A 230686-nucleotide genomic window follows, 5' to 3' on the forward strand; every position below is an offset into this window, starting at 1 on the left:
GTGTTTATGTTTTTTGCTCTCGTTTTATTGATGGTCTTCAACAAAAGACGAACGTTATGGCTAAAACGAAATAAAACCTTAGTGAAGGAATTACCGGATTTTTGCGACCTTATTTCTATGATGATGGCATCTGGAGTTCCGTTAATTCTTGCGTTGGAAAAAGTTGCAGACTCATGCAATGAAAGACTTTTAGCCTCTGAAATAAATGCTGTTGTACAGAGGTTACGTCGCGGTAATGGGTTTGATGCCTCAATGAGAGCTTTATCGGATGGCTGTGATGCTAAACCCATTAAAGAATGGGTAACAATGCTGGTTAAAGGGCACCAGCAGGGAGCCAGCCTTACTAAACCCTTGAGGTTTTTTGCGCACCAGCTACGTCAGGAGCTGCTTAATAGCGCTGAAAAGAGAGCGCAGGAAGCACCTGTAAAGCTCTTGTTTCCATTAGTGACCTGCTTCTTTCCGGTTAACTTTTTGGTCATCTTAGGGCCTATTATTTTACAAATGAGCCAGGGAGGGTTCACATGACGAAAGAGCAACCAGTCATTTTATGGACTGATGTCCGAAAAATGTCGAAATTTCACCAGAGATTAATTGGGATGCTAGGAGAGGACCAGCCAACGTCGGATATGGCTTACTGGTTCCCTTATTGCAAATCGATTCATACCTGGGGGATGAAAGAGCCTATAGACGTTATCGCGTTAGATAAACAGCAATGCATAATGGAAGTAAGACGCTTCATCTGTCCCAACGAAGTTCATTGGTTTAAAGGAGCACACAGTCTAATAGAAACGGTGGCCAGTAGTTACTGGCCGTTAGAGTCCTGGCTAGGAAAGCCTGTCATATTCAATAAAAAGCAAGGAGCGCCTCGTGAAAATTATCACTTCGATTGCAGTATTAACCTTACTTGTTAGCCTCAGTGGTTGCAGCGCAACTGTTGCAGAGCAAAAGCAAAGCTTAAAAAGCTTTGAGAACGCTAAAAACTGGTATTTATCTGGTGATCTCGATTCGGCTGAGCATCATTTACAGTGGCTTCATAGTAAAGGGCTGGCTAGTTCCCAGAGTTGGGCTTTACTAGGAAATATCTACTTTAGGCAATACCGATTTGAAGCCAGCGAGCAGGCTTATTTGCGATCGCTTAAGTTCGATTCATCAAATAATGATATCTGGTTTAACCTTGCTCTAAACCAGCTTAGGCAAACAACCAACACGTTAATGGATGCCCGGGTTCAGCTTAAAGAAACTGATGACCAATTAGATGGACTTCTGAAAGATCTTTTAGCTCTACAAAAACTGTCTATTGAGGAGGTAGGAGATCAATAGCTATAAATATATAAGTTGTATTTTATTGATCTAACAATTAATAAGTTGTACCTTTGGTTAATAAGTACGCTAAAGGTACAACTCAATGAAAACGTTAAAGGCCATTTCAGAAAAACTCATTGAAGAGCGAAAAAGACGAAACTTGTCTCAAAAGGACATGCGCCTGCTTATTGGTATGTCCCAGCAGCAGTATCAACGGGTGGAGGCAGGGCAGGATGTTCGACTGTCGACCCTGTTGCGCATATTGGCCGGGTTAGAGTTAGAGCTCGAATTTAAAGACGCTAATTTAGTAGAAGTTAAAGAGCCTGAAGCTGTTTATAACGAGTATGACTCTTGGGACAAATATCAAAATCACTTAGAGGACTAGTCGCCAATGGCGAGCATGAGAGTAGAAAAAGTCGAAGGGCTTCAAGTAACACTGAATGAGCAAAAAGTCGGTGTGTTGACGCATTACACAGGAGGGAAAAACATTCTTAGTTTTTCTCCTGACTTTGCCATGCTCGATAAACGTGACCGTCCAATAGTTAGTTTCACTCAACTAATACGAGAGGACTATTTTGAGCTCCCACAGGTGAGCACTCAACGCTTATCACCAGTACTGTCAAACTTGCTACCCGAAGGCGCTTTACGAGAATTTATTAGCCGAGAACTGAAAGTCCACTCGGAAAATGAGTTTCCGCTTATGGTCCATTTAGGTGCGAATCTTCCGGGCGCACTTAAAGCGACTCCCATCGCTGCTGGAGAGTTACCGTCTTGGGCACTTGCTCATAGAGAGCGGGTAGAAGCTGTACAGATTAATATCGACAAAGCCGTAAGCAAGCAGTCGCTTGCAGGCATTCAAATGAAGTTTTCGTCGGTAAGAGCGCTTGACAAGCGTTTTAATATCAATGAAGAAGATAATGCCGATAGCTGGATTATCAAAGTACCGTCTAATGTTTACAAACAGGTTCCGGCAAACGAATACACAGCTATGCGCTTAGCAGAGTCAGTGGGTATCGACATACCGGAAATACAGTTAGTGAAGCTGACTCAGTTGCACAACCTGCCCGACATTCGGCTGCCCGATGAAGAGTATGCTTACGCGATACGACGGTTCGACCGCAGTAAAGGCAAACGAATACATACTGAGGACTTTGCCCAGGTATTTGAGCTGTATTCTCATGAGAAATATGAGAAGAAAAACTACGAGCAAATAGTTAATGCTATCTATTTACACAGCCCACAAGGCTTAAAGAATGCTAAGAAAATGGCGAAACGGTTGTTGGTGAACGTTTTACTCGCAAATGGTGATGCGCATCTTAAAAACTGGTCGTTGATATACTCAGACGGAATAACGCCTCAGCTATCGCCAGCGTACGATATTGTGTCCACCCTGCCTTATGTGAAAGGTGAAAATGGCGCAGCGCTCAATATGGCGAAAGTTAAAAATTGGTATGAAACCAATATGGAAACCTTTAAAAAGTGGGCGGAGCGTGCAGATGTGCCTTGGCAACCTATAGCGGTTCACTTAAATGAAACTATGGAGCAAGCAAGAGAGTTGTGGCCAACAATGCTCAATGAGTTACCTATGCTGGAGTCCAGTAAACAGGTGCTCAAAGAGCATTGGCGTAAGTTGCATTCAGACTTTCGAGTTGGCTGATGCCTTAGCTAACAGCTTAACTAAAGTATTAGCGCACCGAATGCTTCAGTATGCGTGACTTCTGGCGTTGCCAGTCACGCTCTTTCACTGTGTCGCGTTTGTCGTGCGACTTTTTACCTTTGGCCAGGTGTATTTCCAGCTTGGCCCAAGGACCTTTCCAATACATGGCGGTTGCCACAATGGAGTAGCCTTCGCGCTCGGCGGCACCTATAAGTTTGTCGAGCTCTCGACGTTTTAGCAGCAATTTACGGCTACGGTCGAGCTCGCAGTATACGTGCGAAGACGCCTGGTTCAGCGGTTGTATTTCCGCACCCAGTAAATAGGCTTCGCCGTCTTTAATAATGACGTAGCTGTCGCTTATGTTCGCTTTACCGGCGCGTATACTTTTAATTTCCCAGCCTTGCAGACTAATGCCTGCCTCGAACTTGTCTTCGAGGAAATATTCATGGCGGGCTTTTTTGTTCAGCGCAATGGTATTAGACGATTGTTTTAGTTTCTTTTTACTCATAAGCGCTATTATACCTATGCACACTGAAAAGAAAATTGCTTTAAGGGCTTCAAAGCATATCTGGTTGCGTTATTATTGCGCAGTCAAATTTTAGCGGTAGAGAAAAACATGCCCAGTATCGAAAAAAGTGCTTTAGTTTCATACAGTGCAGAGCAAATGTTCAACTTGGTCAACGACATTGATTCGTACCCGGAGTTTGTTCCCGGGTGCGCCGACTCGCGTGTGGTTGAGCAAAATGGCGACTATAAAGTAGCGTCGCTGCAAATAAGCAAAGCAGGCATTCAAAAAACCTTCACCACGCGTAATCGGTTAGTAAAGCCAGAGCGCATCGACATGGAGCTTGTTGACGGTCCTTTTAAAAAGCTGACCGGCGGTTGGGTGTTTAAACCATTGTCAGACGACGCATGTAAGGTAGAGCTCAAGTTGGACTTTGAGTTCTCCAGTCGGTTGTTAGGCATGGCCTTTGGCAAAATCTTTAGTGAAGTTACGTCGAAAATGGTCGATGCCTTTGTAAAACGTGCCGAACAGGTATACGGAAGCTAACATGGCGAACACTCTGACGATAGAAGTGGCCTACGCCACACCCGAAAAGCAGCTTATTCTGACAGTGCACCCGCAAGAGGGCGCAACGGTAGAAGAGTGTATTTTACAGTCGGGTATTAAAGAGCACTTTCCGGAGATTGATCTTAGCACTCAGAAAGTGGGTATCTGGAATAAAGCGTCAAAGTTAGATGCCACGCCGCGAGACGGCGACCGCATTGAAATTTATCGCCCACTTATTGCTGACCCGAAAGCGGTACGTAAACGCCGCGCGGAAGAAGCAAAACAGTCTGGACGAGCTGACAAAGTAACCGGTGGCAGACCGGATGCTAAGCGCAAAGCGCAGGAGTCGAAACCCGAATGAAGCTGTACATAATGCGTCATGGAGAGGCTCACTACCCGAAAGGAAGCTACTCAGACAGAGAGCGTCGCCTGACCCCGGAAGGCGAGCGTGAGGTACTCACTACAACGCGATGGCTGGTTGAGCGTCACCGCGAGGTAGACTGTGTGTTTGTGAGCCCGTATTTAAGAGCGCAACAAACAGCAACGGTTTTGTTTTCAGAGCTGAAAACTAAACACCGAGAAAATTGTGACGCAATTACGCCTGACGGTCACGCGGCGGCTGTAGTTAGCTGGTTAGCGGCGGAAATAGAAACCCACGGCTATGAAACTGTAGTGTTGGTGTCTCACATGCCACTGGTTAGCTACCTGGTGCATGAGCTTGATGCCAGTGTACAACCACCTATTTTTCCAACGGCAGGTATTGCGGTTATTGAATTTTCGCCAGAAACCTTAACGGGTAAATTTCAGCAGTTAATGATTGCTGAAAAATGTGCGGGTTAATTGTCATTAACGCGAAGTAACACCAGTAACGACGCGTCGCCGCCCCATTCGCGAGGAGCCTGATGAAAGGCTCTGACTAACGGGTGTTGCACTAACCAGTGTGGCACCTGTTGTTTTAATTTGCCGCTGCCGTGTCCATGCATAATGCAGCAACAGTCAATACGTTCTTTTTCACAGGCAATAAGCAAAGCGGCGAGCTCCTGGCGGGCGGTTGCTAAGGTCATTCCGTGTAAGTCGAGCAGCAATTCTGGTGTATAGTCGCCACGCCTTAGCTGCTTGGTTAAGTACGTTGACTCACCTTCGGCAGTAAATTGCATAGCGCCTTCGCTAAAATGTGCTTCAAAACCGTCTGAAAAATACTGGCTGGCTTCGCGGCTGGCGGCAGCTATGTCCTTAGGGCTGTTACCTTGCCTTTGTGTATTCCGCCGTTTTAATTCGGAAACTTTGGGTGGCTCTGGTGGTCGCTTGTCTTGTTCAATAGGAGCTGCACCCTGAGCTGCCTCGCGAAAAAGCGCGATGTCGTCTTCTGACAGTGAGGATGAAGAGCTTTTCTTTGCGACCATGACTAATGAAAACCGAGTGAAATTAAGGTATCTTTAACACCAATAAAGATCATCAGTATAAAACATTCGTTGTTCAGGAGACAGCCCTTGCACGTTCGAAATCGGGAACAAGCCATTGAAGAGCTTCATAGTATCGATGATTTGATACGCTGGAGTGTCAGCCAACTTAACCAGTCTGACGTGTATTACGGGCATGGCACGGACAATCCTATTGATGAGACTCGCGCGCTTTTAAGCTATGCCTTGCAACTGACTACTGAACAGTTGGCCGCTATGGGGCACTGTCGTGTGCTGACGAGCGAAAAGCATGAATTCATTGAGCTGTTAAACCAGCGCATTGAGCACAAAATGCCAGCCGCTTATTTAACCCATCAAGCGTATTTTGCGGGGTTGCCGTTTTACGTGGACGAGCGTGTTCTGGTGCCACGCTCACCCATAGCCGAACTTATTGAGAACGGCTTCCAGCCTTGGTTAACCGAGCAACCTAAGCGTGTATTGGACTTGTGTACGGGCGGTGGTTGTATTGCTATTGCGTGCGCTTATGCATTCCCGGACGCAGAAGTAGACGCGCTCGACGTGTCGACAGAAGCGCTGGAAGTGGCTGAATTCAACATTGAACAGCATGGTTTGTTGCATCAGGTAACGCCTATTCAGTCAGACTTATTTGAGGCTGTACAAAATGAAAAGTATGACCTCATTGTGACGAACCCGCCATACGTCGATGCAGAAGACATGGCCGACTTGCCGGATGAATATCATCACGAGCCTGAGTTAGGTCTGGCAGCAGGCGAGGACGGTCTCATTTTGGTCGATAAAATGCTTATGGAAGCGGCGGACAAACTGAACGATAACGGACTCTTTGTTTGCGAAGTGGGAAATTCAATGCCAGCGCTGGCGCAAAAATATCCGCGTACGCCATTCACCTGGATAGAGTTTCAACATGGCGGCGATGGCGTATTTTTGCTGACCAAAGAGCAGCTTGAAGAACATAAGCAGCGTCAACTAAATAACTCAAAGTAGGGCTAGCGCATGCCGGGAAACTCGTTTGGACAACTGTTTAAAGTTACAACCTTTGGTGAAAGCCATGGCCCGTCATTAGGTGCGGTTGTTGATGGCTGCCCACCGGGTCTTGAGCTGTCTGAAGCGGACTTACAAGAGGCGTTGGACAGGCGCCGCCCGGGGCAAAGTCGTTACACAACAGCGCGTCGCGAAGCCGATGAAGTACGTATTCTTTCCGGTGTGTTTGAAGGCAAAACCACAGGTACGCCTATTGGCTTGCTTATTGAAAATACGGATCAACGTAGTCAGGACTACTCCAAAATCAAAGATACCTTCCGTCCCGGCCACGCAGATTATACCTATGAGCATAAATATGGCATTCGGGACTACCGTGGTGGTGGGCGTTCGTCAGCGCGTGAAACAGCAATGCGTGTGGCGGCCGGTGCTATTGCAGAAAAACTTTTAGCGCAGCAGGGCATTAAGATTCAGGCCGCGTTGACGCAAATGGGCGATATTAAAGCGAAAGACACAGACTGGCAGGAAGTGAGAAATAACGAGCTGTTTTGTGGTGACGTTAATGCCATCGAGCCTATGCAAGCGCTTATTAAACAGCTATTAAAAGAAGGTGACTCCGTGGGGGCTCGCATTCGAGTGCAGGCAACTGGGGTGCCACCGGGCTGGGGAGAACCAGTGTTTGATCGTCTGGATGCCGACTTAGCTAAGGCGCTTATGAGCATTAATGCCGTAAAAGCGGTAAGTGTCGGTGACGGCTTTGATGTGGTGACCCAAAAAGGCTCTGAGCACAGAGATGAAATGACCAAGAAGGGCTTTTTGTCGAACCATAGTGGCGGTGTTCTGGGTGGCATTTCAAGCGGTCAGCCCGTTATTGCGGACATTGCGTTGAAGCCAACGTCAAGTATTTCCATCAGTGGGCAAACCATAGACAAATGGGGCAATGATCAACCCGTTGTCACAAAAGGGCGTCATGACCCTTGTGTGGGGATTCGGGCGGTACCCATTGTTGAGGCGATGACATCACTGGTATTGGTTGACCATTGGTTGCGGCAGCGGGCTCAGAACGCGCAGGTAAAAACAGAAACGCCCGATATCAGTCGTTAACCAGTAGCATTTAAGACGTATGCCAAACGAATTGACACATCATTACTCCCGTTTAATTGAGATATTTAACGATTGCTTTCGTACCCGTTATAACACAGTGTTGGTGGCGGGTGATGACGAGCCGTATTACGAACCGGGGGAGGGCGGCGAGCCTAATAAGGTTGTATTTGCTCATGGCTTTTTTGCGTCAGCGTTGCATGAGACTGCGCACTGGTGCATTGCCGGTGAAAAGCGCCGGCAACAGTTCGATTACGGCTACTGGTACGAACCCGATGGCCGCAATGAACAGCAACAGCGCGAATTTGAACAGGTTGAACGAAAGCCACAAGCGCTGGAATGGCTGTTTTCATTATGTGCAGGTTTTAAGTTTGACGTAAGCGTCGACAATTTAAGTGGTGTTGAGGTCGATAGGCATGCGTTTCGTAAGGCTGTCGCCAAACAGTTAGAGAGCTATCTGGCAACCGACACCTTGCCTCCCAGAGCAAAGATATTTGCAAAAGCGCTGTGTAAGGCGTTTAATTGTGAGTGGCCAAGTTGCCAAATGATTCAGGATTAACAAGGAGTTACTTATGTTTTTAAGAGCGTTGTTGTTGGTTGTTGCTGTTTTGGGACTGACTGCTTGTGAGACTATTGAAGGTGCAGGTCGTGACTTAGAGAAAGCCGGTGAAGCCATTCAGGACGAAGCAAACGAAGAGTAACAATGACAGTAGTAAACCGTTTAGCGGTTGGCCTGGTGGTTAATCCGTACGCAGGTATTGGCGGCCCCATTGCTTTAAAGGGAAGTGATGGCGCCGATATTCGTGAAAAGGCATTAAAAGCCGGTGCAGAGCGCAAAGCAATGCAGCGTGCAGAAACCGCGTTAAAAATCCTCCAGAATTATCAAAAACAACTCGGCTTTGTCACTTGTGGTGGCGAAATGGGCGAAAATGTATTGAAGTCTCTAGGGTTTTCTTACCAAACCGTATTTAACCCAAATGCTCAGGAAACGTCATCGGAGGACACCAAACAAGCCGTAAAAGCGATTATTGATAAAAACGTCGATATTCTGCTGTTTGCCGGTGGTGATGGCACCGCTCGTGATGTTTACTCTGTGGTTCCTGATAACCAATTGGTATTAGGTATTCCGGCCGGAGTGAAAATTCACTCGGGTGTTTACGCTATTAGCCCAACGGCAGCGGGGCGTGTTATTGAGAAAATTCTCAAAGGTGAGCTTTCGAGTATTCACGAGTCTGATGTGATGGACATTGATGAAAGCGCCTTTAGAGAAGGCATCGTCAAAGCGCGACGCTATGGTGAAATGTCGGTACCTGCCGAGCTTGAATATGTTCAGGCGGTAAAAATGGGCGGTAAAGAGAGCGATGAGTTGGTGCTTGATGACATAGCGGCAGAAGTTATTGAGCGAGTGGACGACGAACTGTTAGTGATGGGGTCGGGTTCGACCGTTGCTGCCATAATGGACGATATGGGTATTGAAAATACGTTATTAGGTGTCGATCTCGTTCAAAATGAAACCCTGGTTAAAAGTGACGTTACTGAGAAAGAGTTGTTTGAAGCCGTCTCTAATTCTGTAGGCTCAGTCAAACTGATTATTACGCTTATTGGCGGACAGGGACATTTGTTTGGCCGTGGTAATCAACAACTGAGTCCGCGAGTAATTCGGGCAATTGGTAAAGACAACATTTGGGTTGTCGCGACTAAGACAAAGCTGAAGTCATTAAATAATCAACCGCTTCGAGTCGACACTGGAGACAGTGAACTCGACAACGAATTGTCTGGAACAATTCGGGTCATTACCGGCTACCACGACGAAGTACTCATGCCCGTGGCAGCCGTCAGTTAATTTAAAACTGTGACTTAGGTAAATGAACGACTAAGCCGTCTAGCTCGTCAGTGACTTCAATTTGGCAGCTCAGACGGCTGTTATCCTGAGGCTCCATGACCATATCTATCATGTCTTCTTCCTGCTCAGATGGCTCAGGAATTTTATCCTGCCACTCTTTTGGAATGTAGCAGTGGCAAGTGGCGCATGACATAACCCCACCACACTCACCAACAATACCATCGATAAAATTATCGACAGCGGCTTCCATGACGTTGGTTCCGGCTTCGACATCGGCTTCAAATTGGTTTCCGTCGGCATCAACAAAATAAACTGTAGGCATGGTTAATTGGGTTTCCTGTAAATTATTTAAAAAGTGAACAACAAATTTTGTGCCAATTAGGATAAAATACCTGCCTTTTAACCACAACGCCAAACTTCAAGGTTTCTCATGTTGGAAAAACTGTTTTCGATAAAAGCCAATGGCAGCTCCATAAAGTCGGAAGTCATTGGTGGCTTCACGACCTTCCTGACCATGGCTTATATTATTTTTGTGAACCCCTCCATTTTAAGTGAAACCGGAATGGATTACGGTGCGGTCTTCGTGGCGACTTGTTTAGCCGCGGCTATTGGCTGTCTAATAATGGGCTTCTGGGCAAACTATCCCGTCGCACTAGCACCAGGTATGGGTCTGAATGCGTTTTTCACCTATACCGTTGTTTTCAGCATGGGGTATACCTGGCAAACGGCGTTAGGGGCAGTGTTCTTCTCAGGCTGTATTTTCTTTTTATTGTCGGCGTTTCGCGTTAGAGAGTGGATTATTAAGTCCATTCCACCAACGCTTCGCTTAGCGATAGCGGCTGGTATTGGTGCATTTTTGGCATTAATTGGTTTGCAAAACGCCAATATCATTGTCGCTAATGATGCGACTATGGTGGCCTTAGGTGAATTAGGTGAACCGTCAGTATTACTTGCTGCGGCGGGTTTCTTCTTAATTATTGGTTTAGTTGCACGCGGAGTTCAGGGTGCTGCTCTGATTAGTATTTTAGCGGTCACTTTTATTGCCTGGTTGACTGGGTTAGTCGACTACAATGGTATTGTTTCTGCACCACCGAGCTTAGCACCAACGTTCCTGCAAATGGACTTAGCTGCCGCTTTTGACTTAGGGATGTTGTCGGTTATTTTTGCCTTCTTGTTTGTTGATTTATTCGATACATCTGGCACGTTGTTGGCTGTTGCACAGAAGGCCGGTCTGGCGAAAGCCGACGGTCATATGCCGCGCCTGAACAAAGCGCTTATGGCAGACAGTACAGCGACAGTAGCTGGTTCAATGTTGGGTACTTCGACAACCACTAGCTACATTGAATCTGCGGCTGGGGTGGCCTCTGGTGGTAAGACGGGCTTAGCGGCTGTTGTGGTTGGTGTCTTGTTCTTATTGGCGATGTTCTTTGCGCCACTGGCTGGAATGATTCCAGCCTACGCAACAGCGGGCGCTATTATTTATGTCGCCGTACTGATGCTTTTCACGCTGAAAGACGTGAAGTGGGACGACATTACTGAAGCAGCACCAGTAGCTGTGGTTTTATTAATGACGCCATTGACGTTTTCAATAGCGGACGGTATTGCTTTAGGCTTCATCAGTTATGTGGTCGTGAAGCTTTTAGGTGGCAAATACAGTGACTTAACGCCAAGTGTGGTGCTGTTAGGTGCTTTATTTATCGCAAAATTCATTTGGTTAGGGTAGTAACATTATGGGATGGCATTCAAATCGCGAATTTTTCGTTTCTTGGGAAGAATTACATCGAGCAACACGTGAGTTGGCGCGTCGGCAATTACCAGCTGAACAGTATAAAGGCATTATCGCGGTAAGCCGTGGCGGTTTGGTTCCGGCCGCTATTGTGGCTCGTGAATTGAATATTCGTGTGGTTGACTGTGTCGCTGTTAGCTCGTACGACCATGACGAACAACGTGATGACTTGCAGCTGTTGAAAGACGTTACGGCAACTGGAGATGGTGAGGGTTTCTTAGTCGTCGATGATTTGGTTGATACGGGCAACACATTGAAGTTCCTGCGTGATCGATTGCCAAAAGCCAAGTTCGTTACCGTTTATGCAAAACCAGCAGGTATGGACTTAGTCGATGACTTCGTTGCGGACTTAGAGCAAGATACCTGGATTCACTTCCCGTGGGATATGCACCTGCACTATGTTGAGCCATTGGCAGGGCAAGAACCTTAATTAGCGTTTATAAATCGTTAAGAAACAAAAAGGCCTGATTGAATCAGGCCTTTTTGTTATCAGGGGCTTGTTGTCGAAATTAAGCGAATTGCTCAAGAACGAAATCAACGCACTGATCGAGATCGATTTTTTGCTTCTCGCCACCGGCTCGTGACTGGTATTCAACCTGGTTTTCATCAAGGTTACGCTCACCAACAACGACTTGATGGGGTACGCCAATAAGCTCCATGTCGGTAAACATGACCCCAGGGCGCTCTTTACGGTCATCAAATAATACATCAATGCCTTTAGACTTTAATTCTTCGTAAAGCTTTTCAGCGGCCGCCTGAACGCGTGCAGATTTGTGCATGTTCATTGGCACAATAGCAACCTGGAAAGGCGCTAATGCGTCTGGCCAGCGAATGCCTCGGTCATCGTTATGTTGCTCAATAGCCGCAGCAACAATTCGCGAAACACCAATACCGTAACAGCCCATGGTCAGAGTTTCGTGCTTGCCTGTTTCAGATAACACACCGACTTTCATTGCATCGCTGTATTTTTTGCCTAACTGGAAAATATGGCCAACCTCTATACCGCGCGCAATTTTTAACGTGCCTTTGCCACATGGGCTTGGGTCACCCTCAACAACATTGCGGATATCAACAACATCAAAATTATTGACGTCGCGTTCCCAGTTAACGCCGGTTAACCAGTGGCCATTTTCGTTGGCACCGCAGGCAAAGTCCGCAAGATGTGCCGCACTTCTGTCAACCAACAGCGGCAGCTTGCTGGCTACGACCCCAACATAAGCGGCATCAACACCCGTTGCTTTTTCTGTTTGAGTTAACACTTCAATGGGGGCTGCTACCTGAGGTAGTTTTTCAGCTTTTACACTGTTGAATTCATGGTCTGCGCGCAGCACTAATTGAACGTACTCGGCGTCAATTTCGTCAGACGCTTTAACAATAACTGATTTAACGGCTTGCTGGTTCTCAACTGACAAAGGTTGTAATACGGCTGCTAATTCATCACCATGCACTTCGTGTTTAGCCATGTCTTGAGTTGCCGCAGGGCGTTCGCCTGTTGGCGCCAGAGCTTCTGCCATTTCCACGTTTGCAGCGTAATCTGAACCATCAGAGAAGGCGATAGCGTCTTCGCCAGAGCTTGCTAGTACATGGAATTCATGAGAGCTATTACCACCAATAGAGCCTGTATCGGCAATAACTGGCCGGAAATCTAAACCTAAGCGCTCGAATATACGGCTATACGCTTGGTACATAGCATCATAAGTTGCCTGCAGCGATTCCTGACTTAAGTGGAACGAATAAGCATCTTTCATGATGAACTCACGCGCACGCATTACTCCAAAGCGAGGGCGAATTTCGTCACGGAACTTTGTCTGTATTTGGAATAGGGTCAACGGCAGTTGTTTGTAACTGCTGACTTCTTTACGCACTAGCTCACTGATAATTTCTTCATGAGTTGGGCCCAGTAAAAAGTCACGTTGGTTACGATCTTTAAGGCGCAGTAGCTCAGGGCCGTAGTCATCCCAACGACCAGACTCTTGCCAGAGATCAGCAGGCTGAACCATTGGCATTAGTATTTCTAACGCATTAATGGCTTCCATTTCTTCGCGAACAACCGCTTCAACTTTACGTAAAACGCGCAAGCCTGTTGGTGTCCAGTTATAAAGCCCGGCAGCGACTTTTCGTATCATACCGGCTCTAAGCATCAACTTGTGGCTCACAATTTCAGCGTCAGACGGAGTTTCTTTTAGCGTTGATAATAAATATTGGCTACTGCGCATAGTCTGGCAATTCTCTGCAAGTTGTAGTGGTCAAAAATTAGGGCGAAGTTTAGCAGTGTCTGTTGAAGGTCAAAAGTCTTTTACAGAGTATTTTGTGCAATTTCTTCCACAAAAACCGTATTTTCTTCAACGTACCAGCGAATATTATAGTCAAAAAGCGCAGTTCCGTAGATTCTCCTGGCAGCTTTCGCCTTATGGTAGGCAGGGCGGGGGTCTTGCTGCAGTACGTCAATAATGGCTTCGCGTAGTTCTTTATTCCGGCCGGACAGTTGCTCTAATTGCCGCGCAGCTTCTTGTGAAAACTCAACGCTAAGTTGCTCTGGCTGATTGTCGGCAAAACCTCCTTTAGCATCCTCTATGGCGTCGACATAAGGTATGTAAGGTTTAATGTCGACTATGGGTGTGCCGTCGACAATATCGGCACCACGCACTTTTAAGCACACGCAGGGCGTTGTTTCAACGCCAACAAGCTCGACGACAGACAGACCCAACTGGTTGGGGCGAAAAGGGGATCGTGATGCGAAAACACCGACAGATTCATTGCCTCCCAGTCTCGGTGGACGCACTTTTTCCTGCCAGTCTGAATGTTGGTGAAACTCAAAAACAAGCCACAGGTGTGAGAATTGCTCAATGCCTTTTATTGCCTGGGCATGATCATAATCGCCAGCTAACTCAACTGTCGCATAAACGTTAGGCGTAAGCCGGCTTTGTCTGGGCACGCTGAATTTCTCAGGGTAGGGCGTTTTGATATATGCGATAGGTGTCAGTTTTTGTTGGCTTTTCATGGTTCACACTTTTACCTGGCGATAATAGCCAATTTGACCACATTATTGCGATTTTGCCTAACCTGAGATTTGTTAGTTTTTTAACTATTTGAAATTTAAAGAGTAATTATTTTGGCACGCCGATTGCTGTCTAACCGTAACCATTTGAGGTTATTACTGACTAATCATGAACTGGTGCTATCAAAAAAGGAAAAGCAAAATGATGAAGCATAAAATTTGGCCTTTAACACTGGCCTTTATTGGTTTGGTGACCCTAAGTACAGCGGCTTTTGCAAAAGAAAAGGAATTAACCGAGAGTTATATTGTTGACTTAGAAACAGAGATTCATTTGGAAGCAACGGTTGGGACAGTTGAACTAATGCCGTCAGACAATGACGCAGTAGAAATAGAGTTGCGAGTTGAATCAGACGGAGACAGTTGGTTTACCAGTGGCGGCGATATTGATGCCGTTTTAATAAAAGGCGAAAGAAAAGGAAATAAACTCGTAGTATCGGCAACACCGGCGGACGATATGGTTCAGCATTGGGTCATTAGAGTTCCAAAGATTAACCATCTGGACTTAGAGTTAGGCGTTGGTGAAATCAGCGGAGTATTGCCTTTTATTAACAGCGATATTGAGCTGGGCGTTGGGGATATAGACTTAGACTTGAGGGCTGGAGACTACGAAGAGGTAACGGCGTCAGTTGGTGTCGGAGATACTCGTTTGGATAATTTTGATAACAGCAATAACGAGCGCATGATGGTGACTTCAGAGTCTACTTATGAAGGCACAGGGTCAGTTCGTGTTGATGTAGAAGTAGGCGTGGGTGACGTGCGCTTGAGTAAATTGAGTAACTAAGCGCTTAGTCGACCCACTGAATGGCTCGCCCGACGCAACTGACTTCGCTATAGCAAATGGAGTCTGCGTCGGGTTTTAAATTAAAGCATTGAGTTTCAATAACAGCATCGGCTTCAAAGCGAGCCGCATCTGCTCTTAAGGCCTTTAAAGCGTCTGATTCTGACGCAGGGGCCGCTTTATATTCTCGCTGGCAGCTTTCACCATTAACAACACTGATAACCTCATAGTTAGAGCTTGGTAAGTTGCCTTGACGGTAAATGTCAGCAGAGTGTGATGACCAATTCATAGGCGAACTTGAGCCGCCCGGAAGTATCGAGCAGCCCGTCAGTGTTAGTAATGGTAAAGCTATAAATAATGGAAAGCGCAATTTGAGTCCTTGCGTTTTTGTTTTTTTATAGCCTAATCAAGCTTTAGAGTTTGTTCAACAAAAAGCGCTACTTAATTAGGAAAGACTCTAACGGCTTACCGTTATCTAAAGCTGTTTTCATTGGCTTTGGCATTCTGCCTTGGCCAGTCCAGGTTTGACGATTGCCCTCGTCGTCGGTGTATTCATATTTAGGAGGTTTGGGCGCACGTTTCTTTGTGGTTTTGACGATAGGCTCGCCACCGAGTTCTTGTTCGAGAATATCCGATAGTTCAATGCCAGCATCGGCCATCGCTGCTTTGAACTCTTTTATTTTTTTTGCTTTCTCTTGTTGTTCACGAAGCTTTTCGGCTTCTTCTTCTCTGCGTTTTGCGACAACCGAATCGAACTTTTCTTTTATTGATTCTAACTCTTCAATTGAAAGAGACTTTAATGCCGACTTTAAACGTCTTTCGTGACGAATAATATTTAAAAACTCACTCATATTAATTTCCCTAATTCCTATATTTAATTGCTGGGAATAATAACGCTTGATTAAAATAACAGCAATAAAATACGGCTAAAAACAGAAAAAGAGCGATAGTCGCTCTTTTTCTCTATTTAATATCTGTATTGCTTAAGAGATATTATTGCCGTCGTTGTTGTCATCGTCATCAGAGTCATCGTCAGAGTCGTCTTTTTTATCTTTCAGAGACTGACGCTTCTCTTTCATTTCGGCTTTGCGCTTTTCTTTTTCAGCTTTCCACTTTTCTTTTCTGTCTTTTTTATCGTGCTTTCTTTTTTCCTTTTCTAATTTATGTTCTTCTTTCTCATATTTCCGTTCTTCCTTGCGTTCTTGCATTTCGGCTTTATGCTCTTCCTTACGCTGCATCATCTCAGCCTTGTGCTCTTCGCGCATAGCTTCCATCTCGGCTTTGCGCTCTTCCTTCATTGCTTCCATGTCAGCTTTCATCTCTTTCTTGTCCTGCTTCATTTCTTTTGCTTCTTCAGACTTTTGCTGAGCAAAAGCAGTTCCGTTGAAGATTAATAAAGCAGCCACCAGTGATGTTATTCCTAAATTGATGTGTTTCATAAAAGTCACCTCATTGCATTTCTTTGTATTAGGTTTAGTTCAGAAAATTTGTTTCTACAAGCCATAAAAAATAAAACACCCAGACATATAGCATGCCTGGGTGTTTCTATCTGGTGTCTTTACAAAACAATTACATATTAGGGTAAGTTGGGCCGCCGCCACCTTCTGGAACCACCCAGGTAATATTTTGACTGGGGTCTTTAATGTCACAGGTTTTACAATGTATGCAGTTTTGAGCATTTATTTGGAAAACTTGTTTTCCGTCTTCCTCAACAACTTCATAAACTCCGGCCGGGCAATAACGTTGCGCTGGCTCAGCGAACTCCGGTAAATTAACCTTAAGCGGAATATCGTCATCTTTGAGTTTTAGATGACATGGCTGATCTTCCGCATGATTCGTATTAGATAAAAATACTGAAGACAGACGATCAAAGGTGAGTTTATTGTCAGCTTTAGGATACTCAATAGGCTTAAAGTTATCGGCTTTACCTGTTGCTTTATAGTCTGGTGTCCACTCTTTAAATTTAAACGGTAGTTTTCCGCCAAACCAATTCTGGTCAACCATATTATAGGCGCCACCAAGCATTGTACCGAGCTTATGAACTGCACCACCGAAGTTGCGTGAACGATAAAGCTCGTCGTACACCCACGACGATTCAAAGTGTTCAGTGTATTGCTTCGCCTCAGTGTTTGCGTTACCGGCTTTTAGTTCGTCAAAAAGCGTTTCAGCGGCAATCATGCCAGACTTCATTGCCGTATGGTTGCCCTTAATTTTAGAGAAGTTCAATGTGCCCGCATTACAGCCAACGATTAATCCGCCAGGGAAGGTCATTTTCGGTAATGAGTAATAACCGCCTTTAGCAATAGCCCGAGCGCCATAAGAAACACGTTTGCCATTTTCAATAATTTGTTTAATGGCAGGGTGGGTTTTGAAACGCTGAAACTCCTGGAAAGGGTTCATGTATGGATTTTCATAGTTCAGGTCGACAATAAGCCCCAGGTACACCTGACCGTCTTCTGCGTGATAAAGGTAACCACCACCGTTGGCATTGCCTTCTAAAGGCCAGCCCGCGGTATGAACCACTTTACCCGGCTCATGTAACTCTTCGGGAATATCCCATATTTCTTTAAAGCCAAGGCCGTAGTGTTGTGGTGTGGCGTCTTTGTCCAGTTCGAATTGGCTAATCAGTTGCTTGCCCAAGTGTCCGCGGCAACCTTCAGCAAATACGGTATATTTTGCTCGCAGCTCCATGCCGGGCATATAACCGTCTTTTTCACTACCGTCTTTGGCAACACCCATATCACCGGTTTGTACGCCTGCTACTGAACCGTCTTCGTTGTATAGTAGCTCGGCCGCTGAGAAGCCCGGGAAAATTTCAATGCCTAGCTGTTCTGCTTGCTCAGCCATCCAGCGACACAGGTTGCCCATGCTGGCAATATAGTTACCTTTATTGTGAAAGGTTTTAGGAACCGAAAAGTTGGGTAAGCGACTGAAGTTTTCTTCGTCTTTTAGTAACAGAATATCGTCACCGGTAACCTCTGTGTTAAGTGGGGCTCCGCGATCTTTCCAGTCTGGGAATAATTCATTTAATGCACGAGGCTCAAATACTGCACCCGATAAGATATGGGCACCAATATCAGCACCTTTTTCAACGACACAAATCATCAGCTCTTGCTCGTTCTCTTGAGCCAGCTGACCGAGTCGACACGCAGTTGCTAAGCCCGCAGGACCTGCACCAACAATGACGACATCAAATTCCATGCTTTCGCGTTCCACGTGAACCTCCACTTTATTCAGGCTATTTGTATTGGTATTAGCCCGTTGTACTGCTGTAATAATTGAGTGACTTGTTGCGCTGGAACCGGCTTACTGAATAAGAAACCTTGCCCGGTTGCACACTCTCTATGCAGCAGAAATTCAACTTGCTCTTCTGTTTCAATACCTTCAGCAACCAACTGGATATTTAGGTTGCGCGCTAAACTTATAATTGTTTGAGTAATTGTCGCATCATCTTCATTATCTGGTAAGTCTTTCACGAATGAACGATCAATTTTCAGCGACGTTACCGGAAAATTCTTCAGATAAGAAAGTGACGAGTAACCTACACCAAAGTCATCAATGGCTAAAGACATACCGTACTCGCGCACGGAATGCATGAATCTTGTGTGCGATTGTATGTTGTCTATAAAGACTTGCTCGGTAAGCTCCAGTTCGACTTTACTCGGTGGTACTTTGGCTTCGTTAACTTTTTCAATGACATCGTCGGCAAAGTCCGGCAAATGCAATTGCTTACCCGAAATGTTGATAGCAATGCTTAACTCCGTAAAGCCTAGCTCATGCCATTGCTTTAACTGTAAAAAGGATTCGCGCATAACGTATTCCGAAATAGGAATAATTAAGCCGGTATCTTCAGCCAGTGGAATGAATTGGTCCGGCGGAATAATAGAACCATCTTCGTCGACCCAGCGAACCAAGGCTTCAAAGCCTGTGATACGGCGGCTACTTAACTCAACTTTCGGCTGATAGTAAACGGTGAGCTGCTGCTTATTAACGGCATGTCGCAGGCGTTTAACCAGTTCTAGTTTTTTGGTTAAGTCTTTGTGTATGGCTTTGTCGTATATTTTATAGGTGTTACGACCTTGCTCTTTTGCCTGATAAAGCGCGGTATCAGCGTTACGAATAAAGTATTCAGCGTTGAAATCGGCGTCTTCCGCAAAGGTGATGCCAATCGAAGCGCTTATGAAGAGCTCATAAACATCGACAAAGAAGTGCGCATCTAAAGCCTGCAATAATCGTTCTGCCAGAGTAACGACTTGTTGTCGACTTTCCGTGCACTCAATTGCGAGCAAGAATTCATCACCGCCAACACGAGCGAGCTGACTACTGTTAGGCGCCAGTTTATTAATACGGCGAGCAACACGCCGGAGCAATTCATCGCCTACGGTGTGCCCCAGAGCATCGTTCACTTCTTTAAAGCGGTCGAGGTCGATAAACAGCAGGGCAGAGTTGTTTTTAGCATCACCTTTCTCAAGCCATTCACCCAAAATACGTTTTAACGCATTGCGATTAATAAGGCCGGTGAGTGCATCGTGCTCAGCCAAATAAGCCATTTGTTTTTCAACGCGTTCGCGTTCGTCTATTTCGCTGTAAAGCTCGATGTTAGCGTCAGCGAGTTGCTGCGCTTTGAAGCGACTTTGGCCGAGAATATAAAGTACAAATGTAAGAGCCGCAGTAATGAATAGCCCGGCCAGTAAAACCGCAGTAGAAACTGAGCCTCTAAGATCACTCATGTGTTCAGCGGTTGGCCAAACAGCCAACTCCCAGCTATTCCCGACAAGCTGTAAGCGGCGGTTGTGCGTCCAGCCCGCTTTTAGAGATGGGTCTCCGGCAAATTCATAAAGTATGCCAGTGCCATTACTAATGCTAACCTGAAAACCTTCGCTGATATTGGTTCGAATGACATTGTTGAACATACTTTGAAGACTAATAACAAAGCCGATAAAGCCCGGAGTATCAGAACGCTGAACGCGAACAAAAATGGCAATGTCGCTACTGAGGCGACCAAGGTTTCCAGCGGGTCCCATCATCGCATGACGGTTGTTTTGAGACTGACTTAGTTGCGCGCGCAACGGACTGTCAGAAAACGGTGTTCCTATGAGTTCATTTTTCTGATTTTTAGGATACAAAAACTGTATTTTTTGGTCGGCATTCAGCCAAACCACGTTTTGCACGTTGGGGTAATAAAGCGTGACAATGTCGGCGTCTGAGTCGCGGCGAGAGTTTAAGCTTATTTCGCTGCGCTCCCACTCCCGCGCAAGTAACTCTGCAACGAATAGGTGTGACACAAGACTTTGGCGGATATCGCGCTGCAGGCTATAAGCCTCAGCTTCCAAAGCCTCATGTGCTTTTTCGTTTTCAGTGTATCGCAGATAGAAAAAGGCTGTGAGAGTGACTGCCACCCCCACAACTGCCGCGATAACGGCTTGCCGCGACCCCTGAATAAACATCATTGCTTAGAGTAACTCCTCTCTGTCCCTGAAATAGTCGAGTGCTTCAGGGTTCGCTAATGCGTCTGTATTTTTAACGGGCTCACCATGAACCACGTTACGCACAGCCAATTCGACAATTTTACCACTTATAGTACGGGGTATATCGTCAACCTGCAAAATAACGGCTGGCACATGCCGCGGCGTTGCATTTGCACGAATGGTTTTGGCAATAGTTTGCTTGAGCTCGTCGGTAAGCTCAATACCTTCGCGTAATTTAACAAAAAGAACGACGCGCTCGTCACCATCGTATTGTTGGCCAATAGCGATACTTTCAAGGACTTGGTCTACTTTTTCCACTTGGCGATAAATTTCAGCAGTGCCGATACGAACACCGCCAGGATTAAGCACAGCGTCAGAACGGCCGTGGATTATAACGCCATTGTGTTCGGTTAACTCAGCGAAGTCACCATGCGCCCATGTGTTGTCAAAACGAGCAAAGTAAGCGTTAAAGTAGCGTTCGCCATTGTCATCCCCCCAGAAGCCGACAGGCATGCAAGGGAATGATTTCTCGCAAACTAACTCGCCTTTTTCGCCGCGTATCGGCTTGCCATTGTCGTCATAGATATTGACCGCCAGACCGAGACCCCGGCACTGAAGCTCACCGCGATAAACCGGCAGAATAGGGCAACCTAACGCAAAACATGAAATGATGTCGGTACCACCTGAGATAGAAGACAAGCAAAGATCTTTTTTGATGTCCCGATAAACGTAGTCAAAGCTTTCCGGGGGCAAAACTGACCCTGTTGTCAGTATGCTTCTTAGTTTTTCCAGTTGGTGGCTTTCTCTGGGTTTCACACCGGCTTTTTCAAGTGCCGCAAGGTATTTAGCACTGGTTCCAAAAACAGTAATGTCTTCTTCGTCGGCTACATCCCATAGGAACTCCGGCTCTGGTGCGAACGGCGAACCGTCAAATAAGGTTAAGGTTGCACCAACGGCTAAACCACTGACCAACCAGTTCCACATCATCCAGCCGCAGGTGGTGAAATAGAAAAGGTTGTCTTCGGTATCGAGATCAGTGTGTAAACCGTGTTCTTTAAGGTGTTGTAGTAATGTTCCTCCCGTGCCGTGGACGATGCATTTGGGAACTCCGGTTGTGCCGGATGAGAACATAATATAAAGCGGGTCGTTAAAGTTGCGCTCAACAAACTCAACTTGAGTAGCGCTACTGTCGGAAAAATCATCCCATGAAACAACGTTATCGCCGGTGAACGTTTCTTGTTGGTCACTGAAGTTAACAATGACAGTTCTTTCAATACTAGGGATTTTTTCAACGATATCGGCGGTTTTGTCTTTAATATTGAGGTTTTTACCGTTGTAGAAATAGCCGTCGACGGTAATTAAGACTTTCGGCTCTATTTGACCAAAGCGATCCAGCACGCCTTGCACACCAAAGTCGGGAGAGCACGACGACCAAATAGCTCCTATGCTGGTGGTTGCCAACATGCCAATAATGGTTTCTATGCAGTTTGGCATCATAGCCGCAACGCGGTCGCCAGCTGTTACGCCTTGCTTACGAAGCCCCGCAGCAAGGCCTGCAACTCTTTTATACAGCTCGGCATACGTAAGTTGCTGTCGGGCACCGTTCTCACCGCGGAAAATTAACGCAATTTTATTATCTTTATGCCGCAGCAAGTTTTCTGCAAAATTAAGCTTTGCTTCGGGAAACCATTTGGCGCCAGGCATTTTTTCTTTATCGGCTACAACGGTAGAGCCTTTTTTGCCAATAACATCAAAATAGTCCCAAATCATTGACCAGAAGCTTTCATCATTATCAACAGACCACTGATAAAGGTCGTGATAATTCGCCAACGCTAAACCTTTTTCCGTGTTTACCTGTTGCAGGAAGTCGGTCATGCGGGCGTTGGCAATAGTGTCCGCTGACGGTTGCCACAATGCTTCTGAAGTCATTTTATTCCCCTCGTTTTGCTAATTCTGCAATGGCTACCTGTGAGCGAGGCCCGTGACTTAGGTGTTCACAAATACCTGCGCCCGCAGCGATTAGCTTATTCAAATCAATGCCTGTTTCTACACCCATACCGTTCAGCATGTAGACCACATCTTCGGTGGCAACATTTCCACTAGCGCCTTTAGCATAAGGGCAGCCACCAAGGCCGGCAACGGCAGAATCAATAGTCGCAACACCTAATGGCAAGCAGGCCATGATATTGGCTAATGCTTGTCCGTAAGTATTATGGAAATGCAGGGCAAGTTTTTCCATGGGTACTTGTTCAGCTACCGCTGCCAACATTTTCTGAGCTTTAAGCGGGGTGCCTACGCCTATGGTGTCACCCAGAGACACCTCGTAACATCCCATGTCATACAGAGCTTTTGCGACTTTAACCACATTATCGATTGGCACTTCACCTTGGTATGGGCAGCCCAGCACGCAAGAAACGTAACCACGAACAGGAATGCCTTTATCTTTTGCCGCTGCAATGACAGGCTTGAACCGCTCCAGCGACTCATCAATGCTGCAGTTAATATTCTTTTGTGTAAAGGCTTCAGAAGCCGCTCCGAATACCGCCACCTCATCCATATTAGCTGCCACTGCTGCCTCGAAGCCTTTTAGATTAGGTGTAAGGCCTGCGTAGGTAACTCCGGAGCGGCGGTTTACTTTTTCCATAACCGCTGTGCTGTCAGCCATTTGTGGCACCCATTTTGGACTGACGAAACTCGCACTCTCAATATACGATAGACCCGCATCCGCCAGAGCTTCGATAAGAGTGACTTTAGCGTCTACAGAAACAGCGGATTCATTCTGTAAGCCGTCTCGAGGACCCACCTCAACAATTTTAATCTGCTCTGCAATAGCCATAACTACTCCGCTTCGCTAACTGCGATGAGTTCATCACCGTCGCTGACAAGGTCACCTGCGGCAAAGAATATATCTGTGACTTCGCCATCATGACCTGCGCGTATGGTGTACTCCATTTTCATGGCTTCCATAATGACAAGCGCTTGATCTTTTTCGACGGTATCGCCTTTAGTCACCAGGACTTCCATAATAGTGCCGTTCATCGGCGCAACGTGTCCGCCATGCGCTGTATCATCAGAAAGGGTATCAGCGACACGGTGACGATGGAAAGTGACAGGGCCATTGTCGGTAAAGACAGTAATTTGTTGGTCGTCCGCACTGACGTAGCGTGAATAACGCATGTCACCCGCTGTTAAGGTCAGCTTGTCATCGGTCAGAGATACTTGCCAATGAATACTCTCTTCATCGATGTGTTGAGTAAACTCACCCTTTCCAGTCTCAACCAGCGCAATGGTGTAATGGTCATCATTGAATTGCAACGGGATGCTGTGCGTAGCTGCTGAATTCACTCTAAATGCGTTACCACTTTGCCACGGAGAGCTGCCACGTTGCTGCTGGCGTTGAACAATATCGAACAGCGCAGCTTCCGTCGCAATTTGCTGATGATTCACTGAGCTGTCAGGTGCCAGGGCGTCCTGGTGCTGCTGAATAAACTCAGTGGTCAAATTCGTATTCACAAACTCCGGGTGCGATGCTAAACGGTGCAAGAAATCGACATTGGTTGTCAGCCCTGTTAACCGGTATTCGCGCAATGCTTTTTGCAGACGAAGTAGAGCGCGGCTTCTGTCGGTATCCCAGACAATTAGCTTGGCAATCATGGGATCGTAGAAAGCTGAAATTTCATCGCCTTCTTCAATGCCGGTATCGATACGTACACCGTTTATTTCAGCTGGTGTGCGCAAATGGTTGATGGTGCCGGTGCACGGTAAGAAGTCGTTGTCTGGATCTTCCGCGTAAATACGTGCTTCGAACGCATGTCCGTTAACCTGAATATCGTTTTGAGCAAGCGGTAACGGTTGGCCTGAAGCGACCAATAACTGCCATTCTACTAAGTCCTGCCCGGTGATCATTTCCGTAACAGGGTGCTCGACCTGAAGCCGGGTATTCATTTCCATAAAGTAGAATTCGCCGCTTTGATCGAACAAGAACTCCACGGTGCCGGCGCCAACATAATCAATCGCCTGAGCTGCACGAATGGCAGCTTCACCCATGTCCTTACGAGTCTTTTCAGTCAGCGCAGGTGCCGGAGCCTCTTCAAGTACCTTTTGGTGACGGCGTTGGACTGAACAGTCACGCTCGGCCAAATAAACAGCATTGCCATGTTCGTCGGTAAACACCTGAATTTCCACGTGGCGTGGATTCCGAATAAAGCGCTCCAACAGCACTTTGTCGTTACCGAAAGAGGACTTGGCTTCGCGCTTGGCTGAACTTAAGGCTTCGTCAAACTCACCCATGTTTTCGACGACGCGCATGCCTTTACCGCCACCACCGTATGCGGCTTTCAAAAGCAGTGGGAAGCCTACTTTTTCGGCTTCAGCCTTGAGTGTATCGGTGTCCTGCTCGCTACCATGATACCCAGGAACTAAGGGCACTCCGGCGTCTTGCATTATGGCTTTGGCGGCACTTTTCGAGCCCATTGCGGCGATAGAAGCAACCGGAGGCCCAACAAAGATGATGTCATTTGCCTGGCATGCGTCAGCAAAGTCTTCGTTTTCTGATAAAAAACCATAGCCGGGGTGTATAGCCTCGGCACCGGTTTGTTTAGCTGCGGCAATAATTTTGTCGCTGCGCAGGTAACTTTCTGTGCTAGCGGCAGGACCAATGTGAACGGCATTGTCAGCTAACTTAACGTGGCGGGCGTTTCGGTCGGCATCGGAATAAACGGCGACTGTTCGAATGCCCATTTTCTTTGCCGTTGAAATAATACGGCAAGCGATTTCGCCACGGTTCGCAATCAGTAATGTGTTGATCATAATGGGACCTGTGTTTAATTCTTATTGAGCCAGGCAGCAGGGCGTTTTTCTAAAAACGCACTTAAGCCTTCCTGACCTTCATCCGATACGCGAATTTCCGCAATGGCTTTAATAGTATGTTCGCGTAAGTCTTTATTAATAGGACGCGAACCAACGTTGCGAATAAGTTCCTTACAGGCCGTTACGGCTTGAGGACTGTTAGCTAACAGCGCATCGAGTAAATTATTTAGTGGTTCTTCAAAGTCGTCGACAACGTCATTCACTAAGCCCAGTTTCTGTGCTTCGTCAGCGAAAAAACGCTCTGCTGTGAGCATGTAACGACGAGACTGTCTTTCACCAATAGTGCGGACAACATAAGGGCTAATAACCGCTGGTATGAGTCCAATTTTTACTTCACTTAAGCAAAAGCTGCTGCGAGGTTGCGCCAGTACAATGTCACAACAAGCGGCTAAACCGACGGCACCGCCGAAAGCGGCACCCTGTACTAACGCAATACTTGGCTTGCTGAGCAAATCTAAACGCTCCATTAACAGCCCAAGCTCTCCGGCGTCTTCAACGTTTTGCTGATAGTTTTTATCCGCCATAGAGCGCATCCAGTTCAGGTCCGCGCCGGCAGAAAAGTTTTTGCCCTCAGAGCGTAATACCAGAACGCGAGCTTGCTCACTATCTTCGACGTCTTTTAACGCCTGAAGTAACTCTGAAATCATCACATCGTCAAATGCATTGTGAATCTCAGGACGGTTCAACGTCAGGGTTGCAATGCCTTTGTCGTCAATGTTGAGGCTGGTGTATTTTGCCATGGTTCATAACCTCCGATTACATGCGGAAGACGCCGAAACGGCTGTCTTCAATCGGTGCATTTAATGAAGCGGCAAGGCTTAGTGCCAGAACTTCGCGCGTTTGTGCCGGGTCGATAATACCGTCGTCCCATAATCGAGCAGACGCATAATACGGATGACCTTGTTTTTCGTACTGCTCAACAATCGGCTTTTTCAGCGCTTGTTCTTTTTCGTCGCTTAAGCTTTCGCCTTTACGCGCTAAATTGTCTTTGGTGACCTGCGCCATAACCCCGGCGGCTTGCTCGCCACCCATAACTGAGATACGGGCATTTGGCCACATGAACATCATGGTTGGATCATAAGCGCGACCACACATGCCGTAGTTACCGGCGCCATAGCTACCACCAATTAAGACGGTAAACTTAGGAACTTTCGCACAGGAAACGGCCATAACCATTTTCGCGCCGTGTTTGGAAATGCCTTCGGCTTCGTACTTTTTACCGACCATAAAGCCGGTAATGTTTTGTAAGAACACCAGTGGAATTTTACGCTGTGCACAAAGCTCAATGAAGTGGGCACCTTTTTGCGCCGACTCGGAGAACAAAATACCGTTATTCGCGACAATACCAACGGGGTAGCCGTCAATGCGGGCAAAACCTGTCACCAGCGTATTACCGTAGTTGGCTTTAAATTCATCAAAGTCAGAATCATCAACAATGCGCGCAATGACTTCGTGAACGTCATAAGGCTTACGCAAATCGGTACCAACAATGCCGTACAGCTCTTTGGCGTCGTAACGCGGTGGCTTTGATGGTTGGCGGTCCAGCTGAGTTGGCTCACTACGGTTAAGGCGTGCTACCGAGCGGCGTGCTAAAGCTAAAGCATGCTCATCGTTGTGAGCAAAATGGTCGGCAACACCGGAAATGCGAGTGTGCACGTCGGCGCCGCCAAGCTCTTCGGCTGAAACTTCTTCACCCGTTGCCGCTTTAACTAGCGGGGGACCGGCTAAGAAAATGGTACCTTGTTCTTTAACAATAACGCTTTCATCGGCCATTGCGGGTACGTACGCACCGCCGGCGGTACACAGGCCCATAACCACTGCAATTTGCGGAATGCCTTTGGCTGACATGTTGGCCTGATTAAAGAAAATACGCCCAAAATGTTCTTTGTCAGGGAATACTTCATCCTGGCGGGGCAGGTTAGCGCCGCCAGAGTCTACCAAGTAAATGCAAGGTAGGTGACAGCGCTCGGCAATTTCCTGAGCACGCAAATGTTTTTTAACGGTCAGGGGGTAGTAGGTGCCGCCTTTCACGGTGGCATCGTTGGCGATGATCATGCACTCGGTGCCTTCGACCTGACCAATACCAGCAACAACGCCGGCAGAAGGTACATAGTCCTCGTAGCAGTCCCATGCCGCAAACTGACCCACTTCTAAAAATGGCGAGCCAGCGTCCAATAATTTATTAATACGGTCACGAGGCAGTAATTTACCGCGAGATAAGTGGCGCTCTTGATACTTAGGGCCACCGCCTTGGTGTATTTGTGCTGCTTTTTCGTGCAAGTCGTCAACCACAACCTGCATCGACTCGTAATTTGCAGTGTACTGCTCATCACGAGTGTTTACTTTACTCGATAAAATTGCCACAGCGCAGCCTCCCGTTATTTGGATTCGCTGAAGATTTCACGACCTATCAGCATGCGGCGAATTTCTGATGTGCCCGCGCCTATTTCGTACAGTTTTGCGTCACGTAACAAACGACCTGTTGGGTACTCATTAATGTAACCGTTACCGCCTAGTAATTGAATGGCGTCTAAGGCTAATTGAGTGGCTAACTCAGCGGCGTATAAAATTGCGCCGGCTGCGTCTTTACGAGTGGTTTCACCACGATCGCAAGACTGGGCTACTGCGTAAACGTAAGCGCGAGCTGCATTAGTACGAGTGTACATATCAGCAACTTTACCCTGGACTAATTGGAACTCGCCAATTTCTTTGCCGAACTGCTTACGGTCGTGAATATAAGGGACGCAAGCGTCTAAGCATGCTTGCATAATGCCTAATGGCCCTGCTGCAAGAACTGCGCGCTCGTAGTCCAGACCGCTCATTAGTACAGCGACACCTTCGTTAAGCTCACCCAAAATGTTCTCTTCAGGAACTTCAGCGTTTTCGAATACCAGCTCACAGGTGTTTGAACCGCGCATACCAAGTTTGTCGAGCTTTTGCGCCTGGCTGAATCCAGGGGTGTCTTTTTCAACGATAAACGCAGTAATACCCCGAGAGTTTTTCTCAGGTTTCGTTTTTGCGTAAATGACGAAAACATCGGCATCCGGACCGTTAGTGATCCACATTTTGTTGCCATTAAGAACGTATTTGTCACCTTTTTTCTCAGCACGCAGCTTCATGCTGACAACATCCGAGCCGGCGTTAGGTTCGCTCATAGCAAGAGCACCAACATGTTCACCGGTACACAGCTTTGGTAAGTATTTTTTCTTCTGCTCTTCGTTACCATTACGGTGAATTTGGTTCACACAAAGGTTTGAATGTGCACCGTAACTCAGACCTACTGACGCTGAAGCACGGCTAATTTCTTCCATAGCGATAACGTGCTCAAGATAGCCCATACCCGAACCACCGTACTCTTCAGCAACGGTTAAGCCAAGTAGACCCATGTCGCCAAGCTTACGCCATAAATCGCTTGGAAATTCATTTTTCTCGTCAATGTCTGCAGCGCGTGGTGCAATTTCATCACGAGCGAAAGCATTAACTTGCTCACGGATCATGTCGGCCGTTTCGCCGAGGCCAAAATTAAAAGTGGTGTATTGACTAATCATAACGACTCCTGAGAGTGAACTTTGGATGTTGACTGCTGAATGGCTTCAAGTTCGTCCTGGCAACGTTGTTCCAGACCACTGAGTTCCGTCAGCAATACATTAATATCTTCCATTTGTTGTTTGAGTGAGACTTTCTTCTCACTGATAAGCTCAAGTACCTTTTGTAACTGTGCAGCGCTGCTGTTGTCTGCGTCATAAAGCTCAAATAAGCGACGCGTTTCAGCCAAAGAAAAGCCTAAACGTTTGCCCCGTAAAATGAGTTTTAAACGGACTCTGTCTTTATTGGTATAGATGCGCTGCTGGCCCTGTCGCTTTGGTGAAAGCAGGCCTTCGTCCTCGTAAAAGCGGATGCTACGAGTGGTAATGTCAAATTGCTTTGCCAGTTCACCAATACTGTAGGTAATTTTATTGTTCATCGGTACTTGCTTTTTGGTTGCTCTGGGATCTAAGCTTAGAGGAAGTTTACGTTAACGTAAAGTGCATTTGGAGGAAAGATGTCAAGCGATTCCATCGTTATTGTGGCGGCCAACCGCACGCCAATGGGCGGTTTTCAGGGCAGTTTGAGTGATGTGTCAGCACCCAACTTGGGCGCGACAGCGATAAAAGCAGCTCTTAGTAACAGCGGTTTAACTGCCGATGATATTTCAGAAGTTATCATGGGTAATGTATTACCCGCTGGCTTAGGTCAGGCTCCGGCTCGCCAGGCGATGCTATACGCAGATTTACCTCGCTCTACAGGCGCGACTACCATTAACAAGGTGTGTGGCTCGGGCTTGAAAGCGGCAATGATGGCGCACGACTTAATTAAGGCTGGTTCGGCCGATGTCGTTGTTGCAGGTGGCATGGAAAGTATGTCAAACGCACCTTATATGCTACCAAAAGGTCGTAGCGGTTATCGTATGGGGCATGGACAGGTACTTGATCATATGATGCTTGATGGGCTGGAAGACGCTTATGAGCATAAGGCAATGGGCGTTTATGCTCAGGGTACTGCTGACGAATATGGCCTTGACCGTGAAGCAATGGATGAATTTGCCATTAATTCATTAACCAAGGCACAAGCTGCTATTAAAGATGGCCTATTTGACGGTGAAATTACGCCGGTGACTTATTCGACTCGCAAAGGCGACGTCACGGTAGACATTGATGAACAACCCGGTAAAGCGCGCCTGGATAAAATTTCCCAGCTTCGCGCAGCTTTCAAAAAAGACGGCACTATCACTGCGGCTAACTCCAGTTCTATTTCCGATGGTGCGGCTGCACTTATTTTAATGCGTGAAAGTGAAGCTAAAGCCAAAGGCCTGCAGCCGCTGGCGCGAGTTATGGGCCACACAACGCACTCGCAAGCTCCGTCTGAGTTTACTGTTGCTCCTATTGGCGCGATGAACGCGTTGCTTGGCAAGTTAGACTGGACAAAAGACGATGTCGACTTATGGGAAATTAACGAAGCCTTTGCCATGGTCACTATGTTGGCTATTCAGGAAATGAAATTAGACCCGGCTAAAGTGAACGTGCATGGCGGCGCTTGTGCTTTAGGGCACCCAATTGGTGCAAGTGGTGCACGCTTATTAGTAACGCTGCTACATGCACTGAAACAAAAAGGCCAGAAGCGCGGTGTTACCTCGCTGTGTATTGGTGGTGGCGAAGCCGTCGCTCTGGCAGTGGAAATGATGTAACTGGCGTACGCCTTTATGAGTTAGCCGGCGGGCTTCAATTTGTGAGCGCGCCCGGCTAACCAAACAGCAAGTACGATAATTAAAGCGCCACTAATAAGTCGGGTATAGTCGAAAGACTGTTCCCAAAATAAGACATTAACTAGAATTCCGGCAGGAATGAGCGCATTGTTCATGGTGGCAAGTTGCCCGGTGTTAACCCACTTGCTGGCGAGGTTCCAGCCAAGGTAGCCGAGGCCGGAGGCAACAATGCCCAACCAGAGCAAAATACCCCACTGAAGCTGAGTGGTTGGCAATAGGTTTAAGTCGGCGAACAGTAATACGCCAAGTCCGGCAATGATACTGGCGCCAAAGAAAAAAGCGGCAAACTGCTGACTTTGGGCGAGGGTTTTACCTGTGGGTAGACGTTTGTAAGCAACTTGACCTAAGGCAAAGCACGCGTTGGCTGCTTGAATTAAAAAGAAGCCAGTGATGAAGTCATCGGACAATGGTTGATAGCGAATAATGGCAGCGCCACCGACAGAGACCGCTGCTGCTATCCACCATAGTAGGGGTAAGTGCTTGCGGTTGAGTATAAGTTCATCAATAAGAGTAATGTAGAGCGGCGTAAAAATAGTGAACAAAAGCACTTCAGCGACGCTCAAATACAAAAATGCGTGATACAAAAATAAATACATGGCGCCAATTTGCACGGCGCCAATAATGGCCAGCTTAGTCAGTTGAGGTAGCTGCCCACTTTTGGGCGATAAATGCCGCCAACGGAACAAGGGTAGAACGGTTAACAGTGCTAAAATCATGCGCACAAAAACAACAATATAACCGTCAACTTGTCCGGCAAGGTAAACGCCAATGAGAGAAAAACTGGCGGCCCAAAGCAAAGTAATCAGAATTAAGAGGGTCACGTTAAAGGCTCACTTAACTAAATTCGTTCATTATGATGTGAACAAAATAACACAACAAGAAGGTGAATTATGTCTAAGAAAGTGCCTCTGTACATAGATGGCGAATTTGTCGCCTCGAAGTCGGAACAGTGGATTCCTGTCACCAATCCAGCGACACAGGAAGTTATCGCCGAAGCGCCCGTTGCCACTCAAAGTGAAATGGAAGCAGCGGTTGAGAGCGCGCGCGAAGCGTTTAAAACCTGGAAAGAAGTACCTGTATCAGAGCGTGCTCGCGTAATGATGCGTTATCAGGCACTGCTTAAAGAGCATCAGGAAGAAATTGCTGAAATCCTGGCTCAGGAAACCGGCAAGACATTTGAAGACGCAAAAGGCGATGTCTGGCGCGGTATTGAAGTGGTTGAACACGCAGCTAATATCCCTTCGTTATTAATGGGCGAAACGGTTGAGAACGTTGCTCGCAAAATTGATTCATACAGCTATACGCAGCCGCTAGGCGTCTGCGCTGGTATTACACCGTTTAACTTCCCGGCAATGATTCCGCTTTGGATGTTCCCGTTGGCAATTGCCTGTGGCAATACCTTTATTCTTAAGCCGTCTGAGCAAGATCCTTTAACACCAACGTGTTTGGTAGAGCTGTTTGAAGAAGCGGGTGCTCCAAAGGGCGTTCTGCAGGTCTTACATGGTAATAAAGAGCAAGTCGACTTCTTGCTTGATCACCCCGATGTCCGTGCATTGTCATTTGTTGGTTCGGTACCTGTTGCTGAATACATCTACCGTCGTGGTACAGAAAATGGTAAGCGCGTACAAGCCTTTGCCGGTGCGAAAAACCACTGCGTTATTATGCCGGATGCAAACAAACAGCAAGTTATCAATAACTTGGTTGGTTCGTCGGTTGGCGCCGCCGGTCAGCGTTGTATGGCAATTTCTGTCGCCGTGTTTGTTGGCGCTGCGAAAGAGTGGATTCCAGAAGTGGCTGAAGCTATCGCAAAAGTTCGCCCGGGTGCCTGGAATGACGAGAATGCAGCCTATGGTCCGGTTATTAGCCCACAGGCGAAAGAGCGTGTTGAAGCCTTAATTACTCAAGGTGAAAAAGAAGGCGCGAAGCTTTTAGTCGACGGACGCAACTGTGAAGTTGACGGCTTACCAAAGGGTAACTGGGTAGGGCCGACTGTGTTTTCTAGTGTCACACCGGATATGGAAGTGTATAAAACTGAGATTTTTGGTCCGGTTTTATGTACGACAGAAGTCGATAGCCTGGATGACGCGTTAGAGCTGGTTAATAACAACCCATACGGTAACGGTACGTCTATCTTTACTGCCAGCGGTGCGGCTGCTCGTAAATATCAACACGAAGTTGAAGTCGGTCAGGTGGGTATTAACATTCCAATTCCGGTACCTCTGCCATTCTTCTCGTTTACTGGTTGGAAGCGTTCATTCTTCGGTGATCTCCACGCTTATGGTAAGCAAGCGGTGCGTTTTTATAGCGAAACGAAAACTGTGACGGCGCGCTGGTTCGAGAGCGACATTGATGAAGTCGCCGGTCCAAATATGTCGATTAACCTTAGGTAGTAGGGGACAACGATGAACTTTGAACTGACAGAAGATCAACAAGCCTTTGTCGATACGGCAAAGGCGTTTGCTGAAAAAGAGCTGGCGCCGAATGCGGCAAAATGGGATGAAGAGCATCATTTCCCAATAGAAGTGTTCCGTAAAGCCGGTGAAATGGGCTTTATGGGCATGTACACGCCGGAAGAAGCTGGCGGCTTCGGTATGAGCCGTTTAGATTCAGCATTAATTTTTGAACAACTGGCTGGCGGTTGTACCGCAACAACTGCAATGATGACCATTCACAACATGGTCACCTGGATGATTGGCTCGTTCGGCCAACAGTCTGTAATTGACCAGTGGGTACCAGAGTTGGTTACCGGTGAGAAGTTGGGCTCTTACTGCCTGACAGAACCTGGTTCAGGTTCAGATGCGGCCAGCTTACGCACCAGCGCGAAAAAAGATGGCGACGAGTACGTTCTGAACGGCTCTAAAATGTTCATTTCGGGTGCCGGTGAAACCGACGTGTTGGTCGTTATGGCACGCACTGGCGAAGATGGTCCTAAAGGCATTTCTGCCTTTGCAGTGCCGGCCGACGCAGAAGGTATTGTCTATGGTAAAGCTGAAGACAAAATGGGCTGGAATGCCCAGCCGACTCGCTTAGTGACCTTTGAAGACGTTCGCATTCCGGCAGAGAATTTGCTGGGTAAAGAAGGCGAAGGCTTTAAGTTTGCCATGATGGGCTTAGACGGTGGACGTATTAACATTGCAGTTTGCTCTGTCGGTACCGCACAAGCGGCGCTGAATACGGCTAAAGCTTATATGCAGGAACGTACGCAGTTTGGTAAGCCTCTGGCAGCCTTTCAGGCGCTACAGTTTAAGTTAGCTGATATGGCCACTGAGCTGGTAGCAGCACGTCAAATGGTGCGTTTGGCAGCCAGTAAAGTTGATAACAACGACGCTGACAAAACCACCTATTGCGCTATGGCGAAGCAGTTTGCGACAGACGTTGGCTTTAAAGTATGTAACGATGCGCTACAACTGCATGGTGGCTATGGTTACATTAAAGAGTATCCGTTAGAGCGCCATGTGCGTGACGTTCGTGTACACCAAATTTTAGAAGGCACGAATGAAGTCATGCGTATGATTATCGGCCGCCGTATGCTGGCGGATAACGATCGCGAAATCTTGTAAGGAGATTCCATGCAAGACGTTGTACTTTTTGAAGAACTTAGCGCCGGTGACAAAGTCATCGGCGTTGCTACATTAAATTCCGAGAAATCGTTGAATGCCTTAAGTTTGGCAATGGCTGAAAAGCTGCTGCCACAGCTCAAGAAATGGGCAGATGACGACAAAGTGGCTTGTGTCTGGTTGCAGGGCTCTGGTGAAAAAGCCTTCTGTGCCGGTGGTGACATTGTCGCTATGTACAAAGCTATGCAGGCCGAGCCAGGCAAGTTAGTGGAAGAGGTTGAAAACTTCTTTACTCAGGAATACAAGCTGGACTATCTCATTCAGACCTACCCGAAGCCTTTCATTTGCTGGGGTGACGGCATAGTGATGGGCGGCGGTATGGGTTTAATGAATGGAGCCAGCCACCGTATTGTGACCGAGCGATCTTTACTGGCCATGCCGGAAGTTACTATAGGTTTGTACCCAGACGTTGGCGCGACTTACTTCCTGAACCGTATGCCGGAAGGTTGTGGGTTATTCCTCGGAATTACCGGCGCAACCATCAATGCCAATGATGCGCTTTATTTGAACTTGGCCGATCACTTCGTTGGTCATGAGAGTAAAGACGTTATACTGACTAGTCTCAAAGAGACTGAGTGGGGCAATACAGCCGCGCTTAATAAACAAAAAGTGACTGACTTACTGAGCGCAGTAGCGAGTGACGACACAACGGCACTGCCAGCGCCTCAGGTAGAACCGCATCAGTCTCTTATTTCTGAGCTCACAGCAGGTAATGACATTGGTGACATTGCTGAGCGCATTGTTAACGATGAAACTGATGACAAATGGTTAAGCCGGGCACGGAAAAACCTGGCGAACGGTTGCCCGTTCACCTCTCATTTGGTTTGGAACCAGTTACAGCAAGGCTCTGACCTGTCGTTAGCTGATTGCTTCCGGTTAGAGTTGACGCTGTCGTGTAACTGCGCGGTTCGCGGTGACTTTGCTGAAGGCATTCGAGCTTTGCTGATTGATAAAGATAAAAATCCACAATGGCAGCACAGTTCAGTGGCGGACGTACCCGCAGAAGAGGTTGATGCATTCTTTTTACCTCCGTGGGGTGACAGAACGCATCCGCTGGCCGATCTCGATAAATAAAACGAATGAACAAGAAGGAGTGCCGACATGGCAACCGTAGGATTTATTGGACTGGGTAACATGGGTGGCCCAATGGCCAGCAACCTGGCTAAAGCAGGGCACAAAGTTAAAGTGTTCGACTTGTCAGAAGAGGCGCTAAAAGCCGTTGTCGCAGATGGTGCACAAGCCGCGAAAACCGCCGAAGAAGCTATTGATGGCGCTGAGTTTGTGGTTTCAATGTTACCGGCAGACCGCCACGTTAAAGGTGTTTATTTAGGTGACAACGGACTTATTAACAAACTGTCTAAAGACCAATTAGTTATCGATTGCAGCACAATTTCTTCAGATACAGCGATGTTTGTGGGTGAAGAACTTGAGAAAGCGGGTATCGCTTTCATTGATGCACCTGTGTCTGGTGGCGTGGGTGGTGCGAAAGCCGGTACATTAACCTTTATTTGCGGTGGTACTGAAAGCAATGTAGACCGTGCACGCACTGTATTGAACGACATGGGCAAAAATGTGTTCCGTGCAGGCGATGTCGGAGCCGGGCAAATTGCTAAAATTTGTAACAACATGCTGCTTTCTGTATTGATGGTTGGCACGTCAGAAGCTCTGCAATTGGGCAAGGCAAATGGTCTTGACCCGAAAATTTTATCCGAAATAATGCTGGCAAGTTCAGGTCGTAACTGGACGCTGGAAGTGTATAACCCATGCCCGGGGGTTATGGAAAACGTACCTTCCAGTAACGATTATCAAGGTGGCTTTTTGGTTGACCTAATGGCGAAGGATTTAGGCTTAGCCCAGCAAACGGCCCTGGAAAGTGGTGCCGCGACGCCAATGGGCTCGCTGACGCGTAATCTATACCACAGTTGGTCTGAACAAGGCCATGGTCGTCAGGACTTTTCCAGTATCTTTAACTATGTGGCGCCTAAGTCACAGAAGTAACTTAAGAATTGAGGAAACACATGCAAATTAAAGACAGTGTGATTGTAATTACCGGTGGCGCTCAGGGACTGGGTCTTGCAATGGCTGAAGACTTTGCCAAGCAGGGCGCTCAGTTAGCGCTTATCGACATTAACGGTGACGTATTAGGTGACGCTCAAGAACAGTGCGAAAAATTAGGCGCAGCCAAGGTTATTGGCTATGAAGTCGACATTACTGACGAAGAGTCAGTAGAAACCGTGTTTGAGCAAATTCAGCAAGAGTTTAACGGCATTGATGTATTAGTGAATAATGCCGGCTTACTGCGCGACGGTCTACTGATTAAGTACAAAGACGGAGAACTGAAGCAGAAAATGCCTCTGCAACAGTTTCAGTCAGTGCTGGATGTGAATCTGACCGGAACCTTCTTGTGCGGTCGTGAGGCGGCAGCACAAATGGTGAAAGCCGGTAAAAAGGGCGTCATTATTAATATTTCTAGTGTAGCTCGAGCTGGCAACATGGGTCAGACTAACTATTCCGCAACGAAAGCCGGTGTAGTTGCAATGACAGTAACCTGGGCGCGGGAGCTTGGTCGTTATGGCATTCGCTGTGGCGCTATTGCCCCTGGCTTTATTGAAACGCCAATGACAGCTCAAATGAAACCCGAAGCGGTCGAGCGTGCGTTGTCTATGGTGCCGTTGAAGCGCTGGGGACAGCCCAATGAAATTGCCCACAGCGCACGTTACATTATTGAAAATGACTTTTTCAGCGGTCGAGTCGTCGAAATTGACGGTGGCGTACGACTGTAAATCGCATTAGATAAAGTAATGTAAATAGCCGAATGAAGGGCGTCTCTGTTATAGTAGTGAGTAACTAAAAAACAGAGACGCTTTTTTGTATCGGCATGCGCAAATTACCTCCCTTAAATGCACTAAAATCTTTTGAAGTGGCCGCACGCCACCTTAGCTTTACTAAAGCAGCCGAAGAGCTGTTTGTTACCCAAGCGGCAGTTAGTCATCAGGTTAAAGCGTTAGAAGACTTCCTCGAACTTAAGCTGTTTATTCGTCGAAACCGTTCGTTATTATTGACTGAAGAAGGTCAGGAGTACTATTTAGAGCTTCGGGACATTTTTGAACAGTTGGCGCAAGCGACCGACAAATTGCGATTGGTATCAGAGCGCGGAGCTCTTACTGTATCGGTGCCTCCCAGTTTCGCAATTTTATGGTTTGTGCCGCGGCTAAGCAGCTTTCGCGAAGCACACCCAGACATGGATATTCGTATAAAAGCAGTTGATGAAATTAGCGGTTCACTGACTGATGATGTCGACGTAGCCATTTATTACGGTGACGGTCGCTGGCCCGGAGTCAAATCCTATCAGCTTCATGAAGAATACTTATGGCCAGTGTGTTCGCCTTTATTGTTGAATAAAGCCGACATAACGGAGCCGGCAGATTTATTTAAACAAACACTGTTACATGATGAAACGCGTAATGCCTGGAAAGACTGGTTTCAGTTAGTTGGTTTGCCACAATATAAAGGCGATAACGGCCCGGTGTTCAGTCACTCGAGCCTGGCGCTGCAAGCAGCGGTACATGGGCAAGGGGTGGCCTTAGCCAATAACGTGTTAGTAAAGCCTGAAATTGACAGTGGTCATTTGGTGAGAATATTTCCCCAAGCGTTGCAGCGGAATAAAGCCTTTTATTTGGTTTGTCGTGACAACCAGGCCGAAATCGGTAAAATCGCGACCTTTCGGCAATGGCTGCTGGACATAGTGCAGCAGGAAGAAAGGGAATTTAAGGAATGATGCGTTATCAGCGGCAAAATCCAGAAGGTGCTATGAGGATTATCTTTCTGCATGGCTCTGGCGGAGGTCCCGATACTGGGTTTATGAATTATTTCGCTGAGCAATGTGTGGCTTTTGGCGCTGAAGTGGTTCGCCCGGACTTTCCGTACTGGGAAAAAGTAAGAGAAACCGGTAAGCCCAGGCCACCTAACAGAATGCCAACCCTTGTTGAGGCAGTCGAGTCTCTACTGCAAGACCTGCAGCAGGACAACAAACCGTTAGTTTTAATGGGGAAGTCGCTGGGCAGCCGGGTGATGTTGCGCGTGGCTGACAAGTTCAATGCTCAAGCGTCTATTGCATTAGGTTTTCCGTTCCACCCCCCGCAAAAACCAGAAAATTCACGGTTGGATGAGTTAACACTGAGCCAAGCTCCGGGGCTTATTTTACAGGGAACTCGAGACCCCTTTAGTAAACCGTTAATGAAGAAGAAAGAGCAGGGTGAATGTGTAATTTTACCTGACAACTGGTCATTGCGTTGGCTGGAAGGGGCTGATCACGGCTTTGAAGCAACTAAAGCAAAATCGGCAGACACGCCCGTTATTTGGCAGCAAGCGGCTACGGCAATTAAGGAGTTTATTCAGTGATTCAGTTATTTTTAATCGTTGCGGCATTTTTAGGTGCAACGGGTGTTATGTTAGGCGCCTTTGCTGCGCATGGTCTTAAGTCGAAATTAGGTGAGAGTTTGCTGAGTGCTTTTGAGACCGGTGTAACCTATCAGTTTTACCATACACTAGCGCTACTAGCGTTAGCCTTATGGCTTAAACAGACAACGTCTGGATGGTTTGTGGCAAGCGGTTATTTATGGATAGCCGGCGTTATTTTGTTTTCTGGTAGTCTATACGCATTAGCGCTTACCGGTATTAAGTGGTTCGGGCCTATAACACCCTTAGGTGGTTTGCTATTTATTGCAGGCTGGATAAGCTTGTTTATTGGCGCAATAAAGTTAGGAGCAGTAAGTTAATGAGCGGAATTATTTTATTGTGTCGCGCTGGTTTTGAAGGCGACTGCGCCGCTGAAATTCAGGATAAAGCGACTGATCTTGGTATTTACGGATACTGCCAGACACAGCCGAACCAGGCTTATGTTACTTATAATTGTCAGGCTGAAGAAGCGGAGCATATTGCCAGAAAGCTTCCGTTGAAAGACTTGGTGTTCGCACGCGAAATGTTCGCTTTGCTTAGCCCAATTAAACTGGCTGGCGTTGAAGACCGAGCCAGTGAGGTGATAAAAGCGTTAAAGCCGCATCAGGAAACCTTCGGCTTGGCTGGCGAGCTCCGGGTGGAAACACCTGATACAAACGAAGCTAATCAGTTATCAAAGTTTTGTCGGAAGTTCAGTGTTCCGCTTCGTCAGGCTTTGCGAAAAGAAGAACTGTTAAGTAATAAACCGTTGGCAAAGCGTCCTTTACTGCATGTACTCTTTGTTAATTCAGCACATGCTCTGACCGGGTATTCATACAGTTATAACCAGACACCTTATGACGGCGGTATTTTACGTCTAAGAATGCCAAAAGACGGGCCTAGCCGTTCGACGTTGAAGCTCGATGAGGCTTTTCAAGTGTTTGTTCCTGAAAGTGAGCAGGAAAAACGCATACATCCCGGTATGAAGGCCGTCGACTTAGGTGCTGCGCCAGGTGGCTGGACGTATCAGTTAGTGCGTCGGGGTATGATGGTACAGGCTGTTGATAACGGCCCTATGGCTGAGGCGTTAATGGAAACCGGGCAGGTTCAGCATGTAAAAGAAGATGGCTTTAAGTTTCGCCCAAAACGCAAAAACATTCACTGGTTAGTTTGTGACATGGTTGAAAAGCCAGCCCGAGTCGGTGAGTTAATGACAAGCTGGTTGCTTGAAGGCGACTGTCAGGAAGCTATTTTTAACCTGAAGTTACCCATGCGTCAGCGCTATGCTGCGGTGAAAGAGTATCTGGAGCAAATAAAAGACCAGCTACAGACACAGGGCACGAAGCCATTCGAAATTCAGGCCAAGCACCTGTATCACGATCGTGAAGAAATAACAGTTCACTTGCGCTGGCTACCGAAGCAGTAAAGGGACGAGCAGGCTTTCACCGGGAAAGCCTGCTGTAAACTGATTACAGGCGGTCGATAACCGCTTGAGTAAAGTCTGTTGTGCCGTGCGAACCACCGAGATCGCGGGTGGTGCGATCGCCGGACTCAATAACGTCCGCCAGAGCTTTGGTGATCTTTTCCGCTTTGTCGGCCATGCCTAAGTATTCCAGCATTTGAATAGAAGCCAGAATAACAGAGCTTGGATTGGCCAGGTTTTTACCCGCAATGTCTGGTGCAGAGCCGTGAACCGCTTCAAAAATGGCGCAGTCTTTACCAATGTTAGCGCCTGGCGCCATGCCCAAACCACCGACGAGGCCGGCACATAAGTCTGACAAAATATCACCAAAGAGGTTGGTGGTGACAATAACGTCGAACTCTTCCGGGTTCATAACTAAGCGCATACACGCCGCATCGACAATCATCTCAGCAGATTCGATATCTGGGTATTCTTCGGCAATTTCGCGAGCTACTTTCAGGAATAAACCAGAAGTGGATTTCAAAATATTGGCTTTATGTACTGCCGTTACTTTTTTACGGCCTTCGCGACGGGCTGTTTCGTAAGCAAAACGCACGATACGCTCAGCACCTTCACGCGTGATTTTGCTCATAGCCTCGGCTTCGTTACCGTCTTCTGAGACTTTTTGACCAAGGCCTGAGTACATGCCTTCGGTGTTCTCGCGGATAGTAATGATATCAATATTTTCGTAGCGTGCCTGAGTACCTTTGAACGACAATACGGGACGCATATTTGCGTACAGCCCGAAGTGCTTGCGAAGACTGACATTAATCGAGGTAAAACCTTCGCCAACGGGGGTCGTTAATGGACCTTTTAAAGTAACACCGTTACGAGCGATAGCATCAAGTGTATTCTGTGGCAGAAGCTCGCCAGTTTTTTCTAAAGCGGTTAAACCGGCTTCTACATATTCGTATTCAAAATCGCAACCTGCTTTGTCGAGAATGGCTGTTGCCGACTTAACAATATCGGGACCAATACCGTCGCCTGGAATAACTGTGATTGTCTTGCTCATTTAAAGAGTTCCTTCAAACCGTGTTACAACTAAATACAGGCAGTAATTCTACCACCCCTACAGTTTATGTGACTAGAAAAGCATTATTCACCAAGTGAATAGGTGCTATAAGGGAGAGTGACAATGACTCTCAAACGCTGCTATCTGCTTCACTTTTTGAGCACTCGTTGGTGTTGCTCCTAATGCTTCATAGCAAGAGTCTAGCAGCTTCTGAGCCGAGTCGCTTAATTCTGCTTGTGGGTGATACACCTTAACCGCCAGAAAATGGGCAACGTAGAATAGGGCGGTTAACTTTTTGTCAGTTGTTTGTTCTGGATCAAGCAGTAAGTGTGTCTTCTCGGGCAGTTGCCAGCGAGCAACCAGTTGACGACTGCGTCTAAAGTCAGCCGGATCTAACGCTGAGCCGACCCAGCTACTGCAATAAAAGTGCTCGATAACCGATACTTTTGGCCATTTAGATGATTTTAATAACTCAGGATGGCGGAACAGGTTGGCACCTGACAGCAATGCTAACAGCGGAGCCGGGGTTGGGAGCCTAATACCGCTACTTTCGCTGAGCTTTTCCAGTAGTCTACACAGTAAATTGATACGCTGCGTAAGTGCCTTATGCAGCGGTATACTATTTAGCGAAAACTGGTGCTGCAAAAAAGCCGTCGCAAGAATAATGGAAGCGCGTTTGGCGCCCAACCATAGATACGCCTGCTTAATATCCATTTTAGCGGCTTCATCATTATTGATGCGTTCATTCTCTATGACGGACTGATGCATCGACTCGCTTAAATAGGGCACTTTTCTAATTTGCTGTATCACCGCATTGAGTGAACCGGACGCGTTCGCGTATCGATTAATGGCTGTAAGCAATGCTTTCGGTGTTTGCAAAGTAGAGGGTCTGGCCTCAAGTAAAAAGTCCCGGTGTTTCACCAGTGACTCGAGAATGTCTGAGTCTGTTGGTTCGTTAGTCGGCTGCCACTGCTTTAGCTGCTCCGCACTCACATAAAATGGCGTATGCAGCTTATGAGGAAATGCCAATAAAAACTGACCTTTTTGATAATCCATCAGTAGTGCGGAACGCGACTTTTTAGTGTGCTTAAAGCGTTGGCCTGTAAAATAACGACAAAAGCCGGCGCTTTGCTTCATTAATGGCCAGAACTTGTATCGGAAAATACTGTTTAGTTGAGGTGCGAACTCAACTTCCGGAGCCACACGCTGTTGCTGAACCCGCGATATGAGCGCCACCCAATGCCGATAAAACGCAATATCATGTGAGTCGAAACGCAAGGGTTTCAATGCTTCTAACCAAAGCGCCTGGCGCAGTTGCTTAGAGCGCCAGTAATCCACACTGTCATTAATACAGGCACTCAGACAAGCGGCTGCTAATACTCGCCGGTAATGGGTGTGCAAAGCCAGAGCTTTTCCTAACTTTAATGCGTTAACAGCCTGAGCCAGGAACTCAACGAGCTTATCGTTATTTTCGAAACGGGCCTGAGCGTAGCAGGGAAGTAATTCAGGCCAGCGATACTCTTGAAACTCTTCATCAAGCGACTTTACAAATTGATACAGCTGGCGAATGTCATGCTTGTCCATTAGCCCGTAAGCTTTAGCACAACAATTAGCGAGCTTGTTCATTGTCGCCTCTGAGCGTTCTGGTAGTCTTGGTAAGAGTCATTACCCCAGGCAATAAGTTCATTATTTTTGAACACCAAAGGGGTGCATTCGTCTTTGGTCGTAATACCGTCAGAGGTAACATGATGAGTACGGTAAAACAGAACTTGCATGTCACCTTGTTCAGACGATTTAGCTTCATTGATGTCGGGAGAGCCTAATATCCGAATAACACTGTCTTTCGACATGCCTAAGTCGAGTTGACCAATTTGACGTGCATTATAGGTTTCACGCTCCTGCCATTTAAGATCGGCCGGATCAGCCTGATACAACATCAGGACTAATCCGACAATTGCCAGATAGCTAACAGCGCCTATGGCTAAAATGACAAAAACTTTGTTTTTCATAACCCGCTTAATCAGTAACGACTTTATAGCAAGGATAGTACACCGAACCCGGTAACTTCATACGACCTTGTTCGACGAACGCTTGCAATAATACGTCCAGTCGCTTCATTAACTGGGTTTCACCATGAATGGTGAATACACCTTTTTCGCGAATGCGGCGAATACCGTCGTCTTTCACATTACCGGCAACAATAGCTGAGAAGGCGCGACGCAAGTCAGCGGCTAACTCTTCTTTTGGTTGGTCAGGGTGCAAGTTCAACGCGGCCACATTGTCGTGTGTTGGCACAAATGGGCGCTGGAAATTGTCGTCGATAAACAATGTCCAGTTGAAGTAATAGGCATCGCCCGAGTCGCGGCGATACTGCTTCACCGAAGCCATACCGGCACTCATATGCTGAGCGACACTGGCAGGGTCAGCAATAATAATACGGTACAGTTGACGAGCTTCTTCACCCAATGTCTCGATAATGAATTCATCTAAGGCTTCGAAATAGTCACGTGAACTTTCAGGCCCGGTTAAAATGACCGGTAAGCTTTGCTGCTGATTTTTCGGATGCATTAAAATGCCCAGTAAATAAAGCAGTTCTTCGGCAGTGCCTGCGCCACCGGGGAATATAACAATGCCGTGTGCGCAACGAATAAAGGCTTCCAGACGCTTTTCAATGTCCGGTAAAATGACCAGTTCGTTGACAATAGGGTTAGGTGGCTCAGCGGCAATGATGCCTGGCTCTGTTAATCCCAAATACCGGCCGCCGCTGATGCGCTGCTTAGCGTGACCAATAGTCGCGCCTTTCATAGGGCCTTTCATAGCGCCGGGACCGCAACCTGTACAGATATTCAAACCACGAAGGCCCAGCTGGTAACCTACTTCCTTGGTATACTTGTACTCTTCTTCACTAATTGAGTGACCACCCCAGCATACCACCATGTCAGGCTCTTGCATGGCCTGAACGGTACGAGCGTTGCGCAGAATATCGAAAACAACATGGGTTAGGGTGGCGCTATCTGCGTCTTTAAGCTCCTCTTCTGAATAACGCTCGCCGGTAAATAGAATGTCTCGAAGTACTGATTCCAGTAGCTCACGAATACCCACAATAAGTTCACCGTCAACAAACGCTTCTTCTGGCGGCTCAATGAGTTCGATTTTTATGCCGCGCTCTTTGCGTATGATATTAACGGAGAAGTCTTGGTACTTGTCGTAAATCTCTGCGCTGCTGTCGGTGTTACTACCGGCATTCAATACGGCAAGGCAGCAGTTTCTGAAAAGCTTATAGAGTTGGCTGTTTGAAGATTTTTTTAGTCGTTCTATTTCTAGTTGTGACAACAGAGACATCGTGCCTCTGGGAGAAATACTTGCTCTCATTATTATTTAATACTCCTTTACAAAGGGTGACCCTTGTCACCTTATATGGCACCTCATCATTAGTATCCGTCCGGTGCCAGAATAACGTTGTTTCGTCCGTTTTCTTTCGCTTGATACAGTGCTTTGTCAGCACGCTCAAAAACAGACACTGTGGTGTCGTTGTTATTTTTAAAAGACGCCACGCCTGCCGATACAGTAATGCGAATATCGTCAGTTTTAAACTTAAATGGGATATTAGCGACTTTTTCTCGGGCTAATTCCATCTTTTCTTTTACTTGATTCTCATCAAGACAAAAGATAATAGCAAATTCTTCACCACCATAGCGACAAACAAAACCATCATTTTTTAGCGCTTTGTTCAAGGTGCCAGCGATGACCTGCAGGGTTTTATCGCCCGCAATATGTCCGAAGTTGTCATTTACGTCTTTAAAAAAGTCAACATCGGCAATGGCGATGGTGAGAGCGGTTTGCCCTTTTTGCCAACGTGCAAACTCCATATTCAATCGTTCTTCAAACGCAGAGCGGTTAGGCAATTTTGTTAACGCGTCCTGTAAACTGCGGAATTTTTGTTGTGCCAGCTCTCGCTTGTAACGCTCAACTTCCGCTTCTGTCTGGCGTAATTTGTCTTCAAGTTCGCTAGTATTTTTGGTGAAGTTTTCGCGCTCTTGGTTTTGTAGCAAGATATGCTGCTCCAACGTAACCCCCAGTTGCTCTAACTTGCTGCCTACCGTTTCCTTCAGTTCGAAAAGCTCTGAAGCACCATGAACACAGTCAGAAATATCAGATACGCCCAACTTTAGCTTTTCATTGAGCTCGCTGCGCTGCTCGTCAAAGTAAACGGAGGTACTAACCGTCGTACCCAGAATACTATTAACAGACTCTAATGAAGCGTTGAGTTGCTGTAAAAAGCTCTGAGCCGACTTACGTTCTTCATTCACGCTGTTGAAAATAAGCCGCATAACTTTAAGGCTGATGGTCATCAGGGTGTCGAGGCTTTGAGGTTTTTGCAGCGCTGTTTTAACTTGTTGTAATGCTTCTGCGGAGTTACCGCTAAATTCAACTTCGCTTAACAAATCAAATAATTGAGCTTGATAGGTCTCAGTAGCAACGGCATCTGCTTTGGGTTCGTTTTTAGTGACAGCGCATTGGTGTGATAAATTCAGTAAGCGATTAACCAGCGGCAAATAGTGGGTAAGCGCCATGGTCGGCTTTTCAAACGCTTTCTCAATACTGGCCAATTCTTTTTCAGCTTGCCTTGTTGAGGGTTCGAGTTTCGCCAAAGCGTTTGAGATAGTGTCAGTGGTTTGCTTAGTTTGCTGCTGAAATTTAATGGTGTAATCAGCAATAGCACCGCTGAGCTTTTCAATCAGCGGGTCAAGTACAGCAGCCGATGCATTTTGCTGAATTTGGCTACGAAGTTGGTGAATAATGGAGTCTAAATCGTTGTCAACACCATTGAGCGCCAGGCACAACTGATTAACAAACTCAGAGTAGCGCTCTGAGTCACGGCGATAATCGTCCTCGAGTTGTTTTCTCGACTGAATGCTTTGTTTTAATTTCTTGCTTAGGTGTTGCACCTGCTCTTGCGGTGTTTCAGGTATTGACACTACTCACCTTCTTACTTTACTGACAACTTAGGTTAATACGAACCTTTAGGTGACAAAGTTTATCGGTTTCTTCATTAAATACTACTCCCAGATTGTGGTAGTCTTATCATTTATTTCCTAACAAAAAAGTCGAAAATAGCGGGGACGTACTGTGCGTATAAGCGTATTAGCATTATCGGTTCTATTAACATCTTCTGCGGCTTGGGCAGATACTGACTATAAAATTGATCTGACTCAACCAGAACACCAGCGAGGGAACGTTAGCATTACGTTCCCTGAAACGAACGAGCAGTTTCTGGACATTAAAATGCCGGCCTGGCGCACAGGGTATTATCGTATTTTAAATTTGGCCAATGGAGTTAGGGACTTTACCGCGAAAACGAACGGACAGAACCTGCGCTGGGAAAAAGTGGATAAAAGTACCTGGCGTATCCACTTACCGAAAAACGCGGGTGAAGTGACGGTTAATTATGAAATCTATGCTGATCAGCTGGGCCGCAGAAGTCGTCATATTGACGACAGCCACGCCTACTTAGATGCATCCGCGGTTTTTATGTACGCTGATAAATGGCGTAACGACCCGGTCAAAGTTTCCTTAGACGTACCTTCTGAGTGGCGCAGCTATTCCGGTATGGAGCGCGAGGGTGATCATAGCTTTGTCGCCGATAACTGGGATGTATTGGTCGACTCGCCAATAGAAACAGGTATTAATAAGCACTTTGCCTTTGAACAGGGCGGACGCGACTATGAAGTGGTGTTCTGGGGCGAAGGCAACTACGGCGCTGAACAGACAGTTGCAGACCTGGAAAAATTAGTAGCTACCGGTGACTCTATTTGGAGCAGTTACCCTTATGAGCGCTACGTTTTTATGATTCATGCAACTTCCGGGGCTGGTGGGGCAACCGAGCATAAAAATTCAACGGTTATTCAACGCCCACGTTATAGCTTTGCCAGTCGGGATGATTATTTGTCGTTTATGTCGACGGCATCTCACGAATTCGTACATACCTGGAACGTGAAGGCTTATCGGCCAGACGGTCTGGTGCCTTACGACTACCAAAAAGAGAACTATACAGACTTATTCTGGATAGCCGAAGGCTCAACCAGTTACTTCCAAAATCATTTGCTGCTGCAGGCAGGCATTATGGAACCGGAAGAGTACTTTGAGCGGCTAGCGAGCGGTATCGATCGCTATAATGCGAAGCCTGGCCGCGAGGTTATGTCAGTGGCAGAGGCTTCTTTTGAAGCTTGGATTGATCAGTATGGAGATCGTGCTCACAACGACTCCGTAAGTATTTATTCGGAAGGTGCGTTAGTCTCCTGGATGCTCGATAATGCGTTACTTGAGGCAACGGACGGTGAGGTTAGCTATCGCGATGTACACAACGAACTTTACAAGCGCTTTGATGCCGACGAACAGGGCTTTAAGGCCAGCGATGTGCTGGCAATTCTTAATGACTTAACTGGTGACTCGTGGCAGCAATGGTGGCAGAACAATGTCGAAACACCAGCAGCCGATATTCCATTTGAGAAAATGCTGAACGATGCGGGCTTAAAGCTGGTCTACGAAGAAAATGATGAGCCAGAAAACTGGACAGGTTGGCGTGCATCAAAAGTAGACGGTGGTATGGAGTTGACTCAAGTCAGCCGTGGTAGCCCGGCATGGGAAGCTGGCTTTAGGCCGGATGATGTCATTGTTGCGTACGACGGCCATACGGTTATGCAGGGGCGTTTTGAGGAAGCGCTTCAAGAGTATGAAGCGGGTGACGAAGTTAAGGTCACTTTCTTCCGTCGTAATCAATTGCATGAAAAAACGCTGAAGCTCGAGCAGACACCGGCAACCGATGCTTCGATTAAGCCAGTAGACGCGCCTACTGCTGAACAGAAAGCGCGCTTCTTACAGTGGTTGCAAATTCCGCACCCAAACGCGTAACTTCCTGAACCTTTACTGACGGGCCATGCGCTGCATTTGCGGCGCTGGCTCGAAATTGGAGCGAAACGGGTTTATATCCAGCCCACCTCGTCGTGTGTAGCGTGCGTAAACACTCAGCTTCTTAACACCAAGAGCGAGTATGTCCTGAAAAATTCGCTCGACACATTGCTCATGAAACTCATTGTGACCCCGAAAAGACACCAAATAAGCTAATAAAGCCGCTCTGTCTATTTTAGGCCCCTGATAATGAATGGAGACTGACCCCCAGTCGGGCTGGTTGGTGATTAAGCAGTTTGATTTTAGCAAGTGGCTGTGCAGCTTTTCTTCTACTTCTTCAGCATTGTCTTCAAGCTTCAACAGCTCCGGGCGGTAATCATAATGCTCAATATCGATATCCTGCGTGTCTATGCATTCGCCCTGAAAGTCAGCAATAGCTTCATGAGCCACACGACTTAATGGGGTCAGTTGGACAGACACTGAGTCGCCTGCACAGGCTGACAAATCTTTTTTCATAATGTTTTGAACGTCGCTCCAAGTGTCGAAACGGCTGTCATTAAAGCTGTTAAGGTATAACTTGAAAGACTTTGACTCGATCAGGTTAGGGCTGGCAGCAGGCACTTCAAAATAACCGATAGCTACTTGCGGTAAGCCTTTGGTATTCAACCATGAGAGTTCATAACCGGTCCATTGATCAACACCGCTAAAGGGAAGTTCGCCTGAAATGCCAATAGGCTCCCGGTTTAATGAGCGTGGAACAGCCTGTAACTGAGTGGAATCGTATTGGCTTGGGTATTCGGTTTGCTGGCCAAGGCTTAAATGGCCGAGTGCATCCTTTTTTGGCATTTGTGTCACTCCGTACGTACAATGACGCCATTGTAAAATGTCTGAGTGAGCAGTACCAGATGCAGAATTTAGAAAGTGTGTTAGATAACCTCATTGAAAGCTACGTTGAGAAATTGCCGGTTCGTTATACCGAGTATGTTTCGGAATGGGGTAGTCCCATTTATGGCACTGTAATAGATGATGATACGGTAGAGTGGAGCCCCGTTAAGCAGGCGTCGCCGTTGTCTTTTGAAGACCTGGAAAAGGCCCTTGAAACAACTTTCCATGACAGTATAAAAACGGTCTTTGGGCGCTGGTTTGCCGGTGATTTATCGCTGGAATACGACGGGCATCCGGTGACTTTATTACAAGTGCAAAGCCCTGAGGACGGTGAGCGATTATTGGCAAATCTGACCGGTCATATCCTTATGAAGCGTCGTTTAAAACAACCCGAAACGGTGTTTATTGGTTTAGGTGTTGAGAATGATGACTTGTTGGTGTCTATCGATAATTCGACCGGGCAAGTCGGTTTAGAGTGGGTTGGCAAAGAGCAGCATGAGTACCTTGCTGACTCTCTGGAAGACTGGCTGATAAAGTGCCAACCAAAGGACCCTTCTTCTGCAATTGAGTGACTCGACAGTCTGTTAAAAAAAGGTTAGCTTGATGTTTATCAAGAATAACAAAGAGGTTGTCCGGGATGCAGGGGCTAACAGAGGCTACAGAGCAGGAAATACAACACGCCAGTGAACAAAGCAGTGGCGAGGTGCAGGGGGAGTTGACCTACCTGGTTGCTGAAGACCTGAAGGTTGCAGCCTCGTTACTTTTTCAGACTTACTATGACGACGAGCTGTTGCAAAAGATTTTTCGCGCCGACAAAGCGGACTATGATAAACGGTTAAGAGCCGCTATTCGGGAAGATCTCACCTCATTTTGGGAAAGCGGGCAGCCAATTATTGGCATTAGAGATGGTGGTACCTTACTGGGCGTAGCCTGCCTGACCCGACCGGGAAAAAGCTTTGGCCCCGGGCGCTTTTGGCATTGGCGCATTAGTATGTTGTTGACAGCGGGCTTCTTAAGTACCAAACAAGTCATGGAAAAAGAGCGCCGTATTCAGGAAGCGATGCCAAATGTTCCTTACCATATGCTGGCGTTTATTGCGGTAGCGCCACAGTACCAACAGCAGGGCATTGGTCATTTATTGGTGGAGGCTGCGAAGTCAGCGTTTCAGGAAGACCCCGAGTCTCAGGGAATTGCAGTCTTTGTAACTCGTGCAGACTATCAGGCCTTTTTCAAAAAGCGTGGGTATCGTCTGCAAGCGCAAATCGAATTTGAAACACTGCCCGGTGAGTTGTTGTTTTACCCAAAGGAGGAGGCTGAATAATGAGCTACTCCAGCTTTAAAGAGTTTTACCCTTACTACTTACAGGAGCATTCCGACACGCGTTGCCGAGCCTTACATTATATTGGCAGCACTCTGGTACTCATTGTACTTGCCTATGCGCTGTTTACTCAAAGCTACTGGTGGTTGTTGGCTGTGCCGGTTATTGGTTATGGCTTTGCATGGCTAGGTCACTTTATTTTCGAGAAAAACAAACCGGCGACCTTCAAATACCCACTGTACAGCCTGATGGGCGACTGGGTTATGTACAAAGACGCTTGGGTTAACTTACTGACCGGGCACTCTAAAGGGCGGTAACTCGACACCAATTAACCGCTGATTGTGTAGTGTTAAATCCCCCTCGTAGCGGGTTTCACCGTCACTGGAAAAGCCCAGTTTAAAGGTACTGCGCCAACCTGGTTGACTGCCTTTAAACGACCAGTGCGTTTTATCTCGCCGAATGTCTAAGAACTGCAAACCTTGTTGCTTACAGTAATAAATGGCGTGTTTTTGAGCGCTTTCCGATTGCTGTCGGTGTTGCCAAAACACCCAAACCGCAAGCAGTAAAACCAGAAAGACAATGACATCGAGTAAATTCATACGGTTATTGCACCTGCGACTTCAAGCGGTTCAGCGCCTGTTGTACCGGCTCTGAAAGTTGCTGTTGCGCAATGACAGACAGTAACTGTGGACGCACCGTTGGCAGTGCGATGATGTCTTGGAAAAGCGCGTCAAATAAGGTCACATCCAGTTTAGCAATAGCGTTGAGGTAACTATTTAAGGTTGTCGGATTTGCCAAAACACGCCATAAACGAGCCGCAATAACGACCAATTGGTCCGCATTAGCGGTCTTAATCAGTGACGCAATTTGTTTTTGCACTCTTGGCTCATCTGACGCGCTTGCTAATGCTCTCAACGCGTCTGTTATGAGCTCTGAATTTTCTGTGTTTATCAGCTCCAGTAACGCGTTGCGTAAGTGCGCTGGTATAGACTGATGCTCGAGTGCCGCGGCCAGAGGCGAACGTACACCGTCGGGGTAGCTCGCAAAGTGTTCAGCAATGGCCGCACTGATATCGTTACGCTGCATTAAACGTGCAGCAACATCATGAAGCCCTTGTAAGCCGATATTTTGCCAATTCTGACTGCCGTTTGGTTTTAGCAAATAAGCCTCAGCCGCCTCAAAATGAATAGACGGTGATAAGTTATGTTGGCATTGAACATGAGCGTGCAAGGCTGCTCGCTGTGTTTCTGACGGTGTGAGCAAATAGGGGTTCTGCTGCAACTGCTCTTGTTGTTCCTCAGTGAGCTCGCCGGTAATTTCGTGCCCCAGCGCGTTAATCACATACTCGAGATATTGATTTCGCGCTGCCAGGTTAAGCAGGCCACGCTCGTCTAATGGAAACTGCAGAAACCATAAATAGGGTGGTTGTTCAGCGCTTTTGTGTTGGAACAGAACGGCAATTTGAGCCTGACGGGCAATTGGATAAGGGTATGGCTGTTGCTGATGCTCAATCGCGTCGAACTGCTCCTGAGAGAGCTCAGTTAAGCAACGACCAATGTCAAAAACTTGGTACTCGGTTTGGCCTGCTTTTAGAAAATCACCCAGGGTTGTAATGCTCTGCTCTGACACAAAAACTCCATTTCACTTGAATTTTGGAACGTATTAAACCACTATTGCGCCATTATAACGATTAATAACCTCATGTGGTAACGGAGTCTGATATGGAGCAGTATCAGAAAGCGGCTCGATTATTAGATAGGATTGAACGCGAGCTCAATAGTTTAGGTCTTTGGCAGTCTCACCAACCGCCAGTTCAGGCACTCGAAAGTCAGCAACCTTTTGCGGTTGATACCCTGGAATTTCATCAGTGGCTGCAATTTATCATGATACCGAAAATGTGGTCACTCATTGACGGGCAGCGGCCGCTCCCGGAAGGCACTTCTATAAGCCCAATGGCGGCTCACACCTACCGTAATGAACTCGAACAATATGAGCAACTTATTAGTCTTATCCGTGAGTTCGACGTTCTGCTAAGTGGCACTGACCCTTTGCAGGATGATCTTTAATGCGACCACCTCTGGATATTGTTTATCAGGACGATGATTTAGCCGTTATTAACAAGCCCAGTGGCTTATTGGTTCACCGCAGTCGCATTGCTAGTGAGGCCCGGGAATTTGCCATGCAAATGCTGCGCGACCAAATTGGCCAGCATGTTTACCCTGTACACCGCCTCGACAGGCCTACCTCCGGACTTTTAATCTTTGCGCTAAGTAGTGAAATAGCGACCAAAATGTCGGAAAGCTTTGCCACTAGCCAGGTAAAAAAACAATATCATGCGGTAGTCCGTGGCTATTTACCTGAGGAAGGAACTGTCGATTATCCGCTAAAAGAAGAGCTTGATAAAATTGCTGACGCACAGGCGGATAAAGACAAAGAGGCACAGGAGGCTGTGACGCATTTTCGCTGCCTGGAAAAAGTGGAATTACCCTTTAAAGTCAGCAAAAAGCACGACACGACGCGTTATTCGTTAGTCGAGTTAACCCCTGAAACAGGACGCAAGCACCAGCTACGTAGACACATGGCACACCTTCGTCATCCTATTATTGGTGACACGAACCATGGTGACGGTCGCCATAACCGGTTCTTTCGGGAACATTTTGACAGCCATAGATTGCTATTAGCGTCAACGGGAGTGGAATTTAAACACCCGGTAAGTGGCGAAACCATTTCATTAACAGTGCCACTTCCGGGTGAGTTTCTTAAGGCCTTTCAGTCAGATTAAGCCTATTGTTGTTTATTCAGCGCCTCGAAGTAGGGCGTTTATACCCACTTTGGCGCGCGTTTTCGCATCAACACGCTTAACGATAATAGCGGCATAAAGACTATGAGTACCATCTGCTGCAGGCAGTGAGCCCGGTACAACAACAGCTCCGGCTGGTACACGACCATATAGAATGCGGTCATTTTCCCGGTCATAAATGCGGGTGCTTTGGCCAATGTAAACGCCCATAGAGATAACGGCACCTTCTTCCACGATAACGCCTTCAACGATCTCAGAGCGCGCACCAATAAAGCAATTGTCTTCAATAATGGTTGGGTTTGCCTGTAATGGCTCGAGTACGCCACCAATGCCGACGCCACCCGACAAGTGCACGTTTTTACCGATTTGTGCGCAAGAGCCGACGGTAGCCCAGGTATCAACCATGCTGCCTTCACCAACGTAGGCACCGATGTTGACATAAGATGGCATGACAACAACGTTACGACCGATATAAGCGCCTTTGCGCACCATAGCCGGCGGCACGACACGCATGCCTTCGGCACGGAAGCGGGCACTGTCGTAGTCAGCGAACTTTGCCGGCACCTTGTCCCAGAAGCGAGTTTCTCCGCCTTCAATTAAGTCATTGTCGTTCAATCGAAAAGACAACAGAACCGCCTTTTTAAGCCATTGGTGTACGACCCATTCGCCTGACACTTTTTCGGCAACGCGCAGTTCACCGCGATCGATTTCGTCAATGACGTAGCGTACCGCTTCTCGTAGCTCATCGTTATCGGTGTTGGCGTTTATTTGGTCGCGATTGTCGAAAGCATCAGTAATTAATTGTTTAATGTGTTCCATGGCTCTAATTTAAAACTCCAAGTCTTTGATAATCTGTTGTTTAAGCGCTTGTTTTTGTTGCTCATCCAGCGACGTGTTGTCTTCCGAGGTTACAATGAACAAATCTTCTGCCTGCTCACCAATGGTGGTGATTTTGGCCGCCAATAAGGTGACGTTTTGCTGTTGTAAAATAGCCGCCAGTTTAGCAATAAGTCCCGGTCTGTCTAGTGTTATCAACTCAAAAGTTGTGCGCCCCTGATGCTTACTCGGAATAAAAGTCACTTCTGTTTTCACTGAGAAGTTCTTCATTCGTCGCGAAAGCGGACGGTTGGTTTTAGGAACAGGAACGCGTTTATGCAGGACATCCAGCAGCTGTTGCTTTACTTCTTCAATGCGTTGCGGCTCTGTTAACGGTTTGCCGTCGCGCTGCAGAACAATGAAGGTATCCATAACAAAGCCATCACGTGTTGCCAGTATTTGTGCGTCTAAAATACTGAGTTGCTGACTGTCCAGAACGCCGGCAACAGACGCAAATAAATGACTTTCCTCATGGTGATAGATAAACAGTTCGGTAGTGCCATAGTTGTTTTCATCGCCAATCAAAATAAGCGGCAGCTGATCGGTCGGCAAATTCAGAATGTGCTGCGAATGCCAACTAATTTGCTCTGCGGTGTGACGAAAAAAGTAGTCTGCCGTAAAGCGTCCCCAAAGGGCGTTAATGTCACTTTTATCAAAACCGGCACTGAGCAATAGTGCCATTGCGCTGGCTTTGTTTTCTTTTATTTTTTCACGGACATCCAGTGTGGGTTGGCTGCTGTCTTGTTGCAGTAAATACGCAGTTGCGTTGTAGAGCTCCTCTAAAAGAGTCGCTTTCCAGTTATTCCACAATGACTGGTTGGTAGCTCGAATGTCAGCAACCGTCAGGCAATAGAGAAAGTCCAAGCGTTCAACGGTTTGTACTTGGTTAGCGAACTCCTGAATCACTTCCGGGTCGTGAATATCACGCTTTTGGGCGGTAACAGACATGGTTAAGTGGTGACGCACTAACCAGGCAACCAGCTCTGCATCGTCTTCGGAATATCCGTGCTGATGACAGAAGTTGCGAGCATCCATTTCACCCAGCTCTGAGTGGTCTCCGCCGCGGCCTTTGGCAATATCGTGAAAGATACCGGCTAAATATAAGCAGTACTTACGTTCCATTTGCTGCACAATTTTTTCGCACAGCGGAAATTGTTCGGCGTATTTCTCGTCGCTATACCGATACAAGTTCCTGACTAAGCGGAAGGTGTGCTCGTCTACCGTGTAAGCATGGAAAAGATCAAACTGCATTTGCCCGACAATTTGCTGCCACTGTGGCAAGTAGCTGGCCAGTACACTGTGATGGTGCATTAACGAAAATGCCAAACCGCATCCACGCTCATGCTGAATAAGCTGATTAAATTTATTTCGACAGTCTGGGTTGTGGCTAAGCGGCTCAGTCAACTGCGCACGGGCGTTACGAATTAGCCTGATAGTGTTCGAATGAATGCCGGTTATCTGTGGGTACTCGGCAATACAAACAAAGGCTCGAATTAAGTTAACCGGGTTGTCAAAAACTTCGTCATGACGTGCGGTTAGTAGTGTATTCGAGATAGCAAAGTCACGGTCAATGAGCTCAGCGTCCTGAAGGTCTTGCGTGCCTAAAATAGCCTGATGAAAGAACTGCAATAACATTTGGTTGAGCTCACTGACTCGAAGAACCACCTTGAAGTAGTCCTTCATCATTGTTTCGACGGACGACTTCCCTTCGTTTCCGTACCCTAACCGTACCGCTACACCGGGCTGGAAGTCGAAAAGTAGTCTATCTTCACGTTTTCCGGCTTCTATATGCAGTGCAAAGCGTATCCGCCAAAGCCAGTTCATACAGTCCCTTAACTCAACGAATTCATCGGCGGTCATATAGCCATACTCAACCAAGTTTTCATCTGAATGAGTCTGAAAATGACGCTTAGCAATCCAGCCTATGGTCTGAATATCACGCAGTCCGCCCGGGCTAGACTTAATATTGGGTTCGAGGTTATAGGATGTACTGTGGTATTGCTGATGCCGCTGTCGCTGCTCATCCAACTTTGCCTGATAAAAATCACGGCTGCTCCAGGGGAAATCATTTATTAAGTGCTGCTGAAATTCATTGAATAGATCCTCTGAGCCAGTGAGGAAACGGCTTTCAATGAGATTGGTTGCAACGGTAATATCGTCAGCGGCTTGTTGAAAGCATTCATCTATGGAGCGAACAGAATGGCCGATATCCAGGTGCAAATCCCATAGAAAAGTAATGAGCCGGCTGAGTTTGTCTTCAACCATGCGAAGGCTATCGCTTTTTGGGTCAACCAGTATCAGTAGGTCAATATCAGAGCCGGGATGCAGAGTTTCGCGACCGTAGCCTCCTGCCGCAATTAAAGTAGCGGGCTCTTCATTAAGTTCAAATTGTGACCACAATTGTTCGAGTAATTGATCAAAAAAAGTGGCTCGGTGATGAACCAGTTCGTCAATGTCAGCGGTAACAAAACGAGTGGCTGACCAGTTTTGGTAACTGGTCAGTAACTCTTTATAGTCTTTTGTTTGCGGAGGGCTGTTACGGCTGGGCCAATGGCCGTGAAAGTCTTTATCATTGTCAGCATTGGCCATAAGCGTATACCTTTAGTCGTTGTGTTCAATGACGCGTTGTAAATCAGTCTCGTCGTTACGCAAAGTAAGCACTTCAACGCCGTTGTCAGTTACTAGTAATGTATGTTCCCACTGCGCGCTTAAACTGCGATCTTTCGTTAATACTGTCCAACCATCTTTCATAAGCTTTGTTTGGCGTTTTCCGGCGTTGACCATAGGCTCAATAGTAAAGCACATGCCGGGTTTTAACTCCTCACCAGTACCTGCTTTGCCGTAATGCAGAACTTGAGGATCTTCGTGGAAAACCGCACCAATGCCGTGTCCGCAATATTCGCGAACGATTGAATAGCCGTGGCCTTCAGCGTGCTTCTGAATGACTTTTGCAAAGTCACCAAGACGAATACCCGGTTTAACCATTTCAATGGCTTTATAAAGAGACTCCTGGGTTACTCGAATCAGACGTTCAGCTAAAATAGAAGGCTTACCAACGACGAACATTTTGGAAGTATCGCCGTGATAGCCATCGAGCTTCACTGTGACATCGATATTCATGATATCACCATCTTTGAGTTTCTTTGGTCCGGGGATACCATGGCAAACGCAATGGTTAACCGAAGTGCAAATGGATTTAGGGAAACCGTGGTAATTTAACGGAGCAGGATAGGCACCGTGATCGGTTATGTATTTGTGGCAAATGTCATCTAGCTCTTCAGTGGTCACACCGGGTTTTACGTATTCCCCTATCATTTCCAAAACACTGGCGGCGAGCTTGCCCGCTGCGCGCATCTTTTCAATTTCTTCCGGAGTCTTAATAGAGATGCTCATTTTGTTATTCGTCCATACCGCTCATAAAAAACGACAGTTTAACAGCCGCAGTAAAACTTCGCTATGTTCACTCACTAAGGGATTCTAAAAACACGATTTAAGTGGTTTTTAGTTGTTGTTGCAGCGGCTTTATGGTATAAAACGCACGCTTTTTCGGTTGGTCGGATATTCTCTTAATAAATGGTCACCGCAAATAGCAACTTAATAAACAATTGTATAATCCACACATACACCGGCACATAAGGCGGGGTGCTTAGCTAGACTAAGTCGGCTTATGGGGTGTATGGAGGCTTAACCCCTTACAAAAGGAAAATATTATGGCTAACGTGTCAATGCGTGACATGCTGAAAGCAGGTGTCCACTTCGGTCACCAAACTCGTTTCTGGAACCCGAAAATGAAACCTTACATTTTCGGCGCTCGTAACAAGATTCATATCATTAACCTCGAAAAGACTGTGCCAATGTTCAACGATGCGTTGAGCTACATGCAGCACGTTGCTTCAAACAAAGGTAAAATCCTGTTTGTTGGTACTAAGCGCGCAGCGTCTGAAGCGGTTAAAGAAGCAGCTAATAACTGTGGTCAGTACTACGTTAACCACCGTTGGTTAGGCGGTATGCTGACTAACTGGAAAACAGTTCGTCAGTCTATCAAGCGTTTGAAAGACCTTGAAACAATGAGCCAAGACGGCACTTTCGACAAGCTGACTAAGAAAGAAGCGTTGGTTAACACCCGCGAAATGGAAAAGCTTGAGAAAGGTTTAGGCGGTATCAAGAACATGGGCGGTTTGCCTGACGTTCTTTTCGTTATCGATGCTGACCACGAGCACATTGCAATTAAAGAAGCGAACAACCTGGGTATTCCTGTTGTTTCTGTTGTTGACACCAACTCAGATCCAGACGGCGTTGACTACATTGTTCCAGGTAACGATGACGCAATCCGTGCGGTACAGTTATACCTGAACTCAGCTGCTGATGCGATTAAAGAAGCGCGCGTAGCACAGGTTGAAGCGAAAGACTCTGACGACTTCGTCGAAGCAAGTGAATAATCGAGGATAGAGATCATGGCAATTACAGCAGCTCAAGTTAAAGAACTGCGCGAGCGCACAGGCGCTGGCATGATGGACTGCAAAAAAGCATTGCAGGAAGTCGACGGCGATATGGAAGCCGCAATTGAACTGATGCGTAAAAGTGGTCAGGCAAAAGCCGCTAAGAAAGCGGGCCGTGTTGCCGCTGAAGGTGTTATTTTAGTTAAGTCTGAAGGCAGCCAGGCGACATTAGTTGAACTGAACTGTGAAACTGACTTCGTTGCTCGTGACGAAAACTTCTTAGGCTTCGGTGAGAAAGTTATCAACGCTGCGTTTGCAAACAAAGAAAACGACGTTGAAAAACTGAAAGCAACCGACATCGGTGGTGAAACCGTTGAGAAAACTCGCGAAAACTTAGTCGCTAAAATCGGCGAGAACATGAATGTTCGTCGCGTTCAAACGATTGAAGCTGGCGACGTTGTTGCAACTTATACGCACGGTGCTCGCATCGGTGTTGCTGTTGCATTAAACGGTGGTGATGAAGACTTAGCTCGTGACCTGTGTATGCACGTTGCAGCAAGCAGCCCTCAGTTTGTTAAACCTGAAGACGTGGACGCAGAAGTTGTTGAAAAAGAGCGTGCTATTCAGGTTGATATCGCTATGCAAAGCGGTAAGCCTAAAGAAATCGCTGAGAAAATGGTTGAAGGCCGTATGCGTAAGTTTACCGGCGAAATCAGCCTGACTGGTCAGCCTTTCGTTAAAGATCCATCAATGACTGTTGGTGAATTATTGAAGAAAGCTGGCGCTGACGTTGTTACTTTCGTGCGCTTTGAAGTGGGCGAAGGCATTGAGCGTAAAGAAGAAGACTTTGCTTCTGAAGTTCAGGCTCAAGTGGCAGCAGCGAACAAAGGTTAATCTGGTGGTTTCGACCAACTTGATAACATAAAATACAACCGCGTCTTGAGCGTTCAGGACGCGGTTTTTTTTAACCTAAAAAAGAGTAGAGGCAATAATGACTACCCATCCTAAACCCAGTTATCGACGCATATTGTTAAAGCTCAGTGGTGAAGCGCTTATGGGCGATGAGCCATTTGGTATCGACGCCAAGGTCTTAGACCGTATGGCGCAAGAAATTAAAGAACTGGTTGAACTTGGGGTTCAGGTCGGCTTGGTCATTGGTGGCGGTAACTTGTTCCGCGGAGAAGGCCTTGCTAAAGCCGGTATGAATCGGGTTGTGGGCGACCACATGGGTATGTTGGCAACGGTCATGAACGGTCTTGCTATGCGTGATGCATTGCACCGGGCTTTCGTTAACGCTCGCCTTATGTCAGCAATTGAATTGACCGGCGTGTGCGATAGCTACAACTGGGCCGAAGCCATTAGTTTGCTTAAATCAGGCCGCGTTGTTATTTTCTCTGCGGGTACGGGAAATCCGTTTTTCACCACAGATTCCGCAGCATGTTTACGCGGTATCGAAATAGAAGCTGAAATGGTTCTTAAGGGAACCAAAGTTGATGGTGTCTATTCAGATGATCCGGTGAGTAACCCGGATGCCACACTATATAAGCACATAAGCTACAATGATGTGCTGGAGAAACAACTGAAAGTCATGGATTTAGCGGCATTTACGCTAGCCCGGGACCACGGCTTGCCAATTCGGGTATTCAACATGAATAAGCCTGGCTCTCTACGATCAGTGATTCTTGGTGAAGAAGAAGGTACACTGATCAGTCACGAAGCAGAATAAGACAGATTCTAAGATTAAAGGGTACAAACAGTGATAAAAGAAATTATTGAAGATGCAAAGTCGCGCATGGAAAAGAGTGTAGAATCACTGCGCAGTCAAATGTCAAAAGTACGTACGGGTCGTGCTCACCCAAGCATTCTTGATGGTGTCATGGTTAATTACTACGGTACAGATACGCCGCTTAAACAGTTGGCTAATATCACGACTGAAGACTCTAGGACTCTGGCTCTGACTGTATTTGATAAATCATCATCGCAAGCCGTCGAAAAAGCAATTATGGATTCCGACTTAGGTTTGAATCCAGCGTCTGCAGGTGCTGTTATTCGTATTCCGTTACCACCGCTAACGGAAGAGCGTCGTAAGGACTTAGTGAAGATTGTTCGTGCGGAAGCTGAACAAGGCCGTGTCGCCGTACGTAACATTCGTCGCGATGCAAACGGTGACATTAAAGAGTTGTTGAAAGAAAAAGAAATCACTGAAGATGAAGAACGCCAAGCGGAAGATGAAGTTCAAAAACTGACCGATAAATACGTGAAGCAAATTGACGAAGCGCTAAAAGCGAAAGAAGAAGACTTGATGGAAATATAATCATCAGGTGATGACTTCATTGGTGTATGACGCCGTGTCAGGTATACTCGCACGGCGTTTTTTAATGTTCATGGCTGATACATGAAAGAGCTACCGTCAATAAAACAATTAGTTCCCAAACACGTCGCTATTATAATGGATGGTAATGGGCGTTGGGCGAAACAGCGTGGCAAAGCACGGACATCGGGTCACAAGGCCGGAGCCGAAGCGGTGCGTCGTGCGGTTGCCTTTGCAAGACGTAACGGCATAGAGTCGTTGACGCTTTTTGCATTCAGTAGTGAGAACTGGAACAGACCCGCGACAGAAGTTTCTCTGTTAATGGAGCTGTTTATGTCGGTTCTTAAAAAAGAAGTGGTGAAGCTGGACGGGAATAATATTCAGCTACGCATTATTGGCGATAAAAGCCGCTTCTCGAAAAGGTTGCAAAAGCAAATTGCTCAAGCAGAAGAAAAAACAGCAGGCAATGACCAATTAATTCTGAACATTGCTGCCAACTACGGCGGGCAATGGGATATTACTCAAGCCTGCAGGGCGTTGGCCAAAAAAGTTGAAGGTGGCGACTTAACCGCAGAAGAAATAACAGAAGAGGCGCTGGCAGATAATTTAATGCTGTCTGACCAAGCCACACCTGACTTATTGATTCGCACAGGTGGCGAGCACCGCATCAGCAATTTTCTGTTATGGCAACTGGCGTATGCAGAGCTGTTCTTTACGCCGGTATTATGGCCAGACTTTGACGATACAACCTTTGCAGCGGCCATTAACGATTTTGCACAGCGTGAACGTCGGTTTGGGCTGACAAGTGAACAGCTAACTATGTTAATGCAAGACATAGACACTCGAACAGAGGAATAACACTTGCTAAAACAACGAATTATAACGGCATTATTACTCATTCCAATTGCGCTTTATTGCGTCTTTTTGCTCCCACTTTGGGGCTTTTCATTGTTTATTCAGGCCGTCATTATGATGGGCGCCTGGGAATGGTCTCCGCTAATGGGGGTACGTCGTAAATCAGCAAGAATTGCATATGTTGCCTTTATAGGAGCCATAATTGGTGTGTTGTCGTGGCTGGTTCCCTTGGGCGATTTATGGGGAAATGACGGCGCATTAAACAGCGTGACTTATTACACGATAGTATTTGGCGGTGTTTGGTGGGTGATAGCACTGGCTTTAATTGTCAATTATCCATCGAGTCGACGTGTTTGGTCTCGGACACGGGCAATTGTTGGCGTGTTTGGAATGCTTATTTTCATTCCGACCTGGGCGGCCTTAATGACTGTTCGCTCAATTAATTTTGAAGACAATCCCTATTTTGGTGGTTGGGTCGTTCTGTTTATTCTCTTGCTGGTGTGGGCAGCTGACGTAGGCGCTTATTTTGCCGGTGTGCGTTATGGTCGTAATAAAATGATGCCCGCAGTCAGCCCAGGCAAGACAATGGAAGGCCTTTGCGGTGGCGTGACTTTAGCTTTTGTTGTCATGATGGTTGTTGCGCATTGGACAAAAGTGCCGGCTGATCAGTTTACGGGCTATTACCTCACGGGACTCTTTACTGTGGTTGCCTCAGTGTTTGGTGACTTAAATGAAAGTATGTTCAAACGTAGTGCCGGTGTGAAAGATAGTGGCTCAATTTTACCCGGACACGGTGGAATTTTAGACCGAATAGACAGTCTTACAGCTGCGGTTCCTGTATTTACTTTAGCTTACCTGGAGTTTTTGCATTAATTCTATGCGCACAATAACCATACTTGGAGCAACCGGCTCTATCGGTCAGAACACGCTGGACGTTTTGTCGCGGCATCCGGGAGACTTTTCGGTATACGCACTGACGGCGCACAGTCAGGTTTCTGCTATGGCTGAATTGTGCCTTACTCACCAACCCAAGTACGCTGTAATGGGGGCCAGTCAGGCTGCTAATGACTTGAAAGCACAACTTAGCGGCAAAGTTTCAACCGTTGTTTTACATGGACTAGAAGCTCTAATTGAAGTCAGTCAAAGCAGCGATGTCGACACGGTAATGGCTGCTATTGTCGGTGCTGCTGGCTTGAAACCAACCTTAGCAGCCATAGATGCAGGTAAAACCGTTCTCTTAGCCAACAAAGAAGCCTTAGTTATGAGCGGGCAGCTGTTTATTGACCACGCGCAGCGTTCTGGCGCAAAAATACTGCCCGTCGATAGCGAACATAACGCTATTTTCCAGTGTTTGCCCGAAGCCGCCCAGGAGCAAGTTGGCGCAATGAGCCTTAACGAGCATGGCGTTGACTACTTATTATTGACCGGCTCGGGAGGGCCTTTTCGTGATTTACCCGTCGATAAGTTGGAACAGCAGACACCAAAAGCGGCGTGTAACCATCCAAACTGGTCAATGGGACAGAAAATATCTGTGGATTCGGCAACCATGCTGAACAAAGGGCTTGAATATATTGAAGCACGCTGGCTATTCAATTGTACAGAGCCAGAGTTAAAGGTGGTTATTCATCCGCAAAGCGTGATTCACTCAATGGTTCAGTTCACCGACGGTTCGGTTTTAGCACAAATGGGACAACCGGATATGCGTACACCCATTGCGCACACTCTCGGGTACCCAGATCGCTTAAAAAGCGGCGTCGGCGGCTTAGATTTTACGACGCTTAATGAGCTGACCTTCAGGCAGCCAGACTATGCTCGTTATCCGTGCTTGAAGTTGGCTATTCAGGCGTGTTGGGACGGCCAGTGGGCGACCACAACGTTAAATGCAGCTAATGAAATTGCTGTACAGGCGTTTTTAGATGGACATATTCGATTTACGGATATCGCCAACGTGTGTGACTCGGTATTGCAAAACAGCACTCCAGTTGCTGCTGAAAGCCTTGAAGTGCTTTTCAATTTAGATACCCAGTCGCGTGAGAAAGCGTCACAGTGGGTGAAGGAGTACGGTTCATGTTAGATATTTTGTGGTATGCCTTATCCTTCGTTGTCACGCTTGGAATTCTTGTTGCTTTTCATGAGTTTGGACACTTTTGGGTCGCTCGGCGTTGTGGTGTGAAGGTCCTTACATTCTCTATCGGTTTCGGACGTTCTATTTGGCAGAGACAAGCGAAAGATGGCACCGTTTATCAGGTAAGTGTCATACCTCTAGGGGGGTATGTTCGTATGCTTGATGAGCGTGTCGATGAGGTCCCGGACGCTTTAAAAGGTGTGAGCTTTAATGCTCAGTCAGTTTATAAACGCTTTGCTATAGTCGCAGCCGGTCCCATTGCAAATTTTGTATTAGCTGTGGCGGTGTTATGGCTCATGTTCGGTGTGGGAGTGCCAACTGTAAAACCGGTTGTGGGAGATGTTGAGCCGAACTCTATTGCAGCACAAGCCGGTATTCAAAAAGGCAGTGAGATACTCTATGTCGATGACGTTGAAGCTTATGACTGGCAGCAGGTTCAGTTAGGCCTGATGTCGGCGATAGGTAATGAGAAGGCAACCATAAAGTTGCGCACGAGTGATCAGAAGGAAGTCAGCCGAACCTTAAATATTGAAAACTGGACATTCGATCCCGAAACTGAGTCAACCTTTGGAAGCTTAGGTATTTCGGTCTATCAACCAGAAGTGTATACCGCTTTAGCTCGGGTCGAAGCGGATTCTCCAGCGTCTCGAGCAGGGTTGCAGGAAGGTGATGAGATTCTTGAAATTGATGGCCGAACGCTTGATAACTGGCGGTCGTTGCAGCAGAAAATTGCCGAGTCTCCGGGTACATCATTGGATATGTTGATTCTACGAAACGGGGAAAAAACAACCATTCCCGTCAAAATTGGGGAACGCGATACTGAAAATGGTGTCATAGGCTATCTTGGCGTTGCTCCAAAAACGGATGCGTTGCCGGAGGGGTATATATACAACCACCAGTACGGCTTGTTTAGCGGACTCTCGAAGGGTATTGAAAAAACTTGGGAGTTAATGGTTGTTAGCGTCAAAATGATAGGTAAACTGCTGACCGGTGATGTGTCAGTTAAAAACTTAGCAGGGCCATTGAGTATTGCAGAAGGGGCTGGCGTTAGTGCGAGCAACGGGTTTGTTTACTTTTTGAGTTTTTTAGCTCTGCTCAGTGTCAATTTGGGGATTATAAATTTATTACCGTTGCCGGTTCTCGATGGTGGTCATTTGATGTTTTATTGCATTGAATGGTTGAAAGGGAAGCCGGTATCCGAAAGAGTGCAAGATATTTGCTATAGGATAGGCGGGGTGTTGGTATTCGCGCTAATGGCGCTGGCAATATCAAATGATATCATCCGTTTTGCATTCTAAATCACGAATTAAACAATAAGTAGCTAGTGATAATGACGTTTAAAAAGCTGTTAGTAAGTGCAATGATAGCGAGTGCTGTTGCTCCGGCTTATGCACAAGATGAATTTGTTGTAGAAGATATTGAAGTTAAAGGGTTGCAACGTGTTGCTTTAGGAGCCGCGTTAACCTACATTCCGGTTCGAGTCGGTGACGAGGTCAGTGAGTTGCAAATTCGCAGCGCAATTCGTTCACTGTATTCCTCTACGCACTTCGATTATATTGATGCTCGACGTGATGATAATACGCTTATTTTCTCAGTCAGTGAGCGACCCACTATTGCAGATATTACCTTTGATGGTAACAGCGATATAAAAGACGAACAGCTACAAGAAAGCTTAACTGACAACAATATTGTTGTTGGTGAACCGCTCGACAGAACCACCATTGCAGGTATTGAAAAAGGTCTTGAAGACTTTTACCACAGCGTCGGTAAATACAATGCCTCGGTTGAGGTTCAGGTGGTTGACTTACCGCGTAACCGAGTTGAGCTGCGTATGACTTTTGAAGAAGGTGATGCAGCGGAAATTGCTCAAATTAATATCGTCGGTAATAAGGCGTTCTCTGACGCTCAGCTACTGGATACGTTCGAGTTGCGTGATGACTTACCCTGGTGGAACGTTATTGGTGAAAAACGTTACCAGAAGCAACAACTCAGCGGCGACCTTGAAACCCTGGAGTCATTTTACCGTGACCGCGGTTACCTGCGATTTCAGGTCGAGTCTGTACAAGTGTCAATGACGCCAGATCGTGAAGGTGTATACATAACTCTTAACGTCAATGAAGGCGACAAATACAATGTCAGCGAAACGGATGTTATTGGTGACTTAAAGGGTCACGAAGAGATGATTACACGTATCGCTCAAATTGAAGAGGGAACGCTTTATAACGCCGCACAAGTGACTTACATTGAAGACATGATAAGCCGTTTTTACGGTCGCTACGGTTATGCTTACCCTGAAGTACGTGCTATTCCCGAACATAACGAAGACGATAAAACGGTAAAAATCACGTTTTCTGTGAACCCGGGCAAGCGCGTTTATGTACGACGTATTAAGTTTGAAGGCAATAGCGCAACCCAAGACCGCGTACTGCGTCGTGAAATGCGTCAATTAGAAGGCGCCTGGCTGTCAGACAGTAACGTAGAGCAGGGTAAAGTGCGCCTTGAGCGCTTAGGTTTCTTTGAAACTGTCGAGACCTCTACCGAACGTGTTGAAGGCAGCGATGACGAAGTAGATATTACTTATAAAGTCAAAGAGCAGCCTTCAGGTTCATTTAATGCGGGTATTGGTTACGGAGACTACTCGGGGCTTCAATTAAACGCAGGTGTTCAACAGAATAACTTCTTGGGAACTGGTAACCGGGTTGGTTTTAATATCAGTACCAGCCGTTTTAATAAAAATGCCAACGTTTCATATACTGACCCGTACTTTACAATTAACGGCGTTAGCTTGTCGGGTCAGGTTTATATGAGTGAGTTTGATGCAGGCCGTGCGGAAAACTTGGTTCAGTACAACCAAAAAACCTACGGTGTATCGACAGGGGTGAGCTTCCCTATAGACGAAATTAATCGTCTAAACTTTGGTGTTGGTTATAAGAACCAAGAAGTGGCGGCAGCGAATACCGACTCTTACGAACAAATTAGTAACTTTTTCCAACCGTTTTTAGACCCAACAGCGCCGGACGAAGCCGTTGGTTTTGATATTTATGAAGTGAACGCCGGTTGGTCACGAGTGACCCTGAACCGAGGCACTTTCCCAACGAGCGGTTCATCACAACGCTTAGGTGTTGAAGTTGCAACGCCATTGAGTGACGTGCAGTACTTCCGCTTTAATTACGATTATAAGCATTACTTTCCAATTACCCGCGACCAGCAATGGACATTCCTAACACGCCTGAATTTAGGCTACGGTAATGGTTATGGTGAAAGTGATGACGGCAACGAATTTTTACTGCCTTTCTGGGAAAATTTCCGTGTAGCAGGTCAAGGCGACTTACGAGGCTTTGAAGCTAACACCGTAGGCCCTCGAGCTGTTCAGCTTGGTGGCGGCATGACGACGCCTCCGGGTGTCGATGGTAGCCCAGGTGGTATTCCATCAACGAATGAGAGTGTTTTTGTCAGTCAATATGCAGTGGGCGGTAACGCAAAAGTTGTTGGTGGTCTTGAGCTGATTGTACCGACACCATTTATTGATGAAGGCATGCGTAATAGCGTAAGAACCAGTGTCTTTGTTGACTTTGGTATGGTTTGGGATACAGAATTCAATTACGATACTTATAAAGATCTACCGATGAGCCCAAACAGTCGCTACGAATTAAGTGATTACAGCTCACCGGGAGACTTCAGAGCTTCTGCTGGTGTTTCAGTACAGTGGATTTCGCCGATGGGACCTTTAACGTTCTCGTTAGGTCGAGCGCTTAAAGAAGTGGAAGGCGATGAAACTCAGGTGTTCTCGTTTAACATTGGTACGACATTCTAATAATAAAGCTAAAATAGCAATTTGAAGGAGTAATATTTTGAAAAAGTTAATGAAATCAACAGCAGCAGCTGTCGCTATTTCAACCGCACTGTTTGCTGGTGCCGCTCAAGCGCAGCAGAAAATTGGTGTTGTTGACATGATGAACGTGTTTCAGCAATTGCCACAGCGTGAGCAAATTTCTGAAAAACTGCAAAATGAGTTTCAGGATCGCTTTGAAGAAATGCGTCAGCTAGAGCAAAAAGTTCAGGAGCTTCGTCAGAAACAAGAGCGTGATGCTTCAATTATGTCAGAAGCTGAAAAAACTCAGCTGGCTCGTGAACTCGAGCAAACAATTTCTCAAGCACAGCTTAAGAGCAAAGCACTGCAGGAAGATACGCGCGCTCGTCAAAACGAAGAGCGTAACAAGTTGCTAGCCAAAGTTCAGGGCGTTATTACTGACGTTGCAGAAGAAGAAGGCTATGACATGGTCTTAGAAAGCAACGCTGTTGCATACATGAAAGCTGATAACGACTTGTCAGACGAAGTTGTCGAGAAAATGTCTTCAGGAAATTAATATGTCCGAATACACATTGCAGCAGTTGGCTGACCATGTGGGTGGGGAGGTGCGAGGAAACTCGCAGCTCCCCATTTTGCGCGTGGCAACCTTGCAATCTGCAAGCGCCGATGCCATAGCTTTTTTGGCAAACAGTCGTTATAAAAAGCAGTTAGAAAGCACTCAAGCCGGAGCGGTTTTAGTCAGTCCCAAAGATGACAGCGACGTGGTGGATAATGCCATTATCGTTAATAATCCGTACGCGGCATTTGCTCACATAGCTCAATTACTCGATACCACACCACAACCGGCAGAAGGTATTGCGAAAACCGCCGTCATCGCTGACTCAGCTCACATTGGCAAAAACGTCAGTATTGGTGAGTATGCAGTAATTGAAGAAGGGGTTCATATTGGTGATAACACCAGTATTGGTCCACACTGTTATGTCGGGCGCGAGACCACTATTGGCTCGGACTGTACTTTGTGGTCCGGAGTTAAGGTTTACCACCAGTGTGTCATTGGTAACAACTGCTTATTCCATTCTGGGGCCGTTATTGGCGCCGATGGTTTTGGTTGGGCGCCAGAGGGCGGGAAATGGGTTAAAATACCTCAGTTGGGCCGTGTGGTCATTAAAGACAACGTCGATATTGGTGCCAGCACGACTATCGATAGAGGCGCGTTAGATGACACCATCATAAGCTCTGGCTGTATTATCGATAACCAGTGTCAAATTGCTCATAATGTCTTTATTGATGAAGACACCGCTATTGCAGGTTGTACTGTATTAGCAGGAAGCTGCCATATCGGTAAACGCTGCATGATAGGCGGCGCCTCGGCTATTAACGGACACATCAGTATTTGTGATGATGTACAGATAATGGGCTTTGCCATGGTGATAAAAGAGATCACTGAGCCGGGCGTTTATGCGTCAGGCATACCGGCAGCCAGCCACCGTGAGTGGCGCCGCAACGGTGCTCGCTTTAGACAGCTTGATGACTTATTCAAGCGTGTAAAAGAGCTCGAGAAAAAAGCAGATTAACTTTCAAGGTGAATGATTTGAAAATAAAGGACTCAGGATTTGATATTCAGGGCGTACTTGAGTTACTCCCGCATCGCTATCCATTTTTGCTCATTGACAGAGTTATTGAAACAAACTCAAAAGACTCGTTACATGCCATAAAAAATGTCAGTTTTAACGAGCCAATGTTTAATGGACACTTCCCGGAAAAGCCTATTTTCCCGGGCGTTTTGCTGTTAGAAGCAATAGCGCAAGCCTGTGGTCTACTGGGGTTCAAAATTACCGAAAGTAAGAAAAACGCCAACGATTTATACCTTTTTGCTGGTATTGATAACGCGCGGTTTAAACGCCAGGTCGTGCCCGGTGATACAATCGATTTTTACGTTACTTTTGAAAAAGAGCGTCGCGGTATTTGGAAATTTAGTGGTCGTGCAGAAGTAGATGGTGAAGTTGCGTGTACGGCTGAGATTATCTGCGCAAGAAGAGAAGTGTAGTGATTCACGAAACAGCAATTATCGATCCGAAAGCACGTATTGGCGAGAACGTCAGTGTTGGTCCGTGGACGGTTATTGGTCCTGATGTTGTTATTGAAGACAACTGCGATATTCGCTCGCATGTTGTCGTTAAAGGCCCGACGACGATAGGGAAAGGCAATACTATCTATCAGTTTGCGTCCGTTGGAGAGGATTGCCAGGATAAAAAGTACGCAGGTGAGCCGACTGAATTAATCATTGGTGATAACAATGTTATTCGTGAATCGGTCACTATTCACAGAGGTACCGTTCAGGATAACTCTCTGACTAAAATTGGCGACAATAACTTGTTCATGGCCTATGTGCATGTGGCGCACGACTGCATGATTGGCGACAACAATATTTTTGCTAACCAGGTGAGTTTAGCGGGGCATGTGCATATTGGTGACTGGGTTATCCTTGGCGGTATGACAGGCGTACATCAGTTCTGCCATATTGGTTCTCATGCTTTTGCGGCGGTAAACTCCATCGTTGTTCAAGATATTCCTCCTTTTGTTATGGCGCAGGGGCATAATGCCCGTCCCCGCACTATCAATGCAGAAGGTCTAAAGCGCCGCGGCTTTACCCCGGAACAAATTCAAAATATCCGCCGGGCTTATAAGTTGCTGTACCGTGCCGGACACACAACTGAAGAAGCGTTAGAGCATATTGAAGCGCTGAGCGAACCGGCGTTGGATGGCTTTACTGACTTTGTTCGCCAGAGCAGCCGTGGAATTATTCGCGGCTAAATAGTCCTTAGTTAGCGAGCCCGTAATGACAAAAAGCATAAAAGTTGCCTTGGTTGCCGGCGAGCATTCCGGTGACCTACTGGGGGCCGGCCTTATTAAAGCGCTAAAACAGCGCCACACCAACATCGAGTTCATTGGTGTTGGTGGGCCGCTCATGCAAGAGCAGGGGCTCAAGTCATTTTTCCCAATGGATGACCTTGCCGTTATGGGCATAGCAGAAGTGCTTAAGCAGCTTCCTAAACTGCTTAAGCACCGAAAGCAGTTGGTTCAGTATCTTATTGATGAACAGCCCGATGTCATGGTGGGAATAGACGCACCAGACTTTAACCTTACGGTCGAGAAGCGCTTAAAGAAAGCTGGTATTCCTACCATACATTACGTTAGTCCGTCGGTTTGGGCCTGGCGTGAAAACCGTATAAAAGGCATTAAGCAGTCCGTTAATCATGTATTGTGTTTACTACCGTTCGAAAAAGAGTTTTACGATAAGCATCAATTACCGGCCACCTTTGTTGGTCACCCCCTGGCTGATGATATCCCTCTTGAATGGAGCAAAAACGACGCAAGAAATGAGCTGGACATAGAGCCACACGGAAAGTACTTAGCTATTTTACCGGGTAGCCGTTCTGGCGAAATTGAGCGCATGGCTCCGCTATTTCTAAATGTGGCTAAGCGTCTCTTTGCAAAGTTCCCAGAGCTTAAGTTCGTCGCCCCGATGATAAGTGAACAAAGAGCAGAGCAGTTTAATAACTTGGTAAGGCAGCATGCGCCGGAGCTGACAATTAATACACCTATTGGTAACAGCCGTTTGACTATGGCAGCATCCGACTACTTGCTGTTAACCTCCGGCACTGTTGCATTAGAAGCGTTATTAATAAAAAGACCTATGGTCGTTGCTTACCGTTTTCATTGGTTGAGCTACCGAATTATTAAACGTCTTTTTCACGCACCATTTTTCTCTCTACCTAACTTATTGGCAGGGCGCAAAATTGTCCCGGAGCTGGCTCAGACCGAAGCGTCTGAGAATAACATTGAGCAAGAGTTATCATCGCTTATCGAATCGGACAATCATGCACTTTTAGAGCAGTTCACTCAAATACATCAACAGCTAAAAGTCACCGCGAGCGAAAAAGCGGCGGACGTCGTTGACTCCTTTCTATAATTTAGAATCTTAGCGTCGATAATCTAAACTCTTCTTTTGCCGTAATAACTTCTATTATTAGCGTATCCCTTTTTAAAGGAGTTTATTATGGGTTTATTAGTCGATGGTCAGTGGCACGATAAGTGGTACGACACCAAAAAGCATGGTGGTCGTTTTGTTCGTAGTGAGTCACAGTTTCGCTCGACCATAGAGACGGGCGGTGAGTTTGAGCCTGAATCAGGGCGTTATCACCTTTATGTATCTTATGCATGCCCGTGGGCGCATCGAGCGCTCATTTTCCGTAAATTAAAAGGCTTAGAGCCTCATATTGACGTATCGGTCGTTAAGCCACTGATGGTGGAAAATGGCTGGGAGTTTGGCGAGGCACCACTGAATGAGCCTTTGTATGGACTCGACTTTATGTATGAGCTGTATTTGAAAGCGGACAGCAACTACAGCGGCCGTGTCACAGTGCCTGTGTTGTGGGACAAAAAGACGCAAACCATTGTAAATAACGAGTCTGCGGAAATTATCCGCATCTTCAATTCAAGTTTTAATGAGTTGACTGGTAATACAGAGGATTTTTACCCACAAAACTTACGTAGCGAAATCGACGGTGTTAACGAATGGGTGTATAACAGCATTAATAATGGTGTATATAAGAGCGGTTTCGCTACGACTCAGGAAGCTTATGAAGAAGCTTTTGACGAGCTTTTCACCGCACTTGACCGTGTTGAGGGCATTTTATCTAAACAACGCTACCTGGCAGGAAACCAACTCACAGAAGCCGATTGGCGATTATTTACCACATTAGTGCGTTTTGATGCGGTCTATTTCGGGCACTTTAAAACCAATAAAAAGCGCATTGTTGATTATCCTGCTATGTGGAATTACCTGCTGGGGTTGTATCAGTATCCGGGCGTTAAAGAGACGGTCGTCATGGACCATATTAAAACGCATTACTATGCCAGCCATAAAACCATTAACCCAACACAGGTTGTGCCCAAGGGACCGGATATCGACTTTGAACAGTCACATGACCGGGAGGCTTTAAAATGAGTGTTATTAAGAGCAGACATCGCGGCATGCCGGCTCAGGATGGCGCCGGCGTTAAGCTGACTCGGGTCATTAACCAGCCCGGCTTGCGGCATCAGGACCCATTCCTGATGCTGGATGAATTTCGCTCAGACAACCCGGATGATTACATTGCCGGCTTTCCTCCGCATCCGCATCGTGGTTTTTGCACGCTGACATACATGCTGGCGGGCACTATGGAGCATAAAGACTCAGTCGGCAATACGGGGGAAGTGGAAGCCGGTGGCGTACAATGGATGAAGGCGGCAAAAGGTATTATTCACGCCGAAATGCCCAAACAGGTAGAAGGCCTTATGTGGGGCTTTCAGCTGTGGGTTAATCTACCTGCCTCGGAGAAAATGAGCGACCCCGAGTGGTTTGACTTTCCTTCAGCAAAAATACCCGAAGTGCAAGTTGGTAACACAACACTGCGCTTAATCGCAGGCAATTACGGTAACGAGAAAGGACCGGTATCCTTGTCGGGTCGCGACTTTTTCATGGCGGACGTGAAGCTGAGTGGCGAGTTTGAGTTAAAGTCACAGCAACAGGAAAAGCGTTTAGCCTATGTCTACGATGGAGAGCTGGAATTAAACGGTGAAGCAGTGTCTCGTGGTGAGTTGCTGCAACTCGACAGTAGCACAGATTTAGCGCTTAAAAGCGATGCAGGTGCAGGGGTTATTGTGTTGGCCGCAAAACCCATTAACGAGCCTATCGCACAGTATGGCCCATTCGTGATGAACACATCTGAGGAACTGGATGTGGCAATAAAAGACTATCAAAGCGGAACGCTGGCAGCGAATCAGAAGCTTTAGCGCAGACCCAGCTCTTCGGTTTCCTCTAACAACTGCTCGTAGCGTTGTGTGTGGCTATCGGAGAGCTGCAACCCCTCAAGCACCTTAAAACAGTTCTCACACTCTTTTTTCAGAGTAGCCTTATTCGCACTCGGGTTTTCTTCCGTATAACGAACGGCAGCCTGAATGAAGTTCAAGGCCGCACCGCTGTTTAGCGGTGCTAGCTCCATCGACTGACGAAAGTCATTTAATGCCTGTTGGTAAATGCCCGCTTGATAGGCTTCAGCACCTTGTCGATGAATTTTAAAGAATTCGTCCTGCTGTTTTTGAGCAGCCGCCATGCGGGATTTGAGGATTTTCAGCGTGTAACTGTCAAGTTTCACTTTTTCTGCTTGTTGGCCGGCAAGCATATTCGCTTTTTCGTATTCACCAACATCCAGTAAAACGGCAATAACGTCCGGTAAAAGGTTCCGATCGATTTCACGGTTGTTGGCCAGGTCATCGCCGACGACTTCATTCAAACGATGCTGAGCCTCTCGTAAGCGCCCGTTGAATGAGTCAATGCGAGACAGAAGAATAGACTCGAGATCTTCAAAAGAAATGTCGGCGTGCAGCAAGTGCTCGTCGTAGCGCGCGCGCTGAAGCTCCATGGTGGCTTCAGTCTGATACTTACTGATTTGTTGCGGGGTATCGCTGTTTTCAGCGGCATCGAGAATACTGCGCAGGTAGTTACACAGGTGCTCTGCATTACGAAATACTGACTTACGTGCTATTTGTAACACGTTATTCATGGCTTGCTTTGCTAAGTCAAAGTCGCCGTTGTCGCGAGCAATGTGAGCCAGTCGAGTTTGTCTGTCGATTGAAAATGGCGCCATAGTAATGGCGTCGCGAGCGCTGTCTAACGCTTCTTCAAGCTGCTGCTGTTGTAGATAGCACTCGGTTTTTAAATCCTGAGCCTCTATCGCATGGGGCATGCGTTTGAGAATATGATTAATAATGTTCAGTGCTTCTTCCGGCGAGTTTTGCAACAGTCGGGTTTCGGCTAGCTTCAAAAATACCCAGCTGTGTGAGTTATCTTCCAACAGTTCCTTTATCGCCTTTTCTGCTTCGTGCAGCTGACCAGTCTTATTGTAGAGCTCTATTTGTAGCTTACGGCAGTAGTTACTGTAGCGGCTGTTCGTCGCAATGTGCTTTTCGCAAGCCTTAATGCAGTCGTCGTAATTATGAGAGGTGAGTGCCTGAAACACATCTTTTAGCCACATACGACGCTTGTAGGCGCGAGTAAGGCGCGAGCGGAGTACCCGATGCGAGAATGGCTTCATTAAATAGTCATCGGGCTGAAGCTCAAGAGCACTCAGCACCATTGGGCGAGAGTTGTCACCGGTAATAATAAAAAACAAAGTATGTGGCTTCATCAGCCCACGCACTTGCAACTCTTCTAATACCTGACGGCCGTTTTTACCGGAGCCGAGATTATAGTCAACCAACAGAATATCGTGAGGGTTCTTCACGTAGGCGGCAATACCCGCTTCACCAGTGCTTTTTACCTGAACCTCTTTTGCGCCCAAATTGAGCAGTGAGCCCTTAAGCATGACTTGAAAGGGCTTCTGATCATCAATCAGTAGCACACGCTTATTATTGAGCTCCAGAGTTTTATCCATTCTTGCGGTCAAACACCCTTTAATTAACGACTTAGCAACAGCATACTGTCTAAATTCAATAATGTTAAGCAGCAACAGGGTGATATATGCAAGCTTTAAAACTGTCTGAAGGAAAAGTGCACTGGTCTGAAATCAACTCATTGCCAAATCCCTCTGCCAATGAGATTACCGTAAAAGTGTCGGCGGCCGGTGTGAACCGGGCAGACTTAATGCAAATAGCTGGCAAGTATCCTCCGCCACCGGGGGCATCAGACATACCTGGTTTAGAAGTAGCAGGCATTGTCGCAGAGGTTGGTAGCCGTGTTAGTGGTCTGCAGAAAGGGCAACGGGTTGCTGCCTTGTTGGCGGGCGGAGGCTTTGCCGAATACGTAAATGTGCCGGCTGAACAAGTCCTCCCTGTACCTGATAAGTGGACTGATGAAATGGCTGCCGGTTGGTTGGAAACCTTCGCTACGGCTTATTTAAATGTCTTTATGCTAGCAAACCTGCAACCGCAAGAGTCCGTTCTTACACATGCTGGTGCCAGCGGGGTAGGTTCTTCGCTTATTCAGCTATGCCGGGAAAGCGGCAATCCAATAACGGCTGTTGTCGGTAGCTCAGACAAAGAGAGCTTTTGTAAAGAGCTTGGCGCCACAGAAACTATTAATCGTTATCAGCAGGACATTGTTGAAACGATGAAAGGTATTGGCGGTGTTGATGTGGTGCTTAATCCGGTAGCAGGTGATTCCATAGGAAAGGATCAACACTACTTAAACCAAGACGGCCGTATTATTCTTATCGGCCTAATGGGTGGCCGTGTGGGCATGGTCGACTTTGGACGCATGCTTATGAAACGCCAACGCATTATTGGCTCTACGCTACGTTCGTTAGTGCCGGAGCGTAAAGGCGAAATACTCACACAAATGTGACAACAGTTTGGCTCTCAGTTTACGAGTGGCGTAATACAACCCATTATTGATAAAACGTTTGAACAGAGAGATGTTCAGCAGGCATTTGATTATGTTGCTGCTAATAAAACGCAAGGGAAAATCGTCGTTAAAATTGGCGAGTAACCTTAAGAAAAATGGTGGAGGGGGCAGGATTCGAACCTGCGAAGGCTGAGCCGTCAGATTTACAGTCTGATCCCTTTGGCCACTCGGGAACCCCTCCACTCAAGAGGCGCGTATAATAACAGCCAGAACTGAGCTGTAAAGAGAAAACTTAAACTTTCCTGACTTTGGACGATAACAAAAGTATCTAAGGTTATTTTCCAGGGTCGGTATGAGCCAAGTTCAGTCGGTTCAGCAAAGAGCATCGGACATTTTTGAGCAGCACGCGAGTGAAGCCGTTAATCATGGCTTCGCGGGTGAGTTTGCTTATTGGGTGTCGGCATTGGGCACCGACCCGGTCATTGATGATAACCAATATGACCAAACTAATTGGCAAAGAGCTATAGGTGCTGCAAGAGCTCGACCGTTAGAACCGGCAGGAAATGTTGTTTTAGCGAGCGGTGTTTATAAGTCAGTCAGCCAACTGTCTGACTTTAAGCTGCAAGATGCTACACACCCTCAACCGCTCGTACCTGATGCAAGCCCTGACCGCTTGCCTATTGAGTTGCTTCATAATTTAGACTGGCGTGTACGCCAACGTGTTGAAAAGAAAAAGTCGAAGCAAGAAGAGCCAGAGCTTAATGATTATCGTAAACGAGGTCCGGCGGGGCTTTACGATGTGCTACAAAAATTAGGTATTACGCACTAAGCATTTCATCGTTTCTCTGCTTCGGGCATAATGGCTTTGATGTTTCGAAACCAATAGTCTTGCAGCCACATGAAGCAATTACCTCCAGAAGATGAAGAGCGTATCGATGCGTTTACTGAGCATTTATGGCTGCATCATGGCTCCAGTGAAAATACGCAGGCGGCGTACCGTAGTGACCTACGTCGATTCTGTGAGTACCTGCTTCCCCAAAAAACTCCGCTACTTGAGGTTGATGAGTTAATCCTTCAAGACTACTTGCTGTGGCGCCGGACTCAGGGCTTGTCTCCTCGAAGTACCTCTCGCTTTTTAAGTTCTGCGAAAAAGTTTTTCCAGTTTGCGGTGAAGCAGAAGTGGCTTGCTCATGACCCGACCGCCAAGCTGAAGCGTCCGAAGCTACCGCAAAGCATTCCGCACTCATTAAGCGAAGCTGATGTTGAAAACCTACTGCAAGCTCCGGAAACTGATACTCCAATTGGTCTGCGTGATCGCACCATGCTGGAGGTGCTATACGCAACTGGTCTGCGCGTCACGGAGCTGGTTCGTTTGCAATATGACCAAGTCAGCCGGCAACAGGGCCTGGTGCGAGTGGTTGGTAAAGGTGATAAAGAGCGACTGGTTCCGTTAGGTGAGGAAGCCCTGGAATGGCTGGAGCGTTACTTAAAGCATGGACGCCCTATATTGACTGACAAACAAAGCCCCTGGGTGTTTGTGACTACGCGAGGCTCATTACTGACCCGTCAGGCGTTTTGGTATCGGTTACGACATTACGCAGAAACCGCAGGTATATACGCTCATTTATCGCCACATACGTTACGACATGCGTTTGCCACTCACTTACTGAACCATGGCGCAGATTTAAGAGTCTTACAGTTACTTTTAGGTCACAGTGACTTATCGACTACGCAAATTTATACGCAGGTCGCAAGAGAGCGTTTACAAGCCTTACACGCCCAGCACCACCCTCGCGGATAATTGCATTTTAAGCGGTAACAGGGTAGGGTTCGCTCATCAATAATAAGAGGTATTTATGCAGTATTTGACGACGTTATTGGCTGTATCGGCTATAGGTTTTTCGCTATTTTCAGCGCCCATTTCCGCTGACGAATTAAATACCAAGCATTTGAACAGAATAGGTATTGAGGTTATTTCAACCGAGCCGGGCGAAATTGACGGCTATGTTCGTGTGGTCACTAATCAGGGTATGTTTTATGTGTCAGAGGACGGCAAAAAGCTGATTAGCGGTAATGTCTTTGATATTACAAATTCAGCGCCTGAGAACCTGACGGAAAAGGGCAATGGAGCGGTTCGCAAAGAAATGCTAACCGACTTTGTAGACGATATGATCGTTTACAAAGCCGATGACGAGAAATACAAAGTCACTGTGTTCACGGACACGACTTGTGGTTACTGCCAACGTCTGCATGAAAACCTCGACAGCTACTTAAGTGCCGGTATTACTATTCAGTACTTGGCATTCCCGCGTGGCGGTCTGGATAGTAAAGGAGGACAGGAGCTGCAAGCAGTTTGGTGTGCAGACGACAAAAAAGCTGCGATAAGTGCTTTTAAAGACGAAGAAAGCTATCGTGGCAACAGTTCGTGCAGCAACCCCGTCGAGCAACATTACTCGCTGGGTAAGTCGTTCGGTGTTACCGGAACGCCCGCAATTATTTTGCCCGATGGCCGTTTAATTCCGGGGGCGGTGCCGGCACGTCGCCTGTTGTCTGAATTAAGAAAGTAGTTCAGCAGCTGCAATGACAGATTACACAATACGCCGTTACCCTAAGGTTAGTGACGAGTTTCTGCCGCAAAATGTTCCGCCATTGTTGCGGCAAATTTATGCGCGCCGTGGTGTTAGTGATGAACGAGAGTTGTCTTTAAAAGCGGCCGGTCTGACACACTTTTCAAGTTTAAAAGATATTGACGCTGCGGTCGAAATACTGGCGGATGCGCTGGATAAGCAGTGGTCTGTGTGTATTTGCGGCGACTTCGACGCTGACGGTGCGACTAGCTCCGCGCTTATGGTGTCGGCCTTAACTGCTTTCGGTTTCGCGAATGTCGGGTATCGTGTTCCCAATAGAATGACTGACGGCTATGGGTTGTCGGTATCTATGGTAGAAGAGCTCGCCGCTAAAGACATTAAAGTGATTGTCACTGTTGATAATGGCATAGCGGCTCACGAGGCCATTGAACGAGCCAATGAACTGAATATCAAAGTGATTGTTACCGATCACCATTTACCTGCGCAGACTCTGCCTAATGCAGACGCTATTGTTAATCCAAACCAGCCCGACTGCTCATTTCCCAGCAAAAACTTAGCCGGCGTTGGCGTTGCCTTTTACGTACTGCTGGCTTTGCGCGCCCATTTAAGAGAAAAGCAACCCACACCGAATTTAGCCGACTGGCTTGATTTAGTTGCGCTCGGCACCGTGGCAGATGTTGTGCCACTGGACTACAACAACCGAATTTTGGTCCATCAGGGGCTTGCACGAATAAAGCAGGGCCTTTGCCGTCCGGGCATTCAGGCACTACTGGACGTGTCTAACCGCAATGCCGCACAGCTTAATGCCAGTGATTTGGGGTTTGCCCTGGCTCCCCGAATTAATGCAGCTGGGCGACTGGATGACATAAGTCTCGGTATTGAGTGTCTGCTTGCTGAAAAAGAGCATGCGCAGCGGTTGGCGCAGCAATTGAACGAACTGAACCTGCAACGTAGAAATATCGAGTCTGATATGCGTGAACACGCTGAGACTGCCGTTGCGAAACTGCAGTTCGATACGGGGAAGATTCCTGACTTAGTGACCTTGTATCAATCCGATTGGCATGCAGGCGTTATCGGTATTGTTGCCGGCCGAGTGAAAGAACAGGTAAACCGTCCGGTTATTGCGCTGGCGCATGAAGATGATGAGGTATTGAAAGGTTCTGCACGCTCTGTCAGTGGTTTACACATGCGAGATTTGCTTGAGCGTGTACATACTCTCGAGCCTAATATTATGGAACGTTTTGGCGGCCACGCGATGGCAGCAGGTTTAACCCTAAAGAAAAGCAATTTAGAACGGTTTTCAGAACTGGCTCAACAAGTTGCCGGGGAGTGGCTGACGGAAGAGCAAAAGCAACGTGTCTATTGGTCTGATGGTGAACTGACCTTACCGGAGCTATCGATAAGTCAGGTTGAAATGCTGCAAAACGCAGGCCCCTGGGGACAGCACTTTCCGGAGCCTATGTTTGACGGTGAGTTTGACATTGTCGACCAGCGTATTGTTGGCGAGAAGCACTTAAAATGTGTGCTTAGGCATCCACAAGGCGATGTGTTAGATGCTATTGCATTCAATGTCGATACCAACGAATGGCCAAATAATAGCGCTCAGCGGGTTGAGCTGTTATACAAGCCACAATTAAATCATTTCCGCGGTAAAACTTCTGTGCAGTTGCTGGTGGAGCAAATTCGCGCAATACGTTAAACTACGCCCCTTTCAAAATTCAAAGAATTAGGTAGTCGAATGTTTGAGACCAACGCAACCTACAACAACATAAAAGAAATGCGTGAGCGCAGTGATGCGCTTAGGGGGTATCTTTGACTATGATGCTAAAGTAGAGCGTCTGGAAGAAGTTACCCGTGAAATGGAGCAGCCCGATGTCTGGGATGATCCGCAAAAAGCGCAAGCTCTGGGAAAAGAGCGAGCCAGTCTTGAACAAGTGGTCGAAACCTTAGACAAGTTACAGCAAGGCCTGGATGATGTAGAAGGCTTAGTTGATTTAGCGGTGGAAGACGAAGATACCTTCAACGAAGCTCAGGATGAATTGTCTGGCCTGTTAAAGCAGTTGGAAACCTTAGAATTCCGCCGGATGTTCTCGAAAGATAATGACAGTGCTGACTGCTACCTGGATATACAGTCGGGTTCTGGTGGCACTGAGGCTCAGGATTGGGCCAATATGTTATTGCGAATGTATCTGCGCTGGGCAGAAGCTCATGACTTTAAAGCAGAAATTACCGAGCTGTCAGAAGGTGATGTTGCCGGAATAAAATCAGCGACGGTGCGCGTGGCAGGTGAGTATGCTTACGGCTGGTTACGTACCGAAACCGGCGTACACCGTCTGGTTCGTAAATCTCCGTTTGACTCGGGAAACCGTCGTCATACATCGTTCGCTTCTGTGTTTGTTTATCCGGAAGTAGATGACGACATCGATATTGAAATCGATCCGTCAGATTTACGCGTTGATACCTATCGGGCTTCAGGCGCGGGTGGTCAGCACGTAAACCGGACAGACTCGGCGGTTCGTATTACTCACGAGCCCACGGGCATTGTGGTGCAATGTCAAAGTGACCGTTCGCAGCATAAGAACCGTGACTCGGCAATGAAGCAGTTAAAAGCGAAGTTGTATGAGTTCGAGTTACAGAAACAAAACGAAGAGAAACAAGCGCTGGAAGACTCGAAAGCGGACATTGGCTGGGGCAGCCAAATTCGCTCGTATGTATTAGACGACGCACGTATTAAAGACTTACGCACCGGCGTTGAAAATCGTAATACACAAGCCGTGTTAGACGGCGCTTTAGACCCATTTATTGAAGCCAGCTTAAAAAGCGGGCTATAAGTTTAATTTAAGTATCCCGACAGAGGAAAATCGATAATGACTGATAAATCGCAAGCACCCGAAGTAGATGTAAACGAACAGATCGCGCAACGAAAGGCGAAACTGTCGGCGCTTCGCGATAAGGGCATCGCATTCCCGAACGATTTTCGTCGGGACTCGCTGGCAGCAGATCTGCACGCAGATTACGACAGTGTTAGCAAAGAAGAGCTGGCAGAGAAAGGTATTCGCGTAAAAGTTGCCGGACGTATGATGACCCGACGTATTATGGGTAAAGCGAGCTTTGCCACCATTCAGGATATGAGTGGTAAAATTCAGTTGTACGTTGCTAGGGACAATTTGCCTGAAGGCTTTTATAACAGCGAATTTAAAAAATGGGACTTAGGCGACATTATTGGTGCGTCGGGAACTCTGTTCATTACAGGTACCGGTGAGCTGAGTGTGCAGGTTGACGACATTCGCCTGTTAACCAAAGCTTTGCGTCCATTGCCTGACAAATTCCACGGCTTGGCAGATCAGGAAACGCGTTATCGCCAGCGCTACTTAGACCTGATTACAAACGATGAGTCGCGTAATACTTTTGTCGTTCGTTCTAAAGTTATCGATTACATCCGCCGCTTCTTAAGCGAGCGTCAGTTCCTGGAAGTTGAAACGCCAATGATGCAGGCAATTCCGGGCGGAGCTTCGGCGCGTCCATTCAGTACGCATCATAATGCGTTAGACATGGAGCTGTTCCTGCGTATCGCGCCAGAACTTTACTTAAAGCGTTTGGTTGTGGGTGGCTTCGAAAAAGTTTTCGAAATTAACCGTAACTTCCGTAATGAAGGTTTGTCGACTCGCCATAACCCAGAGTTCACTATGCTGGAGTTTTATTGGGGCTATGCGGACTATCACGACCTTATGGATTTAACCGAGCAAATGCTGCGTGGTGCAGCTGAAGCTGTTCTTGGATCGGCTCAGTTTACCAGTCAAGGCGTTGATTATGACTTTGGTAAGCCGTTTGAACGCATGACCGTGCTGGAAGCTATTTTGAAGTATATGCCGGAAGTGAAGGAAGAGCAGCTGAAGCACATGGATAGTGCGGTGGAAATTGCTGAGCAGGTTGGTGTAAATGTGCAGTCTTCATGGGGCTTAGGTAAGGTTCAAATCGAAATTTTTGAAACCGTTGCTGAACATCGCTTAATTCAGCCTACTTTTATTACTGCATATCCGGCGGAAGTATCGCCACTGGCACGTCGTAACGATGATGACCCGTTTGTGACTGATCGCTTCGAGTTCTTTGCCGGCGGTCGTGAGCTGGCGAATGGATTCTCCGAGCTTAACGATGCAGAAGATCAGGCTCAGCGTTTTCGTGAGCAGGTCGAGCAGAAGGAAGCAGGCGACGACGAAGCCATGTTCTATGACGAAGACTATGTTACTGCACTAGAGCACGGCATGCCGCCAACGGCGGGCGAGGGTATCGGTATTGACCGCTTAGTTATGTTGTTAACCGATTCTGCATCGATTCGTGACGTCTTACTGTTCCCGCATATGCGTCCAAAAGCAGATTAAGCAATAGCTTAAAAATTGCTCGAAAAGCGCATTGGCTGCTATAGTCATTTTCTATAGTCAGTTAATGCGTTTTTTTATGGGCGGCTTTTATGTACTACTCTGAGTTTTCAACCCCGTTGGGCACTATGTACGCAGTGGCCGATAGCCAGCATATTCTTGGTCTTTACTATCAAGGGCAAAAACACTGCCCAGACATGCAACAGTACCAGTATGCGCCAGAACAATGGTTATTAGAAGCTGCGACGCGGCAAATTCATCATTACTTTTCACAGCCGGATTATGAGTTTGATCTTCCGCTTAACCCCAAAGTCACGCCGTTTCAAAAGAGCGTCCTCGATATACTTCAACAAATTCCTTCAGGGAAGACGCTGAGCTACCAGCAAGTGGCTTCGAAGCTTGGCAAACCAACCGCAACCAGAGCGGTAGCCAGCGCTATTGCAAAGAACCCGGTTATTATCGCCATTCCTTGTCATCGCGTTATTGGGCAGGATGGTTCATTAAGAGGCTTTGCAGCAGGATTAGATCGTAAACAGCAGTTACTGGATAGAGAAAAGGCAAGTCGGAAAACGGCAGCCTGAAACGAAGAAACCCGGCAAAAGCCGGGTTTCTTACAATGCTGTCAACGACTTAGTGGTCTTCGCCGTCAGCGTGCACGTGACCGTGCTCAAGCTCTTGCTCTGTTGCGTCACGAACTTCAACAACTTCTACGTCAAAGTTAAGGTTAACGCCCGCTAATGGGTGGTTACCGTCTACAGTGACTTCGTCGTCTTTAACGTCAACGATAACAACAGACTGCTCGCCTTGGTCAGTGCTTGCGCGGAACTGCATACCAGGCTGTACTTCGTTGTCGCCGAATAAGTTACGTGGAACGGTCTGGATCAAACCGTCGTGACGTTCGCCGTACGCTTCTTCTGGCTTAACTTCAGCAGTGAAGCTATCGCCAGTTGCTTTGCTTTCCAGTGCATTTTCAAGACCAGGAATTAGCATTCCGCGGCCGTGAATAAAGCTAAGCGGATTGCCTTCTTTAGACTGGTCCAGGGTCTGGCCATCTTCTGTTTTCACAGTGTAATGGATAGCCACGACTTTGTTCTGTGCAATGGTTTCGCTCATAAAATTTAACCTAATTGATAAGGCAGTGAGTGTATTTCCAGTAGACTTGCGTCGTCACCCTGAACTCGAATAGTGGTGTCAGCGTCAATGTCGCTGGGTAAAACCGCTAATAAGTCCGTTTGTGTGTCGGTGCGGTTCACTGCCATAATGACCGTACCTACACGACGCCAGTTTTCACCAATGGCTTTCTCTAGTTGTTGCCCCGGTTTCACAGCTCGCGCTACGTTGCCTGACAATCGAAAGAGTGCCCGTTTCTGTTTGCCCAAATATTTCATTCGGGCAATAGTCTCCTGGCCGATATAACATCCTTTGTCGAAACTGACTCCGTCCCACGCTTGTATATTCAGCATTTGCGGTACAAACGCCTGACTGTTTTCTGCCGTCAATTGTGGACGAACTCGTTCAATTTCCAGCGCATCCCAAAAGGGCTGCGGATAGTCCGTAGAAACTGCTTGCCGACTTAACACAATAAATTGATCAGGTTGTTGACCAACGTGCAATGTCAGACTGTCAGTAGGCAATGCCTGTTTTGCTTTGTTGCCAATAAAACCAGCGATATGCCAGTCTTCGCTAACATCCTGAATGTCGACTTTACTAAAAACACCGTACTTTTTCAGTTGTGTTAAAGAGCCTTTAAGGGCACTTTTATGCATAACAAATAATGCTGCATTGTCATGACGAAACAACCAAAAATTACTAAATGCCTTCCCCGTAGGGTCACAATGTGCGCCATATAACCAATCTTCTTGGTCGAGTTTGCGCACATCGCATGTCAGCTGTCCTTGTAAAAAGCTGTCAGTGTCCTCGCCAGAAACCGACAGGATACCATAGTCCGTTAGTTGAACGGAAAGGCAATCCTCATTCGAATCCATTAAAGCTTGTTTTAACTCGACCACAATGACTCCTTATTGGATAGCTTACATGCTAATATTAGGGCACTGATTGAAATTACAAGGGCAATTGCTGCGGAGATCTTATGTTCCCGAAACAGTCTGAAGAAGTTTTAAAGGACAAACGTCGTTTAATATGGGCCTGCCGCCGGGGCATGCTGGAGCTTGACGTACTTTTTGAACCTTTTGTGAAAGAGGCTTACGACGAGCTTAGCGACGAACAAAAAGCGGTGTTTCGTCGCTTGGTGACTTGTGATGACCCGGATCTATTTGCTTGGTTTATGGGGCATAAAAAGTGTCCGGACGAAGAGCTTCAGGGCATGGTTGACTTTATGCTGTCACGCGTAAAGGTATAAACGCTGGAGTTCTATTTACTCAAGCGACCCCAACAGCCATTGTCCGGGTCGCCTTGCGGATATAACTGGTGGTGGCAGGAGGCAGCATGCAAACTGTTCAGTAAACCATTGGTTATTGGCAACATACTAACGTTATTACCGTTGGAGTCATTACCTGACTCCGACGTCCAAATGAAGACCTGGGTTTGGGTTTGGTGGTTTCGGCTGCCACCTGAGCAGCAAGCACAGCTCAGGCGGCAACTTTCGCAAGTCAGTTAGCAACCTTTAATGAGAAGGCGTCAACACGGTTGGTTCGGCTTTTTCCATGGTATTCGGATAATCCAGAATATAATGAAGCCCACGACTTTCCTTGCGCTCTAGAGCGCTTCTGACAATGAGCTCGGCCACCTGAACTAAGTTCCGCAATTCCAGCAGATTATTACTGACCCGGAAGTTTGCATAATAGTCGTGGATTTCCCGTTGTAGTAGTTCAATTCGATGCAGGGCACGCTCTAAGCGCTTTGTGGTGCGCACGATGCCAACATAGTCCCACATAAACAAACGCAGTTCGTGCCAATTATGCTGAATGACGACTTCTTCGTCTGAGTTACTCACCTGGCTTTCATCCCAGCTTGGTAAGTGTGTTTGTGGTGCTCTTGAAGACTGCTTAGCTAAAATATCCTTTGCCGCCGCTCGGGCAAATACCAAGCATTCTAACAGTGAGTTACTAGCCATTCGATTAGCGCCGTGCAAGCCAGTACAAGCGACTTCACCAACCGCGTATAAATGTGGCACATCGGTTCTGGCATGTAAGTCAGTGCGCACGCCACCACAAGTATAGTGCGCAGCCGGTACGACCGGAATAGGTTCGCTACTCATATCGATACCGAGCGATAAACACTTATCCATAATGGTAGGGAAGTGCTGCTCGATAAATTCTTTTGGCTTGTGAGAAATGTCCAGGAACATGCAATCGGCGCCCAGGCGCTTCATTTCATAGTCAATGGCGCGGGCAACAACGTCACGGGGCGCCAATTCTGCTAGCTTATGAAAGTCTGGCATAAAACGGGAGCCGTCCGGACGTTTTAGAACAGCCCCCTCACCACGCAACGCTTCTGTCAGCAAAAAGCTTTGCGCATTTGGGTGAAATAAACACGTTGGGTGGAACTGATTAAACTCCATATTGGCAACACTACAACCGGCGCGCCATGCCATGGCAATGCCATCACCACTAGCGATATCCGGGTTACTGGTGTATTGATACACTTTACTGGCGCCACCGGTTGCCAAAACCACGAAGTTTGCTGCAATGGTCTCTACCTGTTCTTCCATGCGGTTCCATATATAGGCGCCGTAACAGCCAGGATCTGCGCCAATACGTTGTCCGGTAATTAAGTCGACGGCGTTGTAGCGTTCTAATACGGTAATATTAGAATGCTTCAGAACTTGCTCTTGTAACGTGGTCTGTACCGCACGGCCTGTCGCATCGGCGGCATGCAGAATACGCCGGTGGCTGTGCCCACCTTCACGATTTAAGTGATACGTAGGGGACTGGCCGTCGCTCTCAACTTTATCGAAGCCGACTCCTGCGTCAATCAGCCATTGTAAGCTGTCGCGCGCATTTTCTGTGGTAAACTTAACGGCTTCGGGGTCACAAAGGCCTGCACCAGCGACTAGGGTGTCCTCAATATGGCTTTCAATGCTGTCGTTTTTATCAAACACAGCGGCAATGCCACCTTGAGCATAAAATGTAGAGCCTTCGGTTAAGGCGCTTTTACTTAATACCGTGACTTTTAATGTGTCGGCAAGTTGCAGGGCAGTGGTTAAGCCAGCAGCTCCTGAGCCAACAACCAGCACATCGCATTGATAATTTGCTGCAGGTTCCATAAAGTACTCATTAAGAATTTTGGATGATTTTACGCATTTGCTGAAATATTTGCGAACTTTTTACAAGCGGTCTGGTCACAGTCTGTACAAACAGGACGGGCCGCCAGTTCCAGCAGTTCCTGGGTAAAGGGAGAACAGGCTCGGATGAGCGAACAGGTGAACGACCAACAACTGGTCAAAAAAGTACAACAAGGTGACAACCGGGCTTTTGATTTGCTGGTAAAGAAGTATCAGCACAAAGTCATGAGTTTGATATCCAGGTATGTAAAGCAACCCGGAGACGTTGCAGATGTTGCACAGGAAGCGTTTATTAAAGCGTATCGTGCGTTGCCTAACTTCCGCGGAGATAGCGCTTTTTATACTTGGTTGTACCGAATAGCGGTTAATACGGCGAAAAACCATTTAGTTTCTCAGGGCAGAAAACCACCCGCGTCAGATATCGACGCCGAAGAAGCTGAATATTACGAAGGCGCCGCCGCTTTAAAAGATGGTGCATCACCGGAAAGCCATATGCTGACGGACGAAATCAGAAATGTGGTGATAAAAACAATTGAGGGGCTGCCGGATGACTTAAGGCAGGCTATCACGTTAAGAGAAATTGAGGGGCTTGGCTACGAGGAAATAGCGCTCGAAATGGACTGTCCAATAGGAACTGTTCGTTCACGTATTTTTCGCGCCCGAGAAGCCATAGATAACCAACTGAGACCGTTGCTGGAACGGTAAATTGAAGAGGGGCTTATGTCTCGAAAATTATCAGAAGTTACGTCAGCTTTGTTTGACAGTCAGGACGTCGACGCAAAAGAGCTTGATGATGTATTAAATGATGAGCAGTCAGTTCAAATCTGGCATCGCTACAGTGTTGCGCGGGCTGCTTTGAAAAATGAACTAGGCGCAAGCATCGATCTGGATATTAGCCAGCGCGTTAGTGCTGCTATTGAAAGTGAAGGCTCTAATGTTATTAAACCTGGGTTCGGACAGTCGAAAAGTCAGAATAAAGCAGCGTCGAAATGGTTCCAGCCTTTAGCGAAGGTAGCGGTAGCAGCGAGTGTCGCTGTAGTGGCTGTTATGACGGTTCAGGTTTACCAACAGCCAGCCGGAGCGGACGGAGCCAGTGCCGAGCCCGCATTATTAACGAATCCAATTGGTGGGCGTGAGCCAGTAAGCCTGAATCATGTCGAGCCAATGTCTCAAGTGAGCGACCAGCAGCGTCGTCGCCAGGTGCAGTCGTATTTAATCGACCATCAGCAGCAGTTAATGCTGCAGCAAAAAGAAAGCGATGATAAAGAAGAGCAGGAGCTCAACAAAGGTAATTAATTCGATGATAACTCGGTTGTACCAGTCACTGATAGCCGCTGTCGCTGTGTTATTTATGTCGGCAGCAAGTGCTCAGGAAACGCAAAAGGAAATTGACGGTGAGGGCTGGTTTGACCGTATGTCAAAGGCGCTGACATCCCTCAATTTTGAAGCCTCTCTAGTTCATGTTCACGGTGACCAAATAGAGCCCTATCAGTGGTTCCAGGCTGCCGGTGAGCCACAAAGTCAAGAACTGCTCATTCGCATGAACGGGCCTGACTTCCGTATTTTAAGAATGGGCAACCGAGTTGCCCATTTCCACACTTCAGCCAGTAATTACTCGTTAAGGGCTGACTCTGTTTCAGCAATATTGCCCGAAGCGTTCACCAAGCCTTTCGCAAATTTAAAAGATACGTATCAAGTTACAATTGGTGGCGGGGCGAGAGTGTTGGGTCGTAATGCTCAACACCTGCGAGTTATTAGTCGCGATAATCAGCGCTACAGCTATTCACTTTGGGTCGACAGATCGTCCGGCATGTTGCTCAAAATGATGATGCATGATCAACGCGGTGACATTGTTGAACAAATGCAGTTGACCAGTCTCTCTATTCGTGAGGACTCTCCCGGCGTTTTAAAAGAAGTGTCAGATTTGGAAATGCCACCATTACTAAGTGACCTTCGCATATTGAACAAACCGGGGTTTCCCGTAAAACCCGGCTGGCAGCCTCAGGGCTTTGAACTTATTACCAAACAAAGCCATAACCTGGTTGCTGAATCGACACTGGTTGACCATTATTTATTTTCAGATGGTTTGACGGAGTATTCGGTTTACATTGCAAGGCTTACCGATGATATGGAAACCGATGTGGCGCTGTCTTCCTCACAAACCTTATTCACAATGCGTTATAATGACTACTTAATTACTGTTGTCGGGCAGGTGCCACTCAGCATCGCCCAGCGAATAGCGCAAGAAGTGAGATAATGAAAGAATTGGCAGAAGTGGTTGCCGTGGACGGTAAACGAGTCACAGTAACCACGCAACTAAAAACCGCTTGCTCAGGCTGTGCCCAGGTTTCTACCTGCGGTGCGGGTATTCTTAGTAAAGTGTTTGCTGACAGAAACGCCCAGTTTCATGTGGTGACAGACGAGCCTGTTACCGTTGGTGATCGAGTAGAACTCGATGTGCCAGAGCAAGCCGTTACTCAATTCGCTCTCATGCTTTATGGTTTGCCAATTTTAGCCTTGTTGATTATTGCTATTGCGCTACAAAGTTCCGAGGCTGTTCATGAAGGTATTACCATTTTATTGTCTTTTGCAGGCTTTGCGCTGACGTTTTTAGGCTTGCGGGCGTGGTTTAGGCGCCGAGACATTAAAATAAACCAATTGGTACGAATAAAAACCGTATAACGTGGCTTTTTCAATTCTCACCAAATAAACCATAAAAACCTTTGTTCTTGCGCCTAACATGAGTATGATCGGGGCTAATTTTTGAAAGTCAGAATTTAAGTTTTACAGAGGTATCATCAATGCCGGATAAGGCGTTCAAGCAAAGTAATATTCGCAACTTTTCTATTATCGCTCATATCGACCACGGGAAGTCCACGCTGTCTGACCGGCTCATACAGCATTGCGGGGGGTTAACCGACCGCGAGATGGCCGAGCAAGTCCTTGATTCGATGGATCTTGAGCGCGAGCGCGGTATTACCATTAAGGCGCAAAGCGTCACGCTTTATTATACGGCACAGGACGGTGAGACCTATCAGCTTAACTTCATCGATACCCCGGGACACGTCGACTTCTCATACGAAGTATCGCGCTCTCTGGCAGGTTGTGAAGGTGCTTTGCTGGTTGTCGACGCGGCGCAAGGCGTTGAAGCACAGACACTGGCGAACTGTTACACCGCTATTGAGATGGACCTGGAAGTGGTGCCGGTTCTGAACAAAATCGACTTACCTCAGGCCGATCCAATGGCCGTGGCACAGGAAATTGAAGACATTGTGGGTATTGAAGCTGTCGATGCTGTTCAGTGTTCAGCAAAAACAGGAATTGGCATTGACGACGTACTAGAGCGCATTGTTCGTCAAATACCGCCGCCGCAGGGCAGCGAAGAAGAGCCTTTGCAAGCCCTTATTATTGACTCATGGTTTGATAATTATCAGGGCGTTGTGTCTTTGGTTCGCGTGCGTAATGGCACATTGAGAGCGGGCGAAAAAATGACGGTGATGTCGACCGGTCAGTCGTTCCAAATTGATAAAGTGGGTTACTTTGATCCAAAACCGCATGAAACGGGCATATTGCACACTGGTGAGGTGGGTTATGTTATTGCGGGCATTAAAGATATTTTGGGTGCGCCAGTGGGCGATACGCTAACAAATACCCGGGCACCGGCCAAAGAGCCTGTTCCAGGTTTCCAAAAAGTGAAACCACAAGTGTATGCGGGTATGTTCCCAATTAGTTCAGACGATTACGAAGCATTTCGTGATGCACTGGGTAAGCTAGCATTGAATGACGCTTCGTTATTTTACGAGCCGGAAAACTCAGCCGCCTTGGGCTTCGGTTTCCGTTGTGGTTTCCTTGGCATGCTGCACATGGAAATCATTCAGGAACGACTCGAACGCGAGTACAACATTGACCTTATTACTACCGCACCAACGGTAGTCTATGAAGTTGAAAAAACAGACGGCTCAATTGTCAAAGTCGACAATCCGGTAAATCTACCGCCAGTCAACGATATTGAAACAATTTACGAGCCTATCGTGGAAGCCAGTATCCTGGTTCCACAGGAATTTTTAGGTAACGTTATTACACTCTGTGTTGATAAGCGCGGTGTGCAAACTCGTATGGCTTATCACGGTAAACAAGTGTCCGTAACCTATGAAATTCCGATGGCTGAAGTGGTCATGGACTTCTTTGACCGTCTGAAATCGTGTAGCCGTGGTTATGCATCGCTCGATTATCAATTCAAAAAGTTTGAACCTGCGGACATGGTTAGGGTCGATATACTGATTAATGGTGACCGGGTGGATGCGCTGGCAATGATCACGCACCGCGATCATGCGGAAGGGCGTGGTCGCATGTTGGTGGATAAAATGAGAGAACTCATTCCACGTCAAATGTTTGATATAGCTATCCAGGCCACCATTGGAAACCATGTTATTGCGCGTTCTACGGTAAAACAGCTGCGTAAAAACGTAACCGCAAAGTGTTACGGTGGTGACATAAGCCGTAAGAAGAAACTTTTACAAAAACAAAAAGAAGGTAAAAAACGCATGAAGAACCTGGGTAACGTTGAAGTACCTCAGGAAGCCTTCCTTGCGGTTTTAAAAGTAGGCAAATAGGAAATGGCCAATTATTTTTCATTAATTTTAACGGTAGTTACTATCGTATCGGGGCTGCTTTGGCTATACGATGCGAAGTTTTTAAAACCTAAACGTCAGGCAATAGTTGCTGAGGTTGAAAAAAAGACCACCAGCCCGCTGACAGAAGAGCAAGTAGAGCAGTTAGCACCGCAACCCAAGTTAATGGAGCTGGGGCAGTCGATATTCCCGGTTATTGCTTTGGTGTTGATCGTTAGAACAATATTGTATGAGCCATTTCAAATTCCGTCGGGCTCAATGATGCCAACGCTGCTACGCGGTGACTTTATACTGGTGCAAAAATTTGACTACGGTATTAAAGAGCCGCTGTTTCAAAATACCATTATTGAAACAACCGAGCCCAAACGCGGTGATATTGCTGTTTTCAAGTATCCGGTAGAGCCTAACATAGATTACATTAAACGTATTATTGGTTTGCCAGGTGATCGTATTGTTTATCGCAATAAAACCTTATACGTGCAGCCAGCGTGCGAAGAAGGGCGCAGAGACTGCCCTGAAATGGAAGTTATTAAAACGCAACTGAAAGACGATGGCGCATACTTTTCTGGCTCTTCACCACTTAAAACCTATGAAGAAACCTTGGGCGATGTAAAGCATGACATTTTAGTTGACCCTAGAGTGGCGTCACGTCGTGCATTTTTCTATGACCAACCGGGTACTCAACGTGATGAGTGGGTTGTACCCCAAGGCCAGTATTTCGCTATGGGCGATAACCGCGATAACTCACGAGACAGTCGCTACTGGGGGTTCGTCGATGAAGAACAGTTGGTCGGCAAAGCTGTATTCATTTGGATGAGCTTTGAAATGAACCGTGGACAAGATAGTTGGTTACCGTCGTGGGTACCAACAGGGATTCGATTTGAAAGGCTGGGGAGTATCGAGTGAGTTTACCCAAACCACCGTTAACTGAACTAGAAAAAATAGTCGGACATCAATTTCAAAAACAAGATGTTTTGCGACAAGCTCTCACGCACCGTAGCGCCTCATCGACCCATAACGAACGCCTGGAATTTCTGGGCGATTCTATTTTAGGGCTGGTAATAGCTGAAGCTTTATTTAAGAAATTCCCGAAAGTCGCCGAAGGTGACCTAAGCCGTATGCGAGCCGCTATTGTTTGCGGCCGTTCGTTGGCGAAGCTGGGTAAAAAAATGGGGCTGGGTGACTTTTTGTCGTTAGGTCAGGGAGAGCTAAAAAGTGGCGGCTACCGTCGGGAATCGATATTGGCGGATGCAGTAGAAGCCATTATCGGTGCCATTTACCTCGACAGTGACATGGACACAGTTAGACAAGTCATTTTGAAGTGGTTTGAACCACAGCTCGATGACATTAAGCCGGGTGCCAGCCAGAAAGATCCCAAAACACGCCTGCAGGAATGGTTACAGGCAAGACAGCAACCGCTGCCAGAATACGATGTGATTGCTACACAAGGGCAGGCGCATAATCAACAATTTACAGTTCACTGTGTTATTGAAGGGCAACAAGAGCCATTCATAGGCAGTGGCACAAGCCGTCGTAAAGCTGAACAAGCTGCAGCGACCTCGGCATTAGAACATTTGCAGGAGCGTAAATGACGCTTGATATAGAACTCGACGACAACAAACACAGCGGCTTTGTTGCTATTGTTGGGCGCCCAAACGTGGGTAAGTCGACGCTGATTAACCGTATACTCGGTCAGAAAATCAGCATTACCTCGAATAAACCACAAACAACACGCCACCGCATTCTGGGCGTAGACACCGACGGTGACTGCCAGGCTGTTTATGTTGACACGCCGGGTATGCATATTGAAGAGCCGCGGGCGATTAACCGAGTGATGAACCAGACGGCATCTTCCGCGTTAAAAGACGTAGACTTGGTCTTATTTGTTGTTGATAGTTTGAAATGGCTGGAAGACGACAAAATGGTGCTTGAAAAAGTGCAGCGCAGCAAGGTACCGGTGGTCTTACTGGTCAATAAAGTCGATCAGGTTAAAAACAAAGAGAAGTTACTGCCGCATTTGCAGTGGTTGAGTACACAACACGACTTTGCAGAAATATTGCCGATATCGGCCACCCATGGTGACAACCTCGACGAACTGCGCAAAATTGTGCGTGGTCACTTACAGCCCGGTTTTCATTACTTTCCGGAAGACTATGTCACTGATCGTTCAGTGCGCTTTATGACCGCTGAAATTATACGTGAAAAGTTGATGCGTTTTACCGGTGATGAACTGCCTTATGAAACGACCGTTGAAATAGAACAGTTCGGTCACTCTGAAAAAGGTACGACGCATATACACGCACTTATTTTGGTTGAGCGCGAAGCACAGAAGCGAATGATCATCGGTAAGGGCGGTGAACGCTTGAAAACTATAGGAACAGAAGCTCGTCGCGACTTAGAGCGCTTGCTCGACAACAAAGTACTCCTTAAACTATGGGTGAAAGTGAAGTCGGGTTGGTCTAATGACGAACGAGCCTTAAAAAGTTTAGGGTACCGCGAGGACTAAATCGTGATTCAGCGAGCCTTAGTGTTGCATCGCTGGGACTTTCAGGAAACCAGTCTGCTGCTGGACGTGTTCACAGAGCAAAACGGGCGCGTCCGACTCATTGCTAAGGGAGCCAAACGGCCTAAAAGTCCATGGCGTGGATTAGCTCAGCCTTTTGTACCAGTGAAAATAGAGTACAAAGGGCGCAGCGACTTAAAAACGCTGACACTACTTGAACAAGACACCCAATCAGCCCATATAAGACTTATCGGCAACGCACTTTATAGCGGCTTCTACCTCAATGAATTGTTGCAGCGCCTGCTGCCGGCAGAAGCTGAAGCACAGGAACTGTTCCAGCATTACTGGTCGGCGATAGCTGCGTTGTCCGAAGCGAAACATGTAGAACCAGCACTCAGACGCTTCGAATGGCAACTACTTGAACATTTGGGGGCAGCCTTTGACTGGTATCATGATGCTGACACTGGACTACCGCTAAAAGAGCTTGAGTACTGTTACTTTGTGCCTGATCATGGGTTAGTATCGACACCCCGACATAAAGACGACAAAGCTTACCCAGTCAGTGATATTGAACGAATAGCAGACTGGGATATAAGTGATGAACACCGCTTAAAACAGTTAAAGTGGATAATGCGCGAGGCGCTTCACGTGTATTTGGGTGACAAACCGCTGCGCAGCCGTGAACTGTTTCAGCAAAGAAGGAAGTAACCATGAGAGAATTACGCTTAGGGGTAAACATTGACCACGTCGCAACACTTCGAAATGCGCGTGGCGTACGTTACCCAGACCCGGTAGCTGCGGCCAGCATTGCTGAACGTGCAGGAGCTGACGGTATCACCATTCATTTGCGTGAAGACCGTCGGCACATTACCGATCGCGACGTGGCGATGCTGAAGCAAACTCTGAACGTGCCAATGAATTTAGAAATGGCCGTGACCGATGAAATGATCGACATTGCAGTAAAAACACAGCCAACGTTCAGTTGCCTGGTACCGGAAAAGCGTGAAGAGCTGACCACTGAAGGCGGTCTAGATGTTGCTGGACAAGTTGAAAACATTGCCAATGCGACCAAGCGTTTAACGGATGCAGGCATTCAGGTGTCGCTATTTATTGATGCTGATCACAAGCAAATTGATGCAGCAAAAGAAGCCGGAGCTCCTATAATTGAATTGCATACAGGCCAATACGCTGAAGCTGACACTGAAGAAGAACAGAAAAAAGAATTGGCCCGCTTAATGGAAGCGGCGGAGTACGCGCACTCTATTGGTTTACAGGTTAATGCGGGTCATGGCCTTCACTACCACAACACATTAGACGTTGCGCAAATTCCGCAAATGGTCGAACTGAATATTGGTCACTCTATTATTGCCCGGGCAGTTTTAGATGGTCTGGATAAAGCTGTCCGCGATATGCGGGAAATACTTGATAAGGCAAGATAATGGCAATAGTAGGACTGGGTACGGATATTATTGAAATGTCCCGTATCGAGAAGTCGTTAGCGCGTGGCGACAGCTTAACTAAGCGTGTGCTGACGCCAAAAGAGCAGGAAGAAATGAGCGCATCGGTTGACGAAGCTGCGTATTTGGCGAAGCGATTTGCCGCTAAAGAAGCTTGTGCTAAAGCGTTTGGGCGTGGTATTTCTGCCGGATTGTCGTTTCAGCATATGCAGGTTGTCCATGACGACTATGGAAAGCCCAGCTGGCACTTTACCGATACCGCTGCCCAGTGGATTAAAGAAATGGGTGTTGTTGCCAGCCATTTATCCATCAGTGACGAAAAGCATTACGCCGTGGCAACGGTTATTTTAGAGTCTGAATAAAATAGGTTAAACACAACCAAAATGGCGCAATTTTTTAAGCCGCAAAAGCGTGGCAAAGCCGTTAGTAAAACTCTCAAAGCTCAAGTCTCTGGGCTTGATCATCAGGCGCGAGCGGTTGTTCGTGGCTCTGATAAACAAGCGGGTCGAAAGCCTCAAACACGTTTCATTATTGGTGCGTTACCCGGCGAGGTCATTCAGTACAAAACCATCGGCAAACACAGTGGTACGCTTGAACGCATTCTGGAGCCAAGCACTGATCGTCGTGATGCTCCCTGCAAATATTATGAGCAATGCGGTGGTTGCGACTTTCAGCATGTCGATGAAAGCTACCAACAGCGCCACAAACAGCAAGTGGTGGAAGAGCTGTTCCAGAAGTTCGGTGTGTTTGACGCTGCGACTGAAAGCTTGCCCTGGCAGGCACCATTAGTCAGTGAGCCGACTCGATATCGTCGGCGTGTCCGCCTGGCCACCCGCTGGCTCGGTAAAGAACAAAAATTACTTATTGGTTTTCGGGAAGCGCAAAGTCATCAGATTGTGCCAGTTGAAGACTGCTTAGTGGCTGAAGAAAGCTTATTGCAAGCGGTGAATAGGCTGTATCCAGTGCTAAACACCTCAAGTATTGCGACTAAGCTGGGGCATTTAGAAGCCATTCACACCAATAAGCCAGTTATTTTACTGCGTATAACGGACAGCTTGCCAAAGGACGCTATACAGTCACTTGAGAAGTGGCAGGCAGAGCAGAATATCGATATTTGGCTGCAAAGCGACAATGAATTAACACCTCTGAACAACGCAAGTTTACCTTTTGATACGTCCATAGACGGTGACAAGCCTTACTTTCAACCCGGAGATTTTTTACAGGTTAATGGCAGTATTAATGAACGTATGGTGCAGCAGGCTATAGACTGGCTTGCGCCGGAAAAAACGCAACGCGTGTACGACTTTTTCGCAGGTATTGGTAACTTCAGCATCCCGTTAGCGCGTCGAGCCAAGTCGGTACTGGCAGTGGAAGGTGTGTATCGCATGGCGGAACAAACGCGCAATAACGCTGAAACCAATAGTCTTACTAACTTGAGTTCCTTAGCGGCTGAACTAAATGATATTACCGCGTCTGAATTAGGTGAACCGGCTGACTTATGGTGTTTAGACCCGGCTCGGCCCGGAGCAGAAGGGGTGATGACGTTACTTAAAAAGCTCAAACCCGAGCAACGACCTAAGCGAATTGTGTACGTTTCTTGCGCGCCGGATACACTCGCGCGAGACGTTGCTACTATTGTTGGTCTAAAAAGCAACAAAAAGGCCTCCGACTACCGTATTAGCAAGCTCTGCACAGTTGACATGTTCCCGCAAACGCATCACATTGAAACCATGGTTTGTCTGGAGCGAGCGTCGTAAGTCATGGTCCATGTACGCAGTACCCACGTGGATGATCCCAAGTACAAAGACAGCGAACAGCATTGGCTGAACGCTGTGAGTGATCCTGAGCCACTGGAAACTACCTTAGAGCAGCTAAAACAACAATTTCCAAAAGAAGAAGCCGCACTGCTAAAAGGCCAGGAAATGGTAGAGATTCTGGCGCCACTGAAGCTTGACGCAGAGTCGCTACTGGCGGCTTTGTACGTACCACTGCTGGAAGCTGGCAAGCTCGACCTAGACAAGCTCACCGGCCAGCAGTCAAAAACGCTCATTGTACTGTTGCGTAACGTACAGCAAATGCAGAGCATTAGTGACTTACAACATTTTCAGCACGGCCAGCCTGATGGTACTCAAATAGACAATGTACGACGTATGTTGCTGTCTATGGTGGAAGACGTGCGTGCGGTGCTCATTAAGCTTGCAGAACGCATTTGTTACTTACGCGAAGTGAAAAACGCCGACGAAGAGACACGAGTCTTAGCAGCCAAAGAGTGTTCGGAAATATACGCGCCTTTAGCCAACCGTTTAGGCATAGGTCAGCTTAAATGGGAGCTGGAAGACATAGCTTTCCGGTATTTGCACCCGAATACCTACAAAACCATTGCCAAACGCTTGCATGAGCGTCGCATAGACCGAGAGCAATACATAGAGAATTTTGTTGCTGACTTGCAAAACGCGTTGGACGAGCAGCAAATACAGGCCGAAGTTTATGGCCGACCCAAACATATTTACTCTATTTGGCGCAAAATGCAGAAAAAACATCTGCAGTTTGAGCAACTGTTCGACATACGTGCAGTTCGTATACTCACGCACAATCTAAAAGATTGTTATGCCGCGCTGGGCGTCGTGCATTCGCGCTGGCGGCATATTGCGTCTGAGTTCGACGACTATATAGCCACGCCCAAGCCGAATGGCTATCAGTCAATTCATACGGTAGTGGTCGGGCCCGAAGACAAAAGTGTCGAAATTCAAATTCGCTCGCATGATATGCATGATGACGCTGAGTTGGGTGTCGCCGCACACTGGATGTACAAAGAAGGTCCGGCAACCGGCAAACGTCACGGTTTTGAGGATAAAATTGCCTGGCTGCGTAAGCTGCTGGCCTGGCATGAAGACATGGCTGGTAGCGAAGGTTTGGTCGATGAAATTCGTTCGCAGGTCTTTGAGGACCGGGTGTATGTGTTTACGCCGAAAGGTGAGGTTATGGACTTACCTATGGGCTCAACGCCGCTCGACTTTGCGTATTACATTCATAGTCAGGTTGGACATAAGTGCATTGGCGCCAAAATTGATGGCCGCATTGTGCCTTTTACCTATCAGTTGCAAAATGGCGATCGCGTTGAAATCCTGACTCAGAAAAACGCACAACCACGGCGCGACTGGCTGAACCCGCAGCTGGGCTATTTACACTCCTCGCGGGCAAGAGCCAAGGTTCATACCTACTTTAAAAAAGAAGACCGGGATAAAAACCTACACGCGGGCAAAGAGCTGTTGGAAAACGAGCTACAGAAGTACGGCATTCCGCTCAATAAAGCCACTGACGTGTTAGGGCGCTTTAATGTCAGTAATCTAGACGACCTATTAGCTGCCATTGGTGCGGGCGATGTGCGTTTGCATCAGGTTGTTAACCAGCTCAAGCCGGAAACAACCGAAGCTGAAAAAGTTGAGCAAATTAAGAAGCGCACAAAAGTCACCAAGCGCAAAGTAGGTAGCACGTCGGAAGTGGTTATTGAAGGTATTGGTAACCTCATGATGCAATTTGCGAAGTGCTGCGAGCCATTACCGGGCGAGCCAATACGAGGCTTTATTACGCAAGGGCGTGGTGTTTCGGTACACAGACGTGATTGTGAGCAGTTAGCGCATTTGCTGAGTCAGCATCCGGAGCGGGGCATTGAAGTCAGTTGGTCCCGTCAGACGCATCAGGACTATCGAGCAGAGCTACGCATTTCAGCGTTAGACCGAGGTGGATTGCTGCATGACATTACCAGCGTGTTGGCGAATGAGAAAGCTGCCGTCATGCAAATGGACAGTGATGCTGACCGCCAGTCTCAAACCGCCACAGTAGTATTGGCTTTGGCCGTCAAAGATAACGAGAGCCTGCAGCGTATTAGTCAGCGCTTGCGGCAAATTAATGGTGTTGAACAGGTACAACGGGTGTAAGCCCTAAAGGGTTTTATAAATGACGAGTGAATTTAATGGTGTTGCCGAGTTAACCGAAGTCATGCGTCGTTTGCGCGACCCCGAGGGTGGTTGCCCCTGGGACTTAAAGCAAAACTTTGAGTCACTGCTGCCTTACACCATAGAAGAAACCTACGAGGTGGTTGACGCGATTCAATCGGGTGATATGGCCGCGATAAAGGACGAGCTCGGTGACTTGCTGTTCCAGGTGGTGTTTTATGCACAGCTGGCGAAAGAGCAGGGCGACTTTGTGTTTGACGACATTGCCGCGCATACTGCCAATAAGTTGATTAGCCGTCACCCTCATGTATTTGGCAGTGATGCTGAACGCAACTTGTCCGATGCCGAAATTAAAGCTCAGTGGGAACAGATAAAGCAGCAAGAGCGTACTGAAAAAAATGCCCGTGGCTCTGTATTTGACGATATACCTAGTCAGTTGCCGAGCATTTTAAAAGCCTCCAAACTGCAAAAGCGTGCGGCCTCCGTCGGTTTCGACTGGCCAGAAGCTGAACCGGTATACGACAAAATTGAAGAAGAAATACAAGAAGTAAAAGAAGCAACAGACCAAGAGCACATTGAAGAAGAAATTGGCGACTTACTGTTCGCTGTTGTTAACCTCGCACGCCACAAACAAGTGAACCCTGAAGCTGCGCTGCAACGAGCCAACGAAAAATTCAAAAGCCGTTTCCAAAACATAGAGCAACGCCTAAGCGAACAGGACAAACATCCTACTGATTGCAATTTGGATGAGCTAGAAGCTTTGTGGCAACAAGCTAAGAAGGTGTAAATTTTAATCAAAACCTGCCGATAATAGAGTTACGGACTATACTGAAAGTCAGTGATAGCCGATTTTGCAGGAGCACCATCATGCCTATTAATCCAACCAGTTTCGCAACAGGCTCTGGCAAGCCTAATTCTAATAGCGTAAGAGCTGAATCTAACGCCGATAACCGTGATGTTAAAGACGCAAAAACAGAGTCGAAGAAGGCATATAATGCCGCTATTCTCGCCGCGCATGAAAAGGTCTCATTAAATAGTAACAATGAGTCATTAAGCTTGCTGTACAAGACCGCACTCGAAGGCATTAATGCTGAGCTTGAGCCTGTCATGGGTAAGAACGCAGCGAAGAAAATCTATGAGTCTGGCGTCGACACTTCTCCTAGCGCCACGGCCGATCGCATTGTTTCCTTTGCGACCAACTTTTATAGCCGCTACAAAGAATTAAATCCAGGCGATTCAGAAGAAGAGACGCTGAATAACTTTCTGGAGCTTATAAAAGGCGGTATCGACAAGGGCTTTAAAGATGCTGTTACTATTCTTCAAGGCTTACAGGTTTACGAAGGTAAAGTGGAAAGCGATGCGGATGAAACTTATAAGCTGATAGAGCAGGGCCTTGAGAGTTTTCGTGAGCGAGTACTTGAAGAAGCGAAGAAACAAGGCGATTCTGATGGTGAAGCTGAGCGCGTACCTGAAGGAGACTAGAGTTGGCGAGATCAGTTAACTGGAACATAAAGAGTTGCGCACTGTAGAAGCAGTGTTATAGTTACCAACAGTCTTTAAAAAGTCTTTTTGAGGCCTTTTGTGAAAACTGAAACGGTTACTTATCTAAAAGAAAACGCTAATTCTCTTGAGCTCAATGAAGAGTTGCTTGTTACCAAAAAGGGCAAACCTGCGTACGTGGTTCAGTCTTTTTCCGATTATGAGTTTCAACAAGAAACTCTAGCACTTTTGAAGCTTCTCAAGCTATCCGAAAAGTCGTTGGATGACGAAAGGTTGAGCTTTGATGAAGCATTCGAGTGAGTTTTATAGAGTAGAAGCCTCTCGTGTTTTTAAGTTGTCTACCAGACGCTTCCGTAGTTTCATAGAACACAATTATTCAGAGTCGATTGCTGATAATGTGATCACCAACATAAAAAACAGGATTAAAGAACAACTGCCAATTAACCCTAAAATAGGCCCCATTAGCGAGTGGCTTCTTAGTCTTGGGATCGCTGAATAGGCAGTGGTTGGTTGATGACTATAACCTTGTATTTTATAAAGTTGATGAAGCTAATCAAAAAGTCGAACTCTTGTTATTGATGTCGACTAAGCAAAATATCCGGAAGCTGCTCTTCGAAGTAAACCTTTTGATTTAGATAGTTATAAACAATTAGCTAGCCACGCTTTACCGCTCCTACCGCCACTTAGTTGCTTTTCTCGATTAAAGAAATTATCGTAGTTAACGTTTTTATAACGACTCGCTTAGCGCTTCTCGGGTGCTGAGCGAGGCTACCTCATACAGCACGTTCGAGGGTAACCGGAGGAAGTGATGAAGTCTTTAAAAAAATCCGCCTTGAACTTATGGGCTGGCATTTGTTTGATTGTTTTCACGGTAGCAGTGATTGATATCGTTTTCTACTGGTCTGATACCGGTTTTGACTGGGTGTTTTTAGGTAAAAATGTGCTTTATGCAATTGCTACTGGCTATTGGGTTTGGAGGCTTTTAACCCAGCCTTATCGAAAACGGAATACGCTTGAAGCGTAGAGTTCATAGTGAAAATCATGAATACATCAGGTTTAAGCATATTAATAATAAAAACTTTAATGGTCGCGTCGGGTCTTGCAATATCTGTACTTGGGATTTTGGTGCTATTCAATAATTATTCAGAGCCTACTGGGCTTTTGCTTAATTTAAAGACTGCAATAGCTGGAACTATGGTTTTGTTGGGAATAGGTTTTCTTATTCTTGCTTTTAATTCAATTGGAAGAAAAAGCAGCAATGGCTATGACTCCTGCTAACTTACTCAATCTATCATCGGATTAGGGAAATACCGTGTTTAACTTAACCGAGAAAGAGCTCAACTCAATTATTAAAAAACATACAGGGTTTGCTGTATTTCTAGCGGTAGTGCCTGTCGTTTTTATTCAAATAATTTCGATGTTTGCCGGAGACATGAATCACCTACTTATTTTTCTGATGCCGATAATTATTGTTGGCGCATGTGCAAATTTAGTTAAGAACGTGCTAACGGATATTCGGGAGCACAGCCATGAGTGAGTCAATTGCTCGACAACCATTTGGGTCTACTGTTGTACCTATTATTATAGCTGTGATTATGACTGAAGCACTTATGTATAGCTTAGGTTCAAAGTACAACCCACTAAGTGATGACTTTGATATCGCGAATTTCCTAATTGATTTAGGTGTTTTTGTCGCAATTGCAGTGGCTGCCTCATGGTTATATCAGCGAGTATTTAAGTTGCTGCGAAAAAAACTGCGAACAAGGAATAGTTAGAATATGACTATACAGCTCAAACGCATCTATGACGATGCATCATCTGACGACGGCTACCGAGTTTTGGTTGATAAATTGTGGCCTCGCGGCATTTCAAAAGATGCAGCTAAGCTTGATGATTGGATAAAAGACATAGCGCCTTCCGATGAGCTTCGTCAATGGTTTCACAGTAATCGTTCTGAGTGGGGCGAGTTTCGCAACCGGTATTTGTCTGAATTAAAAGAACACAAAGAAGCCTTACGTGACTTGGCCAGCAAAGCTAGTGGTGAAAAAGTCACACTGTTGTATTCCTCTAAAGATACTGAGCACAACAATGCCGTGGTGTTGAAAGAGTATTTAGAAAAATTAACGTCATAACGTTTTGGTGCTATAACGTCATGGTGCTCTTATGTAGGTTAGCATCATGAGCGAGACAACAAAACGGTCAACGATTTACTTTGCCCTCAATTGCATAGCGCGTTGAGGTTGAAAGTGGCTCTTAGAAAGCATGTTTATAAATTTGAATAGAAAATCGTCATAAGTGCTACTATAGTATCACTATGAGATAGATGACTAGGCGGTATGCTATGAAAGTAGAGCTTGTTACAAGTCTAAAGCGTCAGGCGACAAAAATTTTGGCTGATTTACATTCATCGAAAGAGCCGGTCTTGATAACGGAACACGGACAACCATCGGCTTATTTGGTGGACATTGAAGATTATGAATTAATGCAACAGCGTTTAGCGCTTTTAGAGGGGCTCTCAAGAGGAGAGCGGGACTTACTTCACGGAAGAACGTATAGTCAGAATGAGGCCAAGGAGAAAATGAGTAAATGGCTGAAGTAATATGGACACATTCAGCATTACAAGATCTCAATGATATTGCAGAGTATATTGCGTTAGATAATGAGGCAGCTGCTGAAAAGCTAGTGAAGTCTGTATTTAATAAAACAGATAGGCTAAGTGAATTTCCTCTTTCAGGTAGGGTTCCCCCTGAACTTCAAAGCTCGGTATACAGAGAAGTCATCGCTTCTCCCTGTCGCATTATTTATCGCGAACAAGATGGCACAGTTAATATTCTATTTGTGTTCAGAGAAGAACGAGAGTTTAGAGCCTACCTTTTAAATGAAAATTAAAAAAAACGTGCTAACAATAAAAACAAAGGAAGGAAACAATGGAACAACCAAGCGACCAATCCAGTTAGTGCGCAATTGGGGTATTGCGGTTTTAACCACAACACCCCGATATATCTGCTTTATCACCTGCTTTTACTGCTCGCGCATCGCGAATAATGCGTATTGCAGAGCGCAACACAACCAAGGCAATTACTGTTGCTATCACTAAGTCTGGCCACGCCATATTGAGCTGAGCGACCAGAAGCGCAGAAATAATGACACCGGTGTTCATGAGCATGTCGTTACGGGAGCATATCCAGCTGGCGCGAATATTAATATCGCCGTTTCTGGAGCTATATAAAAGAGCAAAGCAAGCGATGTTAACCACCAACGCCAAACCGGCAATCCATAACATCATGTTGGCATTCGGTTGGCTGCCAAAAACTAAACGCTGGAGTACGTCAGCTAACACTAATAACGCCAATAAGGTTTGCAGCGTACCGTTAAAAATAGCTGCGTTGGCTTTGTATTTAATGGCTTTACCAACCGCGTACAAACTCACGGCATAAACGAGTGTATCGGCCAGCATGTCAAGTGAATCGGCAATAAGTCCACTGGACTGTGCTAACCAACCGGCAATGAACTCCACGAAAAACATAACCCCGTTAAGGACTAGCACCGTCCAAAGCAGTTTTCGCTGTGATTTATCGATATGAGCTTGTGTGGTAGCACATGAACTGCCGCAGCAGGATGACATAAACGAACTCCTAAATAGACTTTTGCTGGCGCTATACTAGCAAATCGACGTAGTTAAAGACTAGGTTGCGTGCTTTTTCATTTGTCGTCATGACCGACTTTCGGTATACTACTTTCCCGTCTTAAAGCAATCCCAAATTCGACCTGACCAACTGGGTATCACATGGCGACAAACTATATTTTCGTAACCGGCGGAGTTGTATCCTCGCTGGGTAAAGGCATTGCTGCAGCCTCCTTGGCGGCAATTCTTGAAGCACGGGGCTTAAACGTAACTATCATGAAACTGGATCCCTACATTAACGTAGATCCAGGCACCATGAGCCCGACTCAGCACGGTGAAGTATTCGTCACCGTAGACGGGGCTGAGACCGACCTTGACCTTGGTCATTACGAGCGATTCATTCGTACTCGCATGACCAGCAACAACAACTTTACCACCGGCCGTGTCTATGAAGACATTATTCGCCGTGAGCGTAAAGGTGAGTTTTTAGGGGCGACCATTCAGGTCATTCCGCACATCACCAACGAAATTAAGCGCCGTGTTATTGAAGGCAGCGAAGGCTTTGATATTGCCATCATTGAGATTGGCGGCACGGTAGGTGATATAGAGTCTCAACCTTTCCTGGAAGCTATTCGCCAGTTAGGCACGGAAATTGGTCGTGACCATACTTTATTTATGCACCTGACCCTAGTGCCGTTCTTAGGCGCTGCTGGAGAGGTAAAAACCAAACCAACTCAGCATTCGGTAAAAGAACTGCGTTCTATTGGTATCCAGCCAGACGTTCTGGTGTGTCGTTCTGACCGTTCATTGCCGGCGTCTGAACGCTCGAAAATTGCTCTATTTACCAATGTAGAAGAGCGTGCGGTTATCGGCTTACGCGACGTTGACAGTATTTACAAAATCCCGTCTATGTTAAAAGCGCAGGGGCTGGATGAAATTGTTACTCATCGCTTCCGTTTAGACTGTCCTGAAGCCGACTTGCACGAGTGGGAAGAGGTTCTGTATCAAGAGTCGAACCCGAATGGTGAAGTAACCGTTGGTTTTGTCGGTAAATATGTTGAGCTGCCGGATGCCTACAAATCGGTAAACGAAGCGCTGGCACATGCTGGGCTTAAAAACCGCTTAACCGTTAATATTCGTTACATCGACTCACAAGATTTAGAAACCAAGGGTACGTCCAAGCTAGAAGGTGTGGACGCTATTTTAGTCCCAGGCGGTTTTGGTGATCGTGGTATTGAAGGCAAACTTATTGCGGCGAAATACGCACGTGAGAACAATATTCCATACTTAGGCATTTGTTTAGGTATGCAAGTGGCAATGATTGAGTTTGCTCGTAACGTTGCGGGCTTAACGGGCGCGAACAGCACAGAGTTTGATGAAAACTGCAGCGATCCTGTTGTGGGTCTTATCACAGAGTGGATGGATGCTAACGGTCAGAAAGAGCTGCGAGACAAGCATTCCGATTTGGGTGGTACCATGCGCCTTGGGTCACAGGAATGCCACTTGGAAAAAGGCTCAAAAGCGCTTGAAATGTACGGTAAAGAGGTTATTGAAGAGCGCCACCGTCATCGCTACGAAGTGAATAATCATTACATTGAGCCGCTGGAAAAAGCGGGCTTAAAAATTACCGGTTACTCGCACGACAAGCAGTTAGTTGAAATTCTGGAAAACCCGAAACACCCATGGTTTGTGGCGGTGCAGTTCCATCCGGAGTTCACATCAACGCCGCGCGATGGGCATCCGTTATTTAAAGGCTTTATCGAAGCCGCGGGTAAATTCCGTAAAGAGCGCATGGCTTAATTGAGTCACTTAACGAAACGTTACGCATTAAACAGGATTGAAGCATGAGCAAGATTGTTAAAGTTGTTGGTCGCGAAATTATGGATTCTCGCGGTAACCCAACCGTAGAAGCCGATGTTTATTTAGAATCTGGTCACATGGGTCGTGCCGCAGCACCAAGCGGTGCGTCAACTGGTTCACGTGAGGCGTTAGAGCTGCGTGACGGCGACAAGTCGCGTTACCTCGGTAAAGGCGTACAAACCGCTGTTGCTAATATTAATGGCGCTATTGCTGAAGCTTTAATGGGCAAAGATGCTGACAGCCAGGACGCTATCGACAACATTATGTTGAAGTTAGACGGCACTGACAATAAAGAGAAACTGGGCGCGAACGCAATTCTGGCAGTGTCTCTGGCAGTTGCTAAAGCCGCAGCTTTGAGTCAGGGCGTTGAGCTTTATGAGCACATTGCGAACCTGAACAACACCAGTGGTAAATACAGCATGCCTCTGCCTATGATGAATATTCTTAATGGTGGTGAGCACGCTGACAATAACGTCGACATTCAGGAGTTTATGATCCAGCCGGTTGGCGCTGACAGCTTTAAAGAAGGTCTGCGTATGGGCGCTGAAGTGTTTCATGCTCTGAAAAAGGTTCTACAGAAGCGTGGTTTGAGCACCGCCGTGGGTGACGAAGGTGGCTTTGCACCAAACCTAGCGTCTAATGAAGAAGCCTTGCAGGTTATTGTTGAAGCGGTTGAAAACGCGGGCTACAAAATGGGCAGCGACATTACGCTGGCATTAGACTGCGCAGCCTCTGAATTTTACCGTGATGGAAAATATGAGTTGTCAGGTGAAGGCAAGTCATTTACTGCGGAAGAGTTTGCCGACTATCTGGCAGAGCTTTGTGACCGTTACCCAATTATTTCTATTGAAGATGGTCTGGACGAAAGCGACTGGGATGGCTGGAAAATATTAACCGAAAAGTTGGGCAGCAAAGTTCAGCTGGTGGGTGATGACCTGTTTGTGACTAATACGCGTATTCTGAAAGAAGGCATCGACAAGTCGATTGCTAATTCAATTTTGATTAAGTTTAATCAGATTGGTAGCCTGACAGAAACCTTAGCAGCGATTGCAATGGCGCGTGAAGCTGGATACACAGCGGTTATTTCTCACCGTTCAGGTGAAACCGAAGACGCCACCATTGCAGACTTAGCAGTGGGTACAGCCGCCGGGCAAATTAAAACTGGTTCACTGTGCCGCTCTGACCGAGTTGCTAAGTACAACCAACTATTGCGTATAGAGGGCGATTTGAATGGCCAAGCGCCTTACCGCGGACGACAGGAAGTCAACGCTGGCTAATCAACAGGCTGACATATTTCAGCCGCTGGCACAGCAAGGCGATTTTGCCGAGCTGTGCTCAGCGCTGTATGAACGCGAATTGCAGCAACTGTCGCAAGTCGATGACATGCCGGTCGCTGCATTGCAGCGTCGCTTAGCCAGCTTACCTCACTATATACGTCATGCCGCTCATGGTTGTTTGAATGCCGCTAAGCAGTCTCTGCTAAAGCTGGACGTTCAAAATGCCAGTTGGCAAGCTCCTCAGCCAACGAAAGTACCTTCATCGGGTACCTCAGCAGAAAAGCAAATTTCCTGGTTCTCAAAGCATGCCGCGTTAGGTCTGGTGGTGCCGGTACTTTATAAAACTCCGGAATTTACGACTATCATGCTCGACAGCATTGATAGAGTGGATACAGACAAGCAGCGTTTGCGGTTGAACTACCGAGGCTGGTTAGACTTTGCCGGGCAGGGCGAGCATGAAGAAGATACGTTACTCAAGCCCAATAAGCGAGTTATGACAGCAGCCTGTTGTGGGCATCAGTGGAATCACAAAGGTCGAATTAACCCGCGCACTCTCACTCTGCGCGAGCTATTATTAGTTGCTACTCTGGACTGGAAAAAGTTTCAGGTGGCTTTGCGGATAGCTCATTAAGCCAGTCGGTCCAGACAGGCTGTAACCCTTTTGCTTTTATGGCTTCGGCCACCTCATTGACTGAACGGTCATCATCTATCGAAAACTGCTCCAGCTCTTCTTTCTCGTTGGCATACCCGCCTGGCTGCGTTTTAGACTCAGCGCTGACCGAGGTAACACCTAAACTGAACAGGCCGTCTCTTAAACTTTGTTCCTCACGGGTTGACAAGCTGAGCTCCACGTCGGGAAACCTTAGGCGGTATGCGCAAATAAGTTGTACGAGTTGCTTGTTCGTCATGTCCCTGCTGCCTGCAACGCCGCCGGTACAGGGCCGTAAACGTGGAAATGACAACGAGTATCGACTGCGCCAGTAACGTTTGCGCATATAGTCGAGGTGTATTGCCGTGAAGGTACTGTCGATACGCCAGTCTTCCAGTCCAATCAGCGACCCAAGACCTATTTTATCCATGCCGCATGCACCGAGCCTATCCGGTGTTTCAAGGCGCCAACGGAAGTCCCGTTTTTTGCCTTTCAAATGGTGTTGAGCGTAGGTTAGGGAGTTATAGGTTTCCTGGTACACCATTACTGCGTCTAAACCGTGTTGCCGAAGCTGGTTGTATTCATCAGAAGACAGCGGCTGAACTTCAAACATCACGTAACTAAAATAGCGTTTTATAATTGGCATAGCTTGCTGAAAGTAATGAATACCGACTTTGGTTTCGTGCTCTCCGGTAACAATAAGAACCGTGTCAAAGCCCTTTGCTTTTATCGCGCGGCACTCCCGCTCAATTTCATCCAGTGACAGGGTTTTTCTTTTTAAGCGGTTGCTCATTGAAAAACCGCAGTAGCTGCAATCGTTGGCGCACAAATTCGACAGATACAACGGAATAAAGAGCTGTAACGTATTTCCGAAGCGTTGTCGCGTTAGCATGCGTGAGCGTTCAGCTAAAGCAGGAAGGTAGCTCTCTGCTGCCGGTGATAACAACGCCATAAAGTCGTCGCTGGTCAGCGTGCTTCTACTCAACGCACGCTCGACATCGGTGGCACTTGTGCTGTAAAGCTTAAGCCTAATGTCATCCCAGCTAAGTTGCTGCCAAAGATCATAAAAACTCTTACTCATAAGCCCTCTAGAAATTCGGTCAGTGGACTTGAAGCACTGGCATTCATTGAGCTGTCGCGAGTACTGGGTCTTATACCTGAGAGACCCGCTTCAAAAGCTATTCTGCCTGCACAAACGCTCTGGCGAAATGCATTTGCCATTGCTACCGGGTCATGTGCTGTTGCAATGGCGGTATTAACCAGCACGGCGTCAGCTCCCATTTCCATGGCTTCAGCAGCGTGGCTGGGAGCACCAATACCAGCATCCACCACAACAGGGATCGATGCTTGCTCGACAATAATGTGCAGGAAGTCACGGGTAATAAGGCCTTTGTTTGATCCAATAGGTGAGCCCAGTGGCATTACCGCTGCGCAGCCCACTTCTTCCAAACGTTTGCACAATACTGGATCGGCGCCACAGTAGGGCATAACAATAAAGCCTTCTTTAACCAGCTGCTCGGCAGCTTTTAATGTTTCGATAGGGTCGGGCAGAAGGTAATTGGGATCAGGATGTATCTCCAGCTTTAACCAATTGGTTTGCAGTGCCTCACGAGCCAGCCGGGCAGCGTAAATGGCTTCGTCAGCTGTTCTTGCACCGGAGGTGTTAGGTAATAAACTGAGCCCCAACTCTTTAATCGGCGTGACAATATCATCTGTCGGCTGGTTAAAGTCGACGCGCTTTAAGGCCAGTGTAATCAGCTCACTGCCTGACGCATGAATAGAGGCTTTCATTATATCTGCGCTACTGTATTTGCCGCTGCCAATGAACAACCTGGAGCTAAAGTTTTTATCTGCAACAGTGAACATCGTTAGCCTCCTGCAACCGCTTGAATAACTGTCAGTGAGTCATTGTGATTCAGCCTATGTTCATGCCAATTCTCACGATGGATAACAACGCCGTTGACGGCAACAGCAATAGCTGCAGTATTGATTTGTTGATGCTCAAAAAACTCAGATAAACGCAGCGAGTTGTTGACTGTTTCAGGTTTGCCATTAACGGTTATTTGCATGCTCACCTCCGCAAATTGGGCATGTTGTAGATTTTGGCAACTCGGCTTGCTGCCATTGGTGAATAAGACCATCAAAAGACTGCAGTCGTCCCCAGGGTAAATGGTGTTGTGTTAAGTATTGAATGGCGAGTAGAGCCTGCATGGCTCCTATAATGCCAACGATAGGAGCGGCAATGCCGGCATTAGTGCAGTTAAGCGGCTCTTTAACCGAGGTCGGATACAGACACTGATAACAACCATGGTCGGCGCTTGGCTTTAATGCCAATACTTGCCCGTTGAAACCTCGTGCTGCACCGCTGATAAGTGGCTTGTTAAGCCAGTAACAGTAACGGTTAATAAGGTATCGAGTGTCGCGATTATCGGTGCAGTCGAGCACGATATCAGATGTGCCAATGTGGTCTCTTAGTGTGTCCTCAGAAGCAGCCTGCGATAACGCCGTAATGTCGACGTCTGGGTTAATCTCGCTTAGGCGCTGTGCAGCCTGAGTCACCTTGAGCGAGCCAACATCATTACTACCGTATAAGGTTTGCCGCTGTAGGTTACTCAGTGAGACTTGGTCGTGATCCATTAACGTGAGCTGGCCGACGCCAGATGACGCCAGATATTGACTGGCAGGAGTGCCTAAACCTCCAAGCCCAATAATGAGAACTTGGCTGTCCAGTAAACGTTGCTGTCCGTTTTCTCCAATAGAGTCAATAAGTAGGTTGCTGCTGTAGCGCAAAGCTTGTTGATCAGTCAACATGGGCAGCCTCCAGCTCTTGATGAAGCTCGTTAATGGCGGCTTCCGTGTTCGCGGCTTTTGTAATGGCGCTAACTAAAGCAATGCCGTTAACACCGGTTTGTTTGACTTTCGCAATGCGCTCTTTTGAGATACCACCGATAGCGACCGTAGGTATACCGGTCGGTTTTAATAAAGCGACATAACGTGCTAAACGCTCCAGTCCTTGTGGTTTTGACGGCATCTCTTTGGTTTGCGTTGCAAAAATATGCCCTAATGCTATGTAAGAGGGCGTATATCGCAAAGCGATGAGTATTTCGGTGTAACTGTGAGTGGAAATACCCAGTCGAAGGCCGTATGAATGAAGCGCTTGCAAGTCAGCCGTTTGTAAATCTTCCTGACCCAGGTGAACGCCGTAGGCACCGTGTTTTATGGCAAGCTGCCAATGGTCATTAATAAAGAGTTGTGCCTGATATGACCGCGCCAGTTCAATACTGCGCTTTATCTCCAGCTCTATAGAGTCTGAAGGTTTGCCTTTTATTCTTAACTGCAGTGTTCTAACGCCAAGCTGCAATAAGTGCTGCACCCATTTGAAAGAGTCGACAACGGGATATAGACCCGGTGACTTATTGAGTTTTGGAAATGCTGACGTTGGCGCTGGCAGGTTAGTAGCCTCTATATGCGGAAAGTGTTTTAGGTTGTTTGGCCAAAGTGTATGGGCAACAGGACCCGGGCCTTTACCAATTCCGCTTGCCCTCAATAAACCTTGATGAACATAGGCATTAGCCAGTGTGATTGCGTCTTCTGTCGGGTACCCCTGCGCTGAGGCCGCGGCAATTGCCGACGAAAGCGTGCAGCCGGTACCGTGGTTATTATTGGTAGCGACTTTCTCTTGCGAGTAAACAAGATACGGCTCATCGAGAAGAGGGCGTTTAGACAGGTAAATATCGACTATCTTATTTTTACCGTATTGCTCAGTTTCAACACCGGTTACCAGAACACTGTTCGCTCCTTTTTTAATAACTTCAGACACTGCGTTCAACGCACTTATTTTATCGCTCACCTCGGTGCCGGCTAACCACGACAGTTCGTCAGTATTCGGCGTGATTAAATCGACTAGCGCTAATAGTCTGTGGCTTTGTGCGAGCGTTAGCGTTGATAAGGTATCATTTTGGGTGGTGATCATAACCGGATCCCACACCACAAAAGGGCGTTTCACGGTGTCTGGCCATCGTTGTAGAAACTCGACAACCACATCTAATTGTTCATGGTTGCTGAGTAACCCAATTTTAATGGCCGCTGGTGGCAAGTCGTTAAGTAAGCAATTGAGTTGCTTTTCAATCGCATTGCCGCTTAGCTCATACAAACCCATTACTTCTACAGAATTTTGTGCCGTGACGGTAGTAATGACGCTGCAACCATGACAGCTAAAGCTTCTAAACGTATTTAAGTCGGCCTGAATGCCGGCGCCACCGCCGCTGTCAGAGCCTGCGATAGTCCATACCACAGGCCTTTCAGAAGGTGCGTCAGTCATGACTCCGCTCCAACTTCGTCAGCCGTGGCATCTTTAAAGGTGACATCGATGCGCTCATTTGCTAAATACCCTGAGTACTGCCTAACCTCGTGAGAAATTTTCATGGAGCAGAATTTAGGTCCGCACATAGAGCAGAACTGCGCCGTTTTATTGGACTCCTGTGGCAAAGTTTCATCGTGATAATTGCGCGCGGTTACCGGGTCTAATGCCAGGTTAAATTGGTCCTCCCAGCGAAACTCAAAGCGGGCTTTGGACATAGCATCGTCCCTTGCTTGAGCGCCTGGGTGTCCTTTTGCCAGGTCAGCCGCATGCGCTGCAATTTTGTAAGCAATGAGTCCTTGTTTAACATCTTCTTTGTTGGGTAGTCCTAAATGTTCTTTAGGCGTGACGTAGCACAACATGGCGCAGCCAAAGGCGCCTATCATGGCGGCACCAATTCCGGAGGTAATATGATCATAACCGGGGGCAATGTCAGTAGTTAATGGTCCCAGTGTATAGAAAGGTGCTTCATGGCAATGCTTAAGCTGTTCGTCCATGTTCTCTTTAATTTTGTGCATGGGTACATGGCCAGGGCCTTCAATCATGACTTGCACGTCATATTCCCAGGCTATTTTAGTCAGTTCACCTAAAACACGTAGCTCAGCAAACTGGGCGTCGTCATTGGCATCGGCAATGGAACCTGGGCGTAAGCCGTCACCCAGCGACAGCGATACGTCATATTTTGCGCATATTTCACAAATATCGCGGAAGTGCTCGTAAAGGAAGCTTTCCTGACGGTGTGCCATGCACCATTTGGCCATAATTGAACCACCGCGTGAGACAATCCCAGTCACCCGGTTAGCCGTCAGCTCAATAAAGTCATGAAGTACGCCGGCATGAATGGTGAAGTAGTCAACACCTTGTTCGGCTTGCTCTAAAAGGATGTCCTTAAATACCGGCCAGGTTAAGTCTTCAGCAATACCATTAACGCGCTCCAATGCTTGATAGATAGGAACAGTACCAATGGGAACCGGGCTGTTTCGGAGGATCCACTCACGAGTTTGGTGAATATTACGACCCGTAGATAAATCCATGACAGTATCGGCCCCCCAGCGTGTTGCCCAAATAAGTTTTTCCACTTCCTCTTCAATGGAAGAACTAACTGACGAGTTGCCGATATTGGCGTTCACTTTCACCAAAAAGTTACGACCGATAATCATCGGCTCAGACTCCGGGTGGTTCACATTCGCCGGAATAATGGCGCGACCTTGGGCAACTTCATCGCGAACAAATTCCGGGGTTACCGGGTTGTCTAAATGTTCCCGTCCCATGTTTTCCCGCAAAGCAATAAACTCCATTTCTGGAGTGACAATACCGCGGCGGGCGTATGCTAACTGTGTCACACCGCATTTATTGGTGCTTTTCGCTCTTTCACGTATCCAGCCTGAGCGCAGCGGCTTTAAGCCGGTGTTTACATCAATAACAGAGTTAGGATCACCATAAACACTGGATGTATCGTATACGTCGACAGGTAAGTTCGGCGGTGGCTTTACTCCTGGTGTAGGTTGATGCAGAGTTTCGCTTAGATGAATACGACGAAATGGCACATGAATGTCAGGCTGGCTGCCTTGAATAAATTCGCGCGTAGAGTTAGGGAAATAGCGGCCTGAAACAGACGATAAAAAGGACTCTGCCTGTTGGCGGTTTTGACGGTTTGTTGATGACATAGCATTCTCTCCAGCTAAAAATAACAGGGTTTAGAGATGCTTGTCAGGAGTGTTGAAAGGAACAACCGCACTGAAAAAGGGAGAACCCCTGGCGGTTGCTCTCTTGTTCCCTTCGCAGGTATTAGCCTGATCAGGTTCAACGGATCCCGCTTTTTGCGGTCTCAGCCTGTTACTTTTTGAGTAACGAGGCACTCCGACAAGATTCTTTTTTAGTGGAACAAATTACTCAGCCTATTGCAACAGTGAATGCGTGAACTGTTACTGCTGTATCAATGTATCAACGACTTTTGCGGCTTTATCCATTGGCTGCCCTAAGCCTTCAACGCGGTGTTCAATAACACCGTTTTTGTCCAAAACGGTAATTAAATTACTATGGTCGAAGTCGCCGTCAGGACGCTTTCTGTAGCGAACCCCAAGGACAGTCGCTAAGGTCCGAATGTCCTGGTCTTCACCATGTAAAAAGACCCAACTATCGCTGTTTAGATTGTACTGCTTAACATAATCAGCCAAAGCTTTCGGTGTGTCGCGAGAGTTGTCGAAGCTGACCATGACCAACTTAACCTGCTTTTTGGCTTCGTCACTTAAACTGCTGTAAAGACGCTTAGCGTCATTGACAAGAACTGGACAGGCTGTGGTGCAGCTGCCGTATATCATTGAGACAATGACCGGCTGACCTTGTAAGTCAGCGAGTGTCATATGCTCACCTTTGTGTGTTATCCAGTGCGCATCAACCTGATAAACCGACGAAGAATGCGATATTTTTGCGGCGTCCATGCTGGTGTGATTTTTATGATTCGCATGATTCTCATGCCCTGACTTATGCTGGGAATGGTCTTGTGCTAAAGTCGGAGCCAATACGAGCAGGGCGCTTGATAGGACCAATGCGACATAAGCGGCTGGTTTTAATAGATTATTCATAATTGGTCTCCGTTACTGGCAATAGTGTCAGAAGAAATGTCGTAAGCGCAGCGAAAACCCATGGTGCTGGTTGAGCTCTGAGGTGCGTAGTCGCTACGAGATTGATACCGAAAGAACGTGGCGTAATTCGCTTTGGTAAAGCTCGATAAGAAGCGAGCCCCGTCGCCACAAGAGCCTGACAATAAATCAACGTCATCGCCGTTAGTTAACAACAACTGGTAGTCTTCCACCCATTCGTTGACCCGGTCATACATGTGGCTGAGTTCAGTGGCATTAACGTTCACCCTTTGTTCGTCGCTTTTAGGCTGGCTGTACCAAGCAAACAAATTGCGCGCGTAATCATCGTCGCTTATGTTTTGTTGCTGACGATACTGAACGGAAGCGTATTCCCATTCATTGAGGCTGGGCAAACGACCGCCTTTTGCGGCACAATACTCGCGTGCAGCAAACCAAGACACATAGGTTACCGGATGGTCAGCTTGACCGTCAGGGTAGGCGTTGTTTTGCGGCCAGTGCTTTAAGTAATTTCCGTCGTGAAACAGGGCAGCGATGTTATCTCGCTGCCATTTAGGGTGACTTTTAACAAAGTCGAGAAAAAGTTGGTTAGTGACCGGAGTTGCGTCAAGCATGAAACTATTAATTTCGATGCTAAGACGTTCCTTGTCCAACAGAACTGGAGGTTCAAACTCGCCACCGTTAATACGGACTGGGTCTGAGAGTACTAGCGGTGACGCTGTTAGCGTCGAGAACATAAGTCCCGCAACTCCAAGCCACTTAACCATAACCGTCTCCTTATTTGTCTTTACGTGGGCCGGCAATAAGTGCGCCGGCCGCGCCAAGCTCTGCGTCAGCAAACTCATGATCAACCAGCTTGTAAATGCCTTCTTCCGGCACAATGAAGTCTATAGTTGCGCTGTTGCTGGCGCCCAGCAGAACAGTCTGCATGCCGTACCACTCGTTACGCGGGTCGCCTTCGTACCAAACTCGGTCGAAGATAGCGCCAATAACGTGGAAGCTTGAAGTGCCTGAAGGTCCTGCGTTTAATACGTGTAAGCGCACACGGTCGCCTTCATCAGCACGTAATGGTGAGTCACTCAGTGCACCGACGTGACCATTAAAAGTAACGTGACTAGGTTGGCGATTAAGCGCAGCGTCGTGGTTGTAAATAAACTCTCCATCACCCACTTCTTCCAAGTAGTGCTCGGACTGAACCAACACGTACTCTTTGTCTGCGTCAGTTGGATAACCGTCTTTAGGTGATACAACGACCGCGCCGTACTGACCCATTGCAGTGTGCATTAACACGCTGGAAGTACCGCAGTGGTACATGTAAGTACCGGCATAGTTGGCAATCCATTCAAACTCAATAGTTTCGCCTGGTGAAATAGTGCGCCATTTGTCTTCAGCTGCGACAGTTCCACTGTGGAAGTCCATTGAGTGAGGCATTGGGTTAACGACAGGCTGGTTGTTCTGATAAGTATTTGCCTGAACCTGCTGCAAGAATGGCGAGCCATTTTTGACTGGCTTAGTAATAGTCACTTCTTCGTCAGAGCGGTTCTTCATTTTGAAAATAACGCGGTCACCTTCTCGTACGTGTAAAACCGGGCCTGGAACGGAGCCACCGAATGTCCATGCTGAATAGCTGACTCCCGGCGCTACTTCGACTTTTTGCGAAAATACATCCATTCGCACATTGTGTGTTTTGTTACCTTCGTAATCGAGTTTCGCCAAATTAGGCACTTGAGTCAGGTAGTCACCAACAACTGCGGGGCCGCTGTAGTCTTCGCGATAGACCTTAGCTTCAGGTAAACCATAAACTTTGCCGTCAATGACATATTCGCTGTCGTGCTTAAGTTCAGTGTCAGCGAAAGCAATAGGGGCTGAAACAGAGGCTGCGGCTGCTAGAATAGACGCGCTAATAACTGAGAGACTGAGAGATTTCATAACTGCTCTTCCTTGTTTATATGATATTTAAAATTAACGAGAGCCTGCGACAGCGTCTGCTTCAATTGTGCTGCTGCCGTTAGCTAATTCGGTGTTGACGTAGTTAACAATGGCCGCAATGTCAGCATCTTTGAGATACGCCATGGGAGGCATTGAGCCGTTGTAAGTAGTGCCGTTGACAGTGACCGCACCCGATTTACCTTTTACAATGGTTTGGGCGATGTAATCGGGTTGGTCTTTAATATTTGGGTTATCCGCAAGTGGCGGGAATACGCCTGCCAGCCCTTTACCCGCTGGTTGGTGGCATGCTTGACAGTATTTTTTGTAGGCATTTTTTCCGTCTGCAGCTTCAGCAGGTTGCGCGAAGAAGAATGCGACAACAGAGGCTGCGATTACAGCTATTTTTAAAGTGGATTGAATGTTCATAATGACACCTCAGTGACTGACTTAAGATGCCTTTACAATATCGCTTTGCTGGTTTTTTGCGAGTGAAATGAGGAGGTAATAATCGCTTACTCCCTGGGGTATAAAAGGGGTATTTAAGGGGGTACACCCAGGGGTAAGCGAAGGGGTATAAGCCCGTTTAAATACTACGAGCTTCTAATTCAATGCGTGATGCAGCCCCATAGATTTTGCTGGCATCACCTTGTAATTCACCTTCTGGTGTAATGGTCGGCCAAAGATCGGTTAATGATTTCAGAACAGTGCGGGTTTCTTCAATCGCTTCAGAGGCCTTTTCTGCTTCTTCGCTATTAATTCTCTCTAAGCGATTGAGCGCAATTTCTTTAAAGCCGAGTGCGTCTTGATACTCATGCACTTGTGCAACTTTACCTTCCTGAATGCCCACAGCGTACTCGTCGGCGGTTGCCATTAGCATAGTAGCGACGCTTAACAGCACACCTTTTGCCGTCATATCGGCGATAGGCTCGTGCGCGCTGATAGCATCAAGCAGTACCTTGTAATTGTTCATGACAACGTCTTTACTGTTGTCGTTGATAACGCTATCAGCTAATGCTTCAAGCTCATCGGCAAAGCCAGGCTGACCACGGTCGTTAAAGGCTTCAGTTAGCCCCGCGTAGAGCTCATCCCCTGGGTGCTTCATGTGAGTTTTCGCCATTTCAATATGACCTTGCTCATAAAGCTTCATACCAACCCAAAGGTGACCACGAATAAATCCCAGTTGCGCTAAAAACGCAGTGTCATTGGTGCTTAGATCGATTTCAGGCGCAGCCATTTCGCCTTCAGCCATTGGCGCTGCCATAAAAGACGCAGGTGCAGCGTTTGGCTGAGTCAAAGGCGCTGCATTAGCGGTTGAGGCTGCCATCGTTGTCGCTAAAACGCTGCCAACACCAACCCAAACTTTTTTCTTCTCAAACATAGAAAAACCTTATGTGCTTTTTTGAGTGACGGAACTCGTGTATATTTGCAGAAATGATAACTATTCGCAAGTTAAAACTATGATACTTCATATTCAAAAAGCGGTGGATGAAGCTGTTATTGACAGCCTGGTGGCAGGTTTATCGGCAGAGCAATTCGGTGACGGCAAAGCGACGGCAGGCTGGGCTGCAAAAGAGGTTAAGAACAACCAGCAATTGACCGGAAAAAAAGCAAAAGCAGCAACTGATTTATTATTAGAGAAGCTTCACACAAACCCTCTGGTTCAGTCGGCTATGCGACCAAAGCATGTGGCTCGTTGTAGTATTAATCGTTATGAAGTGGGTCAGTACTATGGTACTCACATGGACGACTCCCTGATGAACGGTGTACGCACCGACATTTCGTTTACGCTGGGTTTATCAGAGCTTGATACGTTCGAGGGCGGTGAACTGGTTATTGAAGACACCAGCAGTGAGAGAAGCTGGCGTCTGGGAAAAGGGGATATATTGATATACCCAAGCCATTACCTCCATAGGGTTAATGAGGTGACCCAGGGAGCTCGTCTGGCAATGATAGGCTGGATTCAAAGCGTTATAAAACAACCTAACCATCGAGAGCTTTTGTTTGATGTCGAGCAATCGTTGAAAGCGGAATTTGATGCTAATGGTAAGTCTGAGAACTTTGATCGGTTAACAAAAGTGTTTCATAACCTGATGAGAGAGTGGGCGGATATTTAATACCGCCCACGTTGAATGCTTAGCTGGCTAGTGTTGAACCGCAAACGACCAGTAAGGCGATATTAGCGAATAGGCCAATCATAAAGAAATAGCTACGCGGGCTTGGGTTCTTTTCAGTGGCAATAGCGTAGTAAAGCACCATGTGAATAAGGCGTGCTCCCACAAATACCCAAACCAGCAGCGCCGTCCAGAATGCACTTGCCCCGATAAAGAACGCCAGAAAGGTAGTGCCCAGCATAAGAGGGTAGTTTTCAAGTGAGTTCATAAATGTCCGGTGCGCACGAAAAACGAATGAGTTGTGACTGAGTGACTCGTTAATTTTCCCCGGCACGGCGCCTGGTTGTTTGGCTTTGCGTCCACTAGCGACCAGCCACTGAACCAATAAAATAATCAGAGCTGCAAAAACGCCCCAGTAAGCCAGTAAATAAGTTTCAGATCCGTTCATTGTTATCTCCTTCGTTATTATCTTTAAGGTGCGCTCGGCTAGTTCGCAGCTGCGCCACAATTCCAACAAACTTCAAAAGCTGACCCGTTGAGCTCCTGACATTGGTTACAGCGCCAGTCGTCACCACGTGCCTGTTCTTCCAGTTGCTGAATAAGTTTCTGAGCAGTATGGAGTTGAGTGTCATCAACCAACCAAAGCTCTGGCCAGGTGTCCAATGGCGCTAAGTCGCCGGCCGCACCGCTGGAAAACTCATTTTTCATAACGGTTTCTATGCCGTTCATGCGCAATACATTACGCGCATTTTCCACTAAAAGTTTGTTTTCACGGGTATAAATTAACGTCATAGCTACCTTCAAGTCGTTTTACGAGCTAATGCTTTGAGCCAATACACTAACACCGGACAGCATCATTAATATTAGTGTTAATTGACGAAAACGGTATTCCGAAACATGATGCTGGAGCTTGTGACCGACTGTTGCGCCAATGAGCGCGCCCGGCAATAGGCTCAAAATAAGGTAAAAGTGTGCTTCTGCGTAGATGGCCTGACGCGAAAAATTAAACACGTTAGCAATAGCGATACAGCAAAAAAACAGACTTAAAGTGGCTCTGAACTGCTGCTTAGGAATACGAGCGTTTGCCAAAAACAGAACTATGGGGGGACCGCCGAGTGTCATTAAGCCATTTAAAATACCGGAGCTACTGCCTACCGCAATGTGGCCCGGCGCGTGCTCGGCAGTTGGAAACTGCTTTCCGCTGGCCAGCGCTAATGCCACCGCTAGAATGACGCCGCCAAGTGCCAACTTAATGAGTTGGTCATCAATGGCGAGTAATAAGGAGCCCGCAATAATTGACGTGATAACGCCGGATATAATCAGCCACTTCCATTGCGATGGACGTGCGGCTTCACGGTTTTTCCAGTATATCCAGGCACCAACAATGATGTTAATAACGGATAATGCAGGCGTAAGAACGCTAATAGGGAACCATAAAGCCAGAATAGGAACGGCGAGCAAGCCGGAGCCAAAACCACTAATGCCTTGCAGCATAGCGGCAAAAAAGAATACTAATGCGGCGGCAAAATACTCCAATTTAACCTCTTTTATTGCTAATGTTTGAAAACGGCTTTTCAGTCGCTGCAATAGTCTTCATAATGATAACAATAATAACAACGGAGCTGAGCATGCGGGTGACTCTGGTCGTGTTGTTGACCTTATTCCTGGCACTACAATACCGTCTCTGGTTTGGGAAAAACAGTTTGCCAGATTATTGGCGTTTGCAACAGGAAGTCAGCAACCAAAAAGTAACCAATGAAAATCTCGAACGGCGCAATCAACTGATTTACGCAGACATTGAAGACCTGCGTGACGGTGAAGATGCGCTTGAAGAGCGTGCTCGCAATGAACTGGGAATGATTAAAAAGGACGAAGTGTTCTTCCGTCTGGTTCCGGACAGAGCACAATAACGATATGACAAGTACAGAGCCCACCGAACACTGCAACGTTAAAGCGGTTATACCGGCAGCCGGTCATGGCAGCCGAATGCAAAGCGATATTCCTAAACAGTTTTTAACCGTTGGCGGTAAAACCTTATTGCAGTACAGCATTGAAGCGGTATGCGCTGACCCTCGCGTGACTGAAGTGATCGTGGCCGTGTCAGATCCTGACTCAAGCGACTTGCCGAATGCTTCTGAATTTCAGGTGGCACAACCCGTTACTTATATCAGTGGTGGTGATACTCGTGCTGAGTCGGTTTGTAGAGGTGTTGAGTACGCCGTGGCACAGGGAGCAACTCATGCACTGGTTCACGATGCTGCACGTCCTTGCTTGCCCAAAGAGGCGTTAGTGCGAGTCATTGATAGCGGAACAGCCAGTCAGCATGGTGCTATTTTAGCGATTCCGGTTCGTGACTCTTTAAAACGTGCAATGACATCGAGTGGCATGGCAGCACACATTGAAGAAAGTGTTGATCGTGAACACTTATGGCAGGCACAGACACCGCAAGTGTTCCAGGCACAAACGCTGTTAAATGGTATTAAGCATATGGGCGCCCATAATCCACAACTGACTGATGAAGCATCAGCGATGCAATGGCTGGGTTACCAACCGGTGTTAGTGGAAGGGGCTTTTAAAAACGTAAAAGTTACGCATCCTGAAGATTTTGAATGTGTTGCCAGCTGGCTGCTGGCATCTACAACGACGGAGTAAGGAAATAACTCAATGAAGATTCGAGTGGGTCATGGTTACGACGTGCATCGGTGGGGGGCTGATAAACCGCTGATTTTAGGCGGTATTGAGGTTCCTCACTCACAGGGGCTGGAAGCACATTCAGATGGCGATGTTGTTCTTCACGCGGTGACTGACGCACTGTTGGGGGCTATGGCATTAGGCGATATTGGTAAGCACTTCCCGGATACCGATGAACAATACAAAGGTGCTGACAGCGCACAACTTCTGGAACACGCCGTAAACTTGTGCCAAGAGAAAGAGTTTCAGGTGGGCAATATTGACGTAACCATTGTTGCTCAAGCGCCGAAAATGGCTCCGCACATAGATGATATGCGCGCACGCATTGCAGGCTGTTTAAAAACCTGTGTAGACAACGTTAATGTAAAAGCAACCACAACCGAAAAGCTGGGCTTTGTCGGACGTGAAGAAGGTATTGCCTGTCACGCAGTGGTACTGATGGAGTCGTTTTAATGCTTGCTCCAGAGACGGTTAATTGTCAGGAGCTAACCACTCTCAATGCCGGTGAAAAGCCGAGCGCCAATTTCAAAGCGACCCCTGAAGACTTTCAGGTTATAGAGCAACTGACTGTCGAAGACGAACACGACGGAGAGCATCAATGGCTTTGGGTTAGAAAGCGAGGGGCCAATACTGTCTTTTGTGCTGAAAAAATTGCCCGTTTTGCCGGCGTGTCGCCAAAACAGGTCAGTTACTCCGGTCTGAAAGACCGGCAAGCGGTTACCTGGCAATGGTTTTCCATACAGCTACCCGGTAAAGATACGTTGGACTGGCAGTCGTTGAACGATGACGAAATGACGATTGAGAAGGTCATAAGGCGAACGAAAAAGCTGCGTAGCGGTTTACATAGTGGCAATCGGTTTGTCATTCGTTTGCACGGTGTTAGCGACATGGCTTTGTTGAAAGAGCGCTGGAAGCAAGTCATGCAAAACGGTGCGATTAATTACTTTGGCGAACAGCGCTTTGGACGCAACGGTGACAATGTAGCTGCGGCTGAGCGTTGGATTATGGCCAGTCGCCCAAAACGTTTGTCAAAAGCGAAGCGCGGACTTTATTTGTCGGCATTACGGAGCTTCTTATTTAATTTAATGGCTTCAGAGCGAGCCAAGCAACTGGGCGCAGATTCGTTATTAGAGGGTGATTGTGCGATGTTAGCTGGCTCTAACTCGATGTTTACTGTTGAGCACTGGGACCATGAGCTTAAACAAAGACTTGCCAGTAAGGATATTGAAATAGCGTTACCGCTGCCGGGGTCTGCCAATAAGTCGATGAGCGCGGGTGAGTCGGCTGACTTTGAGAACAAGCTGCTAGATCCTTACCAGAGCTGGATAGAGGCACTTGCTAAACTTCGGGTCGATGAGGGACGGCGTGCGTGGAAAGTCACCCCCGATGAGCCAGAGCTAAAAGAACTTGACGAAAGTACCGTTGAGCTTAGCTTTACCCTCCCATCTGGCGCCTATGCGACAACGATTTTGACTGAAATTGCGACGATAAGTGGTGAACACAAATGATGAAGATTCTATTGAGTAATGATGACGGTGTACATGCTCCGGGTATTCGCGCGCTTTATTTAGCGCTCAAAGAGGTTGCAGAAGTACGGGTAATCGCACCTGACAGAAACTGTTCCGGCGCTAGTAACTCGTTAACACTGCATAACCCGCTGCGCATTCGCAAACTCGACAATGGCTTTTACTCGGTCAATGGTACGCCAACAGATTGTGTTCACTTAGGCACGAACTCGCCAATAGCGGAAGATGTCGATATTGTCGTTTCGGGCATTAATGACAGCCCAAATATGGGCGACGATGTTCTTTATTCCGGCACCGTCGCTGCCGCTATGGAAGGGCGCTTTATGGGACTGCCATCCATTGCTGTGTCGATGGGGGGACGAGGGCACGACTACTATGAAACTGCGGCAAAAGTTGTTGCTGATATTGTCGCTGATATGGAAAAAGCGCCGCTGCGTTTAGATACCGTGCTGAACATTAATGTACCCTATACCACTTACGACAAGTTGAAAGGTACAAAAGTGACCAAGTTAGGTCGTCGTCATCGCGCCGACACCATGGTTCATGACCGTGACCCATTCGGTAACGAGATTTTTTGGTATGGCCCGATTGGACATCATGCAAGCGATGAACCGGAGACCGACTTTGCTGCAATTCATGATGGTTATGTGTCTATTACGCCATTAAGTCTGGACATGACGGCACAACGCCATACCGATACGCTAACGGAGTGGTTAGATCAGAAAAAATGATGACAACAATGAGTGGACAGGCAAGAGCCAAAAAACTTATACAGCAACTGAGTGACCTGGGCATTACTAACCAGGAGGTGTTACGGGTTATTGCTGAAACCCCGCGCCATGTGTTTATGCCAGAGTCATTAGCACACAAAGCATACGAAAACACGGCGTTGCCTATTGGAAATGGTCAGACTATCTCGCAGCCGCTAATGGTCGCGACAATGACTCAGTTACTCATGCAGCATAACTGTCATAATGTACTGGAAATAGGCACGGGTTCTGGTTATCAAACGGCGATACTGGCGCAGTTGGTGGATAAGGTGTTTAGCGTGGAGCGCATTGCTCAATTGCAGTATCAGGCAAAGCGCCGTTTACGCCAGTTAGACCTACATAATGTGTCAATGCGTCATGGTGACGGTTGGAAAGGCTGGAGCAGTAAAGCGCCTTTTGACGGTATTATTGTCACAGCAGCCGCCAGCGAAGTACCTTCTGACTTAGTGGCACAGTTAGCCGACGGTGGTGTCATGATTATCCCTGTTGGCGATAAGGATGAAGCACAAAGCCTGACGGTTATTCGTCGTTTCGGCGATAGCGTTGAACAACAGCAAATTGGTGATGTTCGGTTTGTACCTTTGGTTAAAGGAGAGCTCAGTTGAAGCTGTTTTCTGCGCTTTATGACAAAGTATTAAGTTGGTCTGAACACCCCCGGGCTAAAACAATTTTGGCCTTACTTAGTTTTTCCGAGTCGGTGATTTTCCCCATTCCTCCGGATGTGATGCTGGCGCCAATGGCAATGACGCAACCGGACAAAGCCTGGCGCTTGGCATTTTTAACCACGGTGAGCTCGGCTGCCGGTGGAGTGTTGGGCTACTTTCTTGGGTTCTGGGCGTTTGAAACTGTTGTTTTACCCGCTGTAGAGACTATGGGGTATGAAAGTAAGCTGGACACTGTTAAAAGCTGGTTTGCAACCTGGGGCTTTTGGATTGTCTTTATTGCTGGATTTTCGCCCATTCCCTATAAATTATTTACGGTGACAGCGGGTGTTATGCAAATTGCATTTTTCCCGTTTTTATTAGCATCGGTTATTAGTCGCGGGTTGCGCTTTTATCTGGTGGCATGGTTGCTCAAAACCGGTGGCCCTAAAATGGCTGTAAAACTTCGTGAATATGTTGATCGAATAGGCTGGTCACTGGTAATACTATTGATAGTAGCCTACATAGTGGTGCAATTGGTTTAGGGATGCGATTGAAAAACGGGATGTTACAGAGTCTTATAGTGCTTGCCTTGCTGCCAATTGTGCTGCAAGGCTGCAGCAGTCGCTCTCAGCCAGCTCCCGTTGACACCTTATATACAGGCAAAACCTATCGTGACTTTCAGCCCAACTCTTTGAATGCGAAAAAGTACGAAGTACAAAAAGGTGAAACACTTTACTCAATTGCTTTTCGCGCCAATATGGATGTCGATGATATAGCCCGCCTGAATAACTTAAGCCGGCCTTATACGATTTACCCGGGGCAGACACTGGACTTAGTGGGCAGTGCAAAAAATACCGGCACCAGTGAACCGACTCAAAGACCTCAAAGTAATAAAGAAAGAGCAAAGAACGCACAAAATAATATAAGAACGCCCGTTGCCAAGACTCAGAAGAAAGAGTATGGTCAAAAAGTAGACACGGAAAAAACAGTGAAAAAACAAGCCGATACTCGCAAACAGAACCGTCAAAAACCGGTGCGGGTAAGGTCTGAAACGGCAATGCCAAGTAACGCTGAGTTAGCCTGGCAATGGCCGTCGACAGGTAAGGTTATTGAACGTTTTTCACTGAAAGATCGAGGTAATAAAGGTCTCGATTTCGCCGGTGACAGGGGCGATCCTGTAAAAGCTGCGGCGGCCGGTAAGGTAGTTTATGTTGGAAGTGCGCTTAGAGGTTTTGGTAATTTAATCATTTTGAAACATAACGATGATTACATTACAGCCTATGCCCACAATGAGGACATTCTGGTGAAAGAAAAGGAATGGGTGGACATGGGTGAAACGATAGCTCGCATGGGCGACTCAGGTGCTAAACAAGTGAAGTTGCATTTTGAGGTTCGTTTCAGAGGTAAGTCGGTGAATCCTGAGCATTATTTACCGAGCTCTCGCTAGTGACGTGGAAATAATAATAACAAGATATGGAGGTCGACGTGTGCATTAACACGGTTTTCAGATTAACAGGAGCTTGTTATGAGCCAGATAAAGGAAGAAGCTGTCGACACTATCGAAATCAGTGAGGAAGAAGCGCTACTTGAAAATGCAGATGAAGCGCAACAGTCTGCAACGAGCTCTGATGAGGAGTTAGAAGAGGCGCTGTCATCGTCCTCAAGTCAGTACCAAAAGAAAATGGATGCCACTCAGCTTTATTTAGGTGAGATAGGCTTCTCCCCATTATTAACCGCCCAAGAAGAGGTCTTTTATTCACGTCGTGCGTTAAAAGGTGATAAAGCCGCGCGCCGACGCATGATTGAAAGCAACCTTCGCTTGGTGGTTAAAATTGCCCGCCGGTACTCAAACAGAGGTTTAGCGCTATTAGATCTGGTTGAAGAAGGTAACCTGGGTCTTATCCGCGCCGTTGAAAAGTTTGATCCAGAGCGCGGTTTCCGTTTTTCAACCTACGCGACTTGGTGGATACGCCAGACAATAGAACGGGCAATTATGAATCAAACGCGTACTATTCGTTTGCCAATTCATGTGGTTAAAGAGCTCAATATCTACTTACGCGCAGCACGCGAGCTGGCGCACAAGCTCGACCATGAGCCGACAGCTGAAGATATTGCAAAAAGTCTGAATAAGCCTGTGGGTGACATTACTAAGATGCTGCGTTTGAACGAGCGTATTGCATCTGTTGATACTCCGGTTGGCGGTGAAAATGATAAAGCTCTGCTGGATATTCTCGCTGACGAGGATGACCACGGCCCAGAGGGTGTACTGCAAGACGAGAACTTGAAAGCTAACATTACCGATTGGCTGGATTCGTTGAACTCTAAGCAGAAAGAAGTTTTGGCGCGTCGTTTTGGTTTATTAGGATACGAGGCCTCAACGCTTGAAGACGTTGGTCGTGAAATAGGTTTAACTCGGGAGCGGGTTCGCCAAATTCAGGTGGAGGCGCTAAGAAAGCTAAGAGATTCCCTGAAGCAGCAGGGATTGACGTTGGATGCCCTTTTTTCCGGGCAATAATTTGGCATAACTGTTTTAGAGAGAGGGCTCGGATAAAACCGAGCCCTTTTTGCTTCTAGAGTTTGTTTTGCCAACTAAAGAGCAAATCGAGAGCTTGTCTCGGGCTTAAGTTATTTAAGTCGGTTGTTTTCAGCTGCTCTAAAATGGGGTTTGGCTGTGTGGGTTCAAGCGGCAAACTGGGCTGCTTTTCGTTGGTCTCAGCCGGAACTGACTTGTGGCTCCCATGATGCGCCGTCTCCAGCTCTTTTAGTTTCAGTTTAGCTTGTTGAATAACGTGCTCCGGAACCCCCGCTAATTTCGCAACCTGTAAACCAAAACTTTGGCTTGCAGCACCTTCAGTAACCGTGTGCAGGAATGCTATGGTATCGCCGTGCTCTTTGGCATTAACGTGCACATTACTGGTTGCCGGGAGTTCATCTGCCAGTTCTGTTAACTCAAAATAGTGTGTGGCAAACAGAGTTAGGCATTGCAGCTTTTGAGCCAGATAGTCAGCACAGGACCACGCAAGCGACAAGCCATCGTAGGTTGACGTGCCTCGACCAATTTCATCCATAAGCACCAGACTATTTGGCGTTGCATTGTGCAGAATGTTTGCCGTTTCTGTCATTTCTACCATAAAGGTCGAGCGACCAGAAGCGAGGTCATCAGATGCACCTATACGCGTAAAAATTCGATCGATGCGGCCAATGCGAGCGGCGCTTGCAGGAACGTAACAACCCATGTGCGCCAGAATGACAATCAGCGCTGCCTGACGCATAAAGGTAGACTTACCCCCCATATTGGGTCCGGTAATCATTAACATGCGCTGTGTATCGTTTAAGGCAACGTCGTTGGCTATAAAAGGAGTCTCGCTGAGCTGCTCAATAACCGGGTGGCGGGCTTGCTCAAGTTCTATCAGGCTCGACTTATCCGTCAGCTCTGGGCGGCAATAGTTCCAGTTGTTCGCTAGTTGCGCGAAGCAGCTGAGCGTATCTAACTGAGCTAACGCCGAGGCGGTTCTTTGTAAGTCAGCGACGTGCGGCATAAGCTGCTCAAAGAGTTGATCGTATAACCACTTTTCTCGAGCCAGCGAGCGCGCCTGCGCATTGAGTACTTTGTCTTCGTGCTCTTTCAGCTCAGGAACAATATAGCGTTCTGTGTTTTTTAATGTTTGGCGACGCTGGTAGTGCTCAGGGACTGAGTCTGCATTTTGTCGGCTAACTTCAATAAAGTAACCATGCACCTTGTTATAGCCAACTTTCAAGGTCGCAATACCGGTTTGTTGGCGTTCCCGCTGCTCCAGCTGATGCAGGTAGTCGGTGGCACCGGTGGCTAGATCGCGTAGGTCGTCCAGCTCACTGTCGTAGCCTTCGGCAATAACGCCGCCGTCCCTTATCAGTAAAGGCGGGTTATCGGTAATAGCGCGCTCTAAGCGATCAACCACTTCAGGGAAAAGCAAAATAGCCTCGTTCAATTGGTTGAGACTTTGGTGCTGTAATTGGCTTTTAATATCAGGGAGCTGTTTCAGACTGTCTCTTAAACGGGCAAAGTCTTTAGGACGGGCGGTTCTTAAGCCAACCCGCGCAACGATACGCTCAATGTCTGAGAGCGACTTCAGGCTAGTCTGCAAAGGCTCGTAAGCGTTGTTTTCTAGTAGAGCGGCAACCGCATCGTAGCGTTTATTTAAGGCTTCCTGGTTTCGAATCGGACGCTGTAGCCAACGTTGAAACTGGCGGCTACCCATGGCCGAGGCTGTTTTATCCAATACTGCCGATAAATGCGTGTTAGCGTCGCCCAGGCTTTGTTGCAACTCGAGGTTACGGCGAGTAGCAGCATCCAGAATAAGGGCATCATTAGGGTGCTCCGTAACAATCGACTGAATATGCGGCAACGCCGAGCGCTGAGTTTCTTTAACATAGTGAAGAATAGCGCCGGCCGCTCCCAGTGTTGGTTCGTCGGCTTTAAGCCCAAAGCCTTCCAAGTGCTGCGTAGCAAACTGTCGGGTTAATAATTCAAATGCGGTTTGTTGTTCAAATTCCCAGGCTGGGCGGCGTTTACAGTTTGCTTTGGCCAGCGGCAAGCCTGCTAATGACAGAGTGTCTGGGTAGAGAAGCTCTGCCGGCTCCAGACGTTGCATTTCTGCAGCAAGTTGTTCGTGGGAGTTAGCTTGAGTTAACCAAAAACGTCCGCTGCTAAGCTCCAGGCTGGAAATTGCATACAGGTCGTCTTTTAAGGCCGATATAGCGACTAACAGTTTTTGTTGTCGTTCGGCCAGTAGCGACTCGTCAGTTACTGTTCCCGGCGTGACAATGCGAACGACCTTGCGTTCGACAGGCCCCTTGCTCGTAGCAGGGTCGCCAATTTGTTCACAAATAGCGACAGATTCGCCTAAATTGACGAGTCGAGCTAAATAGTTTTCGACCGCGTGGTAGGGAACACCGGCCATTGGAATGGGCTCGCCGTTACTTTGTCCGCGAGCGGTCAGAGAAATATCGAGAAGTTCTGCCGAACGTTTGGCATCATCATAAAATAGCTCATAAAAATCCCCCATGCGATAGAATAAAAGCATGTCCGCATGTTGTGCTTTTATACGTAAGTATTGCTGCATCATTGGGGTATGTGATTGGATATATTTTTCAGAAAAATCAGGCATAGTTGAGTTATTTTTATCTGGAGCCAATGTTATGGTAACAACCACAGTTATTACGCCGCAAACCTTAGAACTCGCGGAACAGCTCGGTCAGTGCTTGTTGGAAAAACAGCAAACAATTGCCACTGCAGAGTCCTGTACCGGAGGGGGAATAGGATACGCTATTACGGAAGTGGCGGGAAGTTCTGCTTGGTTTAATGGCGGATTAATCACCTATACTAACGACCTGAAGCGACAGCTACTGAATGTGAGTCAGAGAACGCTTGAAAAAGATGGGGCTGTGTCAGCGGAGTGTGTGAAACAAATGGCACTTGGCGCCCAGGCTCAATGCAATACGTCGTGGGCTATTGCGATTAGTGGTGTGGCAGGGCCCGGCGGTGGTACCGCCGAAAAGCCAGTGGGACTGGTTTGGATGGCTTTAGTTGGACCCGATTGCGAGGAAGTTTGGTCGCAAACTTTCACGGGGAATAGACAGAAGGTGAGAAGCCAAACCATCGACGAAGTCTTGCAAAAAGCAATAAATCAGTTTTGATTACAGTAACTTAGCTGTCATTTTATAAAACTTTTTAATGAATACTTGATACTGTAAAAACGTACAGTATACTGTGTATAAAACCAGTAATTAATGCGGAGCTTAAAATGAGCAATGATCGTCAAAAAGCGTTGGATGCAGCGCTCGGGCAAATCGAACGTCAATTTGGTAAAGGATCTATCATGCGGTTGGGTGACAACCAGACGTTGGATATTGCCTCTGTTTCAACAGGTTCGTTAGGGCTGGATATTGCTCTTGGCATTGGTGGTTTACCCTTTGGACGAGTGATAGAAATTTACGGACCGGAGTCCAGTGGTAAAACGACAATGACTTTAGAAGTTATTGCTGAAGCCCAAAAAATGGGGAAAACCTGCGCCTTTGTTGACGCTGAGCACGCTCTCGATCCTATCTACGCTGAAGCTCTAGACGTTAACGTAGATGACTTACTTGTGTCTCAGCCTGATACGGGAGAGCAAGCACTGGAAATTTGCGATATGTTGGTGCGTTCCGGTGCTGTTGACGTTGTGATTGTTGACTCGGTAGCTGCCTTAACACCTAAGGCCGAGATTGAAGGCGAAATGGGCGATAGCCATGTTGGCTTGCAGGCGCGTTTAATGTCACAAGCGCTTCGTAAATTAACGTCAAATATTAAAAAATCGAACACCATGTGTATTTTCATCAACCAGATTCGTATGAAAATTGGTGTGATGTTCGGTAACCCCGAAACCACAACGGGTGGTAACGCACTGAAGTTCTATTCCTCTGTTCGTTTGGATATTCGCCGTACGGGTGCCTTGAAAGAAGGCGATGAAGTTGTCGGTAACGAAACTCGTGTGAAAGTGGTTAAGAACAAGGTTGCGCCTCCATTTAAAGAAGCAAACTTCCAAATTTTGTATGGTAAGGGCATTTCTAAAGAAGGCGAGCTGATTGACCTGGGTGTTAAGCACAAGATGGTTGATAAAGCGGGCGCTTGGTATAGCTATAAAGGCGATAAAATTGGCCAGGGCAAAGCAAACTCAATGAAGTTCTTGCAAGAAAACCCCAAAATAGCGGACGAACTGGAAAGCAGAATACGTGAGCTCTTGCTGTCAAAGCCTGAAAAGAGAACCAAAGAAGATCGTGAAGCGGAGAGAGCAGCTGCAAAAGAAGCTGAAAACTCTACAGAGTCAAGCGATGACAACGTGTTGTAAGTTGCGTTGTTAAGAATGAAAGTACAAAGGCCCTGGATTTATCCGGGGCCTTTTAAATTGAGGGGTTTATTGCAAAGAGTTGTTGGTAGAGCTTTGCCGCATAAGCGTCGGTCATGCCGGATAAGTAATCTGAAATAACCCGAGGGGCATTGTTTCCATGCTCTTGTTCGTGCAGGTAGCGTAAGCGAGTATTTTCTGGAAGCAGTCTTTCTGGCTCTACAGAAAGCACATCAAACAGCTCCATAACTATTTGCTGCCCTTTAAACTCTTGCGCCTGCATTTCAGGCTTGCGAATAACCCACTTAAAAATGAACTCTTTTAGTGCATTAAGCAGGTGCTTCTCGGAATCTCCAAGTGCAACTTGGTACTGTAACAACGGACATTCAAAGTCGTTGTCTGTTTTTATTAAGGTTGCAGAAGTAACCAGGCGGTTGACCAAGCTACCAATGGCTCCTTTGCGCTCATAATGATCATCAGAAAACAGAGCATGAGTCAGCGATTCAGCGTTAAAGTCAGGCAGTGGGCTTTCCAAAGACCGCAACCTATCGAACATATGCTTCATCCAGTGATCGCGCTGAATAAGCCCAACAACTATGGCGTCTTCGAGGTCATGCACGCCATAAGCAATATCGTCAGCCGCTTCCATAATAGAGGCATCAACGCTTTTTAACGCGCTGCGGCCGTGTTTAGTGGTTTGTGGCTCTTCTGAAAGTGTCTGAAAGGCTTGTTTGTCACTAGTCGATAATGGGGCAAGCACCCAGTCTAATTGGGCGGCGTCATCGTTATATAAGGCTTTAGGGGGCAACCATTGCCGCGTCGGTAAATGCTTAAAGTTACTGACATCTTCAGGTAATTGTTCGCGGCGAACCTGGCTGGCTAGAACAGGGTATTTCAGTAACCCGAGTAAAGTGCGACGGGTTAAATTCATGCCATGCTCTGGCGTGTAGGCTTCGAGCTTGGTAACTATACGAAAGGTCTGGCCGTTACCTTCAAAACCACCGTTATTGCGCATCATGTAATTGAGCGCAATTTCTCCGCCATGACCAAAGGGCGGGTGACCAATGTCGTGAGCCAAACATAAGGATTCTAATAGAGGTTCAGAAAACTCAAGTAGTTCTGAGAGCTCAGGGTGCCGATGACTTAAATGAACAATAAGACTTGCACCAATTTGACTGGCCTCCAGCGAGTGGGTTAAACGAGTTCTTGGAAAGTCGTGCATACCCACGTACATAACCTGAGTCTTTGCCTGCAGCCGTCTAAATGCGGCGCTATGTAATATTCTGGCTTTATCTCGCTGGAAGGGGGTACGGGTGTCATTGGGTCGATTGCTTAATATGTTAACTTGACGGTCAGTCCAGGGCATAGATAGCTCAGGTAGGTTGTTGAAAACTCAGTAATCATAGTACGATACTTAAACAAATTAAAAAAGTGGGAAAAATCACATGTCGGAAGTGAAAGTTGCATTAGCTCTAGGCTCTGGAGCGGCTCGTGGTTGGTCACATATTGGTGTTATTAAAGCCCTCGAAGAAATGGGTGTGCGCATTAATATGGTGGCAGGCACTTCCATTGGCTCACTAGTTGGAGCGGGTTATGCGTCTGGTCGCCTGGCTGAAATAGAGCAATGGGTGCAGGGAATGAGTCGCTGGGAAGTGTTCAACCTACTGGACTTTGGGTTTAACCAAGGCGGCATTATCGGCGGCGAAAAAGTATTTAACCATGCTCGGGAAGAGTTCGGCCAACGCAATATTGAAGACCTACCTATTACTTATGGCGCTGTGGCAACAGACCTCTACAGTGGCCGTGAAATTTGGTTACGGAAAGGGGATTTATACGACGCATCGAGAGCTTCCTGCGCCATGCCTGGGGTTCTGTCACCTAAGGCGTTTGACGGACGCTGGTTAATTGATGGTGGACTGGTTAACCCTGTTCCCGTGTCGCTGTGTCGGGCCCTGGGTGCTGACTTTGTTATAGCCGTGCATTTGAATTCTCAGTTGAACTCCCGGGCGGTAGAGAAAAGAGGTCGCAGTATTCCGCCGCAAACAGAGACTGAACAGCTCGAAAAGGAAAAAGCTGAAATAGAAAGACATGCGGAAGACGATAATGGCTTTTTCGATAATCTGTGGTCGGGCAGTAAAGAATATTTAGACAGCTTTAAAGAGCGTTTTAAAAGCAATGGGCATAAAGCGCCGGGTATGTTCAGTGTCATGGCAAGTTCTATAGATATTATGCAGGAGCGTATTACTAAGGCACGTATGGCGGGCGATCCGCCGGATGTTTTAGTGCAGCCCAAACTTGGTCATATCGGCATTATGGAGTTTTATCGTGGGCAGGAAGCTATTGATATTGGTTATGACACTACCACACGTATGCGTGATTTGATCATGGATGAAATTGAGTTATACAGAGAGCGCCGCGGTTAAGCGGCGCCCAAACTTTCAAGCCTATTCTTTAGTAGCCGCCATAAGGACCGACAGCTAGAAACAAAAAAGACCAGCACGATAGGCTGGTCTTTTTATAGGTTTACGGCGTGGCGTGTTGTTAGTTAGCCTTGTTTGTCACCGTGATAGTAATCATCGATAACGCTTTCCATTTCTTCGAACTTATCTTGCAGTTCTTTCTCTGGCTCAGCAGTTAGTTTGCTGAAAATGATGATAGCCAGTGTTGATAAGATGAAGCCTGGCACAATTTCGTAGACGTAAGCAGATAGCTGCTCGCCGCCAAAGGTTGGGCCGTAAATCCAGAACAGTACTGTAATAGCACCTGCCAACATACCGGCAAGAGCACCATGACGGTTCATGCGTTTCCAGAACAGGCTCAGAATAACCACAGGACCAAATGCGGCGCCGAAGCCGGCCCATGCGTTACTGACCAGACTTAAAATGGTGTTCTCTGGGTTCCATGCTAACCAAATAGCCACTAACGAAACCGCCAATACTGACATACGACCGACGAATACCAGTTCTTTTTCACTCGCGTCTTTACGTAAGAAGGCTTTATAAAAGTCTTCCGTCAGCGAGCTCGAGCTAACCAATAGCTGCGAAGAAATTGTACTCATAATGGCTGCCAGAATTGCCGCCAGCAGGAAGCCACCAATCAATGGGTGGAATAAGAACTGTGAGAAAATGATGAAAATAGTCTCAGCATCCGGCAATGTCATCTTGGTTTCTGCGACATAGGCAATACCGACAAAACCAGTTGCCATAGCGCCGATGATAGATACCGTCATCCATGAAATACCAATGCGACGTGCAGCTTTCACGTCACTGACAGAGCGAATAGCCATGAAACGAACAATGATGTGTGGCTGACCAAAATAGCCGAGACCCCAGGCAAGCAAAGAAAGAATACCTAAGGTGCCTAGTATTTCACCGGTGGCCCCATCCTTAAAGAATGCTAAGAAGTCAGGGTTAATCTCACTGACTTGGCCCACAACACTGCTATAACCGCCAAGCTCAGCAAAGGCGACAATAGGCACCAGAACCAGAGCCACGAACATAATGCAGCCTTGAACAAAGTCCGTCATGCTTACTGCTAAGAAACCACCGAACAGGGTGTAAGCACATACCACACCGGCGGTCACCCAAAGACCCGTGGTGTAGTCCATGCCGAATGAGCTGTCGAACAGCTTACCGCCGGCAACCAGACTGGCTGAGGTGTAAAGCGTAAAGAAGATAATAATAACCACAGACGAGAATATACGCAGTCTACGGCCTTTATCATTGAAGCGGTTTGCAAAGTAGTCCGGAATTGTAATGGAGTCGTTTGCAACCTCTGTATAGGTTCTTAAGCGTGGTGCTACGATAACGTAGTTTAGATACGCGCCAATGACCAGACCCACTGCAATCCACAGCTGCGAGACACCTGAGACATAAATTGCACCGGGTAAGCCCATCAGCATCCAACCACTCATGTCAGATGCACCCGCAGATAACGCGGTAACGCCAGGACCGAGGCCTCGACCACCTAGCATGTAACCTGATACTGAGTCAGTTGACTTTTTGTAGGCGTAAAGACCAATACCTAGCATGGCGATAAAATACGCTGCTAGTGATATCAGAGTACCTGTTTCCACATTAAACTCCTGTTGTTTTGGTTTTTAGTCAGCGATCTTTTTTGCTTTGTCGCTTTTGAATTTAATCTGCTTATTTAAGTGGTCATGCAGCAACTGATGAACATAAGGTTGCTGATCATCACCTAGTACTATGTCTGTTTTATCAAACACGATCATTTTACCACGATATAAAATTAATATCTTATCAGCAATGTGTTTCACAATTTGCGGCGAATGAGTCACTAAAATATACGAAATACCCATATCTTGCTGGAGATCGAGCATAAGGTTAATAATTTGAGCTCTAACTGATGGGTCGAGCCCAACCAAGGCTTCATCGGCAACGACAATCTGCGGCTCGAGGATGATAGCCCGTGCAATACAAACACGCTGTTTTTGTCCACTGGACAGCATATGCGGGTAAAACTCCCCATGCTCCGTTAGCATACCCACTCGCCTCAAAGCTATATCGATTTTTTCGTTACGCTCTTGCGCCGTTAAGTTGGTATTGAACTTTAAAGGCTCTTCAAGCTGTTTACGGAGAGTAAGGTGAGTATTCAGGGAGTTCTCACTGTCCTGAAATATCATTCGGATATTGTGACAACGCTGCTGGTAATGCTGGTTATGTAGCTTTTGGCCGTTTAGCCACAGTTCACCAGAGCTGGGGTTATCTACGCCGGCAATGATTTTTGCCAGTGTTGATTTGCCGGAGCCTGTTTCGCCCATAACCGCCAGCGTTTCACCTGCATCGATATGAAAAGATATTGGCTCTATCGCCACTGACTTTTGACTCCAGGGCCACGCCTTACGGGGACGGTACGTTTTACCGAGGTTTTTGACTTCCAGTAAATGGCTCATGACTCAAGCTCCAAAAGCGGGAAATGGCAATGGAAGACACGTTGCTGTTTTTGGGTTGCCAGTGGTGCTTTTACACACTGCTTTTGCGCATAAGGGCAGCGAGGACCAAGGCGACAGCCAATCGGCATATGACGTAACGTCGGAATAGCTCCCGGCAATGTCGGCAGGCGTGCTTTATGAGGCAGCTCTTGTTGTGTTTGCAGCGACATTCTGAGCATTGAGTCGGTATAAGGGTGGGCCGGATGGTTAATAACTTCCTCCGCAGGCCCTGTTTCCATAAGCTGACCGCAGTACAATAAAGTCAGTTGTTTAGTCTCCGGCAAAATAGACGTCAGGTCCTGAGAAATTAGCAGCACAGACATTTCCTGACTGGCTGCCAGTCGCGCTAAAAGCCGATGAATTTGTAACTTCGTCGATGGCTCCATAGCTGTTGTTGGTTCGTCAGCAATGAGTAGACGAGGGCGGTGAGCAATGGCAATGGCGATACTGACTTTTTGAGCAACCCCTTGCGAGAGCTCAAACGGATAACTGTCTATGACTGACTCGTGATCGCGAATACCTACCCGGTGCAATAACCGCTTAACCCGGGTTTTCCTGTCCACACGGCGTCGCATGAACGTGCCGCGTACATCGCCTTCAGGAATAGCTTCAACAATTTGTTGTTCAACAGTACTATTTGGATCCAGGTAAGAATATGGATCCTGAAATATCATGGCCATATCCCGACCGGTCACAGCGCGGCGTTGTTTGGTGTTCATGGCTAATAAGTCCTGGCCGTTCCACCACAGTCGGTCCGCGGTTACCTCCCAGTTGGGGTTAGTAAAACCAACAATAGCTTTTGCCAAAAGACTCTTACCGGAGCCAGATTCGCCAACCAGGCTATGAATTTCCCCTTTACCGAGTTGTAAGTTTACCTTATCCAGCACCCGAACGATTCCGTGCGGTGTTTTCATTTCAACTGTTAAGTTGCGAATATCCAGTAACTGCATTAGCTGTTCACCCTTTCGCTGAGCGCACGGCGCAGACTGTCGCCGACAATATTAATCGACATTATGGTGACGAATAAGGTTACGCCCGGCAACACCATTGACCAAGGCGATAAATACACTTCGTCAAGGCTGCGTGCCAGCATGCTTCCCCACTCAGGGGTCGGTGACTGTATACCAAGCCCCAGAAAGCTTAACGCAGCAATGTCCATAATAGCCACAGATAAAGACACGGTCAGTTGCATAACCAGTATGGGGGTAATGTTCGGCAAGATAACCCGGTACAGCAGGTAAGGTTTGGAACAGCCATTAAGTCGCGACGCGGTGACATAGTCTTTGTGCCACTCCTGATGCACAGCATTACGAGTGACAAAAATAAATTGAGGTATCAGTGACAGGGTAATAGCTAACGCAACATTAAATAACCCCGTCCCTAATATGGCAATAATAATCAGTGCCATTAAAAATGAGGGAATAGAGAGCAAGGTGTCGAATACGCGTGAAAATGTCTGATATTTAATGGTACGGTCAATGCCCAAAACGGCTCCGATAACCATGCCAATAATGGACGAAACAGCGACCATAAGAATTGGCAGACCCAGGCTGTAAATACTACCGATAAGCAATCGTGACAGCATGTCCCTGCCAAGGTCATCCGTTCCCATTAGAAATTGAATGTTGCCTTGTTCCGTCCACGACGGAGGCAGCGAAACGGCATCCGCAAATTGCATCGACGTACTGTAGGGGGCAAGTATAGGAGAAAAAATAACAACCAGAATCATTGCCAACAGGATGTACAACGCCGTCATGGAAAGCAGGCGCTCTTTAAAGCGGCGCCATACCAGCGTTAACGGGCTGGGGTTTTCGTCTTTGTAATACAGGTTAATATGCGGCATGTTATTCCTGCCTCACAATAGGGAATCGCCATCCACGATAGAGATCCACCACTAAGTTAAACAGTAAAATAGTCAAGGCGATAATCAGTACACAAGCCTGGATGACAGGAAAGTCGCGCTCGAAAATAGCACGTACTAGCCAGTTACCAATGCCCGGCCAGTTGAATATAGACTCGATAACAATGCTATTGCTGAGTAACAAGCTGAAAATAAGTGGCACTTGCTGCAAGACTGACTGCGTGGCATTTGGCACAGCGTGTTTTATTAACACTTGAAACTCGTTAAGACCGCGGGCTCTTGCCGCTTTGACGTATGGCTTTTGCAGCATTTCCTGAGTGGCGTTACGCATTAGTCTAAGCAGCAGCATCATTGGCATGATGGAGAGAATAATCACCGGCAGAATAAGGTGATTAAGTGCATCCTGAAGTGCTGCCGCTTTATAGTCTGAGTCGCTTATTACAATATCAATTAAAATTGACCCGGACTGAGGGGCAATACCGTATAACGGATTGATTTGCCCGGTAATAGGCAGCCAGTCTAGTTTTACTGCAAAAAACAGAATAAGTAGCTGAGCTAACCAGAACACCGGAATGGAGTAACCTGCCATGGCCAGGCTAATAACGCCTTTATCAATGGGCCCACGAAACTGGGTGGCAGCAAAGATACCGCTGAGTACACCAATAAGTACCGCAAGAACTAATGCGCCGACAATAAGCTCCAGAGAAGCGAAGAGGTGTTGATAGGTATGCTCGAAAACATAGTCGCCGGAGCTGAGAGAAGCTCCCCAGTTGCCTGACAACAAGTTCTGCATATAGTTAATGTACTGAAATGCGATGTTTTTATCGGCACCTCGTATTTCTGAAATAACCGGGTAATAGTCGCTAAAAGTTCGCACCCCAGTCATATTGGTGACAGGGTCGCCGGGAAAGAAAAAGTTAAGAGAAAAAGTGAATACCGTTAATAAAAAGAACGCAATAATAAAAACAAACAAACGGCTGCTGAGGTAACGGATCATTGTTCGCTCTCCTCAGCTGTTGTCACTTTGGTTGCCAGGCGAAAGTTGATTCCCCCATAAGGCGGTAACTGGACGCCTCGTACTGATTTTTTCTGAGCCTGGTAGCGGCGTGAATGAGCGATAGGTAATAGCGGTAGCTGCTGGTTGAGTATGTGTTGAGCGCTTTGATAGAGCGCCTTGCGTTCATTGGCGTTAGTTGTCGCAATGGCTTCGTACAACAGCTGGTCAAACCCAGGGTGACACCAGTTAGCGCGGTTACCGCCGGTTGCTACCGCAGCGCAGCTTAATAACGGCCGGAAGAAGTTATCCGGGTCAGCATTGTCTGCGTACCAACCTATTAAAACAGTGTCGTGTTCGCCACGCGACAAGCGTCGTCTAAAGGTATTCCACTCATAAGAAACAATACGGGCATTCACACCGACTTGTGCAAGGTCCGACTGCATAAGCTCTGCCATTCTGCGTGCATTAGGGTTGTAGACACGCTGGACTGGCATTGCCCAGATATTAATACTGAGTTCACTGTGGCCAGCTTCTTCAAGCAGTTTGCGGGCTTTCTCAGGGTTGTAGTCATATTGAATTCCCTGATTATCGTAAGCCCAGGACGTTGGTGGTAGTATTGAGCGTGCCAACTCCGCGTTACCGTAGTAAATTGTATCAATAATGGCCTGGCGATTTATGGCATGGCTGAGCGCCTGGCGAACCAGTGGATCATCAAACGGTGGCCTCTTTGTATTAAACGCCCAAAACGAGACATTCGGGCTAACCTCGTTAGTGACTATTATGTCATCGCGATTCAAAGCCTGAAGTTCGCTAATAAGCGGGTAAGGAATAATATCGCATTCACCGGTAACCAGTTTTAACATGCGTTTATTGGCATTGGGAGTAATGGAGTAGACTAGCTGTTTAATTCCGGGGCCTTCACGCCAATAATCAGGATGTTTTGTGTAGCGTATTAGCACGTCCTTGCGGAAGCTTTCAAAGCGATAAGGGCCAGTACCTATGGGTTTTTGATCGATTAAGTAGGGCATGTCCTTAACGGACAGTAATTGGGCGTACTCTGCTGACAGAATAATGGCGAAGTCGGTCGCTAAATTTGCAAGAAAAGAACTGTCAGCATTATTCAACACAATGTCGACGGTCATTTCATCGACTTTCACTACCTTTTGAATGAGTTTATCGAGCCCGGTGGCGCTGAAGAATGGGTAACTGCCGCCAACGTTGTGATAAAGACTGGTTTCATCAAGCCAGCGATTAAAACTAAAGCGCACGTCTTCTGCATTGAACTCACGGGTTGGTGAAAAATAGTCTGTCGAGTGAAACTCGACACCTTCGCGTAAATAAAAGCGATAGCGCGTACCGTTATCAAGAGGCTCCCAGCTTTCGGCGAGCGCCGGCACAAAGGCCTGCTTTTCAGCGTCGTAGTCAATTAAACGGTCATAAAGCTGGGCTGCGGTAGCGTCGACGGTTGTGCCTGAGGTAACCAGTTGCGGGTTGAAGGTGTCGGGGTTGCCCTCTGAACAGTAGATAATGCCTTCGGACAGCGGCGTCACTTCTTCTGTGCTGGGTTCACAGCCGCTCAGTAGTATGGTTGTTGCTGAAATGAGTAAAGAAAACGCTTTAGTCATTATTCGCGGCCGCTCCGTCCAGCAGTTGGTATTTCTTTAAGTATCCTCTGAGCTGATGATAGGTCAAACCGAGATAAGATGCTGTCTTTTTTTGATTAAATTGCGACAACCGGAGCGCTTGTTTTAGCAGTTCTTTCTCGTAGTCCTGTGAGAGCTGTTTAAATTCGACAGGCTCATCGGGCTTCAACGTCGAGGTTACTTTTGAATGACCGTTGTCTGACGCTGGCTCCGGCGGTGCGTTTTCTGAGACCTGAGGGCTTGACTGCGTTGCTGTTGAGATACCGGGACGGAAAGGACTGTCGAACGGATCAAGAATAATATCATTAATGGGAACGTGGCCATTGCCTAACCGGTACAGGCTACGCTCAACGGTGTTTTTAAGCTCACGGACATTGCCCGGCCAGTCATAGCTTAAAAGAATTTTACGAGCTTTTTCGGTAAAGCCACTAAAGAGTTCAAGCTCCATTTCCCGAGCCATTGATACAGCAAAGTGTTCTGCCAGCACCATAATATCTTCTCGTCTTTCCCGAAGGGGAGGCAGCGTTATAACGTCGAAGGCTAAACGGTCGAGTAAGTCGGAGCGAAACTTACCTTTTTCTGCAAGAGTAGGTAAGTCTTCATTTGTTGCTGCAATTAAGCGGGTGTCGACTTTAACCGGCTGGCGGCCACCGACACGCTCAAATTCACCGTATTCAATGACGCGGAGCAGCTTTTCCTGAACCCGTAAGGACGTGTTGGCCAGTTCATCCAAAAATAACGACCCACCGTCGGCGCGCTCAAAACGACCTTCGTGACGCTTCGCCGCGCCGGTAAATGCTCCAGCCTCGTGTCCGAAGAGTTCGCTGTCTAGCAGGTTTTCATTTAAAGCGGCGCAGTTGAGGGTTAAATACTGCTGTTGCCAGCGTTGTGACAGGTAATGGCAGCGCGCAGCAATAAGCTCTTTACCGGTACCACGCTCACCAATAATAAGGACGGGCTTATTTAAAGGGGCTATTTGTGAAATCTGTTCCAGAACTTCAACAAAGCTGTTGGACTGACCAATTAAATTGTCTGATGGACGCGAATTACTCATCGACTGAGCCTTAATTATAGTTATTTTTGCTAATTATTAGTCTATTTCACGAACTGTGACAATGCCTGGTTATGTCACAAAATATAAAAAACCTTATTAATCATTGCTCTAGCTAAATATAAAAAGTTGGCTCGATACTTGAATAATGTATGAGCGAATAAATCATTAGCTATGTAAGAGGTATTTATTATGGGTATTTTTTCACGTTTTAGCGATATCGTGAACTCTAATATCAATGCGTTATTAGATAAAGCCGAAGATCCGCAAAAAATGGTGCGTCTGATTATCCAGGAAATGGAAGACACATTGGTGGAAGTACGCTCAACGTCTGCGCGTTTATTAGCGGAGAAAAAAGACATTCAGCGTCAGCAGCAGCGCATGGAAAAAGAAGTTGCCGACTGGGAAGCAAAAGCTGAATTAGCGCTGAGCAAAGAGCGTGAAGACTTAGCTCGACAGGCGCTTATAGAAAAAAGCCGGGCGCAAGACAATGTCGATGCTTTGCAAAGTGAGATGCAGCGTGTTGATGAGTCACTCGACAAACTGAATGACGAAATTGCACAGCTACAGGAAAAGCTGGCGGACGCGAAGTCTCGTCAAAAAGCGATTTTGATGCGCCAGAAAACCGCAAGTAGCCGATTACAGGTGAAAAAGCAGGTGGATAGTTCTAAAGTAGATGATGCAATGCAGCGCTTTGATCGCTACGAAGCAAAAATCGATGACTTAGAAGCGCAAGTTGAATCCTACGATATGGGTAAACGCAGCTTGCGTGACGAGTTTGCCGAGTTAGAAAACGAAGGCAAGGTCGATGAAGAGTTAGAAGCTCTCCGCGCTCGTATGAAGTCAAAGTCATCTAAAGACTCTGAATAAATAGGCAACGCAACATGGATATTGAAGCTATTTTAGGGATGTTGATGGCGCCGCTGATTCTGTTCGTGCTGGTTGTTGCACCCATTTGGATAATTTTACATTACCGCAGCAAACGACAAATGAATCAGGGGCTGAACGAGGAAGAGCGTGAGTCGCTTGCGCTCTTGGCCGATCAGGCAAAACGCATTCGTGAGCGCGTGCAAACGCTGGAGCGTATTCTGGACGCTGACTCACCCGGTTGGAGGGACAGACAATGAGTATCTCAAAACCACGCAGAGAGCTGACCCGTGACTCAGAGAAAGGCAAAATAGCCGGTGTTTGCGCCGGCCTGGGAGACTACCTGAACGTTGAGCCTTGGTTGGTACGAGTCGTATTTTTCACAGGGTTGATTTTTGCATCAGGCTTTTTCTTTGTATTGTATTTGGCAGGGTGGTTGATTCTCGACAAAAAAAAGTCCGACTTGAACTCGCATCGCGTCGACGTTAAAACCAAAGTTTGGCAAGGCGGCGAACCGCCAAGAGACGCCATTCACGACATAAAGCGCGAGTTCGATGAGCTGGAAGCTCAGTTGCAATCTATGGAGAAATACGTAACCTCCAATCATTATAATCTTCAGCGAGAATTTAATCGTCTGTGAGTCGTATTAAGCAGTTTAAAAGCCAAACCCGCGATCTCATCCATCGCGGGTTTGATCGTCATATTAAGCTAGCAGTAACAGGGCTAAGCGGTGCGGGTAAAACCGCATTAATTACCGGCGTTCTGGAGCAGCTACTGTATGCGAATGAATCGCAAAACCTGCCTTATTTTAATGTGCGTCAACACCAGCGGCTTATAGGTTGCCGACTGCACACCAGCCCTAACTGGGACACACCGCGTTTCGACTATGAAAAAGCCATTGAGCGCTTAACGGGTACGCCGGGACAGTGGCCAGAGTCTACCCGCGATGTCAGTGAAATTCGGTTGGAGCTGAAATACCATCCGGAGCGGGGCCTGGCGGGTAAAGTTCTTGATGAGCGTCGACTTACCGTAGATATTATTGATTACCCAGGCGAGTGGCTACTCGACTTACCGTTGTTGTCGCTGACTTACCAGCAATGGTCTAAAAAACAGCGCACCTTATTTTCCAAGGAACCACGTAAAGAGCTGGCAAAAGCATGGCTTCATCAATTAAACGATCTGACAGCTGTTGCTACTGATGATAACGCTGAGAAACAGATAAAAGTTGTCGCTAAGGCATATCGCCAGTATTTAGCAGATTGTAAAGAGCAGGGCTTAAAGTTGCTGCAGCCCGGGCGCTTAGTGCTGCCCGGCGAGTTAGCAGGAACGCCTTCTCTCGACTTCTTTCCGTGGCCTTTAGAGCAGCCCGTGCCGGATGCCTGGCAAGGCCTGCTTGAAAGTAAGTTTGAGTATTATAAAGAGCAAGTAGTTAAACCTTTTTATCAGAATTATTTTCGCCATTTTAACCGCCAGCTTATTCTCGTGGATGTGCTGAGTGCCTTAGAAGGTGGTGAGTCGTATTTTGATGAACTTAAGCTGGCGCTGAACGAAATTATGCAGAGCTTTAATTATGGCCAAAACAGTTTGCTAAGGCGCCTGTTTTCGCCACAAATTGATAAAGTCGCATTCGTCGTCACTAAGGCTGATAGCGTTGTACCGTCTGACCATGCCAAGCTCACCGGGCTTATTAATGCACTGACCCTCGAGGGTCGTCAGCAACTGCAGTTTGAGCGTATTCCTTTTGACTTATTCAGCGTGGCAGGTGTTGCAACCAGCCAATGGAAGCAACTGAAAAACGGTACTAATGTGCTGAAGGGAATTGATCAGTCCGGCGAGTTAGTCCGGGTTGGCGCTCCCCATGTGCCTGGTCGTTTGCCAACGCGAGAAGACTGGCAGCAAGGCTATGTTTATCCGCATTTCCAGCCAAACTTTACGCTTGCAGATTCCCCGTTGCCGCATATTCGCTTAGACAAGCTGCTGAATTCAGTCATTGGAGACAAGTTACGATGAGCAAGCATCGCAAACTCACCTATTACTCTGTCGAGGAAGAGGCACAGCCTCAGGTCTCCCCAGAGCCTTTCGATGAGCAAGATACGATAGAAAACAGTACCGACTGGCAGGCACGTTATGACGGAAAACCTCGCCGTTGGGGGCGTTGGCTGCTGTTAGGCCTGGTGTTAGCGTTAGTCGCCGGCATTGCGGAGATTGTATTAGCCGTTATCGAATCCTGGCAGCAAAGTTGGGTATTAGGTGGGCTATGGAGCCTTGGTTTCGCATTAATAGTGGGGATTTTCTCAGCATTTATCGTCAAAGAGTTTTGGCAACTACGGCAACTAAAACGCCGCTGGCATGCGCAAAGCCATGGAATAGAAAGTGTTGAGCAGCAGTTAAAATTGCTTGACCACCCAGACTTAGAGGAGTGTTGGGCGCAAATTTACCAGCCATACTGGTCCGACAGTGAGAAACGCGAGCGTTTTGAGTGCGATATTCTCAGTCGGGTCGACCAACAAGCCAGTCGCTTGGTCAGTCGCTGGTCAGCAGAAGCTGCCGCTATGATAGCCGTTAGCCCTTTTGCGGTCTTAGATATGCTGATTATTTTATGGCGCAACCAACGAATGATTCATCGTATTGCTGCACTTTACGGCGTGAAGCTGGGCTATTTGGCGAGGCTGCGTTTGTGGCGACAAGTGTTGGCGAATATCGCTTATTCGGGTCTGAGTGAAGCGGCTGTTGATCTAGGCACGCAGTGGGTAAGTGCAGAGCTAATTACTAAACTGTCTGCCCGCGCCGGGCAAGGGTTAGGCGCCGGCTTATTGACGGCACGTTTAGGGTATCAGGTCATATCGCTTTGTCGACCAATGCCATTTCAACACACCAAAAAACCAGGGTATGGTCGTTTGCAAAAAGACTTGCTCAGTCAGCTAAAAGGTGTTTTACCATCCTTATATAAAGCCCGTTTTACAAAGGCTGCGAAGAGCTCAGACACTAAAGTGGAAAACTAGCGTTACACTTTAAAAAAGGTTTGAGATAGCGCAAAGATTGCCAATATTGGGTTGCTCGTTGCACTTTGTTGCTCGTTAACATTTTACTGACAAATGAGTGAAATTTGTATGTCTGCTAAGAGCAACCACAACAATTCTAATAATAAGTGGCAACCTGCAACTCAGGTGATTCACGCTGGCGCTAACCATGATGATCCGTATGGTGCGCTAAGCAGTCCGTTGTATCAAACATCGACGTTTGCCTTTGCATCGTCTGAACAGGGTTCACGTCGGTTTGCCGGCGAGGAAGAGGGTTATATTTATAGTCGTTTGGGTAACCCAACCACGAACGAACTTGAGCAACGCATGGCTCAGTTAGAAGGCTATGAGGCCGCTGCCGCTGCAGCAACCGGTATGGGGGCGATTGCGGCAACGACTATGGCGTTCGTTAAAGCGGGCGACCACATTGTCGTTTCTGACGCTATTTACGGTTGTAGTTTTGCGTTATTCAGCGAACTGTTTGAACGCTTCGGTGTTCATGCTGACTTTATCGACTTAACGGATACCGATCTCTTAGCGTCTACCATTAAAGACAACACGCGTCTGGTGTTTTTAGAAACACCCGCGAATCCGCATTTAAAAACGGTCGACATTGACGCCGTACACGCTGTTATTAAGAACAAAGACATTCGACTGATTGTCGACAACACCTTTATGACCCCGCTATTACAACAGCCCAAGCAACATGGTGCGGACATAGTCGTGCATAGTGCCACTAAGTTCTTAAACGGCCATGGTGACGTGGTTGCCGGTGTTGTGTGTGGTAGTGCAGAAGACATAGCCACTATTAAAAGCACGACATTAAAAGATATGGGAGCGACCATTAGCCCGCACGATGCCTGGCTTATTTTGCGTGGCTTAAAAACCCTGGATGTGCGTATGCAGCGTCACTGCGAAAATGCCAATAAGGTTTATGAGTTTTTAACTCAGCGCAGTGACGTTAAAACCATCTATTTCCCTGGTGCGCCGGACCATAGCGCTCAGAAGTTAATGGGACGCCAGATGAAGGCCAATGGCGCCGTTATTGCGTTTGAGCTTGACGGCGATGAAGCTATGGCGCGGTACTTTCTGGATCAACTACGCATGATTAAGCTGGCCGTCAGTTTAGGAGACGCTGAAACGCTAATTCAACACCCAGCTTCGATGACGCATTCGCCGTATACACCTGAAGCACGGGCCAAAGCAGGCATTTCAGATACGCTCATTCGCATTGCTGTCGGCCTAGAGGCCGCAGAAGACATTATCGCTGACATCGAGCAAGCGCTGGATGCGTGTAAAGCGCGGTTGCAGCAGTCAGCGTAATTCTGAACTAATAATAACAATAACTATCAAAATTTAATGAGGAAGCAACAAGGTTGGATTATGGGTAAAGAAAGTCAATACGTATCGAAGCAACCGGACGAGAACGGTATTATTCACTGGACTGACGAAGAAAACGCGATATGGAAAGATCTCGTTGAGCGTCAGTTAGAATGCATTCCGGGTAAGGCTTGTGACGAGTATATGAAGGGACTTGAATTACTCAACTTACCGAAAGATCGTCTGCCGCAGTTGCATGAGTTGAACGAGGTGTTAGAGCGTGAGACTGGCTGGCAAGTCGCCGCTGTGCCGGCTCTTATTCCGTTTGACGAGTTCTTCCGCTTACTGGCGAATAAACAGTTCCCGGTCGCCACCTTTATTCGAACTCGCGAAGAGTTTGATTACTTGCAGGAGCCGGATATCTTCCACGAGATATTTGGACACTGTCCGTTATTAACCAACCCGGCGTTCGCTCACTTTACCCACCAGTACGGTAAACTGGGGTATGCGGCAACACCTAAAGAACGTGTCTATTTAGCTCGTTTGTACTGGTTTACGGTTGAGTTTGGGCTGCTGCAAACTAAAGAGGGCACACGTATTTACGGTGGTGGTATATTATCGTCGCCGGCGGAAACCGAGTATGCGGTTAACAGCGACAAGCCAGAGCGCAAACCATTAAAAGCCCTTGATGCACTGAGAACGCCGTATCGCATTGATATTATTCAGCCCATTTACTACACCATAGAAAGTGTTGATGAGCTGTTTGAAATTTCTGACATGGATATCATGTCACTTGTACATGAAGCGATGGAGCTCGGCTTGTTTGAACCGAAGTTTCCACCGAAAGATGCAGCTTAGCTTTTGCCAACGATAAAGAACAACGAGGAGTAAAGTTACATGGCACAATTAGATCAGGAACGTTGTGAAGCTTGTCACGCTGACGCACCCAAAGTGAGTGACGACGAGCTAAAAGAGTTAATGCGTGAAATTCCGGATTGGACGCCAGTCACCAAAGACAACGTTATGATGTTACAACGTGAATACAAGTTTAAAAACTTTAAGCAGGCACTGGCATTTACTAACCGTGTTGGAGATATTGCTGAAGAAGAAAAGCACCACCCAGAGCTAATTACCGAGTGGGGCAAAGTGACAGTAACGTGGTGGACGCACGCTATTAATGGCTTGCATAAGAACGACTTTATTATGGCTGCGAAGACCGACAAGGTTCTGGACGCCTAGATACTCGCTTCCACTAAAATGCGAATAAAACCCTGGTGAAAATGGCCGGGGTTTTTTGTTTTTAAATGCCCACCTTTAGTGTATCATTTGCTTTACATTTAGACGGTGAAGCAAGGTGTTATGCGGCTAGAAATTACCTGTGATGACAGGCTTGGTATTTGTCAGGATGTCCTGCAAATTCTTCGCGATCACGAAATTGACCTACGTGGCATTGAAGTTGACCCTAAAGGGAAAATTTTCCTGAATTTCCCCGAGTTAGACTTTGATGATTTTCGTCATTTAATGCCGCAAATTCGTCGTATTCCTAATGTTAAAGACGTAAAAACCATTCCTTACATGCCGTTCGAGCGTGAGCATTACGAGTTTAACCTGCTGCTTTCTACGTTACCGGATCCAGTGTTATCCATAGACACCAAAGGCATTATCGACATTATTAACGATGCGGGTTTAAAACTACTCTCGGACAGCCATAATGTGCTTAAAGGGGAACCGCTGTCTCAGTTTGTGCAGGGGATTTCGCTACAACGCTGGCTGGATAAACAGCCAAAAATGCCTATTTATGAAGCTGTGACCATAGGTAGTGATCAATACTACGCTCAGCTATTGCCTATTTGGGTCAATGACGAAGAGGGCTCAGAAGTCTTTGCGGGTGCCGTAATGACCTGTAAGTCAGAGCCTGTTACCGAGAACTGGCAGCAAGCCAGTAATAAAGCTGCGTTTGATCGCTTACTAACGGAAACGCCGATAATGAAACGTGTTATCAGCGATGCGCAACGTATGGCCGAACTTGATGCGCCTCTGCTATTAGAAGGCGAAACGGGAGTTGGTAAAGAACTACTTGCGAAAGCTTGCCATTTGGCCAGCCCACGACATGAAAAGCCGTTTCTCGCCATAAACTGCGCAGCGTTGCCTGACAACGTCGCTGAGAGCGAACTTTTTGGTCATGGTGAGGGCAGCTTAAGTGCGCAAAGCGCGAAAAAAACTGGCGTGCTTGAACAGGCCGCCGGTGGAACTGTTTTACTCGACTCTGTGGGTGAAATGTCGATAGGCCTGCAAGCTAAGTTACTACGCTTCCTGGAAGACGGTGTATTTCGCCGCATTGGCGAAGAGCAGGAAGTGAGTGTCGATGTTCGGGTGATTTGTACAGCGCAAGGAAACTTATTCGAATTGGTTGAAAATGGTGAGTTCCGTGAAGATCTCTATTATCGCTTAAACGTATTGGCTTTGACCGTTCCGCCGCTGCGCGAGCGCAAAGCGGATATTATTTTATTGGCCGAGCACTTTGTTGCTCAGGCGTGTAAAAAGTTAGGGCGCAGTCAAATTCAATTAAGCCGGACGGCGAAAGACAGGCTCAAAAATTATCATTGGCCGGGCAACGTACGTCAGTTAGAGAATACGATGTTCCGTTCCGTCTCTATGTTGGAAGGGCAGACACTGGAGCCGGCAGACATTCGGTTACCGGAACTGGAGCGAAACGACGAGCGTCTGGCGGTTGATATTGAAGATATTACGCTGGAAGAGGCGTTGAGGCAGTTCGAAAGTCATATTATGAAACGGCTGTATCCAAATTACCCGAGTACGCGCCAGTTAGCCAAGAGGTTAGGGCTGTCGCATACGGCCGTTGCGAACAAACTAAGAGACTATGGTATTGGAAAACAACGCAAAGGGCGGGCTCGTAAACCCAAAGACTAAGATTAATCGTAAACTTAACCTGCCAAAAAAAGCACCTTGTAAATTTTAATTTACAAAAATAGCAGGGTAAACCTTGATATAGAGCAAAGGTTTATCCTGTAACAACTACTTTACAATAATGCACATTCCCGCGCTCGGCACTATTTCCGGTTTGAATTCGCATTGTTAACACCTTTACGGCTACAGTCTTAGTGTTAATAAACGAATAACAAGAGGAAGTAATAATGTCAGAGCAAGTCATGAACCCCCTAAATACCGATGGTTTTGAATTCGTTGAGTACACGGCTCCGGATCAAAAAGGCATCGACGCATTAAAAGATCTGTTCGATAAGTTGGGCTTTACTGAAGTGGCTAAGCACAAGTCAAAGCAAGCTTGGTTGTTCAAACAAAACGACATCAACTTTATTGTAAATGCTGAACCAGGTGGTCAGGCAGAAGAGTTTGCTAAAGACCACGGTCCCAGTGTTTGTGGTATGGCTTGGCGTGTTAAAGATGCTAGCCACGCATTAAAGCATTCACTAGAGAATGGTGCGAAAGCGTTTCCGGACGACAAAGGTGTTATTGAAAACACTCCTGCGGTTTTCGGTATTGGTGAAAGTGCACTGTATTTCATTGATAATTACCAGAACCACGAAATCTATAAGCAACATTTTGACTTCTATGATAACTGGGAAGGTAAAATGAAAGACCATGCGGCAGGTTTGTATGAAATTGACCACCTGACGCATAACGTATTCCGCGGCAACATGGATACCTGGGCAGGCTTTTATGAGCGCATTGGCAACTTCCGCGAAATCCGTTACTTCGACATTGAAGGTAAGCTGACAGGTCTGCTAAGCCGTGCAATGACTGCGCCTTGCGGCAAAATCCGTATTCCAATTAACGAGTCGCACGACGACAAATCACAAATTGAAGAATACCTGCGCGAATACAAAGGCGAGGGCATTCAGCACATTGCACTGACGTCGGACAACATCTACAAAACCGTCGAAGACTTACGCTCAATCGGCATGGAATTCATGGACACGCCGGACACCTATTACGAGAAAATAAACGAGCGTGTTGAAGGCCATGACGAAGACGTTGACGCGCTACGCAAGCAACGCATTCTGATTGACGGTGCGCCAATGAAAGACGGTATTTTGCTGCAAATCTTCACGCAAACCGTTATTGGTCCGGTATTCTTCGAGATCATTCAGCGTAAAGGTAACGAAGGCTTTGGTGAAGGTAATTTTAAAGCGCTATTTGAGAGCATTGAAGAAGACCAAATTCGCCGAGGAGTATTAGACGATGCGTAAATGGATCAGCTTCCCGAAGCAGGAAGGGACGTCGTCACGACAAGCCCATGCTGACTTTCCGGAGCAGGCCATTTATGAGCGCGAAGCGGGTCGCAGCGGCTTTTTTGGCCCTGCGACACATTTCCATCATCAACATGCGCCGACCGGTTGGTCGGAATGGGAAGGTCCGCTGAAACCGCGTGCCTTCGACTTTAATCAGCTTACCGAGCAAGCGCCGGAAAATCCGTGGTTGACGCCGGATTTGCTGTCAAACAGCAGTTGTAAGTTCCGTATTTGGCACTGTACTGAGAATATGCCGTATTTGGTGCGCAATGCCGACGGCGACGACCTGTTGTTTGTGCATGAAGGCAGCGGTCATTTGTATTGTGACTATGGCCATATTCATCTGGTTAAGGGGGACTATTTCTTAGTGCCACGTTCGACCAATTGGCGTCTTGAACCTGATGAAAAAATGGAACTGCTGATGATTGAAACCACCAATGGTTCGTATCAGCTGCCAGAGAAGGGCATTGTCGGTAACCATGCGGTATTCGACCCAGCGGTTCTGGATACGCCTGCCATTGATGACGAGTTTAAAGCACAGTACAGCGAAGACAGCTGGAAAGTGTACGTTAAGCGTCATCAGCAAGTCAGCGTTATTACTTATCCTTATAACCCGTTGGATGCTATTGGCTGGCACGGTGATTTAGCACCTGTGCGTTTGAACTGGCGTGACATACGGCCACTTATGAGTCACCGATACCACTTACCGCCGTCAGCACACACAACGTTTGTTGCTGAGCGTTTTGTGGTGTGTACTTTTGTGCCAAGACCTATTGAGTCTGACCCTGGCGCACTTAAAGTGCCGTTTTATCATAATAACGATGATTATGACGAAGTGTTGTTCTACCACGAAGGCGACTTCTTTAGTCGCGATAATATCGACCGTGGTATGGTAACCTTCCATCCCGCAGGGTTTACCCATGGCCCACACCCGAAAGCTTTCAATGCGGGTCTGGAACACAAAAAGAAATTCACTGACGAAGTAGCAGTCATGCTGGATACCCGCGATTCGCTGGAAATGAGCGACGCGGCGATGAAGGTCGAAAATCCAGATTATGTCTACAGCTGGCAGGAGAAATAACAACTTATGAAATTAGCCACTTATAGAAATGGAACGCGTGACGGCCAGTTAATGGTAGTTAGCAAGGACTTAACTCGAGCAGTTGCAGTACCTGCTATTGCTTCCTGTATGCAAGAAGCTATTGATAACTGGGACGATGTTGAATCAAAGCTTAATGACGTTTACACGCAACTGAATAAAGGTAGCGTTGATGGTGAAGTGACGTTTGAGCAAGTCATGTGTGAGTCGCCACTGCCTCGCGCGTATCAGTGGGCTGACGGTAGTGCTTATGTGAACCATGTTGAATTGGTGCGTAAAGCTCGTGGTGCCGAAATGCCCCCAAGTTTCTGGGAAGATCCATTGATGTATCAAGGCGGTTCGGATGACTTCTTAGGTCCACACGATGAAATTCAGATGGGCAGCACCGAGTGGGGCATTGATTTTGAAGGCGAAATTGCTGTAGTCACTGACGACGTACCTATGGGTGTCGATGCGAAGTCGGCTGCAAGCCACATTAAACTGCTTATGTTGGTTAACGATGTGTCGTTGCGTGGCCTTATTCCGGGCGAGCTCGGCAAAGGCTTTGGCTTTTTCCAGAGTAAACCATCGTCTGCGTTCTCGCCTGTGGCGGTAACACCGGACGAGCTAGGCAGTGCCTGGAAAGACAGTAAAGTTCACTTACCGCTGTTGTCAGAATATAACGGCAAGCCGTTTGGTAAGCCGAATGCGGGTGAAGACATGACCTTTGACTTTGGTCAGTTAGTTGCGCATGCCGCTAAAACTCGTAACCTGGGTGCGGGCGCTATCATTGGTTCGGGTACAGTGTCGAATAAACAAGGTACAGACCACGGTACGTCAATAGAAGAAGGCGGTGTTGGTTATAGCTGTATCGCCGAAGTTCGAATGATAGAAACTATCCGTGATGGCAAGCCAACGACTGAGTTTATGAAGTTTGGCGACACTATTCATATGGAAATGAAAGATGCCAATGGCGAATCTATCTTCGGTGCAATTGATCAGAAAGTGGTTGAATATAAAGGACCTTCAGAATGATGAAGCTCTATGGATACTGGCGCTCTAGCGCCAGTTTTCGTGTCAGACTGGCGCTTTATTTAAAAGAATTAGAATTTGAATACCATCCAGTGCATCTGGTCAAGGATGGTGGTGAACAACACACTCCTGAGTACCGAAAGTTAAACCCGGCCGGTCTGGTACCGACCTTTGTCGACGACGAAGTCACGCTGAATCAATCGTTAGCGATTATTGAGTACTTGGATGAACGCTATGAGCAACATCCGCTATTGCCAAGTGCTACCGTTGATAAGGCGCGGGCAAGAGCTTTGGCTTATGATCTCGCGTGCGAATTACAGCCGATCACAAACTTGCGGGTACTGAAATACCTTACTGGCGAACTTAATTGCAGTGACGAACAACGCAATGACTGGATTCATCATTGGGTTCATCAGAGTTTCACCGCATTTGAGCAGCGCCTGACCGAAACCGCAGGTGATTATTGCTATGGAGATTCGGTAACATTAGCGGATATCTGCTTGTTACCGCAGGTCTACAATGCCGAGCGTTTTAAGGTACCGTTAGATAATTATCCAACGCTTGTGGCAGTGCATGACCGTTTACAGCAATTAACTGCGGTTCAACAGGCACGCCCAGAGAATCAGCCAGACGCACAATAAGGAATAGCTAAATGGTTAAATCACGTCTAGTGATGGCAATAGGGGCGGCATTAATGGCCGCCTCTTGCGCATCTACAACCCCTGCAAATGAAAATACAAATAAAACCAATGTAACGGCGCCACAGGTACAAACGTTAAGTGCTGACCCGCTAGCTTCCGCACAAGGCACTGCAGAACTTACCATGGAACAGATTATGGCTGACCCTGACTGGATGGGTCGCTTTCCGGAAAATGCTTTTTGGAGCATGGACGGTGAGCATATTCTGTTTTATCAGAAGCGCGAAGGAAGTGACATTCGTGACCTGATGATTATCAAAAATGCTGAAGGCGAAGCCTCCAAAGTGGCACTGTCGGACTATCACCTTTACGTGGCGGATGAAAAAGAGCAGTCAGTTGCTGGTAATTGGCTGGCCTACACTTTTGAGGGCAATGTGTTTGCCCGCTTTGGCGATGGCAGCGTTAAGCAATTGACCCGTGACGAAGCCCGCCAGCATAACTTACAAGCCATGACCGACGGTTCTTTAAGCTATCAGCAGGGCAATGACTTTTATGTGGTTGATGTTAACTCTGGTCTGACGCGTCAGGTTGCCTCCATTAAGTTTGAAGATGCGCCAAAAGCTAATGAAGAGCCAAAAGATTACTTAGCGAAAGAAGAACAACAGCTTATTCAGTACGTGCAAAAAGAGCGCAAAGCAGCGGAAGAGCGTTTTGAACGTCAACAGCAGCTGCAGTCTCAAAACGCAAGCTTAGCACCTAAGCCTTTCTATCTGGATAAGTCGAAGCAGTTAGTTCAGGCACGCTTATCACCTCGCGGCGATAAAATTGTTGCGGCGATTAGCGAACCCAACAAATGGCGTGAAGACGGCGATATCATGCCAAACTATATTAACGAAGACGGTCGTATATCCAGCGAGCAGGTACGTCGCCGTGTTGCTGATGCGCAGCCGGATGAAGATCAGTTAGTGATTCTGGATTTGGAAAACCACACTGACACAGCACTGACTTACAATACGTTACCGGGCTGGAATGAAGACGTTTTAGCTGACGTTAAGCGTGAGAACTACGAAGCGCGTGGCGAAGACTATGAATCGGAAGAAAAACCACGTTCGATTCATTTGATGGCCGACTGGGGCTGGGAAAATGGCGCTATTCAGTGGAATGACAACGGCACTGAGTTGGCGGTTATGCTGGAAGCCTGGGACAACAAAGATCGCTGGATTGCGACCGTAGATTTCGCTGGCAAAAAATTAGTGCCTCAGGATCGTCTGCACGATGATGCCTGGATTAACTATACCCATAACGAGTTTGGTTGGTTAAACGACAACAGCCTGTGGTTCATGTCTGAAGCCGATGGCTATTCGCATTTGTATGTGAAGCCGCTGGACGGAGACACTCAGCAGCTTACTGAAGGCAATTATGTTGTCGAAACCGCTGAGTTAAGCAACGACGCTGAGTACCTGTATTTTCAGGCGAACATTGAACATCCTGGCATTTACGAAGTGTATCGAGTAAAAACCGACGGTAGCGGTGAGCCAGAAGCCATGACGGATTTAGACGGTATGACCGCGTTTGAGCTGAGCCCGCAAGCAGACGAACTCATTCTGACGCATTCAACGCCGCTTATGCCACCAGAGCTTTATCATAAAGAGGCTAACGCCAGTGATGCGCCTGAACGCGTGACGCATACGGTGTCAGAGAAGTTCCTGAGCATAGACTGGACGGCGCCGGATGTTGTCGGGGTAGAGTCGAGTCATGTGGACGAACCTATTTATACGCGTATTTACACGCCGGAAGGTTTTGATGCTGAGCGAGCAGAAGAATATCCGGCAGTGGTGTTTATCCACGGTGCGGGTTATTTGCAAAATGCTCACATGGGCTGGTCTGGTTACTTCCGCGAGTTTATGTTCCATAGCCTGCTGAACAAGCACGGCTACGTGGTTGCGGATCTTGATTACCGTGGCTCCAAAGGTTACGGACGCGACTGGCGTACGGCTATTTATCGCCAAATGGGCACGCCGGAAGTAGAAGATTTAGTCGATGTAGCGAGCTATCTGGAAACCAACCTGAATGTCGATGGTGACCGCCTTGGCACTTACGGTGGTTCCTATGGTGGCTTCCTAACCTTTATGGCGCTGTTTAAAGAGCCTGGACTGTTTGAGGCTGGCTCTGCATTGCGTCCGGTCACTGACTGGGCACACTACAATGTCGGTTATACATCGAACATTCTGAACCTGCCACAGGATGACACTATAGCCTATCGCCGCAGTTCGCCAATTTACTTCGCCGAAGGCTTAGAAGATGCGTTGCTTATCAATTCACCGATGATTGATGACAACGTATTCTTCCAGGACAGCGTACGTTTGGTACAGCGTTTAATCGAGCTGAAGAAAGAAGACTGGGAAACGGCTATTTACCCGGTCGAACCCCACGGTTTCCGTCAGCCAGAAAGCTGGCTGAACGAATACCGTCGTATTTTCAAACTGTTTGAGGAAAACCTAAAGTAAGCAACTAGGCTTAGTCTTTATGGGGAACGGCGTCGCTCAAACGGCGCCGTTCTAGTTTATAAAGCAATAAGGCGGTTAATAAACCGGCTGCATGTATGTAGCTTACGTGCTGACCAACGAAATGGTCAGGCTGCCACCCCAATAACTCAACTACGACTTTGCCAATAAGCGCAATAAGAATAAGCCACATCCACTTTTTACCGGCTTTAATGTCCTTTATTAAACAATAGCCCAGGAGCCCGTGCAGAACGCCGGACAAACCGACAAAAATAATGGTAATAGGCAGTAACCACAAAATAAGAGACGTCGCTGCTGAACTTAATAGTAATGCGTTGACGAGCCAGCGCGTATTCCAGTATTCCCGCCAAATAACCACAATGAGCGTCAGGCCTGCAAGATTAAACAATGCATGAGTCCAGTTTAAATGAATAAAGTGGGTGGTAATTAGCGGCCAGCCTTGTGACATAACAGTTTCACTGTGAAAACTTAGCTGCTGATGCCACTGTGGCAACAGCTGTAAAACACAGGAAATGCCTAAAACAAGAACAAGACCAACCCAGTACCGATTTAAATAGTGCATCTAGCGTCCTTTTCATTGCGTGCGCAAACTCAGCTTCGTATGATAGGGCAATTAAAAGTGAATATGAATGAGGTTATATGAAATATCGCGTTACCACACTGGTTGCGGCGGTGCTTGCCGTTAGCGCTTGTCAGCCACAGCAGCAAGAAGTACGAGAGCCTGAAGCGGCGACCGGTTTTCAACAAAAGCAGTCAGTAAAAGCCGATGAATTTATGGTTGCAGCGGCAAACCCTCATGCGGTTGATGCGGGTTATAACGTCTTAAAAACAGGTGGTTCAGCAGTAGATGCGGCCATAGCCGTTCAGGCAATGCTGGGGCTTGTCGAGCCGCAATCGTCTGGTATTGGTGGCGGCGCCTTTATTTTGTATTGGGACAATGAGGCTAAAAAGCTGTACTCCATTGATGCTCGCGAAACGGCGCCAATGGCAGCGACAGAAGAACTGTTCTTAGATGAAAACGGTAAGCCGCCTAAGTGGATAGATGCAGTCGTTGGTGGGCGCTCTGTCGGTACCCCGGGTATTTTGAGAGGGCTTGAGTTAGCCCATTCTAAGTGGGGCGAAAAAGAGTGGGGGAGCTTGTTTGACGACACGATTAAGCTGGCGGAACAAGGCTTTGAGGTATCTCCCCGGCTTGCCAAACTTGTCGAACTTGAAATTAACCCGGGCGTTAAGAAAATGCCGGCCGCCAGTGATTACTTCTTTCCAAACGGCGAGCCGCTAAAAGCAGGTCAGCTTTTGAAAAATGAAGAATATGCCAATAGCCTCAGTTTGATTGCCTCACAAGGTGTTGATGTCTTTTACGAAGGCGAAATTGCTAAAGACATAGTCGAGGCCGTACAAAATAGCCCAATTGAGCCGGGTGTTTTAGCCTTAGAAGACCTGGCAAATTACGAAGCCAAACTGCGTGAACCCGTATGTAGTGAGTACCGAGTGTATCAGGTATGCGGTATGGGGCCGCCAAGCTCAGGCGGTATTACTACACAGCAAACTTTAGGTATTCTCGAGAACTTTGATATCGGTCATTTACAGCCGAACAGTGAGAAATTTGTTCATCTGTTTACGCAAGCGTCTAAGTTAGCTTTTGCGGACAGAAACCAATGGATAGCCGACAGTGATTTTGTCGATGTACCAGTAGAGGCTATGTTAAACAAGAGTTACTTAGCCAAACGAGCTGAACTGATTAGCGATAAAGATTTAGGTAAAGCGAAACCAGGTAGTGAGCTATTGCCGAAATACCAGCAAGATATCGCTTATGAACTGCCTAATACTAGCCACGTTTCTATTGTGGATAATGAAGGCAATGTGATCTCGATGACAACCAGTATTGAAATGGGCTTCGGTTCAACCGTTATGGCAAGAGGCTTTTTACTGAATAACCAGCTAACTGACTTTTCATTAGCGCCAGATGACGGAGAGCACAAATACGCCAATAGAGTTGAGCCGGGTAAACGACCACGCAGCTCTATGGCACCAGCAATTGTGCTTGATGAGAGCGGAAAACGGGTTCTTCATGCTATTGGCTCTCCCGGCGGAAGCCGCATTATTAACTATGTGACCCAAAGTCTGGTGGCTCTTCTAGACTGGAATATGGATATTCAGGACGCTATAAACCTGGGGAATGTCACTAACCGAAATGACTATACCTCGCTTGAAAAAGGACGAGACATAAGTCAATTAAAAGAAGCGCTTGAACAACGCGGGCACAATGTCAAAGTGCTTGATTTAAATAGTGGTTTACATGGTATAACCCTAACTGACAGTGGCAAATTAATTGGAGCAGCTGACCCGCGCAGGGAAGGTGTCGCAAAGGGAGAATAAAATGAAAAAGCTGTTAGCCGGTTTAGTAATGGTCGGTGCTCTCGTTGGAGTAAGCGCCTGTAGCGATGAAGAGCCCGTTGACTTGAATACAGCAACGCCAACGGAGGTCATTCAGGGGTTTTATCAGGCCATTTATGAAGAGAAAGATCTCGAAAAAGCCAAACGTTTTGCATCACCTCGAATGGTTGACCTTATCAGCCATTATGCGGCGGTAAGCTCGGTTCAACGCTATGTGCTTGGCCGCTATTACGACAAAGTAGAGCTGGAAGTGGTTAGCGATTCGCTGGGTGACTATTTAAATCACTCGGATGAACTTCGGGCAACTGTATTGTTTGAAGGAGAGTATAAAGGCGAGTACAACAAGGACAGCCGCGATGTTGTACTCATCCAAAATGGGGACAGTTGGTTAGTCGACAGAATTCTCGACCCCAGATACCGTCCTTAAATTACCCTTGTTTTAGGGTGTCTGTGTACGGAGGCCAGCCAAGAGGCTTACCTGCTAGCAAATGCAGGTGAATATGATAAACGGTTTGGCCGCCGTGCTCATTGCAGTTCATGACTAAACGATACCCGTCTTTTGCAAAGCCATACTGGACGGCGAGCTTTGATGCAACGACGTATAAGTGACCCACTAAATGGGCATTTTCTTCGTCAACGTCATTAACGGTTGCGATGGGCTCTTTCGGAATAATCAGCAAATGCACAGGCGCTTGCGGGTTAATATCTTTAAACGCGAGTGCTTTTTCGTCTTCGTAAACAATATCCGCCGGAATTTCACGGTTGATAATTTTAGAAAATATGGTTTCTTCTGCCATGCCCAATTCCTTGTGTCTTAGTGTCACTCAATGGTAACCACAGCAGCTCTACGGGGCAACTTTAGTTAAGGTTTTCAGCAAGCTTATATTGACCCTGAGACTTGCCACAGAAAACCAAATCAACCATTGGGTGTTGAATCTCTTGCTCAGATAAGTCCATTTCCAGGCTACTCTCGCTAACGTATGTTTGAATAGACGAGTTGTTTACCAGAATATGATACCAGGGCTGATTTTTTGATGGTTTCGTCGTCGCCATTTTGTCATACCAGCTGTCAGACAGGGTAAACTGTGGGTCGGCATCAATAATCACTCCGCGGTATCCATATATCGAATGAGTGACAAGTTGTCCTATTGAAAATTTGGCTTCAACCATGATGACGGTTCCTTGTTATCTAACAATGTTTTTTTATCGGCCAAAGCGTGCTAAAACTGAAGTGACATTTACACTTTAATAACAGTTGGGAAAACGCATGCTTGAGTCGAATGACAACCGAAACTTTATGCGAATGTCGATAAACGCAGATGCCAAGGTGACTTTTGATAAATCTGGTGAGTTAGAGTCTTTTAATGCGGTTTGTCTGGATTTAAGTGCAGAAGGACTGTCGTTGAAAGTACCGGTGGAGCTTGAGAAAGGGCAGCAGTTAACAGCGGAAATTGTTTCAGCAGGTGGCGTGCCATCGTTAAAAGCAACCGCTGAAGTCGTTCACAGTCAAAGGCTGGAAGACAACAGCGGCGATTACATACTGGGGTGTCGAATTATCTCAATGGACTAATCTCGACCTTTGGTTACATGACTCGCATGCCTGGTTTTGCACCATCGTGAGGGTTTAGAATATAGATTTCATCCTTCCCGGGACCCGCGGCTAACACCATACCTTCTGACATGCCGAAACGCATTTTCCGTGGTGCCAGATTGGCAACCATCACCGTATGCTGACCAATGAGTTCTTCAGGCTTATAGGCCGATTTAATGCCTGCAAAAACCTGACGTTGCTCGCCACCAAGATCCAGCGTTAACTTAAGTAGCTTGTCCGCACCTTCAACGTGTTCAGCGTTTGCAATAAGCGCCACACGCAGGTCAACTTTGGCAAATTCATCAAACGAAATTTCATCGGCGATAGGCTCTTTCTTCAATTCATCGTTTGCCACTGCCGGCTGCTCTGTCGCTTGTGGTTGCTGCTGTTTAGAATCTTCAATCATGGCGTCAATGTCTTTCATGTCAATGCGCTGCATTAGCGCTTTAAATTTGTTAATTGGGTGGTCAGTCAATGCGGTTTTGTGACTTTCCCAAGTGAAAGTGTCGTTCAGGAAGTGCTGAACGTCTGCAGACAGCTTCGGAAGCACAGGGGTCAGATAGACCATAAGTACACGGAACAGATTAATACCTAATGAGCAAATTTCATGAACTTCCTGCTCGGCACCTTCTTTTTTAATAAGCTGCCAGGGTTCTTTGTCCGCAATGTATTGGTTGGCGCGATCCGCCAGTGCCATTATGTCACGCATGGCTCGAGAAAATTCGCGCTTCTCGTACAGCTCAGCAATGTCTGCTCCCGCTGACTGGAAGTCTTCCAGTAGTGCTGAGTCAGCCACATTTGAGGATAATTTTCCGTCAAACTTTTTCTGAATAAAGCCGGCGCAACGACTGGCGATATTAATGACTTTACCGACTAAGTCAGAGTTTACGCGTTGCGCGAAGTCCGTCAGATTCAGGTCTAAATCATCGATACGGCTCGTTAGTTTGGCAGCAAAATAATAGCGCAAATACTCAGGGTCTAAGTGATCCAGGTAGGTTCTTGCTTTTATAAAGGTACCTTTAGACTTAGACATTTTGGTGCCGTTAACGGTAATAAAACCGTGCGCCCATACATTAGTCGGTTGGCGGAAGTCCGCGCCTTTAAGCATGGCTGGCCAGAATAAGCTATGGAAATAGATAATGTCTTTGCCAATAAAGTGATACAGCTCTGCCTCGCTGTTGGCTTGCCAGTAAGTGTCCCAGTCAGCCTTGCTGGTAGTATCGCAGTAGTTTTTAAAGCTACTCATGTAGCCAATTGGCGCATCCAGCCAAACGTAGAAATATTTGTTTTCGGTCCCCGGAATTTTAAAGCCAAAATAGGGTGCGTCGCGGGAAATATCCCAACGCTGCAAGCCCTGCTCAAACCATTCATTAAGCTTATTGGCCATTTCATTTTGCAACGAACCAGAGCGTGTCCAGCTTTTCAGCATGTCGCCAAAAGCGGGTAAATCGAAGAAGTAGTGTTCTGACTTACGAAGTTCTGGTTCTGCGCCAGAGACAACAGACTTCGGATTCTTTAAGTCTGTGGGGGCGTAAGTTGCGCCACAAACGTCGCAGTTGTCGCCGTATTGGTCTTCCGCGCCGCAGTCAGGGCATTCCCCTTTAACAAAGCGGTCGGGCAGAAACATTTCTTTTTGCGGGTCATACAGCTGCTCGATAACCTCGGTTTTTATATGTCCGGCTTTGTCGAGACGGTTATAAATGGTTTCGGCCAGCTCTTTGTTTTCGTCACTGTGCGTGCTGTAGTAGTGGTCAAAGCCCACTAAAAAGTCGCTGAAGTCCGCTTCGTGTGAACGCTGCATATCGCCTATCATTTGTTCCGGTGTAATACCCAGCTGTTGAGCTTTCAGCATAATAGGGGTGCCGTGTGCGTCATCGGCGCACATGAAATGACATTCATGGCCTCTTAGTTTCTGGAAACGAACCCAGATATCGGCCTGAATGTAGCCTAACATGTGACCTATATGAATAGGTCCGTTAGCGTATGGTAATGCATTGGTCACTAGAATTTTTCGTGCGGATTGGCTCATGCGAAATTATGCTTCCGTATTCGTTAATTAATTTAAGTCAAACCCAAAGTTACTGTGACTCATGTTACCATAGGCTATGCTCGATACACAGCTACAACAGGACGTCCAATGGCAAATTTTTTCGACAAAATATTCCCGAACGGCATACCGCATGAGTGGGTAACAGGCTCTGGTAATACGCGAGTACTGAATGTGCCTTTCGCTGCTGGTGAGCCGCTGTTAAAGTCGTTAAAAGAGCAAGACGAGCTGGCCGGGTTTGACTGGGAAATAAACAGCCAAATTGAAAAGCTTAAAAACTCGCAGCCCGATTTGCCGCTAACCACCGGTAATGTCATTGTGGTGTCGTCGGGTAAAGGCGGTGTTGGTAAGTCGTCTGTTAGCGTGAATTTGGCGTTAGCACTCAGTCAGCTGGGTGCCAAAGTGGGTCTGTTGGATGCGGACATTTACGGACCTTCAATTCCGACAATGTTGGGTAAGGGCGATAAGGAGCCGGAGCTAACCGCAAATAACAAGATGGTCCCCATGGAGCGCCATGGTATTTACGTGCATTCACTGGGTTATTTGGTGGATGAAAAAGACGCCACAATTTGGCGCGGACCAATGGCCAGTGGCGCATTACAGCAGCTATACAAAGACACCGCATGGCCTAATTTAGATTACCTAATTGTTGATATGCCTCCGGGTACCGGCGATATACAATTAACCATGGCGCAGAAATTACCGGTAACAGGCGCTATTGTGGTAACAACGCCTCAGTCGGTGGCATTGCGAGACGCCGAAAAAGGCATTGCTATGTTCAATAAACTGAACATTCCGATGATAGGCGTGCTGGAAAACATGAGTTATTATCAGTGTCCTAGCTGCGGTTATGAAGACCCCGTATTTGGGCAGGGCGGCGGACTCGCTATCGCCAAGGAAAATAAGCTGCCGGTGCTGGGACAATGGCCGTTATCGACAGAGCTACGCGACAGTCTTGATGGTAACGAACCCTTGCTGCTAAAACAGCCAGAGCACCAGTTGAGTCAATTAATTCTGGAATCGGCACAATATGTTTCTGCCAACCTCTATTATCAGCAGAAAAATTCGCTATAGTACGCGCTATAGAAAGGATAAAGACAACAGTCACAGGTGAATAAGAATGCGCTTAACCGATACCGAAATCGAACAACATTTAGCGGAAGGAAAAATAGGGGTAACACCGGCGCCTAAGGTGACGGATATTTCAGGTGTTACTCTGGATATTCACCTCGGTAATGAGTTTCGGGTTTTGCAAGACCACGCAGCACCGTTTATTGATATAAGCGGTTCGCGCGAAGCGATAGAAGCGGCTATCCACGAGGTCATGAGTGATGAAATTAAACTCAAAGATGGTCAGGCGTTTTTCATTCATCCGGGGGAATTTGCGTTAGCTGTAACTCATGAGTCTATTCAGCTACCCGCGGACATGGTCGGTTGGCTTGACGGTCGCTCGTCGTTAGCACGTTTAGGGTTAATGGTGCACGTTACCGCTCACCGAATTGATCCGGGTTGGTCCGGGCAAATTGTGCTGGAATTTTATAACAGCGGAAAGCTTCCTTTAGCGTTGCGCCCAGGCATGAAAATAGGGGCTATCAGTTTTGAGCCGCTGGGACAGGAATGTGCGCGACCTTATAACAAGCGGGATGATGCGAAGTATAAAGATCAACACGGCGCCGTTGCATCACGTATTTCGGCGGACGGCGGTTAAGCGCTTTCGACCAACAGTTGATGCGCAGCTTGCTCTAAGGTTGTTAGCAGGCTGCTGGTATTGTGACGATAATGAACGTCAGTGTCGCTGGTGAGCCCACCAATAACAGGCACTGGCAGCCCTTTCTCTTTCTTGTTACTCAAAATAAGGTCGACAACTTGTTGGCCCAGTTCGTACTTCATAAACTCCAGCTTTTCTGCCAGTGACAACTCACCAGCGGGGCCATGCTCGTCGACTAAATTATCAATAAATACAACCTTGGCTCGGGTGTTTTTCAGCGCCTCACAAATACCAGGAACTAAGAGGGGTGGCATGACAGACGTCATAAAGCTACCCGGACCAATAAGAATCAGCTGGCTGTTTTTAATATGGCGAACGGCCTCGGGAGTTGCTTCGACCTGACCAGAAAGCTCGAGTTTGTGTGGCATGTTGGGCAGTTTATCGATATGAATTTCACCGTGGCACTGAATGCCGTCACTGGTTGTTGCGATAAGATCGGTCGGGCATTCCGACATGGGAAGAATACGGTTGTCGACGTTAAGTAAGCGGCTGAGAAGCTGAATGCCATCAAGTGGACGGGCGCTGAGTTGGTCCAGCGTATAAAGCAACAAATTTCCGAAGTTGTGGCCTTTTAATGCTGAATCTGAGTCAAAGCGATAATTCAAAACTTCAGCCGCTAGCGGCTGCTCTACCAGCTGGGACAGGCAGTTTCGGATATCACCCCAGGCTATGCAGTGCTGGGAAGCTCTTAAAAGACCAGTTGCACCGCCGTTATCGGTTGTTGCCACAATTCCAACCAGCTTATGTTTCATAAACGACAACGTCGAAAGTACACGACCCAGACCGTGTCCGCCGCCAATCGCGGTGATACATCTTAGTGATTGCAGTTGCATGTGGCTCCTTTTTCTGCCAAGGCCGTGCTGTTTGTGTCTTTTAGCGCACCTTAGCCGATTTTTTGTTAGTTATGCAAGCCTCGTCGACTGTGTAACAATAGATGTCGCAGGAGGACGTATGCCACTAATTTTCGATAATCAGTTTGCTAATAAGTTCCCGGAACTTTGTCATGCACAAAAAATACGACCTGATGGTCAGGCAAAATTGCGATGGGTCAATGAAGCTTTGTGGAAGTCACTCAGTCATGACTCTCCTCCGAAAGAACTGGCGGATTGGATTGCCGGAAACCAAGACTGGCCGGGCACTGAGCCGGTAGCACAGAAGTACGCAGGGCATCAGTTCGGACAATTTAATCCATACTTAGGTGATGGTCGCGGTTTGTTGGTGGGTCAGGTAATAACGGCTAACAAGCGTTATGATCTGCACGTAAAAGGCGCGGGACCAACACCTTACAGTCGAGGTGGTGATGGTCGTGCGGTGCTGCGCTCATCCATTCGTGAGCTGTTAGCCAGTGAGGCGTTTCAGGCACTGGGTATTCCAACGACACGTGCGTTGGCCTTGGTATCGACGGAAGGGCAAATTCAACGGGAAACGGTTGAGCCCGGAGCAATGCTGGTTCGAGTGGCACGTACACACATTCGCTTTGGTCATTTTGAGCATTGCTTGTACCGAAACTTAGAAGACAGTGCTAAGCGACTCTGGCAGCACAGCATTGAAGAACTCTGGCCTAGTGCGGCGGACAAAACTGTATCTGAACAATTCCGCTATGTGGTTAACGCGACCGCAGAGATGATAGCAAAGTGGCAGGCGTACGGTTTTGTGCATGGAGTTATGAATACAGACAACATGAGCCTGGCCGGAGAAACCTTCGACTATGGCCCCTATGCCTTTTTTGACGACTATAAGCCTAACCATATTTTTAATCATACTGATCACGCTGGGCGGTACGGTTTTATGCAACAGCCCGGTGTGGGTTTATGGAACTTAAAACGACTTGCTCATGCGTTGGGTTTATTTGCCGGTGACGCGCCTGTTGATGATGTATTGGATGACTATGAACCGGTGTTAAGGCAAGCATTTTTAACGGTTATGAAGCAACGGCTTGGGTTAACTCATGTCGATAATGATGACACTTGTTGGTCGCTAATCAGTGGCTGGCTGATGCTTCTGGAAACTTATCAGCTCGATTACAACCTAAGTTACAGGGCGTTGGGTGTGCTGTTCGATAACGATTCGCAAGCGCTGCATAGCTCGTTAGAAAAGACAGCGACAGAAATAAAAAGTAAGGGACAGAGCTGGTTGAGTGATTACAGCAAGGCAGTTGCCAATAACCCTGACACGGAAACAATGAAGCAAGTGAATCCGCTGGTGATTTTACGCAATCATCATGCGCAATATGTGATTGAGCAGGCTGAACAGGGCGACGATAAACCGCTGACAGATTATGTCAGCGCACTGATGACACCTTTTAAGGAAGTTCATAACAATACTCGCTGGGTAGCACCGCCAGAGCCGGGCCAAGCCCCAGCTGAGCTGTCATGTTCCAGTTAATGAACATTGCGGTTAGCGCCGGGATAGGACAAAATCAGTCATAGTCACGATTGACGATACAAAAGGAAGCCGATAATGGGACTAATAAAGGGGTGTTTGCTGGTATCTGCCGCTATGCTGTCAATGAGTGCAGCAGCCCAGCAATGGTCTGTACCGGCACCGCAAGAGTTCGAAAAAACAACGATATGTATGGAAGGCGTTGATTCGCCTCTGTCGGTTGAACTGGCTGATACTCAGCCTCAACAAGCCCGTGGGCTTATGCAGCGAGAGTCACTGGGTGAGTATGAAGGCATGTGGTTTCGCTATAATCATGAGCGCCCCGGGTACAGTGGTTTTTGGATGTATCAGACCTTAATTCCGCTGGATATCGCTTACCTTAATAAACATGGGGAAATTGTTAAGACATTCACGATGCGCCCTTGCCGAAGTACCGATCCGAGCCAGTGTAAAAGCTACTCACCGGGTAAACCTTACTGGAGCGTTTTGGAAGTGAACGCGGGGTTCTTTTCAGACCATGACATTCGACTGGGCGATAAAGTGTCTTTAGCGAGCGAGAATGGTTCGTGCATAACGAACAATAAGAACGAACAAAAATAATGATATAACAAAAAGGAGATGCAATGAAATACGCACTAGCAGGCCTAATCGGGCTTACCGTATTAACCGGCTGCGGTCCGGCAAGCGAAGAAGCGAAGCCGACTGAGAAGGCTGCCGCCGATATTAAAGGTTCCGCGTTTAACCCAAATTATAAAAACTACTTAAAAACGTTGGCGTCGGACGAATTTGAGGGACGTGCGCCCGCGTCAGAAGGTGGAGAGAAAGCGGTTAGCTTTATTGAAAACCATTTCCGTGAGTGGGGCTTAAAGCCGTATGACGAAGAAAATAACTCATACCGTCAACCGCTGCCTTTGGTGAAGTTAATGCCTTACAAAGTCAGTTCGTTGAGCTTTTCGGGTGAGTCAGCACCGGAGTCGATGGAGTATCGTACTGAGATGATGGCGTGGACACCACGAGTTGTTGAAGAAGTTAATCTAAACGACAGCGATGTGGTCTTTGTGGGTTACGGTATTGTGGCGCCAGAGTATGACTGGAATGACTACGAAGGTCTGGACGTCGAAGGAAAGACGGTCGTTATGTTTGTCAATGATCCGGGTTACGCAACGGGCGATCCGGAACTTTTCAATGGTAATGCAATGACGTATTACGGTCGCTGGACATACAAATATGAAGAAGCCGCACGCCAAGGCGCAAAAGCGGCGTTTGTTATTCACGAGACCGGACCTGCTGGCTACGGTTGGGGGGTTGTTGCTGGTGGCTCACCAGTGAAGTTCGACTTAAAGCGTGATAATAAAAACATGGATCGCGCTGCCGTTGAAGGTTGGATAACTGAAGAAAGTGCCAATGCGCTATTTGCTTCTGTAGGCAAAAGTCTGGAAGAAATGAAAGAGTTGGCGGTAAGTGGTGAGTTCAAGCCTCAGGTGCTTGATATTCAGGCTGCAATGACCATCAATAACAAGTACGAATACTTAGATACCAATAACGTTATTGGCTATATCGAAGGAACTAAGTATCCGGAAGAGCACGTTATTTATATGGCTCATCATGATCATTTAGGTATGGATCCGGTACGCGAGGACGACCCTATCTACAATGGGGCTCAAGACAATGCCTCGGGTACTGCTGCCTTGATGGCCATGGCAGAAGAGTTCTCTAAACAGCCTCGTCCTGAGCGCTCTATTGTCTTTGCTGCGGTAGGTGCAGAAGAAAGTGGTCTGCTGGGCTCGGCTTGGTATGCGAACAATCCATTATTGCCTTTGGGTAAAGCTGTTGGCGGAATTAATATGGACGTAATGAATGTCTATGGCCCTATGAAAGACATGGTGGTTGTCGGTTATGGTAATTCAAATATGGATGACTACTTGAAACCTTACGTTGAGGCCCAAGATAGATATATAGCACCTGAGCCAACACCAGAAAAAGGCTTTTTCTACCGTTCAGATCACTTCAATCTGGCGAAGAAAGGTGTACCAATGCTGTATGCAAAAGGCGGTAATGATCACTTTACGAAGGGTCGTGAGTGGGGTGAAGAGCAACGAGCTATTTTCAACCGCGATGCTTACCATAAGCCTGCTGACGAGTTTGATGAAAACTGGGATTTACGAGGCGTACAGCAAGACATGTCGCTATTTTATGCGGTAGGTGAAGAGTTAGCGAACTCTCGCGAGTGGCCTAAATGGGCACCAGGTAATGAGTTTGAAGCTGCCCGCAAAGCGACACAAGATATGCGCAAGTAAGACCTTAGATAACTTGGCTGGAACAGATATTCTGTCTTGTTGTCTTAACTGATAGAGAGTTGTAGGAGTCGTTATGACAGATAAACGAGATAAGCTTTATATACGTTTCAGCCAGGGCGGACAAAGTACCCGGGGGCGTTCATCCGCTTCCGGGAACTGGTTTACCCGCATTCTTGGCTTATTATTGCTGTTGGTCATTGTTGGTTTGGGGCTGGCTTTTGGCTTGGTTATTGCCGGTATTTTACTATTACTGATGATACCGGTGCTTTGGCGCCAACGTCATACCATTAAACAAGTATGGCGTATGCGCAAGCAAGCGAAACAGCATTATCAAAATCAACAACGTCAATACGAACAGCAGGAAAGTTATCGTCAGCAAGCGAACCATAAAGAGAGTGATTCAAATGGCTCAGTCATTGACGGTGAATACGAAGTAAAAGATAAAGACGAAACAAAGCGTTAATTAATTTTTTTGTTTCACTTAAAAGAAAACCGGAGCCCTGAAGCTCCGGTTTTTTTATGGTTATTTATTATTGAACCGATTTATTCTTCAGCCTGTTTGGGTGGGAATATCTTTCTCACCACATAGAAGAATAGGGGCACAAAGAATATTGCCAATACTGTACCACCAATCATACCGCCGATAACCCCGGTACCGATAGCGTTACGACTTGCGGCACCCGCACCGTCACTTAAGGCCAATGGCATAACACCAAAGATAAAGGCAAGTGAGGTCATTAGAATAGGGCGCAGACGTAGTCTAACCGCTTCCATGGTGGCTTCGAGCAGCTCTTTACCTTGTGCTTGCAAGTCTTTGGCAAACTCAACAATGAGTATAGCGTTCCTTGCTGAGACCCCCACGGTCGTTAATAGACCGACCTGGAAGTACACGTCGTTGGAAATACCGCGCAGCATCACCGCAACAACGGCACCTAAAATACCTAACGGAACAACCAGCATGACGGAGAATGGAATAGACCAGCTCTCGTACAGTGCGGCCAGGAACAGGAATACAACTACAATAGAAACGGTATACAGTATTGGTGCAAAGTTGCCGGACTGGCGCTCCTGTAACGAAATACCTGTCCACTCAAAACCAATACCCGGCGGCAATTGAGCAATTAAGTTCTCAATTTCCGTCATGGCTTCACCGGTACTGATACCAGGAGCTGCCTGACCTTGAATTTCCAGTGCGGCAACGCCGTTATAACTCTCCACCCGCTGCGGACCATAGGTCCATTCCCAGCTTGAGAAGGAGCTGAAGGGCACCATATCGCCTTGGTTATTGCGTACGTACCACTCGTTAATGTCTTCAGGCAGCATGCGGTCGTCAGCTTCACCTTGTAGGTACACTTTTTTGACGCGGCCACGATCAATGAAGTCATTAACGTAGGCAGAGCCCCAGGCGGTGCTCAGAGTGTCATTAATACTAGCTATGGTCAGACCTAAGGCTTGTGCTTTTTCAAAGTCGATATCAATACGCAGCTGCGGCGCATCGGGTAAGCCATTAGGGCGAACCTGTACTAATTTCTCGTTCTGAGATGCCATTCCCAGCAATTGGTTACGGGCTTCAATAAGGCCCGCATGACCAATGTTGCCACGATCTTGCAGGAACAGGTTGAAACCACTGGAAACACCTAACTCGGGAATAGGTGGCAGGTTAAAGGCAAAAACCATGGCTTCTTTAATACCCGCAAAGAATCCAAAAGCACGACCAATAACCGCATCGACGCTTTGGCTCTCGTTACGCTCGTCCCAGTCTTTCAGGCGAACGAAGGCGATACCATTGGCTTGACTGCGTCCTGAGAAACTAAAACCAACGACGGAGAATACCGATTGTACTGCGTCTTCCTGGTTCAGGTAGTAGTTTTCTATCTTATCCATAGTCTCGACCGATTGCTCAAGCGTTGAGCCAACCGGAAGTTGCATCTGCGTTAAGAAAACACCACGGTCTTCATCGGGCAGGAATGCAGCGGGCAGACGAGTAAATAAGAAAACCAGTACGCCAATAATACCTAAATAAATCAGCCCGAAACGCATGGTACGACGCAAGATATAATGGATAGAATTGGTATACTTCACCGTCCACTTTTCCAAAGTGCGGTTAAACCAGCCTAATGGGCCCCAGCCGTCGTTTTTGTCGTGCTTCACTGGTTTTAACAATGTTGCACACAGCGCCGGCGAGAAAATAATGGCAACCATGACCGAAAGTCCCATTGAGGTAATGATAGTCAATGAGAATTGTCGGTAAACGGCGCCGGTTGAGCCCGGGAAGAAGGCCATAGGTGCGAATACTGCGGCCATGACGACACCAATGGCTATTAATGCGCCGGTAATTTGCCCCATAGACTTAATGGTGGCTTGTTTAGGAGACAAACCCTCCTCGGACATAAGCCGCTCAACGTTCTCGACAACAACGATGGCGTCATCCACCAGGAGACCTATCGATAGCACCATACCGAACATGGTTAATGTGTTTATCGAGAAGCCTGCCAGGGATAAAACACCCATAGTACCGAGAATAACCACCGGTATGGCAAGGGTAGGGATAAGTGTCGCCCGTAGGTTCTGCAGGAAGACAAACATGAGCAGGAACACCAGAATAATGGCTTCTATTAGTACCTGCGCAACCTCTGAAATTGAAATTTTGATAAACGGCGTGGTGTCATAAGCGGTCACCATTTCCATGCCGTCAGGGAAAAACTCTTTCAATTCCTCTATGCGGGCATTAACGGCCTCAGCTGTCTCAAGCGCATTAGCTCCCGTTTGCAGGTTAATAGCAAGACCGGTTGCGGGCTTACCATTATAATTGGCTTCAATCGAGTAGTTCTCAGCACCTTTCTCGACACGCGCAACGTCTTTTAAGCGCACCTGAGAGCCGTCCGGCATAACTTTCAGAGTGATATTTTCAAACTCTGAAACCTCTGATAAGCGTGTTTGAGCAATAATGGTCGCATTCAGTTGTTGACCGTCAATTGCTGGTGTACCACCGAGTTCACCGGCAGCGACCTGAGCGTTCTGTGCACGTATTGACGACTTAAGGTCGTCCATGGTCATGCCGTAGTTAACCAGCGCTGATGGGTCAACCCAGATACGCATGGCGTAAGGCGCGCCAAACAACTGGACGTTACCAACACCGGTTGTCCTCGCAATAGGATCCTGAATATTGGAGGCAATGTAGTCACTTAAATCGGTTTGGGTATAGCGATCGTCGGTTGCGACCAGCGCCAAAACCATTAAGAAAGAGCTACTGGACTTACTGACGGTAATGCCCTGTGCCTGTACTTCCTGAGGCAGCTGTGGCGTTGCCTGGGAAAGCTTATTTTGCACCTGTACTTGCGCAATGTCCGGATCTGTACCGGACGCAAAGGTCAGGCTGATAGTCGCGTTACCAAAGTTACTTTGCGAGGAGAAGTAGAGCAGGTTGTCGATACCTGTCATATTCTGCTCAATGACTTTGGTTACAGTATCAGACACGGTTTCCGCGTTTGCGCCAGGGTAGTTGACTTGTATTTCAACTGCCGGTGGCGCAATGGTCGGGTACTGGGCTACCGGTAGCTGAATAGTCGCAATGGCACCTGCCATCATGACCAACAGCGCGATAACCCAGGCAAATATGGGTCGATTAATAAAAAACTTAGCCATTGATGAATCCTTTACTGCTGTTCATTAGAGGCAGAGTTCGAAATTTGGACCGTTGCGCCCGGACGAACTTTCTGAAGGCCTGAGGTGATAACGGTGTCGCCCTCTTTAACGCCATCTTTGACTAACCAGTCACTGCCAATGGCTCGCTCGGTAGTTATCATGCGCTGTTCTACCTTGTTGTCGTCGTTGACGATCATGACATAAGGGCGACCTCGCGGATCACGAGTCACCGCTTTTTGCGGCAGTAACAGGGCAGTGTTGATAGTACCTTCACTAACAGCAGCTCTAACAAACATGCCCGGATACAGAGTTTTATCCGGATTAGGGAAAACGGCTCTTAACAAAATAGCGCCGGTATCTTCCTCAACGCTTACCTCTGAAAACAGCAATTCGCCTTCCTGATCAAAGTCTAAACCGTTCAGTTTTAAACGAACCGGCGCATTGCCCGACTCGTTGGCTTCAATGCGGCCGGACTGAATGTCTGCCTGAAGTTGCATGAACTGCTTGCTGGATTGGCTGATATCAACATAAATAGGATCAAGCTGGTTGATAGTCACTAGCGGCTCTTGCTGAGAAGCAGTAACCAAGGCGCCTTCAGTAAAGTTTGAACGACCAATAATGCCGTTAATAGGCGCGTTTACTTTGGTGTATTCGAGGTTTATGCGAGCGTTTTTAAGCTGTGCTTCAGCCAGTGCCACTGCCGCTTTATTCTGAAAGTAAGTCGCTTCGGCACTGTCGAATTCGTCCTGACTGACTGCGTTTTCTTCAATGAGCTCCTTGAAGCGGTTATAGCGAAGTTCTGAGCTGCGTAAAACGGCTTTTGCGCGCTGTACTTCAGCCTCTGCACTGGCTAATTCTGCTTCGTAAGTTGCCGGGTCAATTTGATACAACTGTTGACCTTTCTCGACGAAAGTACCTTCTTCGAACGTTCGTTCTAAAAGTACACCACTGACTTGCGGGCGAACCTCAGCAACGCGAAATGCTGCAGTACGGCCAGGGAGTTCGGTGCTTAGCTCGAGTGCTTCAGGTTTTACCGTTATAACATCGACCTGCGGAGCTTGTTGTTGCTGACCTTGCTGCGGTGCGTCACCACAGCCGGTTAAGACTGTGGTTGCTAAAATGCCCGCTGCGAATAACGGCGCAATTTGAAAGCGCTTTTTCATCAAAATACCTCTAGCTTGTCCATTTTTAAATACCGCAGAATTATACATACATTCATGTATGTTTGTAAAACTATTCCTCGACAGTTAAGACGATTTTGCCAATCGTTTTATGCGTTTCTAACGCCGAATGCGCCTTTCTCAGATTCTCGGCATTCATGGGTCCAAAATTCTGACCCAACGTCGAGCGTACCTGATGGTTGTCGACTAAATTAGCAACGGATTGCAGTAGCTCTTGCTGCTTAATCATATCGTCGGTAGTAAACATTGAGCGGGTATACATGAACTCCCAATGCAAGCTAATGCTTTTCTGTTTCATCAGTCGAATATCAAGAGGGTCGGCCGGATCATCAATTAAGCTAAAACGGCCTTGCGGTGCCATAAACGCCATGCTTTGCTCGAAGTACTGCTCGCTGTGCGTGAGGCAAGCGACATCGGTCACCTGACCAATCCCCAGGTTTTCAATTTGCTCACCTAATGGTTTGCTGTGATCGATAACATGATGTGCACCTAAGGCCTTGACCCACTGTTGAGACTCTGGGCGTGAAGCTGTTGCAATGACGGTAGCATTTGTCAGTTGTACTGCGAGTTGCGTGAGTATTGAACCAACACCGCCGGCACCACCTATAATGAGCAAATTACGCTTTTTGTTAGGTGAGGGCGCATCAATCTGTAAACGATCAAAGAGCAGCTCCCAGGCAGTAATAGTTGTTAAAGGCATAGCTGCTGCTTGAGTATCATCTAATGTATTTGGGGCGTGTGAAACAATACGACAATCAACCGCTTGATACTCAGCATTACAGCCGGGACGGGTTAAGTCGCCGGCATACCAGACACGGTCACCGACGCTAAAACCTTTCACTTTGCTTCCGGTTTCAACCACTTCTCCAACAGCGTCCCAACCAATCACTTTATGACCCGAATCGGGCTCGGCACGCATTCTGATTTTGGTATCCACCGGATTAACGGCAATTGCTTTAACCTTAACCAGTAAGTCATGGTCACCGGCAGTGGGTTTGTCAATTTCGATATCTTCCAAAGACTTAGGGTCATCAATGGGAAGAGAGCGTTGGTATCCGACAGCACGCATCGTCTACTCCTTATTTCGGACGTTAAATGTTTTATATATACGCAGTTTAGGTCAAAACGATGACTCTGCGATGAAAGAAATTAGAAAGGATTAGGCTGAGAAGCCACTTTTTTCCAGCTCCTTGGCAAACGCTGAAAGGGCATCGACCCCTTGAATATCTTCTTCTTGCAGATAAAGTTTGAAATTAGGCCACTGGGCAAACGTCTGTTCAATAGTCTCTAAATAGGTTTGCTCTTGTTCTTTACGCTTCGCCAGAAAACCGCCGTCTGCTGACTCAGGTAATATACGATTCACGACTACCCCTGAAACCGGTAGTTTTTCTTCAGTAAGTGACTGTAATGCACGTCGAGTTTCGTTAATTGGCAAACGCTCAGGCGTTAGCACGAACAAAATGCCGGTATAGTTCGGGTCCTGTAACAGTCGGCGAGTGCGTTGAAAAAGACGTTGTCGATTGAGTAATTGTTCGGTAATGGCTTTGGTTTTATCCGACATTCCGTCACTGGCGTTGTCAGACGGATCTGCCATTGGATTATTAATGTCCTTACCGGCCTTCGGTGACAAATGCTCCAAGACACTGCCGAATTCCTCGGAGCGTTTTTGCGAGCGCAACATTCCTTGCGTCCAGGCTGCCATCGCTTCGGGGAGGGATAATAAACGTAACGTATGGCCGGTCGGCGCAGTATCAAATACGAGCAAGTCGTAGTCTTGCTCGGCTTGGTCAATGATTTTGCAAATGCGCTCGAGCATAGCTGCTTCTTGCGCGCCTGGTGACTGCTGTGTCAGTCGCATTTGCCGTTCAATTTCAGGAAATAGGTCGGGGTTGGTAAAACGCTTCATTTGCGAGCTAACACGAGCAATGTGCTCTTTCACTTCTTTATCGGGATCAATTTCCATAACCGTGAGGTTGTCAGAAACATGCTGCAAACGATCACCAATGTCCATATTGAAGACATCGGATAGACTGTGAGCCGGGTCAGTGGATACCAGTAACACCTTTTTGCTGTTCTTAGCAGCTAACATGGAAAGCGCGGACGAGACTGTTGTCTTGCCAACACCACCTTTACCACCAACAAGTAAGATTTTTTTACTGGATAACTGCATACAACGAGCTCTTTAGTGGAGGGTGAAAAAATTGACTAGCAGCAACGGAAGTGATCAAGCGGTGAGTGCTCCATCCCCATTCGTTTGTGCCATTCGTGAAAGCGTTCAAGCATTAACGGTTGTAATTCTAATGTGTAATAGGCGGCCGGATTCGGCACGCCCATTATCTCGGAGTAAACTAAGAGCATGAACAAGTCATCTTCATCACGTTTAGCGCGAGCAATGGCAGAGCGGTAGGGCGCGTTATAAAACTCGTTTACCAACTCGCCTGCTCGGCTGAACCAACGTTTTACCGAATGAATGTTCATGCTCATGTTTATTACCCTTTTGTGTTCTCCGCTTTTTGTTCCTTTTTAATTTTCGACAAACTGGCACTTGCTTCCAAAGCTATCCAGATAGCTGCTACCAGAACCACCAAATCGAGCGTTAACAGGAACCAGTCGCCTTTATCGTAGAAGCCTTTCAACTGAACAATAAGTGCGAACACTGTCATTATTAACAAGAAAATAAGCGGTAATAACGTGTAGTACATTGGACGACCTAAGCGCACCAGCATAACGGTAATAACCAAGAGTGTCAGACCGGCAAGCAGTTGGTTGGTCGTACCGAACAGAGGCCAAATTAACAAGCCACCAGAACCATCGGCACCACCTGCACCAAACGCCAGTAATAAGCATGAGCCTACCGCCAGCAGGGTTGCTGGTAAGGCTTTTTGCATCCAGCGAATGTTATATAAACCACCCCATTCCTGGAAGATGTAACGTTGCAGGCGCAGACCGGTATCCATAGTTGTACCTGCAAAGAGGACAGCCATTACTGTCAGTAAGGTTTCGGCAATGTCAGCCTCAAGGCCTATCCCCTGACTAATGATGTTTGCGCCACCTTCAACGAAGGCCGCAACACCACCTTGGCCGAAAGAAGAGTATACTGCTTCCCAGTCAGCCAGTGTTGCGAAACCTGCTGTCGCCGCAATAATGGTTGCCAGCGACAGCGAGCCTTCGCCAATGGCGCCAAAATAACCGACAAACCGGGCGTCTGTTTCTTTATCGAGCTGCTTAGAGGTGGTTCCCGAAGCAACCAAACCGTGGAAGCCGGAAATTGCGCCACAGGCAATGGTAACAAAGAGCAACGGCAGCATGGATGGCGTGCCTTCAGGCGTATTGGTGTTAAATGCCGGAGCCGAAATCTCTGGCCCTAATAACAAGGTAGCGCCGTAAAGAAGAATCAGGCCAATAAACAGCTGCAGGCCGTTAATGTAGTCACGCGGTTGCAATAACATCCAAACTGGCAGTAGTGAAGCAATAGCCGCGTAACCAAATAAAATAAGAACCCATTGAGCGTTATCGCTGACACCCATAACAGTCTCAGGCAGTTCCAGCGGCACAGAAGGACCAACCCAAATAAGCAGATATAGGGCTATAACGCCTAACACAGATACTGCGCCCAGGCCCATCCATTTTCGGAAGATTATTTGACCAATAATCAGTGCCACAAAAATAGCACCCCAGACCGGCACCACTGAACTCGAGAACTTAATTAGCAAACCTGAGATAGCAGTCGCGAATACGGCGTTAACCATCAACAAGACCAAGAAGATGACTATCATGAATAGCGTTTGAGAGCGCTTACCGACAACATCACCTGTCAAGTTACCAATAGACTTAGCTTTGTTACGGTTACTTGCCCAAATAGCGCCAGCGTCATGAACACCTGCGAAGAAAATAGTACCGAAAACCACCCAAAGGAAAGCGGGTACCCAGCCCCAAATTACAGCGATAGCCGGACCGATAATAGGAGCGGCACCTGCAACAGAAGTAAAATGGTGTCCCCAAAGTACGTATTTATTGGTCGGAACAAAGTCGACGCCGTCTTCGAGTTCGTGGGCGGGGGTTTTGAAGTTAGGATCAAGCTTAAAGATTTTTTCGGCAATGAATTTCGAGTAAAACACATAACCGAGAAACATTGCGCCTAAACCTAAAAGCATCATGACGATAGCGTTCATGGCGTTAGCCTCGTTTTTATTGGGTTAGAAGGACATTGATCGAATATCACCGCTAGTGTAGCGCATATTCAATAATACTGTGCATTCGACCAATGTCTAATTGTTTGTCTAACCTCCTAACTACCTACCCGGGCCTTTTACCAGCCGAACGACAAGAGATATCGCAAACAGAATGATGAATATGTAGAAGATGATTTTGGCAATTTCAGCGGCGGCACCTGCTATTCCACCAAAGCCAAATACGGCAGCGATTACAGCGACAATTAAGAATATTAGTACCCAACGTAACATAAGCACCTCTTTTTTATGAGATTTTAAGTGTCACTAGTTAAGGTAGACCAGTATTTTTGGCTTTGCCAGCAAAGGAAATGTAAAGATAAAGGCGGTTGAGAGAAAAAGTCACTGCCCGTTGAGGACAGGCAGTGACAGCTTTAAAGGGGTTAAAAAGCCTTAGTGAGCTTGCTCAGCCGCTTCTTCATCAGCTGCGGCTTTATCTTTGAGAGGCTTTGCATAAACGTTGATGCGGTCGCCTAAGTAGATAGCGTTACTCAATAGTTTTGCCGTGCCCCAGAAATAAGCGCGGAAGTTTACGTTATCGGTAAAGGCTATAACATGACCGTCACCAAAGCGGTGGGCAGCGATGTTGGTTTTGCCTTTAAGAATGTCGCGGTTACGTTTGTCGGCGTAGCCACTTAATAGTGGGGTGTCGCTGTATTTAGCAACGGAGACAAACGGTGACTCTGGTGTTTCAAAGGCTTCTAACGAACTTTTGAATACCGGCATGGTTGAACGCGGAAAGCCATAGAACAGCGGGTGCGAAGTGTCCACGTCCATCGAGAAAATAGCTCCTGCGATACGTTGTTCGGCATAGAAATCGTCGCGCTCTTCATACGTCAGGCCTTCTTTTGCAAAAGCATTTTGATAGACCTCTTCGTCAACGTAGCGAGCGTGGAGCAGGCCATTTTCTGAAAGCCATTTCGCACCGCCTCGCTGACCAATCATGATACCGCCTTGCTGAACCCATTGTTTCAGTTTCTCTTTGACGTCGTCAGACAGGTAACTGTTGTACCAGCCATCGACCATAATAATGTGAGAATAACGAGTTAAATCAACGCGCGATAACCGGTCTGTGTCAACCATGGACAGAGGAACACCCACGTGGCGATCGAGGTAGTACCAGGTTTCACCAGCTTCGTACAGGTTCACACCGTCGCCGGTTAGCATCATTACCTTAGGCTCTTCTACCGGCTGAATATTACGGCTACCTAAGTCGACACCTTCAGGGGTAAGCCCCGTGCCAATAGATGTAACTTGTACGTTTTGCTCTTTAGCCAGAGTGGCTAAAATGCGTTGTACCTGATGCCAGTCTTTATTTTGGTAAGCCTTTGGTACAACAACGGCACCCGGTTCAAAGGTTTTGCGTTCGCCCTGAGCTTTAACTGCGAAAGACTTGGTTGACTGACGCGCGTGAATGTCGTTCTCCAGCAGGCTTTGCAATAATGCCGGTGCTTTGTAGTCGTCCCAACTAAAGGCATAGGCGTAGGCGTCTTCCAGCGTGGTTTGCCGCTTAACCGGAGCATCCCAGGCTGCATCAGCAATTTGAATACGTCCACGGTGTGTTGTAAACGGCAGGTTAAAGGCGTGTGCTAAGGTCCAGCCGGAAACATCGTAGAAAGTATTATCCGGGAAGTCTTTACGAGTGCTAAAGATGCCCTGAATAAGACCAAACTGGTCTTGTTCAGCCGGAATATAATAGCTTTGACCAGCTTTGTAGACCTGGCCGTCTTTTTCGATATCTTTTTCAACGCGATAGCCTTCAATACCATGTTGTTGAAGAATATCGATAAAGCCTTGCAGACGAGACGTATCGGTAGCATCACCGACAAGGTAGCCGTCGAAGTTTTGGCTAGCCGCTGCTTCTAATGCGTTGTCATAAGCCTGTTCCTGGAAGCTTATAAAACGCGCTTTGTTTTTATGAGCGCCATAAATGGTGCTAAGTGACGCCACAAACTGATTACGAATAGTGAATGGGAAGGCAACTTCACCGTTTACGGAGTCTTGCAAGTGACCACGGCTTGATGCCTGCTCAAACAAAATACCAACGGCGCCCTGAATGTCAGGGTAAGTAGAGCCTTTACCGTAATAAAAATCATCGAAGGATTCTTCGGTGTAGTAAAGGCTGCCAATATCATCCAGCGAGTCTGCATGTTCAGCCGCTAAAATCTCGGTTAAACGCACGTTTTCATCGGGTGTCAGTGGGTTTTTGCGCGACGGGATACCCGGCTGGAAGAAGTAAGTGCTGTTAGTGCCCATTTCGTGATAGTCAGTGAGCACGTTTGGCTTCCATTTCTGGAAGTTAGCAATACGAGCTCGTGACTCAGGGTGTTGCAACAGCAACCAGTCACGGTTCATATCAAACCAATAGTGGTTAACGCGGCCCCGGATAAAAGGCTGAACGTGTTCACGACTCTGCGGGTCTGCGACCAGGTTTTGGCTTTTATGCTGATTTGCCCATTGTGCAAAACGCGCCAAGCCGTCGGGGTTAAACGCAGGGTCTAAAAGTACTACTGAGTCTTTTAGAACGGCCTCTATTTCTTCACCTTGCGCTGCCGCCAGGTAATAAGCCAATAAAATAGCGGCGTTACTGCCACTGGACTCATCACCGTGAATGCTGTAACCCATGTAAAGCACTAATGGTGTGTTGTCAGGGTCGGCGTCACGCGACGTGTCAGCCGCCGCTAAGTGGCGCTCGCGGACGTCATCAATATTCTTATGGTTGTCAGGTGAAGTGACTGTTAGCAATACCAGCGGGCGCTGTTCGTGTGTGCGGCCAGTTTCTTCAAAGGTAATGCGATCAGACTCTTCCGCCAGTTGCTTCATGTAGTTAACAATTTGCTCTGGGCGCGCGTGCCAGTCGCCTACGTTATAACCCAGCGCTTCTTTAGGCTTGGTTATGCTTTCGTCATAACTGACATCTGCAGGTAAGTAATACGACAGGTTCTCAGCGACAGCAATCGAGGGTACAGCAACGATAGCGACCGTAAGCGCACTGACGTAACGAATGCACTTTCGTAACATACGGGCTTCCTTCTTTATTCTAGTTACTATTATCAGTGACTTTACCCTAACAGATACTGGTGTATAAGCGCTTCTTTTTCGGTGTTTTGTTTCATTCCTGAGGTAAATGACCGGACAGGTTAAGGTTGCAAGTCTCGCTTTATAGGTTGCTGCAAAGAAATAAGTGTTTCAGTTGACTGTATTTCAGGGATGGCCTGAATGCGGTTAATAAGAATGTTTTGTAAGTCATCTATTGAACGAGTCAGTATTTTTATGAAAACGTTGTACTGACCGGTGGTGTAGTGAGCTTCAATAACTTCTTCTAACTTTTCCAGTTTAGCGATAGCCGAGGGGTAATCGCCCGCCTGGCGCAAAGTAATGCCAATAAAACAGCAGACTTCATAGCCTAGAGCTTTAGGATTAACGGCTAAGTGGGTGCCTTTAATAATTCCCGCACCGCGCATTTTTTCGACACGAACATGAATGGTTGCCGGGCTCACTTTATAACGTTTGGCAATTTCGCTATAGGCTTTGCGAGCGTCATGCAGAAGCTCTGACAGGATATTTTTATCCAAATTGTCGATTTGATAATTTTGCGCTGGTTTTTTCATGGTTATTTAAAGTTTTTGTGAATTTATACGCTTTTATTTTAATTTTTTTACAGCGAAAAGCTAATTTTATTTGTGCCTGTTGAATGTTTCTTATTATTTGGTGTTAATAAGTTAACAGAGAACAGGAGAGACTTATGAAACATTCATTTATAGAACGACAGCAACTTATTCGCCAAATTAAAACGCAGTTTACTCAGGAACTTGCATCGGCATTAAACCTTATTGAGGTTCAGGCGCCGTTACTGAGCGAATGTGGAACTGGCGTGCAGGATGACCTGTCTGGCAAAGAGCAATCGGTTAAAGTGTCAATAAAGGCGATACCCCACAAAACCTATGAAGTCGTTCACTCGTTAGCGAAATGGAAGCGACAATTACTCGGTGAGTATGGATTTAGCGAGGGAGAGGGTATTTTAACCCACATGACCGCGTTACGGCCCGATGAAGAAAGCTTAGGTCACAAGCATTCAGTGTATGTCGATCAATGGGACTGGGAAAAAGTCATTGCCGAGCATGATCGCAGCGTAGCTTACTTAAAACGGACTGTCAGGCGCATCTATGCGGCGTTGCTTCGCACTGTTGAGTGCATTCCTGAAATTAGAGCGAGCGGATTAGAGCTGCCTGACGACATTTACTTTATTCACAGTGAAACTCTGGCGCAGCAATACCCCGAATTGAGCTCGAAACAACGCGAGCGGGAAATAACCAAAACGCACGGCGCCGTTTTTATTATTGGTATTGGTGCGCGGTTAAGTGATGGACAAGCGCATGATGCACGCGCGCCCGACTACGATGATTGGAGCACGGTGTCAGAAACCGGAGAAACCGGATTAAACGGTGATTTACTCGTCTGGCACGAGGCTATCGACGATGCGTTAGAGCTATCCTCTATGGGTATCAGAGTTGACAAGGTCGCATTAAAACGTCAACTAGAGTTGAGTCAACAGCAATCTAAGGCTTGTTTACCATGGCATAAATCGCTACTAGGTGGGGGAATGCCTTTAACAATTGGTGGCGGCATCGGGCAGTCGCGAGTGGTTATGTTCCTTATGCAAGACAGTCATATTGCCAAGGTGCAGGCGAGTGTCTGGCCGGAGGAGGTCACGCAGTCATTGCAATCTGACCTTGAAAATAAAGAAGTCATACCAATATAAAGAGCATTAATCACTGTTTTTAAGTTGTTATGAAATATTCATTATTAGACCTGGCTCCGGTGACCGAAGAGGGAACAGCAGCAACCGCTTTACATAATGCAGCAGACATTGCTCAGCATGCGGAAAAATGGGGCTACTCTCGCTTCTGGATGGCGGAGCATCACAATATGGAAGGTATAGCCTCGGCTGCAACGGCGGTTGCGTTGGGTTATGTGGCCAGCAAAACTGAGCACATACGAGTGGGCTCAGCCGGTATTATGTTGCCAAACCATGCGCCTTTTGTAGTGGCGGAGCAATTCGGAACCTTAGATGCGTTATACCCGGGCCGAGTTGATTTAGGGTTGGGCAGGGCGCCGGGCACTGATGGTGCAACGTTACGGGCATTGCGCCGCAGTCCGAATGACGCAGAAAACTTCCCGCGTGATGTGCAAGAGTTACTCGGTTATCTGGCAGAAGCCCAGCCTGCTGATGTCATTAAAGCGGTACCTGGCTACGGACAAAAGATACCGGTTTGGTTGCTGGGGTCCAGTACATTCGGGGCGCAGCTTGCAGCTCACCTGGGGCTCCCGTACGCCTTCGCCTCGCATTTTGCACCGGATTATTTGCATCATGCACTAAAAGCCTACCGGGACAACTTTAAGCCGTCACAATACCTGGATAAGCCTTATGTTGCGGCAGCAATGAATGTGTTTGCCGCAGATTCTGAAACAGAGGCTAGATATATGATGAGCTCAACGCAACAGCAATTCATCGCGCTTAGACGAGGTACGCCGGGTAAATTAAAAGCGCCAGTTGAGGATATTAGCCGGGTGGGCTCACCGCAGGAAATCGCGGGTGCGAATCACGCACTGACTTATACTGCAGTCGGCACAAAAGATACTGTGAGCCGTCATATGAATCAGTTTATTGATGACACAGGTATCGATGAATTGATTTTAACCTGCCATGGGTATGATCACGACGCGCGCTTGAGGAGTTTTGAGATTGCCAGCGAAGTATTAAACGAGCGTTAAGCAATACGCCGATATGTGCTAGGCTATCGGCCTTTCTTTGTTATTAATAGTTGAGTTTTCGATTTATGCGCATTGTGATTCGTTATTTCTTTCGTTTAGTTCGCCTTATTTTAATGCCGTTTATGATTATTGGTGAAAAGCTGACAACCCCGAAAGGTGTTGAACGCAGTGCTGAAGAGCAAAGCAAGGTGGATGAACAATGTAAGAACCTGGCTTTATATCAATTCAAAACCTGTCCGTTTTGTATAAAGGTTCGCAAAACCATTGCGCGTTTGTCGTTACCCATCGAACTTCGTGATGCTCAACACAACCAAACTCATAGAAATGAGTTAGAGCAGGGTGGCGGTCGAGTGAAAGTTCCATGCTTACGTATAACCGAAGAAGACGGCTCTACCACCTGGATGTACGAGTCCGATGATATTAATCAATACTTAGAAAAGCGTTTCGGTTAATTCTACCGACATTAACGTGGCCGGTTTGGTCCCAACCACCGGTCCAACGCTCGCTGAAACTCTGAATTGCTTTGTACGGAACTTATCGCGCTGTTCAGAGTTTCTATGGTGCGTTTACCCCATTCGTTTCGTGTACAACCAACAGCACCTTCAATAACCTGACCGTCGTATTCTGCAATAGGAATAAAACTGAGTTTGGCACCGTCATCATGAGTGCGCTGGTAATAGGTTTTTATCATTTCGTAGTCGACAGTGTAGTCAATACGATCATTCAGTATCATAGCAAGTACGCTTACGTGTGACTTCTGCCCACTGATAAAGCTAAAGTTACTTGAGTTAAGCAGGTAGTCATCGATAAAAGGCTGTAATTTGCCGTAACGGCGTTCATCGGGTTGTCCAAAGCGTAAGTCGGTGTCTTTCGCGAGCTCTTCGAACCGAACAGGGTAGCCATATTTGGCGGTGATATACTGAGCGGTATCTTGGTTGGTTATTACCCCATGTGGTGCGTACTTGTGGGTTGTATCGCTGTAAAGAAAGGTGTCGTTATAGGAGCTATTTTTAATGACACAGGGAAAGCACAGGTTTTTACTGCGTTTCATTATCATCGTGATGCGTTTTGACGGCATTTTTCTGATGTTATGCGTGGTTTGTGGCAATTCTTGCTGGAATGCACTGACCAGAGCATCACAAACACCGGCGTCTTTATATTCGCCGTCGTAAATATGAAAGGGCGGCGCCGAGTTAACGCCCCAGGTAATGTCATCGTTAGCCACTGCTTTTGCAGACAGGAATGAGCCCATTGAAGCAGCCACCATGACAAGTAGCGATACACCAGTTTTTAGCGGCATAACGTCCTCCTGTGTGCATTATGTTTGTTAACTCAATCTATACTGTAAGTTTTAGCGTAAGCTAAACAAAAAATATAGGGTTTTGATACATGAATGTTGTTTTTAGTCACGGAAAAGAAAGTGGACCTTGGGGAACCAAGATCAAAGAACTCGCTAAAGTAGCTAAGGAAAAAGGCTTTGAAGTGGATAGTATCGATTATCAGGGGATCGACAACGTTGATGAGCGTGTTTTGAAACTTCGACAAAAATTAACATTTATAAAGGAGCCGGTTGTATTGGTGGGCTCAAGCATGGGTGGTTACGTGGCAACAGCCTGCGCCGGAGAGCCTACCTGTAAAGGCTTATTTGTGCTGGCGCCGGCCTTTTACTTGGGGGGCTCGGTTAACTTCGATATTGTGGCTCTTCCCGAGTCGACGGCTATTGTGCATGGTTGGCGTGATGATATTGTGCCAGTAGAGAACAGCTGGCGCTTTGCGAAGCAGCACTCAGCAGAATTGCATATACTGGATGATGATCACCGATTGATAGGCACGTTACCTAAAATAAGTACGTTGTTCTCTCAGTTTTTAAGCCAGTTTAAAACGCAGGACGCTAATTAAGGAGTCAATAATGAGTGAATTCCCGGTTGCAAAGGCACTGCTAGAAGACAGTTACTTTTTATCCGACTGGCCGTTATGCCAAGTGCGAGTAATGAATGACGCACAGTACCCTTGGTTTGTGCTAATTCCGCGAGTCGATGATGTGCGGGAACTCTGTGACTTAACTGAAGAGCAGCAAATTCAATTTTTGCATGAAAGCTCATTTTTAAGTCACTGGCTAAAGGCAGAGTATAAGCCCGATAAACTCAACGTCGCTGCGTTGGGGAACCGAGTGCCGCAGTTGCATGTGCATCATATAGCACGGTTTATGAGTGACGCGGCCTGGCCGGATCCGGTGTGGGGTAAGCAACCAATGCAACCCCTTTCAGACAAGGAAGTTGCACGGCTGCAAGAGTTATTCGCCGATATTACGTTTTAAATTGCTCTAATTGCTTACGAAGGCTGTCAGCGAGTGAGGACATTTGCTCACACTCGCTGTGGCTTTCGCGAACCGCTGTCGACACCTGCGTAGCGAAGTCAGCAATAGACTGAATGTTGGCAGCAACATCCTGGCTAACCGATGCTTGCTCTTCTGTTGCGGTCGCTATTTGAGTGCTCATATCTGCGGTTTCCTGAATGAGATTAACTAACTCATTCAACTTATTGTCGGCATCGCTCAGTTTTTCGCTGGTGCTTTGCGCTTGTTTACGGTTGTGCTCCATAGCGGAAACCGCATTGCGAGAACCTTCTTGTAGGCGAATAATTTTCTGACGTATTTCTTCGGTTGACTGACTGGTACGCTGTGACAGGGTTCTGACTTCATCAGCGACTACCGCAAACCCTCGGCCGGCTTCGCCCGCACGAGCAGACTCAATGGCTGCGTTTAACGCAAGCAAGTTGGTCTGCTCTGAAATACTTTCAATGGTATCAATAACGGTAACAATACTTTCTACGTCGTTTGCTAAGCTTTCAACAGACTGTGCCGCACTTTGCATTGAGTTAGATAACTCGTGCATGGTATTAACGGCTTGTCGTAACTGCTCTTGATTTTGCTCTGTGGTTGAGCGCGACTCTGACGCATGGCTGGCCGTTTGGTTGGCGTTTTCGGCAATTTCACGAACTGTGGTCTCCATTTCGTTCATAGCGACCGCAACCTGGTCTGTTTTATTCTCCTGCTCGTTGGAAAGACCATCAATTTGCGTCATGGACTTATCAATTGAAGTCACTTTCTCGTTAACTTCATAAGCGGTATTGCGAACATGCGTAATAATACTGCCGAGGTTGGCCACAAACGCATTGAACCCTTTTGCTAAGTCACCAATCTCGTCATTGCTGTCAATATCCAGTCGTTGGGTCAAGTCGCCGCCCTCGTTGGACATACGATTAAGGTTTTTGGCGACATATTTAATAGGGCGAACAATTTTCTTAGCGTAGAACCAGCTACCCACAACAAAGGCTGTGCCAATAACGATACTGAGAATAACAATGGCGGTAATGGTCTGGTTGAGGCCGGAATATAGCTCAGACTCTGGCATTTCAATAATAATGCGCCAGTTGGTGTTAGGCAGGTCAGTGCTGGCAACAATCCAGTCTTCGCCGTTGTGGCTGCTATAGCCTGCTTCAAAATCTGAGTTGCTCAGCATTTGGTTAGCAACATCAGAGCCAACCTCTGACGACAGGCTTCTGAAGTCGTTAATTGATGGGTGGATCTGAATGTTTCCGCTGTCATCAACGAGGTAAGCAATACCCGTTTCACCCACCTGAAAGTTTGCAATGGCGTCTTGTAACGCTTTCAGGCTTTGACCAATACCGCCAATACCTAAAGTCTCACCATTGTCGGTAATGCGGACATTGACGAAAACCGTTGGCGTGCCAGAGTTTTCATCAACGTCAAAGTTTAACTCTTGCTCATCACCACTATCGACAAAGTCATAGAACCATTGGTCACGCTCAACCGACGGAGAAACTTGCTTTAAGATGCCATCTGCGGTGTAGTAGTTGCGACTTAAATTACTGATTGCAAAGGCTGCGACAGCATTTCTGTTTGTGTAAACGCGGTTAAGGTATTGGGTGATCTCATCTTGAACTTGACGGCTGTCATCATTTTTTAAGGCATCAATGAGGTATTGGTTATTCGCAATTTCCTGTGAGACCAACATAGGAGTGTTTATAAGCTCGCTGATTTCGCCACGAATTTCACCTAAGGTGGCTGGTAATTCTTGCTCTATGACTCGCTCTTCAATCAGAGAGCGCATCATGTAAGTAGAAATGCCTAGGGCGATAACGAGTAGCGTTGTTAAGGCAATGGCCATGCTTAGGGTTAATTTATTTTGCAAATTCATGCTTACCTCAGTTAATACGAACTATTTGCTTGCCGGTGACGTATCTATTATTGATATCGGTTAATACAGCGAAATAATTAGGAGAAGTTTTGACGTCCTTTCCTTTATTAAATGAGCTTAGAACAAAGACTCAAGAACTGCACAGTAAACTTGTCGGTACAATGACTGACACTGAGGCTATGGGCGCCGCATAGGTTATTGAGGGCTCGACACTGGGCGGGAAGATATTTCATAAAAGATTGCAAAAAACAGGATTTCATTGCTAATGCTAACGCCCTGAGCTACTTTAGCTTTTATAAGGAAAATACTTGGTCAGATTACATCAGTTGGTTGGAAAAGCAGTCACTGCAGCCATGCAGAATACGCTGGGATATGTGCAGGAGCAATAAGTGCTAGATAGTGAAAGAAAAGCGGCTATTAACTTAGCTGAAGATGAAACCCGCACTCAGCTGATAAAACGTGTTGATGATGCGCTGTACGATGCAAAGGAAAATGGGCGAAACAGGGTGGTGGCCGAAAAATAATGATAAATACCGAGGGTGCGTTGTCGACGCAAAGCATTAACCTGGTTGCTGATATTAGTAAAAAGCTCGGCTATTTAGAGTGTTTGCTTGAAGGCGGTCAGCCTGAACAAGTTGATCTTAGTGACGTTTCGCGTCAGAAAAAGCTGAATGCCTCTATTGGTATGGATTTAAACGCAACGCGGCTTAACGGCGTGTCTTTAAGCGAGACTTATGAGTCGCATTCGCGCTGGCGCATAGGATCTGATGAGAGTCTTCGGGATGCTCATAGACAGACTTTTGCTGCCGTGTCGCCGGAAGCGGGTCGCTATCGTTCTACGGGAATGGGTATTTACCAATATAACAAGCTGGTGCACACCACCGTGCCCGCCGGACAAGTGCCTAAGCAACTCCGCTCATTACTTGAGTGGGTGGAGCAAGCGGACGAGCATCCGTTAGTTAAAGCCGCCATATTTTTGCGTCAATACGAATTCATTCAGCCATTTTCTATTGGGAATAGCAGTATTGGCCATTTGTGGGTCAGCCTTATTCTTGAGCAGTGGCATGCTTTGCTGCGTTGGCTTAACTTTGAAAGCAAGTTAAAAGAAAAGCGTAGCGAATATTATGACTGCTTAAGGTTGTCCATTGGTAATAATGACCTGAGTGTCATGGTTGAGTTTGTACTGAACCGTTTGAAGGAGGCTTTTGATGAGCTTCTGGATGGCGTTGAAAAGACACTAACGGAACAAAATAAGTCGGTAAATTCGCTGAAAGCTTCGGTAATAAGTTCGGAATTTAATTCGGGGAAAGGGCGTTTTCACGAAATTAAGCCTTACTTTACCACTCGTGAGAACATTCTTGCGTTATTACAGGAACACCCAGAGTGGAGCGCCGCACGATTATCAGAAGTGCTCGGAATTTCTGACCGTGCTGTCGAAAAGCACATTTCCAAATTAAAGTCTCGCGGACAATTAAAACGTGTTGGCTCAGCAAGAGGCGGATACTGGCGAGTCGTTGCGCCGCTGAATGAACAGCTAGGTTTGCTTCAGGGAGATAACTAAAGGAAGAATTGGTCGGCGTGAGAGGATTTGAACCTCCGACCCCTGACACCCCATGACAGTGCGCTACCAGGCTGCGCTACACGCCGACCGAGGGAAGCTATCTTACTGTATTTGACGTATTACGCAAGCCTCAGAAACCTTTTAGCTGCTCAAGTGCTTCTATTTTCATCAATTACCTGACTCTTGAGTTTCGGTAAAGCGTTTAAGGTCTTTTAATGCGTCTATTAAAACCGGAACCGGTGGTTCAGAGCCTTTTTTCAAAGTAAATTCAGGGCTGCTGTAGACGTTAAACTGGCCACTATTATCCAAAATCGTTATTTCCGCTTCGTCATAAATAACAATATAAGGACTGTAGGTTTCGATAAGCGGCCAACGAGGCTTCTGCAAGTGTAAACTTTCACCGTTTGTGTAGTTTTTAAAAGACCCTGCGCAGGCAATGCGATCATCCATAACAGTCGGAATAATGTCCATTAAACCGGCAATAGGTTGCTTAGGAAGCTCTAGGTTCGATTGCCACAATGGGACAGTCATGTTTGCAAGCGCAAACTGCTCTTTGCCTAACAGTTCAGACTGGTCCTTAGGCGATAAATAACTAACCAGAATTTGATGCTGTTTCGCTTTAGAGAGAAGGCCGGCTAACTGCTCAGTATTGTCTTCTGTCAGTAAAATGACATTAATGCGCTGGTTATTGCGGCCCGTAAAACTTTGAAGACTCTCTGTACTAATTTCATCAGTAAACTGTGACAGGCTGAGCTCATCAGTATTCCACTGCTCACTGATATACCAGTTCATTTCAATATTAAAGTCGTTCAAAGGTTTCAAATAAGCAGGCATTACTTTCTGACGTTCAATTGTATCCTGATAAAAATCGGGAAGTCCGTATAGGAACTGAAACAAGCCGCCTTCCTGCCGGGGATGGGCAAGCATAGTTACCTGTGTTTGAGTTAAGCCTGAGTCTGCCAGAGCAGCATTGATGTTCTCGCTATATTCATTAAACAGAATAATTGTTGCAGGCTGTTCAAAATCTTTCTTCGAGCATAAAAGTGGCTGCTTAGGGTACTTCAGTTTAATTTTATCCGTAGCCATAAGCATTTGCTGACGAGCCTGGTAGCTTTCCACGTCAATAACCCCATGTTTCGCCATGAGAGTTTTGGCTGTCGTTGGGTAAGACAGTGGAAACATATCGTCCTGTTGGGTAATAGGGGTATATAAAGCTGCGTCTGCCCAAACGTGGACGCTATGACTCACAAAAAAGCACAGGACAAATACCGCTGTTGCCGGTGCACCTATTTTTTTACGCTGCAAGTCACTTAAGCGTTTCCAGGCAAGGTTAGCAAGTAGCAACTCGATACCGACAATTAATAAAAAACCTAAAAGCACTGCTGAAACTATAACGAAGCTAGCCCCGGTAAATACGGCTTCAGCGTCTTTGGTCATTTGAGCCAGAGAATAGGTGTTTAAGTGGTAGCCGTACTGTCTAAAAAATAAGGCGTCGGCAATAAGAGCGATAAGCCCAAACGAGGCGACTAACGCAGCTAAGCCGCGCAGAACCTTTGAGTAGGGCACAATAAGACAGAACGGGAATATAAGAATAATGAAGAACACGAAGGGCAAAAAGGCAAAGTGGCCAAGCCAACTCACCAGCATATATAAGGTGCCAATAGCACTCGGTGACTCTGGCGAGGCCTCAACATAGAGCAAGCCAATGAATAAACACAGAATAATGTTGGCAAACGTAAACCAATGTCCCCAGCTAATTAGCCGTGCTATTTTGTCCCGGCGTTGGTATTTTCCGCGTTGGTCCTTTCCCATTGTCTACCAGTCTCGTGTTACAATCCGCTTATAGTAACACAGCAAAACAGCAAGGATAGTCCCTGATATGCAATTGCGAATTGAAGAAAGTATTATTCACCAGTTTTACCAAAACGATGGTCAGGTAGGCTTACGATTAGCCCCTTCAGCATTGAATGAAGACGAGCAATTGCATGATTTACTAGTTGAGTTAACGGACGTTTATACCAGTAAACCGGCTAAAGGTTACGCTAGCTTTCTGACCGAAAACGATGAAGGCGATGCCAGCCCGTTTCCTGAGCAATTGAAGTCCTGGTATGACAAAGATCTAGACTTTGTTGAGTTCAGTCAGCAGTCGGCCAAGCTATTATTAGAGCAGTTGCAAAGTTATAACTTATTGGAAGCTGGCTTTTTACTGATAACCCGTTATCAACACTTAAGTTCAGAATACCTGTTGGTATGCTTCTTACCGGTAAAAGAAGGCGTCACGATAAGCCCGGATTTAGCGGTTGACCGTTCATCACAGCTGGACATTAGTAAAGTGCAGCTGGCTGCGCGTATTGATTTAACCGAGTGGCGCACGGCGCCAGATGCAGAGCGCTATATTTCCTTTATTAAAGGACGTGCGGGTCGCAAAGTCTCAGACTTCTTCCTGGATTTTCTGGGGTGTACCGAGCGTGTGAATACGAAAGAGCAGACTCAACAGTTGGTTGATACCGTGCAGGAATACGCGAAGCAGTCAGGGCTTGAAGCTGAACAGCGCCAGGCATTAAATAAAACGGCGTATGAGTATTGTGACGAACAGTGGAAGCAGGGCGATTCGGTAAAAATTAAAGATCTGTCAGAGCAGTTTGCTCAGCAGTATCCGTCAGACAATTCGTTTGAAATGTTTTCTAAAGAGTTTGCCGAGCAGCGAGAAAAGGAAATTGCCGACGACTTTCCGGCCGATAAGTCCACGCTAAGAAAATTAGTTAAGTTTCAAGGCCAGGGCGGTGGTGTCAGTGTTGGCTTTGACCACACAGTACTGGGCGAGCGAGTTCATTATGATCCAGCAACCGATACTTTGACTATAAATGGAACACCGCCGAACTTGCGTGATCAATTACGTCGCTATTTTGGTATCGACAGCTAGAACCATGCGAGTTAAGCAAAAATAAAGGCGCGGAGTGTGAGTCCGCGCCTTTATCTTGTTTAGAGTTACCTCGGTTATTTTTCAGTGGGACCGGGGACAATGTTGGAGGCGTGTAGACCCTTAGGGCCTTCCTCTAATTCGAACTCAACAGGCTGTCCAGCTTTCAGAGTGCGATAACCTTCCATTTCAATGGTCGAATAATGTGCGAAGATATCGCCTTCGCGATCTTCGCTCTCGATAAAGCCGAAGCCTTTCGAATTATTGAACCATTTGACTTTTCCGGTAGCCATACATCTACTTCCTTCTTTTGCAACAGACTATGTTTATTATTATTGGAGGTGTTAACTTGAAATTAAGCTGTTCAAACACCATCTTTAACTCTAGGTGACATGAGTTATTAGTCAAGCTTTTTTGGTTAAAAAATGCGCTCTGTTGTTAAAATTTTGAGTGGATTTTTGCAAGTAATTACGAATTTTTAGACTACAATTTATGATAGGTTGTTAACAAATGAGTCAATTTGACCAACAACATCTTAGCGACACAGAGGAAAAACAAGAGCTCAAGCCACCGTCCATGTATAAAGTCATTTTGAACAACGATGACTTCACACCCATGGATTTTGTGATTGAAGTGTTGATGAAATTTTTTAAGATGGATCAGGAAAGAGCAACAGATACGATGTTGCAGGTACATTACAAAGGTAAGGCCGTTTGCGGTGTTTATTCTGCGGAAATCGCCGAAACAAAAGTAGTACAAGTCAACCAGTACGCTCGCGAAAATCAGCATCCATTGCTTTGCACAATGGAACAAGAGTAAGTGAGTGAGACGGTAAGGAGTGGTGTATGTTGAATAAGGCCCTTGAACTGACGTTGAATGATGCGTTTCGGCTGGCACGAGAACGCAGTCATGAGCTTATGACTGTCGAACATTTATTGGTAGCGCTGCTGGATAATCCAGACGCGTCAAAAGCGCTGCGCGCCTGTGGGGCTAACTTCCAACAACTGAAAGAAGAGTTGTTGAGTTATATTGACCGCAGTACACCGCTATTTGGTCCGGACGAGGAAGAGCCGGACACACAGCCTACATTAGGTTTTCAGCGCGTTCTGCAACGAGCGGTATTCCACGTGCAGTCGTCAGGCAATGCCGAAGTAACCGGAGCCAACGTGTTGGTCGCTATTTTCAGTGAACAAGAGTCCCAGGCGGTCTATTTGCTGAATAAGAACGATATTACCCGTTTGGATATCGTGAATTATATTTCGCACGGCATTTCGCGTATCGATGAGGAGCCGGCAGAAGAGTCGCTGGAAGATGAAACCATTGAAACCCAGCAGGAAGAGCAACAAAGTTATCTGCAGAAGTTCTGCACTAATCTAAACGAGCAGGCCAAAGAAGGAAAAATTGACCCGCTGATTGGGCGTGATTACGAGGTAGAGCGCTGCGCTCAAATTCTTTGTCGCCGTCGTAAAAACAATCCGCTACTGGTGGGGGAAGCAGGCGTTGGTAAAACAGCCATTGCAGAGGGCTTGGCGTATCGTATCGTCAAAGGTGACGTGCCGGAGATATTGCTGGACGCGAAAATTTACTCGCTGGATATGGGCGACTTGCTGGCCGGCACTAAATACCGGGGCGACTTTGAAAAACGCTTTAAGCTGTTATTAAAAGAGCTGCAAAAGCAAGAGCACGCTATTCTGTTTATTGACGAAATTCATACCATTATAGGCGCAGGTGCTGCCAGTGGCGGTGTGCTGGATGCGTCAAACCTCATTAAACCGTTACTGTCTAGTGGTCAGCTGAAATGTATTGGTTCGACAACTTATAACGAATTTAAGAATGTCTTCGAGAAAGATCGTGCGTTAGTACGTCGCTTCCAAAAGGTAGATGTCGTAGAGCCGTCGGTTGAAGACACCACAAAAATTCTCATGGGCTTGAAAGATCGTTATGAAAGTCATCATGGCATTCGTTATACCCAGCCAGCGATAAAAGCGGCAGCAGAGTTGTCTGCTAAGTACATTAATGAACGTCACTTACCGGACAAGGCAATCGATGTGATGGACGAAGCGGGTGCTTCCCAACGTTTGTTGCCGCCATCAAAACGTCGTAAAACGGTGGGCGTTTCTGACATTGAAAATATCATTGCGAAAATTGCACGCGTGCCAGAGCAGTCGGTCTCTCAGTCTGATCAGGAAACGCTTAAACAGCTCGACCGCAACTTGAAAATGGTGGTATTTGGTCAGGACGAAGCTATTGATAAGTTAACAGCGTCTATTCGCTTGTCCCGCTCGGGTTTGGCGAACGAGAATCAGCCTATTGGTTCATTCTTATTTGCAGGGCCTACCGGTGTCGGTAAGACTGAGGTCACTCAACAATTAGCCAAAGCTATGGGCATAGAGTTACTTCGTTTTGATATGTCAGAGTACATGGAACGCCATGCGGTCAGCCGTTTAATTGGTGCGCCTCCTGGCTATGTAGGTTATGAGCAGGGTGGCTTATTAACCGACGCGGTTATTAAGAACCCGCATTGTGTTCTCTTGCTGGACGAACTGGAAAAAGCGCATCCGGATGTCTTTAATATCCTGCTGCAGGTTATGGATAACGGTACGCTTACCGACAATAACGGCCGTAAGGCAGACTTCCGCAATGTAATTATCGTCATGACCACTAATGCTGGTGTTCGTGAAACAGTAAGAAAATCCATTGGCTTTAAGCAGCAAGACCACAGTCACGATGCTATGGCGGAAATCAATAACACCTTTACGCCAGAGTTCCGTAACCGTTTGGACGGTGTAGTGTGGTTTAACCACCTGACACCGCAAGTGCTGGAGCAAGTGGTTGATAAATTCATTTGCGAGCTGCAGGCTCAGCTGGATAAAAAAGGCGTATCATTGGAAGTTGACCCAAGCGCTCATGCCTGGATAGCTGAAAAAGGCTATGACAAGGAAATGGGGGCAAGACCAATGAGCCGGGTTATTCAGGAGCACCTGAAAAAGCCGTTAGCCAATGAAATTCTGTTTGGTCAGTTGTCAAAAGGTGGCAGTGTCAAAGTGAGTGCGTCGGACAAAGATGAACTTAAATTTGATTACGACAGCAACAATGAAACGGTAGAGAGTTAGAAGAAGTGCTTAAGGCCGGTTCGGTTGAGCCGGCCTTAATCCCGAACGGATTAACGTGCGCGGAAGACGATGCGGCCTTTTGTCAGGTCGTATGGAGTCAACTGAACCGTTACTGTGTCGCCCGTTAAAATGCGGATATAGTGTTTACGCATTTTACCGGAGATGTGTGCAGTAACCACGTGGCCATTTTCCAATTCTACGCGGAACATTGTATTGGGAAGTGTTTCCAGAACCGTTCCCTGCATCTCAATATTGTCTTCTTTCGCCATTAAAATCCTCTGATTTCTGTTAGTAGTCTAAAGTGTGTGCGATTTTAGCGCTTTTTTCCAATGATTGCCAACCAGTCGTTCATATGGGGCAAAGCGAGTTTTGTAATTCATCTTATTACAGGCATCGATTTGATAGCCTAAATACAAATATTCAAGCTCTTGCTGTCGACTGTATTCAATTAGCTGTAAAATGGCATAGGTGCCCAATGAGCGCTTGTGAGCGGCCGGATCAAAAAACGTATAAACAGCTGATAGCGCATGAGGAGTTTGATCTGCTACTGAAACAGCCAGTAAGTTTTCGTCGTTGTCCCGCCACTCCAGAATAAGTGGCGTCATCCAGTCACAGGATACCCAACGCCAGAAGTTAGCCGGGTCGGGAGGGTACATTTCGCCGTCAGAGTGGCGCTGCTCGATAAACTCGCAAAATAAGCGGCTGTGCTCTTCCGTAGGTTCAAGCACAACGTTTAATGATAAATCTTTATTTTTGTTTGCTATGCGTTTTTGGTTTTTGCTGGCAACAAATTCGTTAACTATCACCCGAAGTGACTCACACGCGCTGCAAAGCCGGCAATGCGGACGGTACACATCGTTATGACTACGCCTGAAACCGTTCGCCATAAAGTATTCATAGGCTTCAGGGGTTAACCGCTGGTGATCTTCCGGCACAGCGACAATAAGCCGTTCTTGCTTACCGCTCAGGTAGTTGCAGTGAGACTCCCGTGTTAATCCGAACTGCATGTGGTTACCTCTGAAAACTCGAGTACTCTCGGCAACCAGAACTGGCTAGGCATAGTCGCTCTTTGAGAACTGTGTAATTTAACAAGGAAACGTTCACGGGACAGTTCTCGTGCTCCTAATGAAAATAAGTGAGGGTTACCAACCTGGCAGTCAATCAGTTCACCGCCGCTTTTGTGGAAGGCATTGGCAAACTGAATTAAGGCAATCTTTGAGGCGTTAGTGGCGGTGTGAAACATACTTTCACCGCAGAACGTTTTGCCAACCGACACACCGTACAAACCACCTACCAGCTGTTCATCCAGCCAAACCTCAACGGAATGAGCACAGCCCAGACGGTGCAGGTTGATATACGCATCCATCATTTCATCCGTTATCCAGGTGCCTTCATTGTCGGCACGTTGGCGGGCACAAGCATCAATAACCTCGGCGAATTGGTTATTAATGGTCACTCGCCATGGCTGCTTACGGGCAGCCTTTGCTAAGGAACGACTGACATGAATATTGTCCGGATAAAATACAGTACGCGGATTGGGTGACCACCATAAAATAGGGTCGTTGTCTGAAAACCAGGGAAAAATACCATGTTGGTAGGCGTAGAGTAATCGTTCAGCCGATAAGTCGCCTCCAACAGCGAGCAGCCCGTTAGGCTCGTGAAGTGCTGTCGCTGCAGGAGGGAAGCTTATCGATAATGGATCAAGCTGAACGACCACTGTCGTATCAGGACTTCGTTAACACATCCAGATAGCGTTCAGCGTCGAGCGCCGCCATACAACCAGTGCCGGCCGAGGTAATTGCCTGACGGTAGACATGGTCCATAACGTCACCGGCTGCGAATACGCCAGGCACGCTGGTCGCTGTTGCGTTACCTTCTAAACCACTTTGGACGGTGATGTAGCCATTTTGCATCTCCAGTTGACCGTCAAAAATACCGGTGTTCGGTTGGTGGCCAATGGCAATAAAACAACCTGCAACGTCCAGCTCTTCAGTGCCGCCAGTTTGTGTATCCTTAATACGAACACCTGTTACGCCAGCGTCGTCACCTAAAACCTCGTCTAAGGTTTTGTTCAAGTGGAAGGTGATGTTGCCGTTTTTCTCTTTTTCGTGCAGGCGATCTACCAGAATTTTCTCAGCACGGAACGTATCACGGCGGTGAATAACATGAACTTCACTGGCAATGTTAGACAGGTAAAGGGCTTCTTCTACCGCCGTATTACCGCCGCCAACAACACAGACTTTTTGTTTCTTATAGAAGAATCCGTCACACGTTGCACAGGCAGATACCCCTTTACCCATAAAGGCTTCTTCAGAATCCAAACCTAAATATTTCGCTGACGCTCCGGTACTGATAATAACCGAGTCTGCGGTATATTCACCGACATCGCCTTTTAGTTGGAAAGGGCGCTTGGAGAAGTCGACGCTGTTGATATGGTCAAACACAATTTCAGTGTTAAAGCGCTCTGCATGCTGCTGCATACGAACCATCAGGTCAGGACCTGTTAAGCCTTCAGCGTCACCGGGCCAGTTTTCTACGTCGGTGGTAGTCGTCAACTGACCGCCTTGTTGCATACCGGTCACCATGACAGGGTCTAAATTAGCGCGTGCCGCGTAAACTGCTGCAGTATAGCCCGCTGGGCCTGAACCTAAAATTAATAACTTACAATGCTTGGCGTCTGCCATCGATAACTCCTGACTGCTTTTATTCTTTTAATGTAAGATAACTAGTGTATGGGGACTGATTGTAGGGTTTGCAAGCGTGTGGAACAAGTCAAAAATAAAAAAGCCCCGGTGAAGGCATTCACCGAGGCTTTTCAAAAGCTTTTAGTCGCTAGGGAGTATTAACCTTGCAACGCTTCACGTGGGTCTTGGTAGTCCAGACCTAACTGTTCACCTAAGTCATCGTGAATAGCTTTGTAGGTGATTTTACCTTTGTGCATGTTCAGACCTTTCAGCAAGTGGTCGTTCTCCAGCATTGCTTTCACGCCTTTGTTTGCCAGCGCAATACCATAAGGTAAGGTTGCATTATTCAGTGCGATAGTTGAGGTACGAGCCACGCCACCCGGCATGTTTGCAACACAGTAGTGAACCACATCATCAATGACATAAACTGGGTCTTGGTGAGTCGTTGCTTTTGACGTCTCAAAACAACCGCCTTGGTCGATAGCTACGTCAACCAGGACAGAGCCTGGCTTCATGTTTTTGATGTTTTCACGAGTCAGGAGTTTCGGAGCAGCTGCGCCTGGAATCAGTACCGCGCCAACAACTAAATCTGCTTCGCGCGAATATTTGTCGATAGCATCAACGGTTGAGTAAACGGTTTGTACGCGTCCAGCGAAGATATCATCCAGCTCACGTAAACGAGGCAGTGAACGGTCTAAAATAATCACTTCTGCGCCAAGGCCAATTGCCATTTTGGCTGCGTTAGTACCGACAACACCGCCACCAATAATTAAGACTTTGCCCGGAGCAACGCCTGGTACGCCACCTAATAAAGTACCACTGCCGCCCTGAGCTTTTTCTAAGTAGTGCGCGCCCGCCTGAATAGACATACGGCCAGCAACTTCGCTCATTGGTGCTAACAGCGGTAAACCATTGCGGTTGTCGGTAACCGTTTCATAAGCAATAGCGGTACAACCGGCTTTACCCAATAACTCGGTTTGAGTCGGGTCAGGAGCTAAGTGCAAGAAGGTATAAAGAATTTGCCCTTCGCGCAGCATTTTACATTCGTTAGGCTGTGGTTCTTTCACCTTAACAATCATGTCAGCGCGTGCGAAAATTTCTTCAGGCGTATCAATAATGCTTGCGCCTGCTTCTGTGTATTGTTCGTTCGTAAAACCAATAGCGGCGCCGCCATTATTTTCAACAATAACGTCGTGGCCATTTTCAACATATTCGCGAACTGCAGCAGGGGTTAATCCGATGCGATATTCGTGGTTTTTAATCTCTTTTGGTACACCAATTAGCATTGTCTGCCTCTTACTTAGTTAACGGTTTTCGGTGAAATAATTTGGCGCAAATTATAGACGCAAACCTAAGTGCATGAGTTACTTTTTTTAAGTTATTTTTTAGTGTGATATTCTATTAATAACTACTTTTTTAGAGATTTATTATGTTTAATGCCGAAACTCCCATAGAAATCACTGTTGATAAAATAGACAGGAAGATCTTACGCCTGCTGCAAGACGATGGCCGCATGTCGAATGTCGAGTTAGCTAAGCGGGTCGGACTGAGTCAAACCGCTTGTTTAGAGCGGGTTCGGAAGCTGGAACGTGAGCAAGTCATTGAAAGCTATCATGCCAAAATAAACCCTGCTAAATTAGGGGCTAATTTAATGGTGTTCGTTGAAATTACACTGACACGGACATCGGCCGATGCCTTTGCTGAATTTAGTGAAGCCGCACGTAAAACTGGCGAGATTCTCGAGTGTCACCTGGTTGCCGGAGACTTCGACTTTTTGATTAAAGCTCGCGTGCCCGATATGCGAGCCTATCGAAAACTACTTGGTGAAACCCTATTGATGATGCCTGGCGTTGATGAGTCTCGTACTTATGTTGTTATGGAAGAGGTCAAACAAGAAAATAAAGTATTAGTAAAGGGGTAACATTAGGGCTGACATTCGCTACAATCATGCAATTATTAAAAACAATAACTAACGAAGGCGCTACAACAGAATAATGACAGGTGTACAGAGAGTTCTAGAAGCCGGACTGCTTGTTAGCGGGGCTTTAGCTATTTTTATTTTCTTGTCCTTAGTCAGCTTTAATCCGGCTGATCCTAGCTGGTCGCAGACAGGCTATGAGGGCAGTATTCATAATGCCGGTGGTGCGGTTGGCGCCTGGGTGTCTGATGTCCTGTTGTTTGCATTCGGTTTTGTTGCATACCTTATTCCTTTTGGGTTTGCGGGCTTAGGCTATTTGTTGTTCCGCAAAACCTATCATTTACTGGAAATGGATTATCTGGCGGTCAGCCTTCGGATGATTGGGGCGTTACTAGCGCTCATTGGCGCTTCTGCGCTTTCTTCCATTAACTTTGACGACATTTATTATTTCTCCGCCGGCGGTGTTATTGGCGATGTGATTGCAGCGTCACTCTTGCCGTACCTGAATTTTGTCGGCAGTACCTTATTGTTACTCACTTTCTTTTTCACCGGTATCACTCTGGTTACAGGTATCAGTTGGCTGCAAGTGGCTGACAAGTTGGGGGAGTGGGCTATTGTCGGGGTATTGTGGTTGGTCGACAGAATTAAACAGACCTGGCAAAAACGCGACAGCAACGATGACAAGAGTGATCCAGAAGAGAACTCCACGGAAGCTTTAACCGATAACGAAGACAAAGAGACAAAATCGCTAACCAGTGATTTATTTGGCGCAGATAAGCAAGAGCCTGTATTAAGCTTGCCGTCAATTAGTGCGGTGGATGAAGAAGAAGAGGCGGTGGAAGAAGAAAAAGCACCGCGCTTTAGCAAAGAGGCCGCAGAACGCAAGCGTCAGGCGAAAGCCGCAAAACAGGACGATAAAAATGACGAGCCGGAAGTCGCAGAAAGCGATGTTGACCCCGAGGTGTTACCACCTTTGCCGTCAATTGAGTTACTGGACCGTCCCAATAAAAAAGAAAACCCTATTACGCAGGACGAACTTGACCAAGTATCACGAACGGTTGAAACCGTTTTAAAAGACTTTGGTGTCGATGTTCGCGTAGCGCATGTTCAGCCGGGACCGGTCATTACTCGTTTCGAGCTGGATTTAGCACCAGGTGTTAAAGTATCAAAAATTTCTAATCTGGCTAAAGACATTGCTCGTACCTTGTCGGCTGTTGCTGTGCGAGTGGTTGAGGTTATCCCCGGGAAGTCATATGTGGGACTGGAGTTACCGAATAAGCATCGCGAAATTGTGCAGCTGAGCGAAGTTATCAATAGTGACCAATTCAGTAATAGTCAGTCGCCACTGACAATGATACTCGGTAAAGATATTGCCGGTAAGTCGGTGGTTGTCGACTTGGCTAAAATGCCGCACTTATTGGTTGCGGGTACGACCGGTTCGGGTAAATCTGTGGGTGTTAACGTCATGATTCTGAGCTTGCTCTACAAGAGCACACCGGAAGACGTTCGCCTGATTATGATAGACCCCAAGATGCTTGAACTGTCAGTTTATGAAGGCATTCCACACTTATTGACGGAAGTGGTTACCGATATGAAAGATGCGGCCAATGCGCTGCGTTGGTGCGTCGGAGAAATGGAACGCCGCTACAAGCTGATGTCAGCCTTAGGGGTACGTAACCTAAAAGGCTATAACGCTAAGGTAAAAGCGGCAGAGGAAGCAGGGGAGCCGCTGCGGGATCCTATCTGGAAGCCGGGTGACTCAATGGATGAGTTACCGCCTGTTTTAGAAAAGCTACCAAATATTGTGGTTGTTATCGATGAGTTTGCCGACATGATGATGATTGTCGGTAAAAAAGTCGAAGAGCTTATTGCCCGTATTGCTCAAAAAGCGCGTGCTGCCGGTATTCATCTTATTTTGGCAACACAGCGTCCGTCAGTCGACGTTATTACCGGTTTAATCAAAGCCAATATTCCAACGCGTATTGCGTTTCAGGTGTCGTCAAAAGTCGACTCTCGTACTATTTTGGACCAGCCCGGTGCAGACCAGTTATTAGGGCAGGGCGATATGCTTTACTTACCACCAGGAAGTGGTTCACCAATACGAGTGCATGGCGCTTTTGTTGATGACCATGAAGTGCATGCCGTGGTGAAAGACTGGAAGAAGCGGGGGCGTCCTAACTACCTGGAAGAAATTCTCTCAGGTGATCAAGGCGAAGAAGCGTTATTGCCGGGCGAGCAACAGGAAATGGATGACGCCGAGTCAGACCCGCTTTATGACGAAGCGGTTGCTTTCGTTACAGAGACGCAACGAGTGTCGGTGTCGAGTGTTCAGCGAAAATTCCGTATTGGTTATAACCGCGCTGCACGCATTGTCGAACAAATGGAAATGAGCGGTGTCGTAAGTAGTGCAGGTAATAACGGCCAGCGTGATGTTCTGGCACCTAAACCACCAAGGGATTAATTCATGAAAGCAGTATGGTTCGCCGCCGTTATGGCGGTATCAATGAATGCATTTGCCAGCGACAATAACTCGGATAAACAGGAGCTACAGCAGCTGTTAGAGCAAACTCAAAGTTTATCGGCAGAGTTCGAACAGCAAGTGAAAGACGAGCAGGGCAATGTTTTGCAAAGTTTAAGTGGCACTATGACGTTAAAGCGCCCGGCGAATTTGTATTGGCACACAATGCGCCCCGATGAAACGGTGATGGTCGCGAACGGAGAGAAGGTTTGGTATTACAACCCGTTCGTGGACCAGGTCACCATTTATGCGCAACAGGACATGGTCGATAACAGTCCGCTATTGTTAGTACTGGACAGTAATACCAACCAATGGCAGAACTACTCGGTAACTTATACTGATGAGCGCTACCTTGTTAAACATAACAGCGATAACAGCCAGTTAGAATTAGCCTTCGACGGCAATAAGCTTAAAGAAATTACGATGGTACAGGCGCATGGCGAGCGTACTGAACTGATGTTGAGCGACGTTGCATTAAATACTCAAATTGACGACCAGCAATTCACATTCAAAGTACCGGCTGGTGTCGATGTGGACGATCAAAGCTAACCGTTGTGGCCAGCCTTGATCTAGATTTTCAGCCTGATCTCAAACCTCTCGCGGCGCGCATGCGCCCGCAAACTATTGAAGAGTATGTCGGGCAACAGCATTTATTAGCACCGGGGAAGCCGCTGCGAGTTGCGGTTGAACAAGGTCATTTGCACTCAATGATTCTCTGGGGGCCACCTGGCACCGGTAAAACCACCTTAGCTGAGCTCATTGCTACTACCGCCAATGCCACTGTCAGTCGTATCAGTGCGGTTACCTCCGGTGTAAAAGACATAAGACAAGCTATTGAAGAAGCAAAGCAGGTTGCCCAACAGCAGGGACGCCGAACTATTTTGTTTGTCGATGAGGTGCACCGCTTTAATAAAAGTCAGCAGGACGCATTTTTACCGCATATTGAAGACGGCACCATTGTGTTTGTTGGTGCGACGACAGAAAATCCCGGCTTCGAATTAAACAATGCGTTGTTATCACGTGCACGGGTGTATCGCTTGCAGGGGCTTTCAAAAGCAGACCTTGAGCAGGCCTTAAACCGAGCGCTGGAAGATACAGAGCGAGGCCTTGGGCGTCGTGGATTAAGGTTAGAAGGTGAAGCCCGGGCAAAGCTGCTGGACTTAGCCGGTGGTGACGCTCGACGGCTGCTGAATTACCTTGAAGTAGTGGCCGACTTTGTTGAAAGCAGCAGCCAGCCTATTACGCCTGAACTAATTACCGCCGCTATTGGTGAAAAGGCAACCGCATTCGACCATCAGGGTGACCATTACTACGATATTCTATCGGCGTTTCATAAATCGGTAAGAGGCTCTTCACCGGACGGTGCCTTATATTGGTACGCGCGCTTATTAACAGGCGGCGGTGACGCTCTGGTCATAGCCCGTAGGTTACTGGCCATAGCCTCTGAAGACATTGGCAATGCCGACCCAAGAGCCTTGCAGTTAGCGTTAAATGCCTGGGATACGTACCACAGAGTAGGGCCGGCAGAGGGCGAAAGAGCCATAGCTCAGGCCGCTATTTATTGTGCTTGTGCCGCTAAGAGCAATGCGGTGTACAATGCCTTTAAAGGGGCACTCAGGGCTGCAAAAGAGCACAGCGACGCGCCGGTACCGGAACACCTACGCAATGCACCCACCAAAGTGCATAAAGAGCAGGGTTACGGTGCTGATTACCAATACGCGCATAACTACCCAAATGCTTATGTGCCCGGTGAACGTTATTTACCGTCAGAACTGGCTGAAACGCAATTTTATCAGCCCGAGCCGCGCGGCTTAGAAATAAAGTTGCAGGAAAAGCTGCGCTGGTTACAAGATATGGACGCTAAGTCAGACTGGACAAGGGAGCCCGATGAATAACTTATTGCTGCATTTTTTCTGCGTTGCTGCCGGCGGAGCCATTGGCGCCTCCGGACGTTATGCTATTAGCCTTGCGATGCAATCATTTGGGCTGCGGGCATTCCCTTTTGCAACGCTGACCGTTAACATATTAGGCTCATTTTTATTGGGGCTGTTACTGGCGTACGGGCAACAACAATCCGTCTCAGAAACAACCCGCTTATTCCTTGGTGTAGGCGTATTAGGCGCATTTACAACTTTCTCAACGTTCTCGGTTGAGGTTGTGACGCTGGCCAGCCAGGGCGAAATGCTAAAAGCCGCCTTACACATAGGCTTAAACGTAATTATCTGTATTGCTGCTGTTGTTGCAGCAATGATGTTGTACTCAACAACGGTTAAATAGGACACTCATGCTAGACGCTAAATACTTCCGAGAGGAATTAGATAATACCGCAAAAGCACTTGCTAAAAGAGGCTTCGACTTAGACGTTGCTAAACTGAGCAAGCTTGAAGAACAACGTAAAGAGGTACAGGTACGTACTGAACAACTTCAGGCTGAACGTAACAGTCGCTCCAAAGCGATTGGTAAAGCAAAAGCTGCCGGTGAAGACATACAGCCTTTATTGGATGCGGTGAGCGACTTAGGTGACCAGCTGGATAGCGCGAAAGAAGAGCTTAAAGCGATTCAGGAAGAGCTTAACGGCATTATTATGGGTGTGCCTAACCTGCCGGCAGACGAAGTGCCACAAGGTGAAGACGAGAGTGAAAACCAGGAAGTACTGACCTGGGGCGAACCTAAGTCTTTTGACTTTGAAGTAAAAGATCACGTTGATCTTGGCGAAGCCTTAGCTAAAGGTATGGACTTTGAAGCTGCCGCGAAATTAACCGGGGCGCGCTTTGTGGTTATGCGTGGCGGCATTGCTCGCCTGCACCGTGCGCTGACTCAGTTCATGCTGGACTTGCACACACAAGAGCACGGCTATCTGGAAACCTACGTGCCTTATATGGTGAATCAGGATTCTTTGCTGGGCACAGGGCAGTTACCTAAATTTGGTAAAGACTTATTCCACATTGAAGGCGAGTCACAAGACCAAATACCTATGTCGTTGATTCCAACGGCCGAAGTACCGTTAACGAACCTATACCGTGACGAAATAGCTGACGAAGACGAACTGCCGCTTAAATTTACGGCGCATACGCCTTGTTTCCGCAGTGAAGCCGGCTCTCATGGTCGTGACACCCGAGGCCTTATTCGTCAGCATCAGTTTGATAAAGTCGAGCTGGTCTGGCTAGTGAAACCTGAAGAATCAATGGACGCTTTAGAGCAACTGACCGGGCATGCCGAGACTGTGCTCAAAAAGCTGGGACTGCCGTATCGTAAGGTATTGCTTTGCACCGGCGACATGGGCTTTGGCGCCGCTAAAACATATGATCTTGAGGTATGGTTACCAGCGCAACAGGCGTACCGTGAAATCAGCTCTTGCTCAAATATGCAGGACTTTCAGGCACGTCGTATGCAGGCTCGTTTTCGCCGCAAGGGTGCAAAAAAACCAGAGCTTATGCATACACTAAATGGCTCTGGACTAGCAGTAGGCCGGGCGTTAGTCGCTGTACTGGAGAACTACCAACAGGAAGACGGCTCAATAGTTGTGCCTGAAGCCCTGCGACCTTATATGGGTGGTCTTGAAGTTATTAAGGGCTAAGATTAACCCTAAATGCACTTAGCTGGTTTCGGCAGGCCCGCAATTCGTGTGGCCTGCTTAGCAGGGCCCTTCGGGAACAATTTGTAAAGGTAACGACTGTTGCCTTTATCTTCTCCCAACTGCTTTTTCATGGCTTTCACCAAAACACGCATAGCCGGACTGGTATCGAATTCTCGGTAAAAGTCTTGTACAAAATTGACAACTTCCCAGTGTGCCGGTGTCATATCAATACTTTCAAGCTCCGCAATATGCAGGGCCAGCTCTTCATTCCAGTCATCAATATTGGCTAAATACTCGTGCTTGTCGGTTTCGTATGTTTTACCGTTAAATTCAATCATGCGGACTACCAGGTCATTTGCTGCTGAAAACTGAGAACCAGTTCAACCCATTCTTCGTCCGATTTTACCACAAGGTAATTAGGTTCGGTCGCTTTTGAGATCTCGATATCGCTTTTACGAGCATAAACAGTTTGCGCTACTGGCGAGCTGTCAGGAAGTGTTTTTAGAGCTTGTTCTGACACTAAAAACGCATCGTCTTGCCCAAGCAGATGGCTGTGCATTTCTAACCATGCTGACAGTGAATTGTCCCGTATCCAATGCAAAGTTTTCATGAGAACTGCAGCACCTCGTCAAACTGATTCAGATGTTGTTTCAGCTGTTCCGTTTTAATAGTGGTCACTTCAATATTTGCCGGAAGGGCATCAATGTCTATGTCTGAGTTTGAACACAGAGCAATAGGCTCAGCATCTAATAAGTCCAACATAGCGTAACGCTTTGACGGTGCTTTCACTAATACATCAGTGGCGCTGTTAATAAGAACAAGTTGTACCGGTGTGTCGAAGCTTGCCAGTGAGAGTGCCACATCGAGAGCCTCGGTAGCTGTATCTGGGTTATTGCTGCTTTGTAAAATGGCTACTTTTTTCATAAGGCTAAAATTGTAATGTCCGGTCACTGGTGGCTATGGCTTTAGATAGGGCAGTGAGTCCTGTAGCTTCAAAGCTAGGATGAAACTCATCTATACCAATGCGCTCAGCCACAGTATGACAAACCACCAAGGGAATGCCGGATTGCTTTTTAAAATCACTCCATTGCTGAATCAGCATCTCATTTTCTGCAGGTGTTTGCGCAACGGCATGATCAACCGCTTGCCGATAAAAAAACAGACAGGTTATTTCATGTCCTTGCTTAAGAGCGTTTTTTGCAAAGGTTAGAGCATCAATTGAACGCTTTTGATTCGATGCCGAGCTTTGAACAATAAGAGTTAATTTAGCCACACTTTCCAACCGTTAATAGCTTAGATACAAAAACGCCCCGCATTGCGGGGCGCATTACATTATTTATAAATAACGATTACTCGTCGCCACCAAATGCCATTAGTAATGTTAGCAAATTGACGAACAGGTTATAAATAGACACATACAAAGTGACAGTCGCTAAGATGTAGTTGCGCTCACCACCGTTAATGATATCGCTGGTTTGCCACATAATCAGCATAGCCATCAATGGAATCATTATTGCTGACAATGCTAAGTGCAGAGCTGGCATTTGGAAGAACAAGTTAGCAATAGCGGCAACAATAACCATGATGATACCGGCAGTTACTAAACCACCTAGCTTGGACATGTCTTTCTTAGTCGTCAGAACATAAGCTGAGGTAGCAAAGAAAGTGAGTGCGGTACCGCCAAGCGCAGTAGCGACAATTTCACCACCACCAACTTGCAGCGCCATATTAATGATTGGCCCTAAGGTATAGCCCAGGAAACCGGTTAAAGCGAAAGTGAAAACCAAGCCCATGGCACTGTCTTTGGTTTTATAAACACCAAATAGCAGGCCGAAATAACCGACCAGAGTTAGAATCAGACCCGGGTGAGGCCAATTTGCCATGGTGCTAATAGCAGCAACAACGGCACTAAAAGCCAACGTCATTGCTAGTAAAGTGTAGGTGTTACGTAATACTTTATTGACGGCCAGTGCCGATTCATTCTGACCGACATATACCTGACTGCGATTGTTCATAGATTTCTCCGTGTTGAACGACTGTCTGTTAAGACGCTTTATTATTAAAAAAGTTTCCTAAATACTACAGCATAAAGGGGGTCTTGGGGCAGTAATTTCCAGTAAAAATTAGACAGTTTGTCTAATAAACGCCCAAACGATACCTTTATTTAAATTTTTACTTTACAAGCGTAATTTAGGTCTTTAATATTCGCATCGTTCTCAACGACGCAGTCATTGAAAACAACAATTCGGAGAGGTGGCAGAGCTCGGTTGAATGCACCTGACTTGAAATCAGGCGTGGGTTCACACCCACCGGGGGTTCGAATCCCTCCCTCTCCGCCAAATTTAAACGAAAAAGCCCGACTCATCGAGTTGGGCTTTTTCGTTTCTGCCACTACATTCTTGTTATTCCCATTTTAAATAGTATCCTAATCATTAATTCAAACAGTTGTTTAACAGGGAAGCGATATGCAGTTTCACGAGACTTTAGCGTCAATTGAAAGCGACAAGAGCAACCAAACCATTACCTTGCCTGAAGGCTGGGCTCAGGGGCGGGCATTTTTTGGTGGTTTTAGTGCTGCCGTTGCTGCGCAATTTCTTCTGCAACAGTTTCCGGAAGACTATCATCTGCGCAGTTTTGCTATCTCTTTTGTTGCGCCGGCAACACCGGGAGATGCCACTTTAAGTTATCGAGTTCTCCGTCAAGGCTCCTCGGTATTGCAGGTTGCCGTTGAACTGACTCAAAATAATGAAGTGATGCTTGCTGGTTTAGCAAGCTTAGGTAAAGGACGTCAGTCTTCAGTATCTGTCAGTGGTGAAACACCGCCAGACTTAAAGACTGTTAACGATGGCCCGGGTTTGCCAGAGGCCGATATTGTGCCTGAATTTGCGAAGAACTTTGATTATCGAATTACCTCCGGAGGTATGCCATTTAGCGGACAACCGGGAAGAACCTTTGGTGGTTGGGTGCGCTTCAGAAATGAGCAGCAGAAACTGACCATAGCGGCTATTTTAGCGTTAGTGGATGCGTGGCCACCGGCCGTGTTACCGCACTTAAAGCAACCGGCACCCGCATCGTCGCTCACCTGGACTATTGAGTTTCCTGATAAGCCGTTAGAAAACTCCAGTACTCATGACTGGTATCAGTATGAAGCTTTTATCGAGCATGCTGAAAACGGTTACGGCCATAGTCGAGCCGGTCTTTGGTCAGACAACGATGAGTTATTGGCGATAAGTCGCCAAACCTTTACTGTGTTTGCTTAACTTTATGCAATCGACGGCTCAATCTATTAAACAACACCTTATTGATACCCAACCGGGGTTTGATTTGGTGTTGTTGCAATTGCCTGAACGGGCGCCTCTTAAACCCTCAAATACGCCGGTCATTGACGCCTTACCGCGAATTATTATTCGGCAAATGCTGTCGCTTAAAGCGTCGGCAACCATTATTGAACGTGCGGAACAAGCTGCACAGTCGTTAGACCTACAATCGATAGCTTACCTGCCAACCGATAGCTTACTAAATTGTGGAGTGAGTCGTACAAAAGCGTCAGCAATTCAAAGCGTTGCTCATTGCCAGAAAACCGAGCCTGAGCGGATTGCAAATTGGGCAAGCATGACATCAGAGGCGCTTGTTAGCGATGTGACGAAGCTTAAAGGTATTGGTTCCTGGACTGCATCGATACTGGCTATGTTTCACTTTGCGCATGAAAATCTTTTTCCCATTCAGGACTCTTCATTACGAAAAGCTATCAGCCAACTGAAAGATCAGGATGTTTACATTATTCCTGAAAGAGCCACTCCATATCGTAGTTATTTAGCCTGTTATTTGTGGGACATGTTAGATCAGGCAAGACGATAAAGCTCACGCCAAACGAACTCTTCAAGAGCAGCACATAAAACCATCGACGTAAGAATACTGCAAAATCGCTGGTTATTGTAAAGATCTGTAAAAGCAAGTTGCGAGGTTAATGAAAACCACTGAATATTCGCTCCCGAATTCGGGCAGAGGGGTACGAGTTCATCAACTTTAAGGACAATAATATAACCAATATGCAATAAGGAACATGGCTAATGAACCGTATTATTTTAGCGATACCTAACCCTATCACCAGTGCTGGGATGGCGGCTGTGATACAACAGCACTTTCATACGCAAATTGAAGTGGTTAATTCAATGAATGCGCTGAGACAAGCGTGTTACAAACACGATGATGCACTCGTTATTTTGAGCAGTCAACTCTCCGGAGTAGCAACCGTTGAGCACTGGCGACGCATTAAAAGACGGCATGTCGACTTGCAGTTAATTGTCTGGGGTCGAAGCCAGCAAGATATTCTTAACTTTCAGTGCGGTATTAGTCAGGTCGATGGCTATTTACTGGAGTCCTCTAATAGTGACGAGCTTGTACAAGCGCTAAAGACCCTCAAAACAGGAAGCATTTATGTTGCCGCTCCGGTTGCTGAATACTTAGCGCGGAACCCGCGCAGTCGCAAGCAGCAGGGAATGGTCGATGCGCTTTCAGACAGAGAATTGCAGGTGGCGCAAATGCTAAGTCGCGGCATTCGGGTCAGAGAAATTGCAAAACATTTGTGCATCAGCAGTAAAACAATAAATACCTTCCGCTACCGCATTTTCTCTAAACTTGGCATTGATGGTGATGTACAATTGTCACATATGGCAATTCAATCGGGTCTGGTTGACCTAATCCAGTTTGAAGGTAGATGACAAATAGCAATTCAGTAACCTTTAATTACAAAGACTTTCTTCGGAACCTGACTCATCAACCCGGTGTATACCGTATGTATGATGAGTCGGGCGACGTTATTTATGTTGGAAAGGCGAAAGATCTCAAAAAGCGAGTTTCCAGCTACTTTCGAGAAAAAGTTGACGCCGTCAAAACTCAAGTTTTGGTTAAACAAATAGCATCAATGGATGTCACTGTGACCGACACGGAAGCAGACGCGCTGATTCTCGAAAACAGCTTTATTAAAAAATACCGACCGCGCTACAACGTTTTACTACGCGATGATAAATCTTATCCTTATATTATTTTGACGTCTCACGAACACCCCCGGCTGGGTTTTCACAGAGGTGCGCGCCGAGAGAAGGGCGACTACTTCGGACCTTTCCCAAACGGCAGTGCGGTGCGCGAGAGCCTGAACTTAATGCAGAAGCTGTTTCCCATTCGTCAGTGTCAGGACTCCTATTACCGAGCTCGTACAAGGCCATGTTTGCAGTATCAACTGAAACGCTGCCTGGCGCCTTGCGTGAGTAAATGCACAGATGACGAATACAACGAACAGGTCCAGCTAGCAAAGCATTTTCTGAATGGAAAAAATCAGCAAGTTATTGATGAGCTGGTGACAAAAATGGAGCAAGCCAGTGAGGCGCTGGAATTTGAAAAAGCGGCACGGTTTCGCGACCAAATAGCGTCTTTGCGTAAGACTCAGGAGCGCAACTCGGTTACCGGTGCGCAGCAGGAGCTCGATGTTATTGGCTTGGCTCGTGGTAATGGCATGACTACCATTCAAATGATGTTTATACGGGATAACCACTTACAGGGCAGCCGCAGCTATTTCCCGAAAGTGCCGGCGGACACCAGTGACGAGGAAGTCTTGCGCGCCTTCTTACTGCAGTTTTACCTATCAGATAACGCGGGCCGAAAAACGCCCCGCGAAATTATTCTGCCGGACACAGTAGAACCCGATGACGTGCTGGCACAAGTCATGGGGCAGGCGCTCAATCGTTCGGTTAAAATGCAAAACAATGTTCGTGGTGAACGGAAGCAGTATCAGCAATTAGCGGCAAAAAACGCCGTGAATGCGCTGGAGAGCCGCCTGAACCAGCAAAGCACCATGAACCGTCGTACGTCGGCGTTACAGCAGGTGCTGGATTTTGGTGTTCCCATTCAGCGTATGGAATGCTTTGACATTAGCCACACCATGGGGCAGCAGACGGTAGCTTCCTGCGTGGTGTTTGATCAAAACGGGCCGAAAAAGTCCGACTACCGACGCTATAATATTACCGGAATTACTCCGGGGGATGACTACGCCGCTATGTCTAAAGCATTGGCAAAGCGCTATGATAAAGCGCGAGAGCAAGGCAACATCCCCGATATTCTCTTTATAGACGGTGGTAAAGGACAGCTATCACAAGCTGAGAAGTATTTCGAGGACTGGGGCAGTGATGCCCCGATGCTTATTGGTGTAGCAAAAGGTGAGTCACGTAAGCCGGGGCTTGAAACGCTCATTATGGCGGGTAGCCACGAGACCATAGCACTTAACAAAGATGCCAGTGCGCTGCATTTAATTCAGCACATTCGTGACGAGTCACACCGTTTTGCAATAACCGGACACCGTCAGAAACGGGCGAAAGTGCAGAAAACATCGACATTGGAGCAAATAGAAGGTATTGGTGCTAAACGTCGACAAACGCTTTTGAAAAATCTGGGTGGATTACAAGAGGTAAAAAACGCTAGTATTAGTAAACTTTCTAGCGTGCCCGGCATTAGTCAGGCCATGGCAGAAAAAATTTATTACTCGTTCCGGGATGAGTAAAACCAAATAAGGAAACAGCGGATAATGAAGTGGAATATCCCTAATATTTTGACCAGCTTTCGGATTCTTCTGATTCCGGTATTTCTGGTGGTGTTTTACTTGCCCTTTGAAGACGCACGCTTTTGGGCGGCGTTTATTTTCTGGCTGGCGGCTATTACTGATGCGTTGGATGGCTTTATTGCGCGTCGTTTCAACCAATTCACTAAATTCGGTGAGTTTTTAGATCCCGTAGCCGATAAAGCCATGGTGGTGGCTGCGTTGGTGGTGATAGTTGAAGACTTTAACGCCGCTTATATAACGATACCTGCGTTGACTATGATTTGCCGAGAGTTAATTGTTAGTGCATTGCGCGAGTGGATGGCACAAAGTGGCAACCGTGGAAAAGTGGCAGTATCAAATTTGGGTAAGTTGAAAACCATTGCGCAAATGGTCGCGCTTATAGGTTTAATTTGGAACGCGAATATCTATATTTTCTGGATTTCTATTGTTTTATTCTACGGCGCTTTCGTTTTGACTGTTTGGTCAATGTGGAAATATTTGCGCGGCGCCAGCAAGGAATTGACCAGAAATTAGCAGCTTTGCCGTAAATTTGCGCAAACAGTCATAAATTTGATAAAAAGTCATTGACTGAAAAAGATTAAACAGTAGAATGCCTCGGCAGATGACGGTGCGGGAATAGCTCAGCTGGTAGAGCACAACCTTGCCAAGGTTGGGGTCGCGAGTTCGAATCTCGTTTCCCGCTCCAAATTCTGGCGGGTTGGCAGAATGGCTATGCAGCGGATTGCAAATCCGTGGATCTCGGTTCGACTCCGGGACCCGCCTCCATTATTCGAGAACACTTCTTTGTAGTGCCCGGGTGGTGGAATTGGTAGACACAAGGGATTTAAAATCCCTCGCTGGTAACAGCGTGCCGGTTCAAGTCCGGCCCCGGGCACCAATTCCAATTATTTCAAATTCTATTAAATGCCGCTAGCCATTGATTTTACTGGCTTTAAAGGCAAATCCTGATTCCTTCTGTCTACATTAAATCGTTGCAAATCGATACTAAGTGGTGCTACTTTTGGTGCTATCTCAATTCGGTTATACGGATGTAGCACCATGTCTGATGACAAGCTAATCATAGCAATGCATAAGCACGTCGAACACCTTAAGCCCTCAGACCGTGATGAATGGTATCGGGTAGCTGGTGGCACCGGTTTACGGCTTCTTGTAAGGAAGCAGGGCGGTAAATATTGGCGTTTAAAATATCGCTTCAATAAAAAGCAGAAAACGCTGGCGCTTGGTGTATTCCCCAATGTAACTCTCAAGCAAGCAAAAGATGCGACTATAAAAGCCAAGGCCATGTTGGCTGATGGTCTTGATCCTGGTGATACAAAATCAATAAATACGAATGATAATAGTTTACGTTTTTATGCCGCTAAATGGCTTGAGTACCAATCTCAGGCGACAGCTCGAACCTGGTCTGAAGATCATAAGGCAAGGGTATGGAAGCGTCTCGAAAATGGCATCCTTAAAAAATTAGGTGATAGGCTGATCAGTGACGTCCGTAAAGAAGATATCAGACGTTTAATTGAGAATGTTGAGGCGAAGGGTCACCATGAAACCGCCAAGAGAATAGCGGACGATACACAGCGTTTATTTGAATACGTCGTTGATCAATACTCACTCGAAGACGATGTCGACATTCGTCTGCTGCGCCCCGTTAAAGTAATTTCCAAACCGGTTGTTCACCGTGAAGCCCTGGACATTAATAACCTACCATTCTTTATGCAGGATCTTGCTAACTATACCCAGACGGGAAGGGAGTTAACGGCTCTGGCTATTGAGTTATTGATTCTGACGTTTGTGCGTTCAGGGGAGCTAAGAGGCGCTCGTTGGGAAGAGTTTGACCTCGATAACAAGGTTTGGTCGATTCCTGCAGAGCGTATGAAGATGAAGCGGCCACATGAGGTGCCGTTATCAGCCCAGGCTCTTGATGCGATTAAACGTATAAAACGTATTACCGACCATTATGAGTTGCTATTCCCATCTGAAACCAAGCCTGATGAGCCCATGTCTGACAATACAATGCGCCAGGCAATGTTTAAAATGGGCTACTTTCCTAAGGCGAAAAACACTAAAGACGGTAGAGTCGCCAAAACCTACCTTAAGTACCAGGATAATGCTCATTACTCCGATGGTCGTTTGAAAGAAAAGGCAGTGCCGCATGGCTTTAGAACCATGGCATCATCAACGCTGCATGAGAGCGATCAAAAGTTCAGGTCTGACGCAATCGAGCGACAATTAGCACACGTGGAACAGAATAAAGTAAAGGGTGCTTATTCGCACAAGGCGGAGTATTGGGATGAGCGCGTTGAGATGATGGAGTGGTGGGGGAATTACTTGGAACAGATGAAGTCGTAACTTGAGTGTTGTCGGTACTGTCTTGGCAAAAAAATTAAAGTGGAAAGCGATTGCTAACCTTGTTTATTCGATAGTTAGAATTAGCGACCGCAAACAATTTGAATAACTAGTCAGGAGCGAGCCCATAGTTCGCTCGAGATAGGTTTCGCAAAATAATAACCTTGCTGCAAGTCAACACCGCTGTCTTTCAGGTAAGCTGCTTGAAGAGCTGTTTCAACGCCCTCTGCTACAATTTCAACACGCATTTGCTTAGCCATCAAAATAATTGAGTCGAGCAGATTACGGTCTCGTTCACTGTGAAAAGCATTTTGTGTAAACTCTTTATCTATTTTCAGCTCTGATACCGGCAATAGCTGCAACCGTCTCAGATTTGAGTAACCTGTCCCAAAATCATCAATAGAGAATTGAATACCAACCTGATTTAACTCATTCATTACCGATAGTACTTGAGTATGGTCATGCAACAAAAGGTTTTCTGTTATCTCTATGATAAGGTTTTCGAAAGGTGCGTCAGATTCTCGCATGACACGAATTATTTTTTCTGGAAAATCTGGCTCCAGAAACTGTTTAGGACTGACATTTATAGCAATTGGTAGGTTAGTTGCGCTTATTAAACCTGCAACTTTTGTCAGCATCCAGAATCCGATGTCTATAATAAGACCCAGGCGCTCAGCTAGGGGAATAAATTCATCGGGTCTAATTAACTGTCCTTGATATCGCCACCTTATTAGTGCTTCCGCACCGCAAACCTCAAAATTCCTGTTTACCTTGGACTGAAGCCAACACTCAAACCCAACGTTTTGTCCAAATTTGAGCCGTTGTAACTCCTCGTGCAGTCCCGTTTCAATCTTATAATCATATTGAAGGTTCGCTAGCATTGTATCTTGGTAAACACAGCTTCGGTTTCGCCCTTGGCGTTTTGCCCGCTCAAGAGCAGATTCGGCATTAACTAACGCGTCTTTAGCATTAGTGCCTTTGCTGAGACTCGCTATACCAGCACTTACAGTAATGTGAATTGGGTTAATACACGTGTCCACTACTATGGGCTCACGAATAGTTACTACTAAAGACTCAATGCTTTGTATTATGTCTTCTTTGACACAAGGCGGACAAGCACAGGCGATAATAAACCGGTCGGCTAAGTCTTTTGCTACCATCGCATATTTACCGACTGCTGACTTTACCCGCTCAGCAACAGACAGAATGACCTGATCGCCTATATCTTCACCCAAAACAGAATTAATACGTCTAAAGTAGTCGATGTTCAAACAGGCAACGGTTACTGCTGTACTTCTTAACAACACCTCAGTCTGCTCCAGGAGCCGGGCACGGTTAGGTAGGCCTGTTAGTTCATCATGATGTGACAAGAACTCTATTCGTTTTGCTGCTTCTTTTTGTTGCGTTATGTCCCGGACCGTTCCAATAAAGCGTGTTCCCAACTCCGTTTTTGTTTCTGAAACGGCGAGATCGATCGGAAATTCTTCACCATTTTTTCTCAACGCTGTAACTTCTCGACCAATACCAATAATTTTTCGTTTACCTGTTGCCTGATAGTTTGTGAGGTATTGATCGTGCTCACGTCTGTATGGTTGAGGCATTAAATGTTTGACATTGAGGCCGACAACCTCATCAGCCTGATACCCAAAAATACGCTCAGCCGGTTTGCTGAAACCTTGTATGATACCTTTCTCATTAATGGTTATAACACCATCTACGAGGTTGTCTAATATGGCATTAAGTGATTTAGTGCGTTGTTTCAACGTAAGCAAGTTTGAATGGCTCTGTGAAATATCCTGAATTGAACCAAAAAGTAGATATGCTCCGTTGTCGAGCTTGAAGGGCCGGCCGCACGTCCTAATGAACTTCTTCCGGCCGCTTTCTGTAATGATTTCTGCTTCGACAGACCATGCTTCGTTATCGTCTATAGCATTCTCTATTGCCTTACTAATTTTCAGGCGGTCGCTCTTGGAATAGTAATTAATTGCGTCGTCGAGCGTTGGAGCTTTATCTAGCTCACGCTCAAACAATGCATAAGTACTATCACTCCAGTAAAGCATTTGTGAGCGAGTATCCAGGCACCAAACACCACTGTCTGTTAGCTGCTGAGTTTCAGCAAGCAGCTTCTCTGATGATACAGGCCAACATGAAGAATCATTCATAAAATTAGTTTTTACTGCTGAATCGGCGTATGAGTTTATAAAGTTGATCGGTTGTTTCTTCCAGTCGCTCACTCGAGCGCGATGTTTCCGCTGCATTGTCGCTGGCCGTTCGTGAGCTATCAGCTATGGCCGTAACTTGTTGGTTAATATGCTCTGCGACGTTACTTTGCTCCTCGACAGCGGAGGACATTTGAATAGTCATTTCGTTTATCGACTGCACTGCCTGACGTATTTCTTTTAGTGCTGTCTCTGTTCTGCCGACCATCTCGACGCCTTTTTTAGCGGCTTGTTCGCCTGTTTTAGAGACGGATACTGCATTTTCAGCTTTTGTCATCAGATTATCAATGGTTTTATGAATACTCTCCGTGGAAGAGCGGGTTTTTGTAGCAAGTGAGCGAACTTCATCGGCTACGACGCTAAACCCGCGTCCGTGCTCTCCAGCACGGGCTGCTTCGATTGCAGCATTTAATGCTAAAAGATTGGTTTGCTCTGCAATTGTTGTTATTAAATCGGCAGCTTTACCTATTTCGTCCGTTGAAGCTGAGAGCTCCTCGACTGTTTCGGCGATACTGCTGACTGAGTTATTGAGTTCATTAATTGCCTGTAGTGCCTCTGCTGCAACTGAAACACCGGTATCCACATTGTTAGCGGCCAGTTCCGACTTGCTTGCGTTATCTTCAACGCTATTTGCGACCTCCTGAATTGACGTTGACATTTCGTTTATCGCCGATGCAACATCCTGAGTTTTATTATTTTGCTCATCGATGAGAGCGTTACTAGCATCGGCTTGCTCTCGAGTGGCTCTGACAATACCGGATAAAGCCGACACCGAGTCGTCTAAGCGGGTGATAACCGTTTGGGCCCTTGCAGCCTCGCTTCTTATCATCATTTCAAGTCGAGCCTTTGCACCGCCATCCTTAGAGTATGTGTATGCGGTTAACTCTTCGCAAAAAGCATCAGGCCTGAGATTGATAAGCTCTTCCAAAGAGCGCTGTGACGAGAATATTGACAAACAAGTAACAAGTATACCGGTTGTTAGCGCGACGAGAGCGGCTATTAAATTAACAGTAAAATAAGAAAACACACCAGCTAGTAGTGACAGCAATAATGCAAGCCTGTTTTCTTGGCTGTAATAACGCAAATAGGCAGAAACAGGAAACAGTGTTTTGCCATCTCTCAAGCGTTTATAAACCCGAGTCGCACGGTGCTTTTGTTCCTCAGTGGCGGCAACACGGACGGACTCATAACCAACAATGACTTCATCCTCAAATATAGGAGTAACGTAAGCACTTACCCAGTAATGGTCGCCATCTTTACGGCGGTTTTTCACTAATCCCATCCAGGGCTTTCCTTGGCTGATAGTTTGCCACATGCTTTTGTAAACAGCAGGCGGCATATCTGGATGACGAACAATGTTGTGAGGCTGACCAATAAGCTCCGATTTTTCGAAACCACTTACCTTAAGGAAAGCATCATTGACGTATTCAATGTGTCCACGCTTATTGGTGGAAGAGATTAACCGTTCATGGTCTGGAAACCTGTACTCTTTTTGTGTAACCGGCTGATTATTTCTCATCAAGTTTACCTTTCAATTATGTAAGCCATAACTTTCATCACTGAGATACCTCTATGTTGAGCTAACAGTAACTTTAGTACGAGGCCCCAAGTTTATTCGTCAACCGATACAACAGTATTACGACCACTGCTTTTCCCTTGATACATGGCAGCGTCCGCGGCGCTATACATACTCGTCCAGTCTGGTCGTTCGTCAGCTAAAGATGAGACACCAATCGTCACAGATAACTTTATTGGATAGTTATCAACTGCCGTTGAGTGGTGGCTAATCTTATTTCTGAGCTTATCGGCAATAGATACTGCTTCTTTAAGTTTTGTATCGGGCAGCAGTACAGCAAACTCCTCACCGCCTATTCGTGCACAGACGTCATACTCACGAGTACTGCTGGAAAGCTGTGACGAGATGTCTTGCAGAACTTTATCCCCGGCAATATGGCCATATCTATCGTTTACTAATTTAAAATTGTCGACATCGATAATGAGAAGAGAGACTGGCTGTTTTGAGCGTTTCCAGATAGCGAGGTGATGTTCAAACAGCTCAAGAAAGTAAAAGCGGTTATACAGATTGGTTAAGTAGTCAATGCGAGATTGTTTGAGCAGCTTTTCTTCTAACTGCTTTTGCTTAGTTACATCTTTCACCGCTCCTACAAGAGTGACTTTATCATTCAACATCTTCGCTTTTTCGTGTACCCAAATAATTTCTCCATCAGCGCGATACATACGATGGGTTATGTCGTGCTCACCTGTCTTCAAGCTTTTTTGCTCACTTTCTTCAACAGCCTTTAAATCTTCATGATGAACAAGTGACTTAAACAAAGATATTGATGGTACGGTATCTTGCGGAGACAGCCCGAGCATTTCGTATATCATTTCTGACCATTCAAGATGGTCAGTGGAAAAGTTAGCCTTCCAATGCCCAATTCGGGCAATTCTTTGAGCCTGGCTTAATATGCTCTCGCTGTCACGTAATCGCTTTTCAAGTACCTTTGAGCTCGTAATGTCTATATGGGTGCCACATATCCACTCCGGCTCGCTATTCTCCGTATATGTTACCACTCGGCCATGGTCGCGAATCCAAACAGTAGAGCCGTTTTTATGGACGAGTCGCAACTCACAGTGATAAAACGCATCGTCTCCGGCAAAGTGGCGCTGGAAGGCGTGCTCGGATATTTTGGCATCATCTGGGTGAAGCACTTTGAACCACGTGTCGATAGAAATAGGCGCAAGCTCTTCCAGTGTATAGCCGACCATTTCGGCCCAGCGTTCATTCAAAATGAGTTCGCCGGTCTGATAGTTCCACTCCCAGGCTCCGGCATCAGTGTTCTCAAGTATAGCTTTTAAGCGCTGTTCATGGGTAAGTTCTGTATAATCCGTGTTACTTGAAATGGGCTTTTTTACCTGGACAACAAGACGTTGCTCTCCAGCGTGATTAACTACCGTTTGAATATTTACTGGGAATGCCTGACCTTCGACATTTAAACAAATATGTTGATGACTGTTTTCAATAAGTTCGATGAAAGTAAGTGGATCAGCTCGCTGAACATCCCTAAAATAAAAGAAGGAACATCCGGTTTGCATCCCTCGACGAAACTCCTTTAGCGAGAAGGGTAATTTCACGCTCGAACTTTCAACGGCCCATGTGGACTTAATCACCAAAACATAGGGCTGGCTGTGTACTGAATTCTGCACGTCTCTCCCTCACATAAACCTTACTTCCATTTAGCAGCGCTAGCTGAACTTCATAGTATTCAAAAATTAGCTTACCTACTAATCGATTGAAAAAAAAGTTAAAAATCAAAAGGAGATGGCGCGAGCACTTAATAAACCCAAGAGGCGATATTGTTTATGGAAAATACTGCTTAGTTTATCTATGACTTTGCTTTTTTGTTACCAATTCACGCTGGAACCTAAAAAGCACTCATTTTTTCATATAGAAGCAAAACTCGAGGGAACAAAGGCACCCGTATTTTAAATCATTTGAGTCATATATCACAGTTAAGGGTAAAGCTAATCCATCAAGGGATTTGCTTGTTCCCAAATTAACGAAATGGGAACAAGCGAACCCACTTAAAACGGGTTACTACATGTCAGAAACATACTTAAGGAACACCAACCCTAACACCGGGTATTTATACTCCGCAGCTGATACTGTACCCTGTAAGCCATTTGCGGCATCCCATAATGTACGTTTGAAATCTTCATCCGTCATAAATCAATCCTTATTTAAGTTCTGTGTCGCTGGAAGCCCGTCAAAGCTTTCACGAGCTAACGATTTATTTAATGTAAGTCGACTCACTTTGAAATGCTCAGCGACTTCTTTCTTCGTTATGTCAGGGTCTTTGAGCATTGCCGAGCACCATGAGTTGGATGAATTGCTGGCGGAGCTGGAAGATATGGACATGGCATCGCCTGGTTGGCTGCAACGTTTTAAAGCATTGAAAGATAAAATGCTGCATCACTTTGAAGATGAAGAGCAGGGATTCTTTCAGCACGCAGGAAAAATTTTCGATGCCCAGCAGAAAAGCCAGTTGGGTAAAGCGTATCGTGACGAGATGTCACAACAAGGCTTGTAGCGCCTAAGTCTGTGCGCCGGCTTACAGTCGCTGGCGCAAATACTGTTGTAACCAGACACTGGCACGGCCAGGCGGGTGCTCATAACGCACCTGAAATACGGCGGGGGGCAGTTCGATATCATGCTTCAGTGTCTGTAACTGAGCGTTCGCTATGCCTTCGGCGAGCAGAAAAGCTGGCAATACCCCCCAACCATGTTTAGCTATAATGGCATCGCGAATCAGTTCATAAGACGTCAGCGCCGTGTAGGTTGTTTGGTTACGTTCACTTTGCTCAGTGCCTAATTGCAACCCGCTATGGAGTAATTTGCCGTGGTTCATGTAAGCAAGGCAAATTTGCCGATGCTGCATAAGATCGCTCATGCGGGCCTCTGGCAACTCGGCCAGCGGGTGAGTGGGGTGACAGACTAATAAATTATCAGTACTTGCAATGGTTGCATATTCGCCGTCGTGGTGAAGTTGCGGCTGGCGTAAACCGAACCCGATGTCGACCACGTGTTGCTTTAATAACGCATTGTGTTCCTGGGCCGGGACTAAATACACTTCAATCGCGGTTTCGCTAAATTGTTGTTGCAACGCATGCAATGCTTGTCGCCAAATCGCTTCTGCAATGGCGTCATCGCGGGCAATGCGTAGGGTACGTTCAACGCCTTGGTTCATTTGCTCGCAGCGACGTGCAATACGTTCTGCACTATGCAGTAAGCGCTGGCAATCAGGCAAAATCGCTTCACCGGCAGCACTCAATTGCAAGCGATTACCACTGCGGTGAAAGAGTGTAATTTGCAGATCATCTTCAAGGGCTTGCACAGCCGCACTTAACGTACTGCGGCGACTTGCACTGGCGCGCGCGGCAGCGGCAAAACTGCCGTGTTCAGCGGCACGAATAAAAGCACGAATCTGGTCGGTGCGCATAACGAGGCCTTATTATCCAATCAAGTCAAACTTCAGCGCTAAATTTATTGGCGCTGAGCGATTATAGCGATTCTCTGGGTTTGCGTATACTCCAGCTGTATATTTGGAACCAATCGCTAGGTGTAGCATGTACGCAAAACAAGATAAACAAAAAAGCACGCTAATATTTTCAGCGCTCAGTGCGGGGGTATTCGCGGTCACTGGACTGCTGCTTGGGGTGATGAGTGGCTCGGTAATGATTATCTTCGACAGCGCTTACTCCTTACTGAGTTTAGCCTTGGCATCGCTGTCTTTATTCGCGTTAAAGTTGGCTCGCCAGCCAGCGAACGCGAATTATCCGTTCGGGCGTCTGACAATTGAGCCACTTTCAATACTTATCAAGGGCGTGGTGATTGGCTTAGTGTGTTTGGTGTCAATGGTGTTAGCAGCGATCAGCTTATGGCAGGGCGGGCGCGAGGTGAACCTCAATCTTGCGCTGATATTTTCGCTGCTGAATGTGGCAGGCTGTTACCTGACCTGGTGGGTTATTCGCCGCGCGCAGCAACGGCAGGACACTGCGTTACTTCGAGCTGAAGTGCGTCAATGGCAAATGGACACTTGGTTAAGTGCGGCGGTGTTGTTCGGCTTTATTCTGGCGCAGCTACTTGCGATGTCACCTTGGGGCGCGCTTGCGGTGTACGCGGACCCCTTGATGGTATTGGTGATAGCCGGGTATTTTTGCTACATACCCTACAACATGGTGGTTCAGGCGCTGCGTCAATTGATGTTGGGTGCTGCTGACCCTGAAGTCGCAGCACAAGTTCGAGAGGTGGTTGCTGCTGCGCATCTAGAAACGCCAAATGGCACTGAACTAGTTCGGGTGGCTCAAGTGGGAAGTTTCTTAATTGTGCAACATGCTGAGGTACTTGCCACTGAGGATCAGCAAGCGTTGCAAGAGATTGCGGCAGACGAGCAACTGACTGCAATATTAATTCAGCCACAAACACTTGATCTTACAGAGCCGCGCCATCAGTAATAACTGACTGCGGTGATTTCAGTCATGGCATTCCGGTGCATGACACCATTGCCAGGCTTGTTTGTCGTATCGACCCGCAGGCGTTCCATCAGCGTTTTATTCCGTGGATGCAGGCGACTGAAAAACTCACCGATAAAGAAGTTGTTGCCGTTGATGGCAAGACGCTACGCCGCTCATACAAGCGGGGCGACAGGCAATCCACATTGCACATGATAAGTGCTTTTGCGACGAAGAATAGTGTGGTCTTAGGCCAGCGACGAACCGCTGAAAAATCGAACGAGATTACCGCTGTACCTGAATTACTGGAGCTTCTGGAGCTAGAAGGCGCGAAGGTGACGCTCGACGCAATGTGGCTGCCAAAAGCAAATTGTGAAGACCATAGTAAAAAAGAAAGCTGACTACTGCATCGCAGTGAAAAAGAGCCAAAAGTCGCTCTATCAGACACTTCAGGATGCGTTTGAACTCAGTGATAACAACGAACCTGGACATCTTGAGCAAGAGCATGGTCGTGTTGAATATCGCGCCTACGATGTGTTGTCGGCGCTTGAACTGCCTGCACGCATACGCTCAGCGTGGTCATCGCTCGAAACCATTGGCCGTGCCACCTATTATCGGTTAGCGAATGGCAAAGTAAGGCTTATACTGGTGTATAAACGGTACTTAAAGACTGGTGCTACATGTGGTGCTATATTTAGTGTGGTTTATACTTTTGTGTAATTGTAACAGCTGGTTTGGGTTTTTATTCTAATCCGGCCCCGGGCACCAATTCCTTTAGTATGAGATAGAAAAAAGAAGCACTAAGGCTTCTTCTTCCACTGACCATCAACCTTCACAAAATGCCCTGATTGTGTGCGTTCAATGGCGCGTTTACCAGCAAGTAGCTCAACATCAGCAACGGCAATGTCGTTTTCTTCTGCTATGCGAGCATATTCCTGACGTCTGGCTTCATTTATTTGTTCTGCTATTTGCTTTGCCTGCGCATTGGACTTAACAACGCCTAAATAACCATTAGGTTGCTCGCCAACCCAGCCTTTATCTTTGGCTGATGACAGTTGATCCATGGCTTCTTGTAAGGTTATTTCCTGTGCGTAACTTGCTGTTGGCACGCTCATGCCTGAAATGGAAAGTAGGGCGACGAACGCACTAATCGTTAGTTTTTTCATGTTACAATCCTTTGAAAATTAAAATAAACCGCTCGACTCTGAAATAACGTCGTCGAGTGCTTTGTCGACTTTAACGTAAATTTCATGCTCAATTTTTACGTTCAAATTAATGGTTATTGGCTCTTTCGGAGCCGCCACCTGAACGGTTGGGGTGCAGGCGGACATGAGCAGCACCGATAGTGTAATGACAAGCAATTGTTTCATATCGTCCTCTGATTAATTGACCCGTTGCTGGATCCGTTTACGAATAACGTCGCTGACACTGTTGCTGAGCTGTATGCCTTTAATGAGCGCAGGTAGGTCTTCCTCTAAAGTGACGTTTAATTTTACCTTACGACCATTTTCAACGGCTGGATTATATCCGTTCAGCTGTAACTCTAAGGTTAGCTCACCGTTCTTGTCATAGCCAACGACACTCGACAGCTCTTGGTAGTAAAAGTCCTCCAGCACACTGGCGAGTGTTTTCAGACTTGGGTTTGTACCAACGGCAGAGCGCAACGCCGAAGAGTCTACCTGCAAATGCCCGCCAGGCGCGACAGCACTTAAATAGCCTTTTTCGACTGTTAGTTGTTGAGAGTCCCAAACGAGGGGGATGGTTCCCGAAATTTCGCCGTCTATAGCAATTCGGTTACTTGGATACTGACGCATGAGTTCACCGAGGTTGATTCGCTCGAAGACAATAGGAATACGTATTTTGTCAGCAAACTTATAGGTTTGCTCTGATATTCTAACTGAACCGCCCAGTGCCTTAATGCTATGGCTATTAAGCTGTATTGTACTTTTTTGCATGGTCTTGAAAGGAATGACGCCGGCAAGCTCAGCTTCTACAGGACCAATAGTAAATCCTTGCTGGATACTGCCGAGGTATAAACTTGCCTGTTGAAAACTCAAACGCTCTGGAGTCGCGTTAAATTGAGTGTTCAAATTAGCGTTGGTCACAGACGTTGTGTCATATATGGCATCGATAGACTGTAAGTTCGCGTCTCCTTCATCAATGCTCCATTTTCCTGTTTCTAAATTGCCTGACAGCCTGAAGCCCGCCGTAGCGTTGCCTTTGTTTAGCGTTAATAGTGGGAGAGTGTCTTGTATCAACGGTGACAATTGTGCCTGCAAGTCTGCTTGCGCTAAGTTATGAATGTTTATATCTATATTAGAGGTTAATCTTAAACCTTCTGTCAGTGTGCTGCTATGATTCAAGGCCGCGCCCTGAGCTAATTCAATAGTGCCTTCAGCGTCAATACTGCCGCTTTTGTAATGGACGTTATGCGAGAGCTTAGGTTTTAAACTCTGAAAGCCTGCTACTTTTATCGCGACATTATTAACTTCCGTTGTCAGGTTTGCTGTTGCCGTTTCGGGGGCGGTAAAAGGTATTTCTGCAAAGAACGTTGGAATTAAGAAGTCAGCGTTGGCAAATTCTGATTCGGCAAAAAACGAAGAGGGCTGCTTTGAGCTAAGCATCAGCTTATCACTCTTGAGCGTTATGTCAGCGTTTAAGGCTAAGTCGCTCAACGTATTAAGTTTGAGTGGACTTATGGCGTCAATACTATGTACCACGATTCTGTCGGCACTTACGTTAGTTTTTGGGAATTCAAGCCGAACAAACTGAGCGTCGTTTTGAACGAAGTGACCTGCCATAGTTATCCTAGCGGCAGAGACGCCTTTGCCGTCAACCGTTGCACTCAGCTGAACCGGCCAGGCTGTTTTATTCAGTATTTGTTGATAGCTTAATGGTTCAAGCGCTAAAGAGTCCTGGCTGGTAAGTTGCCACTTTACCGTGCTTATTTCTAAAGGCAGAGTTGGCCACTGTGTCAGGTCGCCACTGATATTTAAGCCATAGCTTTCAATAACGCCGCTTTTAACGTTGAAACGTATATTTCCGTCAGCGGCGGATGTAACGCCTGACGCTGCGACATTCACAGGTTGCTGTAATTGTAAGATGAATTTGCCGGAAGTTGCGTTAATAAGGCCTTCTGGACCTGTTAATTCGGTTTCCGGTGAAAGCGAGCCTTCGGCATTAAACAATAGAGCAATACTTTCGTTTTTTACAAACTCTGATGCTTGAGCAAGTCGTTCGGTTGGAACCTTTGCTGAACCTTCAATATTCCATTCACCACTAATAAGCTCGTAATTGGCGTTGAAGTGGCCAAGGTTATGCTCTATATCGATCGATAAAATTGAGTTGTCGCGAGAGAGATGAATAGCGAGTGCTTCAGGATGAGAAAGGCTTAAACTGAGGTTAGGGCGCTTTGTGTTTAATGTTACTTCTCCCTTAAGCGGGGAGTACTGCTTGAAAAGCTCGCCTTTCAATGTGACGTTGTTAAGAATAACCGTTTCAGGAAGCCAGCTTGGTACAGGCGTGCTCAGTAGCTTTTTAATGGTAAGCGGTGCGGTAGCTGAGTTTGAAGGGGAGGATGACGGTAACTCGTTCATTGTCACGCTCAACTGTTCAATGACCACTCGTTCTTTGGACAGCGAACCGATGCTTATCGACCAGTCCTCGATACCTACCTTTGCCAATTCACGGTTAGCTATCGACAGGCCGATTAATAGCCCAATGCCAATAAACAGGACAAGTGTCAGTAAGACACTGCCGGTAATGGCTAATAGACGCCAAAGCATGGGCTTAATGTCAGGCATTTACCGACCCTTACCTTACTCTGAAGGTTAAGTTCACGCGGACATTGCCGGTGAGTGGATGCTGGCCGTTAGCGAGTTTTTTTACGCCGTGGTAACGAAGACGATCGGGGCCGCCCCAGACAAGTACGTCACCATGTTGCAACGTCACTTTTTGTGGACTGCCACCTCGTTTGAGGCCTCCCCAGAGAAAAGTAACGGGTAAGCCAAACGAGAAAGATACAATAGGCTGTGAAAAGTCGGACTCGTCTTTGTCCTGATGAAGTCCCATAGCAGCGCCGGGATGGTAAACGTTAATTAAGCAGGCATTGGGAGAAAACGATTCAAACCCACACTTTGCCGCTGCCTGTTCAGCAAGAGTTTCTAGCGTTTCGGGCATAGGCGGCCAGGGCTTCTCAGTTATTGGGTCTGTGTCTGTGTAGCGATAGCCCTTTTTGTCGGTTATCCAGCCAAAGTCGCCACAGCTGCTGGTGCGTACTGACATTTTACCGCCCCCGGGCGTCACAAACTGTCTTAGTGGTGACTGTTTAATAACGTCCCTGAGGTGGCTTAAAATGGTGTCTGCCTGAGATGCGACATAGCCATGGAGTAGGTAGGCTTGCTCACTAAACTGCGTAACCTCATGGTTCTCGCCAGCAAATAAGTCGAGTGATGCCATAGCTCACCAAATCCGGTTAGAGTGCACGACTCATAATTAGGCGATCTTCACCCGGACCTAAGTAATCCTGAATGGTTTCGATAACTGAAAAGCCCGCTTGTTTATATAATTTGATGGCAGCGGCATTGTTCGGAGCCACACTGAGCTCAAGTGTTTTCCAACTGCTTTCAGCCGCTGACTTGATAGCCTGCTCCAACAATATGCGGCCAAGTCCCTGACCTTGGAAGCTTTTACCAATAAGCAAAGACATTAAGGTTGCCCGGCTGCCATCGAGCGGCACGATAAGGCTGTAACCGGCAACTTTCTCGTCACTTTTTATGGTTAGAAAGCCACTAGGCCATTGTCGTAGCGCTTGGTAAAAGAACAAGCTGGAGTAGGCGTCATTGTCATAAAGCTGCTTTTCAAAAAAGGCGAGCCGGGGAATATCTTCTGAGGACGCGGTTTGTACTGTCACAGGTACATCGTTTTTACCCGCTTGTGCCAGCGAGCCGACGCACAGCCGGCACTCGCCGGAAGCCGGCGCAGAGCCTTCAACATAACGGAGTTTATGAGAGGCGCTCTCTCTATTACTGGATACTTGATAAACTCTGTCTCGTGAAGAAGTATGGCTGCTCATAATAACCTTTGTTAGTTAAAAAGGATGAACCCAACTAAGCCAATAAAAATCGAGGCCGTCGTTAGGGCGCTTAATGTCTGCATTAGAATAATGAGTATAGCCAAAGTCAATGCGAGCGTCAGAGTTTTTGCTGAACTGCCAGGACAACGAGATACGATCTTCAAACTGAAACTTGGTTGAGAGCTTTCTGTTACCGAGGCTGGTCTTATCGAAATAACTGCCGCCAATGCCCGCTTCTAAATAAAGCGGCCGCTCTGAGCCGGCTATATGCCAGGAAGCAACAGGGCTTATAGTAAAAGCGGTAATGTTGTCTGATGTATCATTCGAGTCCTGCCAATGGTTTAACCCCATATCCACATAAAGCTTAGGCGAACCCAAAAAGCCTGGCATTTCTATAGGAATGTCGGTAAAGCGATAGGCCACACGAGCACCACGGAATTGGTCGGTTGAATACGAAGCCGTAAAGCTGACTTCATTAGCCAGTGCAGAAGCTGGCGTCAAACTACTTGATAATAATACGGCACTTAAAAGCGAAAGACGTCTTAACATGTCGCTCTCTTAATGGTTGATTAAAAGTGCCTTTATTTTACATACATTCACGAATGTATGTAAACGAGTTATTGGTTAATTAATTGTAACCATTTAATAAAAGCGACAAGGGCAACTGACTGACGCTTCCGTTTTTTGTAAAATACCGAGAGTGGCGACTTAATTGGCTGTGCATACTCTCGAAAAGGCGTTAAATGAGATAGTTGAGCGTTTAACAGGCTGCTATCGACTAAGGTCACGGCTTTTTCTGTTTGAGCTAAGTCCAGCGACATGTAAAAGTCATCGCAATGTATAATACGCTGGCTTTTGAGTTTGGACTGGTTTGCTTCGACCAATTTGGTATGTTCCGGATTATCTGGGTTAGTTATCCAGCTTTGGCGGAATGGCGTGTCATTGGTTGAAATAGCCGATACCGGGACAAGGTCATTTTTCGATAAACGCTGACTTTGCAAGTGTTTGTCGTTTATCTGACCATAACCAATAGCAATATCCCAGCTTTGATGTTGTACGGCAGAGACCATGTCAGCGGCATGTTCACCGGCAAAGTAGTCAGCACAGCGTGTAAAGTTTAATTGTATATGCGGGTAAATGGCATGAAAGTCCTCGAGCTTATCGGCTAACCAAAAGCGGAAACGTTCAGAGCTTATAGCAACGGTCAGCTGAGTTGTTGTGTTATCATTCAAACTTCGGGTACGTTCTATAGCACGCTCTAACTGATCAAATATTTGCTCAATTTGTGGAGCCAGTTCAAGCGCCACTGGTGTTAAA

General features: G+C 46.9%; 242 protein-coding genes, 6 tRNA genes, 1 pseudogene and 1 riboswitch (2 of these 250 cut by a window edge). Of the genes and pseudogenes, 150 read left to right on the top strand and 99 right to left on the bottom strand.

The genetic code is table 11. The annotated features are described in order from the left end of the window. From CWI73_RS00545 to CWI73_RS00565, 5 genes are all read left to right on the top strand, one after another. Positions 1-525, top strand: partial view of a type II secretion system F family protein gene (locus tag CWI73_RS00545; protein WP_126751065.1) — the 3' portion only. It extends 267 nt beyond the left edge of the window; the window shows 525 of its 792 coding nt (coding positions 268-792); the start codon falls outside the window, past its left edge; the stop codon is at positions 523-525. Further along, positions 522-911, top strand: coding sequence for a DUF192 domain-containing protein (locus CWI73_RS00550; protein WP_126751066.1), 390 nt, complete (start codon positions 522-524; stop codon positions 909-911). Before CWI73_RS00545 ends, CWI73_RS00550 begins: the two co-directional genes overlap by 4 nt. Then, positions 868-1320: a hypothetical protein gene (locus tag CWI73_RS00555; RefSeq protein WP_126751067.1), complete on the top strand. Its 453-nt coding sequence runs from the start codon at positions 868-870 to the stop codon at positions 1318-1320. The genes CWI73_RS00550 and CWI73_RS00555 overlap by 44 nt, the downstream gene beginning before the upstream one ends. An 85-nt stretch (positions 1321-1405) precedes the next feature. Then, positions 1406-1687 (top strand): helix-turn-helix transcriptional regulator, encoded by a 282-nt coding sequence (locus tag CWI73_RS00560; RefSeq protein WP_126751069.1) that lies wholly within the window; start codon positions 1406-1408, stop codon positions 1685-1687. A 6-nt stretch (positions 1688-1693) separates the two neighbouring features. Then, entirely contained in the window at positions 1694-2959 is a 1266-nt protein-coding gene (locus tag CWI73_RS00565; protein WP_126751070.1) for a type II toxin-antitoxin system HipA family toxin, read from the top strand. 28 nt (positions 2960-2987) lie between these two features. Here CWI73_RS00565 and smpB read toward each other — a convergent pair whose 3' ends face one another. Continuing rightward, positions 2988-3467 (bottom strand): SsrA-binding protein SmpB, encoded by a 480-nt coding sequence (gene smpB / locus CWI73_RS00570; protein ID WP_126751071.1) that lies wholly within the window; start codon positions 3465-3467, stop codon positions 2988-2990. A gap of 108 nt (positions 3468-3575) precedes the next feature. Between smpB and CWI73_RS00575 the strand changes: the two genes are divergently transcribed. From CWI73_RS00575 to sixA, 3 genes are read left to right on the top strand one after another with little or no spacing between them, the layout of a single operon-like run. Beyond that, positions 3576-4010, top strand: a complete 435-nt coding sequence (locus CWI73_RS00575) for a type II toxin-antitoxin system RatA family toxin (protein WP_126751072.1) — start codon at positions 3576-3578, stop codon at positions 4008-4010. A gap of 1 nt (position 4011) precedes the next feature. After that, complete coding sequence (locus tag CWI73_RS00580) at positions 4012-4371, top strand: RnfH family protein (protein ID WP_053952744.1); 360 nt, start codon at positions 4012-4014, stop codon at positions 4369-4371. Next, positions 4368-4850: a phosphohistidine phosphatase SixA gene (gene sixA, locus CWI73_RS00585; RefSeq protein ID WP_126751073.1), complete on the top strand. Its 483-nt coding sequence runs from the start codon at positions 4368-4370 to the stop codon at positions 4848-4850. Before CWI73_RS00580 ends, sixA begins: the two co-directional genes overlap by 4 nt. On the opposite strand, the gene smrB is transcribed toward sixA, so the two are convergent. Then, the gene (gene smrB, locus CWI73_RS00590) at positions 4847-5413 is read right to left on the bottom strand and encodes an endonuclease SmrB (RefSeq protein WP_126751074.1); all 567 of its coding nucleotides are present in this window, start codon (positions 5411-5413) and stop codon (positions 4847-4849) included. The genes sixA and smrB overlap by 4 nt on opposite strands. An 87-nt stretch (positions 5414-5500) precedes the next feature. Here smrB and prmB point away from each other — a divergent pair, with 87 nt between their 5' ends. The 5 genes from prmB to CWI73_RS00615 are packed head-to-tail and all read left to right on the top strand — an operon-like array spanning position 5501 to position 9371. Further along, complete coding sequence (prmB, locus tag CWI73_RS00595; protein ID WP_053952741.1) at positions 5501-6433, top strand: 50S ribosomal protein L3 N(5)-glutamine methyltransferase; 933 nt, start codon at positions 5501-5503, stop codon at positions 6431-6433. A gap of 9 nt (positions 6434-6442) precedes the next feature. Continuing rightward, positions 6443-7531, top strand: coding sequence for a chorismate synthase (gene aroC, locus CWI73_RS00600; protein ID WP_126751075.1), 1089 nt, complete (start codon positions 6443-6445; stop codon positions 7529-7531). A gap of 19 nt (positions 7532-7550) precedes the next feature. Beyond that, complete coding sequence (locus CWI73_RS00605) at positions 7551-8087, top strand: elongation factor P hydroxylase (protein ID WP_126751076.1); 537 nt, start codon at positions 7551-7553, stop codon at positions 8085-8087. A gap of 13 nt (positions 8088-8100) precedes the next feature. After that, positions 8101-8229: an entericidin A/B family lipoprotein gene (locus CWI73_RS00610; protein WP_126751077.1), complete on the top strand. Its 129-nt coding sequence runs from the start codon at positions 8101-8103 to the stop codon at positions 8227-8229. 2 nt (positions 8230-8231) lie between these two features. Continuing rightward, on the top strand, positions 8232-9371 hold the full coding sequence (locus CWI73_RS00615) for an ATP-NAD kinase family protein (RefSeq protein ID WP_126751078.1): 1140 nt from the start codon (positions 8232-8234) through the stop codon (positions 9369-9371). Position 9372: 1 nt separating this feature from the next. Here CWI73_RS00615 and CWI73_RS00620 read toward each other — a convergent pair whose 3' ends face one another. Further along, positions 9373-9693, bottom strand: a complete 321-nt coding sequence (locus CWI73_RS00620; RefSeq protein WP_053952997.1) for a 2Fe-2S iron-sulfur cluster-binding protein — start codon at positions 9691-9693, stop codon at positions 9373-9375. Positions 9694-9801: 108 nt separating this feature from the next. On the opposite strand from CWI73_RS00620, the gene CWI73_RS00625 reads away from it, so the two are divergent. Then, positions 9802-11094, top strand: coding sequence for an NCS2 family permease (locus CWI73_RS00625; RefSeq protein WP_058579358.1), 1293 nt, complete (start codon positions 9802-9804; stop codon positions 11092-11094). Positions 11095-11101: 7 nt separating this feature from the next. Next, on the top strand, positions 11102-11587 hold the full coding sequence (gene gpt / locus CWI73_RS00630) for a xanthine phosphoribosyltransferase (RefSeq protein ID WP_126751079.1): 486 nt from the start codon (positions 11102-11104) through the stop codon (positions 11585-11587). Between the two features lie 79 nt (positions 11588-11666). On the opposite strand, the gene CWI73_RS00635 is transcribed toward gpt, so the two are convergent. Both CWI73_RS00635 and tsaA read right to left on the bottom strand, forming a co-directional pair. After that, entirely contained in the window at positions 11667-13373 is a 1707-nt protein-coding gene (locus CWI73_RS00635; protein WP_126751080.1) for a proline--tRNA ligase, read from the bottom strand. An 80-nt stretch (positions 13374-13453) separates the two neighbouring features. Beyond that, on the bottom strand, positions 13454-14158 hold the full coding sequence (gene tsaA / locus CWI73_RS00640) for a tRNA (N6-threonylcarbamoyladenosine(37)-N6)-methyltransferase TrmO (protein ID WP_126751081.1): 705 nt from the start codon (positions 14156-14158) through the stop codon (positions 13454-13456). A 199-nt stretch (positions 14159-14357) separates the two neighbouring features. Here tsaA and CWI73_RS00645 point away from each other — a divergent pair, with 199 nt between their 5' ends. Further along, positions 14358-14996: a hypothetical protein gene (locus tag CWI73_RS00645; RefSeq protein WP_126751082.1), complete on the top strand. Its 639-nt coding sequence runs from the start codon at positions 14358-14360 to the stop codon at positions 14994-14996. A gap of 4 nt (positions 14997-15000) precedes the next feature. On the opposite strand, the gene rcsF is transcribed toward CWI73_RS00645, so the two are convergent. The 12 genes from rcsF to CWI73_RS00705 all read right to left on the bottom strand — a co-directional run bounded on the left by rcsF (position 15001) and on the right by CWI73_RS00705 (position 29294). Beyond that, a complete protein-coding gene (gene rcsF / locus CWI73_RS00650; RefSeq protein ID WP_053952996.1) occupies positions 15001-15282 on the bottom strand; it encodes an Rcs stress response system protein RcsF in 282 nt (93 codons plus the stop codon). A gap of 148 nt (positions 15283-15430) precedes the next feature. Next, positions 15431-15844: an H-NS family histone-like protein gene (locus CWI73_RS00655; protein WP_053952732.1), complete on the bottom strand. Its 414-nt coding sequence runs from the start codon at positions 15842-15844 to the stop codon at positions 15431-15433. Between the two features lie 132 nt (positions 15845-15976). Continuing rightward, positions 15977-16432, bottom strand: coding sequence for a hypothetical protein (locus CWI73_RS00660; RefSeq protein ID WP_058579353.1), 456 nt, complete (start codon positions 16430-16432; stop codon positions 15977-15979). Positions 16433-16562: 130 nt separating this feature from the next. Beyond that, complete coding sequence (locus CWI73_RS00665; RefSeq protein WP_126751083.1) at positions 16563-18209, bottom strand: electron transfer flavoprotein-ubiquinone oxidoreductase; 1647 nt, start codon at positions 18207-18209, stop codon at positions 16563-16565. Positions 18210-18226: 17 nt separating this feature from the next. Then, positions 18227-20443 carry a putative bifunctional diguanylate cyclase/phosphodiesterase gene (locus tag CWI73_RS00670; protein ID WP_126751084.1) on the bottom strand — a complete coding sequence of 739 codons (2217 nt, stop codon included), beginning with the start codon at positions 20441-20443 and terminating at the stop codon, positions 18227-18229. Positions 20444-20446: 3 nt separating this feature from the next. Beyond that, positions 20447-22390, bottom strand: a complete 1944-nt coding sequence (locus CWI73_RS00675; protein WP_126751085.1) for an acetoacetate--CoA ligase — start codon at positions 22388-22390, stop codon at positions 20447-20449. 1 nt (position 22391) lies between these two features. Further along, on the bottom strand, positions 22392-23297 hold the full coding sequence (locus CWI73_RS00680) for a hydroxymethylglutaryl-CoA lyase (RefSeq protein ID WP_126751086.1): 906 nt from the start codon (positions 23295-23297) through the stop codon (positions 22392-22394). A gap of 2 nt (positions 23298-23299) precedes the next feature. Further along, complete coding sequence (locus CWI73_RS00685; protein ID WP_126751087.1) at positions 23300-25270, bottom strand: acetyl/propionyl/methylcrotonyl-CoA carboxylase subunit alpha; 1971 nt, start codon at positions 25268-25270, stop codon at positions 23300-23302. Between the two features lie 14 nt (positions 25271-25284). Beyond that, on the bottom strand, positions 25285-26070 hold the full coding sequence (locus tag CWI73_RS00690) for an enoyl-CoA hydratase-related protein (protein ID WP_126751089.1): 786 nt from the start codon (positions 26068-26070) through the stop codon (positions 25285-25287). Between the two features lie 16 nt (positions 26071-26086). Continuing rightward, a complete protein-coding gene (locus CWI73_RS00695; protein ID WP_126751090.1) occupies positions 26087-27694 on the bottom strand; it encodes a carboxyl transferase domain-containing protein in 1608 nt (535 codons plus the stop codon). 14 nt (positions 27695-27708) lie between these two features. Continuing rightward, a complete protein-coding gene (locus CWI73_RS00700) occupies positions 27709-28878 on the bottom strand; it encodes an isovaleryl-CoA dehydrogenase (RefSeq protein WP_126751091.1) in 1170 nt (389 codons plus the stop codon). Beyond that, on the bottom strand, positions 28875-29294 hold the full coding sequence (locus CWI73_RS00705) for a MerR family transcriptional regulator (protein ID WP_053952722.1): 420 nt from the start codon (positions 29292-29294) through the stop codon (positions 28875-28877). Before CWI73_RS00705 ends, CWI73_RS00700 begins: the two co-directional genes overlap by 4 nt. Before the next feature lie 78 nt (positions 29295-29372). Between CWI73_RS00705 and CWI73_RS00710 the strand changes: the two genes are divergently transcribed. Beyond that, positions 29373-30554: an acetyl-CoA C-acyltransferase gene (locus tag CWI73_RS00710; RefSeq protein WP_126751093.1), complete on the top strand. Its 1182-nt coding sequence runs from the start codon at positions 29373-29375 to the stop codon at positions 30552-30554. A 20-nt stretch (positions 30555-30574) separates the two neighbouring features. On the opposite strand, the gene CWI73_RS00715 is transcribed toward CWI73_RS00710, so the two are convergent. Further along, positions 30575-31453, bottom strand: coding sequence for an EamA family transporter (locus tag CWI73_RS00715; protein WP_126751095.1), 879 nt, complete (start codon positions 31451-31453; stop codon positions 30575-30577). Positions 31454-31522: 69 nt separating this feature from the next. Between CWI73_RS00715 and CWI73_RS00720 the strand changes: the two genes are divergently transcribed. From CWI73_RS00720 to rlmM, 9 genes are all read left to right on the top strand, one after another. Beyond that, positions 31523-33022, top strand: coding sequence for a CoA-acylating methylmalonate-semialdehyde dehydrogenase (locus CWI73_RS00720; protein ID WP_126751096.1), 1500 nt, complete (start codon positions 31523-31525; stop codon positions 33020-33022). 12 nt (positions 33023-33034) lie between these two features. Continuing rightward, entirely contained in the window at positions 33035-34192 is a 1158-nt protein-coding gene (locus tag CWI73_RS00725; protein WP_053952718.1) for an acyl-CoA dehydrogenase family protein, read from the top strand. A 9-nt stretch (positions 34193-34201) separates the two neighbouring features. After that, a complete protein-coding gene (locus CWI73_RS00730) occupies positions 34202-35323 on the top strand; it encodes an enoyl-CoA hydratase/isomerase family protein (RefSeq protein ID WP_126751098.1) in 1122 nt (373 codons plus the stop codon). Positions 35324-35350: 27 nt separating this feature from the next. Further along, positions 35351-36247, top strand: coding sequence for a 3-hydroxyisobutyrate dehydrogenase (gene mmsB, locus CWI73_RS00735; RefSeq protein ID WP_126751100.1), 897 nt, complete (start codon positions 35351-35353; stop codon positions 36245-36247). A gap of 20 nt (positions 36248-36267) precedes the next feature. Continuing rightward, on the top strand, positions 36268-37032 hold the full coding sequence (locus tag CWI73_RS00740; protein WP_053952715.1) for an SDR family oxidoreductase: 765 nt from the start codon (positions 36268-36270) through the stop codon (positions 37030-37032). 95 nt (positions 37033-37127) lie between these two features. After that, complete coding sequence (locus CWI73_RS00745; RefSeq protein WP_058579342.1) at positions 37128-38027, top strand: transcriptional regulator GcvA; 900 nt, start codon at positions 37128-37130, stop codon at positions 38025-38027. Then, on the top strand, positions 38024-38650 hold the full coding sequence (locus tag CWI73_RS00750; RefSeq protein WP_241968799.1) for an alpha/beta family hydrolase: 627 nt from the start codon (positions 38024-38026) through the stop codon (positions 38648-38650). Before CWI73_RS00745 ends, CWI73_RS00750 begins: the two co-directional genes overlap by 4 nt. Continuing rightward, positions 38647-39027 (top strand): DUF423 domain-containing protein, encoded by a 381-nt coding sequence (locus tag CWI73_RS00755; protein WP_126751101.1) that lies wholly within the window; start codon positions 38647-38649, stop codon positions 39025-39027. The genes CWI73_RS00750 and CWI73_RS00755 overlap by 4 nt, the downstream gene beginning before the upstream one ends. Next, positions 39027-40112 (top strand): 23S rRNA (cytidine(2498)-2'-O)-methyltransferase RlmM, encoded by a 1086-nt coding sequence (rlmM, locus tag CWI73_RS00760; protein ID WP_126751103.1) that lies wholly within the window; start codon positions 39027-39029, stop codon positions 40110-40112. Before CWI73_RS00755 ends, rlmM begins: the two co-directional genes overlap by 1 nt. A 43-nt stretch (positions 40113-40155) precedes the next feature. Here the strand turns inward: rlmM and CWI73_RS00765 are convergent, their stop codons facing one another. The 5 genes from CWI73_RS00765 to CWI73_RS00785 form a co-directional block, all read right to left on the bottom strand. Beyond that, positions 40156-41160, bottom strand: a complete 1005-nt coding sequence (locus CWI73_RS00765) for an isocitrate dehydrogenase (RefSeq protein ID WP_058579339.1) — start codon at positions 41158-41160, stop codon at positions 40156-40158. Between the two features lie 105 nt (positions 41161-41265). Continuing rightward, positions 41266-42786: a hypothetical protein gene (locus CWI73_RS00770; RefSeq protein ID WP_126751105.1), complete on the bottom strand. Its 1521-nt coding sequence runs from the start codon at positions 42784-42786 to the stop codon at positions 41266-41268. Further along, a complete protein-coding gene (locus tag CWI73_RS00775) occupies positions 42783-43169 on the bottom strand; it encodes a DUF3192 domain-containing protein (RefSeq protein WP_126751107.1) in 387 nt (128 codons plus the stop codon). The genes CWI73_RS00770 and CWI73_RS00775 overlap by 4 nt, the downstream gene beginning before the upstream one ends. A 7-nt stretch (positions 43170-43176) precedes the next feature. After that, complete coding sequence (gene ppnN / locus CWI73_RS00780) at positions 43177-44532, bottom strand: nucleotide 5'-monophosphate nucleosidase PpnN (protein WP_126751109.1); 1356 nt, start codon at positions 44530-44532, stop codon at positions 43177-43179. Positions 44533-44591: 59 nt separating this feature from the next. Then, positions 44592-46139 carry a GGDEF domain-containing protein gene (locus CWI73_RS00785; protein ID WP_126751110.1) on the bottom strand — a complete coding sequence of 516 codons (1548 nt, stop codon included), beginning with the start codon at positions 46137-46139 and terminating at the stop codon, positions 44592-44594. A gap of 151 nt (positions 46140-46290) precedes the next feature. Here CWI73_RS00785 and CWI73_RS00790 point away from each other — a divergent pair, with 151 nt between their 5' ends. Beyond that, the gene (locus CWI73_RS00790) at positions 46291-48072 is read left to right on the top strand and encodes a M61 family metallopeptidase (RefSeq protein WP_126751112.1); all 1782 of its coding nucleotides are present in this window, start codon (positions 46291-46293) and stop codon (positions 48070-48072) included. Between the two features lie 12 nt (positions 48073-48084). Here the strand turns inward: CWI73_RS00790 and queF are convergent, their stop codons facing one another. Further along, positions 48085-48915 (bottom strand): NADPH-dependent 7-cyano-7-deazaguanine reductase QueF, encoded by an 831-nt coding sequence (gene queF / locus CWI73_RS00795; protein WP_126751113.1) that lies wholly within the window; start codon positions 48913-48915, stop codon positions 48085-48087. Positions 48916-48974: 59 nt separating this feature from the next. Here queF and syd point away from each other — a divergent pair, with 59 nt between their 5' ends. From syd to CWI73_RS00810, 3 genes are all read left to right on the top strand, one after another. After that, positions 48975-49526 carry a SecY-interacting protein gene (gene syd, locus CWI73_RS00800; protein WP_126751115.1) on the top strand — a complete coding sequence of 184 codons (552 nt, stop codon included), beginning with the start codon at positions 48975-48977 and terminating at the stop codon, positions 49524-49526. A gap of 65 nt (positions 49527-49591) precedes the next feature. Further along, positions 49592-50275 carry a GNAT family N-acetyltransferase gene (locus CWI73_RS00805; RefSeq protein ID WP_126751117.1) on the top strand — a complete coding sequence of 228 codons (684 nt, stop codon included), beginning with the start codon at positions 49592-49594 and terminating at the stop codon, positions 50273-50275. Beyond that, positions 50275-50589 (top strand): Mpo1-like protein, encoded by a 315-nt coding sequence (locus CWI73_RS00810; protein WP_053952701.1) that lies wholly within the window; start codon positions 50275-50277, stop codon positions 50587-50589. Before CWI73_RS00805 ends, CWI73_RS00810 begins: the two co-directional genes overlap by 1 nt. Here the strand turns inward: CWI73_RS00810 and CWI73_RS00815 are convergent. Next, positions 50560-50871, bottom strand: a complete 312-nt coding sequence (locus CWI73_RS00815) for a DUF3301 domain-containing protein (protein ID WP_053952700.1) — start codon at positions 50869-50871, stop codon at positions 50560-50562. The genes CWI73_RS00810 and CWI73_RS00815 overlap by 30 nt on opposite strands. Before the next feature lie 4 nt (positions 50872-50875). Beyond that, on the bottom strand, positions 50876-51901 hold the full coding sequence (locus tag CWI73_RS00820; RefSeq protein ID WP_126751118.1) for a DUF3549 family protein: 1026 nt from the start codon (positions 51899-51901) through the stop codon (positions 50876-50878). A gap of 92 nt (positions 51902-51993) precedes the next feature. On the opposite strand from CWI73_RS00820, the gene CWI73_RS00825 reads away from it, so the two are divergent. Next, positions 51994-52338, top strand: a complete 345-nt coding sequence (locus tag CWI73_RS00825) for a YqcC family protein (protein ID WP_126751120.1) — start codon at positions 51994-51996, stop codon at positions 52336-52338. After that, positions 52338-53054, top strand: coding sequence for a tRNA pseudouridine(65) synthase TruC (gene truC / locus CWI73_RS00830; RefSeq protein WP_126751121.1), 717 nt, complete (start codon positions 52338-52340; stop codon positions 53052-53054). Before CWI73_RS00825 ends, truC begins: the two co-directional genes overlap by 1 nt. 12 nt (positions 53055-53066) lie before the next feature. On the opposite strand, the gene dapD is transcribed toward truC, so the two are convergent. The 3 genes from dapD to map are packed head-to-tail and all read right to left on the bottom strand — an operon-like array spanning position 53067 to position 57341. Next, a complete protein-coding gene (gene dapD / locus CWI73_RS00835; protein ID WP_126751122.1) occupies positions 53067-53891 on the bottom strand; it encodes a 2,3,4,5-tetrahydropyridine-2,6-dicarboxylate N-succinyltransferase in 825 nt (274 codons plus the stop codon). A gap of 9 nt (positions 53892-53900) precedes the next feature. Then, the gene (glnD, locus tag CWI73_RS00840) at positions 53901-56537 is read right to left on the bottom strand and encodes a [protein-PII] uridylyltransferase (protein ID WP_126751123.1); all 2637 of its coding nucleotides are present in this window, start codon (positions 56535-56537) and stop codon (positions 53901-53903) included. Between the two features lie 12 nt (positions 56538-56549). Then, complete coding sequence (map, locus tag CWI73_RS00845) at positions 56550-57341, bottom strand: type I methionyl aminopeptidase (RefSeq protein ID WP_126751124.1); 792 nt, start codon at positions 57339-57341, stop codon at positions 56550-56552. Positions 57342-57658: 317 nt separating this feature from the next. Between map and rpsB the strand changes: the two genes are divergently transcribed. The 16 genes from rpsB to CWI73_RS00925 all read left to right on the top strand — a co-directional run bounded on the left by rpsB (position 57659) and on the right by CWI73_RS00925 (position 73327). Then, positions 57659-58387 (top strand): 30S ribosomal protein S2, encoded by a 729-nt coding sequence (gene rpsB / locus CWI73_RS00850; protein ID WP_053952693.1) that lies wholly within the window; start codon positions 57659-57661, stop codon positions 58385-58387. Positions 58388-58402: 15 nt separating this feature from the next. Further along, the gene (gene tsf / locus CWI73_RS00855) at positions 58403-59281 is read left to right on the top strand and encodes a translation elongation factor Ts (RefSeq protein WP_126751125.1); all 879 of its coding nucleotides are present in this window, start codon (positions 58403-58405) and stop codon (positions 59279-59281) included. Between the two features lie 97 nt (positions 59282-59378). Further along, on the top strand, positions 59379-60113 hold the full coding sequence (gene pyrH / locus CWI73_RS00860) for a UMP kinase (protein WP_126751126.1): 735 nt from the start codon (positions 59379-59381) through the stop codon (positions 60111-60113). Between the two features lie 30 nt (positions 60114-60143). Then, on the top strand, positions 60144-60701 hold the full coding sequence (frr, locus tag CWI73_RS00865) for a ribosome recycling factor (RefSeq protein WP_088768400.1): 558 nt from the start codon (positions 60144-60146) through the stop codon (positions 60699-60701). Positions 60702-60782: 81 nt separating this feature from the next. Beyond that, positions 60783-61556: a polyprenyl diphosphate synthase gene (uppS, locus tag CWI73_RS00870; RefSeq protein ID WP_126751127.1), complete on the top strand. Its 774-nt coding sequence runs from the start codon at positions 60783-60785 to the stop codon at positions 61554-61556. A gap of 3 nt (positions 61557-61559) precedes the next feature. After that, positions 61560-62426, top strand: a complete 867-nt coding sequence (locus CWI73_RS00875; RefSeq protein ID WP_126751128.1) for a phosphatidate cytidylyltransferase — start codon at positions 61560-61562, stop codon at positions 62424-62426. A 4-nt stretch (positions 62427-62430) separates the two neighbouring features. Beyond that, a complete protein-coding gene (gene ispC, locus CWI73_RS00880; protein ID WP_126751129.1) occupies positions 62431-63627 on the top strand; it encodes a 1-deoxy-D-xylulose-5-phosphate reductoisomerase in 1197 nt (398 codons plus the stop codon). Further along, complete coding sequence (gene rseP / locus CWI73_RS00885; protein ID WP_126751130.1) at positions 63621-64976, top strand: sigma E protease regulator RseP; 1356 nt, start codon at positions 63621-63623, stop codon at positions 64974-64976. Before ispC ends, rseP begins: the two co-directional genes overlap by 7 nt. A 32-nt stretch (positions 64977-65008) precedes the next feature. Continuing rightward, a complete protein-coding gene (gene bamA / locus CWI73_RS00890; RefSeq protein WP_126751131.1) occupies positions 65009-67492 on the top strand; it encodes an outer membrane protein assembly factor BamA in 2484 nt (827 codons plus the stop codon). A gap of 37 nt (positions 67493-67529) precedes the next feature. Continuing rightward, the gene (locus tag CWI73_RS00895; protein ID WP_126751132.1) at positions 67530-68045 is read left to right on the top strand and encodes an OmpH/Skp family outer membrane protein; all 516 of its coding nucleotides are present in this window, start codon (positions 67530-67532) and stop codon (positions 68043-68045) included. 1 nt (position 68046) lies between these two features. Then, positions 68047-69063 carry a UDP-3-O-(3-hydroxymyristoyl)glucosamine N-acyltransferase gene (lpxD, locus tag CWI73_RS00900; protein ID WP_126751133.1) on the top strand — a complete coding sequence of 339 codons (1017 nt, stop codon included), beginning with the start codon at positions 68047-68049 and terminating at the stop codon, positions 69061-69063. 17 nt (positions 69064-69080) lie between these two features. Then, entirely contained in the window at positions 69081-69536 is a 456-nt protein-coding gene (fabZ, locus tag CWI73_RS00905) for a 3-hydroxyacyl-ACP dehydratase FabZ (protein WP_058579586.1), read from the top strand. Continuing rightward, positions 69536-70303, top strand: a complete 768-nt coding sequence (gene lpxA, locus CWI73_RS00910) for an acyl-ACP--UDP-N-acetylglucosamine O-acyltransferase (protein ID WP_126751134.1) — start codon at positions 69536-69538, stop codon at positions 70301-70303. The genes fabZ and lpxA overlap by 1 nt, the downstream gene beginning before the upstream one ends. 25 nt (positions 70304-70328) lie before the next feature. Beyond that, positions 70329-71462, top strand: coding sequence for a lipid-A-disaccharide synthase (lpxB, locus tag CWI73_RS00915; RefSeq protein WP_126751135.1), 1134 nt, complete (start codon positions 70329-70331; stop codon positions 71460-71462). An 87-nt stretch (positions 71463-71549) separates the two neighbouring features. After that, a complete protein-coding gene (locus tag CWI73_RS00920; protein ID WP_126751136.1) occupies positions 71550-72500 on the top strand; it encodes a glutathione S-transferase family protein in 951 nt (316 codons plus the stop codon). Continuing rightward, positions 72497-73327 carry a pirin family protein gene (locus CWI73_RS00925; RefSeq protein ID WP_126751137.1) on the top strand — a complete coding sequence of 277 codons (831 nt, stop codon included), beginning with the start codon at positions 72497-72499 and terminating at the stop codon, positions 73325-73327. Before CWI73_RS00920 ends, CWI73_RS00925 begins: the two co-directional genes overlap by 4 nt. On the opposite strand, the gene CWI73_RS00930 is transcribed toward CWI73_RS00925, so the two are convergent. Next, positions 73324-74967, bottom strand: coding sequence for a tetratricopeptide repeat-containing response regulator (locus CWI73_RS00930; RefSeq protein ID WP_126751138.1), 1644 nt, complete (start codon positions 74965-74967; stop codon positions 73324-73326). The genes CWI73_RS00925 and CWI73_RS00930 overlap by 4 nt on opposite strands. An 86-nt stretch (positions 74968-75053) precedes the next feature. Here CWI73_RS00930 and CWI73_RS00935 point away from each other — a divergent pair, with 86 nt between their 5' ends. Both CWI73_RS00935 and CWI73_RS12560 read left to right on the top strand, forming a co-directional pair. Then, complete coding sequence (locus CWI73_RS00935) at positions 75054-75875, top strand: NAD(P)H-quinone oxidoreductase (protein WP_241968800.1); 822 nt, start codon at positions 75054-75056, stop codon at positions 75873-75875. Positions 75876-75896: 21 nt separating this feature from the next. Next, a pseudogene (locus tag CWI73_RS12560) lies at positions 75897-76019 on the top strand (zinc-binding dehydrogenase); the annotation flags it as partial. Between the two features lie 12 nt (positions 76020-76031). On the opposite strand, the gene CWI73_RS00940 reads toward CWI73_RS12560, so the two are convergent. Further along, positions 76032-76116, bottom strand: a tRNA-Tyr gene (locus tag CWI73_RS00940). A 111-nt stretch (positions 76117-76227) separates the two neighbouring features. Between CWI73_RS00940 and CWI73_RS00945 the strand changes: the two genes are divergently transcribed. From CWI73_RS00945 to CWI73_RS00975, 7 genes are all read left to right on the top strand, one after another. Beyond that, positions 76228-76704 (top strand): VC2046/SO_2500 family protein, encoded by a 477-nt coding sequence (locus CWI73_RS00945; RefSeq protein WP_126751139.1) that lies wholly within the window; start codon positions 76228-76230, stop codon positions 76702-76704. Between the two features lie 69 nt (positions 76705-76773). Beyond that, on the top strand, positions 76774-77676 hold the full coding sequence (xerD, locus tag CWI73_RS00950) for a site-specific tyrosine recombinase XerD (RefSeq protein ID WP_126751140.1): 903 nt from the start codon (positions 76774-76776) through the stop codon (positions 77674-77676). Positions 77677-77731: 55 nt separating this feature from the next. Continuing rightward, positions 77732-78442, top strand: coding sequence for a thioredoxin fold domain-containing protein (locus tag CWI73_RS00955; protein WP_126751141.1), 711 nt, complete (start codon positions 77732-77734; stop codon positions 78440-78442). A 13-nt stretch (positions 78443-78455) separates the two neighbouring features. Next, the gene (gene recJ / locus CWI73_RS00960; protein WP_126751142.1) at positions 78456-80162 is read left to right on the top strand and encodes a single-stranded-DNA-specific exonuclease RecJ; all 1707 of its coding nucleotides are present in this window, start codon (positions 78456-78458) and stop codon (positions 80160-80162) included. Positions 80163-80201: 39 nt separating this feature from the next. Next, a protein-coding gene (gene prfB, locus CWI73_RS00965; protein ID WP_126751143.1) for a peptide chain release factor 2 occupies positions 80202-81294 on the top strand; the annotation gives its coding sequence in 2 pieces (ribosomal slippage) (positions 80202-80276 and positions 80278-81294; 1092 coding nt in all). A 36-nt stretch (positions 81295-81330) separates the two neighbouring features. Beyond that, complete coding sequence (lysS, locus tag CWI73_RS00970) at positions 81331-82842, top strand: lysine--tRNA ligase (RefSeq protein WP_053952672.1); 1512 nt, start codon at positions 81331-81333, stop codon at positions 82840-82842. Positions 82843-82931: 89 nt separating this feature from the next. Continuing rightward, complete coding sequence (locus CWI73_RS00975; protein WP_126751144.1) at positions 82932-83420, top strand: methylated-DNA--[protein]-cysteine S-methyltransferase; 489 nt, start codon at positions 82932-82934, stop codon at positions 83418-83420. Positions 83421-83469: 49 nt separating this feature from the next. Here CWI73_RS00975 and CWI73_RS00980 read toward each other — a convergent pair whose 3' ends face one another. Beyond that, on the bottom strand, positions 83470-83952 hold the full coding sequence (locus tag CWI73_RS00980; RefSeq protein WP_126751145.1) for an FKBP-type peptidyl-prolyl cis-trans isomerase: 483 nt from the start codon (positions 83950-83952) through the stop codon (positions 83470-83472). Positions 83953-83957: 5 nt separating this feature from the next. Further along, positions 83958-84848: a CAF17-like 4Fe-4S cluster assembly/insertion protein YgfZ gene (gene ygfZ / locus CWI73_RS00985; protein WP_126751146.1), complete on the bottom strand. Its 891-nt coding sequence runs from the start codon at positions 84846-84848 to the stop codon at positions 83958-83960. Between the two features lie 80 nt (positions 84849-84928). Between ygfZ and CWI73_RS00990 the strand changes: the two genes are divergently transcribed. Next, positions 84929-85198 (top strand): FAD assembly factor SdhE, encoded by a 270-nt coding sequence (locus CWI73_RS00990; RefSeq protein WP_058579310.1) that lies wholly within the window; start codon positions 84929-84931, stop codon positions 85196-85198. A gap of 264 nt (positions 85199-85462) precedes the next feature. Here CWI73_RS00990 and nadB read toward each other — a convergent pair whose 3' ends face one another. Next, entirely contained in the window at positions 85463-87064 is a 1602-nt protein-coding gene (gene nadB / locus CWI73_RS00995) for an L-aspartate oxidase (protein WP_126751147.1), read from the bottom strand. 144 nt (positions 87065-87208) lie between these two features. Here nadB and rpoE point away from each other — a divergent pair, with 144 nt between their 5' ends. From rpoE to CWI73_RS01110, 23 genes are all read left to right on the top strand, one after another. After that, the gene (gene rpoE, locus CWI73_RS01000) at positions 87209-87787 is read left to right on the top strand and encodes an RNA polymerase sigma factor RpoE (RefSeq protein ID WP_058579308.1); all 579 of its coding nucleotides are present in this window, start codon (positions 87209-87211) and stop codon (positions 87785-87787) included. Positions 87788-87802: 15 nt separating this feature from the next. Next, positions 87803-88378, top strand: a complete 576-nt coding sequence (locus tag CWI73_RS01005; protein WP_126751148.1) for a sigma-E factor negative regulatory protein — start codon at positions 87803-87805, stop codon at positions 88376-88378. Between the two features lie 4 nt (positions 88379-88382). Beyond that, the gene (locus CWI73_RS01010; RefSeq protein ID WP_126751149.1) at positions 88383-89339 is read left to right on the top strand and encodes a MucB/RseB C-terminal domain-containing protein; all 957 of its coding nucleotides are present in this window, start codon (positions 88383-88385) and stop codon (positions 89337-89339) included. Continuing rightward, positions 89339-89764, top strand: coding sequence for a SoxR reducing system RseC family protein (locus CWI73_RS01015; protein ID WP_126751150.1), 426 nt, complete (start codon positions 89339-89341; stop codon positions 89762-89764). The genes CWI73_RS01010 and CWI73_RS01015 overlap by 1 nt, the downstream gene beginning before the upstream one ends. 119 nt (positions 89765-89883) lie before the next feature. Continuing rightward, entirely contained in the window at positions 89884-91695 is a 1812-nt protein-coding gene (gene lepA, locus CWI73_RS01020) for a translation elongation factor 4 (RefSeq protein ID WP_126751151.1), read from the top strand. Positions 91696-91698: 3 nt separating this feature from the next. Next, positions 91699-92619: a signal peptidase I gene (lepB, locus tag CWI73_RS01025; RefSeq protein ID WP_126751152.1), complete on the top strand. Its 921-nt coding sequence runs from the start codon at positions 91699-91701 to the stop codon at positions 92617-92619. Continuing rightward, positions 92616-93305, top strand: coding sequence for a ribonuclease III (gene rnc / locus CWI73_RS01030; protein ID WP_126751153.1), 690 nt, complete (start codon positions 92616-92618; stop codon positions 93303-93305). The genes lepB and rnc overlap by 4 nt, the downstream gene beginning before the upstream one ends. Next, positions 93302-94219, top strand: a complete 918-nt coding sequence (era, locus tag CWI73_RS01035) for a GTPase Era (RefSeq protein ID WP_053952658.1) — start codon at positions 93302-93304, stop codon at positions 94217-94219. The genes rnc and era overlap by 4 nt, the downstream gene beginning before the upstream one ends. Positions 94220-94222: 3 nt before the next feature. Then, the gene (gene recO, locus CWI73_RS01040; RefSeq protein ID WP_126751154.1) at positions 94223-94924 is read left to right on the top strand and encodes a DNA repair protein RecO; all 702 of its coding nucleotides are present in this window, start codon (positions 94223-94225) and stop codon (positions 94922-94924) included. Positions 94925-94926: 2 nt separating this feature from the next. Next, positions 94927-95655 carry a pyridoxine 5'-phosphate synthase gene (gene pdxJ / locus CWI73_RS01045; protein WP_126751155.1) on the top strand — a complete coding sequence of 243 codons (729 nt, stop codon included), beginning with the start codon at positions 94927-94929 and terminating at the stop codon, positions 95653-95655. Then, positions 95655-96035, top strand: coding sequence for a holo-ACP synthase (gene acpS, locus CWI73_RS01050; protein ID WP_126751156.1), 381 nt, complete (start codon positions 95655-95657; stop codon positions 96033-96035). The genes pdxJ and acpS overlap by 1 nt, the downstream gene beginning before the upstream one ends. Positions 96036-96056: 21 nt before the next feature. Further along, a complete protein-coding gene (gene rlmD, locus CWI73_RS01055; protein WP_126751157.1) occupies positions 96057-97430 on the top strand; it encodes a 23S rRNA (uracil(1939)-C(5))-methyltransferase RlmD in 1374 nt (457 codons plus the stop codon). Positions 97431-97433: 3 nt separating this feature from the next. Next, positions 97434-99611: a GTP diphosphokinase gene (gene relA / locus CWI73_RS01060; protein ID WP_126751158.1), complete on the top strand. Its 2178-nt coding sequence runs from the start codon at positions 97434-97436 to the stop codon at positions 99609-99611. 19 nt (positions 99612-99630) lie between these two features. Further along, positions 99631-100416, top strand: coding sequence for a nucleoside triphosphate pyrophosphohydrolase (mazG, locus tag CWI73_RS01065; RefSeq protein WP_126751159.1), 786 nt, complete (start codon positions 99631-99633; stop codon positions 100414-100416). 80 nt (positions 100417-100496) lie between these two features. Then, the gene (locus CWI73_RS01070) at positions 100497-101111 is read left to right on the top strand and encodes a DUF5610 domain-containing protein (protein ID WP_126751160.1); all 615 of its coding nucleotides are present in this window, start codon (positions 100497-100499) and stop codon (positions 101109-101111) included. A gap of 99 nt (positions 101112-101210) precedes the next feature. Beyond that, positions 101211-101429, top strand: coding sequence for a type II toxin-antitoxin system prevent-host-death family antitoxin (locus tag CWI73_RS01075; protein WP_126751161.1), 219 nt, complete (start codon positions 101211-101213; stop codon positions 101427-101429). Positions 101430-101937: 508 nt separating this feature from the next. Then, positions 101938-102153 carry a hypothetical protein gene (locus tag CWI73_RS01080; RefSeq protein ID WP_126751162.1) on the top strand — a complete coding sequence of 72 codons (216 nt, stop codon included), beginning with the start codon at positions 101938-101940 and terminating at the stop codon, positions 102151-102153. 17 nt (positions 102154-102170) lie between these two features. After that, positions 102171-102407 (top strand): hypothetical protein, encoded by a 237-nt coding sequence (locus CWI73_RS01085; protein ID WP_157980617.1) that lies wholly within the window; start codon positions 102171-102173, stop codon positions 102405-102407. Positions 102408-102441: 34 nt separating this feature from the next. Continuing rightward, positions 102442-102666: a hypothetical protein gene (locus CWI73_RS01090; RefSeq protein ID WP_126751164.1), complete on the top strand. Its 225-nt coding sequence runs from the start codon at positions 102442-102444 to the stop codon at positions 102664-102666. Further along, a complete protein-coding gene (locus CWI73_RS01095) occupies positions 102659-102904 on the top strand; it encodes a hypothetical protein (RefSeq protein ID WP_126751165.1) in 246 nt (81 codons plus the stop codon). The genes CWI73_RS01090 and CWI73_RS01095 overlap by 8 nt, the downstream gene beginning before the upstream one ends. Positions 102905-102907: 3 nt before the next feature. Further along, on the top strand, positions 102908-103261 hold the full coding sequence (locus tag CWI73_RS01100; RefSeq protein WP_126751166.1) for a DUF488 domain-containing protein: 354 nt from the start codon (positions 102908-102910) through the stop codon (positions 103259-103261). Positions 103262-103470: 209 nt separating this feature from the next. After that, a complete protein-coding gene (locus CWI73_RS01105) occupies positions 103471-103728 on the top strand; it encodes a type II toxin-antitoxin system Phd/YefM family antitoxin (RefSeq protein WP_126751167.1) in 258 nt (85 codons plus the stop codon). Continuing rightward, positions 103716-104018, top strand: coding sequence for a type II toxin-antitoxin system RelE/ParE family toxin (locus tag CWI73_RS01110; RefSeq protein ID WP_126751168.1), 303 nt, complete (start codon positions 103716-103718; stop codon positions 104016-104018). The genes CWI73_RS01105 and CWI73_RS01110 overlap by 13 nt, the downstream gene beginning before the upstream one ends. Before the next feature lie 91 nt (positions 104019-104109). Here the strand turns inward: CWI73_RS01110 and CWI73_RS01115 are convergent, their stop codons facing one another. Next, the gene (locus CWI73_RS01115) at positions 104110-104754 is read right to left on the bottom strand and encodes a cation diffusion facilitator family transporter (protein ID WP_126751169.1); all 645 of its coding nucleotides are present in this window, start codon (positions 104752-104754) and stop codon (positions 104110-104112) included. A gap of 162 nt (positions 104755-104916) precedes the next feature. On the opposite strand from CWI73_RS01115, the gene CWI73_RS01120 reads away from it, so the two are divergent. Genes CWI73_RS01120 through CWI73_RS01130 form a run of 3 tightly spaced genes read left to right on the top strand, consistent with a single transcriptional unit; the run spans position 104917 to position 108522 of the window. Further along, a complete protein-coding gene (locus CWI73_RS01120; protein ID WP_126751170.1) occupies positions 104917-106554 on the top strand; it encodes a CTP synthase in 1638 nt (545 codons plus the stop codon). Between the two features lie 44 nt (positions 106555-106598). Further along, positions 106599-107891 carry a phosphopyruvate hydratase gene (gene eno, locus CWI73_RS01125; RefSeq protein WP_126751171.1) on the top strand — a complete coding sequence of 431 codons (1293 nt, stop codon included), beginning with the start codon at positions 106599-106601 and terminating at the stop codon, positions 107889-107891. Next, entirely contained in the window at positions 107845-108522 is a 678-nt protein-coding gene (locus CWI73_RS01130) for a hypothetical protein (RefSeq protein ID WP_126751172.1), read from the top strand. Before eno ends, CWI73_RS01130 begins: the two co-directional genes overlap by 47 nt. Here CWI73_RS01130 and thiH read toward each other — a convergent pair. The 11 genes from thiH to CWI73_RS01185 all read right to left on the bottom strand — a co-directional run bounded on the left by thiH (position 108473) and on the right by CWI73_RS01185 (position 118807). After that, on the bottom strand, positions 108473-109621 hold the full coding sequence (gene thiH / locus CWI73_RS01135; protein ID WP_126751173.1) for a 2-iminoacetate synthase ThiH: 1149 nt from the start codon (positions 109619-109621) through the stop codon (positions 108473-108475). The two genes, CWI73_RS01130 and thiH, sit on opposite strands and share 50 nt — an antisense overlap. Continuing rightward, positions 109618-110406: a thiazole synthase gene (locus CWI73_RS01140; RefSeq protein ID WP_126751174.1), complete on the bottom strand. Its 789-nt coding sequence runs from the start codon at positions 110404-110406 to the stop codon at positions 109618-109620. Before CWI73_RS01140 ends, thiH begins: the two co-directional genes overlap by 4 nt. 2 nt (positions 110407-110408) lie before the next feature. Further along, on the bottom strand, positions 110409-110609 hold the full coding sequence (thiS, locus tag CWI73_RS01145) for a sulfur carrier protein ThiS (protein WP_157980618.1): 201 nt from the start codon (positions 110607-110609) through the stop codon (positions 110409-110411). Further along, positions 110593-111351: a HesA/MoeB/ThiF family protein gene (locus CWI73_RS01150; protein ID WP_126751176.1), complete on the bottom strand. Its 759-nt coding sequence runs from the start codon at positions 111349-111351 to the stop codon at positions 110593-110595. Before CWI73_RS01150 ends, thiS begins: the two co-directional genes overlap by 17 nt. Beyond that, positions 111341-112861: a thiamine phosphate synthase gene (gene thiE / locus CWI73_RS01155; RefSeq protein ID WP_126751177.1), complete on the bottom strand. Its 1521-nt coding sequence runs from the start codon at positions 112859-112861 to the stop codon at positions 111341-111343. The genes CWI73_RS01150 and thiE overlap by 11 nt, the downstream gene beginning before the upstream one ends. Beyond that, positions 112858-114567: a phosphomethylpyrimidine synthase ThiC gene (gene thiC / locus CWI73_RS01160; RefSeq protein WP_126751178.1), complete on the bottom strand. Its 1710-nt coding sequence runs from the start codon at positions 114565-114567 to the stop codon at positions 112858-112860. Before thiC ends, thiE begins: the two co-directional genes overlap by 4 nt. Positions 114568-114657: 90 nt before the next feature. Continuing rightward, positions 114658-114773: riboswitch (TPP riboswitch) on the bottom strand. A gap of 52 nt (positions 114774-114825) precedes the next feature. Then, positions 114826-115485 (bottom strand): SCO family protein, encoded by a 660-nt coding sequence (locus CWI73_RS01165; protein WP_126751179.1) that lies wholly within the window; start codon positions 115483-115485, stop codon positions 114826-114828. Beyond that, the gene (locus tag CWI73_RS01170; protein WP_126751180.1) at positions 115482-116267 is read right to left on the bottom strand and encodes a formylglycine-generating enzyme family protein; all 786 of its coding nucleotides are present in this window, start codon (positions 116265-116267) and stop codon (positions 115482-115484) included. Before CWI73_RS01170 ends, CWI73_RS01165 begins: the two co-directional genes overlap by 4 nt. Before the next feature lie 10 nt (positions 116268-116277). Beyond that, entirely contained in the window at positions 116278-117429 is a 1152-nt protein-coding gene (locus tag CWI73_RS01175) for a multicopper oxidase domain-containing protein (RefSeq protein WP_126751181.1), read from the bottom strand. Between the two features lie 33 nt (positions 117430-117462). Continuing rightward, positions 117463-117855 carry a c-type cytochrome gene (locus CWI73_RS01180; RefSeq protein ID WP_126751182.1) on the bottom strand — a complete coding sequence of 131 codons (393 nt, stop codon included), beginning with the start codon at positions 117853-117855 and terminating at the stop codon, positions 117463-117465. Between the two features lie 157 nt (positions 117856-118012). Then, entirely contained in the window at positions 118013-118807 is a 795-nt protein-coding gene (locus CWI73_RS01185; RefSeq protein ID WP_126751183.1) for a hypothetical protein, read from the bottom strand. A gap of 79 nt (positions 118808-118886) precedes the next feature. Here CWI73_RS01185 and CWI73_RS01190 point away from each other — a divergent pair, with 79 nt between their 5' ends. Beyond that, positions 118887-119543, top strand: coding sequence for a Fe2+-dependent dioxygenase (locus CWI73_RS01190; RefSeq protein WP_126751184.1), 657 nt, complete (start codon positions 118887-118889; stop codon positions 119541-119543). A 19-nt stretch (positions 119544-119562) separates the two neighbouring features. Here CWI73_RS01190 and CWI73_RS01195 read toward each other — a convergent pair whose 3' ends face one another. Genes CWI73_RS01195 through CWI73_RS01205 form a run of 3 tightly spaced genes read right to left on the bottom strand, consistent with a single transcriptional unit; the run spans position 119563 to position 121127 of the window. After that, positions 119563-119988, bottom strand: a complete 426-nt coding sequence (locus tag CWI73_RS01195; protein ID WP_126751185.1) for an MAPEG family protein — start codon at positions 119986-119988, stop codon at positions 119563-119565. Between the two features lie 38 nt (positions 119989-120026). Next, positions 120027-120332: a putative signal transducing protein gene (locus tag CWI73_RS01200; RefSeq protein WP_126751186.1), complete on the bottom strand. Its 306-nt coding sequence runs from the start codon at positions 120330-120332 to the stop codon at positions 120027-120029. Between the two features lie 18 nt (positions 120333-120350). Then, positions 120351-121127, bottom strand: coding sequence for a sulfite exporter TauE/SafE family protein (locus tag CWI73_RS01205; protein ID WP_241968801.1), 777 nt, complete (start codon positions 121125-121127; stop codon positions 120351-120353). 41 nt (positions 121128-121168) lie between these two features. On the opposite strand from CWI73_RS01205, the gene ftsB reads away from it, so the two are divergent. The 9 genes from ftsB (at position 121169) to rpoS (ending at position 127686) form a co-directional block, all read left to right on the top strand. Then, complete coding sequence (gene ftsB / locus CWI73_RS01210; RefSeq protein ID WP_053953517.1) at positions 121169-121450, top strand: cell division protein FtsB; 282 nt, start codon at positions 121169-121171, stop codon at positions 121448-121450. A 4-nt stretch (positions 121451-121454) separates the two neighbouring features. Further along, the gene (ispD, locus tag CWI73_RS01215) at positions 121455-122192 is read left to right on the top strand and encodes a 2-C-methyl-D-erythritol 4-phosphate cytidylyltransferase (RefSeq protein ID WP_126751188.1); all 738 of its coding nucleotides are present in this window, start codon (positions 121455-121457) and stop codon (positions 122190-122192) included. Between the two features lie 12 nt (positions 122193-122204). Further along, complete coding sequence (gene ispF / locus CWI73_RS01220) at positions 122205-122684, top strand: 2-C-methyl-D-erythritol 2,4-cyclodiphosphate synthase (protein ID WP_126751189.1); 480 nt, start codon at positions 122205-122207, stop codon at positions 122682-122684. Next, positions 122684-123739: a tRNA pseudouridine(13) synthase TruD gene (gene truD, locus CWI73_RS01225; RefSeq protein ID WP_126751190.1), complete on the top strand. Its 1056-nt coding sequence runs from the start codon at positions 122684-122686 to the stop codon at positions 123737-123739. Before ispF ends, truD begins: the two co-directional genes overlap by 1 nt. After that, positions 123736-124488, top strand: coding sequence for a 5'/3'-nucleotidase SurE (surE, locus tag CWI73_RS01230; RefSeq protein WP_126751191.1), 753 nt, complete (start codon positions 123736-123738; stop codon positions 124486-124488). The genes truD and surE overlap by 4 nt, the downstream gene beginning before the upstream one ends. A gap of 8 nt (positions 124489-124496) precedes the next feature. After that, on the top strand, positions 124497-125132 hold the full coding sequence (locus CWI73_RS01235; protein ID WP_380299074.1) for a protein-L-isoaspartate(D-aspartate) O-methyltransferase: 636 nt from the start codon (positions 124497-124499) through the stop codon (positions 125130-125132). Continuing rightward, entirely contained in the window at positions 125129-125713 is a 585-nt protein-coding gene (locus CWI73_RS01240) for a YqaA family protein (RefSeq protein WP_053953523.1), read from the top strand. Before CWI73_RS01235 ends, CWI73_RS01240 begins: the two co-directional genes overlap by 4 nt. Before the next feature lie 20 nt (positions 125714-125733). After that, positions 125734-126618 carry a peptidoglycan DD-metalloendopeptidase family protein gene (locus CWI73_RS01245; protein ID WP_198675134.1) on the top strand — a complete coding sequence of 295 codons (885 nt, stop codon included), beginning with the start codon at positions 125734-125736 and terminating at the stop codon, positions 126616-126618. A 78-nt stretch (positions 126619-126696) separates the two neighbouring features. Next, on the top strand, positions 126697-127686 hold the full coding sequence (rpoS, locus tag CWI73_RS01250; protein ID WP_126751193.1) for an RNA polymerase sigma factor RpoS: 990 nt from the start codon (positions 126697-126699) through the stop codon (positions 127684-127686). 55 nt (positions 127687-127741) lie between these two features. Here the strand turns inward: rpoS and mutS are convergent, their stop codons facing one another. Next, a complete protein-coding gene (gene mutS / locus CWI73_RS01255; RefSeq protein ID WP_126751194.1) occupies positions 127742-130318 on the bottom strand; it encodes a DNA mismatch repair protein MutS in 2577 nt (858 codons plus the stop codon). Between the two features lie 31 nt (positions 130319-130349). On the opposite strand from mutS, the gene CWI73_RS01260 reads away from it, so the two are divergent. Both CWI73_RS01260 and recA read left to right on the top strand, forming a co-directional pair. Then, on the top strand, positions 130350-130847 hold the full coding sequence (locus CWI73_RS01260) for a CinA family protein (protein ID WP_126751195.1): 498 nt from the start codon (positions 130350-130352) through the stop codon (positions 130845-130847). 107 nt (positions 130848-130954) lie between these two features. After that, entirely contained in the window at positions 130955-132037 is a 1083-nt protein-coding gene (gene recA, locus CWI73_RS01265) for a recombinase RecA (RefSeq protein ID WP_126751196.1), read from the top strand. A 52-nt stretch (positions 132038-132089) separates the two neighbouring features. Here the strand turns inward: recA and CWI73_RS01270 are convergent, their stop codons facing one another. Beyond that, positions 132090-133400, bottom strand: coding sequence for an anti-phage deoxyguanosine triphosphatase (locus tag CWI73_RS01270; protein WP_126751197.1), 1311 nt, complete (start codon positions 133398-133400; stop codon positions 132090-132092). Positions 133401-133479: 79 nt separating this feature from the next. Here CWI73_RS01270 and rssA point away from each other — a divergent pair, with 79 nt between their 5' ends. Beyond that, the gene (rssA, locus tag CWI73_RS01275) at positions 133480-134457 is read left to right on the top strand and encodes a patatin-like phospholipase RssA (protein ID WP_126751198.1); all 978 of its coding nucleotides are present in this window, start codon (positions 133480-133482) and stop codon (positions 134455-134457) included. Between the two features lie 122 nt (positions 134458-134579). Here rssA and putP read toward each other — a convergent pair whose 3' ends face one another. Genes putP through pspF form a run of 7 tightly spaced genes read right to left on the bottom strand, consistent with a single transcriptional unit; the run spans position 134580 to position 142540 of the window. Beyond that, entirely contained in the window at positions 134580-136109 is a 1530-nt protein-coding gene (gene putP, locus CWI73_RS01280; protein WP_126751199.1) for a sodium/proline symporter PutP, read from the bottom strand. 24 nt (positions 136110-136133) lie between these two features. After that, on the bottom strand, positions 136134-136946 hold the full coding sequence (locus CWI73_RS01285) for an ATP-binding cassette domain-containing protein (RefSeq protein ID WP_126751200.1): 813 nt from the start codon (positions 136944-136946) through the stop codon (positions 136134-136136). Further along, positions 136943-137935 (bottom strand): oligopeptide/dipeptide ABC transporter ATP-binding protein, encoded by a 993-nt coding sequence (locus CWI73_RS01290; RefSeq protein ID WP_126751201.1) that lies wholly within the window; start codon positions 137933-137935, stop codon positions 136943-136945. Before CWI73_RS01290 ends, CWI73_RS01285 begins: the two co-directional genes overlap by 4 nt. Then, entirely contained in the window at positions 137935-138828 is an 894-nt protein-coding gene (locus CWI73_RS01295) for an ABC transporter permease subunit (RefSeq protein ID WP_126751202.1), read from the bottom strand. The genes CWI73_RS01290 and CWI73_RS01295 overlap by 1 nt, the downstream gene beginning before the upstream one ends. Before the next feature lies 1 nt (position 138829). Beyond that, entirely contained in the window at positions 138830-139843 is a 1014-nt protein-coding gene (locus CWI73_RS01300; protein WP_126751203.1) for an ABC transporter permease, read from the bottom strand. Next, complete coding sequence (locus CWI73_RS01305; RefSeq protein WP_126751204.1) at positions 139840-141468, bottom strand: ABC transporter substrate-binding protein; 1629 nt, start codon at positions 141466-141468, stop codon at positions 139840-139842. The genes CWI73_RS01300 and CWI73_RS01305 overlap by 4 nt, the downstream gene beginning before the upstream one ends. After that, positions 141461-142540, bottom strand: coding sequence for a phage shock protein operon transcriptional activator (pspF, locus tag CWI73_RS01310; protein WP_126751205.1), 1080 nt, complete (start codon positions 142538-142540; stop codon positions 141461-141463). The genes CWI73_RS01305 and pspF overlap by 8 nt, the downstream gene beginning before the upstream one ends. Positions 142541-142729: 189 nt before the next feature. On the opposite strand from pspF, the gene pspA reads away from it, so the two are divergent. From pspA to CWI73_RS01380, 14 genes are all read left to right on the top strand, one after another. Continuing rightward, complete coding sequence (gene pspA, locus CWI73_RS01315) at positions 142730-143407, top strand: phage shock protein PspA (protein ID WP_126751206.1); 678 nt, start codon at positions 142730-142732, stop codon at positions 143405-143407. A 14-nt stretch (positions 143408-143421) separates the two neighbouring features. Further along, positions 143422-143664, top strand: a complete 243-nt coding sequence (gene pspB / locus CWI73_RS01320) for an envelope stress response membrane protein PspB (protein WP_053953538.1) — start codon at positions 143422-143424, stop codon at positions 143662-143664. Further along, on the top strand, positions 143661-144044 hold the full coding sequence (pspC, locus tag CWI73_RS01325; RefSeq protein ID WP_126751207.1) for an envelope stress response membrane protein PspC: 384 nt from the start codon (positions 143661-143663) through the stop codon (positions 144042-144044). The genes pspB and pspC overlap by 4 nt, the downstream gene beginning before the upstream one ends. Further along, positions 144041-145414: a YcjX family GTP-binding protein gene (locus tag CWI73_RS01330; protein ID WP_126751208.1), complete on the top strand. Its 1374-nt coding sequence runs from the start codon at positions 144041-144043 to the stop codon at positions 145412-145414. The genes pspC and CWI73_RS01330 overlap by 4 nt, the downstream gene beginning before the upstream one ends. Beyond that, on the top strand, positions 145411-146406 hold the full coding sequence (locus tag CWI73_RS01335) for a TIGR01620 family protein (protein WP_126751209.1): 996 nt from the start codon (positions 145411-145413) through the stop codon (positions 146404-146406). Before CWI73_RS01330 ends, CWI73_RS01335 begins: the two co-directional genes overlap by 4 nt. A gap of 108 nt (positions 146407-146514) precedes the next feature. Continuing rightward, positions 146515-147747: a methionine gamma-lyase gene (megL, locus tag CWI73_RS01340; protein ID WP_126751210.1), complete on the top strand. Its 1233-nt coding sequence runs from the start codon at positions 146515-146517 to the stop codon at positions 147745-147747. A 60-nt stretch (positions 147748-147807) separates the two neighbouring features. After that, the gene (phhA, locus tag CWI73_RS01345; protein WP_053953543.1) at positions 147808-148602 is read left to right on the top strand and encodes a phenylalanine 4-monooxygenase; all 795 of its coding nucleotides are present in this window, start codon (positions 147808-147810) and stop codon (positions 148600-148602) included. A gap of 39 nt (positions 148603-148641) precedes the next feature. Next, positions 148642-148983, top strand: a complete 342-nt coding sequence (locus tag CWI73_RS01350; RefSeq protein ID WP_053953544.1) for a 4a-hydroxytetrahydrobiopterin dehydratase — start codon at positions 148642-148644, stop codon at positions 148981-148983. A gap of 120 nt (positions 148984-149103) precedes the next feature. After that, positions 149104-150675: a transcriptional regulator TyrR gene (gene tyrR / locus CWI73_RS01355; protein ID WP_126751211.1), complete on the top strand. Its 1572-nt coding sequence runs from the start codon at positions 149104-149106 to the stop codon at positions 150673-150675. Between the two features lie 224 nt (positions 150676-150899). After that, positions 150900-151973 (top strand): 4-hydroxyphenylpyruvate dioxygenase, encoded by a 1074-nt coding sequence (gene hppD / locus CWI73_RS01360; protein ID WP_126751212.1) that lies wholly within the window; start codon positions 150900-150902, stop codon positions 151971-151973. Further along, entirely contained in the window at positions 151966-153096 is a 1131-nt protein-coding gene (locus CWI73_RS01365) for a homogentisate 1,2-dioxygenase (RefSeq protein ID WP_126751213.1), read from the top strand. The genes hppD and CWI73_RS01365 overlap by 8 nt, the downstream gene beginning before the upstream one ends. Before the next feature lie 6 nt (positions 153097-153102). Continuing rightward, positions 153103-154128 (top strand): fumarylacetoacetate hydrolase family protein, encoded by a 1026-nt coding sequence (locus CWI73_RS01370; RefSeq protein ID WP_126751214.1) that lies wholly within the window; start codon positions 153103-153105, stop codon positions 154126-154128. Continuing rightward, positions 154128-154766, top strand: a complete 639-nt coding sequence (gene maiA, locus CWI73_RS01375; protein WP_126751773.1) for a maleylacetoacetate isomerase — start codon at positions 154128-154130, stop codon at positions 154764-154766. Before CWI73_RS01370 ends, maiA begins: the two co-directional genes overlap by 1 nt. Positions 154767-154777: 11 nt before the next feature. Next, on the top strand, positions 154778-157270 hold the full coding sequence (locus CWI73_RS01380; RefSeq protein ID WP_126751215.1) for a S9 family peptidase: 2493 nt from the start codon (positions 154778-154780) through the stop codon (positions 157268-157270). A gap of 10 nt (positions 157271-157280) precedes the next feature. Here the strand turns inward: CWI73_RS01380 and rrtA are convergent, their stop codons facing one another. Further along, positions 157281-157850 (bottom strand): rhombosortase, encoded by a 570-nt coding sequence (gene rrtA, locus CWI73_RS01385; RefSeq protein ID WP_053953550.1) that lies wholly within the window; start codon positions 157848-157850, stop codon positions 157281-157283. Between the two features lie 77 nt (positions 157851-157927). Between rrtA and ggt the strand changes: the two genes are divergently transcribed. Next, on the top strand, positions 157928-159667 hold the full coding sequence (gene ggt, locus CWI73_RS01390) for a gamma-glutamyltransferase (RefSeq protein ID WP_126751216.1): 1740 nt from the start codon (positions 157928-157930) through the stop codon (positions 159665-159667). 1 nt (position 159668) lies between these two features. Then, positions 159669-160112: a hypothetical protein gene (locus CWI73_RS01395; protein ID WP_126751217.1), complete on the top strand. Its 444-nt coding sequence runs from the start codon at positions 159669-159671 to the stop codon at positions 160110-160112. Between the two features lies 1 nt (position 160113). On the opposite strand, the gene CWI73_RS01400 is transcribed toward CWI73_RS01395, so the two are convergent. Both CWI73_RS01400 and hspQ read right to left on the bottom strand, forming a co-directional pair. Beyond that, positions 160114-160482, bottom strand: coding sequence for a histidine triad nucleotide-binding protein (locus CWI73_RS01400; RefSeq protein ID WP_053953553.1), 369 nt, complete (start codon positions 160480-160482; stop codon positions 160114-160116). Positions 160483-160543: 61 nt separating this feature from the next. Continuing rightward, the gene (gene hspQ / locus CWI73_RS01405; protein WP_126751218.1) at positions 160544-160855 is read right to left on the bottom strand and encodes a heat shock protein HspQ; all 312 of its coding nucleotides are present in this window, start codon (positions 160853-160855) and stop codon (positions 160544-160546) included. Between the two features lie 97 nt (positions 160856-160952). On the opposite strand from hspQ, the gene CWI73_RS01410 reads away from it, so the two are divergent. Further along, complete coding sequence (locus CWI73_RS01410) at positions 160953-161255, top strand: PilZ domain-containing protein (RefSeq protein WP_126751219.1); 303 nt, start codon at positions 160953-160955, stop codon at positions 161253-161255. A 13-nt stretch (positions 161256-161268) separates the two neighbouring features. Here the strand turns inward: CWI73_RS01410 and metG are convergent, their stop codons facing one another. Then, entirely contained in the window at positions 161269-163305 is a 2037-nt protein-coding gene (gene metG, locus CWI73_RS01415; RefSeq protein WP_126751220.1) for a methionine--tRNA ligase, read from the bottom strand. Positions 163306-163413: 108 nt separating this feature from the next. On the opposite strand from metG, the gene apbC reads away from it, so the two are divergent. Both apbC and dcd read left to right on the top strand, forming a co-directional pair. Next, positions 163414-164397, top strand: coding sequence for an iron-sulfur cluster carrier protein ApbC (apbC, locus tag CWI73_RS01420; protein ID WP_126751221.1), 984 nt, complete (start codon positions 163414-163416; stop codon positions 164395-164397). 46 nt (positions 164398-164443) lie between these two features. Continuing rightward, a complete protein-coding gene (dcd, locus tag CWI73_RS01425) occupies positions 164444-165031 on the top strand; it encodes a dCTP deaminase (RefSeq protein ID WP_088768298.1) in 588 nt (195 codons plus the stop codon). Here the strand turns inward: dcd and CWI73_RS01430 are convergent. Beyond that, positions 165028-165924: a gluconeogenesis factor YvcK family protein gene (locus tag CWI73_RS01430; protein ID WP_126751222.1), complete on the bottom strand. Its 897-nt coding sequence runs from the start codon at positions 165922-165924 to the stop codon at positions 165028-165030. The genes dcd and CWI73_RS01430 overlap by 4 nt on opposite strands. Before the next feature lie 118 nt (positions 165925-166042). On the opposite strand from CWI73_RS01430, the gene CWI73_RS01435 reads away from it, so the two are divergent. From CWI73_RS01435 to CWI73_RS01450, 4 genes are all read left to right on the top strand, one after another. Beyond that, a complete protein-coding gene (locus CWI73_RS01435) occupies positions 166043-167476 on the top strand; it encodes a protein adenylyltransferase SelO (protein ID WP_126751223.1) in 1434 nt (477 codons plus the stop codon). Between the two features lie 75 nt (positions 167477-167551). After that, on the top strand, positions 167552-168073 hold the full coding sequence (locus tag CWI73_RS01440; protein WP_198675135.1) for a DUF192 domain-containing protein: 522 nt from the start codon (positions 167552-167554) through the stop codon (positions 168071-168073). A gap of 23 nt (positions 168074-168096) precedes the next feature. Continuing rightward, positions 168097-169770: a M28 family metallopeptidase gene (locus tag CWI73_RS01445; RefSeq protein ID WP_126751224.1), complete on the top strand. Its 1674-nt coding sequence runs from the start codon at positions 168097-168099 to the stop codon at positions 169768-169770. 73 nt (positions 169771-169843) lie between these two features. Then, positions 169844-170233 (top strand): FxsA family protein, encoded by a 390-nt coding sequence (locus CWI73_RS01450; RefSeq protein ID WP_126751225.1) that lies wholly within the window; start codon positions 169844-169846, stop codon positions 170231-170233. Between the two features lie 80 nt (positions 170234-170313). Here CWI73_RS01450 and CWI73_RS01455 read toward each other — a convergent pair whose 3' ends face one another. The 9 genes from CWI73_RS01455 to asnC all read right to left on the bottom strand — a co-directional run bounded on the left by CWI73_RS01455 (position 170314) and on the right by asnC (position 182436). Continuing rightward, a complete protein-coding gene (locus CWI73_RS01455; protein ID WP_126751226.1) occupies positions 170314-173415 on the bottom strand; it encodes an efflux RND transporter permease subunit in 3102 nt (1033 codons plus the stop codon). An 11-nt stretch (positions 173416-173426) separates the two neighbouring features. Beyond that, positions 173427-174578, bottom strand: a complete 1152-nt coding sequence (locus tag CWI73_RS01460; protein ID WP_126751227.1) for an efflux RND transporter periplasmic adaptor subunit — start codon at positions 174576-174578, stop codon at positions 173427-173429. Between the two features lie 70 nt (positions 174579-174648). After that, complete coding sequence (locus CWI73_RS01465) at positions 174649-175665, bottom strand: zinc-binding alcohol dehydrogenase family protein (protein ID WP_126751228.1); 1017 nt, start codon at positions 175663-175665, stop codon at positions 174649-174651. 90 nt (positions 175666-175755) lie between these two features. Continuing rightward, positions 175756-176766: an ArsA family ATPase gene (locus tag CWI73_RS01470; protein ID WP_126751229.1), complete on the bottom strand. Its 1011-nt coding sequence runs from the start codon at positions 176764-176766 to the stop codon at positions 175756-175758. Positions 176767-176801: 35 nt separating this feature from the next. Beyond that, positions 176802-177074: a cory-CC-star protein gene (locus tag CWI73_RS01475; protein ID WP_058579233.1), complete on the bottom strand. Its 273-nt coding sequence runs from the start codon at positions 177072-177074 to the stop codon at positions 176802-176804. A gap of 11 nt (positions 177075-177085) precedes the next feature. Continuing rightward, complete coding sequence (locus CWI73_RS01480; protein ID WP_126751230.1) at positions 177086-178768, bottom strand: carbon starvation CstA family protein; 1683 nt, start codon at positions 178766-178768, stop codon at positions 177086-177088. A 120-nt stretch (positions 178769-178888) separates the two neighbouring features. Continuing rightward, the gene (locus tag CWI73_RS01485) at positions 178889-179059 is read right to left on the bottom strand and encodes a DUF1328 family protein (protein WP_074668909.1); all 171 of its coding nucleotides are present in this window, start codon (positions 179057-179059) and stop codon (positions 178889-178891) included. A 159-nt stretch (positions 179060-179218) separates the two neighbouring features. After that, positions 179219-181846, bottom strand: a complete 2628-nt coding sequence (locus CWI73_RS01490; RefSeq protein ID WP_126751231.1) for a M14 metallopeptidase family protein — start codon at positions 181844-181846, stop codon at positions 179219-179221. Between the two features lie 119 nt (positions 181847-181965). After that, entirely contained in the window at positions 181966-182436 is a 471-nt protein-coding gene (asnC, locus tag CWI73_RS01495) for a transcriptional regulator AsnC (protein WP_126751232.1), read from the bottom strand. Positions 182437-182570: 134 nt separating this feature from the next. Here asnC and asnA point away from each other — a divergent pair, with 134 nt between their 5' ends. From asnA to CWI73_RS01510, 3 genes are all read left to right on the top strand, one after another. Further along, positions 182571-183587 (top strand): aspartate--ammonia ligase, encoded by a 1017-nt coding sequence (asnA, locus tag CWI73_RS01500; protein WP_126751233.1) that lies wholly within the window; start codon positions 182571-182573, stop codon positions 183585-183587. A gap of 29 nt (positions 183588-183616) precedes the next feature. Then, entirely contained in the window at positions 183617-184600 is a 984-nt protein-coding gene (locus CWI73_RS01505; protein WP_126751234.1) for an LLM class flavin-dependent oxidoreductase, read from the top strand. Positions 184601-184665: 65 nt separating this feature from the next. After that, the gene (locus CWI73_RS01510; RefSeq protein ID WP_126751235.1) at positions 184666-185052 is read left to right on the top strand and encodes a glutaredoxin family protein; all 387 of its coding nucleotides are present in this window, start codon (positions 184666-184668) and stop codon (positions 185050-185052) included. 11 nt (positions 185053-185063) lie between these two features. Here CWI73_RS01510 and CWI73_RS01515 read toward each other — a convergent pair whose 3' ends face one another. Then, positions 185064-185900, bottom strand: coding sequence for a hypothetical protein (locus CWI73_RS01515; RefSeq protein WP_241968802.1), 837 nt, complete (start codon positions 185898-185900; stop codon positions 185064-185066). An 89-nt stretch (positions 185901-185989) separates the two neighbouring features. Between CWI73_RS01515 and CWI73_RS01520 the strand changes: the two genes are divergently transcribed. After that, positions 185990-186499 (top strand): alpha/beta hydrolase, encoded by a 510-nt coding sequence (locus CWI73_RS01520; protein ID WP_126751236.1) that lies wholly within the window; start codon positions 185990-185992, stop codon positions 186497-186499. Between the two features lie 10 nt (positions 186500-186509). After that, the gene (locus CWI73_RS01525) at positions 186510-186917 is read left to right on the top strand and encodes an HIT domain-containing protein (protein ID WP_126751237.1); all 408 of its coding nucleotides are present in this window, start codon (positions 186510-186512) and stop codon (positions 186915-186917) included. Here CWI73_RS01525 and CWI73_RS01530 read toward each other — a convergent pair. Then, positions 186907-188820 carry a methyl-accepting chemotaxis protein gene (locus CWI73_RS01530; protein ID WP_126751238.1) on the bottom strand — a complete coding sequence of 638 codons (1914 nt, stop codon included), beginning with the start codon at positions 188818-188820 and terminating at the stop codon, positions 186907-186909. The two genes, CWI73_RS01525 and CWI73_RS01530, sit on opposite strands and share 11 nt — an antisense overlap. A gap of 389 nt (positions 188821-189209) precedes the next feature. On the opposite strand from CWI73_RS01530, the gene CWI73_RS12620 reads away from it, so the two are divergent. Next, on the top strand, positions 189210-189344 hold the full coding sequence (locus CWI73_RS12620) for a hypothetical protein (RefSeq protein ID WP_275046249.1): 135 nt from the start codon (positions 189210-189212) through the stop codon (positions 189342-189344). Continuing rightward, a complete protein-coding gene (locus CWI73_RS01535) occupies positions 189344-190381 on the top strand; it encodes a Fic family protein (RefSeq protein WP_126751239.1) in 1038 nt (345 codons plus the stop codon). Before CWI73_RS12620 ends, CWI73_RS01535 begins: the two co-directional genes overlap by 1 nt. A 9-nt stretch (positions 190382-190390) precedes the next feature. Here CWI73_RS01535 and CWI73_RS01540 read toward each other — a convergent pair. Together CWI73_RS01540 and CWI73_RS01545 are read right to left on the bottom strand one after the other, a co-directional pair. Further along, positions 190391-190467 (bottom strand) — tRNA-Pro (locus CWI73_RS01540). Between the two features lie 82 nt (positions 190468-190549). Further along, positions 190550-192193 carry a DUF3413 domain-containing protein gene (locus CWI73_RS01545; RefSeq protein WP_126751240.1) on the bottom strand — a complete coding sequence of 548 codons (1644 nt, stop codon included), beginning with the start codon at positions 192191-192193 and terminating at the stop codon, positions 190550-190552. Between the two features lie 67 nt (positions 192194-192260). Here CWI73_RS01545 and yejK point away from each other — a divergent pair, with 67 nt between their 5' ends. Beyond that, a complete protein-coding gene (yejK, locus tag CWI73_RS01550) occupies positions 192261-193304 on the top strand; it encodes a nucleoid-associated protein YejK (protein ID WP_126751241.1) in 1044 nt (347 codons plus the stop codon). A gap of 74 nt (positions 193305-193378) precedes the next feature. Here the strand turns inward: yejK and cspD are convergent, their stop codons facing one another. Then, complete coding sequence (gene cspD / locus CWI73_RS01555; protein WP_126751242.1) at positions 193379-193594, bottom strand: cold shock domain-containing protein CspD; 216 nt, start codon at positions 193592-193594, stop codon at positions 193379-193381. 217 nt (positions 193595-193811) lie between these two features. On the opposite strand from cspD, the gene clpS reads away from it, so the two are divergent. Together clpS and clpA are read left to right on the top strand one after the other, a co-directional pair. Then, the gene (gene clpS, locus CWI73_RS01560; RefSeq protein ID WP_053953581.1) at positions 193812-194120 is read left to right on the top strand and encodes an ATP-dependent Clp protease adapter ClpS; all 309 of its coding nucleotides are present in this window, start codon (positions 193812-193814) and stop codon (positions 194118-194120) included. Between the two features lie 26 nt (positions 194121-194146). Then, positions 194147-196414, top strand: coding sequence for an ATP-dependent Clp protease ATP-binding subunit ClpA (gene clpA, locus CWI73_RS01565; RefSeq protein ID WP_053953582.1), 2268 nt, complete (start codon positions 194147-194149; stop codon positions 196412-196414). A gap of 50 nt (positions 196415-196464) precedes the next feature. Here the strand turns inward: clpA and infA are convergent, their stop codons facing one another. The 5 genes from infA to ald form a co-directional block, all read right to left on the bottom strand. Further along, entirely contained in the window at positions 196465-196683 is a 219-nt protein-coding gene (gene infA / locus CWI73_RS01570; protein ID WP_053953583.1) for a translation initiation factor IF-1, read from the bottom strand. Between the two features lie 27 nt (positions 196684-196710). Then, positions 196711-197421: an arginyltransferase gene (locus tag CWI73_RS01575; RefSeq protein ID WP_126751243.1), complete on the bottom strand. Its 711-nt coding sequence runs from the start codon at positions 197419-197421 to the stop codon at positions 196711-196713. Continuing rightward, entirely contained in the window at positions 197406-198131 is a 726-nt protein-coding gene (gene aat / locus CWI73_RS01580; RefSeq protein WP_126751244.1) for a leucyl/phenylalanyl-tRNA--protein transferase, read from the bottom strand. The genes CWI73_RS01575 and aat overlap by 16 nt, the downstream gene beginning before the upstream one ends. A 7-nt stretch (positions 198132-198138) precedes the next feature. Further along, positions 198139-199098 carry a thioredoxin-disulfide reductase gene (trxB, locus tag CWI73_RS01585; protein ID WP_126751245.1) on the bottom strand — a complete coding sequence of 320 codons (960 nt, stop codon included), beginning with the start codon at positions 199096-199098 and terminating at the stop codon, positions 198139-198141. 158 nt (positions 199099-199256) lie between these two features. Further along, positions 199257-200384: an alanine dehydrogenase gene (ald, locus tag CWI73_RS01590; RefSeq protein WP_126751246.1), complete on the bottom strand. Its 1128-nt coding sequence runs from the start codon at positions 200382-200384 to the stop codon at positions 199257-199259. 143 nt (positions 200385-200527) lie between these two features. On the opposite strand from ald, the gene lrp reads away from it, so the two are divergent. The 6 genes from lrp to serS all read left to right on the top strand — a co-directional run bounded on the left by lrp (position 200528) and on the right by serS (position 207111). After that, entirely contained in the window at positions 200528-201019 is a 492-nt protein-coding gene (lrp, locus tag CWI73_RS01595; protein WP_126751247.1) for a leucine-responsive transcriptional regulator Lrp, read from the top strand. Positions 201020-201092: 73 nt separating this feature from the next. Further along, on the top strand, positions 201093-203477 hold the full coding sequence (locus tag CWI73_RS01600; protein ID WP_126751248.1) for a DNA translocase FtsK: 2385 nt from the start codon (positions 201093-201095) through the stop codon (positions 203475-203477). 3 nt (positions 203478-203480) lie between these two features. Further along, complete coding sequence (gene lolA, locus CWI73_RS01605; RefSeq protein ID WP_053953590.1) at positions 203481-204083, top strand: outer membrane lipoprotein periplasmic chaperone LolA; 603 nt, start codon at positions 203481-203483, stop codon at positions 204081-204083. Positions 204084-204142: 59 nt separating this feature from the next. Beyond that, positions 204143-205429: a replication-associated recombination protein A gene (locus tag CWI73_RS01610; protein WP_275046250.1), complete on the top strand. Its 1287-nt coding sequence runs from the start codon at positions 204143-204145 to the stop codon at positions 205427-205429. Next, entirely contained in the window at positions 205422-205811 is a 390-nt protein-coding gene (crcB, locus tag CWI73_RS01615; RefSeq protein WP_126751250.1) for a fluoride efflux transporter CrcB, read from the top strand. Before CWI73_RS01610 ends, crcB begins: the two co-directional genes overlap by 8 nt. A 7-nt stretch (positions 205812-205818) precedes the next feature. Further along, positions 205819-207111, top strand: coding sequence for a serine--tRNA ligase (gene serS, locus CWI73_RS01620; protein ID WP_126751251.1), 1293 nt, complete (start codon positions 205819-205821; stop codon positions 207109-207111). Positions 207112-207119: 8 nt separating this feature from the next. On the opposite strand, the gene CWI73_RS01625 is transcribed toward serS, so the two are convergent. From CWI73_RS01625 to CWI73_RS01645, 5 genes are all read right to left on the bottom strand, one after another. Next, positions 207120-207449, bottom strand: a complete 330-nt coding sequence (locus CWI73_RS01625) for a TusE/DsrC/DsvC family sulfur relay protein (protein ID WP_053953594.1) — start codon at positions 207447-207449, stop codon at positions 207120-207122. Positions 207450-207454: 5 nt separating this feature from the next. After that, on the bottom strand, positions 207455-207721 hold the full coding sequence (locus tag CWI73_RS01630) for a hypothetical protein (protein WP_126751252.1): 267 nt from the start codon (positions 207719-207721) through the stop codon (positions 207455-207457). Further along, on the bottom strand, positions 207718-208035 hold the full coding sequence (locus CWI73_RS01635; protein ID WP_126751253.1) for a DsrE family protein: 318 nt from the start codon (positions 208033-208035) through the stop codon (positions 207718-207720). Before CWI73_RS01635 ends, CWI73_RS01630 begins: the two co-directional genes overlap by 4 nt. Before the next feature lie 4 nt (positions 208036-208039). After that, entirely contained in the window at positions 208040-208384 is a 345-nt protein-coding gene (tusD, locus tag CWI73_RS01640) for a sulfurtransferase complex subunit TusD (protein WP_126751254.1), read from the bottom strand. Positions 208385-208460: 76 nt separating this feature from the next. Continuing rightward, positions 208461-209126, bottom strand: a complete 666-nt coding sequence (locus CWI73_RS01645) for a Bax inhibitor-1/YccA family protein (protein ID WP_126751255.1) — start codon at positions 209124-209126, stop codon at positions 208461-208463. A 232-nt stretch (positions 209127-209358) separates the two neighbouring features. Here CWI73_RS01645 and CWI73_RS01650 point away from each other — a divergent pair. From CWI73_RS01650 to CWI73_RS01695, 10 genes are all read left to right on the top strand, one after another. Continuing rightward, a tRNA-Ser gene (locus CWI73_RS01650) sits at positions 209359-209450 on the top strand. 126 nt (positions 209451-209576) lie between these two features. Further along, complete coding sequence (locus CWI73_RS01655; RefSeq protein ID WP_126751256.1) at positions 209577-210371, top strand: thioesterase family protein; 795 nt, start codon at positions 209577-209579, stop codon at positions 210369-210371. Positions 210372-210375: 4 nt separating this feature from the next. Beyond that, complete coding sequence (locus tag CWI73_RS01660) at positions 210376-210969, top strand: DNA-3-methyladenine glycosylase family protein (protein ID WP_126751257.1); 594 nt, start codon at positions 210376-210378, stop codon at positions 210967-210969. Between the two features lie 212 nt (positions 210970-211181). Continuing rightward, positions 211182-211832, top strand: a complete 651-nt coding sequence (locus CWI73_RS01665; RefSeq protein ID WP_126751258.1) for a LuxR C-terminal-related transcriptional regulator — start codon at positions 211182-211184, stop codon at positions 211830-211832. After that, the gene (gene uvrC, locus CWI73_RS01670; RefSeq protein WP_126751259.1) at positions 211829-213664 is read left to right on the top strand and encodes an excinuclease ABC subunit UvrC; all 1836 of its coding nucleotides are present in this window, start codon (positions 211829-211831) and stop codon (positions 213662-213664) included. The genes CWI73_RS01665 and uvrC overlap by 4 nt, the downstream gene beginning before the upstream one ends. Positions 213665-213688: 24 nt before the next feature. After that, positions 213689-214237 (top strand): CDP-diacylglycerol--glycerol-3-phosphate 3-phosphatidyltransferase, encoded by a 549-nt coding sequence (gene pgsA, locus CWI73_RS01675; RefSeq protein ID WP_126751260.1) that lies wholly within the window; start codon positions 213689-213691, stop codon positions 214235-214237. Between the two features lie 96 nt (positions 214238-214333). Beyond that, a tRNA-Gly gene (locus tag CWI73_RS01680) sits at positions 214334-214409 on the top strand. A gap of 6 nt (positions 214410-214415) precedes the next feature. Next, positions 214416-214489 (top strand) — tRNA-Cys (locus tag CWI73_RS01685). 25 nt (positions 214490-214514) lie between these two features. Beyond that, positions 214515-214601 (top strand) — tRNA-Leu (locus tag CWI73_RS01690). A gap of 161 nt (positions 214602-214762) precedes the next feature. Next, positions 214763-216067: a tyrosine-type recombinase/integrase gene (locus tag CWI73_RS01695; RefSeq protein WP_126751261.1), complete on the top strand. Its 1305-nt coding sequence runs from the start codon at positions 214763-214765 to the stop codon at positions 216065-216067. Positions 216068-216177: 110 nt separating this feature from the next. Here the strand turns inward: CWI73_RS01695 and CWI73_RS01700 are convergent, their stop codons facing one another. The 4 genes from CWI73_RS01700 to CWI73_RS12565 form a co-directional block, all read right to left on the bottom strand. Further along, positions 216178-218298 carry a putative bifunctional diguanylate cyclase/phosphodiesterase gene (locus CWI73_RS01700; RefSeq protein ID WP_198675136.1) on the bottom strand — a complete coding sequence of 707 codons (2121 nt, stop codon included), beginning with the start codon at positions 218296-218298 and terminating at the stop codon, positions 216178-216180. Further along, the gene (locus CWI73_RS01705; protein WP_126751263.1) at positions 218231-219802 is read right to left on the bottom strand and encodes a methyl-accepting chemotaxis protein; all 1572 of its coding nucleotides are present in this window, start codon (positions 219800-219802) and stop codon (positions 218231-218233) included. Before CWI73_RS01705 ends, CWI73_RS01700 begins: the two co-directional genes overlap by 68 nt. A gap of 92 nt (positions 219803-219894) precedes the next feature. Further along, positions 219895-221379, bottom strand: a complete 1485-nt coding sequence (locus tag CWI73_RS01710) for a sensor domain-containing diguanylate cyclase (protein ID WP_126751264.1) — start codon at positions 221377-221379, stop codon at positions 219895-219897. A 502-nt stretch (positions 221380-221881) separates the two neighbouring features. Further along, on the bottom strand, positions 221882-222010 hold the full coding sequence (locus CWI73_RS12565; protein WP_241968803.1) for a type I restriction-modification system subunit M N-terminal domain-containing protein: 129 nt from the start codon (positions 222008-222010) through the stop codon (positions 221882-221884). A 118-nt stretch (positions 222011-222128) separates the two neighbouring features. Here CWI73_RS12565 and CWI73_RS12490 point away from each other — a divergent pair, with 118 nt between their 5' ends. Then, on the top strand, positions 222129-222374 hold the full coding sequence (locus tag CWI73_RS12490; RefSeq protein ID WP_157980619.1) for a hemerythrin domain-containing protein: 246 nt from the start codon (positions 222129-222131) through the stop codon (positions 222372-222374). Between the two features lie 21 nt (positions 222375-222395). On the opposite strand, the gene CWI73_RS01725 is transcribed toward CWI73_RS12490, so the two are convergent. Beyond that, on the bottom strand, positions 222396-223283 hold the full coding sequence (locus tag CWI73_RS01725; RefSeq protein WP_126751265.1) for a LysR family transcriptional regulator: 888 nt from the start codon (positions 223281-223283) through the stop codon (positions 222396-222398). A gap of 127 nt (positions 223284-223410) precedes the next feature. Between CWI73_RS01725 and CWI73_RS01730 the strand changes: the two genes are divergently transcribed. Genes CWI73_RS01730 through CWI73_RS01740 form a run of 3 tightly spaced genes read left to right on the top strand, consistent with a single transcriptional unit; the run spans position 223411 to position 225015 of the window. After that, complete coding sequence (locus tag CWI73_RS01730) at positions 223411-224298, top strand: cation diffusion facilitator family transporter (protein WP_126751266.1); 888 nt, start codon at positions 223411-223413, stop codon at positions 224296-224298. After that, a complete protein-coding gene (locus CWI73_RS01735) occupies positions 224298-224696 on the top strand; it encodes an ISAs1 family transposase (protein ID WP_126751267.1) in 399 nt (132 codons plus the stop codon). Before CWI73_RS01730 ends, CWI73_RS01735 begins: the two co-directional genes overlap by 1 nt. 13 nt (positions 224697-224709) lie before the next feature. Continuing rightward, on the top strand, positions 224710-225015 hold the full coding sequence (locus CWI73_RS01740; protein ID WP_198675137.1) for a hypothetical protein: 306 nt from the start codon (positions 224710-224712) through the stop codon (positions 225013-225015). Positions 225016-225095: 80 nt separating this feature from the next. Here CWI73_RS01740 and CWI73_RS01745 read toward each other — a convergent pair whose 3' ends face one another. The 7 genes from CWI73_RS01745 to CWI73_RS01775 all read right to left on the bottom strand — a co-directional run. Next, on the bottom strand, positions 225096-225461 hold the full coding sequence (locus tag CWI73_RS01745; RefSeq protein WP_126751269.1) for a YdbL family probable chaperone protein: 366 nt from the start codon (positions 225459-225461) through the stop codon (positions 225096-225098). Positions 225462-225479: 18 nt separating this feature from the next. After that, positions 225480-225665: a YnbE family lipoprotein gene (locus CWI73_RS01750; RefSeq protein ID WP_053953607.1), complete on the bottom strand. Its 186-nt coding sequence runs from the start codon at positions 225663-225665 to the stop codon at positions 225480-225482. A gap of 12 nt (positions 225666-225677) precedes the next feature. Then, positions 225678-228098 carry an intermembrane phospholipid transport YdbH family protein gene (locus CWI73_RS01755; protein WP_126751270.1) on the bottom strand — a complete coding sequence of 807 codons (2421 nt, stop codon included), beginning with the start codon at positions 228096-228098 and terminating at the stop codon, positions 225678-225680. A 10-nt stretch (positions 228099-228108) separates the two neighbouring features. Then, the gene (gene alkB / locus CWI73_RS01760) at positions 228109-228753 is read right to left on the bottom strand and encodes a DNA oxidative demethylase AlkB (RefSeq protein WP_126751271.1); all 645 of its coding nucleotides are present in this window, start codon (positions 228751-228753) and stop codon (positions 228109-228111) included. 16 nt (positions 228754-228769) lie between these two features. Beyond that, positions 228770-229369, bottom strand: a complete 600-nt coding sequence (locus CWI73_RS01765; protein WP_126751272.1) for a GNAT family N-acetyltransferase — start codon at positions 229367-229369, stop codon at positions 228770-228772. Between the two features lie 15 nt (positions 229370-229384). Beyond that, positions 229385-229918 carry an acyloxyacyl hydrolase gene (locus CWI73_RS01770; RefSeq protein ID WP_126751273.1) on the bottom strand — a complete coding sequence of 178 codons (534 nt, stop codon included), beginning with the start codon at positions 229916-229918 and terminating at the stop codon, positions 229385-229387. A 68-nt stretch (positions 229919-229986) separates the two neighbouring features. After that, positions 229987-230686: the 3' portion of a LysR family transcriptional regulator gene (locus tag CWI73_RS01775; RefSeq protein ID WP_241968804.1), read on the bottom strand. The gene runs 185 nt beyond the window's last position; 700 of the gene's 885 nt are visible here — the last part of the coding sequence; its start codon lies beyond the right edge, outside the window; it ends in the stop codon at positions 229987-229989.

This window comes from Idiomarina piscisalsi, assembly GCF_003987095.1.
GTDB classification, from domain to species: Bacteria; Pseudomonadota; Gammaproteobacteria; order Enterobacterales; family Alteromonadaceae; genus Idiomarina; species Idiomarina piscisalsi.

Bases quoted from the DNA above. Each gene is read 5' to 3' on its own strand.
- CWI73_RS00550 (WP_126751066.1), top strand. From the start codon at position 522: ATGACGAAAGAGCAACCAGTCATTTTATGGACTGATGTCCGAAAAATG.
- CWI73_RS00560 (WP_126751069.1), top strand. From the start codon at position 1,406: ATGAAAACGTTAAAGGCCATTTCAGAAAAACTCATTGAAGAGCGAAAA.
- CWI73_RS00565 (WP_126751070.1), top strand. From the start codon at position 1,694: ATGGCGAGCATGAGAGTAGAAAAAGTCGAAGGGCTTCAAGTAACACTG.
- smpB (WP_126751071.1), bottom strand. From the start codon at position 3,467: ATGAGTAAAAAGAAACTAAAACAATCGTCTAATACCATTGCGCTGAAC.
- CWI73_RS00575 (WP_126751072.1), top strand. From the start codon at position 3,576: ATGCCCAGTATCGAAAAAAGTGCTTTAGTTTCATACAGTGCAGAGCAA.
- CWI73_RS00580 (WP_053952744.1), top strand. From the start codon at position 4,012: ATGGCGAACACTCTGACGATAGAAGTGGCCTACGCCACACCCGAAAAG.
- sixA (WP_126751073.1), top strand. From the start codon at position 4,368: ATGAAGCTGTACATAATGCGTCATGGAGAGGCTCACTACCCGAAAGGA.
- smrB (WP_126751074.1), bottom strand. From the start codon at position 5,413: ATGGTCGCAAAGAAAAGCTCTTCATCCTCACTGTCAGAAGACGACATC.
- aroC (WP_126751075.1), top strand. From the start codon at position 6,443: ATGCCGGGAAACTCGTTTGGACAACTGTTTAAAGTTACAACCTTTGGT.
- CWI73_RS00605 (WP_126751076.1), top strand. From the start codon at position 7,551: ATGCCAAACGAATTGACACATCATTACTCCCGTTTAATTGAGATATTT.
- CWI73_RS00610 (WP_126751077.1), top strand. From the start codon at position 8,101: ATGTTTTTAAGAGCGTTGTTGTTGGTTGTTGCTGTTTTGGGACTGACT.
- CWI73_RS00615 (WP_126751078.1), top strand. From the start codon at position 8,232: ATGACAGTAGTAAACCGTTTAGCGGTTGGCCTGGTGGTTAATCCGTAC.
- CWI73_RS00620 (WP_053952997.1), bottom strand. From the start codon at position 9,693: ATGCCTACAGTTTATTTTGTTGATGCCGACGGAAACCAATTTGAAGCC.
- CWI73_RS00625 (WP_058579358.1), top strand. From the start codon at position 9,802: ATGTTGGAAAAACTGTTTTCGATAAAAGCCAATGGCAGCTCCATAAAG.
- gpt (WP_126751079.1), top strand. From the start codon at position 11,102: ATGGGATGGCATTCAAATCGCGAATTTTTCGTTTCTTGGGAAGAATTA.
- CWI73_RS00635 (WP_126751080.1), bottom strand. From the start codon at position 13,373: ATGCGCAGTAGCCAATATTTATTATCAACGCTAAAAGAAACTCCGTCT.
- tsaA (WP_126751081.1), bottom strand. From the start codon at position 14,158: ATGAAAAGCCAACAAAAACTGACACCTATCGCATATATCAAAACGCCC.
- CWI73_RS00645 (WP_126751082.1), top strand. From the start codon at position 14,358: ATGATGAAGCATAAAATTTGGCCTTTAACACTGGCCTTTATTGGTTTG.
- rcsF (WP_053952996.1), bottom strand. From the start codon at position 15,282: ATGAATTGGTCATCACACTCTGCTGACATTTACCGTCAAGGCAACTTA.
- CWI73_RS00655 (WP_053952732.1), bottom strand. From the start codon at position 15,844: ATGAGTGAGTTTTTAAATATTATTCGTCACGAAAGACGTTTAAAGTCG.
- CWI73_RS00660 (WP_058579353.1), bottom strand. From the start codon at position 16,432: ATGAAACACATCAATTTAGGAATAACATCACTGGTGGCTGCTTTATTA.
- CWI73_RS00670 (WP_126751084.1), bottom strand. From the start codon at position 20,443: ATGATGTTTATTCAGGGGTCGCGGCAAGCCGTTATCGCGGCAGTTGTG.
- CWI73_RS00675 (WP_126751085.1), bottom strand. From the start codon at position 22,390: ATGACTTCAGAAGCATTGTGGCAACCGTCAGCGGACACTATTGCCAAC.
- CWI73_RS00680 (WP_126751086.1), bottom strand. From the start codon at position 23,297: ATGGCTATTGCAGAGCAGATTAAAATTGTTGAGGTGGGTCCTCGAGAC.
- CWI73_RS00685 (WP_126751087.1), bottom strand. From the start codon at position 25,270: ATGATCAACACATTACTGATTGCGAACCGTGGCGAAATCGCTTGCCGT.
- CWI73_RS00690 (WP_126751089.1), bottom strand. From the start codon at position 26,070: ATGGCAAAATACACCAGCCTCAACATTGACGACAAAGGCATTGCAACC.
- CWI73_RS00700 (WP_126751091.1), bottom strand. From the start codon at position 28,878: ATGATTAGTCAATACACCACTTTTAATTTTGGCCTCGGCGAAACGGCC.
- CWI73_RS00705 (WP_053952722.1), bottom strand. From the start codon at position 29,294: ATGAACAATAAAATTACCTACAGTATTGGTGAACTGGCAAAGCAATTT.
- CWI73_RS00710 (WP_126751093.1), top strand. From the start codon at position 29,373: ATGTCAAGCGATTCCATCGTTATTGTGGCGGCCAACCGCACGCCAATG.
- CWI73_RS00720 (WP_126751096.1), top strand. From the start codon at position 31,523: ATGTCTAAGAAAGTGCCTCTGTACATAGATGGCGAATTTGTCGCCTCG.
- CWI73_RS00725 (WP_053952718.1), top strand. From the start codon at position 33,035: ATGAACTTTGAACTGACAGAAGATCAACAAGCCTTTGTCGATACGGCA.
- CWI73_RS00730 (WP_126751098.1), top strand. From the start codon at position 34,202: ATGCAAGACGTTGTACTTTTTGAAGAACTTAGCGCCGGTGACAAAGTC.
- mmsB (WP_126751100.1), top strand. From the start codon at position 35,351: ATGGCAACCGTAGGATTTATTGGACTGGGTAACATGGGTGGCCCAATG.
- CWI73_RS00740 (WP_053952715.1), top strand. From the start codon at position 36,268: ATGCAAATTAAAGACAGTGTGATTGTAATTACCGGTGGCGCTCAGGGA.
- CWI73_RS00745 (WP_058579342.1), top strand. From the start codon at position 37,128: ATGCGCAAATTACCTCCCTTAAATGCACTAAAATCTTTTGAAGTGGCC.
- CWI73_RS00750 (WP_241968799.1), top strand. From the start codon at position 38,024: ATGATGCGTTATCAGCGGCAAAATCCAGAAGGTGCTATGAGGATTATC.
- rlmM (WP_126751103.1), top strand. From the start codon at position 39,027: ATGAGCGGAATTATTTTATTGTGTCGCGCTGGTTTTGAAGGCGACTGC.
- CWI73_RS00765 (WP_058579339.1), bottom strand. From the start codon at position 41,160: ATGAGCAAGACAATCACAGTTATTCCAGGCGACGGTATTGGTCCCGAT.
- CWI73_RS00770 (WP_126751105.1), bottom strand. From the start codon at position 42,786: ATGAACAAGCTCGCTAATTGTTGTGCTAAAGCTTACGGGCTAATGGAC.
- CWI73_RS00775 (WP_126751107.1), bottom strand. From the start codon at position 43,169: ATGAAAAACAAAGTTTTTGTCATTTTAGCCATAGGCGCTGTTAGCTAT.
- ppnN (WP_126751109.1), bottom strand. From the start codon at position 44,532: ATGAGAGCAAGTATTTCTCCCAGAGGCACGATGTCTCTGTTGTCACAA.
- queF (WP_126751113.1), bottom strand. From the start codon at position 48,915: ATGCCAAAAAAGGATGCACTCGGCCATTTAAGCCTTGGCCAGCAAACC.
- syd (WP_126751115.1), top strand. From the start codon at position 48,975: ATGCAGAATTTAGAAAGTGTGTTAGATAACCTCATTGAAAGCTACGTT.
- CWI73_RS00805 (WP_126751117.1), top strand. From the start codon at position 49,592: ATGCAGGGGCTAACAGAGGCTACAGAGCAGGAAATACAACACGCCAGT.
- CWI73_RS00810 (WP_053952701.1), top strand. From the start codon at position 50,275: ATGAGCTACTCCAGCTTTAAAGAGTTTTACCCTTACTACTTACAGGAG.
- CWI73_RS00815 (WP_053952700.1), bottom strand. From the start codon at position 50,871: ATGAATTTACTCGATGTCATTGTCTTTCTGGTTTTACTGCTTGCGGTT.
- CWI73_RS00825 (WP_126751120.1), top strand. From the start codon at position 51,994: ATGGAGCAGTATCAGAAAGCGGCTCGATTATTAGATAGGATTGAACGC.
- truC (WP_126751121.1), top strand. From the start codon at position 52,338: ATGCGACCACCTCTGGATATTGTTTATCAGGACGATGATTTAGCCGTT.
- dapD (WP_126751122.1), bottom strand. From the start codon at position 53,891: ATGGAACACATTAAACAATTAATTACTGATGCTTTCGACAATCGCGAC.
- glnD (WP_126751123.1), bottom strand. From the start codon at position 56,537: ATGGCCAATGCTGACAATGATAAAGACTTTCACGGCCATTGGCCCAGC.
- map (WP_126751124.1), bottom strand. From the start codon at position 57,341: ATGAGCATCTCTATTAAGACTCCGGAAGAAATTGAAAAGATGCGCGCA.
- rpsB (WP_053952693.1), top strand. From the start codon at position 57,659: ATGGCTAACGTGTCAATGCGTGACATGCTGAAAGCAGGTGTCCACTTC.
- tsf (WP_126751125.1), top strand. From the start codon at position 58,403: ATGGCAATTACAGCAGCTCAAGTTAAAGAACTGCGCGAGCGCACAGGC.
- pyrH (WP_126751126.1), top strand. From the start codon at position 59,379: ATGACTACCCATCCTAAACCCAGTTATCGACGCATATTGTTAAAGCTC.
- uppS (WP_126751127.1), top strand. From the start codon at position 60,783: ATGAAAGAGCTACCGTCAATAAAACAATTAGTTCCCAAACACGTCGCT.
- ispC (WP_126751129.1), top strand. From the start codon at position 62,431: ATGCGCACAATAACCATACTTGGAGCAACCGGCTCTATCGGTCAGAAC.
- rseP (WP_126751130.1), top strand. From the start codon at position 63,621: ATGTTAGATATTTTGTGGTATGCCTTATCCTTCGTTGTCACGCTTGGA.
- bamA (WP_126751131.1), top strand. From the start codon at position 65,009: ATGACGTTTAAAAAGCTGTTAGTAAGTGCAATGATAGCGAGTGCTGTT.
- lpxD (WP_126751133.1), top strand. From the start codon at position 68,047: ATGTCCGAATACACATTGCAGCAGTTGGCTGACCATGTGGGTGGGGAG.
- lpxB (WP_126751135.1), top strand. From the start codon at position 70,329: ATGACAAAAAGCATAAAAGTTGCCTTGGTTGCCGGCGAGCATTCCGGT.
- CWI73_RS00920 (WP_126751136.1), top strand. From the start codon at position 71,550: ATGGGTTTATTAGTCGATGGTCAGTGGCACGATAAGTGGTACGACACC.
- CWI73_RS00925 (WP_126751137.1), top strand. From the start codon at position 72,497: ATGAGTGTTATTAAGAGCAGACATCGCGGCATGCCGGCTCAGGATGGC.
- CWI73_RS00930 (WP_126751138.1), bottom strand. From the start codon at position 74,967: ATGGATAAAACTCTGGAGCTCAATAATAAGCGTGTGCTACTGATTGAT.
- CWI73_RS00935 (WP_241968800.1), top strand. From the start codon at position 75,054: ATGCAAGCTTTAAAACTGTCTGAAGGAAAAGTGCACTGGTCTGAAATC.
- CWI73_RS00945 (WP_126751139.1), top strand. From the start codon at position 76,228: ATGAGCCAAGTTCAGTCGGTTCAGCAAAGAGCATCGGACATTTTTGAG.
- xerD (WP_126751140.1), top strand. From the start codon at position 76,774: ATGAAGCAATTACCTCCAGAAGATGAAGAGCGTATCGATGCGTTTACT.
- CWI73_RS00955 (WP_126751141.1), top strand. From the start codon at position 77,732: ATGCAGTATTTGACGACGTTATTGGCTGTATCGGCTATAGGTTTTTCG.
- recJ (WP_126751142.1), top strand. From the start codon at position 78,456: ATGACAGATTACACAATACGCCGTTACCCTAAGGTTAGTGACGAGTTT.
- lysS (WP_053952672.1), top strand. From the start codon at position 81,331: ATGACTGATAAATCGCAAGCACCCGAAGTAGATGTAAACGAACAGATC.
- CWI73_RS00975 (WP_126751144.1), top strand. From the start codon at position 82,932: ATGTACTACTCTGAGTTTTCAACCCCGTTGGGCACTATGTACGCAGTG.
- CWI73_RS00980 (WP_126751145.1), bottom strand. From the start codon at position 83,952: ATGAGCGAAACCATTGCACAGAACAAAGTCGTGGCTATCCATTACACT.
- CWI73_RS00990 (WP_058579310.1), top strand. From the start codon at position 84,929: ATGTTCCCGAAACAGTCTGAAGAAGTTTTAAAGGACAAACGTCGTTTA.
- nadB (WP_126751147.1), bottom strand. From the start codon at position 87,064: ATGGAACCTGCAGCAAATTATCAATGCGATGTGCTGGTTGTTGGCTCA.
- rpoE (WP_058579308.1), top strand. From the start codon at position 87,209: ATGAGCGAACAGGTGAACGACCAACAACTGGTCAAAAAAGTACAACAA.
- CWI73_RS01005 (WP_126751148.1), top strand. From the start codon at position 87,803: ATGTCTCGAAAATTATCAGAAGTTACGTCAGCTTTGTTTGACAGTCAG.
- CWI73_RS01010 (WP_126751149.1), top strand. From the start codon at position 88,383: ATGATAACTCGGTTGTACCAGTCACTGATAGCCGCTGTCGCTGTGTTA.
- CWI73_RS01015 (WP_126751150.1), top strand. From the start codon at position 89,339: ATGAAAGAATTGGCAGAAGTGGTTGCCGTGGACGGTAAACGAGTCACA.
- lepA (WP_126751151.1), top strand. From the start codon at position 89,884: ATGCCGGATAAGGCGTTCAAGCAAAGTAATATTCGCAACTTTTCTATT.
- lepB (WP_126751152.1), top strand. From the start codon at position 91,699: ATGGCCAATTATTTTTCATTAATTTTAACGGTAGTTACTATCGTATCG.
- era (WP_053952658.1), top strand. From the start codon at position 93,302: ATGACGCTTGATATAGAACTCGACGACAACAAACACAGCGGCTTTGTT.
- pdxJ (WP_126751155.1), top strand. From the start codon at position 94,927: ATGAGAGAATTACGCTTAGGGGTAAACATTGACCACGTCGCAACACTT.
- acpS (WP_126751156.1), top strand. From the start codon at position 95,655: ATGGCAATAGTAGGACTGGGTACGGATATTATTGAAATGTCCCGTATC.
- rlmD (WP_126751157.1), top strand. From the start codon at position 96,057: ATGGCGCAATTTTTTAAGCCGCAAAAGCGTGGCAAAGCCGTTAGTAAA.
- relA (WP_126751158.1), top strand. From the start codon at position 97,434: ATGGTCCATGTACGCAGTACCCACGTGGATGATCCCAAGTACAAAGAC.
- mazG (WP_126751159.1), top strand. From the start codon at position 99,631: ATGACGAGTGAATTTAATGGTGTTGCCGAGTTAACCGAAGTCATGCGT.
- CWI73_RS01070 (WP_126751160.1), top strand. From the start codon at position 100,497: ATGCCTATTAATCCAACCAGTTTCGCAACAGGCTCTGGCAAGCCTAAT.
- CWI73_RS01080 (WP_126751162.1), top strand. From the start codon at position 101,938: ATGAAGTCTTTAAAAAAATCCGCCTTGAACTTATGGGCTGGCATTTGT.
- CWI73_RS01085 (WP_157980617.1), top strand. From the start codon at position 102,171: ATGAATACATCAGGTTTAAGCATATTAATAATAAAAACTTTAATGGTC.
- CWI73_RS01095 (WP_126751165.1), top strand. From the start codon at position 102,659: ATGAGTGAGTCAATTGCTCGACAACCATTTGGGTCTACTGTTGTACCT.
- CWI73_RS01100 (WP_126751166.1), top strand. From the start codon at position 102,908: ATGACTATACAGCTCAAACGCATCTATGACGATGCATCATCTGACGAC.
- CWI73_RS01105 (WP_126751167.1), top strand. From the start codon at position 103,471: ATGAAAGTAGAGCTTGTTACAAGTCTAAAGCGTCAGGCGACAAAAATT.
- CWI73_RS01110 (WP_126751168.1), top strand. From the start codon at position 103,716: ATGGCTGAAGTAATATGGACACATTCAGCATTACAAGATCTCAATGAT.
- CWI73_RS01115 (WP_126751169.1), bottom strand. From the start codon at position 104,754: ATGTCATCCTGCTGCGGCAGTTCATGTGCTACCACACAAGCTCATATC.
- CWI73_RS01120 (WP_126751170.1), top strand. From the start codon at position 104,917: ATGGCGACAAACTATATTTTCGTAACCGGCGGAGTTGTATCCTCGCTG.
- eno (WP_126751171.1), top strand. From the start codon at position 106,599: ATGAGCAAGATTGTTAAAGTTGTTGGTCGCGAAATTATGGATTCTCGC.
- CWI73_RS01130 (WP_126751172.1), top strand. From the start codon at position 107,845: ATGGCCAAGCGCCTTACCGCGGACGACAGGAAGTCAACGCTGGCTAAT.
- thiH (WP_126751173.1), bottom strand. From the start codon at position 109,621: ATGAGTAAGAGTTTTTATGATCTTTGGCAGCAACTTAGCTGGGATGAC.
- CWI73_RS01140 (WP_126751174.1), bottom strand. From the start codon at position 110,406: ATGTTCACTGTTGCAGATAAAAACTTTAGCTCCAGGTTGTTCATTGGC.
- thiS (WP_157980618.1), bottom strand. From the start codon at position 110,609: ATGCAAATAACCGTTAATGGCAAACCTGAAACAGTCAACAACTCGCTG.
- CWI73_RS01150 (WP_126751176.1), bottom strand. From the start codon at position 111,351: ATGTTGACTGATCAACAAGCTTTGCGCTACAGCAGCAACCTACTTATT.
- thiE (WP_126751177.1), bottom strand. From the start codon at position 112,861: ATGACTGACGCACCTTCTGAAAGGCCTGTGGTATGGACTATCGCAGGC.
- thiC (WP_126751178.1), bottom strand. From the start codon at position 114,567: ATGTCATCAACAAACCGTCAAAACCGCCAACAGGCAGAGTCCTTTTTA.
- CWI73_RS01165 (WP_126751179.1), bottom strand. From the start codon at position 115,485: ATGAATAATCTATTAAAACCAGCCGCTTATGTCGCATTGGTCCTATCA.
- CWI73_RS01170 (WP_126751180.1), bottom strand. From the start codon at position 116,267: ATGGTTAAGTGGCTTGGAGTTGCGGGACTTATGTTCTCGACGCTAACA.
- CWI73_RS01175 (WP_126751181.1), bottom strand. From the start codon at position 117,429: ATGAAATCTCTCAGTCTCTCAGTTATTAGCGCGTCTATTCTAGCAGCC.
- CWI73_RS01180 (WP_126751182.1), bottom strand. From the start codon at position 117,855: ATGAACATTCAATCCACTTTAAAAATAGCTGTAATCGCAGCCTCTGTT.
- CWI73_RS01185 (WP_126751183.1), bottom strand. From the start codon at position 118,807: ATGTTTGAGAAGAAAAAAGTTTGGGTTGGTGTTGGCAGCGTTTTAGCG.
- CWI73_RS01190 (WP_126751184.1), top strand. From the start codon at position 118,887: ATGATACTTCATATTCAAAAAGCGGTGGATGAAGCTGTTATTGACAGC.
- CWI73_RS01195 (WP_126751185.1), bottom strand. From the start codon at position 119,988: ATGAACGGATCTGAAACTTATTTACTGGCTTACTGGGGCGTTTTTGCA.
- CWI73_RS01200 (WP_126751186.1), bottom strand. From the start codon at position 120,332: ATGACGTTAATTTATACCCGTGAAAACAAACTTTTAGTGGAAAATGCG.
- ftsB (WP_053953517.1), top strand. From the start codon at position 121,169: ATGCGGGTGACTCTGGTCGTGTTGTTGACCTTATTCCTGGCACTACAA.
- ispD (WP_126751188.1), top strand. From the start codon at position 121,455: ATGACAAGTACAGAGCCCACCGAACACTGCAACGTTAAAGCGGTTATA.
- ispF (WP_126751189.1), top strand. From the start codon at position 122,205: ATGAAGATTCGAGTGGGTCATGGTTACGACGTGCATCGGTGGGGGGCT.
- truD (WP_126751190.1), top strand. From the start codon at position 122,684: ATGCTTGCTCCAGAGACGGTTAATTGTCAGGAGCTAACCACTCTCAAT.
- surE (WP_126751191.1), top strand. From the start codon at position 123,736: ATGATGAAGATTCTATTGAGTAATGATGACGGTGTACATGCTCCGGGT.
- CWI73_RS01235 (WP_380299074.1), top strand. From the start codon at position 124,497: ATGAGTGGACAGGCAAGAGCCAAAAAACTTATACAGCAACTGAGTGAC.
- CWI73_RS01245 (WP_198675134.1), top strand. From the start codon at position 125,734: ATGTTACAGAGTCTTATAGTGCTTGCCTTGCTGCCAATTGTGCTGCAA.
- rpoS (WP_126751193.1), top strand. From the start codon at position 126,697: ATGAGCCAGATAAAGGAAGAAGCTGTCGACACTATCGAAATCAGTGAG.
- mutS (WP_126751194.1), bottom strand. From the start codon at position 130,318: ATGCCTGATTTTTCTGAAAAATATATCCAATCACATACCCCAATGATG.
- CWI73_RS01260 (WP_126751195.1), top strand. From the start codon at position 130,350: ATGGTAACAACCACAGTTATTACGCCGCAAACCTTAGAACTCGCGGAA.
- recA (WP_126751196.1), top strand. From the start codon at position 130,955: ATGAGCAATGATCGTCAAAAAGCGTTGGATGCAGCGCTCGGGCAAATC.
- CWI73_RS01270 (WP_126751197.1), bottom strand. From the start codon at position 133,400: ATGCCCTGGACTGACCGTCAAGTTAACATATTAAGCAATCGACCCAAT.
- rssA (WP_126751198.1), top strand. From the start codon at position 133,480: ATGTCGGAAGTGAAAGTTGCATTAGCTCTAGGCTCTGGAGCGGCTCGT.
- CWI73_RS01285 (WP_126751200.1), bottom strand. From the start codon at position 136,946: ATGAGCCATTTACTGGAAGTCAAAAACCTCGGTAAAACGTACCGTCCC.
- CWI73_RS01290 (WP_126751201.1), bottom strand. From the start codon at position 137,935: ATGCAGTTACTGGATATTCGCAACTTAACAGTTGAAATGAAAACACCG.
- CWI73_RS01295 (WP_126751202.1), bottom strand. From the start codon at position 138,828: ATGCCGCATATTAACCTGTATTACAAAGACGAAAACCCCAGCCCGTTA.
- CWI73_RS01300 (WP_126751203.1), bottom strand. From the start codon at position 139,843: ATGATCCGTTACCTCAGCAGCCGTTTGTTTGTTTTTATTATTGCGTTC.
- CWI73_RS01305 (WP_126751204.1), bottom strand. From the start codon at position 141,468: ATGACTAAAGCGTTTTCTTTACTCATTTCAGCAACAACCATACTACTG.
- pspF (WP_126751205.1), bottom strand. From the start codon at position 142,540: ATGAGTAATTCGCGTCCATCAGACAATTTAATTGGTCAGTCCAACAGC.
- pspA (WP_126751206.1), top strand. From the start codon at position 142,730: ATGGGTATTTTTTCACGTTTTAGCGATATCGTGAACTCTAATATCAAT.
- pspB (WP_053953538.1), top strand. From the start codon at position 143,422: ATGGATATTGAAGCTATTTTAGGGATGTTGATGGCGCCGCTGATTCTG.
- pspC (WP_126751207.1), top strand. From the start codon at position 143,661: ATGAGTATCTCAAAACCACGCAGAGAGCTGACCCGTGACTCAGAGAAA.
- CWI73_RS01335 (WP_126751209.1), top strand. From the start codon at position 145,411: ATGAGCAAGCATCGCAAACTCACCTATTACTCTGTCGAGGAAGAGGCA.
- megL (WP_126751210.1), top strand. From the start codon at position 146,515: ATGTCTGCTAAGAGCAACCACAACAATTCTAATAATAAGTGGCAACCT.
- phhA (WP_053953543.1), top strand. From the start codon at position 147,808: ATGGGTAAAGAAAGTCAATACGTATCGAAGCAACCGGACGAGAACGGT.
- CWI73_RS01350 (WP_053953544.1), top strand. From the start codon at position 148,642: ATGGCACAATTAGATCAGGAACGTTGTGAAGCTTGTCACGCTGACGCA.
- tyrR (WP_126751211.1), top strand. From the start codon at position 149,104: ATGCGGCTAGAAATTACCTGTGATGACAGGCTTGGTATTTGTCAGGAT.
- hppD (WP_126751212.1), top strand. From the start codon at position 150,900: ATGTCAGAGCAAGTCATGAACCCCCTAAATACCGATGGTTTTGAATTC.
- CWI73_RS01365 (WP_126751213.1), top strand. From the start codon at position 151,966: ATGCGTAAATGGATCAGCTTCCCGAAGCAGGAAGGGACGTCGTCACGA.
- CWI73_RS01370 (WP_126751214.1), top strand. From the start codon at position 153,103: ATGAAATTAGCCACTTATAGAAATGGAACGCGTGACGGCCAGTTAATG.
- maiA (WP_126751773.1), top strand. From the start codon at position 154,128: ATGAAGCTCTATGGATACTGGCGCTCTAGCGCCAGTTTTCGTGTCAGA.
- CWI73_RS01380 (WP_126751215.1), top strand. From the start codon at position 154,778: ATGGTTAAATCACGTCTAGTGATGGCAATAGGGGCGGCATTAATGGCC.
- rrtA (WP_053953550.1), bottom strand. From the start codon at position 157,850: ATGCACTATTTAAATCGGTACTGGGTTGGTCTTGTTCTTGTTTTAGGC.
- ggt (WP_126751216.1), top strand. From the start codon at position 157,928: ATGAAATATCGCGTTACCACACTGGTTGCGGCGGTGCTTGCCGTTAGC.
- CWI73_RS01395 (WP_126751217.1), top strand. From the start codon at position 159,669: ATGAAAAAGCTGTTAGCCGGTTTAGTAATGGTCGGTGCTCTCGTTGGA.
- CWI73_RS01400 (WP_053953553.1), bottom strand. From the start codon at position 160,482: ATGGCAGAAGAAACCATATTTTCTAAAATTATCAACCGTGAAATTCCG.
- hspQ (WP_126751218.1), bottom strand. From the start codon at position 160,855: ATGGTTGAAGCCAAATTTTCAATAGGACAACTTGTCACTCATTCGATA.
- CWI73_RS01410 (WP_126751219.1), top strand. From the start codon at position 160,953: ATGCTTGAGTCGAATGACAACCGAAACTTTATGCGAATGTCGATAAAC.
- metG (WP_126751220.1), bottom strand. From the start codon at position 163,305: ATGAGCCAATCCGCACGAAAAATTCTAGTGACCAATGCATTACCATAC.
- apbC (WP_126751221.1), top strand. From the start codon at position 163,414: ATGGCAAATTTTTTCGACAAAATATTCCCGAACGGCATACCGCATGAG.
- dcd (WP_088768298.1), top strand. From the start codon at position 164,444: ATGCGCTTAACCGATACCGAAATCGAACAACATTTAGCGGAAGGAAAA.
- CWI73_RS01430 (WP_126751222.1), bottom strand. From the start codon at position 165,924: ATGCAACTGCAATCACTAAGATGTATCACCGCGATTGGCGGCGGACAC.
- CWI73_RS01435 (WP_126751223.1), top strand. From the start codon at position 166,043: ATGCCACTAATTTTCGATAATCAGTTTGCTAATAAGTTCCCGGAACTT.
- CWI73_RS01440 (WP_198675135.1), top strand. From the start codon at position 167,552: ATGGGACTAATAAAGGGGTGTTTGCTGGTATCTGCCGCTATGCTGTCA.
- CWI73_RS01445 (WP_126751224.1), top strand. From the start codon at position 168,097: ATGAAATACGCACTAGCAGGCCTAATCGGGCTTACCGTATTAACCGGC.
- CWI73_RS01450 (WP_126751225.1), top strand. From the start codon at position 169,844: ATGACAGATAAACGAGATAAGCTTTATATACGTTTCAGCCAGGGCGGA.
- CWI73_RS01455 (WP_126751226.1), bottom strand. From the start codon at position 173,415: ATGGCTAAGTTTTTTATTAATCGACCCATATTTGCCTGGGTTATCGCG.
- CWI73_RS01460 (WP_126751227.1), bottom strand. From the start codon at position 174,578: ATGAAAAAGCGCTTTCAAATTGCGCCGTTATTCGCAGCGGGCATTTTA.
- CWI73_RS01465 (WP_126751228.1), bottom strand. From the start codon at position 175,665: ATGCGTGCTGTCGGATACCAACGCTCTCTTCCCATTGATGACCCTAAG.
- CWI73_RS01470 (WP_126751229.1), bottom strand. From the start codon at position 176,766: ATGCAGTTATCCAGTAAAAAAATCTTACTTGTTGGTGGTAAAGGTGGT.
- CWI73_RS01475 (WP_058579233.1), bottom strand. From the start codon at position 177,074: ATGAACATTCATTCGGTAAAACGTTGGTTCAGCCGAGCAGGCGAGTTG.
- CWI73_RS01480 (WP_126751230.1), bottom strand. From the start codon at position 178,768: ATGAACGCTATCGTCATGATGCTTTTAGGTTTAGGCGCAATGTTTCTC.
- CWI73_RS01485 (WP_074668909.1), bottom strand. From the start codon at position 179,059: ATGTTACGTTGGGTACTAATATTCTTAATTGTCGCTGTAATCGCTGCC.
- CWI73_RS01490 (WP_126751231.1), bottom strand. From the start codon at position 181,846: ATGTTACGAAAGTGCATTCGTTACGTCAGTGCGCTTACGGTCGCTATC.
- asnC (WP_126751232.1), bottom strand. From the start codon at position 182,436: ATGAAAAAACCAGCGCAAAATTATCAAATCGACAATTTGGATAAAAAT.
- asnA (WP_126751233.1), top strand. From the start codon at position 182,571: ATGAAACATTCATTTATAGAACGACAGCAACTTATTCGCCAAATTAAA.
- CWI73_RS01505 (WP_126751234.1), top strand. From the start codon at position 183,617: ATGAAATATTCATTATTAGACCTGGCTCCGGTGACCGAAGAGGGAACA.
- CWI73_RS01510 (WP_126751235.1), top strand. From the start codon at position 184,666: ATGCGCATTGTGATTCGTTATTTCTTTCGTTTAGTTCGCCTTATTTTA.
- CWI73_RS01515 (WP_241968802.1), bottom strand. From the start codon at position 185,900: ATGCCGCTAAAAACTGGTGTATCGCTACTTGTCATGGTGGCTGCTTCA.
- CWI73_RS01520 (WP_126751236.1), top strand. From the start codon at position 185,990: ATGAATGTTGTTTTTAGTCACGGAAAAGAAAGTGGACCTTGGGGAACC.
- CWI73_RS01525 (WP_126751237.1), top strand. From the start codon at position 186,510: ATGAGTGAATTCCCGGTTGCAAAGGCACTGCTAGAAGACAGTTACTTT.
- CWI73_RS01530 (WP_126751238.1), bottom strand. From the start codon at position 188,820: ATGAATTTGCAAAATAAATTAACCCTAAGCATGGCCATTGCCTTAACA.
- CWI73_RS01535 (WP_126751239.1), top strand. From the start codon at position 189,344: ATGATAAATACCGAGGGTGCGTTGTCGACGCAAAGCATTAACCTGGTT.
- CWI73_RS01545 (WP_126751240.1), bottom strand. From the start codon at position 192,193: ATGGGAAAGGACCAACGCGGAAAATACCAACGCCGGGACAAAATAGCA.
- yejK (WP_126751241.1), top strand. From the start codon at position 192,261: ATGCAATTGCGAATTGAAGAAAGTATTATTCACCAGTTTTACCAAAAC.
- cspD (WP_126751242.1), bottom strand. From the start codon at position 193,594: ATGGCTACCGGAAAAGTCAAATGGTTCAATAATTCGAAAGGCTTCGGC.
- clpS (WP_053953581.1), top strand. From the start codon at position 193,812: ATGAGTCAATTTGACCAACAACATCTTAGCGACACAGAGGAAAAACAA.
- clpA (WP_053953582.1), top strand. From the start codon at position 194,147: ATGTTGAATAAGGCCCTTGAACTGACGTTGAATGATGCGTTTCGGCTG.
- infA (WP_053953583.1), bottom strand. From the start codon at position 196,683: ATGGCGAAAGAAGACAATATTGAGATGCAGGGAACGGTTCTGGAAACA.
- CWI73_RS01575 (WP_126751243.1), bottom strand. From the start codon at position 197,421: ATGCAGTTCGGATTAACACGGGAGTCTCACTGCAACTACCTGAGCGGT.
- trxB (WP_126751245.1), bottom strand. From the start codon at position 199,098: ATGGCAGACGCCAAGCATTGTAAGTTATTAATTTTAGGTTCAGGCCCA.
- ald (WP_126751246.1), bottom strand. From the start codon at position 200,384: ATGCTAATTGGTGTACCAAAAGAGATTAAAAACCACGAATATCGCATC.
- lrp (WP_126751247.1), top strand. From the start codon at position 200,528: ATGTTTAATGCCGAAACTCCCATAGAAATCACTGTTGATAAAATAGAC.
- CWI73_RS01600 (WP_126751248.1), top strand. From the start codon at position 201,093: ATGACAGGTGTACAGAGAGTTCTAGAAGCCGGACTGCTTGTTAGCGGG.
- lolA (WP_053953590.1), top strand. From the start codon at position 203,481: ATGAAAGCAGTATGGTTCGCCGCCGTTATGGCGGTATCAATGAATGCA.
- CWI73_RS01610 (WP_275046250.1), top strand. From the start codon at position 204,143: ATGCGCCCGCAAACTATTGAAGAGTATGTCGGGCAACAGCATTTATTA.
- crcB (WP_126751250.1), top strand. From the start codon at position 205,422: ATGAATAACTTATTGCTGCATTTTTTCTGCGTTGCTGCCGGCGGAGCC.
- serS (WP_126751251.1), top strand. From the start codon at position 205,819: ATGCTAGACGCTAAATACTTCCGAGAGGAATTAGATAATACCGCAAAA.
- CWI73_RS01625 (WP_053953594.1), bottom strand. From the start codon at position 207,449: ATGATTGAATTTAACGGTAAAACATACGAAACCGACAAGCACGAGTAT.
- CWI73_RS01630 (WP_126751252.1), bottom strand. From the start codon at position 207,721: ATGAAAACTTTGCATTGGATACGGGACAATTCACTGTCAGCATGGTTA.
- CWI73_RS01635 (WP_126751253.1), bottom strand. From the start codon at position 208,035: ATGAAAAAAGTAGCCATTTTACAAAGCAGCAATAACCCAGATACAGCT.
- CWI73_RS01645 (WP_126751255.1), bottom strand. From the start codon at position 209,126: ATGAACAATCGCAGTCAGGTATATGTCGGTCAGAATGAATCGGCACTG.
- CWI73_RS01655 (WP_126751256.1), top strand. From the start codon at position 209,577: ATGCAGTTTCACGAGACTTTAGCGTCAATTGAAAGCGACAAGAGCAAC.
- CWI73_RS01660 (WP_126751257.1), top strand. From the start codon at position 210,376: ATGCAATCGACGGCTCAATCTATTAAACAACACCTTATTGATACCCAA.
- CWI73_RS01665 (WP_126751258.1), top strand. From the start codon at position 211,182: ATGAACCGTATTATTTTAGCGATACCTAACCCTATCACCAGTGCTGGG.
- uvrC (WP_126751259.1), top strand. From the start codon at position 211,829: ATGACAAATAGCAATTCAGTAACCTTTAATTACAAAGACTTTCTTCGG.
- pgsA (WP_126751260.1), top strand. From the start codon at position 213,689: ATGAAGTGGAATATCCCTAATATTTTGACCAGCTTTCGGATTCTTCTG.
- CWI73_RS01695 (WP_126751261.1), top strand. From the start codon at position 214,763: ATGTCTGATGACAAGCTAATCATAGCAATGCATAAGCACGTCGAACAC.
- CWI73_RS01705 (WP_126751263.1), bottom strand. From the start codon at position 219,802: ATGAGAAATAATCAGCCGGTTACACAAAAAGAGTACAGGTTTCCAGAC.
- CWI73_RS01710 (WP_126751264.1), bottom strand. From the start codon at position 221,379: ATGCAAACCGGATGTTCCTTCTTTTATTTTAGGGATGTTCAGCGAGCT.
- CWI73_RS12565 (WP_241968803.1), bottom strand. From the start codon at position 222,010: ATGACGGATGAAGATTTCAAACGTACATTATGGGATGCCGCAAATGGC.
- CWI73_RS12490 (WP_157980619.1), top strand. From the start codon at position 222,129: ATGTCAGGGTCTTTGAGCATTGCCGAGCACCATGAGTTGGATGAATTG.
- CWI73_RS01725 (WP_126751265.1), bottom strand. From the start codon at position 223,283: ATGCGCACCGACCAGATTCGTGCTTTTATTCGTGCCGCTGAACACGGC.
- CWI73_RS01730 (WP_126751266.1), top strand. From the start codon at position 223,411: ATGTACGCAAAACAAGATAAACAAAAAAGCACGCTAATATTTTCAGCG.
- CWI73_RS01745 (WP_126751269.1), bottom strand. From the start codon at position 225,461: ATGAAAAAACTAACGATTAGTGCGTTCGTCGCCCTACTTTCCATTTCA.
- CWI73_RS01750 (WP_053953607.1), bottom strand. From the start codon at position 225,665: ATGAAACAATTGCTTGTCATTACACTATCGGTGCTGCTCATGTCCGCC.
- CWI73_RS01755 (WP_126751270.1), bottom strand. From the start codon at position 228,098: ATGCCTGACATTAAGCCCATGCTTTGGCGTCTATTAGCCATTACCGGC.
- alkB (WP_126751271.1), bottom strand. From the start codon at position 228,753: ATGGCATCACTCGACTTATTTGCTGGCGAGAACCATGAGGTTACGCAG.
- CWI73_RS01765 (WP_126751272.1), bottom strand. From the start codon at position 229,369: ATGAGCAGCCATACTTCTTCACGAGACAGAGTTTATCAAGTATCCAGT.
- CWI73_RS01770 (WP_126751273.1), bottom strand. From the start codon at position 229,918: ATGTTAAGACGTCTTTCGCTTTTAAGTGCCGTATTATTATCAAGTAGT.